This window comes from Sorangium sp. So ce887 (assembly GCF_051521455.1).
GTDB lineage: Bacteria > Myxococcota_A > Polyangia > Polyangiales > Polyangiaceae > Sorangium.
Map to the genome: position 1 here is coordinate 10,350,001 of NZ_CP150354.1, position 230,686 is coordinate 10,580,686.

Below are 230,686 nucleotides of genomic sequence, written 5' to 3' on the forward strand. Positions count from 1 at the left end.
GCCCTCGTGGGACGAGGCATGGCAGCGGGCGCGGTCGCGCTCGCCTGCGCCGCGACCGCGCGCGCCGAGGAGCCGACAGCCGCCGTGCCCGCCCAGGGCGCCGCTGACGCCGAGGAGCCCGCGAAACCGCCGCGGCCGCCGCTGCCGCCCGCGTCCCCACCACCGCGCTTGCCGTGGGACCGGCACATCGAGATCGGCGCGGACGCGGCCTTCGTCAGCTGGCTCGGGACGCGCGACGACGCGGGCCGTCTGACGCGCGTTCGCCTGGAGCCCGCGATCGGCCTCGGCATCCATGCGCGCTGGGAGATCCTCGAGCTCCTGCGCTTCTCCGCCTTCGTCGTGCTTTCCCGGCACGAGCTCGCCCTGCAGCAAGGCGCGCTGGGGCAGCCCGGCGCCATCACGGCAGAGCCGCGCGAGGACGGCGCGCCCGGGGTGCGCGCCCTCGCGCTCGGCGCGCGCCTCGCGCCGACGCTGCCGCTCGGCGAGCGCGCCCGCGCGTGGGCGTCGGTCGGCGTCGGCTACGACCGGTTCGACTTCGACCGCATGCGGGTCTCCGATCCGGGGGGCGAGTTCACCGTCCGCGAGCGCGGAGCCTCGTACATCGCCATCCCGCTGGGGCTCGGGGTGTCGCTCGACCTCATCCGCGACTGGCTCACGATCGAGCTGGAGACCTCGGGGGCGTTCGTGCTCGGCCGGGGCGGCGACGCCACGCGGGAAGGCCAGGCCATCGACGGCCTGGGGCTGCGGCGCACCATCGGCGCGCTGCCGCAGGCTCGCGGCTCGTTCATGCAGACCCTCGGCCTGTCCCTGGTGCTGTGATCGCCGTCGTGCGCGCGCGGGGTAGGCGGCTGACCCTCACCGCCGCGCTCGCTCTGGCGGCCACGGCGTGCGGCGATCCGGCCCCGAGGGGACGCCCTCAAGCGCCGCCGCGATCGGCCGCTCCCACGGCGCCGCCGGCTCGCTCGCAGCGCGGCGACGGCGGGACACCGCACGCGGGACGCCAGGACGATGCCCCAGCGGGAGGTCAGGGCGACGGGCCGGCGGGTTCCAGGAAAGACGCCGCCGCAGCGCAGCCGCGGGAACGGCGATTCCCGGCCGCCTGCGCGGGCGACGCGGACTGCGGTTACGACCCGGCGAGCGGGCGCTGCGGCGCCGATCCCCGGCTGAACCGGCAGCCGCCCGTCACGGATCAGGGGATCGTCTGCTACTGCGACGCGGGCGCGTGCGCGCTGCTCCGCGTGCTGCCCGTGCCGTGCGAGGGGGACCACGACTGCGCCGTGGCCCACGAGCCGCGCCCCCACCCTGTCCGCGCGACCCGCGCGCGGCCGCACGAGAAGGGGCGCCCCTGCCGCGACCTCACCCTGTCGACGACGTGCGAGCGGACGAACATCTGCACCCTGCACCGCCACGCGTGCCCGGGGCGGTGAGGCGCGTCGCCAGGCGAGCTCAGCTGAGGGCCAGCATGCGATCGATCGGGACGCGCGCCCGTTCGCGCAGCTCGGGCGCCATCTCGAGGCGCGGGGCGAGGTCGCGCAGCGCGAGATAGACCTTCTCGAGCGTGTTGAGCCGCATGAAGGGGCACTCGTTGCAGGCGCAGTTGCCCTCGGGCGGCCCCTCGATGAACTCCTTCTGCGGCGACGCCTTGCGCATCTGGTGCACGATGCCGCTCTCCGTCGCGACGATGTACTTCGTGGCGTCGTCCGCGATCGTGTACTTGAGCAACGCGGTCGTCGAGCCGATGTAGTCGGCCATCCGCAGGATCGGCTCCTCGCACTCGGGGTGCGCGATGAGCTTCGCGTCCGGGTGGCGCTCGCGCAGCGCGATGATCTTGCGCAGGCTGAACGTCTCGTGCACGACGCAGCTGCCCTGCCACAGGCGCATCGGGCGGCCCGTCTTCTCCACGAGCCAGCGCCCGAGGTTCTTGTCGGGCGCAAAGAGGATCTCCTGCCCCTCGGGGATCGCGCGGACGATCTTCTCGGCGTTCGACGACGTGCAGATGTAGTCGCTCTCCGCCTTCACCTCGGCGGAGCAGTTGATGTAGGAGATCGCGGCCGCGCCGGGGTACCGGGCGCGCCACGCGCGGAAGCGGTCGGCGGGGCAGCCGTCGGCGAGCGAGCAGCCAGCCTGCATGTCGGGCACCACGACGATGCGCTCCGGGTTCAGGATCTTCGCCGTCTCGGCCATGAAATGCACGCCGGCGAACAGGATGACGTCCGCGGTGGTCTTCTTGGCCTGCTGGGCCAGCTGCAACGAGTCGCCGAGGAAGTCCGCGAGATCCTGGATCTCGCCATCCTGGTAGTAGTGGGCCAGGAGGACGGCGTTCCTCTCCCGCTTCAGGCGGCTGATCTCGTCGTGCAGATCCAGGCGCGGATCGATGGCGGCAGGCTGGGGCGCGGCGCTCGTCATGGGGTCATAAGGTAGGCACCGCGCGCCGCGCTGACCAGGCCCCGCGGTCCGGGCCGCGCTCGCAGGCGCTCCAGAGCCCGCCGCGTCCAGCGTTGACAACGGCCGGCACCGGTTCACGATCCTGGCCCGCGGTGAGCCTGGGGGAGGCGCGCTCGTCGTGGGCGGCCTCCCCATGTCCTTCCTGATCCCCCTCGCCCTGCTCGCCGTCGTCGTGCCGCTCATCGTGGCCCTCCTCCGGGCGAATGAGCTCTTTTACGTGCGCGTCGAGGGGCGTAACGTCCGGCTGCTCCGCGGCCGGCTGCCGCAACGCCTGCTCGACGACATCACGGACGTCCTCCGCGCTGCGCCGGTCGGGCGGGGCGCGGTGCGGGTCGTGGTCGAGGACCGGCGGGCCCGGGTCCATGTGCAAGGGGACATCTCCCCGGAGCAGGCTCAGCAGCTGAGGAACACCGTCTCCCTCTGGCCGGTTCCGAAGATCCGCGCGGCCCCGAAGCGCCGCGTCGGCGCCTGACCTCTCCGCGCCGACCCACGCTACCCTGACGAGTCAGTCCCGCATGGCCCACGACAAGCCCAGAGACAAACCGCCGACCTCCAAGCTGGCGCGCCTGGCGCGCCTCGCCGGCCTCGCGCCCCGCACCATCCCGTTCGCCATCGAGGGCGCGAGGCGCGCCCTCGGCGCGACGCGGACCGAGGAGGAGGAGGCCGAGGCGCGGCGGAAGATGACCCAGGAGGTGAAGAAGACCGCCGAGGCGATGCTGAAGACGCTCGGCGAGATGAAGGGCCTGCCGCTCAAGTTCGGCCAGATGGCGAGCTACATCGACGGGCTCGCGCCGCCGGGGTACGAGGAGAAGTTCCAGGCCACGCTGAAGAAGCTGCTCGACAAGGCGCCCCCCCTGTCGCCCGAGGCCGCGGAGCAGATGGTCCTCCAGGAGCTCGGCACCCCGCCGCACGAGGTGTTCGCGGCGTGGGAGCGCGAGCCGTTCGCCGCGGCGAGCATCGGACAGGTGCACCGGGCCACGACGAAAGCGGGGGAGCGGGTCGCCGTCAAGGTGCAGTACCCCGGCATGGACAGGGCCATCGAGAACGATCTGAAGAGCGTCTCGATGCTCGAGGCGATGATGGCGCCCATCGCCAAGAAGCTGCACGCCCGGCAGACCGTCGACGAGCTCCGCAAGGTCTTCCTGTCCGAGCTCGATTACGCGCGCGAGGCCGAGATGGCGGACCTGTTCCGCCGCATGAACGCCGGGGACGAGGACATCTACATCCCCCGGATCCACCACAGCCTCACGACGAGGCGGGTCATCACGCTCGAGTTCGTCGACGGCATGAGCTACGCCGAGTTCTGCGAGCGCGGCAGCCAGGAGGCGAAGAACCGCGCGGGCCTCTCCATCTGGCGCTTCACCTTTCGCTCGATGCTCCGGTACGGCTGGCTCTACGCCGATCCGCACCCCGGCAACTACCGATTCCACGAGGACGGCCGGGTCGGGATCCTCGATTTCGGCTGCGTGAAGCAGCTCCCGCCCGACCTCGTGGAGGGCATGAAGCGCTACATTCGCGCCGCCATGGACGCGGACTGGAAGGAGTTCGACCGCGCCTGCGTGGAGGTGCTCGGCTACGATCCGAACGACGAGAGCTGGGATCTCTACCGGAGCTACACGATGGAGCTCATGGTCCCGCTGTGCGCGCAAGGGACATGGAAGTGCTCCCCGGAGAAGGCGCGCGAGACCGTGGCCTACCTGACCCGCGGCATCCGGGGGCTCGCCTTCAAGCAGGGGGAGAAGATGCCCACCATCCCCCACGTGCCGAAGATGCCGCAGGACTTCACGTTCGTGAATCGGCTGCAGTGGGGGCTCGCGTCCGTGCTGGCGGGGCTCCGGACCGAGGCGGCGTTCCGGCCGACCATCGATCCCTGGGTGCGCGACGGGGTGTACCCGATCCCCGATTGAGCCGGGGACGCTGGCAGGCTCGTCGGCACGGGGAAGCGTGACGATGTCGCCCTCGCCGCGGCTCTCACCTTGACCTCGATCCCGCACGCTGTGACATTCGATCGGGGCATGGACGACGAGAGGGCGACCTGCGAGAGGCGCGTGGGGACGACCCTGCGGGGCAAATGGACGATCGATCGCCTCCTCGGGATCGGCGGGATGGCCGCCGTCTATGCCGCGACCCACAAGATCGGGCGGCGCGAGGCGATCAAGATCCTCCACCCCGAGGTCGCGCGCTCGAAGGACCTGCGCGCCCGGTTCGAGCGGGAGGCCCAGGCCGTCAATCGCTTCCGCCACCCCGGCGTGGTCGAGATCCGCGACATCGACATCGCCGAGGACGGCGCGCCGTTCCTCGTGATGGAGCTCCTCGACGGCGAGTCGCTCGCCGATCGGCTCCAGCGGCTCGGCCACATCGAGACAGGCGAGATGCTGCGGCTCATGGACGAGCTGCTCGACGTGCTCGGGGCGGCGCACGAGCAGGGGATCATCCACCGCGACATCAAGCTCGACAACCTCTTCTTCGAGCGGACCGGGCGCCTCAAGGTGCTCGACTTCGGCATCGCCCGCATGCGCGACGGCGTGAAGACGGCGATGCGGACCCGGACGGGCGCGACGCTCGGGACCGTGTCGTACATGGCCCCGGAGCAGGTGCGCGGCATCTCGGTCGACCACCGGGCGGACCTCTTCGCCGCCGGCGCGACGATGTTCCGGCTGATCGCGAAGCGGCGCATCCACGAGGCGCGCACGGAGTCCGAGCTGCTCGTGAAGATGGCGACCATGGCGGCGCCGCCGCTCGCGAGCGTCGCGCCGGAGACGCCGCCGGAGCTGTGCGCCCTCGTGGACAGGGCGCTCGCCTTCGATCGCGACCGGCGCTACCCGGACGCCCGCACGATGCAGGCGGACATGCGCGCGCTCCTGCGCGGAGAGCCGCCGCCGTTCGCGTCGGCGCGCCTCGCGGCGGGGGACTCGCCGTCGGCGGGCGCGCCGCAGGTCTCGCCGATGCTCGCGGCGGCCGGCTCTTCGATGGAGGCGCCGGCCGAGCCGCCGCCTCGGCCGGCGGCCCCCTCGGGCGCGAGGTGGAACGAGAGGGGCTCGGCGCCCGCGCTCGGGCCGGAGTCCGGCTCCGGCGGAGCGACCGCGTGGGAGGCCCCCACGACGGCGGCGCCCGGGGCCCGGGGCGGGAGCGTCATGGATGCCGCCCAGGCGCACGGAGGCCACCCGAGCATGGCGCAGGCCGGCCCCGGAGCGCCGAACGGACCGCCGTCGTCCCTGCACAACACGGGAGCAGGCCACGCCGGAATGCACGGCCCGCCCGCCTCACGCCACGGCGCCAGCATGCCCCACAGCGCGCCCGCCTCGCTCCACAACAGCGGCGCGTCCTACGGCGCGCCCGCCTCGCTCCACAACACCGGCTCGTCCCTGCACAACAGCGGCGCGTCCTACGGCGCGCCCGGCTCGCTCCACAACACCGGCTCGTCCCTGCACAACAGCGGCGCGTCCTACGGCGCGCCCGGCTCGCTCCACAACACCGGCTCGTCCCTGCACAACAGCGGCGCGTCCTACGGCGCGCCCGGCTCGCTCCACAACACCGGCTCGTCCCTGCACAACAGCGGCGCGTCCTACGGCGCGCCCGGCTCGCTCCACAACACCGGCTCGTCCCTGCACAACAGCGGCGCGTCCTACGGCGCGCCCTCGTCGCCGCACGCCGCCAGCGCCCCCTACGGCGACCCGTCGGCTGCCGGCTGGGCGCCGCGCCGCGCTCAGCCGAAGCAGCCGTTGAAGCTCATGATCCTGCTCGCGGTCGGCGGCGTGGCGCTCGTGATCGCGAGCGTCGTCGCGGTGTGGATGGCGCTCCGCGACGAACCCCAGAGCGACGCGGTTCGACACGATCTGCTGCCGGCGCAGAGCGCGAGCGCCGGGCCGACCCAGCTGTCCCCGTCCGAGAGCACCGACGAGCCGCCGCGCGACCCGGGCGAGCCGGAGACGATACGCCAGAACCCGCCGAACGCCCCGGCGAGCGCCCCGCCGCCCGTCAACACCATCATCATCGACTTGACCAAGAAGAAGCGCCAGACGAGAAAATCGCATCAGGATTGAAGTCAGAATCGCCGAACATGGAGCTCCGTCCCCCGATGGTCACGAGGACAACCCTGCGCGCTCGATCGATGCTCGTCGGGTCTGCGCTCGTGCTCACGCTCGCGGGAGCGTGCTCGGAGCCGGCGCCATTCAATCCGGGGCCAGGTGCCGGCGGTGGCGGTGCCGGCGGCGGCGGCGGCGGCGGCAGCGGAGGTGGCACCGGAGGCGCGCCGTTCTGCAGCGTCGGCCAGGAGCAGCCTTGCTATCCCGGCCCGGCGGACACCGAGGGCGTCGGCGTGTGCGCGGCGGGTGTGCGAAGGTGCCAGCCGGACGGCCAGAGCTTCGGCGACTGCGAGGGCGCCGTGGTCCCGAGGCCGGAGGACTGCAGCACCACCCTGGACGACGACTGCGACGGCGAGACGAGCGAGCCCGACGCGGGGTGCGTGTGCACCCCGGGCCAGATCGAGACCTGTTACAGCGGCCCCGAGGGGACGAACGGCGTCGGGCTCTGCGCGGCGGGGCTGCGAATGTGCGACATCTCGGGGACGTCGTGGCGGCCGTGCGACGGCCAGGTCACCCCGGCGAGCGAGACGTGCGCGGACGACACCGACGAGGACTGCGACGGCTTCGCCTGCAGCGCGCCGCTCTGGTCCGCCCTCTACGGCGATTCGAACATCCAGAGCGCGACGAGCGTCGGCGTCGACGCGCACGGGAACATCTATATCGGCGGCACCTTCTCGGGGACCATCCACCTGGGCGGTGAGACCCTGGTGGCCATCGGCACCGCCGACGTGTACGTCGCGAGCTTCGACGCGGCCGGAGCCCACCGCTGGAGCGCGAGGTTCGGCGGCAGCGGCGCCGAGACGCTCAACGCGCTCGCGGTGACGCCCGACGGCAACCTCGTGATTGGCGGGACGTTCTACGGATCGTTCACGTTCGGCAGCGCGACGCTGAGCAGCGTCAACGCGCTCGACAGCTTCGTGGCCACGCTGGGCGGAGACGGCACCCCCGGCTGGGCACGCCAGATCGGAAACAGCGCGGATCAGACGCTGCGCTCCATCGCGGTGGACACGGCCGGGAACATCGTGATCGCCGGCTACTTCAGCGGATCGCTGCTCTGCTCGACGGGGCCCGTCCCGGTCTGCGTCGACAGCAAAGGCGGCACCGATATCTTCGTGCGGAAGTACGATCCGCTCGGGGCCGTCCTGTGGACCAGGATCTACGGAGACACCTCAAACCAGTTCGCCACCAGCGCGGCCGTCGACGCCGAGGGCAGCGTGTTCATCACCGGCCGGTACAACGGCACGTTGATCGTCGGGAGCCGGCAAGTGAGAAACACCGGGCTCGGGCCGAACCTGTTCGTCCTCAAGCTCGACAGCGGTGGGCTCGACGTCTGGCTGTCGGACTACGGGGACACGGCCTCGCAGGCAGGCACCGGGATCGCCACCACCCCGTCCGGCGCGGTGCTCGTGACGGGGACGTACGCGGGCGAGCTCGACTTCGGCCCTGAAAACCGGATTCGTGCCAACGGCGTACAGACAGCGTTCGTGGTGTCGCTCGACCCGAGCGGCACGCCTGGTTGGGCGCGGTCGTTCGTCGGTGATGGCTCGCAGGAGAGCACGGCGGTCGTCGCGGACGCAGCGGGCAACGCGGTGGTGACCGGCGCGGCGCAGGGCGTGATCGCCCTCGGCGACGAGGCGCTCCCGAACGGCGGCGGCTTCGACGCCTTCATCGCGAAGCTCGACCCGCAGGGCAAGACCGTCTGGGGGAAGGTGCTCGGCGCCGCCGGCAACCAGAAGTCGAACGCAGCGGCCATCTCGCCCGGGACCGGCACCATCGTGTTCTGCGGTACGGCCGAGGGGAGGATCGACTTCGGCCTCGGCGAGCACGAGGCGAACGGCACCGACGCGTTCGCCGCGAGCCTGTCGCCGTAGCCCGCCGTGAACACGAGCGGCACCGACGCGTTCGCCGTGAGCCTGTCGTGTAGCCGCCACGGACGCCGCGGTGCGCGCGGCGGCCCACGTCACGCGGCGCCGCGAGCGCCCGCAGGGACGAGGTCGACGCGCCCGAGCTCCTCGTTCGTCGACGCGATGGCGGCGCGGATCGGCTCGCCGATGCCGTAGCGACGGGCCGCGCCGATCAGCGCCTGGGCGGCGGCGTCGAGCCGATAAGGGCCGTCCGGCAGCGCCTCCAGCGCGATCGTGCCCGTCGCGCCGGACTCGAGCATCTGGACGACGAGGCCGAACGGCTTGATGGACACGATGTTGCCCTCGATCTCCTCGCCGATCCGGGTGGCGAACAGGCGCGCCACGAGCATGCGGTGCCGCTCGGTCTCGGCCTTGCCAGCGCTGCGCGCCCGCGCGTTCAGGTGGTGGGCGAGCGACGCGAGCGCCTCGGAGTCCGCGCGCGGATCGCGGTGGCCCTGGAGGTAGCGCTTGACCACGCGATGCACCGCGAGGTCGGCATAGCGGCGGATCGGGGAGGTGAAGTGCAGGTACAGCGGGGCGCCCAGGCCGAAATGCAGGCCAGGGACGGCCGTGTAGCGCGCCGGGCCGAGCGCCTTGCCGAGCACGGTGCGGATGGCGGGCGCGAGCTCCGAGCCCCGGAACTGCGCCTCGAACGCCGCGAGGCCGAAGGGGCTCAGGCGCGGGCCGAACCCGGCCTCGACGCCGAAGTTGTGCGCGAAGTGCTCGAGCGTCCGGACGCGCTCCTCGGTGGGCTCGTCGTGGACGCGAAAGACGCAGGGGAGCCCGCGCGCCACGAGCCAGCGGGCCACGGCCTCGTTCGCCGCCACCATCAGCCGCTCGATGAGGCGGTGCGCGCCCGTGTCGGCGCGCGGCGAGACGCCGGTCGGCTCGCGCGTCTCGGCGTCCAGCGTCACATAGGCCTCCTCGCGGTCGAGCTCGACCCCGCCGCGCGCCCCGCGCACCGTCGAGAGCCGCGCGGCCGCGGTGCGGAGCCAGCGCACGACCGGGCGGGCCGCCTCGGGGATGACGGCGGAGCGGCCCGTCGTCAGGAACTCCTCGACGGCATCGTACGAGAGGCGCGCGTGCGAGCGGATCACGCTCTCGTGAAGGTCGATCGAGGTGACGCCGCCCTCGGGATCGACGCGCAGCTCGATCGTGACCGCGAGCCGATCGACCCCCGGGAGCAGGCTCGCTCCCTCGCTGGAGATCGCGTCGGGGAGCATCGGGATGACGCGGCCAGCCAGGTAGACGCTCGTGCCCCGGGCGCGGGCCTCGAGATCGAGCAGCGAGCCCTCCGGGACGAACGCGTCCACGTCGGCGATCGAGACGAAGACGCGGAGCGCCCCGTCGGGCCCGGCCGGCAGCACGGAGACGGCGTCGTCGATGTCCGTGGTGACGGGCGCGTCGATCGTGACCGTGATGAGCTCGCGCAGGTCGCGGCGACCGCGCGCGAGCTCACGCTCGACCGACGTCGCCGCCACCGCCGCGCGCGACGCCTCGACGACCTCGCCCGCGAACACGGCGCGCACGCCGTTGCGGGCGAGGCAGCGCTCGATGCCGAGATCGGCGCCCGGCGCGACGACCCGCGCCGGGACGACCGTCGCGCCCTCGATGAGGGCGACCACCGACGTGCCCTCGGCGAGGTCGTCGGCGGTGCCCGGCTTGAACGGCCAGTCCGTGTTGGAGACGAGGCGATCAACCCGGAGGTGCGGCCGCTTCGCGTGCGAGACGACCGTCCCGAAGAGCTCGGCGCGATCGCGGTGGACGAGCGCGAGCTGCGACGCGCCGTAGCGACCCGGCTCGGCCTCCACGACCACCGCGTCCACGACGTCGCCGTCGAGGAACGGGTTCAGATCGGGCGGCGTGATGAAGGCGGTCGCCGGGGCCAGGGCCCCGCCCGGCCTGCCCGGCGCACCGCCCTTCTCCGGAGAGGCCTCGATGTTCAGGAACCCGAAGCCGCGTGGGTTGACCGAGATGCGTCCACGAACCAGTGCGTGCATGGGCGCGGAAGGTACGCCAGGTTCCGGCGTTTTCGAGCGCAGTCTGTCCGGCGAGCCGCCGCAGCCGCCTCATCGGTGCTCGGCGCTCACGAATTACCGCGGAGCGGTAATCAGAGGTGGCGCGATCCCAGGACACCGCGATGCGCACACATCGGAGCACCGACTCGGGCTCAGGAGCTTCGCGCCGCGCCGCGGAGAGGCGATGTGCCCAGCTCGACGGTCACCGCGAGTCCACGCTGCGGAGATGTGGGTGATTCGCGGCAGCAAAGTGCGTCCACCAACGTTCCGCTCCTCGGGTTCGGCTTATACTCGGCACATCGTGGAAGAATCAGGGGACATCATCGAGCTTGCGCGTGTGATGCCTCGGGACCGCTTCGTTCGCAGGGTGACGAACCTGCTCCTCGTGGTGTCCGAGGCGGGTCCGGACAGCCAGCCATTTGCCTTCCGGACCGTCGCCGCCTCGCCGGCGGCGCACCGGAAGCCGCCGCCTCCGCCCGGTCCGACCAGCGAGGTGTTCGAGGTCGTCAAGGCGAAGGGCAATCCCTATCCCGATCAGATCTCGGTGGGCCGCACGCGCAATTGCGACGTGGTGCTGCGCCACCCGTCGGTGTCGAAGCTGCACGCGCACTTCCGGCGGCTGGATGCGCAGGGGCAGCTCGTGCTCATCGACAACGGCTCACAGAACGGTACCCGCGTGAACGGCGCGCTGCTCTCCGAGAACGAGCCGCAGGAGGTCGCGGTGGGCGATGTGATCCAGTTCGGCCGGCTCACGGCCTCGCTGCTCGACGCGTCGCGCCTCTTCGAGCTCGTGCGCGAGCAGGCGCGCCTCGCGCGGGACCAGGCGAGCCGCTGAGCGCCGCGCGCGGCGGCGCTCAGAAGCGGTATCCCGCGGCGATGTTCGGAAAGAACATCGTGAACGTGCCGTGGGCCAGCTCCTCGAACACGACCTTCTTGCCCGGCGCGCAGTCGACCGTCGGGTCCGTCTCGTTACACTCGGCGTCGACCACGTAGGTGTTGCCCGTCTCGAGCGGCGGGCCGTCGACGAGGAAAAAGCCGACACCGAGGCCCGCGCTGGCGGTGAGCCGCCCGAGCTTCAGCCGGAGCCGGAGCTCCGGCATGGCGAACGGGGCGGCGGAGCGGACGGCTCTGCCCGCGTTGTACACGGCCACGCGGACGGTCCTCCGCGCGTCGGACGCCGTGCCGGTCACCTCGTCGCTCATCTCGGCCAGCACCACGCCGAGCCCGAGCGCTCCGCCGACGTCGAACCAGGAAGACAGCCCGTAATGGTAACTGCCGCCGACCATCACGGTCACGCCGGCCAGCTCGATGTCGTCCTGGAAGGTGTACCGGATGGGGAGCCGGGCCATGCCCCCGTCCGGTGCGGCGTACGTCGCGTCGAGCGAGCGAGCGAGCGCCGTGTGGAGGCTCAGGTACCCGGCCGTGAGCTCGATGGCGGCGCCGGTGGGGAACTCGTAGCTGCCGCGCAGGCCGGCGAGGACGCCGGAAGGACGCGAGACGTTGGAGCAGCGGTAGCTGCCGCAGCTCAGCTCGGCGTCGCTCTCGAGCGACGAGGCGAAGGCATAGCCGCCGACCGCCTCCAGCCGGAAGACACCGACCCTCCGCCCCCAGCGCGGGTGGGCCTCGTCGGTGGCGAGCGGCAGGACGATATCGCCCCTGGTCGTCCGGTCGACGGTCGTGCGGAGCGTGCGCGCGAAATAGCCGGGCTCGTGCGCCTCGAAGGTGTGGCGCCCGAGCGGCAGCGCCCCCCGCCACTGCCCCTTGCCGACCGGGACGCCGTTGATGGTCAGATCCGCGCTCAGCGGCTGGACGACGACGTGGACCTCGTCGCCGAGCGGGCCCGCCTCGACCGTGGCGACGGCGAGCTGCCCCGCGACGACGTTCGCCTCGCGCGGCGCGGAGCCGAGGTTGCCTCTGCGCACCGAATAAAAATGAGGGCCGGGCGCGAGCGCTCCCTCCCACGGCAGCTGCCCGATCAGCGTGCCGTCGATGATGAGATCCGCGCCGACGAGCCGCTCGTCCTCGACCTTCAGCCGGCCCGTGTTGGCGAGCGGCTCGAGCTTCGCGTCCACCGCGGTGGTCTCGGCGACCCGGACGGTCAGGATCGTCTCGAACGTGCGCCAGCCATCCTTGACGACGCGGAGGGTGTGGGCGCCGGGGAGCAGCCGGATCGGGCCGGAGACGGGGAGCCGGCCGCGCGACCTCCCGTCGATGAGCACCAGGCCATCGACATTCGACGAGACGAGGACGCTGCCGATCCGCCCCCGCAGCCCGGCGATCGTGGCCGCGACGCCCTTGCGCTCCGGCTCGCCGAGCTCCGCGCGGAACGCCGTGAGCAACGCCTCGTAGAGCTCGAGCGCTTCATCGTAACGCCCGAGCTGATCGAGGCAGAACGCGGCGTTGAGGGTGTTGGGCACCGACGCGACAAGCTGGCGCGATCTCACATAGAGCTCGAGCGCACGCTGGCAGTCGCCGATCTTGCGCAGCTCGTTGCCCTCCTGAAAGAGCGCCTTGGCCCGGGCGAGCGTCTCGTCGGCAGACACGGAGGGCTCAGGCGGCGCGGAGGGCGCGGGCGCGGTGGACGGCGCGGAGGGCGCGGGCGGCGCGGGCGCGGCGGCGGGCGGTGTGGAAGGCGTGGAGGGCGTTGCCCGCTCGGGCTGCGCGAGGGCCGGAGACGCAGGCACCGCGAGCGCCGCGGCGAGCGCGCACACGGCGAAGGAGCGCCGCGGGGCGGTAGTGGTCAACTTTGCCCAGAGAGAGTCCACATGAAGGCGGTAAGACGGGAAGATCATTGATCTTTTCTTCCCGCCTTCCCGCCTTCATGTTCAAATTTGATCCCTACCCGCGGGGCGCGCGGCGTCCGGATCACCACCGGTCGACCGGCATCACCGCGGTCGGGGCCGGCGGGGCCGCGGGCGCCCCCGTGGAGGACGAGGAGACATCGACCGGAGGGGAGGCGCCGCGTGGCGTGCGGCGCGTCCGGTCGCGGCGCGGGGCCGGCTCGGGGACCGAGACCGAAGCAGAGGCCGGCGCGAGCGGCTGGAGCTCGATGCGATCGGGGCGGAGCCGGCCGTCGCTCAGCATGAACACCGTCTCCCTCGTGGTCGCGCCGTCGCGGCTCACCTCGAGCTCGAACGTGTCGCCGGCCTTGCCGGTCAGGTCGAGCCGGCCATCGCTCACCGGGCGCGCCGCGCCGTTGACCCGCACCGTCGCCTCCTTCGGGAGCGTCACGGCCGCGGTGAAGGACGCAGGTGTCGGCGCGGGCGCGGGAGCAGGAACGGCGGGCTCGTTCTGCGCGGCGGCCGGCGCGCGCCCCTCGCCGCCCGTCGAGGCGCGCAGGGCGAAGCCGCCGCCGATCGCGGCGAGGGCGATCGCCGTGACCGCCGCCCCGACGAAGCGCCTCCGCGCGACGCCCGCGGGCGCCTGCGCCGCCGTGAAGGAGCTGCCGCCGATCGAGCGCTCCTCCCCCTCGACGGAGCGGGCGAGCCTCGACTCGCGGCGCAGCGCGGCCATCGGGGTGGCGCCGGCGCGCCGCTCCGCGTCGATGCCACGCAGCTGTTCCAGCGTGACGATGTCGGTGCCCTCCGCGTGCAGCTCGAGCGCGACGATCAGCTCCTCCATGCTCTGCCAGCGCTCCCCGGGATCGCGCAGGAGGCCGCGGTGCACGACGGCGGCGAGGGCCGGATCGAGCCACGGCGCGGCCGCGGCCAGCGGCGGTACGCGCTCGGTGCAGATCGAGAGCAGGAGTTCGGCGAGCGAGGCGTTCGGATCCCAGGGGCAGCTCCCGCAGAGCGCCTGGTAGAGCGAGACGCAGAGGCTCCAGATGTCGGAGCGGTGATCGATGTCCCTCGCCATCTTCGCCTGCTCGGGCGACATGTAGATCGGCGACCCGAGCACGCCGCCGGCGCGCGTGAGCTCGTGCGAGACGCCGTCGCCGGTGCGCTTCGCGATGCCGAAATCGCAGACCTTGACCACGAGACGGCGATCGCTCGAGGACGGCGGGCGGATCGAGCCGGACGAGCGGCGGGTGGAGGGCGGCGGCCTGATCGAGCCGGACCGGCGCTGGCCGGACGGCGGCGGCCTGACCGAGCTCGACCCGCGCCGCGTGGACGGCGGCGACGCCGCCGAGAGCGGGGCGCGCTGGGTGGACGGCGGCGACGCCGCCGAGAGCGGGGCGCGCTGGGTGGACGGCGGCGGCGCGATCGAGCTCGGCGCCCGGTACGCCGCGCCCTCGAACGGCGCGTGCAGGAAGAGGTTCGCCGGCTTGATGTCCCGGTGCACGATCCCCGCGGCGTGCGCCGCCGCGAGCCCGCGCGCCGCCTGGATGAACACGCGCACGACCGGCGCCGGCTCGAGCGGGCCGCGCATCCTGAGGAGCTTGGCGAGGTCGACGCCGTGCAAGAGCTCCATGATGATGAACGGGGTGGCCAGCGTGAGATCCGTCCCGAGCTCGAACGTCTTGACCACGTGCGGGCTCTGGCTCGCGGTCACCGCGCGCGCCTCGCGGATGAAGCGGCGCACGGCGTGGTCGTCCTGCCCGACGGCGCTCTTGAAGATGACCTTGGCCGCGACCCGCCGCCCCTCGGGCGACTCCGCCTCGTAGACGGCGCCCATCCCGCCGCGCCCGATCAGGCGGCGCACCGCGTACCGGCCGCCGAGCTGGCGGCCGACGAGCGGATCGGTCTCGGCGCCGGCGCGCTCGGCGATCGCGTCGCGCAGCTCGGGATCGAGCGGCCTCAGCATGTCGATCGTGAGCCCCTCCTCGCCGCCGGAGGCAGCGCGCAGCGCCTCGGCGAACGCCTCGATCGACGGGTAGCGCCGGTCCACGTCGCTGTGCAGCGCGAGCGAGAGCGCGGTCGCGAGGCGCGCCGCGATCCACGGGGCGCGGTCCTGGATCGACGGGAGCTGCGCGAGCGTCGACGGCGGCGCGTCCGCCCCCGAGTCCGCCGGGCCGAAGTCGGCGGTGTCCGGCGTGACGTCGAGCTCGGCCCACGGCGAGACGCCGCAGAGCATCTCGTAGAGCGTCGCCGCCAGGCCGAAGACGTCGCCCCGGACGTCCGCGGCGCGATCCCGCGGCCCCGATTCGTCGCGCGGGCGACCGGAGCTCCTCGCCTTGCCCGGGTCGGAGGTGGCCGTGTCGTAGCCCTTCGAGAGCCCGAAGCCGAAGACGCGGACCAGGATCTCGCCGTTCGGGAGGTGCTCCAGGAAGAGACGCGGCGGGCGAACGTCGCGGTAGACGAGGCCCGCGGCGTGGACCGCCGAGAGCCCCGCGGCAGCCTGGAGCGCGATCCGCACGGCGACCTCGGGCGCGAGCGGCCCCGTCTCGGCGAGCAGGGCGGCGACGTCGGTGCCGTCGAGCAGCGGCATCACGAGGTAGGCGAGATCTCGCTCGAGGTCGTGACCGGCGTCGGCGATCGGGACGACGTGGGCGTTGTCGAGCTTCGACGTGACGCTCGCCTCGCGGCTGAGCCGCGACAGCGTGTCCTCGGTGACGACCTCGGGCCGCAGGACCTTCAGCGCGACGCGGCGGCCAGAGGAGCTCCGGGCCTCGAACACGACACCGAACCCCTGCGCGGAGAGGACGCGGACGATCCGATATCCGCCGGTGAGCGCGCCCCCCACGAGCGCGGTCGGATCCGCCAGAGTTGCTGTCCGGCCCATGACCTCAAGCATACGACGGCCCATCGCTCCCCACAAAGCATGAGTCTCGGGCGACCTCGGAGGCGCGCTGCGCGAGGGCGCCGCACCGACGCGGAGCGCCGGCCACGCACCTACAACGACGCCAGGCCGCGTCGCGGTCACGCCGCGCCGCGCCGCGCCGCAGCGTCGCCGCCGAATGTAGGCACGACAACCGCAGATAGCGCGGTGACCAGACCCTCGGATACGCAGTAAGCCTGTTGAATCACGGAAGATTGTTCTTGCCGGCCACCGACTCGCAACATTAGATTCCCATCATCGGATTCACAGCCGCTCGGTCAGGCTCTGGGCAGGACTGGTTGATCTCACCGACGCACAGCGATGTGCGCCTCCCCCGCCGGGGGAGCTGGAGGCACCATGACCCTGCGATGGATCGGGCGGGCTCTCGCCGCCCTGGCGGCATGTCTCGTTGTCACGCTCCTCCTCGCGCGCCCGGCGCGCGCCAAGGGCTCCCGCGTCGATGAGCGGCTCGCGGAGACGCTCGCCCGACACGGCTTCACCGGAGAGATCGAGTCGACGCTGGAGCCGCGGCTCGGGCGGAAGCTCGACAAGAAGCTGGCGAGGCTCGGGCGTGAGCTGTTCCACGACAGCATCCTCGGCCTGAACGAGGACAACTCGTGCTCAGGGTGCCACTCGGCGACAGCGGGCTTCGCCGACACGCAGTCGATCTCGATCGGCATCGAGAACAACGGCGTCGTCGGGCCGCGCCGCGCGGGGCCCCGCAACCAGCGCCGCGCGCCGTCGGTCATCAACACGGCCTTCTATCCCACCCTGATGTGGAACTCGCGCTTCTTCGCCGTGTCCGGCGACCCCTTCGACAATAGCGAGGGGTTCTCGTTCACCTCGCCGGAGGGGATGTCGCTCTCGTCCTTGCCGCACCTGCTCACCGCGCAGGCGTTCATCCCGCCGACCGAGATCACCGAGATGACCGGGCACCAGGCGCCGACGTCGCACGACGTCGTGCGCGAGGAGGTCGCGGCGCGCGTGAACGAGGTGAAGGCCTACCGCCGCCGGTTCGGCAAGCAGTTCAACGCGGTGAAGCGAGGAAAACCCATCACCTACGAGATGATCGCGGCCGCCATCGCCGAGTTCGAGCTGTCGCTCACGTTCGCCGACGCGCCCATCGACAGGTTCGCCCGCGGCCGCCGGAAGGCGATGACGCTGGAGCAGAAGCGCGGCGCGCTGCTCTTCTTCGGCGAGGCGGGGTGCGTCCGCTGCCACGCTGTGTCAGGGCCGTCGAACGAGATGTTCAGCGACTTCCAGCAGCACGCCATCGGCGTGCCGCAGATCGCGCCGACCGACGACCCGGCGCTCTCGAACGTGATCTTCGACGGCCCGGACGCCGATGAGGACTTCGGCCTGGAGCAGGTCACGGGCGACCCGGCCGATCGGTACAAGTTCAGGACGTCGCCGCTGCGCAACGTCGCCCTTCAGCCCACGTTCTTCCACAACGGCTCGTTCACGTCGCTCGAGGGCGCCATCCGCCACCACCTCGACGTCTACAAGTCGGCCACCGAGTACACGAACGCTCACCTCGCTCCGGACCTGCGGGGCGACATGGGCCCGCTCGCCCCGGTCCTCGCCGCCGTCGACCCGCTGCTGCAGGAGCCGATCGAGCTCACCGAGGAGGAGATCGGCTGGCTCTGCGCCTTCGTCGGGGAGGCGCTGCTCGACCCGCGCGCGACCCCGAAGCGCCTCGAGGCGCTCATCCCGGACGAGGTCCCGAGCGGGCATGCGGTCCACCACTTCCAGTAGCCGCGGCTGGGTAGCCGGTGCTCACCGGGCCCTCCTGCTCGCGGGAGGCTCCTCTCAAGGGCGAGCCAGGCAGCTGTTCAACGACTCCAGCTGGATGCTGCACTCTTCGTTGTAATTCTCCGGAATGCAGTTGTCGTCGGCGTGGTTGCGGCACTCGAGGTAGGACTCCGACGCGTCCTCGCAGCCAGCCTCCTCGGCCGCCTCCGTCTCGGCGCTGCAGGCGTCCAGACAGGCGTCCTCGGTCATGGGAGCGCCCGGGCACTCCACCGCTCGCTCGCAGAGCTCAGGGCACCCCTCCTCGCCGTGGCCGTCGCTGCAGCTCAGGGCGGCGAGGGCGAGCCCGACGAGCGCCATGCTGGTCATCACCTTCATCGGGCCATCGTACCATGAGCGCGACGCGGCGCGCGGCCTCCGGGGGGAGAGGCCCCGCCGCGGCAGCGCCGGGGGGGCGCGGCGCCCTCCCCGGAGAGGGCGTGGCTCAGGGCAGGAGCCGGGAGATGAAGCTCCACTTCGCCGAGCGGCCGGACTTCATGGCGAGGACCGTGGTCACGCCGATCACCCCCGCCGTGAGGGCGATGTTGAGCGGCCCCATGACGTTGAGGAGCTGCTGCAGCCCCGCGGCCTTCGCGGGCGTGCGCGGCGACGGCGTGTCGCCGTCCCGGACCGGCACGGCGTGGCCGGGCGCCTGCTTGCTCATCTGACGTCCGCTCACCATGTTGACGAGGCTCGTCGCGAGCGTCGCGCCGAGCAGGGCGTCCTTCAAGCGCACAAGATTGCGGGTCTCCTCGTCGATCGACCGCCCCGAGATCATCGTCCGCCCGATAAACCAGGTGGCCGCGGCGGTGCCGAGCGAGATCGCGTTGACGAGGTTGTATCGCTGCCAGGCGTCGGCGAGGACCTTGCCGCGCTCGGCCTCGGAATGGATATCCTTGACCGCCTGGTGCAACGCCAGCCGGCCGAAGAGAGGGCCGCCGAACCCCGCGGCGAGACCGAGCTCATGTAATACCCATGCAGACGTCGAGAGTGTAGCCATGTCGTTCCACCTCGTCGCGACGCACCAAGCAAGATCGTGCCCAGGGCCGGACCGCGCCCCGTGCTCCAGGCCGTCGCAGACGCACCGGCTCAGCAGCGCGCCCGTGCGGGCGCTCTGTGATCGTTGGCCCCCCTGCGAGGCAATTCGCCTCACGCGCCGGCGCTCCGGCCACGCGGACGCAGCAGGTTGCGCCGCGCCGCCCCGTTCCGCACCGCGTCGGCCCGCGTCGTGCTTTCGCTCCCGGGCCAGGACAGGCGCGGCCAGGTCGCGCGGACACGGGAGAGGAGCACCATGGACGAGCGAAACGGCAGGCTGAGGACCTTCAAACCGACGGAGCTATCGGGGTCGCCCTCGGCGGACGCGCGCCCGCCGCCCCACGGCGAGGGGCGAGGACCGGAGAGGTTCGTGTCGGCGTCGGCGACCCGGGACGTGTACGGCACGCAGCCGGCGGCGCTCGGCGACAGGACGGCGCTCGAGTTGCACTCGGCCTTCTTCGACAGAAACCACGATGGGGTCATCACGCTCCGCGAGACCTACGAGGGGCTGCGCGCGCTCGGGATCGGGCGGGCGATCTCCGCGTGGTTCGCGCTCGCCATCAACGGAGCGCTCGGGCCCGCGACGTCCCGATCGTTGGTTCCCACGCTCTCGATCACCCTCGAGAACATCCACCGAGCGAAGCACGCGAGCGACACAGGCGTCTACGACAAGGACGGCAGGTTCGATCCGCAGAAGTTCGACGAGCTGTTCGCGCGCTGGGACAAGGACCGCGACGGCGCCCTGAACGCCCGCGAGCTCGTGGCGCGCGCGCTGGGAGATCGGGACCTGGGCGATGTGCTCGGGTTCCTGGCGTCAGCAGGCGAGTGGTCGGTGCTCTATGCGCTCGCCGGTAAAGGGGGGAAGCTGACGCGCGAGCAGCTGCGCCGGATGTACGACGGGACGCTCTTCTACGAGCTCGAGCGAGAGAGGCAGGCCGCCCGAAGCAGCGCAGGCGCAGCGGCGTGATCCGCGGAATCGACGGAGCTTTCGCCCCGGCCAGGACACTTGACGTCCTGGATCGACATCACAGAACGTGAGCGCCGTGACCGCGTTCGCAGCCGCCGTCAAGAAGCGCATCTCGGGCGAAATCCCGTGTTATATCGCGATCTTCGCGTTCTCCACGGCTGCCGCCTGGCTCTGCGTCCTCGACATCGTCCTCGAGCAGGCCGTCGCGATCGATTTCAAGTCGTTCTACGCCGCCGCCGTCGCGGCCCGCCGGGGCCTCGACGTGTACGACGTCGAGGCCCTCGAGTCGATCGCGAGGGAGATGCGGCTGCCGCACGACCCGATGTACCCCTACCTGTATCCGCCGTTCTTCGCTTACACCTTCTCATGGCTCGCCCGCCTGCGCCCGAACGTCGCTCAGCAGGTCTGGTCGAGCATCGCCGTGGTCAGCTACGGCCTCGCCGCGACGTTCGCGGTGGTCGCCGTCCGCCGCGCGACGCAGGGCCCCCTCGCCGCGGCCCGCCGCGTCGCGGTCCCCACCGTCCTCATCGCGCTCATCGCCTTCCTCGCGTGGGCGCTCAACCTGCGCAACAGCCTGGCGATGGGGCAGGTGAACCCGCTCGTCCTCGCGTTCATCTGCGCCGCGCTCGCGCTCTCGGTCGCGCGCAAGGACACCGCCGCGGGGCTCGCCCTCGCGGTCGCCGCGGGGATCAAGGTCACGCCGATCCTGCTCGCGATCCCCTGGGTCATCGAGCGGCGCTTCCGCGCGCTCGCCGGCCTGGCCGCAGGGCTCGCCGCCCTCGTCCTGATCAGCCTGCCGTTCGGCGCCGCGCCGGCGTGGCACGAGTTCCTGCGGCGGCTGCCGCGCATGTCCCACGGGGCCAAGATCCCGGGCCTCTTCGACCCGGGGACGGTGCCGAATTTCTCGGTCGCCGGCTTCTACGCGCGGCTCTTCGGCCAGGACGCGGCCGCCATCAAGACCGCGTCGGCGATCACCCTCCTGCTCCTCCTCGGCGGCGCGCTCGCGCTGGGAGGCCGCTCCCCCTCCCCGTCGCGCTCGCTGCGGCGGCTCCTGCCGCTGCTCGTCACGATGATCGTGGCGAGCCCGTTCACCTACGTGCACCACGTGCTCTATCTCTTCCCGGCCGCGCTCTACGCGCTGGACCGCGCGGCGGAGCAGGAGCGCCGGCTCGAGATGGGCGCGCTCGTGGTCCTGATGTCGCTCGCCACCGTCGATTTTCCGTACGTCTATGACCGCTTCAAGGGGTATTTACCGCGGCTCGCGCTCTCGATGAACCTGTACGTGCTGCTCGCGATCTACGCGTTCGGCATGTTCCTGCTCTGGAGAGAGCGGCGCGAGACGACGACAGGGCGCGAGCCGCCCGCGCCGAACAGCCCACGTGAAGGGGCGTTCCTCGACGCGAGCTCACGTCGACAGGTACGTCGCGCCGGCGCTCAGGATGACGTTCCCGCAACCGCCGCCGAACTCTCGGTCTACTGACGGAAAGTGCGAGGCAACGAGCGCGGCGGCGGCCGGGCGGAGCACGTCGGCGAGGGCCTGCTGTCGCATCCGGTGGAGCTCGTCGGCGGGCAGGAAGCCGTGGGACGGCGGGAGTTCGCGGCCGGCGCTGTCGGGCGCCTCGGAGGCCACCTGGTCGAGCGCGCGCGCGAAGGCCGCGGCGACGCGCGCGCGCAGGCTCGCGCCGCCCGTGGCGAGGGCCCAGCGGACGAACGCCCAGGCGAGCTCCGCGTGGCGCGTCTCGTCGCGCGCGATCGCCTGGAGCGCCATGCGCACCGCCGGCGGCTGCGCCGCCTGGGCCGCGACCTCCGCCTCGATGGCCGAGAGGGTCTCTCCGACGCAGCCCTCCACGACGGTGGAAAGCGTGAGGGCCTCGAGCGAGCCGATGTCGTCGAGCGCGCCGTGCAGGGGCAGCGGGCCCACGCCCACCGGCTCGCCTGCATACGCCGAGGCGATCGCCAGCGCGAGGCGCGCGTGCCGCACCTCGTCGACCGCGGCGCGGTGCGCCGCCTCGAGCAGCTGGGGAGGCGCGCCGAGCGCCATCAGCCCGAGCGCGAAGCGGCCGAAGGAGGCGACCGAGGCGTGCTCGTTCTGGCCGCGCTCGGCCCAGCGCCGGCCGAGCTCGCGGCGCTCGTCCGGCGTGAGCTCGCTCAGATCGGTGTCGGCGAGCTCGCGCTCGAAGCGCCGCAAGGCGGTGTGCGACCAGGCGCTCGGGGCGCGCGCGAGCGGCGCGACGCGAGGCTCGCCGCGGACCAGGAGGGGGCGCCCCTCACAGCTGATGGCTCCGACGAGATAGCAGCAGCTCGCGGGATCCGACGCCGTGCGGTTCGCGTAGGGGCCCTGGATCGCCTCGGCCCCGCCCTCGCCGCCGCCGTCGCACATGCAGGTCCCCGATCCGGGCGGGAGGTCGTCGAGGTGCGGCGCAGCCTCGGAGGCCGCGGGGCAGGCGCCGTCGACCGGCGCCGCGCAGTGCACCTCGTAACAGCACCGGCCGTAATAGCCGCCGTCGTGCTCCGGCCCGACGCAGGTCGGATCCGGGTAGGGATCGAGCGGCGCCGAGGCGTCGGGAGGGCCGGGCTCGCCGCCGCCCCCGGATTGCGACGATGCGCCTCCCGACGAGGTCGAGCCCCCGGCGGATTGCGACGATGCGCCTCCCGACGAGGTCGAGCCCCCGGCGGATTGCGACGATGCGCCTTCAGGCGAGGTCGAGCCGCCGCCGGTCTCGACTTGCGGGCCGCAGCCGGAGGCCAGAGCGAGGCTCGCGCCCCACTGGGACGCGACAAGAATGCGGAGGAGGAAAGTTCGCATGAGCGGTGATAAGCAAGGCATGTACCGTACAAACACACGTGTTTCCGGCCGACGGGGGCCGCTCGCCGTGCCAGCGTGTGCCATTCATCATGCGGATCGTGCTCGACAGCTCCGTCGCCATCGCCTCGATGAAGCCCGCCGAGGCCGGGCACGCGGACGCGCTCGCCTTTCTCGAGCGCGCCCGCGCGGCCGTGGCCGCGGGGGCGGCGCAGGTGCTCGCGCCGCCCGAGCTGTGGCTGGAGGTGTACGTGGCCGAGCAACGGCTCGCGACCTCGCGCCATGGCGCGCCCGCGGCCGCGAGCGCGCTGGGAGGCCTCGAGGTCGAGCTCGTCGCGCCCTCGGACGAGGGCGCCGTCACCGAGTTCCTCGCCCTGCTGACGAAGCGCATGCGCGGCCGCAGGCCCTTCGCCAACGCGACCGACCTCGTGTACCTGTGGGCCGCCCACCGCACCGACGCGACCGTCGTGACCCTCGATGAGGGCCTGCTCAAGTACCACGGTGTGGTCTGCGACGTGACGCGGCCGCAGCACGCCCGGCTCGCGTAACGCGCTAACGCGCCGCGCCGAACGGCGACGCGCTCCGCGACACCCGCTGTCCCGGCGGCGCCGAAGCGAAAACAGCCGCTGGATGGTCGATGGTCACAGCACAATGTTTCGCTCTGCGCATACGCGCTTGTCGTGCCCGGCGAGGGCGGCTATCCCTGAGCTTCGCAGCGGAGCGCGCGGAGCTCGCGAGCCCGAGCTGCGCGGCGAGACGCATGCGAAGTACATCGCTTTCTTCACCGGCCCTCTCGGTGAGCGTGGCCCTTTTGACCACGCTGGTCGCGTCGCAGGCCCATGCGCGCCGCAACGGGACGGCGGTGGAAGGGTGCAACGGCTGCCACAGCGGCGGCGCGGCGCCCGATATCACCATCGACCATAGCCCGAAGAACCCGGCGGCCGGCGAGGCGGTGACTCTGCAGGTGCAGATCCAGGCCGCCAACGCCGGCGGCATCTATCTCCGCACCGGGACGGGTCGGCTCTCCCCCATCGCCGGTCAAGGCACCCACCTCATCGACGACCGGCAGCTCGTCCACGACGCGCCGAAGCGAGCGAGCGGCGGGGTCGTTCGCTTCGACGCGCAGTGGATCGCGCCGGGAGCGGCGGGCGGCGTCGTCGTCGAGGTCTGGGCCGTCTCGGCCAACGGCGACAACGGCTCTCGCGGAGACGGCGCGTCGGCCGCCAGCGCCGCGTTTGCGTACGGATGCGAGGGAACGACGTATTACCTCGACCGCGACGGAGACGGATACGGCGACTCCGGCGTGCCCAGGGTCGATTGCTCCCAGCCCGCCGAGCACGCCCCCCGCGGCGGGGATTGCGACGACTACAGCGTCAACGTCCACCCCGATCAGGGTGAGGCCTGCAACGGGCTCGACGACAACTGCAATGGCCAGGTCGACGAGGAGCTCGCGGTGAGCACCCAGTACGAAGACGCCGACGGCGACGGGTACGGGTGGCTCTTCGGCGCGACGGTCGAGGCGAAGTGCCCCCCCGACGGCTACGCGCCGAGCTCGAACGATTGCAACGACAGGTCCCCTGACGTCCACCCGGACGCGGCCGAGACGTGCAATCTGTCCGACGACGACTGCGACGGGCGGGTGGACGAGGGCGTGCGCGAGGTGTGCGGCGTCGGGATGTGCGCGCGCGAAGCGATCGCATGCACCCCTGGGTCGTGCACGCCCGGAGAGCCGGGCCCCGAGGCGTGCAACGGGGTCGACGACGACTGCGACGGCGAGACCGACGAGGATCCCGGCCTCTGCGAGCCCGGCGAGGGCTGCCCGAACGGCACGTGCAGCGGTGGGACCGGCGGCGGGACCCCCGGGAGCGCCGTCAGCGCCGTCAGCACCGGCAGCACCGGCGTGATGTCCTCCGGGGCTTCGGGCGGCGGCGCGCCCGACGAGGGCGGCACGAACGGCGGCGGCTGCGCCGTCGATCCCCGGGGCGGGTCTCCGTGGCGGCTGCTCGCCCTCTCGCCGCTCGCCCTCCTCGCGTTGCGGCGCCTGCGGAGGGCTGTCACGGTGCGGTAGGTCTCCGTCCGGAGCCTGAGGTGACACGCATGCTCTACCGCCGCTTCGGTCGCACCGAGATCGAGATGCCCGTCCTCTCCTGCGGAGGGATGCGGTACCAGCACTCCTGGAACGACAAGGACCGGATCTCGCCGGAGAGCCAGCGCAACGTCGAGGCGTGCATCGCGCGGGCGCTCGAGCTCGGCATCCACCACATCGAGACCGCGCGGGGATACGGCACGAGCGAGGAGCAGCTCGGGCAGATCCTGCCGGAGCTGCCGCGCGAGCGGATCATCGTCCAGACGAAGGTCATCCCCGAGGCAGATCCGAAGGAGCTCATAGAGAGGTTCGAGCGATCGATGAAGCTCCTCCGCCTCGATCACGTCGACCTGCTCTCGCTCCACGGCGTGAACGACGAGACGCGCCTCTCGTGGTCGCTGCGCAAAGGGGGCTGCCTCGACGCCGCGCTCGAGCTGAAGAGGCAGGGGCGCGTGCGCGCGGTGGGGTTCTCGACGCACGCGGCGCTGCCCGTGATCCTGGCCATGGTGCAGGACGGCCGCTGCGACTACATGAACCTGCACTGGTATTACGTGAATCAGATCGCCTGGCCGGCCATTCAGGCTGCCGCCGAGCGCGACATGGGGGTCTTCATCATCAGCCCCACCGACAAGGGAGGGAGGCTGTACGAGCCGAGCGACAAGCTCGTGCAGCTCTGCGCCCCGCTCTCGCCGATCGTGTTCAACGACCTGTTCTGCCTCGCCCGCCCCGAGGTCCACACGATCAGCATCGGGGCGGCGCGCCCGTCCGACTTCGACGAGCACATGAAGGTCCTGCCGCTGCTGGAGCGCGAGGGCGCCGCGCAGGCCGCGCTGGAGCCGATCCTGCGCCGGCTCGACGAGGAGCTCGAGCGGGTGCTCGGCCGCGCGTGGCTCGACACATGGCACGTCGGCCTGCCCGAGTGGGAGGCCGTCCCCGGACAGGTGAACATCCGCGAGATCCTGCGGCTGTACAATTACGCCAGGGCGTTCGACATGACCGCCTACGGCAAGATGCGGTACAACCTCCTCGGCAGCGGCGACCACTGGTTCCCCGGCAACCGCGCCGAGCGCGCGCGGGAGCTCGACCTCGCGCAGGCCCTCGCGAGCGCGCCGCAGCGGCACCGCATCCCCGAGGCGCTGGCGGAGGCGCACGCGCTGCTCGCGGGGCAAGAGGTCAAGCGCCTCGGCAAACACTGAGTCTGGGGCGGCGCCGGCTCGAGGCGCGCGGTCCCCGCGTGACCGCGTGCGGCGCCCCCTGCGCGGTTTACCGTTGAGCGTTTGCCGATCTTCATCTTCCAGACGGCGCGGCGGGGCGCTATGAACGGGGCCATTCCCATGCCCAGCACCTCACGCTTCGCTTCGGAGCACGTCGCCGCCTCGTACCCGCTCGTCCCGCTGACGTGGGAGGTCGGATTCACCAGGGATCCCTCCGTCCCTCCCGCGGAGCTCGTCCCCGCGAAGGTCCCGGGAGCGGTGCAGCTCGACTGGGCCAGGGCCAAGGGGCTCCCCGACTACACCGTCGGGGACAACTTCCGGCAGTTTCGCTTCGCCGAGGACGTATACTGGGTCTATCGCGCGCGGCTCGAGATGCCGCGGACCGGGGCGGGCGAGCGCGTGGTTTTCTTTTGCGGCGGCGTCGACTACCGCTTTCGGGTGTTCCTCAACGGCGAGCTCTGCCACGACCAGGAAGGCATGTTCACGCCGTTCGAGATCGATCTCACCGGTCGCGCGAAGACGGGGGATGAGCTCTCCATCGTGATCTTCCCCGCGCCCAAGGCCACGCCGTCTCCGGAGGACCGGTCGCAGGCGCGCCTCTCGAACAAGCCGCCCGTGAGCTACGGCTGGGACTGGCACCCGCGGCTGATCCCGTGCGGGATCTGGCAGGAGACAGGCATTCAGGTGCGCCCGGCGCGCCACTTCCGCTCGGTGGATTTCCGTTACCGCCTGTCGGACGATCTCACCACGGCCGATCTCGACGTGCGGATCGAGACGAGCGACACCGGCGCGGGCGCGGCCGGCGCCTCGTATCGGCTCCTCGACCCGGAGGGGAACGAGGTGGTGTCGAGCGAGCGGCCCGAGGCGCGGCTCCCGGGCGTCCGGCTCTGGTGGCCGAACGGCGAGGGCAAGCCGGAGCTGTACACGCTCGAGGTGCGCCTCGGCGGCGCCGTCGTCCACACGCGCAAGGTGGGCTTTCGCCGGGTGCGGCTCGTGATGCACGAGGGCGCCTGGGACGAGCCGGCGCGGTTCCCGAAGAGCCGGAGCCGGCCGCCGGTGACGCTCGAGGTGAACGGCCGGACGATCTTCGCGCGCGGGTCGAACTGGGTCTGCCCCGAGATCTTCCCCGGGATCATCGATGAGGGCGTGTACCGCCCGCTGCTCGAGCTGGCGCGCAACGCCCACTTCAACCTGCTGCGCACCTGGGGCGGCGCGATCATCAACAAGGAAGTGTTCTACGAGCTCTGCGACCAGCTCGGCCTCATGGTCTGGACGGAGTTTCACCTCGCCTGCAACCTGTACGAGGGCGAGCCGAGCTACCTGCGCGTGCTGCAGCAGGAGGCAGAGAGCACCATCCGGCGCGTCCGGCAGCACCCGTCGCTCGCGCTCTGGTGCGGGGGGAACGAGCTCTTCAACGTCTGGTCCGGCATGACCGACCAGTCGCTCCCGCTGCGCCTCCTCAACAAGCTGACCTACGAGCTCGACCGCGACACGCCGTTCATCCCGACCGCGCCGATCGACGGCATGGGGCACGGGGACTACCGGTTCCGCGACGAGCACGGCCGGGAGCCTCACCAGATCTTCGCCACGGCGAGCAACACGGCCTACTCGGAGTTCGGGTGCCCGGGGCCGTCGGACGTGGAGTACCTGAAGACGTTCATCCCCGAGGCCGAGCTCTTCCCGCCGCGGAAGGGCACCGCCTGGGAAGCGCACCACGCGTTCGCCGCCTGGAGCATGGACCCCGGGAGCTGGCTTTGCCAGGCCACCCTGGAGCACTACTTCGGCCCCGTGCGGACGCTGGAGGAGCTCGTGGAGAGAGGGCAGCTCCTCCAGTGCGAAGGATACAAGTTCATCTTCGAGGAGGCGCGCCGGCAGAAGCCGGTGTGCTCGATGGCGCTGAACTGGTGTTACAACGAGCCGTGGCCGTCGGCCGCGAACAACAACCTCATCAGCTGGCCGCACCGGCCGAAGCCCGCGTACCACGCGGTGAAGGCGGCGTGCAGGCCCGCGCTCGCCAGCGCCCGGGCGCCGAAGTTCGGGTGGAAGAGCGGGGAGGAGTTCCGCGCCGATCTGTTCGTCCTCAACGACGCTCCGGAGGGCGTCGCGTCAGGCACCGTCGAGGCCCGCATCGTCTGCGCGGGCCGCTCCGTGGTGCTCGTCAGCTGGCGCTTCCCCGACCTCGCGCCGCGACGCAACGAGAAGGGGCCCACGCTCTCCTTCGTGCTCCCCGCGTTCGAGGGCGACACGTTCCGGCTCGAGCTCGTCGTCGCAGGCCAAGAAGCGCTCGACTCGAGCTACACGTTCGCCTGCGCGAGCGTCTCCGAGCCGCGCAAGGCCGCGCCCGGAGAGCGGTTCCTCAACGGCTGAGCGAGGCGCCCCGCGGCGCCGATCACGAGGCCCTCTTCTGGCGCTTCGGCCAGAAGACGTGGAAGGTCGCGCCGGCGTACGGCGTCGACTCGAGCGCCACGTGACCGCCGCGCGTCTCGACGATCTTCTTCACCACCGACAGGCCGATCCCGGTGCCCTCGAGCTTGTCGCGCGCCTCCAGCGTCTGGAAGATGCCCCAGATGCGCTCCTGGAACTGCGGCGGGATCCCGGGACCGTTGTCCTTTACCGTGAAATCGTAAAATTCCCCCACGTCGGCGCACGCGATCTCGATGACGGCGTCGGCGCGGCGCGCGTGCTTCAGCGCATTGCCGATCAGGTGCATGAACACCTGCTGCACGGGCACGCGCTCGGCGAGGAGCGTCGGCATGCCGTCGCCGACGACGATGCGCGTCTGGGGAGGCGGCGCGTGGAGCTCGATGCAATCGGCGATGAGCGCGCCCACGTCGACGGGCGAGAGCTTGTCGCGGATGCGCCCCGCGCGCGAGTAGCTGAGGATGCCCTCGATGAGCGCCTCGAGGCGGTGCACGCGGCCGCGGAGCATGCGCATCTGCTGGCGCGCCTCGTCGTTCATCTTGTCGGCGAGCCCCTCCTCGATCCACTCCGACAGGCTCGCGATGCCCCGGAGGGGCGCCTTGAGATCGTGGGAGGCGACGTAGGCGAACTGGTCGAGATCCTGGTTCGTGATCGCGAGCGCGTGGGCGAGCTGCTCGGCGCGCCGCCGCGCGCGCACCTGGTCGGTCACCTCGAAGGCGAGCACGGCGACGCCCTCGACCCGGGCGAGAGCGTCGTAGATGGGCTGGTAGATGAAGTTGAAGAAGCACTCCTCGATGTCGCCGCCGCGCGCGAGCATCACGGGGAACTCGTCGCCGAAGAGCGGCTCGCCCGTGGCGTACACGCGGTCGAGCAGCGGGACGACCGCCGGCTCCGCCTCGGGCAGCGCGTCGCGGAGGCGCCTGCCCAGGACGTCGCGCTCGCCGATGAGCTTCACGTACCGCGGGTTCGCGAGCTCGAAGACGTGCTCGGGCCCGCGCAGGACGCAGATGCCGGCCGGGGCCTGCATGAACAGCGTCTCGAGGCGCGACCTGTGCCGCTCGGCCTCGGCGAGCGCCGCCTTCTCGCGCGCGAGGAGCTCGGCCCGCTCCTCGGCGCGGAGGCGCTCTTCCTGGTAGGCCCGGGCGCCGGAGATCGTCGTGGCGATGTGGCCGGCCGCGAGCTCGAAGAAGTCGCTGTAGGCGGCGTCGAGCGCACGGCGCGGGCTGACGCCGACCACGAGGAAGCCCTGGAGCGCGGCCTGCCCGGACCGCGAGAGCGGCAGCACGACCGCCTCGCGGCAGGGCTCGGGCCACCGGCCGCCGGGCAGCTCGCCGAACCGCTCGGCGGGGGTGTCGACGCGCAGGCACCGGCGGCCCCGCGCGACGTCCGCGAGGGGCCAGCTGCCGCCGTCCTCCGCGAGCGGGAGGCGCTCGGGGCTCGCCCGGCCGCCGGGAGAGAGCCCCTCGGCCGCCGCGAGGCGGGCCGCCGCCCCGCCCGGCTCGATCATGTACACAAGCGCGAACGGCACGTCCGCGGAGCTCTCGGCGAGCGTGCTCACCGAGCGGGCGATGGTCTCCTCCGGCGAGACCATCGCCGCCGCGGCGGACTGGGCGCCGAGGGCGCGCAGCGCCCGGAGGCGGCGCTCGCTGAGGACGCGCCCCGTCGTCTCGGCGCAAGCGCAGAAGATGCCTCCGACGGTGCCGTCCTCGATCAGGACAGGAGCATAGGAGAACGTGAAGTACGTCTCTTCTTGATAGCCATTGCGCGAGAGGATCAACTGGAAGTCTTCGGACCACGTCGCCTGCCCGGTGGCGCGCACCCCGTCGAGCATCGGGCCGATGACGTCCCATATCTCGCTCCAGCACTCGCGCCCCGGGCGGCCCAGGAACTGCGGGTGCTTCGTCGCGCCGAGGATGGGGCGGTACGCGTCGTTGTAGAAGCGAGCGTGCTCGGGCCCCCACCAGATCTCGATGGGGTGCCGTGACGCGAGGCAGATGCTGACCGCCGTGCGCAGGCTCTGCGGCCACCCGTCCACGGGGCCGACCGGGGTGAGCGACCAGTCGAGATCGCGCATGAGCTGCGCCATCTCACCGTCGCCGGCGAGGAACGGCGCGTCGCCGGGCCGGGCGGCCCCGGGGTGGTGGCTGTCCTGCATGGCTCTCCGTATACAATACCTCTACATGAAGCCCTGTCACACTTCCTCACCTGCCCCGAGGAGACCTGCCCCGATGAGCCCGGCAGCGCCTGGGCAGCCCGCCCGCTCGCGCTGAGCCCGCTGAGCCCGCTGAGCCGCGGCTGGGGCCAGCGACACGAACATGCTAGGGAAGGCAGGGTCGGCGAGAGGCCCACGCCCGAGAGGAGCAGCGAGCTGAAGGGCGCGAGCGGATCGCGGGAAGTGGAGAGTCACGCTTCGCGCGCCATCGCGGCGGGGCGCGGGGCATGACCCCGTGGAGACAGGAGGTCACCATGAGATTGCAAGGCAAGATCGCGCTCGTCACCGGCAGCAGCCGGGGCATCGGCCGCAGCATCGCTGTTCGCTTCGCCCGCGAGGGCGCCGACGTGGCGCTCACGTACCACAAGAGCAAGGAGGGCGCCGAGGAAGCCCGGGCAGAGGTCGAGGCCGCCGGGCGGCGAGGTCATCTGTTCGCCGTCGACGTCGCCTCCGTCCAGAGCGTGCAGCAGCTGATCCAGGACGTTGTCGCGCGCTTCGGCCGGCTGGACGTGCTGGTCAACAACGCGGGGCTGGAGAAGCGGGCGCCGTTCTGGGAGGTGACCGAGGAGGACTACGATCAGGTCGTGAACACAAACCTCAAAGCGGTGTTCTTCGGGAGCCAGGCGATGGTCCGTCACCTGCGCGAGGCGGGGCGCCCCGGCAAGATCATCAACATCAGCTCGGTGCACGAGGATCTGCCCTTCCCCAACTTCGCGGCGTACTGCGCCAGCAAGGGCGGCGTCCGCATGCTCACGCGCACGCTCGCGGTGGAGCTGCGCGGCACCGGGATCACCGTGAATGCGATCGCGCCGGGCGCGATCGCGACGGAGATCAACGCCGACCTGCTCAAGGACCGCGACAAGCTGAGCGCGCTTCTCGGGCAGATCCCGCTCGGCCGCCTGGGAAAGCCGGAGGACGTGGCCGGGCTCGCCGTGTTCCTCGCCTCGGCGGACGCCGATTACGTGACGGGCTCGACGTACTTCGTCGATGGCGGGCTGACCTGGAACTACGAGGAGCAGTAGGCGAGACACCGGCCCCGCGCCGAGAGGCGGGGTCGCTCGGTCAGCCCGGACACCGAGAAAATTTTTCGACAGAAGGCAATGCATGAGGCCGGAGCCCGGCGCCGGCGATCTGCCGCTGCAGCACGGGGGGCACCTTCCTCGCCCACGCAGGCCGCCGCGGCGGTTCGTGTTTTTGCGGCACGCGACCGGCCGCCTGTGGCACCATGCGCCCATGACGGAGCTCAAGACTTATACAGGTGGCTGTCACTGCGGAAAGGTTCGCTACGACGTAAGGGCGGACCTGAGCGCTCCAGTGGGCGTGTGCAACTGCTCGCGCTGCTCGAAGCTGGGCGTGGTCCTGGCCTTCACGCCGGCGGACCAGTTCACGCTCAAGGAGGGTGGAGACTTCCTCACCGACTACCAGTTCAACAAGAAGGTCATTCACCACATGTTCTGCTCGGTCTGCGGCATCGAGTCGTTCGCACGGGGAACCGGGCCGGACGGGAAAGAGATGTGCGCGATCAACGTCCGCTGTCTGGACGACGTCGATATCGATTCTCTCAAGACAATGAAATTCGACGGCAAGAGCGTGTGATCACGGCCGGCGCGGGGTAGACTGCGCGCCTGATGTCGATCGAGCAAGCAAGCGCGCTCCTGGCCTCGGCCCGGTCAGCCCTCTTCATCACCGGAGCTGGCGTGTCCGCGGCCTCGGGCATCCCGACCTACCGCGGGATCGGAGGGCTCTACGGCGACAAGGCGACCGACGAGGGGCTCGCCATCGAGGACGCGCTCTCGGGCGGGATGTTCCAGCGGCGCCCCGAGGTCACGTGGAAGTACATCCACCAGATCGAGCGCGCGTGCCGGGGCGCGCGGTTCAACGCCGCGCACGCGGCGCTCGCCCGGCTCGAGCGCCGCCTCGAGCGCTGCTGGGTGCTCACCCAGAACGTCGACGGGTTTCACCGGATCGCCGGCTCCACGAACGTCATCGACATCCATGGGGATATCCGCCACGTCCTCTGCACGCGCTGCGCGTACGAGGCGCACGTCGACGACTACGCGGCGCTCGCCCCGTGCCCGCGCTGCCCGGAGTGCGCCGCGGTGCTCCGGCCCGATGTCGTCCTCTTCGGGGAGATGCTCCCCCTGGAGAAGGTCGAGGTCCTCCGGCGAGAGCTCGCGCGGGGCTTCGATGTGGTCGTCTCGATCGGCACATCGAGCCTCTTCCCGTACATCACGGGGCCGGTCCTGGAGGCCGCGCGGTCGGGGGTGCCGACCCTCGAGATCAACCCGGAGCCCACCACGATCTCGACCGCGGTCGCGGTGCGGCTGCCGATGCGCGCGGTCGAGGCGCTGGAAGGGATCCTCTCCCGCATCGAGCCCAGCAGCTGACCTCCGTGCGCTGCGATGACGGCGACGCGTGTACGCAGGTGGATACGTGCCAGTCGGGCGAGCTCATTTGCGCTTCATCAGCTTGTAGGCTCCGCCGCACTTCCGGCCTTCGACCTCGTTCTTCGCGTAGATGCCGCTCTGCGCGTTCTTCTCGCGCGTCTTCAGGATCTTTCCTTCCGCGGCCTCGACGATCAGGATGTCGTGGAAGTTTCCCTGCTCCACGCTGGCCTTGGTATAGTCGGCCGTGAGCTCGTAGTCCTCGGTGGCGATCACGCCACGGGCGTCCGCGATGTTCGGCTCGATCCACGCGTCGGTATAGCCTCGCGCGTAGGCGATGCAGTTGTACCGGATGTCGGCTCCGGCGATGCGCTCGTAGCCTGCATACCGGTTGTCCCAATAGGCATTGATCTTCGCGAGCGTGATCCAGCGCGTGACGTTGCCCTCGTCCTTGCCCTCGATCGGGAGGACGTAGTTGACGTGGAGGTGCTCGAACTTCTTGCCGGTGTGCGTCTTGTGCAAGACGTTCCCGCAGTCGTCGTCCTTGCCGTACTTCATGAGAGCGCCCTCCTTGAGCGTGAGCGTCATCTCGTGGTCCGTGTCGCTCTCGCGGATCCACAGCGTGTCCTCCAGCACCGAGGTGCCCACCTGCTGCGCTCGCTGGACGACGCTTCCGCCGCGCGCCGCGGGGTGCGGCCCGCGCGCCCTGGAGAAGGGCTGCGCGACCCTGGCTGGGTGCGGGGGGAGCAGGCGGGAGAAGGGCTGTGCGACCTTGGCTGGGTGAGGGGGGAGCGCGCGGGAAGAGGGCTGCGCGACCTTGGCTGGGTGCGGCGGGCGTGGGGCCGGCGGGGCGGGCCTCTTCTTGATCATCGGCGCGAGGATGAGCAGGGCGGCCGGCGCGGGCAAGAGAGCGCGTGGAGCGACCGGTCCCTGCTCACGACCGAGCGCCGAGGAGCCCGCGACGACGCCGCGCAGGCGCGCAGATAGCGATTCGCGTGGTCATTCGGATTGCCGAGCCCGCGGGGGGAGAACGGCTGCTCGCGCTCATCATGCCGAGCGCGGTGCGAAGGCCGGACGCGGCGTGGGCGGCGTGGGCGGCGTGGGCGGTGTGGGCGGTGTGGGCGGTGTGGACAGGAGCGCCTGAGCGCACGGCCCGATGACCTCCCGTACGGCGTCGAGATGGCAGCGCGCCCGCTCCGCCTCGCTGAGACGACCGTGGTCGCGCCACGCGGCGGCGTCGACCCCGGCGCGCTCCGGGCCGCGCGCGGCCCGCACCTCGGCGAGCGCCTCGTCGAACGCGCGCGCCACGGCCGCGCGCACCGGTTCGCCGCCGCGCGCCACGGCCCAGCGCACGAAGGCCCACGCGAGCTCGGCGTGGGCGGCCTCGTCGGCGGCGATCCGGTCGAGTGCGCGGCGGACCTCGGGGTCGCACGCGCGGCGCCGTTGCTCGTCGGCCTGCAGGGCGGCGAGCGTCTCGCCCACGCAGCCCTCGCGCACCGCGCTGGCCGCGGCGCTGGCGAGCGTGGGCGCGTCGAGCGCGCCGCCCGTGGCGAGCGTCCCCGGGCCGAGCGACCGGCCGGCGTAGCGGCTCGCGAGCGTGAAGCAGTCCCGCGCGTGCTGGAGCTCGTCGACGAGGGCGCGCTGCGCGGCGTCGATCAGGTCGGGCGGCGCGCCGAGGGCGAGCAGATCGAGCGTGAAGCGCGCGAACGACGCGATCGACGCGTGCTCGAGGCGCGCGTCGGCGAGCCACGCCTCCGCGAGGGCGGCGCGCGTCCTGGGATCGAGCGCGAGCGGCTCGTCCGCCGCGGCGTCGAGCACCCAGTCGGCCCGCGCATCGACGCCGGCCAGGCGCGGCTCGCCGCCGACGAGGAACGGGCGGCCGCAGCCGCCGGCACCGGTATTGAAGTTGTCGTAGCAGCACTGGCCGTCCTCGAGCCGGCCATTCTCGTAGTGCATGCAGTACTCCCAGAACTCGCTCGGACAGGCCTCGGCGTGTCCATTCTTGCCACCGATTCCGGCAGCCCCGCCGCTTTCGCTGCCGCCACTGGCCTGCTCCCAAGCCTCTTCAGGAGAAAAGCACCGTTTCTCATGGCTGCCGCCGGCGCCGCCGTGACCATCCGCGCCGCCGTGGCCGCCCGCGCCGCCGTGGCCGCCCGCGCCGCCGTGACCGCCCGCGCCGCCGTGGCCGCCCGCGCCGCCGTGACCGCCCGCGCCGCCGTGGCCGCCCGCGCCGCCGTGGCCGCCCGCGCCGCCGTGGCCGCCCGCGCCGCCGGTCCCCCCTGTGCTTGTTGCCGCGCCGCCATCGGTATGGCTTTGGCAGCCGACCGCCAACGACAGGCCTGCGAACATGCCGGCTCCCAGAACTTGCATGATGCGCGCATGTAATTCTCGGCTCATGATCATTGCACCTCCCTGAGGTGCGGCGCGATTCGGCAACAAACATGCCAGCCCAAGCTCCCACGCGGCCGCTGCCACGCTCGGAGGGACAGATGCCTTGCTGGCTCGAGTCCCCTCTGCTTCGCAGAGATCATCGGTCGAGCGCCGGTCGATATGACCTCATCGAGCAGCGCACCGAATCGGGTCGCCCGCGGGGCCGCTCCCCGGCCGCGAGGCACACGTGAGCCATCTTGGGCCGTTTTGCGTCGAGACATTCATGACTCATGCCTGCTCCCCTTCCCGGCGCTGGCGAGCGCCGGTGGGGGCGCCTCGCCCAGAGAAGCGGCCATGTGGTACGATCGTTATCTCACAAAGTCTCCGACGGGGCCTCTGGCGTCCGAGGCCCTCGGCAGAAAGCTCGTGGCGACGAGGGACTTTGCGGGACCGGACGCGGCGCGCGCTGTCGCGGAGGAGTACTTGAAGCGATATCCGACAGGCGCGTTCGTCGCCGTCGCCGCCGAGATCGTCTCCGCGCGATGAGGGGGCGTCGGCTCGCCGTCGCGCTGGGCGCGGCGCTCCTGATCTCCGGCGCTGCGCGCGCGCGCGCCGAGGCGGGCACGCTCGTCGTCCTCGTGCGTCCGCCGCGGCCGAGCGAGATCGTGAAAGAGACGATCACCCGGCTCTCGGCCGAGCTGCGCGCGGTCGGCTTCGCCGTCCGCGTGGCCGACGGGAGGCCCGGCGTGGAAGGTCGCACGCAGGTCGAGGGCACCGCGGGGCGCGTTGGCGGCGAGGACCAGCCGTTCGCGACCATCGCCGTGCTGGAGCTGGACGGGAGCGCGGTGCGGTCGCCGACGTCTGGATCGCGGATCACGTGACGGAGAAGACGCTGGTCCGGCGCGTCGAGCTCGGCGGGTCGGGCCGTTCGAGCGCGGCCAGCGATCTCGCGGTCCGCTCCGTCGAGCTCCTCCGCGCGAGCCTGCTGGAGCTGAGCGCGGCGCAGAAGCGGACGCTGTCGAGCGATCTGGCGCGGTGGCTCGATGTCGATCAACCCCTGGCGGCGCCGGCCGCGCCTCTGGCCGCGCCCTCGGCGGCGTTGACGGCGCCGTCCGCGCCTTTGACGGCGCCCTCTGCGCCCTCGGCGGCGCGCGCCGGACCTCCGGCGGCGCCCGTCGAGCGCTCTCGGGCGCGACCTCCGCCGTCTGCGGCGCCGTTCACGCGCGCGCAGCGCTCTCCGCCTGCGCCCGCCGCCGGTGCGATGCTCTCGGCCGGCTTTGGCGTGCTCGCCAACGGCTTCGGCGCCGCGCCCACTCCGGTCTTCCGAGCGGGGTTCACCCCGATCTCCGCTCTCACGGTCCGCGTCCTCTTCGCCCCCGGTATCGTGCCTGCGGTCGTGAGCGCCGAGGCCGGCGACGTCAAGATCCGGCAGACGGCGGTGGCGCTCGATCTGGCCCATACCTTCCTCGAGCGCGCCTGGATTCATCCGATGCTCGCGCTCGGCGCCGGCGTCCAGCAGCTCAAGATCGACGGCGAAGCGAGAGCTCCCTTTTACAACGAGCACCACACTGCCCTCACCGTGGGGCTGACGGCCAACGCCGGTCTCGGGGTGCGGATCTCGAGGAGCCTCGAGGCCGTGGCAGAGATCGACGCGATCGTCGGGGCTCCTGAGCCGGTCGTCACCATCCTTCATGTCGAGGCCGGGCGCGCCGGCGCCGTGACGGGGATATTCGCCATCGGGCTGAGCGCGACCTTCTAGAACACCAATCATGTTGAAACCCGGAGAATTTTCACAGGGAGGCGAGGAGGCGGGGAGGAAGAAAAAAATCTCTCCCTCTCGCCGTCTCTCGCTCCCCGCCTCCTCGCCTCCCTGTGAAATTCCTGCTTTTTTTCGGGGTTTCAACCCGTTTGTCGCTCTAGCGCCTGGGCGCGCTGGAGAGCGATCTCGCCTCCGCGATCGATGCGGCGCACTTTCGTGAGCTCTGGAGAGGGCATCGCCGCCACTACCCTGCGTTGGCGCGAGATAGTCGCTCAGGAGAACAAAAGATCATGAAACTGCGCTTTCATCCTCACCGCTTCACGGTTTCAGCCTTGCTTTCGCTTTGCCTCTTCGGCTGCGACCCGATGGAGGTCAACGGTATCGGCGCCGGCGGCAGCGGCAGCGGTGGCACCGGCGGCAGCAGCAGCAGCGGCGGCGGCACCAGCGGGGGGCCGGAGCTCTGTCGCTCGACCGCCCTCGGTAACAATACGCCGGTGACGATTCATGTCCGCAACACGGGCGCGACGGGTCTTGGGGTGCTCGACGGCACGTGTGGCGCGACCTCGTGGTCGCTGACCTCCCCCGACGGTGGGAGCTTGCCCAGCGAGTACGACGTGATGTGCGATGGCAGCTCCGAGGCATGCCCAGGTATTTGCGATGGTTTCGGCTTCGAGCCGATCCCGGCCGGGGCCGAGACGACGTTCGTGTGGGATGGCATCTTGTCTCAGGACGTCAATCTGGATGCAGCCAAGGAGTGCCCTGCGGCGGAGAGCGACGACGACGGATGCACGTTCAGAGGCTGCAAGCGGCACCTGGACGCCGCGCCGGGGTCCTACACGGTCGAGGTGCGCGCCTACAACAAGGACGACGACGAGGATTACGACCTCAGCGCTGGGATCGTGAAGACCGTGACCTTCAATTACCCCGAGCAGACAGACGTCGACGTGGTGTTCCCCTAGGCTGGTTGTTGAGGTTCGTCCTGGTGAAGCCCGGGGAGGCGGCGTTGACCTTGATCCCTGTCGACTCCAGCTCGATCGCCATGGCGAGCGTCATGGCGTTGAGAGCCGTCTTGGACGCAGGGTAGACGGGGCTGAACATCGAGCGCCAGGGGAAGGTCGGGTCCGCGTTCATCGTCAGCGAGCCAGTGCCGCTCGACACGTTGACGATGCGGGCTGCCGGCGCCTCGCGCAGGAGCGGCAGCATCGCCTGGAAAGGACCGGACATTGGATGGTCGTCGTCTGCCCGGATCGCCGAGATGTCCGATTTTTCCAATCGGAGGTGGCGGGCGCGTCGCATGAACACTCCATGACCCACCTCGACGTCACGATGAGCCGCTCCCCCGTCCGATCGACGCCGCTGGGCAAGACCGGGCCCAGCGTCTTTCCCGTCGGCCTCGGCTGCATGGCGATGTCCGGCGCCTACGGCCTGGCCGAAGACGCCGAGGGCGTGGCGACGATCCGCCACGCCATCGAGCGAGGGATCACCCTGATCGACACCGGAGATTTCTACGGCAACGGGCACAACGAGCTCCTCCTCCGGCGCGCGATCGAGGGGGTGCGCGACAAGGTCCAGCTCTCGGTGAAGTTCGGCGCGATGCGCGGCCCGGACGGCGCCATGCTGGGCATCGACACCCGCCCGGCGGCCGTGAAGAACTTCGCGGCGTACAGCCTGCAACGGCTGGGCGTGGAGGTCATCGATGTGTACCGCCCCGCGCGTCTCGACCCGCAGGTGCCCATCGAGGACACCGTCGGGGCCATCGCCGACCTCATCAAGGCCGGCTTCGTCCGGCATATCGGGCTATCCGAGGTGGGGGTCGAGACGATCCGGCGTGCGAGCAAGGTGCACCCGATCGTGGACCTGCAGATCGAGTACGCGATCGCGACGCGCGGGCCCGAGGCGTCCATCTTCCCTGCCCTCGCAGAGCTCGGGATGAGCGCGACGCTCTACGGGGTCTTTTCGCGGGGGCTGCTCACCGGTAGCAAGCCTTCGGGAAAGGGGGACTTCCGGCAGTACATGCCACGCTTCGCAGGCGAGCAAGGGGCAAAGAACGCGAGCGTCGTCGAGAAGCTCCACGCCTTCGCCGGCGAGCGAGGGATGACGCCGGCTCAGGTCGCGCTCGCGTGGGTGCTGGCGAAGCAGCCCACGCTGGTGCCGGTCGTCGGGGCCCGCACGCGAGCCCAGCTCGATGATGCCCTCGTGGCCCTCGACAAGCCGCTGTCGGCGCGCGACGTCGCGGCGCTCGAGAGCATCGTGCCAGCGGACGCGATCGGCGGCACGCGCTACCCCGCCCAGCACATGCAGGCTCTCGACAGCGAGCGGTAGCCGATCGATGCGGGCCCTCGCGTCGACTTGAACGGCCGCACGAAAGGCGTAAGAATCATGAACGTGGCCGCAGCGATGGATCTCCCCACCCTCGCGCTCCCGCGCTTCATCGAGGACGTCCGTGCGGTCGCGCCACCTCCCGGTCAGGCGCTCGACCTCGAGTGGCTTCCCGACGGCAGGACGATCCTCCTTTTTCGAGCGCTCGAGGGCGGGCGCGAGGGGGACGTGTGGGTCGCGGGCCCCCGAACGCACGCGATATTCAAGAGTAAGACCGGCTTCGCGCGGACGGTCACGGTTCGGTTCAAGCCAGGCTGGTCGGTTCCGCTGCTCGGCGTGGCGGCGAGCGAGCTCACGGACCGGATCGTTCCGCTGGAGGACGTGTGGGGCCGCGCGGGGCGCGAGCTCTGCGGTGAGCTGCTCGCCGCGAGGAGCCGCGCGGAGGTGGTGGACCGCGTCGCCCGGGCGCTCGCCCCTCGTGCTGGCCAGCCATTCGAGACGGCATCGGGGCAGCTCGCTCGTCGTGCGGTTTGCTTGCTCGAAGGGGGCGAGGTCCGCGTGGAGAGTGTTGCCGACCGGCTCGGCGTCACGGCGCGGCATCTTCGCCGCGCTTTCACCGAGAACGTCGGCATCGGCCCGAAGGAGTTCGCTCGGACCGTCCGCCTGCAACGCGCGGTGCGAATGGCAGCGACCTCGTGCGACTGGGCACGCATCGCCGCCGACGCGGGCTATTACGACCAAGCCCACCTCATCGCCGACTTCCGTCAGCTCGTCGGGCTCACACCGGGCGCGTTCTTCAAACGCGCGGGCGGCCGGATGACCCAACCGAGGCGCATCTGTGCGTGCGGGTGCGCGGCGACGACGACGACCACGCTGCCCTGAGAGGGCCCTAACGAGAGATATTGACGAAGACGTTCACGCTCCCGTCCTGCTGGACTGGGGTGGAGACGACGAGCACATCCGGCCTCTGGTCGGCGTTCACGTCTCCGATCGCGAGCGCCTTGGTGAAGACGCTCTGGTACACGAGCGCGGCGTCGAACGTGCCGTCGCCCTTGCCGCGAAACACACCCACCGTCCCACCTCCGCCGCGCGCAAGGAAAATATCGGGCTGCGTATCCGAGTCGAAATCCGCCGTCGTGAGCGCTGTCTCGATGGGGAAGGAGACCGGCATGGTGATGGGCGCTGCGAACATCCCCCCTCGCTCGCCGGGTAGCACGCCGATGACGCTCGCACTACCCACCGTCGCGAAAGCCATATCGAGCACGCCGTCGCCCGTGAAATCGGCGGGCGCGACGGTCCACGCGGAGTTGCCCACCGGGAGGCTCGTGGCCGCCTCGAACGTGCCGTCTCCGTTGCCGATGAGGAGCCGAATATCATCGCTGTCGTAGTTCGCCGTCGCCAGATCCGTCTTCCCATCTCTATTGAAATCGCGAGCCGTCACATCCAGGATATTCGTCCCCGCGGGGTACGCGATCGGCGGCAGGAACCCGCCAGCCTTGTCATTGAGGAGCACTCGCACCTTGTCAAAGGTGGTCGCGGCGATATCGACGGCGCCGTCTCCATTCATGTCGGCGAGCGCGATCCTCCTCCCGCCATCGTGGAGCGCCACGGGGTCGAACGAGCCTGCGCCGTCACCGAGGAGCACACCGACCTTTCCCGCCGCGATGGTGCCGAACACGACATCGAGCTGCCCGTCGCTGTTCACGTCCCACGCCATGACCTGCTCCGGATCCGCGCCGCCGGCAGGCATGGACACGGACATATCGAATGCGCCGCTCCCTTTTCCGACAAAGAACGAGAGCGACTGGCCGCCGGTATACGCAACGACCACGTCGGCCTTGCCGTCTTCATTCCAATCGCCGAGCGCCGCGCCTCTCGCGCCCTTGCCCCCGAGGAGCGCAGGAGCTGCGTGGAACGTCCCATCTCCGCGACCTCGCGCGACCATGAGGCCGTTCATCGACATGACGAGATCCGCTTTTCCGTCCCCGTCGAGATCTCCCGACCGGACGCGCGAGCCACGGTCTCCAGTAAAATACGTCACCCGCGACTCGAGCCCCCCGAGCCCGTCACCTCGAAAAACGCTGAGGATCGAGTCGTCCTCGCTTCCCGCCGCGATGTCTTGGTTTCCGTCGCTATCCCAGTCGCCGATGACGACGCCGCTCGGCGCGAGGCCGGCCGGGACGCGCCTGGTCGCCGAGAGCGCGCCCGACGGGCTACCCATCAAGAGGGTCATTCCCTTCGTATCGACGACAGCGATATCGGGGTTGCCGTCGGCGTCGAGGTCGCCTACCGCCAGATCAGCCGCGCTGCCGACCGGCACGCCGTCTTGCGCGGAGATCGTGTATTTCGTCACGAGGCCGAACACGCCACCGGCCTGACCGAAGCGCACGCTGACCACCGGTGTGGAGATCTCCGTGTCATAACCGAGGATGTCGCGCACGCCGTCGCTATCGAGATCGGCCAGCGTGATGAAGCGACAATTCGTGGTCCCGGTCAGCGTGCTCGACGTCGTGAACGCGCCCGCGCCATCCCCCGCGAGGATCGTGATGTTCTTGCCATTGCTGCTCGCCACGATGTCGAGCTTCCCATCACCGTTCACGTCCGCGAGGACGGGCGAGACGTAGTCCGCTCCCGGGCTCGAGATCGGGGCCTGGAACGTGCCGTCGCCGTTGCCGAGCAGGACGCGGACGCCGCCGCCGGCGCTCAGGAGCGTGACGACCAGATCCTGTTTCATGTCGCCGTTCACGTCGCCCACGGCGACGTCATGCGCACCATTCACGATGTGCTCGGTCCAAGGAAGAAACCCACCCTTGCCGTCGGCGAGCAGCACCGAGACTTTATTCACGCTGCGTAGCGCCAGCGCGCCGTCGACCAGCCCGTCGCCATTGAGGTCCGCGAGCGCGAATGGGGTGCCGCTATAGCTCGAGCCGGTCGCATAAAATCTGACGACATCAAAATCGATCGTCTCCGCAGCCTGAGGCGCCCCCCCGCCTGCGCCGCCCGTGCCGCCTGCGCCGCCACTCCCGCCCGTGCCGCCCGTGCCGCCGCTCCCGCCCGTGCCGCCTGCGCCGCCGCTCCCGCCCGTGCCGCCTGCGCCGCCGCTCCCGCCCGTGCCGCCTGCGCCGCCGCTCCCGCCCGTGCCGCCTGCGCCGCCGCTCTCGCCCGTGCCGCCTGCGCCGCCGCTCTCGCCCGTGCCGCCCGTGCCGCCGCTCCCGCCCGTGCCGCCTGCGCCGCTGCTCCCGCCCGTGCCGCCCACGCCGCCCGCGCCACCTTGGCCGCCGAGACCCCCGGCGCCGCCTTGACCAGCGGGGTGATCGGATGGAGCGTCCCCGCACGCATAGCTGCAGAAAATGACGAACGCCGATGCCAAAACTCCTCGATGTGTATGCATTTGGATATCAACTTGCAATGAGCCGCGATTGGGAGGAGGGCGATAGCATCGAGCCGGCGCGCGCGGTTGACCGGCTCCTACGGCTCAATGCGTACGACCGCGATATCTGAGCCGCCATTGGAGCTCAGGACCTCGCCGCCGAAGTCGGCGCGAGCGCCGAACTCCGCGGCGAGGTACACTGCGTTCTGGTTGGCGGCGACCTTCGGGTTTTCGTCGCTCTCGAAGCCTCCGTAGCTGCGCGCCCACTCGAACGCACCGCCGGGTAGCCCTGTGGGCTCGGCCCCGAGGCTCACGCGCGCGAGCCAAACGTCGGTCAGCCCCTTGCTCACGAGCTCGGCGTCACCGATCTGCGCTGTATCGCTGAACGTCCCTGCCATGAAGACGCCGTTGCCGCCGACGGCGAGCCCGGTCACCTGGACACCGGGGAAGGTGGCGAGCCAGGTGAGAACGCCCTCGGCCGAAAAGCGGGCCACGAACGCATCGCGCTCCCCGACGGCTGTCCTGGTTTGGTCCCGGATCGTGAGCGTGCCCGAGAAGTCGCCCGCGGCGACCGCACCGCCGAACCCATCGGGAACGACGGGCCATCTCACGTATTCGTTGAAGGACGCGAGCGTCAGCGTGGCATAAGACTCCTTTACTTCCACGAGGACATGCCGCTGCGGCTGTATGTCCCTGAGCAGCGCCATCAGGAACGCTCTCGAGGGGCCGAGCGCCGCGATACCGCCGACGCGGCCGTAAGCATCGCCGTCCACCTGGCGGGTCCACCCCAGCGCTCCCGCTGCGTCGAAGCTCCCGACCAGAGTGCCTGTCTCGCCTTGGGCCAGACACCCAGGCCCCGAGAACACCTCAAGCGCGAGGAGGCTTCCGTCTGGCGCGAAGGACACGTCGCCGCGCCGGATCGTCTCATAGCCGGCGCGCCCGCCGCAGGCATTCACCCACCGCGCCGTCCCCTCCGGCGAAAGCGTGAAGACCACGAAGCCATCCGCCGGCGTGCCCTCGATGGATTGACCTTCACCGGGAGAGAACAAACTCACGCCGACATCGCCGCTGGGCGCGACGTCGAGCCCGACGATCGGCTGGGCCATGTAGCTCTTGGCCCAGAGCGGCGCTCCGTCCGGGGACAGCTTCGCCAGGTAGGCATCTCCCTGGCCCGAGGGGACGAGGGTCGTCTGTCCGAACGTCATTGTGCCCTCGAAATTCCCGAGGAGGTACACGTTCCCTTGGGCGTCGGCGGCGATGTCGACGATGCCTTGATGCTCGGCGTTCCCGAAGCCCTCGGCCCAGGTGGTATCGCCGCAGGCGCTGCCGTCGCAGTCCTCGTCTCCCCTGGCTGCGCAGTCCTCGGCCGCCGGGAGCACTTGCGCCTCGCACGGAGCCGCCGCATCCTCGCAGGGCCGCGACCCACTTTTGCACTGCCCGACGTCCTTCGTCGCGGGCGCGCCGTCGTAGCAGGCGACGGGCTGGCCTGGCTCGCACGCGGTACCGACACCACCACCACCGCCACCACCGCCGTGGCCAGGTCCGCCACCGCCGTGGCCAGACCCGCCACCGCCGTGGCCAGATCCGCCACCGCCACTCGGCTGCTGGTCCTCGGTGACGTCATGGATGCCGAGGATTGCCGTGCACGAACCACCGGCCACGACGGCAAAGATCGCCAGCACGGCCACGCGAACTCGCAAGCTCATGCCATGAGGGTACACGTCATCCCTGGACGGGCGCAACGCTCATCCGCACACTTGGACACACGCGCTCACACTCGGCCGTCCGGTGTCTGAACTCACCGGGGTCGACGCGCTCACCGCCGGCGGCGCGCTCGCCCTCGCGCGTGGCGCTCTCTGGCGCCGGCCGCTCTGCCGGCGCTTCCTCGGCTCACCCGCCTTCGTCGCGATCCGGCGAGCCCGCTGCGGAGGATGCACTCCGATTATCTTGGGAGCTTCGCCGCACAGGCGATCTCCGTGGCCCCTGAGCCACCCCCGTGACGAAGAGAGCCACGCGGGCCGGGCGGACGTCTGGCTGATCGAGGCGAATCGCAAGCTTCGTCAGCCATCTCCCTCCCCGAGCCATTCGCGGGCGAGAGCGAGTATCCGGCGATTCTCCGGGACGTTCTCGAAGAAGCTCGCTCGATAGGCGGGATCGGCGATCTTCACGGCGATCGACAGGAGGCGTACGCGGGCGCGGGCGCGGGCGAGGGCGGTGCGGGCCTCGTCGAGGCGCCCTGTGGCTATCAGGCTCTCGGCGTGGACGAGGCGGAGGAAGGAGCCACCACGGAAGAACGGGTCGTGCACATTCATGGCCGCCTGGCGCGAGAGGCCGTCCTCCGCCGCGGCGAGCGCCTCGACCAGCTTGCCCTGTGCGAGCTTCATCGCCGCCTTCGTGGCGAGCGCGCCTGGCACGTCGGCGGGACACGTTCTGCGCAGCAAGAGGAGGGCGCCTTCGATCTCCTGTTCCGCCTCCTCGAACGCGCCCGCACGCCATAGCACCTCCGCCAGGACCCAGCGGCCACGCGCCTCGTCGAGCGGCAGGCCGCGGCCACGCCCCGATGTGACAATGTGCGTCGCGATTACCCGCGCCTCGCCCATCTCGCCGCTATCCGCATGCAGCCAGGCCAGGACGAAAGGCCGGAGAGACGAGATTAACCCGAGCTCGGAATCCGCCATCGGCAACGCCTGGAGCATTCGTTCGACCTCGTCCGAGGCGCCAAGAGACCAGATGGCCAGGGCCATGAAGATTCTCCCAACGCTTTCCATGCGCCGGTGTCCACACTGTCTGGCGAGCTCCTGGCCCTTCTTTGCGTATTCCAGCATCATGAGAGGGTCGTCGCGTCGCTGCTCCCGACTTGCCATGACCAAATGGCAGAAGCTCCTCACGATCTCGCTCCGGTTCTCAGGGGCTCGCGCGATTGCATCGAGCTCCGCGTGCAACACATCCCCATCTGGAAAGCGCCCCGTCATGTCGAGAGTGAAGGTGCCCAAGGCCAGCGCGGCCACCATCGGGTATAATGCGTCCGGCGCAGCATTCGCCTGCTTGAGCTCACGCACAACGGCGAGGAGCTCCTCGGCCTTCCCCCCCGAGGCGGCCTCCGTGATCCGGGCTGCTGCTCCCTGGGTCCAGGGCGCACTCCCATGCGGGGCGGCCTGCATCAGCTCCTCGGCCTCGTGCTGCATGGAGGCCGCGACATCAGGCTGCCAGATGGCCAGCTCACACAACGCACCAAGCAGCCTGATGCGCAGCTCGTCCGGCAACTTCAGTGCGAGCCCCCGGCGCGCCAGCATGGCCGCTTCCAGCGCGCTACCGCCCCAGCTCGCCTGCTGCGTCACCCGCAGATAATGCCTTCCCGCAGCCGGCCCATTTCCGCCCTTCTCGAAATGTTCGGCGAGCGCCCGCGCGTCCTGCTCGCCCCGCGCCCCGAGCCACTCGCCCGCGAGCCGATGGCCGAGCGTCCGGTCGTTTTCGGTCAGCATCGCGTAAGCACCTTCGCGCAGGAGCGCATGCCGGAATGCGAGCTCCTCCTCCAGCACGAACCCATTGCCGTCGGCGCGCGCGGAGGAGCTCGCCCCCGCGGGCCGACGGCGGCACGTGGCGGGGCTGCGCTACCCTCTCCGCATGAGCGCACCGCCGCTTCCTCGCCTGCGCGCCGTGGACCTGAACCTGCTGACCGTGCTCGACGTCATGATCCTCGAGCGCAACGTGACGCGCGCAGCCGAGCGCCTCGGCATGACCCAGCCAGCCGTGAGCAGCGCGCTGGCCCGGCTGCGGCTCCTGCTCGACGACGATCTCTTCGTGCGTTGCGGCAAGGAGATGGCTCCGACGCCGCGCGCGCTCTCGCTCGCCGGCCCGATCCGGAAGGCGCTCGACCTGATCCAGGCCTCGCTCGCTCAGCCTGATGCCTTCGACTACACGGCGAGCCACACCTTCAAGCTGGGGATCGGCGACCTCGGAGAGGCCGTTCTCTTGCCCCGGTTTCTGCGGTGGCTCGAGCAGCTCGGCGCTCACGTCCGGATCGATATCTGCCGCGAGCCTGGGGCCTTGCTGCAGAATGAAATGCGGCTCGGCAAGGTCGAGCTCGTCCTGGATCATGTCGTCATCCCGGGCGAGGGGTTCCGGCGAGAGCGCGTGCTCGACATCGAGCTCGTCCCGCTGGTGCGCCAGGATCATCCGACCGTGGGGCCCTCTTTGACCGTCGACGAGTACATGGCGCTCGAGCACGTCATCCTCGAGCCGCGCGAGGGCCAGACCGACCTGGCAGAGCATACCCAGGCCGTCGTGGGGCTATCGCGGCGCGTGCAGGTGCAGGTCCCCCATTATCTATCGATGCCGTTCATCGTCTCGCAGTCGAACCTCGTCTGCACGCTGCCGCTCCCCCTGGCACGGCTGTTCGAGCAGCACTTCCCCGTCCGGGTGGTGAGCTGTCCCCTGCCCATCCACCCGATCCCGCTGTTCATCATGTGGCACGTATCTCAGGACGCCGACCCGGCCCATCAGTGGCTCCGGCGATCGCTCATCGATCTCTGCAGCCGCGTCTGACCTGTCCTCGGCGGGCGGGCTGGTTCAGGAGGAGGCGCGCGACCCCGGATTCAGCGGAATATTCGCGCTGGTTATCTGACTCATACCGTTTCTTGATTGGGCTTTCCGTGGGTCGCCGCCCATGAAATCCGCGGGCTCAGGGCTGCACCAGCAAGGGGCGGCCCAGCGAAGAGCGACCCGAGCTCGCGGCCAGGTGCCGCGGACCTGGGTGGCCATCCACAGAAAGAGAACACACCATGTTCGGATTTTCATCTGTCCGCCGAAAGCGCGGCCGAGGCGGAACGCTTCATGTCCTGGGCAGCGAGCGCGCGGCGACCATCGAGCCCGGAGAGACGCTGCTCAGCGCAGCCGCGCGCGCGAATATCCCGATCCCCCGGATGTGCAACGTGGGCGAGTGCGGTACTTGCAAGTGCCGGCTCACCAAGGGGCATGTCCGCCTCAAAAAGGATATCTCTCGCCACGTCACGCCCGAGGAGCTCTCCGCCGGCTTCGTCCTCGCCTGCCAGAGCCTGGCCGAGTCGGAGGACGTGGAGGTCGAGGTCCCGGGCATCGGCCGCGAGCACTCGACGGGGCCTGCGCCGGTGCAGCCGGTGCAGACGGACGCGAGCATCACGCGCGTGACGCCGCTCGCGCCCGGCATCCTCGCGATCGAGGTCGGCCTCGCCGCGGAGATCCGCTACGTGGCCGGGCAGTATGCACAGCTCACATTGCCCGGCGTCCCAGGGCTTGGCGAGCCGCGCTGCTACTCGTTCGCCCAGGCACCGGCTCGGGCCTCGCCGCGAAGGGCGCTCTTTCATATCCGCCACGTCCCCGGCGGCGCCTTCACCGACTGGCTCTTCGCCGCCGATCGCACGGGCTCGCGCCTCGGCTTCTCGGGGCCACACGGCGGCTTCCGCTACCACGAGGCCGGGCGGTCGCTCCTGTGTGTGGCAGGAGGCACTGGCCTCTCGCCGATCAGCGCGATCCTCGAGCAAGGGATCTCGGACGGGCTTGCTCGCGACGTGACGCTGGTCGTCGGCGCGCGCACCCGGCAGGACCTCTACGCGCTCGACGCCATCGCCTCGATCGAGGCGCGATGGCGAGGGCGGTTCGCCTTCGTGCCCGTGCTCTCGCGAGAGCCCGAAGGCTCGAGCTGGACAGGGCGGAAGGGGCACGTCACGGACTACCTCCGTGAGGTCGCCGTGGCCCACGCCGATCGCGCGGCCTACCTGTGCGGGCCGCCCGGGATGATCGACGGTGCGCTCGACGTGCTGCGCGGCACGATCCCGCCGGACCACTTGCATTGCGACAAGTTCCTGGACCGTGGCTCGATCGCCCTCGCCACCTCGGCGGGGGCACGAGCCCGGACGCGACGCGCGGAAGGAGAGGCATCATGCTCGGAAATGCTCTGATCGCCCTCGCTCTCATCGCGATCTTCGCCGCCTTGGAGATCGCGTTCGGCCTGTACCGGCGCCCCGGCGTGCTCACCATGCGGGAGCTGGGCGCGAGCCTCGTGAGTCTCGGTAACTTCCTGCTGGTACGCGGCGCCTCCTTCGCCGCGTTGCTCTGGGCGTTCAAGGCGCTCTGGCCGCGCTCCGAGGGGGCGCTCGCGGGCGTGAGCTTCTGGCTCGCCTTCCCGATCTACGTGCTCGTCGACGAGTACGCGGTATACTGGTTCCACCGCAAGAGCCATGAATGGCCGTGGCTGTGGCGTATCCACAAACCGCACCACGTCCCGCGCAACATGAATATCGGCGTCGGTTACCGGCAAAACTGGCTGTGGCATGTGCTGGTGCCGGGCGCGTGGTTGGGCCCGGCCGTCATCTGGCTCGGCCAGCCTGGTGCCTACGCGGCTGGATTGGCCTTCAGGACTCTGATGGTGTTGATGGAGCACTGCGATCTCCGCTGGGATCTGCCGCTTCAGCGCAACCGCTTCACACGTCCTTTCATGTGGGTGATCGAGCGCGTCATCTCGCTGCCCGACACCCACCATGTCCACCACGGCATCGGCCGCTACGGCAATGCCATGAAGAACTATGGCGTCGCCCTCATCTGCTTCGATGTGATCCATGGCACGCTCATGATCCCGCACGCTCGGCAGGAGGGCTTCGGGCTGCCCGACGACGCACCGGCCGAGCCCTGGGCTGAGCAGCTCTTCTGGCCGTTCGTGCGCTCGACGAGCTCGACGAAGGAGGTGGCGGCTCATCGCCCGTCGATCGAGCCCACGCCGCCGGCGGCCGCGCTCGCCGCGGCAAAGGCGGTGATTTACACCGCCGATGGCCGCGCTGTCGTGGTGAGCTGAGCCGTGTTGCCAAGCGCCGTTGTTGATGCCGATGGTGCGCTCGGGCGCTACCCGACTCCGACAAAGCGAGCGGCGTCGTGCTCGTCGCGATCGAACAGTTTCGGATTGGCCACGGCGCAGCTTGTGGACGGCCCCGTCGATCCGGCCGACTGGTTCGCTCAGCTCGGGAGACGATAAAGGGCTTTATTGGAGCACGCCGAAACGCGTCTTCAAGCCTTCGAGGCCCCTGGAGATGATGGTATTGACCATTGCGCCTATGAACGGGGTACCCGCGCCCTTGAGCCGATAGCTCACCCGCCACTCCACCGTGCAACCCGCGCCCTTGTCCCTGACCTGGATGACCCCCGTGTAATCCGAGGCTGGCAACCCGCTCACCATCGTGTACCGCATGAGCCGCCGGGCGTCGTCGAGCTCCTCTAGCCGTTCGACGACTTCAGATCCGTCCGTCATGAAGCTCTTCCGCAGCTGGCCGACCCCTCTCCCGACCGTCTCCAACCGCACGACCATCGGGTGCCAGTCCATCAGCCCGTCGAAACGCCCGATCACCTTCCAGACTTCCTTGCTGCCGGCGGCCAGGTTGACTGCGCGGGAGATCTCGATCGGCGTCACGTTGGGCGGCTGCACGTAGGGGAACGTCTTTCCCCCCGGCTGCGTGGCGCCCTTGGCCCCGCCGTGGAGCATCGGCCCTCTGCCACGGTTGACCTCGTACGAGATGAAGATGTTCATGATATTGGCGTCGAGGGTCCTGCCCCCGCCCGTGGCGTACTTCTTCCCCTCGAGCGTGCTGTGCTCGATCTCTCGATGGCTGTCGTCGGTGGTCGGCTTGGTCACATCAATCAGGAGGAAATCGTCCAGGAGCACGTTCACCAGGGCCCTGCGCCCGGCCTCTGTCCAATCGACCTTGCCGTCCCGCCTGTCCCAGAGATCGAGGGAGAGGAGCAGGCGATCTCTGTAGAGCGGCAGGCGCTTCGGGTCGACCGCGAACGGATCCTCCTGATTCCACAGGTCCCGCAGGTCGATCTCGCCATCGACGAACATGTGGAGGTTGGTCACCTCGGGCCGTCCGACCCGGTCGATCCGCGGGACGTCGCTCGTGAACCCCCCCCCTGCGGCGCCGGGCGTTGTCTCTGCGATGACCCCGAACAGCGACCCCTTGCGCGGCTCGAGCACCTTGGTCGTGTCGAGCTCGATGACGATGCTCAGGACGTTGTTGTCCTGGAGGGCGTTGGGGATGGCCTTCGGTATCGCGTTGCGGGGCGGGTGCCCCCAGCCGGAAAAGAAGGGGTCCGACCGCAGCCCGGCGAAGATACGGAAGGCGCCATCGGGCGTGGCAGCGCCTCGCGCGTCGCCGACGACCAGCGGCAAGGTCCTCCCGCCAGGCAACGTGCACGCCCCCCTTTGGCGCGGTTTGCCGCCGCTCGTTGAGGCTTCGAGCGGTTCGAACTTGCAGGTGAACTTCAGCTCCTCCTTGGCGGCCTGAAAGCGGGCTTGGTTCCCCGATCCGGCGACATGGACGCGGCGCATCGCGATGATGTAGTTCACGGCGTCGGAGAAGAACGCGGAGTCGCCCGCGAACGGGAACACGTTGGCGATGAGCACCGTGTGGTCGGTCCGCTCCGGGCTCTGAAAAGCGTACAGATCATTCAGGTCCGCCGCCGGATCGCCCATGGAGCGCGGCCCGTCGATGTGATCCGACGCGACGGCCGGAAGACCGCCGAGGGGCCCGAGGACAATGATCCCGAGCAGGAGAGGGAGGAGCGGCATGACCGTTTTCCCCCGGCGGCGGGCGACCGCTTCACTCGATGTGGGCCTACGACACATGGGGGTTCTTCTCCGCCGGTAACGCGTCCACGGGACCGCCGTACAGGGTGACGCGGCCGGCCTCGGACGGGATGGATTTCATGCACTCGACGAGCACCCAGCGCTCGAGCCTCTCGGTGTCGGCGGCTGTGGCCTGCGAGGCGTCGTCCAACCGTGTCATGGAGTTCTCCTCGGACAAGTCGTGTCTTCACTCGGCGCCGCGGTCGGGTGCCCGGTTCTTGCGCGCGAGAGGGTAGACACCTGAAAGGCCTTCGTGTGCCCCAGGCGCGCCCGGGCCTCGGCGAGCAGATCGGCGGCGAATCGTCGTTCACCGACGCGGACGGCGGCCTCGTGGGCCAACTCGAAGGCGCGGAGCGTCGGCCGGTTGGCCAGGTTGCGGCGAGCCAGCGACAGCGCCTTGAGCGCGTCATTGCCGTCACCGAGGTAGAATTCGGCGGCGTGATCGGCGAAGGCGAGCTCGTGCCGCGCGAGGAGCCGATCGTAGGAGGCCCTGGCCCCGAGCAACTGTTCCTGCGCTTCCTGAGCGCGGCCCTGCTCCTTCAGGACCTGGGCAAGGCGCCACCTGGACTCCGGGTCGCCGCGGCGTGCCCCGAGCGTGAGGAGGGCCTCCGCCTTGGCGAGAGCGCCGCGCCTGGCGTAGAGCTCGGCGAGGTGGACGCGCGCCGGAACGTAAGTTGGCAAGTACGCCAGCGCCATTTCGTAATAGCGCCGAGCTCTCTCGGGCTGCGGCGCGGGCATGCGCTCGCCCCAGAGCACCCCGCGCTGGAAGCAGACCCACGCCGGCGGAAACGGGGAGACATCGCGGTACTGGGCGAGCGCCCGTGCATACACACGGTCCGCCTCCTCGTACTCGCCGAGGTCCACGAGCAAGGCCGCAAGGGGGAGGAGCTCGTCGATGCCGGAGAGGGTCTGCGCCCTTCTGCGACGCACAGCCAATATCTCCGCCAAACGCTTGCCGGTCGCTTGCTGGATCGAGAGCCGCACCGGCTCGGTCATGGCCGCCAGGACGCCGCGGCGCCCGGCTTGGCGGAGGTCGGCTTCGGCCTCCTCGAATCGATGCAAGTACGCCGCGATCCTCGCCGATAGCAGGTAGGTCTCGCCGGCTTCGGGCTCATGGCGACGGAGCTCTGCGGCAAGGTGATCGAGGCGATCCGGTGACTCCATGTCGCCCAGGAACTGCGCCTTCAACTGCTCGATTTGGACGATGCGATCCGGCGCGCCGTTCTTTCGGGCGAATCGGAGATAGTCGCTCCAGGCCGCGCGGAGCGAGCTCTCCAGATTGGAGACGGCGATGTCTCCGGACGTGGTCTGGAGGGTCGAAGCGCGTACGCCCGGCGCGATCCCGATCCCCAAGAAGAGCAACCCAAAAAAAAGCCCGATTGGCTTGATCGCGTGGGCTGGCATCGTCTGCCTCCTCGTGCACGTCCCGACGGCGATCGCGGCCGTGCCACCTTGTGAGCTCATCCATCCGCGAACATCCGCAAAACGCGCACCAGCATCACTGGTACGGCGGCGCACATCACATCCTGCGGGACCGACCGTCTCGTTCCATCGTCGGGTGAAAGCGCAGCTCATGTCTGGAGATCAGCGAGCCATCGCAGGGCTCGCAGCCCCGGCATGAATGCGTACTCACCGCCCCTTGTCACGACGAACCGCGGCAATCCGTGGAGGCGCCGCGGGATCGGCCGCCGTGGAATTGTGAAGTCACCGTCCCCCTCATTCGATCCGGCGATGGGGTCCTTGGCGTTGCCCGCCCCGATGAAAGCGCCGCTGTTGACCCACTCCGTTTGCACGAATTCGAACTGCCGCCCCGGGTGCGCTCCAACGAAGGCAAATATGAACCCCCGGTCGACACCATCGTCCTCCAGAACCCCTTCCGCGAGCGGAGGACCATAGACCGTTCCACGCCGGATCATCCGGTGCAGGCCGACTATACCCGCCACACTCGAGTCTCGTGGGTTCACTCGGCGAATGTGTGATTCGAGAGGAGTCTTGAAGCCTGTCGGGTCGTCTCCATAGAGGAATGCGTTGTTGCGTAGCGGGTCGCCTCCCAGCTCGGGATCGTCGCTGGATGGGCTGAGCGCCAGGGGCGCACCGCTCCGCCAGCGCCCCATCATCTTTGCCGCTAGAAGCTCCTCGTCGTCCGGTCCGAGAGAGTTCTCCTTCACGTATCGGCGGAACAGCGCCACGCGTTGGTACAGCTTACGAAAAGCCACGTAGGTCCCGTTGCGGCCTAGTGCCTCGGGCTGGGGCGTCAGGGTGCCGCCCAGCTCGTCCGGGTAGCCCAGGACGAATTCACCTGCCTTGTAAGGACGCTGCGCCGGGTTGGTTCCCGGAATGCCGCTGCCCTCGATCGCGGGATGGCTCATGCCGTCCCGGAACCCGAAGTGTTCCCTTGGACCGGGCAGCGCATAGCAATCCTGGCGCCAGATCAACGCAACTCCCGGCAACGCCTGGATCGCTTCTCGAGCGCGCTCGAGCGCCGCCTCCAGGCCGTGCGCGTCCGGCGACAGCGCAGTGATCACGACGTGGACGTCTGGAGTTCCGAGCGGCGCTTCCCAGTGCTCAGGGCTGCTATCGCCGGTGTCTCCCAGGTGGCGCGCGCGCGCGGCCATCCCCTGCTGGAACTCCCACGCGAAGCTATCGAGCGACTCCTGCGGCACGCCGAGCGCCTGGAGGCCCTGGAAGGTGAGCGAGGCGCTCACCCAAGTATCGGCCGCCGGACTCTCGCGGTGGGCGGCCGAGGCCACCACATTGCTGAGCCGCCTCATCAACTCCCGCCCTGCCTTGCGGTCGTCGATGCGGAGCAAGAGGTACGTCGCCACGTACGGCGCAGGCCGTGGGCGCAAGACCCCGCTCTGTATGTCATCCAGTTCGAGCAGGCCGCCGACTGACTCGGGCATCGATCTCCTCCATCGCAATTGGTTCTACTTTACCGCGATGTTTCTCCAGAACGTCTCCAGGTTAATCGCGACAGGAACGGGAAATCTGCTCCCTGTCTCGCAACCAGAGAATGAGCTCACTGCATTTGGTCGAGCATCGTGGAAAGGGCGCACTTGACTTTGAGCGCCTTGACCACCTCCACCCCGGTGGCGTCCGGATACTCCGCGTATTCCATGAACGGCTCAGCTGCGTGCTCACGTGCGAACTTGGCGAACGAGGCAGGATTTTCCTTCCAGTCCAACGGAAAGCCTTCGAGCTGCTCGAAGATCGTGTTGAGGCCTGCCTGCTTGAAGAGCAGCACCGCGTCCTCTACATACTTGTCGAAGTCCGTGTCGAAGAAGCCGATATAAAGGAACCACGTGGTGTCACCTTCCTTGTAGGTGGCCCAGCGCAGATAATGGAGCGCAAGCGGAGCGAGCGCCATGGGTTGATCCTTAATCAGCTTTTCGACGGTCTTACCGTATGCGCGGACCACATCCTCCCGTCCTGGTATGACCTTGGCGATGATCGTGAACCCGCGTGACCTGGGGAGCACCGTACCGAATCGCCCTGCCTCTATCTCTTCGTCCGCTCTTGGCAGCGCTTCTGCAAGCGGTCGAATATCGGCGCAATTCCGTGCCTGGCTCATATCATCTCGCTTTCGTGACCGGTGGCTGTTTTCGTACTGGAACGCTTTCCCAAGGTGTGCATCATTCTCTGTTCGGCTATCCGCAGCGGCCGAACGGCTGGTTCGGGAGGCATCTCATGGCATACAGCCCCATGCATCGGGCGTCCTCTGAAGGATCTGCAGCTCACGGACGAGAAGCGCAAGAGCACGCGGTCCTCTCGTCTCGACCTGGGGTGCGCCTCGCGGAGGGTAGTGTCCGACCACCTTGACGAAGGTATCCGGGAACCTCCGGTACTCGAAGATCACGGACCGCCCACCCGAGGCTGCAGCAGACGGGGGCAGGTCGCGCCCTGCTCCGCCAGCGGGTGGCTGTGGAGCATGCGCTCGCCCACATCGCGGCACGGAAGGGCCATACTGCGCGCCACATCGGCACCAGGAGAAATCTGTTCGACCTCCGGCGCGCAGCAGCGACCCAGAATCTCGAAGCGGCCCAGCGCCTGATGCAGCAGGCCGCGTAACCCATTGGATTCAGACGATTTTCAATATGTTTGTCGCTCTAGCGCTCTGACGACCCGATGACGTCGTGCACCGAACCCGTTCGTCTGTGAAGAGCGCCCACAGCCGAGGGCGCTCGCGCCTGTCGAGGGTCCGCCTTCACGCCAAACGCGGCAATGGTGAACACCGACATGATGGCACCGAAGATATCGAGCCTCATGAAGACCGCGATTCCAACATGCAATCCGACCGTGGCTGCTACCCAGAGTCGCCGGGTCCGACGTGGCCAGATGAAGAACGGGTACCCGATCTCCACGAGCAGCACCATCCACCCCGCGGCCACGGCGATCCAGGCGTGGTGAGCGAGCCACGAAAAATCGAACCGCCGGTACTCGGGCAGCATGAGCGATCGCCAGATCGCGTCGCCGTCCCACCACGCTGAACCCAATGCCTTTTCCACACCGCTCGAAAGGTAGACGAGACAAAGGTGCAGCTGTACCACCCGCAGCGCGAGACGCGCAGTCACGCTCGGCTCAGGCGGCGCTCGTCCGAAGACACGATCGAGCGACAGCGCAGCGCCAGAAGGCATGAAGATGAGGTAGAACAGGAAGATGTTCGCGAACTGATCTGCTCCGTAGTTCGTCCTCTCCGCGGTCATCATCAACGTGAAATGCACGAACCAAGCGCACGCCGCGGAGAACCTCGTCCTCCAGCCGAGCAGGAGGCCAGCCAGCGACAGCACGTAGAGAGCACCCACTCCAGCGATCACCGAGCTCTCACCGACCCCGAAGCGCGAAAATGCATTCACGAGGTGGCCGATCCGGGGGAAACCGATCGCGCCAGACCCGTCGAGGAGCTGTCCCTGAACGATGCCCGAACGCGAGTACAGCTCGGAAGCGATGGGCGCGATCAGCGCCGCCTGGATCAAGAGGACCGACGCGAGGCCTATCCGGAGCGCTGCCAGGGGCCGCGCCGACGCGGGTGCGAGCGCGAATCGCCCCATCGAGCCCCACAGGCGCGCAGCTGCCTCTCGAGCATTCGGCAGGCGCAGGGTATAGGTCCGCTGCCTCATGGCGTCGCCTCTTTGTTGATCTCGCCGGTAGCGAGCTGCGCCTTCAGGTTGAACTTGGCCTGATATTCGACATACCACTTCGGCTGCTTGCCCGCGCGATGCTCCGCCATCGAGGGCAGGTCGTAGCTCTCGAGCCGGACAACAACGCTGTCCGCCTCTGGGTGCTTGGCGAACACCTTCGCTGCCCAGGACGCAACCAGGGAGCGCCTCACGGTCGCGTCCTGCTCATCCCAGTACATACCGATGATATTTTTGACGCGGATGTCCGCTTCGCGGCTCGCTCCTGTCTCCAGCACCTCGGTCGTCAGCGTTCCCGCGCGATCCCTGACCTGGAAGGTGGCCCAGGGCAGGGGCCCGACGCTCGGAGCAAAGAAGGAATACGCGCTGCTGGCCCCGGAGAGCGCGCCATAATAGCCCACGGCACGCTCCACCCATCCTCCGTACGGCAAGCGCACATGCAGCACACCCAGCACGATCACCAGCCCGAGGTGGATCGCGGCAGCGGGAAGCACGAAGAGCACGCGCTTTCCTATGTCTCCTGTCTCGTCCATGGAGCTCACCCCCGTGGAGCCGTATTGCGCACGGCGTGCCACCCGCTTTCGCCACCCACGTTTCCAATGCGTTGCCACCGGGCTGCAGAGCAGGCCGCGGTCGGACGGCGACGCTTGACGCGCGATGTCTCAGCGCAATCGCCCGTGATGGTCGGCTCCGCGCTCGGCAAAGCGGACCCGGTATTCCGTGATGACCGCGCCCAACTCCGTGGCCATCACGGTAGAGCCCATACCTGTCCTAGCGCCGATAGGGCCGGTAGTAGCCGACAGCCGGCCGGTAGTAGCCGGCAGCCGGCCGGTAGTAGCCGACAGCCGGCCGGTAGTAGCCGACAGCCGGCCGGTAGTAGCCGACAGCCGGCCGGATGGCGTAACGCTCGTTGTCAAGCGGTGGTGGCGTTGCTGTCTCCTCAACGAGGTTCAGGTTGTCGATCGGCACCGTATTCGCCGCGGAAGCAAGCGCAGAGATCGCGCACACTCCTGCGCTGACGGCGATGAGGCCAAGAATTCTCACGTGGTTCATTTGTCGGCTCCTTCCCTCTTCGGTTGCGCCCGTGGGCGCGACGTTGCGCCCGTGCGCACGACGTTGCGCCCATGACGATGCAGGAGACGGGCCGAGTTCGACCGGTGCGGCAGGTGGCAGACTGCTGATCGCAGCGCACAAATCATTCCTGAGTTGTGGGTTGGCCAGGTGAAGGTGTGCAATACGTGAGCGGTGTGCTGTGACACTGCGGCACCAGCGGCATTACAGCCATTCATGGCAGTCAAGGACCTACCCCCGGCAGGGAGCATCCAGGATCTTGGGAGACCATGTTCAGGAACATGCGGAGATCCCGGCGAGGCGGCTTGAAACTAACGTGTGACGCCGCAGCGGCTACCGGCCGGGTTTCCGGCCGTCCGGGTGATATCGGCCGTGGCGCTCGCTTCCCTCGGGGGTTGAGGCGGCTCCGGGAGGGGAGATTCCCACGCCTGCGGTGAACCTCCCGACGATCGGGGATGGCGCGCTGCTCGCAGCGTCGAGGCGCCGAGGCCCAGCCGCGGCGTCTCGGCGCCGCGCGGCCGCGCAGGGCCTCCGGGCGCGTGAAGTCGGAAGGGATCCTCATGGATGGAAGAACCCGACGACCGAGCGTGACCTCGGCGACGGCCTGTCCGACGTGGGCGCGCTGCTCGGGATCGTGCGGGAGGAGCGGCGCTCGACGCGGGGGTGTACAGCGGGAGACCGGCGATCGTGGAGGGGTGACGGTCGCGCGGACCCGGGGCAACAGGATCGAGCCGAGCGGGCGGGCGTGCAACATGCGTACACCCGCGGTGGCATGGCTCGTGAGGCTCGGCCGCTCGGGCTGTGTCCCACCTCTGCAATGAACGGGAAGCGAAAGAGAGAATGGTTTGATTGGATGCCCCTCGCGGTGCTGTTACCGATCGGCCTCGTCCTGATCTTGAGCTTCCATGAGATCCGAGCCATCCATCGCAAGAACGTCGCGTCGGCCCTGCAGGCGGTGCTCTCGACGACCCGTGAAGGGCTCTTGACGTGGGCGCGGCAGGCGAAGGCCACCACGGCGTTCTGGGCGAGCAAGCCGAGCGTACGGCGAGCGGTCGCCGCACAGCTTGAGCAACGCCGCGAGAGAAGGTCGCTCCACGACAGCCCGCACGTCCAGGAGCTGCGGCTCGAGCTGGATAACGTCGTCCAGCCGAACGGATGTCTCGGCTTCGACGTCCTCGCGATGGATGGTACCCACATTGCATCCGATCGCGACGATTTCCTCGGTACCACCATCCTGAGCGCACACGATCCAGACACCATCGCCGCGGCGATGCGCGGATCCATGGTCATCGGCACGCCCTTTCCCCTGTGGTCTCCCGTCCCTGGCAAGATCGTCCCCATGCTCCTCGTCGCGGCGCCGGTGCGCGCTATGGCCGAGGGAGGGGAGATCATCGCGGCGCTCGTCTTCCGCATCGATCCTGGGAGGGAGTTCGCGGAGATCGCTCAGCAGGGGCAGATCGGACCAGGAGGGGAGACCTACGCTTTCGACAAACGCGGTCGCATCGTCACGGAGCTCAGGTTTGCTCAGAGCTTGCGCGACCTGGGCCTCCTGGCGGCCGGCGCGCGATCGAGCCTCAACGTGGAGGTGCGCGATCCCGGGGGCGACACGCCCGAGCGCTTCCGGCGCTCCTTGCCTCGAGGGGAGCAGCCGCTCACGCGTATGGCGGCCAGCGCCATCGCGAAGAACGCCGGCGTAGATGTCGACGGCTACCGCGATTACCGCGGCGTGGAGGTCGTCGGCTCATGGCTGTGGGATCCGGAGCTCGACCTCGGCCTCGCAACCGAGGTCGACAAGGTCCATGCCTACGGGCTGTATGATGCGACGCGACGCGTGGTCCTCGTTGCCTGTGCCGTGATGCTGCTCACCACCCTCACGATGACGACCCTCTTGCATCGGCGCGCGTCCGACCTGGCGGGCGGCGTGGCACGCGAGCAGCATCTGCGCAGGGAGCTCGAGGAACGTGTCCGTCAGCTCGACCGCGCGGAGGCGGAGCTCAAGGATGCCGTCCGGCTTCGTGAGGAGTTCCTGCGGTTCGCCTCTCACGAGCTGCGTACCCCGCTGACGAGCCTTCGGCTGCTGTACGAGCACATGCTGCGACCGCGATCTCCATCTCTCGTGCAGAAATTGGGCTCGAGGGAGCTCGAGCGCTTCCTGAAGGTATCTTCGCGTGAGCTCGCCCGGATCACGCAGGTCATCGACAATATGTTCGTCATCGCGAGCTTCGCGACCGGTCCGCCGGCGCTGACCCTGAAGGTCGCAGAGCTCAACGAGCTCGTGCGCAGGACCGCTCGGCAGGCCGCGGAGCAGCTCGAAGCCGACGGATGTTCCCTGGAGCTCCGGCTTGACCAGCCTGTATTCGGCTACTGGGACGAGGCGCGCGTCGGGCAGATCATCACGAACCTGCTGTCCAACGCGTCGCGGCACGGGGCTGGACAGCCCATCACGCTGTCGGTCGGCCTCCACGCCAGCTTCGCGGTGATCTCTGTGCACGACCGCGGCGTCGGGATCACGCCGGAGCAGCGGGAGAGGCTCTTCGAGCCATTCCGATGGAAACCGGACGCGCACGGCGGCCTCGGCCTCGGGCTTCACGTCTGCAAGCTGATCGTCGCGGCGCACGGCGGCGAGATCCTGGTCGAGAGCGAGACCGGCAAGGGCACGACCGTGTCCGTCCGGCTGCCGCTGCCTCCCGAGATCGAAAGAGATGACGCCGCGCCAGCGCCGGCGTTCAACGAGAGGACGATGACGTAGGCGACGGCGAAGCGCCTCCCGGGCGCTCGCGGCGCGCATGTCTCGCACACGTCGAGCGGCAGGTCGACCTCGATAGCTCGGCGGCAAACCGCTGGAGCGCTCTGCGCACGCACGGCTCCGCATCGGGCACGAGCTCGGCTGCGCGGCGAAGATGCCGGATGATCTGGAACCTGACCTGTTGCGCTTTGCTCGCCGGCGTGATCGGTCAGCAGGGCGGGTCGCCGACGATCCCGGCGCGCTCCATCTTGCGCACTGCAGGCCAGTAATCCTGGACGGCGCAGCGCTGGGTGCAGCGGTTGTCCCAGATGGCGACGCTGTTCTTCTACCGCCGTTTCAGAGCGAGAGCTCGGCGCGGGTGCAGATGGATCTGGGCGGCATCGTGTTGTGTTCTCGATCGATACCGCGACACGGCCGCGTCCACTCCTGATTGCGAGCTGCTCAGGACAGGGATTTCGAGGTGGCGGACCAGCTCGGCTGCGGGGGCCATCGACGCCTGAGCCAGGAGCACGAGATCGCCCGGGAGCGCTGTCGCTTCGATGGTCTTGGCGATCTCGCCAGCATAGCCGGGATAGTCACCCGTCTCGAAGAGCCGCCATGCTCGCCCGCACAGGACTTCGGCGACATCGATCGAGCGCCTCGCGTCAGAGGCTATCTGGCGCAGCAACGCCACGGTGGGCTCGAATGTGCTCCGGAGCGCGGCCAGCACGAGGATCCGGCGGCCACTCGCGACGGCTTGCTCTGCCATGGGGCGATCGATCCGCATCACGACACAGTCCGAGACGGGGACCGCCTCCGCGACGCCGCCGAGGGTCGAGCAGGTGCACACGACGACCTTCGCGCCGTCGCTCGCGAGCGCCTGAACGACCGTGGCAGTCGCCGAACGGATGCCGTCCGTGATCGCGCCGGCCTCCAGCGCGTCCGCGAGGAGGCTCTCCTGGACCTCGTGCCGCACCGGAATCGTGTCGTCCACGTTCCGAACGAGACGGCTGAAGGTCTCGACGTGGACGCCGGCAGTATGAAGAAATGCAATCATGTTTATCCCGCGCCGTCAGCGCTCTCTGACTTCCGAGATCGGCTTGAGCGTGACCGCACGACCATCACCTCGCCAGGGGACGCGCGCGGACTGGCCCCGAGGACAGCGGCGCGCTGACCCCGGTCGACTGCCCGGAGCGGCGGAGCGCGTAGGCGATGCCGCTCTGAAGGGTGCCCATGGTGACGATGGACTTCATCTCGATGTCCAGACTCACCATCGCCTGGGCAACCTCGGCGCGTATGCCGGTGAGCACGGCCTCCGTGCCGAGCAGCCGCAGCGCATTGGCGGTCCCCACGAGGGTCCCTGCAATGTGGGTATCGATGTGCTTCATCCCGGTGATGTCCAGGATCACGACGCTCGCCTGGTGACGCTGGGCGCCGTCGAGCGCGACCTCCAGCACCTGGCCCGCCCGCGCGGCGTCCATGGTGCCGATGAGCGGCATCACCATGATCCGGTCGGTGATCGGGATGAGCGGCGTGGAGAGCTCCGCCAGCATCGCCCGCTGCGCCTCGAACATCTGCCGTTGCAGCGCGGCCCGCTCCCGCTCCGCCTGCTCGCGCTGCGCGAGCTCGACCTTCAGGCGCTCGTTGCTCGCGCTGAGCTGCGTGTTGGAGCGCTGGAGCTCCTCGGTGCGCTGCGCGACCTCCGCCTCGAGCCGCCGGTTGGCGTGCTGGACCTGCTCCTTCACCCCCCGCATGCCCGAGAGGAGCAACGCGTTCTCGATGGAGATCGCGGCCTGGGACGACAGGAGGCCGAGCAGCTCCACGCGACTCGCGTTGAACGCCCTGCTCGCGGCGTTGTGCTCCAGGTAAAGGACGCCGCTCAGGCGGCCCTGATGGAGCAGCGGCAGGCACAGGACGGACCGCGTGCCCTGCGCCACGATGCAGGGATCGTCGGAGAACCGGGCATCGGCGCTGGCGTCGTCGAGGACCAGCGGCTCGCGGGTGCGAGCGACGAACAGCGCCACGTTGTGCGGCAGGTCGGTGCGCGTCTCGAGCGGCGCGCTCGGCCCGAGCGCGAGCGTCCCGGCCTCGACCCCGAAGGTCGCCTCGACGAAGAGCCGCCCGTCCCGCTCCAGGACCAGCGCTCCCCGCTGCGCACCGGAGTTCCCGAGCACGAGCATCACCAGGCGTTCGATCACCCGCTCGAGCTCCGTCTCGCCGGCGATGGCCTGCACGGCGCGCACGATCAGCGCAGCATCCCGCAGGTTGCCGACCGTCGTCCGGCCCAGGAGGGTCCCCGCGTGCGCCGCGCCCGATGTCGCCGAGGGGATGGAAGAGATCGGCACGCTGTCGCTCGAAGCAGGCAGCAGCGCGGCGTGATCGCGCGCGAGCGCGTCCGCCTTGGCCGTCGCTCCCCAGTGCCGGTAGCCGAGGTACGCGTCGACCATGTACGCGCGCGCCACCTTCGTCCTGCCCTCGTGGAGGTGCAGCTTCGCGCACAGCTCGTTCGCGAGCGCCTCGTCGTGAGGAAACTCGTTCTCCCGGGCCAGGGAGATCGCCCGTTCGTAAAGGCCCATGGCCTCGATCTGAGCGCCGGCGACGCGCGCCTCCTCGGCCTGGATGAGCAGCAGCAGGTGCTGGAAGTTCATGGGAGCGCTCGCGGCGAGGCCCGCGATCCGCTCCTTGTGGCGGGCGATGGTCCGCGCGCGACCCTCCGCCGCTTCGGGCGAGGCCGCGGCGGGCAGCGCGAGGAACGCCATGCAAGCGTAGAAATGCAGCTTCGTCGGTTGATACAGACCGAGCATGCCCGCGCCGTAGGCCTCGGCGTCCGCAGCGTTCGCCGCAGCCCTCTCGCAATCGCCGTACAGATAGGGAAGATGCAGCTTGAGCAACGCGTAAAAGAAGAGGCCCGCGATCAGGTTCCTCTCTTTGAGGCGCGCGACGAACTCGTCCTCGTCGAAATGGTCGTCGCTCAGGCTGTCGGGGGCCCGCGTCCGTCCCTGCAGGTTCGCGATCGCCTGCCTCATGAGCGTCATCACGGCTGTGCCGCTGACGTCCCCGGTTCGCCGTAACACGACGAGGCCTCGCTCGACCTCCTCGCGCAGCTCCTCGAGCGGATAGCCCGCTGTGAACATGTTGCTGACCACGCAGTTCCATACGTTGCTGAGATGGGCGAAGTCGCCTGATTCCAGCAGCTCTTGCCGCGCCTTCAGGAAGCGAGAAATCCCGTCGCGCACGTCGTGGAACAGGTGGGAGTACGTGGCGAAGATGTAGTTCACCCTGGCGGTCAGGGCGGCGTTCGAGAACCTGTCGCTCAAGGTGAGGGCGAGGCGGCCGAACGCATGGCCATCCGCGGGCCGCCCCTGCAAGACCGCGAGCAGGAATCCGTACGAGGTGTACGCGACGGCGGACACGTCCGAGTGGCCGTACCGCAGGGAGATGTTGACCTGCTTGAGGACGATCAGCGGGTAGAGCTCCGGCCTCAGGCAGAAGAGCGGCCCCATCATATCGCTGATGAGCTGCACCAACGCCCTTTGCTCCGGGTTGTCCATCACCGGCGCATCGATCAGGTCTTCTATGCGCCGGCCCGCCAGGTTCGCGTCCAGCGCTGCGAGCTCGGCCTCGACGCCCGCCTGCAGCGCCGCCTCGTTGCTCGGCAGCGTGAAGCCGAGCATGCTGGTGCCCTCGCCCCCCAGGCGCACCACGTCCGCGAAGTTCCCCAGCGTCACGTGGAGCAGAACGCGGAGGCTGTAGATCTGCGCCCGCTCCACGTTCGACCTCGCCCGGGGCATGAGGGACGTGAAGAGCTCCTCGGCCCGCTCGAGCGCGCCGCTCAGGTACACGCACTCCGCGTTCTCGCGGCTGAGCGTGAAGCAGAGCTCCTCGTGGCGCGCCGAGCGCGCGTCCCCGAGGAGCTCGAGCGCCGCGCTGAAGTAGCCTGCGGCCGCCTGATAGGCTGTCCTGAGCTTGGCCGCCCTGCCCGCCCGCAGGTTGAGCCGGGCCAGGGCCACCCGCCCGGCCTCGTCGGCGATGCCCCGCGCGCCCAGGTTCAGGTGGCGAACGATCTCGATCAAGCCTTCGTCTGGCGGTGTTTCGCCGGCCCGCGACCAGAGCAGCCGGCCGATCGTCAGGTGCAGCGCTTCCTTGCGCGAAGGCTCGACGAGCGAGTAGGCCGCGTGGCGCACCCGGTCGTGCAGGAACCGGTACGATGCCTTGATCTCGCAGGGGGCCGAGAGCTCCGTGTCCGCGCTCTCGTCGAAGAAGCGATAATCGCTGTCACGCGGCACGATCAGGCCTCCGCGCAGCGCGTCCCACAGGTCGGCGGCCGTCGCGGCGGGCGATTTCTCGTGGACGACCGCCAGCGTGGTGAGATCGAACGCGTGGCCCAGGCACGCGGCGAGCTTCAGAGCGCGCTGCGTCGCCGGCGGGAGCCGGTGCAGCCTGTCGAGCATGAGGTCGACAACGTTGTCGGCGGCGACCGCCTCCCGGACGCGCGCCACGTCCCATGCCCAGGCTTCCGAGGGCGCATCGAACCACAGCGCCCCCGCGTCGTGGAGCGCGCCGAGGAGCTGCCCCAGGAAGAACGGGTTGCCCTCGGTCTTCTCGAAGACCTGCGTCGCGAGCGGCGCGACCGAATGCGGTGGCGCGCTCAGCGTGTCGGCGACGATCTGTGTGACCGTGGGCATGTCGAGGGGCTTGAGCGTGAGCTCGGCGATCGCCACGCCCGCCTTGCGAAGCTCACCCAGCGTCGCGTGCAGCGGATGGGCGGCGTCCACCTCGTTGTCCCGATAGGCGCCGACGATCAGGAGATGGTTGCCCTCCACGTCCGTGAGGAGGCGCTCGAGGATCCTGAGCGACGCCGGATCGGCCCACTGCAGATCATCGAGGAAGAGGGTCAGCGGGTGCGTCGAGGCAGCGAAGACCCGCACGAAGCGCTGCACCAGCAGATCGAAGCGGTTCCTGGTCTCGGTCGGCCCGAGCTCCGGTACGTCCGGCTGAGGCCCGAGGACAAGCTCGAGCTCCGGGATCAGATCCATGAGGAGCTGCCCGTTCGCGCCGACCGCCGCGAGCAGCTTGCGTCTCCACGCCTCGACGGCCGCCGCCGACTCCGTCAGGACCTGCCGGATGAGCTCGCGGAAGGCCTGCGCCATCGACGCGAGCGCGACATCCCGGTTGATCGGATCGAACTTCCCTTTCGCGAAATACCCACCATGACGGGCGATGGGCTTGTGGATCTCGTTCACCAGCGCGGTCTTGCCGACACCGGAGTAGCCCGAGATGAGCACCAGCCCGGCCGCGCCCTGGCGAGCCCGATGAAAGGCGGACAGGAGCACATTCACTTCGTGATCCCGGCCATAGAGCCGCTGGGGAACACGCAGATCCAGCGGACGGTCGTGCTGGCCCAGCGGAAACGGATCGGCGCGGCCCGTCGCCTCCCACTGCCGGAGGCACTCCTCCAGGTCGAGCTTGATTCCTCGGGCGCTCTGGTATCGGTCCTCCGGCATCTTGGCCAGGAGCTTCACGATCACCTCCGACAGCGCGCGGGGCACCCGCGGCGCGCGCTCGTGCGGCGGCGTCGGCATGCGCGCCATGTGGCTGTGAATGAGCGCGGTGGGATCGTCCTCCTGGAACGGGAGGGCCCCTGTCAGCATCTCGTAAAGCGTGACGCCGAACGAGTAGAGATCGGCGCGCAGATCCACGCTCCGGTTCATGCGGCCAGTCTGCTCAGGGGCGATGTACGACAAGGTGCCCTCGAGCGCGTCCGGGGGGGCCGTCTCCGGTGTCTCCCTCGAGAGGCGCGCCGCGATGCCGAAGTCGACGAGCCGCGGGCTGTGCGTCTTCTCGTCGATCAGGATATTGTGCGGCTTGATGTCCTTGTGAATGATCCGGAGTCCGTGGAGCGCGTCGAGGGTGCCCGCGAGCGCGATGGCGATGCGGAGCGCCGTGCCCACGTCGAGCCTGCGCGCCTTCAGCACGGCGTGCAGCGAGGAGGGGCCGAGGTCCTCCATGATGAGCGCGAGGCCCCTGCCGCACTTCTCGATGGCGTGCGCCCTGACGACGCCGGGCACCTCGCCCGCGTCCCGCAGGATGGCGAACTCGCGCCGCAGCCGCGCGAGATCCCTGGCGGTCGGGAAGTCGGACCGAGGCATCTTGACCGCGACCGGCGCGCCGTCCTCGTTCCGGCGGCCGCGGTACAGCACGCTCTCGGATCCTTCGTACACCCGCTCGACCAGCGTATGATCTGACAGATCGATCATGGCAGAAAGGCCCCCATTCCGCGCCATCCATTCGAAGGAGCATGCTCCTTCCGCGCGTCAGCCCGAGAATCCCCCGTCTCGTCGTCGGACAGACGAGTCGTCGGTCAGCAGAATACCGACCAAGGCATAGAAGTCCAGCTTGACGGAGTCAAGCTGGCGCGGCCAGACGGCTCGCCATGTACCGCGCGGGCGACATGCCAAGAGCCTTGCGAAACATGGTCACGAAGCTGCTCGCGCTCTCGTAGCCGAGGTCCAGCGCCACGCTTTGCACGGTCGCGCCGCGGGAGAGCTTCTGGATGGCGAGGATGATGTGGAGCTGCTGGCGCCAGCGGCCGAAGCTCAAGCCCGTCTCCTCGACCAGGAGACGGTTCAAGGTGCGCTCGCCGACACCGATTCGCTGCGCCCACGTCTTCGTCGTCGCGCGGTTCGCCGGATCGGCGGTCATCGCATCCACCAGACGACGGAGCCGCGGATCGGTCGGCATCGGCAGGCGATGCTTCTCGATCGAGACCGTCGCGAGCTCGTCGAGGAGCACGCTCACCAGGCGCGCGTCCGGTCCGTCGAGATCGTAGAGCGCGGGGCGCGTCGCCAGGCGAAGCAAGAGCTCGCGGAAGAGCGGCGTCACCGACACCGCGCAGCAATCCGGCGGGAGGTTCGGCGCCGCGCCGGGCTCGACGAAGACGCAGTAGCCCTCGAGCGGCGCGCGCGCGCGGATCCGATGCGTCAGCGACGCGGGGATCCACAGCGCCGATTGCGGCGGCACGATCCAGAGGGCGCTCGACGCTTCGCAGATCAGCTCTCCGCGCACCAGGTACATGAGCTGCGATTCGCGGTGCGCGTGAGGCTCGCTCTCGAGCGCGCCGCTCGCCATGCTGAGCCCGATCGCGTTCGCCGGTCGCGCGACCGCGATCTTCCAGCGCCCGCGCGCATCGAGCACCACACGGCTCGCGAGCGACTCGAGCGACGCCACCGCGCCACGGGGCTCGTTCGCCACCTGGACGTCTCCGCGAATCGTCCAGCCCGTCGGATGCGCAATCCGTGTCGCCCTCGAACTCCGCCGCTTCGCTGCCATGGCCGTCTTGAAAAACATTTTGTCCTGATTGCGCAATGCGGTCAACAGCGCCGGTCGCTATGTTCTCCTCCATGCTCCCACCTTCCACCGCGCCTTTGGGCGTCGTCGAGTCCGCGTTCCATCGGCTCGTCTCGCGCCGCGCCAGGGTTCGCAAAGTCGAGCCCGTGGGCGATGCGTTCCGCCTCGTCACGCTCGTCGGAGAAGATCTCGAAGACCGCCGCTGGACTCCCGGCGACATGATCCAGATCGGCTTCGCTGGCCTGGCCGGGCGAGCGTACACGCCGCTCTCCTTCGATCTGCGAGCCGGCACCACCACGTTTCTCGGTTACGTCCACGGCCACGGCATCGCGTCGAGCTGGCTCGCGTCGGCGACGATCGGAGAGCAGCTCTTCCTCGTCGGCCCGCGTTCGGCGCTGGACCTCGGCGCCGTGAATCGGCCGATGATCTTCTTCGGCGACGAGACCTCGTTCGGCACCGCGGCCGCGATTCGAGCGACGCCGGAGGGAATGCGAGGGGTTGCGTTCTCGTTCGAGGTGGAATCCGAGGGAGCCTCGCGCATCGCGCTCGAGCGGATCGGCGTCACGAACGGTGTGACGCTCACCACGCGTGAGCCGCAGGATCGTCACCTCGATCGCATCGAGAGCGACCTCACGAGAGCGCTCGGCGCTGCGCCGCAGACGCGATGCGTCTTCACCGGGAAGGCTTCGTCGATCCAGCGCCTCTACAAGGCGGTACGGCGAGCAGGCGTCCCCGCGAAACAGGTCACCAACGTCGCCTACTGGGCGCCAGGACGGAAGGGATTCTCCGGTGTTCAACGCTAGCGGCAATGCCAGTGAGGAGGGCGAGCGAATGCTCCGAGAATGTGTGTCCTTGACCCGAGGCCGACCATGAAGTCCGATCCCTTCGCTGTCCTGCCCGACGGGCGGGTGCGCGCCGTGCTGCGGCGCCTCCACGACGAGGCCGACCGGCAGGTGCCGGGCGTCCTCTTCCACTTCCTGCCGCAGCTGCCGCGGATGCTCCTCGGCCGCCGCGTCGACGCCCCGGGCACGGAGCTCGACTTCGCCGACAAATACCTCGCGCTCGGGCGCGACCAGGGCGCCTTCTGCTACCTGACGGCGCGGGCGCTCCGCGCCAGGACGATCGTCGAGTTCGGCACGTCCTTTGGCGTCTCGACGCTGTGGCTGGCGGCGGCGGTGCGCGACAACGGCGGCGGCCGCGTCATCGGCACCGAGCTCCTGCCGGAGAAGGCGCGGCGCGCGCAGGCGAACCTGGAGGAGGCGGGGCTCGCGTCCTTCGCCGAGATCCGCGTGGGTGACGCGACGGAGACGCTGCGGGCGGACCTCGGCGAGGTGGACTTCATGCTCAACGATGGGTTTCCCCTGCGGGCCCTCGACGTGCTGAAGCTCGTCGCCCCGGCCCTGCGTCCGGGCGCTGTGGTGGTGACCGACAACGTCGGCGTCTTCAAGGCCGACTACCGCGACTACGTCGCCTACGTGCGCGATCCGCGCCACGGTTTCGCGTCGATGACGGTGCCCTTCCGCTCGGGCACCGAGTACTCGGTTCGGCAGCCGGCGCGCCCGGGCTGACCACCGCAGGCGAGGACGACGGGGCCTGGACACGGAGGGCCTGCAGGGGCCCTTCGCGCCGGGGAAACGGCGCCGCAGCCTACACCGAACGCGTGCTCTTCAGCACGCTGTGCCGCATACAAGGCGCCCGTCTGGGCACGTCACGCCGGGCGTGCCGTCGGCGCCGCAGCTCACGTTGCATTGCGCCGCCTCGACGCACGTCACGACACAGTCCGCGTCGCACTTGAGGTCGCAGGTACTCCCGCCCTCACAGCGGATCGAGGCGCCCGAGCCCAGGTTGAGCTTGCACACGGCCTGGTCCCGGCAGGCCGCTGTGGACCCGTCGCCGGCCTTCAGATCGCAGCTCGACGCCTGCGTGCACGTGATCACGCTCCCGTCTCCGCCGCTGCCCTTGCACTCGCTCGTGTCGATACACTCAAGCGTGAGCGCCTCCTCGCTGCTGCCGTGGCACTTGGCGTTCGCCGAACAGTCGAGCGAGCACGCCGTCGCACCGCAATCGGTCTTGCAATCGGCGCCCGCCACGCACTCACAGTCGGCCCCGCTGCACGCACATCCTGCGCCTGTACATGGCAGACCCTCTGTCTCGCCGCCGTCGCTACCGCATCCGGATGCCATGAGCATCGCGAGCGCCATCCACCAGATCTGCGTCTTCATCGTCGTCTCCTCCGAGCGTGGGGTGCTCGCAGGTTAAACGCAGACGGCGCGCGATGCAGCCCGACAACGGCCCGCCGTGTCCGCTCAAGAGGAGCGGCGGCCGTCGGGCGCCGCTGCTGACGCCGCGCGGACGCGAGATCCAGGGCGAGCCCGGCGGCTCGCCGGGTCCGCCAGGTCGAGCTCCGAGACATCGCCGGCGTCGGCGAATTCGAGAGCAAGACCCGGAGTGCGGCGATTTCGGCGCGGGGTAAGCTCGCCTCGTGACCCGCAAGAAGCGCCGGAAGGAGGCAGACGACATGTCGGGAAAGGCCCATGGGCTCGCCGTCGTGGTGGAGAGCGACCCTCGCTGGACAGCCGTGATCGCCCGCGACGCGAGCGCCGATGGCAAGTTCTTCTACTCGGTCAAGACGACGGGCGTGTACTGCCGTCCGTCGTGCGGCGCCCGCCCCGCGAGGCCCGAGAACGTCGGCTTTCACCCGACCGCGGCCGCCGCCGAGCGGGCGGGCTTCCGGCCGTGCCTGCGCTGCAAGCCGGACCAGCCGCCCCTGGCCGAGCGCCAGACGACCCTGGTGGCCGAGCTGTGCCGACTCATCGAGAGCAGCGACGAGGTGCCGAGCCTTGAGGAGCTGGCGCGCCACGCGGGACGGAGCGTCTTCCACACGCATCGTGTCTTCAAGGCCGTGACGGGGGTGACGCCGAAGGCGTACGCGGCGGCGCACCGCGCCCGGCGGGTGAGGGCCGAGCTCGGCAAGAATGGCACCGTGACCCAGGCGATCTACGCGGCCGGGTACGGCTCGGGCGGGCGCTTCTACGAGCAGTCGAACCAGGTGCTGGGCATGACGCCCACGAGGTACCGCGCCGGAGGGGCGCAGATGGAGATCCGGTTTGCGATCGGGGAGTGCTCTCTCGGCTCCATCCTGGTGGCCGCCACCGCGCAAGGCGTGTGCGCCATCCTGCTCGGCGACGATCCGGAGGCGCTGGCGCACGATCTCGAGCGCCGGTTCCCTCGGGCCGACCTGATCGGCGCCGATGCGGGGTTCGAGCAGCTCGTCGCGACGGTGGTGGGCCTCGTGGAGAGCCCGCGCGCCTCGGTCGAGCTGCCGCTCGACGTCCGCGGCACGGCGTTCCAGCAGCGCGTCTGGCAGGCGTTGCGGGATATCCCCGCCGGTACGACCGCGAGCTATGCGGAGATCGCCGGCGCCATCGGCGCGCCGAGGGCGGTCAGGGCCGTGGCCCAGGCGTGCGCGGCCAACGCGCTGGCGGTGGCGATCCCGTGCCATCGTGTGGTGCGGAACGACGGCGGGCTGTCGGGCTATCGCTGGGGTGTCGAGCGCAAGCGCGCGCTGCTCGACCGGGAGGCGGGCGCTTGAACGCGTGCTGCGAGGTCGTCCCCATCGCGGACCGCGTGGACGAGCGGGTGGCGGCGGTGGACTGGGCGCGCGTGTCCCAGGACCTCGACGCGCACGGCGGCGCGGTGGTCGAGGGCTTGCTCACCCGGGCCGAGTGCGGCGACCTGGCCGCGCTGTACGCGCGCGACGAGCTCTTTCGCAGCCGGGTGGTGATGGCGCGGCACGGCTTCGGGCGCGGGGAGTACAAGTACTTCGCGCACCCGCTGCCCGCGCTGGTCGCCTCGCTACGGACCCGCATCTACCCGCGCCTCGTGCCCGTCGCCAACCGCTGGAGCGCGGCGATGGGCCTGGAGGTCCAGTATCCGGAGGAGCACGCGCGGTTCGTCGAGCGCTGCCACGCCGCAGGCCAGGTCCAGCCGACACCGCTCCTGCTGCAGTATGGTGAGGACGACTACAACTGTCTGCATCAGGACCTCTACGGCGAGCATGTCTTTCCGCTGCAGGTCGCGATCCTTCTTTCCGAGCCCGAGCGCGACTTCGCGGGCGGCGAGCTCGTGATGACGGAGCAGCGCCCGCGCATGCAGTCTCGACCGATGGTGGTGCCGCTGCGCCAGGGCGACGCGGCGGTCTTCGCCGTCCGTCATCGACCCGTGCAGGGCACGCGGGGGGTGTACCGGGTCAACATGCGACACGGTGTCAGCCGTGTACGCTCGGGCCATCGTCACACGTTAGGTATCATCTTTCACGACGCCACGTGAGGATGCGCGAGGGGAGCGCGGACGAGCCTATCGTGCGGCGAGCTCGTTGCGGTAGCCCGCCGGTCACCTCGTTGCTGTAGCCTGCGATGGCTGGTGTCCGGTCGGCTCTCGCTGAGCCGGCGGGACAGGCGGGAGTCATCGAGGAGATATGGGCAAAAACTGGATGGTGGTGGGGGTTTGCGCGTGCGCCTTGCTCGTCGCTTGCGGCGGCGATGACACGGACGGGAGCGGCGGCGCCGGCGGGAGCGGCGGCGCCGGCGGGAGCGGCGGCGCCGGCGGGAGCGGCGGCGCCGGCGGGAGCGGCGGCGCCGGCGGCGAGACGCGCCTTGTCGAGCTGTACCAGGCGGCCGTCGCCGACGCGGAGATCGCCGAGGAGAGCGAGCGCGTGGACACGTTGACGGCGATCGACGATGAGAACGCGGAGCTCCTCCGCGACGCCGACGATCGTGTGCTGATGGTCACCTGGACGTCGTACGCGGGCTATGACGAGCTCGTGGGCGAGGAGACCGAGCTCGCCGTCGAGGTCTGGACCACGGCGGCGGCCGCGCTTCAGACGTTCTGCCGCGCGAGCGGTCTCGAAGAAACGGAGCTCTCGCTGCGGCTGGAGCAGCTGCTCGGCCTGCCGCCGGGCAACGGCAAGGACCGCGTCGTGGCGCTCTGGGCACCGGCCGAGTCGATGTTCCGCCCGACCCCGGACCTGGAGATCGACGACTCGACCGCCGATCTCGACTTCCCGGCCGGCACGCCACAAGAGCACGTGGACTGGTTCAACGCCCTGAAGGCGACGTCCTACGGCGAGAATGGGTATCCGTGGACGCGCCTCGGCTACACGTACGACTGGAGCCCAGAGGGCCAGAAGGTCGGCCTGAGCGAGTTCGTGATCAGGAAAGGGACGACCGTCGTCGTGGAGTCGGTCACCCCGCAGGACGAGTACTGCCGTCCTGCGCAATGACGCGCGCCGCGCCCGGAGCCCCCCGAGGAGAGCCGCTCAGTCGACCGCGGAGGGCGCGAGCGGCACCTTGCGGTAGAGGCGATCCACGTCGATGACGACGCCGACCGACTCGAGCTCGAGGTGCAGCCCGGGGCCCAGGATCGCGAGCAGCCACCGGCCGTCCGGCTGCCGCTGGAAGTGCTCGACGCGCACCTCCTTCTGGGAGACGAGCACATACTCCATGATCGAGGGGACGCTCCGGTACTGCGCGAACTTGTCCCCACGATCGTAGGCCTCCGACGAATCGGAGAGCACCTCGACGATCACGCTCGGATTGATGAGCGTGTCGAGCTCCGCATCCTCGAACACGGGATCGCCGCAGACGACGGAGGCGTCGGGGTACACGTAACGCCCCGTGGACGTGATCTTGACGCGCAGGTCGGAGGTGTGGACCTCGCAGGCGCGATCGAGCAGCGCATTGCCGAGCTCGCGCTGGATGTTCCCGGCGAGCAGGCTGTGCGCCCGGGTGCAGCCCGCCATGGCGAAGATCTCGCCGTTCGCGTACTCGTGCTTCTGCTCGGAGGCCCGCTCGAACGCGAGGTACTCCGCGGGCGAGAGCCCGGTGCGCCTGGCAGCCTGTCCCATGGCGGACAGCGTACGGCATCCGCCCGCTGGAGGCGAGGCGCCCGCCCCTACCCCCCGGGAGGTCCGACGCGGCACGCCGCCGACCTCCTCCCGGCGCCGGCCCCTGCCCGCGCCGGCGCCGCCTGCCCTGCCGGCTCCTCTTCCGCCCAGCCGCCCCTCCAGCGGCAGCAGCGCTCTCCTCCCCGCCCGTCCCCGCCCGCCTGCGCCCGCGTCACCCCTGCTCCGTCGCCGGCGCCCCCGGCGGCGCGGCGGTCTCGGCCTGCTTCGGCTTCTTCCGCCGGCTCTCCAGCCACGCCCGGCGCTTCTCGACCCACTTGGCGAGGTCCTTCGCCAGCCAGCCGCCCTTCTGCCGCCCCACGATCTCCCGCAGCAGCAGCGCGGCCTGGCCGTGGCCGATGCGCATCGCGAACAGGTCATCCATCACGATCTTCGCCCACCGCGTGCGGCGCACCGAGTCCATGTGATCGACGAACTGCTCTATCCGGAGCAGCACCTTCGTCCCGACCCCCGTCTTGCCCGTCACCACGAGCGCCGCCGTCTTCTCCTTGTCGAGCGCCTCGAGCCTGCGGATCGCCCCGTCGATCAGGTTCGCGTGCTCCGCCCACCCGGCGCCGCCCTGCTCCTTGGCCGCGCGCACCGCCGCGAGCGCCTCGCGGAGATCGATCAGGCCGAAATCCGAGTACGACAGGAAGAACGTCAGCACCTCGCGCCGCGCCGACGCGTTGCTCTGCAGCCGCTCGATCGCGGTCCGCACCCGGTCCATCGAGAGCCACCGGTAAACGAAGTCGAGCCCGGTCCCCTTGATGTTCTGCGATCCCATCAGCCGCGCGTCGAACCCCGGCGGGATCTCGCGCGTGATGAAGTCGATCACCTTGTCCCCCTTCGCGTCCGCGTTCCACAGGACCGCGATGCGGTCGAGGGACAGCTCGCGAAGCGCCGCCCGGAACGCCTGGTTGGCCTCGGCGTCCGCGCCCCGCGACAGCGCCGCCTCCACCTCCGCGCGCGCCTTGTCGCGCCGGGCCAGCCGCCGCGACAGCCGCGCGGCGTGGTGGACGATGTCCGGGCGGATGTCGTCCTCGCCCGCAGGCGGCGCGTGCGCCTCCAGGGCCCTCTTCACCGCCGCCTCGATCGCCTCGGGCTCCCCCTTCTTCCCCGCCACCTCGGGGCCGCCCACGATCGCCGCCGCCGCCGCCTCGTCGAGCGTCGGCAGCGCGCGCAGCATCCGGGTGAGATCGTCCTCGAACGCGCCCGCGCGCGCCGGGATGCCCACCTTCTTCATCTGCTCGTCGAAGCGCTCGAGCGCGCGCTCCTTGCCCCCGTCGCCCGTGATCACCATCTCGCGCAGCCGCGCGTCGAGCCCCTCCGTGATGAACTGCATCATCCCGCCGAGGTTCGAGTTGATCAGCACCACGTGATCGACCCCGATGTCCTCCACGACGATCTGCGCGAACACGCGCGACCGCGCGACCCGGTCCGCGCGGTTGTTCACCACCATCACCGTCGCCTTGCCCGGCGTCGCGTCCATGTCGTGCTTGTCGAACGCGAGCCGAGTCCAGTTCGACATGAACCCGGCGCGCTCGTTCGCGCTCATCCCGTTCGAGAACGTCAGCTTCCGCCCCCGGTACTGCACCGTCGGGTACGTCTTCAGGACGCCGAGATCGAGGATCACGTGATCCGCGATCTCGACCAGCGCAAACTCGCGATCGACCCCGAAGTGATCCGCCAGCGCCAGCACCAGCGCCACGTTGCGCGGGTGCTCCTGGTACGGGAGCCGGTCGAGGAGGTCGACAGGCAAGAGATCCGCGTCGATCGGCGGGATCGCGACGAGGTTCGTCCCCTTGCGCTGCGCCTGGTCCTTGAGCAGCGGGAGCATCTGCTCCTCCGTCGTGAACGACAGCCCGTCCGTCGGCATGAAGCGCGCGATCACCCGGGCGACGTCCTCGCCCCCGGGGCCCTGGATGTCCTCGTGATCCGGGTAGGCGTTCGTCAGCGTCGTGATCTCGTCGCGCATCCACTCGGAGCAGAGCGTGTCCACGAAGAGCGGCTGGAGCGCCATGCACTCCCACAGGAACACCTGCGCGCGGAGGTTCCTCCCGGCGGTGAGGATGTTCCGCTGCTCCCAGATCGTCGCCTTGTCGTAGGGGCGGTAGATGAAGATCTCCTGCGCCGGCAGGTCGCGCATGGCGTGGATGAACATCGCCTCGCAGCCGGTCGTCTTCACGACGACGTCGTACCGGAGCGCGTGGAACAGCGCGGCCTTGAGCCGCTCCGAGCCGCTCTTGCCGCGCGTGCCCCAGCCGCCGATCGAGAGCGGGATGCCCCGGCGCGCGCGCTCGATCTGCGTCATGATCCACGCAGCCCGCAGCACCATGTACGCGAGGACGAGGAACACGACCCACGCGAGCTGCGTGGGGACGTTGCCCGCGGGCGAGACGAGGTACGAGAAGAAGCTGTCGATCCAGACGGGCACCGACGGGCCGACGAGCCAGTCGCGTCCGATCTGGAACGCCGAGGGCAGCGCGACGGAGAGGTACTTGCCCGGCAGGTGCGGCTCGATGGCGTACGGGCGGCCGTCGACCTCGCCGCCGGTGTCGCCGAGCGCGACCGTGAAGCCGAGCTCGCCCGTCATCAGCGTGAACTTCTTCTGCTCGGCCGGCTCCTGCGCCACGAGCGCGCGCATGCGGGCCTGCGCGTAGCGGTCGTAGCGCAGCGTGAGCAGCGCGCGGGCGCGCAGCCGGTGCGCGAGCTTGGCCGGCGCGCGCACCGTGACCGTCCCGCGCGCCGTGATGAGGCGGATCTCGCGCTGGGTCAGGCTGGCGGCGGCGAGCAGATCGTCGATGCGGGGGACGAACGGCCCCCAGCCGCCGACGGGCGGGTAGACGTGGCGCTCGCCCGGCACGCGCGTGGGCGTGACCTCCGACATGCCGACCGGCGGCGCGACGAGCTCGCCCGCGAACAGGCGGCCGCTCGAGTGGATCCACCCCTTGCGCTTGTCCGGCATCGGGGTGCGCATCTCGTGGAGGAGCCGCCAGAGGCGGAAGCCGCGCGGCTCACCGCGCGTGAGCACGTACCGGCCCCGGCCCCTGCGCCGGAGCGTGTAGGTCATGTCGCCGCGCGACGCGACCACGAGCGCGCGCTCGATGTCCCGGGGCTCGGCGTCGGCCGGGATCTCGACCGGCGCGCTCTCGCCCTCCAGGAGCTCCGAGGCGACGGCGACGAGCGCCTGCCGGATGCTCTCGGTCACCGGACGGCTCTCGACCTCGAGCAGCCGCAGCGCCGCGGCCGCCTCGTCGGAGAGGTCCGGCGAGATCGCCGGGCGGCTCGCGAACTCGGCGAGCAGGTCGACGAACGTCGGCGGCGGCAGCGAGGCGTAGGGCCCGGCGCAGAGCGTGCGGACCGCCTCGAGGGCCGCGCGGGACACGAGCGGCGGGCCGGGCTTCGCGAGGGCGAAGCGGACGGTGCGCTCGGCGTACGGGGCGGCGTCCGCGTGGTCGGTCGCGAAGCGCGAGAGCTCCCGCATGGCGTAGCCGCGGACGCGAGGCGACCCGTCGCCCTCGGCGACCTCGGCGAGCGCCGTGAGGGCCTCGGGGCCGCCGAGCGCGAGGAGCTGGCGCACGAGCTCCTGGCGGACGTGCTCGCTCGGGTCGTCGCGGGCGAGGAGCGCGATCGCGAGCGGGTCCGCAATCGCGTGCGCCGCGCGGGCGGGCGGCGCGCTCACGGCGGGCTCGGCGCTGAGCCGGGGCGCCGAGTCGGGCGCGGGCGCATCGGGGGGCTCGGCGCTGTCGGGGGCGTCGAGGGCGGCGGCCTCCGGCGCGACGCTCGGCCTGCTGCCGCGGCCGGCCTGAGCGCCGTTCCAGCGGCGCGGGTCCTCGGCTGCGCCGGCGCGGCGCGCCGGGCTCGCCGCGCGCGCGTCGCCGAGCGGGATCACCGGGGCGGACGGGCGCGCGGCCGCGCCGAGGAGGCGCAGGGCGTTGCGGCGGAGGATGGGGCCGTCCTTGTCCGCCGGGTCGCGGGTGCGGATGCGATCGGCGAGCAGCGAGAACGCCTCGTCGGGGAAGAGGAGGACGCCGATCTCGAGGGCGGCGATCTGCACCCAGCGGGACGCGCCCACGCCGCGCGCCCACGCCAGCACCGAGCGGGCCGCGTCGAGCCCGAGGTGACCGAGCCGCTCGCGCGCCGGGATGCGGTGCAGGAGGGCGACGGCCGCGAGCAGGGCGGACCGGCGGACGGGCGCGGGGCGGCTCGGCTCGGCGTGCGCGACGGCGAGCCGGAGGACGCCGCCGTCGCGCACGACGTGCAGCGCGTCGGGGGGGTCGAGGTGCTGCGCGAGGTGGGTGAGCGCGTGGTAGGCGACCTCGATCTCGTCGAGGCGGTCGGCGATGGCCGTGGCGAAGCGCTCCTGGGCCGCCTCGAGGTCGAGGTTGCGGGCGAGCGCCGAGAGGTCGCCGGTCTGCTCGAGGCGCGCGGCGGCCCAGCCGAGCAGGGAGGCGGCGCCGCCCCTCTTGCGCTCGCGCGCCCAGACGCGGAGCTGCCGGGCGAGGAGCTCGCGCCGCTCGGCCGGGGTGGCGGCCGACTGGTAGGCGAGCACGAGCGCGGACTCGGCGCTGCGCAGCCGGTCGACCTCGGCGGCCGCGCCGTCGGCGCACCGGGCGAGCGCGGCGAGCAGCGCGGGCCGCGGGTGCTCCTCGTCGCCCAGGTCGGCCGTGACGCGCGCGACGACCGCAGCGATGGCGCGCGGGCGCAGGCGGACCTCGATCTGCGGGAGGCTGTCCTCGATGACCTCCGCGATCGAGCGCGGCGCGGCGGTCCAGGAGTCGGTCGCCTCGCGCAGGCTCACGGCGTCCCCTCGCGAGCACGATCGCGGAGGGGGCGGCCTTGCGGCGGGAAGCGCGGGACACCGTGCGGCGAGACCATCGGCGGGCGAGCAGGGTACACCGTCGCGCGGAGCTGTCGCGAGCCGCTCTTCATGCGGTCCGGGCTCTCCCAGTCCGGACGAGGAAGCGCGAGCTCAGCAGGCCGACTTCGCGGTCGTCTCGAACACACCGCGACAGGACGGAGGCCGTCCGACGCACGCGGCGCCCTGGGCTGGCTCAGCGGCTGTCGTCTGTCGTGCAGCGCCGTTCAGCGCCGGCGGACGCGGGGGCTCGGGCCGTCTCGGGCGCGCGCCGCGCTCTCAGGGCGAGCCTTCTGCGAACGTATCGCAGTCCTCGACGCGGCCGCCCTGCATGCCGCGCTTGAACCAGGCGACCCGCTGCGCCGACGAGCCGTGCGTCCACGTCTCCGGGTTGACCCTGCCGGTCGCGCTCTTCTGCAGCCGGTCGTCGCCGATCGCGGACGCGGCCTGGAGGGCCTCCTCGACGTCGCCCGACTCGAGCAGGTCGCGCTTCGCCGTGGAGTTGGCCCACATGCCGGCGAAGCAGTCCGCCTGAAGCTCCATGCGCACGGAGAGCGCGTTCCGCTCGCCGGGACGCGCGGCTTGCTGCTGGCGCATGCGGCGCTCGATCCCGAGCACGTTCTGCACGTGATGGCCGATCTCGTGGGCGAGCACGTAGGCCTGGGCGAAGTCGCCGGGCGCGCCGAACCGCGCCTTGAGCTCGCGGTAGAAGCCGAGATCGATGTACGCCGTCCGGTCGGCCGGGCAGTAGAACGGCCCCATGGCCGACTCGCCGACGCCGCAGCCCGACCTCACGGAGTCGGTGAACACCGTCAGCTGCGGCGCCGGATAGGTCTGCCCCGTCCGGCTGAACACCTGCTTCCACACGGCCTCGGTGTCATCGAGGACGAACGAGACGAAGTCGACGAGCCGCTCCTCCTCGGGCGAGCTCGCGCGCTCGTTCCCCGCGCCGGGGAGCGAGACGCCCTGGCCGAGCCCCGAGGAGAGGAGGTCTTTCCCGAAGACGAGCGAGAGCACGAGCAGGATCACCGTCCCGCCGACGCCGAGCTTCGCTCCGCCGGAGACGCCGCGGAGATCTCGTAGGTTCGCACTGCGTTTCCCGGGTGTCCAGCGCATGGCAGCCGCAGATATAGCGTGGACTGCGCATCGGGCGCCACCTTAGCTTTCGGTCAGGACGTTTTTGCATTGCTCGCTCGGACGTGGGGCCGGCGTGTCCGGCGTCCTTTGCGCCTTGGCGCCTGGCGCCCTGGCGCCCTGGCGCCCTGGCGCCTTGGTGTACGTTGCGCGGCTCGTAGTCTTCTCGTCCGAGCACCGCTCTGGCGTGATGTTCGAATCGACCCGCCGGACGCCCGAAAGGGAGATTGACTCACGGTGTCTTCAGGCATCCTGACGGCGAGTCTCCTCGAGTCGCGCGCTCTCGCCAGCGTCCCTGGACCGCCCGCAAACGTCAGCATGGCTCTGTCCGCCTCAGCCGCAGCGCGCGCCGTCGTCCGATGCTCGCTTGCCGTCCGTGGAGGCCGGTGGGACCATGCGCCTCATCATGACGAGCAGAACGCACCTCGCCTCCCTCCTCGGCGTCGCGCTCGCGGCGCTGGCCCTCGCCGCCGGCTGCGACGAGCCTTCCAGCGCGCCCGGCGGGGCCGCCGAGAAGCCCTCGCAGGCGGGCGCCTCCGCCCAGCCCGCCGCGCTCAAGCCGGGCGACGCCGCGCCCGACGTGACCTTCACGCTGCACGACGGCAGAGCGGTGAAGCTCTCGAGCCTGCAGGGCAAGCAGGTGCTCGTCTACTTCTATCCCAAGGACGACACGCCGGGCTGCACCGTCCAGGCCCAGGGCCTGCGCGACGGCTGGGCCGATCTCCAGGCCGCCGGGCTGGAGGTCTATGGCGTCTCGACCCAGGACGCGCAGAGCCACCAGGCCTTCATCCAGAAATACGAGCTCCCGTTCCCGCTCGTCGTCGACGAAGGTGGCGCGGTCTCCAGCGCATTCCGCGTGCCGCTGCGCAACGAGTTCGCCTCGCGCCAGTCCTTCCTCATCGACAAGGACGGCAAGATCAAGCAGGTCTGGCTCGAGGTGGATCCCAAGGAGCACGCCGCGGCGATCCTCTCTGCAGCGAAGAGCTGATCGAACTTCTGCTCTCCGCTGGCGGTCCCAACCCGTTTGTCGCTAAGGAGCGACGGTCACCCGCATCGGGTACATGCCGCGCAGAGCGGCGGTCACCCGCATCGGGTACATGCCGCGCAGAGCGGCGGTCACCCGCATCGGGTACATGCCGCGCAGAGCGGCGGTCACCCGCACAGGAGACGGGCCTAGATCGGCGTTTTCGGCGCGGAAGCGCACTCCAGTGCGCTGAGCACCGAAGACGTCGAGGTAGGCCCGTATCCGAAGCGGGTGACCGCCGCGACGACGGGCTTCCAGAGGGCGAGAGAGTGCGCGCACGGCAGCACCACCTGAGCGACCGCGGCGCTCGACAGCGCGTGCAGGTCGGCACCGGTGAGGTGGCCGTGCGCCGCGAGCGCGGCGGGGCGACCGCGCGGCGCCTCGGCCTCGGCCAGAGGCGGCCGCCGGAGCGACTGCGCGGCAGCCTCGAACACCTCCGCGACAGCGCGGCGGACCGGCTCGCCGCCGGCCCCGATCGCCCACGCCACCGTGAGCCACGCGAGCTCGGCGTGCCGGGCCTCGTCCTCCGCGATGACCTCGAGCGCCGCGCGGACGGCCGGGTCCTCGGCGCGGGCGCGCTGCTCCGCCGCGACGAGCGCGGCCACGGTCTCGCCGACGCAGCCTTCCTCCGCGACGGCGCGCGCCAGCGCCACGAGGTCCGCGGCCACCGGGAGCCCGGGCGGCATGGGGAAGGCGGCTGGACCGAGCGGCGCGCCCCGGTAAGCGGACGCGAGCGAGAAGCCGAGGCGGGCATGGCCGACCTCGTCGAGCGCGGCGATGTGCGCGGCCTCGACGAGCGACGACGGCGCGCCGTGCGCCATGAGATCCAGCGAGAAGCGCGCGAACGACGCCACCGACGCGTGCTCCTCGAGCGCGCTCCGGAGCCAGCCGTCCGCGAGCGTCTCCCGCTCCTCGTCGGTCAGATCCGCGAGCGAAGGCTGTCGCCCGCCGGAGCCGCTCGCCGTCCCGCGCGCGAGCCACCCGGCCTCGGCCGCCCGCGGGGCCGCCGTGTGCCGGTGCCCCTCCAGCATGAACGGCCGGCCCGGCACACCGCAGTAATCCGAGTTGCGCCTGGAGGTCACCTCGTAGCAGCACACGCCCTCTCGCTGGGTCGCGTCGCTCTCCACCGACTCGATGTAGTCCTCGCATTTCGGGTAGATGGTCCTGAGCTCATCCAGCGCCTGATCGCGGTCGAGGCACGCCCCGAGCTCCTCGAACCATTCGAAGCAGCGGATGTCGGCTGCGGCCTCCGGCTCGCCGCCGCAGCCCGGGGCTGCGACCAGAAGCGCAGCCGCCGTCGAGGGGCCGACGCTCAGCAAGAGACGGGCGAGGAGTGTTCGTCGAAAAGATCCGTCGAGCAGCATGAGATGCACCTCCAGCCCATGCCCCGCTGCCTCGTGAGCACAGCGGCAAGCGCGGAACATGGCGCGTCGTGCCCTCTGCCGTCGCAACTCATGTGCCACTCCGGCCGAGGCTCCGGCGCGCCGAGATCTGCGAACGCGGCGCGGGGAGCGGTGCGCTCCGTCAGCGGGGAGGGCGGCGCGCTCCCTCGATCCCGGCGCCGCAGCCATGACACACTCCGGCACTCCCCGGCCGGCCGCGGCCCGTCGACGCGCGCTCCGAGCCGCGCAGCGGCGCACCCTACAGCGGACTCACGTTCATCGTGAACGACGCGTTCCGCAGGATGCGCCGCGCGGCGAGCGGCGTCGTGAAGCCGCTCGCCGTGTGGAACGTCGAGGAGCTCCCGCCGCAGCTCGGGTCGCTCCCAGCCCATCGCTCCGGGCAATGCGCCATGACGTAGTCGAGGTCCGGGTTGCTGCCGCCGAGGCCCCGCCACCGCGTGTGCCGGATGCAGGCGGCGCCGTCCACCGTCCACTCGGCCTCGAGGCTCATGCCAGAGCCCGCGGTCTCGGTCTGGATGCCGAGCGCATCCCAGACGTCGATCGCCGTCCCGGGCTGCGTGTGCGGCGCGCCGTCGCCGCAGTAGTCCGCGCGCACCATGCGGATGCACGCCTGGTGGAAGTAGGAGAGATCCCTGCTCGCGCAGGTCTTCCCGTCGCACTCCGCCTTGGTTGCCCAGTCCCTGTAGCCCCACTCGGCGCACTTCGCGATCGCCGCGCCCTGGCAGGCGAACGTGAACGAGCTCCCGTCATCCGAGAAGGCGCCGGTCACCGGATCCCAGGTCCCGTTCACCGGGATCGCCCCGAGGCCCTCGCCGCAGATGTTCGCCCAGATCCCGGGGGCGGCGAGGTACTTCACCGTGTAGTACGTGACCCCGTTGCGCTCGACGATGCCCGTGATGCGGACAGCCAGCGTCGACCCATCGTCCAGGATCGCCTCGGCCTCCGCGCCGAGGAAATCGATCCCGTCGACGGGCGCGCCGTCGCTCTCGCGCGTCCCGATCAGCGTCGTCGCGTTCAGCGAGACGCCGTTGAAGCGGACCCCGTTGAAGCGAACCCCGTTGAAGCGGACCCCGTTGAGCTGGGTGCCGTTCAGGTACGTGCCGTTGAAGGTGAGATCGTTGAGCGCCCGCAGGGCGAGCGCGCTCTCCGCTGGCTCCTCCTCGTCACCGCCGCCGTCGACCTCCGCGACGCACCCGACGCCCACGGAGATGAGCCCGACCATCGCCCCTGCCAGGAACCCTCGCTGAAACATGATCGCCTCCAAGGCTGACGCTGAAGCCATGACGCCCGCGCATCGACGATCTCCCTCCCGGCTGTCGGGCTCCGGTCGCGCGAGATACGCGGCCTGAGGCGGCGCTGCCCGGGCGCCGCAGATCCTCGTCACCCTTTACGGTGGTGGAGGAAAGGAGGCACAGATGCGGAGCCCGATCACCGGATCGAGGAAGGTGCCGTCAACGACGGTCCGATTGTCACTGCGGACCGATGTTTGATCGTAGAGGTAAGCCCCGCCGCGCAAAAGAACTTTGTCGGCCTCTATCGACGAAATGGCCCACTCGAGGACATTCCCCGCCATGTCGTCGACCCCGAAGGGACTACGTGAGGCGGGGTGCGAGCCCACCTCATCTGGACCCATCGTGGAGCTCTCCTTGCCATAGGTCTCATCGAAGTTGGCGTCGCCGGGAGAGAGCGTGTCGCCGTGCGGGAAGATGCGGCTGTCGGCGCCACGCGCCGCGCGCTCCCACTCGTGGTCGGTGCACAGCCGGGCTCCGCGGACGCGGGCTGTCGTATGGAGCCATGCGGCATACTCGGTGGCCTGCGCGAAGGAGATGCCCGTGACCGGGAAACGAAGCCAGTCCTGCTGCGCCCGGACCGACCGCGAGGGGTAGACGAGCGGCTCGCCGGCGTGCGCCGTGTACGCCTGCACCGTGGGCTGAATCGTGAGCTGCCATACGCCGCTGGGCAAACGGCGCAGCCCGAGGGCGCCTGTCATGGCGCCGTTGCCCGCCTGGATGGAAGACGGCCCGCGGGACTCCCTCGGGAGCGCCTGGATGTAGTCGAGCCACTCCTGAAAGGTCGTCTCGTGCCGCGCGATGAGGTACGCGCCCGTGCTGATCTCGTGAAGGGGAACAGTGGAGAGGAACGCCCACCGGTACATGTCGTCCAGGGCGGCGCCGAAGAGGAACCGTCCGGGCGGGATGTAGATGAAGCCGGGAGGGACGTCCCCGGCGGGCGGCAGCGGGATGGAGAGGCGCAGGGACTCTCCGCGGCGGACCTGGAACGGATAGCGCACGATGGTGCGGTTCCGCGCCTCGCAGGTGAGCAGGTAAGAGCCCTGCGCGAGCGCGATGCCCGAAAGCGGCGCCGTCCCGACGATCCGCTGGCCGACCAGCTGCCGGCGACCCTCCGCGTCGCTCTCGTACCGCTCCAGCGTGATATCCGCGCCGGGGGGATCGGTCTCGATGGCGACCTCGGCGGGCGCGTTCCATCGCTCTCGGCGCTCGCCGTCAGGATCGTACGTAATCATGCGCTGGAGCAGCTCCTCGCGCAGCGAGGGGTGGCCCCTGCTGTCCGCGGCGAGCGCGCGATCGTAGAGCACGTCGCCGAGCAGGTCGCGCGCGTCGCGGCGGGCGCCGTCGAGCGTGAGCACCGCCTCCAGCTTCTGGCTCGCCTGCAGGTGGAGCCGCTCGGACTCGGCGGCGCGCCGGCGCGCGCGCTCCCAGAGCGCCTCCCCCTCGTCGCGGCGCCGGCCGTCGAACGCCGCGAGCGCCTCGGCGCGGAGCGCCTCGGCCGCGGCGCCCTCGAGCGCCGCGGCGGCCGAGGTGGTCGCGGCCTCGTCGATCTTCCTGTCCGCCCGCGCGGCGAGGTGGCGCGCCGCCCTGAGCTCCAGCGCGCCGTAGAGCAGCGCGGCGACGAGCGGGACGCCCACGGCGAGGGCCCACCGGGCCGCGCGCTGCGTCAGGACGGCGCCCCGCGACGCCCGCAGGAACGCCGCCTCGCGCGGCGGCAGATCGCCCGGGTCGAGGCCCTTCGCCTCCTTCAGCTGGCGCGCGCTGAACAGCGCGTCGCGACGCCGGCCGAGCCGCTCCCACTCGGCGGCGGAGGCGTGGAGGCGCTGGCGCGTGGCGCGCTGCTCGCGCTGCTCCTCGAGCCAGTGGCGCAGCGTCCCCCAGCCGTGGATCAGCGCCTCGTGGGCGATCTCGTAGACCGTCCCCTGCTCGCCCTCGCGGGCGAACAGGAGGCGCCCCTGCACGAGCGCGTCGAGCGCGGCGCGCGCGGCCTCGTCGCCGCTCCGCTCCGCGAGCTCGGCCTCGGCGCGCCGCGCCCGCGTGCCCTGCGGCGTGATGAGCTCGCCGAGCAGCCGCCGCGCGGCCGCGTGGACCGCGGGCGGCATGCGGCCGAGCACCCGATCGGCGTGGCGGGCGAGCGCGCCCTCGACGCCGCCGATCTGCGCGAGATCCGCGCTGCTGAGCGGCGCGTCGGGCGCGGCGCGGGCGTCCCACAGCTCGGCGAGCGCGAACTGGAGGAGCGGAAGCCCGCCCTCGGCGCGCGCGGTCGACTCGACGAGCGCGTCGACCACCGCGTCGGACTCGAACGCGACGCCCTTGGCCCGCGCCGGCCCGGTGATGGCCTCGCGCAGCTTGTCCGCCGACATCGGGCGGAGCAGGTAGAGCGCGCGCTCGATCTCGTCGCCCAGGCCGGAGATGCCGGCGACGCGCGCGAGGAAGTCGCCGCGCACCGTGGCGAGCAGGCGCAGGGAGGGCGAGCGCGCCGCGAAGGCGCTGAGGACCTCGCCGACGAGCGCCGCCTCGCCGGGGCTGCTGAGCGTCGCGAGCTCCTCCAGCTGGTCGATGAACAGCACGAGCCCGCCGCGCTCGCCGAGCCGCGCGCGGAGATCGCGGGCGAGCGAGCCCGGCGCCGCGCGCACGGCCTCGGCGATGCGCTCGGCGGGCGCGCCGAGGACGGGCTCGAGCGCGGCGGTCAGCGCGGCGAGCGGGTGGCGGCCGGGGACCATCATGGCCGCCTGGAAGGCGCGCCCGCCGCCGAGGGCGCCCTCGAGCACGAGCGAGAGCACGCCGGCCCGGCAGAGCGAGGACTTGCCCGAGCCCGAGTCGCCGGCCACGACGATCATGGGCTCGGAGCGCAGCCGGTCGAGGATCGTCCCCGTCTCGGAGCTGCGCCCGTAGAACACCGCGCGGTGCTCGAGGTCGAAGACGAGCAGCCCGCGGTAGGGGTTGCCCTCCGGCGCGATCGAGGCGTGCCGGCTCCGCGCGAGCAGCTGCTCCAGCGCGTCGCGCAGCTCGTCCCCCGAGGCGAAGCGGGCGGCGGGGTCGATCTCGAGGCACCGCTCGATGACCGCCGCGAGCCGCGCGTCGGCGCCCGGCGCGAGGGCGGCGAGGGGCCGGGGCCGCTCGCTATGGACGACGTACGAGAGCTCGCTCATCGGCACGTCGTCGTGCGGCGGGACACCGGCGCAGAGCTCGAAGAGCAGCGCGCCGAGCGAGTACACGTCGGAGCGGCGCGTCGCCAGCTCGCCGCGCCACAGCTCGGGCGGCAGGTAGTGCGGCGTGCCGCCGTCGACGCTCCTCGTCGCATCGAGGAACCGCGACGCCATCTCGGCCGCCTCGCGAATCTCGCTGTCGAGCGGCTCGTCGCCGTGCGCGAGCGCCGGATCGCCGCCGCCGCGGAGCGCGGGCCCCTGCGCCGCCGGCTCGAGGAGCTTGGCGAGGCCGAAGTCGAGGAGCTTCGCCTCGCCGTCCTGGGTGAGCACCGCGTTGGCCGGCTTGATGTCGAGGTGCAGCACCCCCCGGCGGTGGGCGGCCGCGAGGCCCCGCGCGAGCCCCGCCCCGAGATCGAGCACGCGCGGCCAGGGCATCGGCACGGCGACGCGGTCGAGGCTCTGGCCGCGGACGAACTCCGAGACGATGAACAGCTGTCCCCGGAGCTCGCCCACGCGGTAGACGGCGACGACGTTCGGGTGCTGGATGCGCGCGGCTGCGCGCGCCTCGGCGAGCAGCCGCGCGCGCACCTCGGCGTCCGCCGTCTCGGCGCGGATGAGCTTCACCGCGACCATCCGGTCGAGCAGCGTGTCGTGCGCGAGGTAGACGTCGCCCATGCCGCCGCTGCCGAGCTTCTGGACGAGCCGGTACTCCTCGAAGCGGCTCGGCGGGCTGAAGCTGGACGGGCTCAAGCTCGACGGGCTCAAGCTCGACGGCGGCGGCGCGTCGGCCGCCCGCGGCAGCGTCTCCGCTCCGACGGGGCGCCGAACGGCCTGCGAGGGGGTTTCAGCTGTCTTCTCTTTCACGGTGACACGCCTCGCCCCAGGTGCCGGAGGAATATACCCCGGCCGTGCGCTCCCGAAGGAGCTCACGGCCTGTGTCCGACGCGCGAGGTGGCCGTGCTTGCCGGCCGCGCGCGTCACGGCTTCGCTGCCCGCTCGAGTCAGGCTGCAAGATCGCCGTGTCCGTGCTCTCTCCCTCGATAGCTAGCCAGCGGCTGTGCACATCTGCTCTGTTGCACACACCGCCCCCGGCGGTGTCGGATGCCCAGGAGCGTTCTGGAGATGGCGGCGAATTCACGTAGATCTCGGGGAGATGACGGCGGGATCCCTCGCGAAGGCCGGTCGCTCCGGACCAGGAGACCATGAACGACATCGACGTCCGGCTCGTCTGCGAGCCGCTCGGAGAGTGCGTTGTGCTGGAGTTGAGTGGACGGGAGGCGATGGCAACCCTCTCGTCCTGGGAAGCGCGCGTCGCCGTCGCCGACGAGGTGGATCTCGCCGCGCTGCTCCGCGCCCCGGCCACGCTCGCGATCGTCGATCCGGCCGAAGGCTCGGAGCGGCTCGTCCGCCTCCTCGTCATCGAGGCGGGCTACGATCTCCGTCGCGGACGCGAGCGGGTCTGCTCGCTCCGCCTCTCGGATCCCCCCTGGCTCCTCACGCTGCGCGGCGGCTACCGGGTCTTCCTCGAGAAGACCACCGAGCAGATCGTGACCGAGGTGCTGACGGGCGCGGGCATCCCCGCGACGGCGATCGAGCCCCGGCTCGCGGACGCGTATCCGGCGCGGCTCCAGTGCGTCCAGTACGCCGAGGCGGAGTGGGCGTTCATCGAGCGATTGCTCGCCGACGAGGGGATCTCGTACTGGTTCGAGACCACGCCCGAGGGCGAGCACCGCATCGTCTTCGGCGACGGCACGGGCTCGCACGACGGGCTCGAAGGCGGGGCGGCGCTCCCCTGCGCAGGGACCCCGGGGGTGAAGCTCGGGGCGCGCGCCCTCTCGTCGCTCGAGTGGGAAGAGCGAGCCGTGACCGATCGGGTGACCGTGCGGGACTTCGACCTGCGGCACCCGGACGTCTACATCGACGGTCACGCCGGCGAGGGCGAGCTCGCGTGGCTCGAGTACCCGGCCGGCGTCCCCACGTCCGAGGCCGCGAGGGCGCGGGCCGAGCGGCGGCTGGAGCAGCTCCAGCGGGACAAGGTCATCGTCACCGGGGAGAGCGACTGCGCGCGCCTCAAGCCGGGGCGCCTCGTGGAGATCGCGGGCGCGGACTTCTTCGAGCAACGGATGCTCGTCACCGAGCTCTCCCACCGCTATGCGCGGCCGAGCCGGGATGGTGGCCGGGCCGTGCCCTACGGCAACCGGGTCGCGCTCCGGCCCACGAAGGCCGCTGACGGCGCCGATCACCCGCCCTTCCGGCCCGCGTTCCGCCCAGGGCCCGCGGTGGAGCACATCGAGAGCGCGGTGGTCACCGGCCCAGCCGGCGAGGAGATCCACGTCGATGATCTCGGCCGGATCAAGCTGCGCTTCCTCTGGGATCGCTCCGGGATCGGGGACGACCGCTCGTCGCACTGGACCCGCTGCCTCCAGTACCCGCTCGGCGCCTCGATGTCCCTTCCCCGCGTCGGCTGGGAGGTCCACGTCGCCTACCTCGACGGCTCGCCCGATCGTCCCTTCGTCCTCGGTCGCGTCTACAACGCGACCGCCGTCACGCCGCTCCCGCTCCCCGCGGCGTCGGCGACGACGTCGTTCCAGTCCTGGACCACGCCGAAGAGCGGCAAGACCCAGGGGATCACGATGGTCGACGACGCAGGCGCGGAGGCGCTCTCGCTCCACGCCTCGAGGGACCTCTCGGTCAAGGTCGGTGGCCCGGAGACGACCCGGATCGACGGCGACGAGGAGCACCTCGTCGGCCTCTCGCTCACGAGCAACGTGCTCGGCAGCCACACCGCGCGCATCGGGGCGACGCAGCGCATCGACGTGGGGCAGGAGATGCTCCTCTCCGTCGAGGGGTCGAGCTCCGAGCTCATCGGCGGCGCGGAGCTGATCAACATCACCGGCAACCGTGCCGTGCTGGCCGGCGGGTCGTGCGTCGAGGTGGTCGGCGGCGGCTACGCGCTGCTCTGCAATCAATCCAACGTCAGCGTCAGCGGCGCCTGCACCCGGGTGGTGCTCGGGGCGAAGTCGATCGCGAGCGGCCTCGGCGTCTCGGAGTCGGTCGCGGCGGCGCGCACCTACGTCTGTCGCGGCTCCAGGACGATCACCTGCGGCGGCTACGCCGAGTCGATCCACGGCGGCAAGCGGAGCGAGGCGGGCGCCGTGAACGAGCGGGCCGCGGGGGACGTCGGCGTCAAGGCGTCGAGCGGCGCGATCGCGGCCGGGAACGTCTCGATCCGCGCGGGCGGGAAGGTCTCGATCTGCGCGCCGGTGGTGACGATCGAGGCCAGCGGCAGCGTCGTGGCGGGCACGATGACGCTGGGCGGCGGCAAGCTCAAGACGACCGGCGGCATCACCCATGTGGACGGCGGCACGACCCGGCGCCCCAGCGGAAAGGCGGGCAGTTGAGCGAGCAAAGCATCCTCCTGGAGATCCCCGGCGTGAACGCCGAGCTCCGCGTCCACTCGTGCGAGGTGGAAGAGCGCGTCGGCGCCCCGACGGTGGCCCACGCGCGTTGCGCGGTCTTCGTCGACGGGGAGCCCGCCGAGCTCGCCGCGCTCGATCCGATCGGCCGCGCCGCGACGCTCGCGCTGCGCTTCCACGGCGTCGAGCGGCGCTTCGCGCTCGCGGTGGAGGCCGTCGAGGAGCGCGACGCCCACGCGCGCGTGACCCTCGCGTCGCCGGTGGCCCGGCTCGACGACACACGCGACTACCGGGTCTTCGTCGACGAGAGCGCCACCGAGATCGCGGCGAGCGTCCTCGGGGAGCACGGCGTCCGCCTCGACCTTCGCGCGCGCCGCACGGCGGCGAAGCGGCCCCACTGCGCGCAGGTCTTCGAGAGCGATCTCGCCTTCTGCACCCGCCTCCTCGCCGAGGAGGGGATGAGCTGGTTCCCCGCCGAGGACGATCCCGCGCTCCTCCACGTCGCCGACGCGCCCGGGACCTTCCTCGACACCGGGGTGGCGATCCCGTGGCGCGCCGAGGGGGGCTTCGAGCTCGGACGAGCGCTGCACGCGGCGCGGATCCGGAGGCGGGTGACGGTCGAGAAGGTCGCGCTCAAGACGTACGATTTCGCGCGGCCGATGCTCGATCTGAGCGGCGCATCGGGCGACGGCGCGCTCGAGTGGTACGAGTACCCTGGCGGCTTCGGCGATCCGGACGCGGGCCGCGATCTCGCCGCGATTCGCCTCGCGGAGCGTCAGGCCGGGGCGACCGTGCTCGAGGGGGAGGCCACCGAGCCGGAGCTCCGCGCCGGCGCGATGTTCGAGGTGGAGACCCCGCCGGAGGAGCTCGGCGACGCGCGCTGGCTCGTGCTCGCCATCGTGCACGAAGCGAGAGCGACGGGCGGTCCGGAGGAGCTCACCTACCGCGCCACCTTCGAGGCGGTCCCGGCGCGCCAGGGCTTCCGCCCGGCGCGCCTGTCTCCCGGTCCTCGCGGCGGCGCCGGCACCGCGGTGGTCACCGGCCCGCCGGGCAAGGAGATCGCCCTCGACGAGCACGGTCGCAGCCGCGTCCTCCTCCGCTGGGATCGTCGCCACAGCCCCGAGGACCGGAGCTCCGGCTTCGCCCGCGTGACCCAGCCCCAGCTCTCGGGCGCGATGCTCAACCCGCGGGTCGGCTGGGAGGAGCTCGTCGGCTTCGGCGATCGGGGCGGGGAGGTCCCGGTGATCCTCGGCCGGCTGTACAACGCCGTCCAGGCGCCGCCCGCCGCGCTGCCCGCGAAGAAGGTGGAGACCCGCTTCGGCACGCTGGCCACGCCCGGGGGTTCGGGCGGCAGCGGTGTCCAGATCAGCGACGCGGCCGGGGACGAGCGGCTCGGGCTCGACACGTCGGGCGACTACGAGGAGCGGACAGGGAACGACAAGCGGACCGAGATCGTCGGGCAAGCCGCGCGCGCGGTCGGCGGCGCCCGCGTGGTCGACGTCAAGGAGCGGAGGGTCGAGAAGGTCGCCGGCGAGCAGTCGATCGAGGTGGGCGGCGTCCGCAGGGTGACCGTCGACGCGAACTACGGGCTGAAGGCGGCCTCCGAGACGATCACCGTGGGCGCCGCCCGCGTCATCCGCGCCGGCGGCGACTACATCACCGCGACGCCGAGCTTCGTCCGGATGGTGGGCGGCGCCAAGCAGGAGGTCGGCATCGAGCACCAGAGCGTCTTCGCCAAAGGCGCTTCGACGCTGCTCGTCGGCGGCTCGATGAGCACCACCGCCGGCCCGTCGGAGTCGGTGGGCGTGGCCGGCGCCGCGATCATCAAGGTCTCCGGGGCGCAGACCCTCGACACCGGGTCCTACAGCCTCACCGTGCGCGGGCTCTACGCCGAGAGCTTCGGCTCGCGCAGCGTCACCGCGGGGGGCAACGTGGCGGAGAGCTTCGGCAAGGTCACGTACACGTCGCGGGGCGCCGCCGACATCACCGGCTCCGAGGTCGCGATCGAGGCGGCCACGAAGCTCACGATCAAGGCGCAGGGGGTGACGATCACCATGACCCCCGGATCCATCACCATCTCGGGCAAGCTCGAGGGCCCGACGTCGAGCGTGGAGGAAGGGGTTCATCATTATGGCTAGGTCGCGCACGGTCCAGCAGTCGGTCGCTCGCCCCGCGCGGGGCAAGGCGGAGCCCCTCGGCCCTGGGCTCCACCCGGGCGTCGTGGAGATGGCCACGGCGCGCGAAGGCGACGCGCGCCCCGCGTTCCAGGTGCGGACGAGCGACGGCCGCCGGCTCCTCGCGACGCTCGCCGCCGGCGTCTCGCCCGCGTTCATCGAGGAGTGCACGCGCGAGGGCCGCACCGTGGTGCTCGCGGACGCGCACGGCGGCGTCGCCATCCTGGGCGCGCTCCAGACCGCCTCGGCGCCGGCGCCGGACGCGCACGGGACGCTCGCGCTCGATGCCCGCCACATCCGGCTCCGCGCCAGGGAGACGCTGGAGCTCGAGGTGCCCGGATCCAGCCTCCGGATCGAGCCCGGCGGCGCGGTGCGGATCGAGGGCGACCGGCTCGTGCTCGACATGGCGGCGCTCGTGCGGATCTTCTCGGCGCGGGTGGAGCTGCCGTGAGCGGCGTCGCGCTGACGATCGAGGGCGCGCCGGGTCTCCTGCCCACCCGCCTCCGCGGGGTGGAGCGGCTCGGTGAGGCCTCGACCTTCGAGATCGACCTCCAGGGCCCGAGGGACGCGCTCGTCTCTCCCGGAACCGTGCTCCGCAAGGCGGGGCGCCTCGTCCTCGACGCTCCGGCGGGGAGCCGGACCGTCCTCGGCGTCGTCACCCACTTCGTCGTGGTGGCGAGCGACCACGAGCACCTCCGGGCCTACCGGCTGACGCTCGCATCACGCTTCGCCCTGCTCGCGCTCACCCGGAGGGCGCGCACGTTCCAGGAGCTCACGGCGCCCGAGATCGTCGAGCAGATCGTGCGCGAGGGCGGCTACAAGGCCGTGCGCAAGGACCTCCGCGCGTCGTACGCGAAGCGCCGCTACGTGGTGCAGTACCAGGAGAGCGACGCGGCCTTCATCCGGCGCGTCTGCGAGGAGCACGGGCTGTACTTCCGCTTCGAGGCGGACGGCGACGACGAGGTCTTCGTCCTCGAGGACGACTCCGCCGGCGCCGAGGCCCCCTACCCGGACGGCATCTCGCTCGTCGCCCGCAGCCCCCTGGACGAGCCGCGGCCCGTCGCGGTGGACACGGCGCGGCGCCTCCGGCGCGCGGCCGGCAAGGTCATCCTCCGCGACCATGGCCCCGATCAGCCGCGGCTCTCGCTCGAGGGCAAGGCCTCCGGCGGGCTCGATGCGGAGCAGGACGTCGAGGTCTACGAGGCGCCCGGCGGCTTCGCTTCTCCGGCCGAGGGCGAGGCGCGGGCGAAGATCCGGCTCGAGTCGCTGCGCGCCGAGGCCGCACGTCTCTCGTTCGACACCAACGCGCTTGCGCTCTCGCCCGGCGCTCGCTGCCGCCTTGTCGAGGCGCCGGACCACCACGGCCTCGTCCAGGCCGCGGGCGAGCACGTGGTGACCCGCGTCGAGCTCCGCTGGGACGCCGTCGAGGCGGTCTTCCGCGCCGGGGTCGGGGCGATCCCTGCGCGCGTGCCGTTCCGCCTGCCGAAGATCACGCCGAGGCCGCGCATCGCCGGGGTGCAGTCGGCCTGGGTCACCGGGGAGCGCGGACAGGAGATCCACCCCGACGCGCTCGGCCGCGTCCACCTCCGCTTCCACTGGGATCTGCACGGCGAGGCCGATCAGCGGAGCAGCCTCCCGGTGCGGGTGATCCAGCCGCATCTCCCGGGTCCGATGCTCGTGCCGCGCGTGGGCTGGGAGGTCTTCGTGATGTTCGAGGACGGCGATCCCGATCGCCCCGTCGTGCTCGGCCGCTCGTACAACGAGGAGCAGCGGCCGCCGCTTTCGCTGCCCGCGAACAGGACGGTGACGTCGATCGCGACCGACAGCTCGCCCGGCGCGGGGGCGCGGACGGCGATCCAGATGGACGACGCCGCCGGCCGCGAGCACGTCCTCGTCAACGCGCCCTTCGCCATGGAGACGAGGGTCCAGGGTGACCACAAGGCGCAGGCGCTGAAGAACGAGGACCTCCAGGTCGGCGCCGCGCTGAAGGCCGAGGTCGGCGGCGACGAGTCGATCTCGGTGCGCCTCGGGTACATCGGCGGCTACGGCGCCCGCAGCGTCAAGGTGGGCGCGGCGCAGCACCAGAGCTCGGGCGGCAACTTCGTGAGCGAGGTCGGCACCGAGACGGACCTGGTGGCCGGGATGCTTGTGGAGCAGGTCGGCGACCCCGTGAAGGGCGCCGCGAGCCTCGCGGCATCCGCCCTGCTCTCGAAGGTGAGCGCGCGGGGGGTCGCCGGGCAGATCGCGGCGTCCACGATCGGCGCGTCCCGCGCGGCCCACGAGGCCTACAAGGCGAAGGGCGCGGAGGGCGCGCTCGCCGCGGTCAAGGACAGCGCGCTGGGCAGCGCGATGTCGCTCCTGCCCGGGGGCGAGTCGATCCTGGCGGCGGTGCAGGGCTCGTCCAGGCCGATGCCCTGGGATCACGGCCGCCCCGCGCAGGGCGAGGCGGCGCCGGGCGGAGGGGCCGCGGGCGCGGGCGGCGCAGGCGGCGGCCCCGCGGGCCCCGGCCCCGGGCACCGCAGCGTCGTCGCGGGCACGTCGTACACCGAGGCGGTCAGCGCCCTCTATGCGGTGACCACGCCGGGCCCCGTCTCGTGGGTCACCGCCGGCCCGGCGACGACCCTCATCAACGGGAGCCACACGAGCAGCGCCGCGAGCGCTGGCGTGCAGGTGGGCGGCGGCCTCGGCGAGTGGCTCGGCTCGCTGAACATCAGCAGCCGGGCGGCCATCGCTCGGAGCGTCGCGGGGGTCATGACCTCGGACGTGAAGGGCGCGCTGCGCATCGGCGCCGGCGGTTCCTTCACGCTCACCGCGAAGAGCGCGCTCACGCTCGAGGTGAACGGGAGCCTGCGGCTCGGCGGCAGCCCCATCACCTTCACGTGCGGCGCCTCCGAGATCTCGGCGACGCCGGCGGGCGTCACGATCAAGTCCCCCTCCATCACCATCACCGGGAGCTCGAAGCAGTCGGGCTCCCTCACGCACCGATGAGCCTCTCCGTCCTCGGCCTCGGCCTGATCTCGCCCGCCGGCGCCTCGGCGCGAGATCACGTCTTCTTCCCGCGCGCCGGGGCGCCGCCGCCCCCGCCATCGCCCTTCATCGGCCCCGACGGGCGCCGGATCGCCGCGCGCTACTGCCCGTGGATGAGACCCTCCCAGGCCGACGCGGGCCGCCTCCTCGCGCTCGCCCGGGGCGCCGCTGCGGAGGCCCTCGCCGCGCTTCCCGAGGACGCCGCGGCGGCGGTCCCGCGCTTCCTCGTGACCCCGGCGCCCCGCCCGGGCCTGCCCGAGGAGGCGCTCTCCGAGATGGCCCGTGCCTTCTCGCCGTCGGCGCGGCGCTTCACCGGTGCGGCCGGCGCCTTCGCCGCGCTCGCGCAGGTCGCGGAGCTCCTCGCGAGCCGCGCGATCGACGCCGCGCTCCTCGTCGGCGTCGACGCCTTCGCCGGCCTCGGCGCGCTCGCCGAGCGGCAGCGGCGGCCCCCGAGCCCGTGGCTGCTCACGCCCCCGCCGCCCTCCGAGGGCGCGGGCGCGCTCCTCGTGGCGTCCGCCGAGCAGGCCTCGCGCTGGGGTGCCGCGCGCCTCGGCGAGATCGTCGCTAGCCGGCACGCGCCGGGACGCGCGACCGACGAGGACGACGATCCTGTCGACGCGGCGGCGATGACCGCGCTGCTCCGGAGCTTGCCGGCCGCGGGGCCGATCCAGGCTGTCTTCGGGCAGGGTCGCGTCGACGCGCTCCGGTGCCGCGAGTGGCAGTTCACCACGGCGCGGTGCTCCGAGCGGTTCTCGGCCAGCTACTTCGATCGCTGCCTCGAGGTGGAGGTCGGCGAGCTCGGCGCCGCCGCCGGCGTGATGAGCCTCGCCTGCGCCTTCGCGGCGTTCCGCCACGGCACGACGCCGCCCGATGCGGGCAGGTCCTTCGTGGCCTGGGCCATCTCCCGCGACGGCACCCGCGGGATCGCCCTCGGCGCCGCGCCTCGCGCGGGAGCGAGCCAGGTCGCGGCCGGATCAGCGGCGTCCCTTCCGGTGCTCACGCCGCTGTCGGGCGCGGTGATCGCGCGGCGTGTGGACCGAGAGCCCTTCGTGCCTCCGCCGGTCGAGACGGAAGCGACGGAGGACGAGGCGTGGATCGATGACGACCTCGAAGGAGCGGGCGCGGCGAATGACATTGCGCCGGCGCTCCCGGCGCTGCCGCGCGAGGGCGTCCTCGCGCCGCCGGTGCGGCTCGATGCGGAGCGGGTGATCGAGCTCACGCTGCCCGGATTCTACGCCTCGGTCGTGGACCACTGCGCGGAGCTCGCCGCCGCGCTCGCCCGCGATCGCCTCGAAGGCCGGCGCGCCTGGCTCCCGGAGACGGAGGCGCGGTTGCTGCGCCGGATCGACGCGATCGTCGCCGCGGGCCCCCGCGCGCTGATCGAGGTGGCCGCCTTCTGGGAGCGCTGGATCGACGATCCGTGGAAGTCCTTCGCGAGCGCGCTCGCGCTGGCCGCCTTCGCGGGCGACGACGCCCTCGCGGCGCTCCACCGCGCGGCGCACCTCCTCCCGCCCGACGCCGGGGACCACGTGTTCGCCGTCGCCGAGGCCCTCGCGCTCGTCGATCGCCCCGGCCTTGCCGGCCTCGCGCGCGCGCTCTCCGCGTCGGCGCACCCGATCGCCCGCGCCATCGGCGTGACCCTGCGCTCGCTGCGCGGCGAGCTGCCCGTCGACGCGCTCCCCGCCGTGCTCGCCGAGGATCACGACGCGGTGGTGCGCGCCGGGATCTGGGCCTGCGAGCGCCTACCCGGAGCGCAGCGCGCCCGTTTTTCGGAGCGCCTCCGGGAGCTCTCTCGCGCGGCCTCCCCGGCGGTGGCGTGCTCGGCGGCGCGGGTGCTCGTGATCGGCGGCGAGACGGATCTTCTCCGCGACGAGGCCCTGTGCGCGCGCCTCGGTCCGCTCGTCGCGGAGCTCTTCGCGCTCGCCGGAGAGCCGGCCGACTGGGCCCGGCTCGAGGCGCTGCTCGGCCGCCATCGCCCGACGCGCGCGGCGCTCGCCGCGGTGGCGCGCTTCGGCTGCGCTGCGAGCGCCGCCTGGATCCTCCAGCGCCTCGACGACGAGGCGCTCGCCGACGACGCCGCGGAGGCGCTGCGCACCCTCTTCGGGTCGCTCGTTCCGGAGGCGCAGGAGCTGGAGGCTGGCGCCTGGCGGGATGCGATCGCGGCGCAACGCCTCGATCCGAAGGCGCGCTATCGCCGGGGACGTGCGTTCTCGACCGCGGTGGTGGTGGAGGAGTGCGCCTCGGGCGAGCTCTCGCGCCTCGCCGTCGAGGCGCGCCTCGACGAGCTGCGCGCACGCCTGCGCCTGCCGGAGCCGGTCGACCTGAGCGGCTTCTCGGCGCGCGCCGAGGCGAACCTCGTGGCCTTCCTGAACCTGGCGCGGAGTCGAAGCTGAGCACCGGGGCCGCCCCGGAGACGAGAGATCATCGTGGCGACGATCAACTACAAATACATCGCGACGACCCGGAGCAATCACTTCTGTCCTGGCCCCCTCCCGGCCATCAGCACGGCGCCCCCGCCGGCCCCGGCCGGGCCGGTGCCAAGCCCGTTCATGTACGTCGCGCTCTCGTCGACAGCGACGGACGTCGACGAGCGATGCCTAATTGGGGGCGCGCCGGCGCTCGTGAATGGCAGCTCGATGGATGTCCAGGCACCGGGCAACATCCCTTGCCAGTCGACGGGCGGCGACGCCGTGACGCACGTCGCCAACAAGGTCTGCAATGTCTACACGTCGTCAGCGACGGTAATGTCCGGCGATCGTGGGCTCGCCTGTACCGGCCACCATGTGCGGCTCAATACAGCTGCGGCGACAGCAAACGTCGCCCAGATCAGCGGGGTGCTCCTGGCAGCGGACATCATCCGGGCCACCACGCACCTCGGCGCCACCGTGAACGTCATGGTGGTGCTGGATCCGATCTCCGTCGCTTCCGGCGCCATGGTGGACGAGAACATGGATCTCGCGATCCCGGGCCTCATCCCCATCGGGTGGAAGCGCCTCTACAGCTCTGCGCGCCTCCGCGAACACTCGCCGCTCGGGCGCGGCGGCTGGACGCACGCGTACCACCAGTGGATCGAGATGGATGGCGATGAGCTGCGCCTCCGCGACGATGACGGCGCGACCGTCACCGTGCGCGCTACCAAGCCGCGCGAAGCTGCCTTCCACCGCGGCAAGCGCCTCGTGATCACCCGCGACACCCGCGGCGGCGCCACCGTCTTCTCGCTCGACACGCGCCTCACCCGCACCTTTCGCTCCGCCGGAGGCGGACGGGCGTTCCTCCACGAGATCGCCAATGAATCCGGGCACATGGTCGTCCTCGAGTACGAGTCGGAGCGGCTCGCGCAGATCGTCGACACCGCGCGCCGGACGATCGCCCTCACCCACGACGGAGACGGCCACATCGTGCGTCTCGAGGTCTTCCCTCCGGGCGGCGCGGGGCGCGCTCCAGTTCACGCCATCTCGTTCGCGTACAGCGACGGCGGCGAGCTCGTACGAGTAACTGATCCGCTCGGCAACACCGAGTCGTACGGATATGACGAGCAGCGCCGCCTCAACCTGAAGACGCTGCCGACCGGCCTGTCGTTCCACTACCTCTACGACCCCGAATCCGGCCGTTGCGTCCGCTCCTGGGGAGACGGCGATCTCCACGCCGGCGACCTCACCTACGATCTCAAGCAAGGCATCACGCACCTCACCGGCAACCCCGAGCCTCGCGTCTTCACATGGCGGCCCGAGGATGGCTCGGTGGTGCGCGAGGCCTCAACCGACGGTCTCTCCGTGCGCGATTTCGAGTTCGATGCCGACGGCCTTGTTCTCAAGGCGAAGAACGCGGCGGGAGACACCCTGACGTTCACCCGCGACGCGCGAGGCAACCTCACACGCATTGATGACCCGCTCGGCCCGCTCGTCGAGCTTGACTATATGGATGATCTGCTGGTGCGACGCCGCGTGGGCGGCGTTTGCACCGATTTCGGCTATGACCACCGGGGGCGGCTCACTTCGGTGAAATACGCGTCCGGGGCCTTCCTCACGATCATGTACGACGAGCAGGGGCGCCTCGCCGCGGTGCACGGACCCGACGGGCTTCGCGGCGGCTTCGTCTACGACGAGCAGCACAATGCCGTCGAGGAGCACACTCCCCGCGGAGGGGTCCGCCGCTGGTCCCACGACGCGCTCGGCCGGCCGGTCGTCTATGTCGATCCGCTCGGCCGGGTGACGCGCCGTGAGCTCGACGCGCTCGGCCGGCCGGTCGCGCTGCACCTGCCCGACGGGACCTCGCTGCGCTTCGAGCACGATGCGCTCGGCCGCCTCACCCGCCGCACGGATGCGCTCGGGCGCGTCGAATCGTTCCGCTACGCCGGCCTGAAATCTCCCATTGAAGTGACCCAGCCCGACGGCTCGATCTGGTCCTTGTCGTACGATCTCAACGAGCGCCTCCAGCAGGTCAAGAACCCGAAGGGCGAGTCCTTCGATTTCCGCTACGATCGCGCCGGCAACCTCCGCGAACACCGTTCGTATGACGGCCGCATCTCCCGCGCTCGGCACGGAAAGAACGGCCGCCTGACGCGTGTGGAGAACCCCGACGGCACCTTCCGTGCGCTCCGCTATGACGGGGCGGGCAGGATCGTCGCGGAGGAGACGCCGCACGGCGCGATCAAGGTCGAGACGCCCGAAGACCGCGTCGTCGAGTACATCGTCGACGATCCGAGCGGGGAAGTCCGTCTACGCATCGAGCATGACGCGCTCGGGCGTGTTGTAGGAGAAACCCAGAACGGCCGGACCATCCGCTACGAGTACGACCCTCAGAACCGGTGCGTGGCGCGCCACCTCCCGACAGGGCACGTGACCCGGTATGCCTACGATGAGGAGGGCAACGTCTCGTCGGTCGATCACGACGGCTACCGCGTGGAGATCCAGCGCGATCTCGCCGGCTCGGTGGTCCGCAAGGTCTTCGCGAGCGCGGGCGTGGAGGCGCGGCGCGAGGTGGACACGATGGCGCGCCCCACCCGCGACTGGGTCGGCGCCACCGGGCGCACGCTCGTGGATCGCCTCTACGCCTACGATCCCTCCGGCGCGCTCGTCGAGCGCAACGACCTGCGCTGGGGCCTCACACGCTACCGCCATGATCGGCTCGGGATGCTGCTCGAGGCGAGCTCTCGGAAGGGGCGCGAGACCTTCGTGTACGACGCGGGAGGCTCGCTGAAGCCCGCGGGCTCGACCTGGGAGATGGGGCCGGGCGGGCTCTTGCTCCGCACCGAGCAGGCCGTATATGCCTACGACGCCGCGAACCGACGCACCCGCGAGACGCGGTCGGACGGCGAGACGGAGTACCTCTGGGACTGCCGCGGCCAGCTCCGGGAGGTCCGGCGCCCGGACGGCACGCGCGTTCTCTTCGCCTACGATGCGTTCAGCCGCAGGATCAGAAAAGAAATCGTCCCGCCCTTCTCGCCGGATGCGGTCGAGTCGGCGGCGGCGGAGCCCCGCGTGGTCGAGTACCTGTGGGACGGCCTCTGCCTCGCCGCGGAGCTCGACTCCGAGCGCGGCGTGCGCGTCTTCGTGCACGAGCCGGGGACGATGTGCCCGCTTCTTCAGCAAGAGGGCACCGCCGTCTACGCGGTCATCACCGATCACCTCGGAACCCCGACCGAGCTCATTGGCCCGAAGGGTGAGGTCGCGTGGTCAGCTCACCACTCGGCCTTCGGCATCATCGTCGAGGCCGCGCAGCCCGAGGCCAGCCCGCCCGTGGCGTCCCCCTTCCGGCTGCTCGGCCAGTACCACGACGAGGAGACCGAGCTCTGCTACGTCCGCTACCGCTACTTCGACCCGAAGGCCGCGCGCTTCTTGAGCCCGGATCCGCTCGAGCTGCTCGGCAGCCGCAACCTGTTCGCCTTCGACGGCAGTCCTATCACCCATGTCGATCCACTGGGCCTCTCCTGCGTCATCGTCGGCAACCCGGCGAAGGATGCGTTCATTGCCGTGTGCATGACCCAGGTCAGGCCAGACCCGAGCAAGTACGTGATCGTGGTGCACGGGACAGCCCACCACGTGGCGGTACGAGACGCGGAGGGGATGGCGACCCACCATACACCGAGCCAGCTCTTGGACATGCTCCGCACGGTCGGGAATTACAACGGCGCGGGGACGATCGTCCTCAACTCGTGCAACGTGGGTCGTATGCCGAACGGCGTGGCCCAGCAGCTCTCCACCGCCTATCCGAACCGCTACGTTTACGGCCCGAGCGATGTGGTCTGGAACCTCGGGTTCTACATCGGCCCCCCAGTCGGGGTTGCCAACAGCGCGACCTACGTGCCCAAGCTCGGCGAGCCGAAGGAAAAGCCAGACTACTCGCGCCCCGGACAGTGGAACTCATTCTACAATGGTATGCCCCGGCAGGGCAATCGACACGACCAGTATACGACGCTCCCCGACCAGCTCAAGCCAGGCTCGATAACGCAGCCGATCAACGTCAAGCCGGCCTCAAACACGCAGCCGCTCGATATCACTCCGCTGGACGATGGGCTGCCCTTCCGGCGTCCTCCATCGAGCTAACAGGCGTTCAATGGAGGCTCCTTTACCGGTCGCGAGCACCCCTGCACGACCAGGACCCAATCAAGAGGACGCTCGGAGGGAATGGCTGCCTCACTTCCATCCTGGCGGGTCGTATCGCCGGCGATCTGGCTCGATGTACAAGATGCGATCGAACGCCATCTAGGCACGCGCGTGGTAAAGAACGGCACGGTGCACGCCATCGCCGCCGAAGTCGACCTCGAGCCACAGCTCATCTTCCTCGCTGGTCACGAGCTGATGCGGAGGGAAGCTGTCAAGAGTCACGTGGAACGGGATGAAAACACTCTCCCAGTCTCCTCCTGGCGTCAGCCGGTAGATTCGCAACCGCGGCGAGCGGTGCTGCGTGCACAGGAAGATCTGTCCCGAGGGCGTGGCCCGGATGTCTTGTACTCTGTAGTTCCCTCGAAATGGCGGTAGCATCTGCCACCTCTCCTGGACAAGGTGCGCGACGAAATCCTCCCCAGATTTCATCGTGCCCGAGGCGAAGAGCTCGTTTGACCGATGATCGAGGAATATATCGGCACTTTGCTCATCCACTCCGAGTGGCCACTCGAACCTCTCCGGCTTGCACTCTCCTCGCGGGAATATCCACCACCCAGGCCCGTACAGTGGGGACCTCACGACGCGGATGATGACATCGCCGGCTCTCGTCACGTAAGGATTATACGCGGAAATGCCCTGGGCGAGCACGGGAGGGATGGGTCTGTCCGAGCCATCCGCCCATCTGAGCTTGCCGTCGGCTCCCGCGGCGAGCACTCCGTCAGCCCACTCGCCAATCCACGTAATCTCTGGATGCTCCACCCAGCGATCATACGCGCCGTCCCAGCGGATCACCGCGTGCTTGTTGAATGTAGTCCAGCTTGTAGATCCGGGTTCTGGTCCGGGTATCGCGCTCGCCACCATCCCTATATAGGCAAGACCCCAGACCTGGTCAGGCCACCGGCCCACCACGCGGGAAATCTCCAGCGGGACGGTCGACGACGAAGACACCTGCTGGGCGTCCGGTACCGTCACCAGCTCCATCTCCCGCTGATCGTGGAGTCGCCCGCCCTGGGCCCGCGCGATGTAAGGCCCCGTGGAGACAATGACCGCTCCCTGAAGCCGGTGCAACCGGATGCGCTGCTGCGATGATGCGATGGCCGTGAACATACCGTGCTCTACTCCTTCCCCTCACCGCTTTGCGCGGCTTCGCCCGCCCGCCGCGACCGGCTCCCACATCCACTCCATCCGCAGCGTCGGCTCCGCCGCGAATCGCGCCTGCCACGCTGCGTCCTGCTCACGCTCCCGCGCGGGGGTAAGCCAGGTCAGCTGCGTGCGTGGTAAAGGATGATATCATGCTTGTGACCGATGCAGAAGTCGATGGCGAGCCAGAGCTCTCCCTCCTCGCCGGCGACGAATGTGTAATCGGACGGAAAGCACCGATTCGGATAGAAGAGTATGGGAATTGGCTCCCACGCGTCTCCCCGCACCAGCCGAAAAATGGAGAGCGAAGACGAGGGGCAGAATGAGATCATGAACAGCTCGCCCGATGGCGTGCCCCTCAGATCGAGCTGCTCCCTTTGGTTTTTTTTCGGAAATGGCGGCAGCGGCTGCCATGTCCCCTCGACACGGTAAGCACGGAATGGTTCTCCGGATTTCAGTGTACCTTCTGCGAGCAGGTCATAGGGCGCGTGACCGATCCTCAGCCAGACGCTTGTCTCATCCACCTCGGGTGGCCATGCAAACCTCTCCCCCTCGCATTCTCCTCGCGGGAATATCCACCATCCACGCTCCAGAGTCGGGGATCGTTCCACCTTCGCGATGACGTCGCCGGACTTCGTCACGTCGTGGAAGGGCATGTGCATCGAGTTCAGGAGTCCCTGGACGAGCACGGGAGGGAGAGGCCTGTCCGAGCCATCCACCCAACTGTTCGTGCCGTCGGCGCCCCTGGCGAGCACCCCGTCCGCCCACCCACGGACCGACAAGATGCCGGGCTGCTCGACCCATTGACCGCGCTCCGCATCCCAGCGTGCTGCCCCTTGCCTCGGATGAGGCCAGGTCCCTGAGAACGCCCATCCCACCTCGGCAACAGTCCAGGCGCAGTCGGGCCACCGGCCCTCCAGGGTGTCGATATCTCCTGGGACAAAAGGTGGCGGAAACACCCCCTGGGCGTCCGGAGCGCCCACCGCCTCCGTCTTCCGCTGATCCTGGAGCTGCCCTCCGTGGGCCCGCGCGATGCAAGGCCCCGTGGAGGCGATGACCGCTCCCTGGAGCCGATGCAGCCGGATGCGCTGCTGCGATGTTGCGATGGCCGTGAACATACCGTGCTCCACTCCTTCTCCCGCGCTCCCGCGCTCCCGCGCTCCCGCGCTCCCTCGCCCCCTCGCTCCCTCGCCCCCTCGCTCCCTCACCGCTTCCCGCGGACCCGCTCGCCCGCCGCGACCAGCTCCCGCATCCACTCCATCCGCAGCGTCGGCTCCGCCGCGAACCTCGCCTGCCACGCCGCGTCCTCGACGCGTTTCGCCTCGCGGGTGAGCCCGTACCGCGCGATGATCTCCGTCGCGGTCGCGGGGCTCGCCGCGATCTCCGCGAGCATCGCAGCGTAGTCCTCCAGCGAGAGCCGCGGCACGGAAGCAGCCGCTGAGCGCGCAGCGCCACCCGGCGACGGGGCGAACGGGAGCGACGGCCTCACGCCCTCGAACATCACAGGCGCCGTCCCGGTGACCGGCGGCTTCGAGGCCCCAGCGCCCCCCGGCGGCGCCGCCGCGGCCGGCGGCCGGGAGCGCGGCGCAACCTCCTCGCCCGCGCGCGAGGAGAAAGGCAGCGCCGGCTCGCTCGGCGTCGAGGACATCGGCGCCGTCTCGGTGATCTCCCTCTGCGGGATCACCGGCGCAGACTGCACCGGCAGCGGCTCGAACCGCACGACGGGCGCGGACAACACCACCACCGGCGCGCTCCCCGGCTTGACGAAAGGCAGGATCAGCTTCGGAAGATCCGCCAGATCCGCCGTCTCCCCCGGCACGCCCACCGCCGCCGCCGGTCCCTCCTTCGCGGGCACCGCCGCGCCGCCGCGAGGCCGCCGCGCCGGCGCCTCCAGCACCGGCGGCTCCGGCCGGACCTCCGGCACCGGACCGGGCGCCGCGGCGAGGATCGCCGTCGCCTCGCCGCGCACGGCGTCGCCGGCCATGATTCGCGCCTGCCAGAAGCCGAGCAGGCGGAAGACGTCGCCCTCGCCAAGCCCGCGCGCTCCGAGGAACCCGAGCGGATCCCCCGACGCGGTGAAGGCGCGGAAGAAGTTGAGCCAGGCGCCAAGCTCCTCATCGAGCGGAGGCACCTTGCGCTTCACGTGCGCCTGCGCCGCCAGGCGGTGCTCGTCGCAGGTCGCCATCAGCGCCCCGTCCCCCATCGCGCTCTCGGCGAGACGCGCGGACCACGCCTCCTCCACCGCCGGCCACACCCCGGCCGGGATGGCGGCGTGGGCCAGGCTCTCGTCCAGCGAAACGCCCTCGGCGGTGTACGCCAGCACGGCCGCATAGGCCGAGAGCGGCACGCCCGCGACCTCGGGATCCGACGGCTCCGCCCGCTCGCCGCCCGCCTCACGCATCGCCGCGCACCACCACCTCGCGCAGCACCCGCAGGCCCCGGCCGATCGGGAAGACGGCGCGCGCCACGAGGTCCACCCGCCGCGCCTCGGGCTGGATGAGCACCGTGTCGATCGACGGCCGCGCGACCACGCGCTCCCCGGTGTCGTAGCGCGCGCTCACCGCCACCGGGAGCGCCGGGAGCGCGAACACGAGCGGATCGAGCGACATACCGTGGATGCCCACCGGATCGCCCGGCGCGAGGTGCTCCTCGAACTGGAGCGACGGGTGGGCGACATTGCCGAAGCGAAGGTCCTGGTCGGCGGGCGGGATCGGCATCCGGGTCGCCTTCCACCGCTCGTCGAACGTGCCGGCGTACTCGAGGCGCGGGGACCAGTGCATCATGATCGCGCCGAAGCCCACCGGCGCGTGGCGATCCAGGGCCGAGGTGTGAGGCCGCTCGGGGTGCTCGATCTGCGGGGCGGGCCGATCCACGAGATCTGCCGCGCTCTTCGCCGCGCCGACGCCCGCCGGGTTCCGGAGGTCGACCACCGAGAGGTCCTCCGACATGCCGCCATAGGCCCGCTCATAGACGATCGGCATCCGCTCGAAGGGCGCCGCCGGCCCGATCGCGACGCCAAAGGCGCCCTTGAAGAAGACGCGTACTCCGTGGACGCGCAGCGGCGTCAGCCGGTCCCGGACCTTCACCGCGACGTCGAGCACCCTCACCTTCTCCGGGGCGATCGCGTCGCCGATCACCACCACGTCCGTGCCGAGCTTCGCCACCCCGAGATCCGACGGGACGCGGAGGCTGCTCCGGGGGCTCTCGGGATCCCAGGGCTCGTCGATGATGCGGACCGGCGCCGGATCGTCGGCGGGCCTCGAGCTCCCGCTCCGACCGAGCACGAAGGTGCCCTTGATGATGGCGACAAGGACGTCGTTCCCGTCGCGGTCGATGAGCGGCACGGGCTGGACGGTGAAGGGGGATTGGTTGGCGAGGCTCACGGAGAGGGCCCGATGGATGCTCGTGTATACAGCATGTGCAGGTCGCGACGCCCTCCCTCGAGAACGCGACACGAGAGCTCGCGACGCGCGGGGTGATGGTCAGATTGGACCATGAAGGGTCGTCGAGAAGCGACGCTGACGCGCGGTCGAGCAGGATCTCGCCGGCAGCCTTCGCGCACGAGCTGGATCTCGCCGGCAGCCCGCAGCATCGCGACGCTTGCGTCATGGCGAGCGATCGCGTCAGGGGCGCAGCGGCCGGAGGTCAGCGCTCCGTCATGTAGAAGGTGCTGAGGCACATCTCGTCGTTCGTGCCCTCTCCCCACACGACATCGCCGGGGACCCGCGGCTTTCCGTCGATGATCGGCTGGTTCTCGGGCGTGTTGTCCCAGTGGCACTCGAGCGACAGCCTGTCGCCCGGATTGAGCACCTTGGGCTGGACGAGCTTGTAGCTCCCTTGCCAGTGGAAATCCCAGCGCGGGATGTCGAGCACGCACTCCGAGCTCCCGTCGGCGCGCTCGATCTCGAGGCGCGCGCGCGTGCCGAGCGTGTGCATGTGGAGGCCCGCGATGTGGAGCTCGATCGGCGCGTCGCCCGCGAGCGCCCGGGTGGGCTGCGCGCCCCAGCGGTGGACGACGTCGCCCTCGAAGGCGGGGATCGTCATGGCGTCGCCGACGAGCCAGGCCGGGTTCGTCCACGGCTGCGTGGAGCCCTCCCGCTCGACCGAGCTCTCGAGCATCACATCGATCGCGGAGCGATCCGGCAGCTTGCCCGCCGCCAGCGTGTTGTAGTGGACCTGCACGACCAGCCGCGAGCCCGGCTCGACCCGGGTGCCCGTCCCCGGCGGGAAGGTCATGCTCCCGCCGCCGGGCACCCAGCCGCCGAGCCAGCGCGGCCGGATCCCCGGGCCCCCGAAGCAGGGATAGCCCGGGCCCGGGTCGGCCGCGTCGAGGGCCTCGACGTCGGCGACCAGCTCCGGCCCCGCGATGTAGGCGATCACGTGGTGGACGATGCGCTCCTCGCCGGGCCTGACCCCGAAGCCGGTGACGTAGCGCGCGCTCTCCTCCGGCCAGTCGATCACGAAGCAGCGGTAATCGTCGGGCCCTGCCTGCGGGGTGTACTCGACCGGCATCTCGAGCGTCAGGTCCACCCGCGCGAGCTCGTTGCTCGCCGGCGGATCGAGCGGCGGGCCCTCCTCCGCCGGGTCGCCCAGGGCCGCGCCGCCGTCGACCCAGGCGGCGAGGGTCTGGATCTGCTGCTCGGACAGGGAGCGATCGCCCACGTACTCGGCGCAGGCGCTGTCGGCCGGCCAGGGGGGCATCGTGCGCTCGACGACGGCCTGCTTGATGAGCGGCGCCCACGGCACCGCCGCCTCGGGCCCCTCGAGCGAGAACGGCGCGATGCCGCCGCCGCTGTGGCACCCCGCGCACCTCGCGTCGAAGATGGGTTTGACGTCCCGGTAGTACGAGACCGCGGCCTGGACGCCGCCGCCCGCCGCGGCCCCGGCCTCGTCGTCGCCGCCGCACCCGGCGAGGACGACGGCCAGCGCCGCGCCCCGCCACACCGATACGCCCGTGCACCTCACCATGGGAACACCTGCCCTCGCCTCAGCGACGCTCGTGAACCCCGCCGTTCGTCGCCAGCTCGCGCCGGAGGAAGAACGCGATGACCTCGGCGAGCTCGTCGCGCGCGGCCACGAGGAGCACCGTGGCGCCCCCCGCGACGATCGAGGAGCCGCGCGGCGCCTCGACGCGGCCGTCGGGGCGGTAGACGCCGGCGAAGACGCACGACGCGGGGAAGCCGGCGCTGCCCGCGATGACGCTCACCGAGCGGCCGGCCACCATCGAGTCGACGGGGATGTCGAGCTCGAACGCCACCGACTCGCCGGCGCCGAGCACCATCGCGTGGCGGACGCCCGGATGCTCGATGGCGGTGGCCATCGCGCCGATGAAGACGTCGATCTCGGAGAGGATCCGGTGGACGCCCGCGCTGACGTAGACGCTCCGGTAATCGGAGTCGCGCATGCGCACCATCACGCGCTTGGCGCCCGCGGCCTGGGCGAGGAGCGCGACGGCGAGGTTGTCGGCGTCGCGGCGGAGCATGGCCACGACCACGTCGGCGCGCCCCACCTCGGCCTCCTTGAGGAGCCCGGCGTCGGTCGCGTCCCCCACGAGCGAGACGAGGCCGTGGCGCTCGAAGGCGCTGTTGGCGATCGACTCGTCGCGATCGATGATGGTCACGTCGTGGCCCGTCTTCGCGAGGTGGATCGCGACGCTCAGCCCTGCGCGCCCGGCGCCCGCGATGAAAACGCGCATGTCATCCGCCTCCTTCGTGCGCGGAAAGCTTCACCATCTCCCGGTCGATCTCGTTCGCGTGGGCGTCCGCCGTCTCGGAGTCGATGAGCCCCCGCCTCGCCGCGTCGAGCACCGCCGCCTTCTGCGCCGTGAGCAGCGCGACGTCCGTGAGGTGGTCGCGCACCTCCTCGCCCCGCGGCGACTGGAGCGCCGCCTCCGCCGCGATCACGCGGCGCTGGAACGCGGCCCGGCGCTCCGCGTGCTCCTTTCGGGAGAGGAGGCCCGAGGCGAGCAGGTCGTCGAGCTCCGACTGGCCGCGCCGCGCGGCGATGAGCGTCGCCTTCGCGGCGTCGAGCGTGGGGTCGGCGCTCGGGGTCGCGACCCCCAGGAACTTGAGCAGCCGCGCGAACGGCAGCGCCTGCACCACCAGCGTCACGAAGGTCACGCCGAAGACGATCGTGACCAGGCGGTCGCGGTACGGCATGTCGTGCGGGAGGCTGAGAACGGCGGCCATCGAGAGCGCGCCCTTGATGTTGCCGACAAGCATCACGTGCTGCCAGCGGAGCGGCACGACCTCCCGCGTCACGGCCCGGAGCACGCCGAAGCAGCCGTAGACGGCCACCGCCCTGCCCGCGTGCAGGGCGATGAGCGCGAGGCCGATGGAGGCCGCCTCGCGCACGAGCATCTCCGCGTGGATCTGCATGCCGACGAGCAGGAACAGCAGCACGTTGAGGCCAAAGCCGCCCGTCTCCCAGAACCCCTCGAGGGCGAGCACGCGCGAGGGCTCGAGGTGGCGGCGGGCCGCCTTGCCGATGACGACGCCGACGACCACGACGGCGATGACCGGCGAGGCGTGGAGCCGCTCGGTGACCAGGGCCGTGGCGAACACGATCACGATGGAGGCGAGGATCGCGGTCAGGTGGTCCGGCGTGCGGCGGAGGAGGGCCGTGCCGACGGCGCCGAACGCCCCGCCGAGGACGGCGCCGCCGGCCACGGCCATCGAGAGCCCGCGGAAGGTCTCGACGGCGTCGAACGTGCCGCTCGCGAGGACGCGCGAGGCGAGCACCACGAGCACGAGCGCGGTGCCGTCGTTGAAGAGGCTCTCCCCCTCCATGATGGCGGCCAGCCGGTGCGGGACGTGGACGCTCCGGAAGGCGAGCAGCACGCTCACGGTATCGGTGATGGAGAGCACCGCGCCGAGGAGGAGCGCCGCCGCGAACGGGAGATCGAGCACCAGCGTCGCCACCGCGGCGGTGCCGAGCAGCGAGATGAGCACCCCCGGCACGGCGAGCGCGAGGATGGGCCGGCTCGCGGCGCGCAGGCTGTCCGCGTCGGCGAACAGGGCGCCCTCGAAGACGAGCACCGGGAGGAACGCGATGAGGATGACCTCCGGGTCCATCGGCGTGTTCGGCAGCACGTCGACGACGACGAGGAGGAGCCCCACGAGCACGAGCGCGACGTTGTACGGGATCCCGACGCGCTTGGCGCCGATCGCGACGGTGGAGCCGACGGCCAGGACGAGGAGCAGGCTCTCGAGCCGCTCCCTCATGCGTCGCCTCGCGGCGGCGACACGAGGACGATGGCAATCGGCGCACGCGGCGGGCACGCCGCGACGTGCGTGGGGTCTCTGGGGGCCATCACCGTAGATCCTGCGCTACAGGATCGCTCCCGGATTCGCAAGATAGGAGAGGCGTCGCCGGAGCGGTCGGGCGGGCTGCGTGCGAAGGCAGGCGCGAAGCCAGGCGAGACGGGAGCGTGCCTGTGCCCGGGAAGCAGGGAGATGTCCGAGATCACATGACACGACATCCGGAACACGCTCTCGCGCGCTCTCGCGTCCTCCGCGGGCGGCGGTCCCCGGCAAAGAGCGACGGAGGAGCGTTGACCCGCGCTCAGAAGGGCCAGACGAGCGGGACGACGATCAAGGTGGTCGCCAGCACGAGCAGCTGCAGCGGCAGGCCGACCCGGGTGAAGTCCTTGAACTGATAGCCTCCGGGTCCCATGACGAGGATGTTCACCGGGGAGGCGATCGGCGTCGCGAACGCGGCCGAGGCCGCGAACGCGACCCCCATGAGCAGCGGCTCCGGCGTGAGGTCGAGCGCGCCGGCCAGGCGGACCGCGAGGGGGGCCATGAGCACGGCGGTCGCGGTGTTCGAGAGGACCATGCCGATGGCCGAGGTGAAGAGCACGAGCACGCCGAGGACCACCGTGGGGCGCGCGCCCGCGAGGAGCCCCTCGGCGGCGGAGACGACGGCCCCCATCGCGCCGGTGCGCTCGAGCGCGGCGGCGAGGGGGACCATGCCGGCGATGAGCACGACGCTCTCCCAGTTCACGGCGCGGTAGGTGTCCACCGGGCGCACGCACTGCGCGAGCACGAGGAGGAGCGCGGCGAGCAGCACGGCGATCACGTTGGGCAGCCACCCGAACGCCATGCAGACGAGCATGCCCAGGGTGATGCACACCGCGACGGCGGCGCGCTCGCGATCGACGAGGACGTCGCCGCGCGCGTCGGGCTCGGCGACGAGCACGAGATCGCGCCGCTCGTCGCGGAGGTTCTTCAGGTGCTTGAGCCGCCCCTTCACGAGCAGCGTGTCGCCGGCGCGGAGCTTGAGATCGCGCAGCTCGGGCGTGGCATGGAACACCGGGAGCCAGCCGTCGCCCCGCCGGATCGAGAGCACGCTCGCGCGGTAGCGGTCGCGGAACCTGGCCTCCCTCAGGGTCTTGTCCGTCAGGCCGGAGCGCCGCGGCAGCACCACCTCGGCGAGCGACTCCTCGGGCGGCAGCGAGAAGACGGGCCGCGCCGAGAGCGCCTCGAGCCCGAAGTGATCGGCGAGCGCCGCGATCGCCGCGTCGCTCCCGAGCAGGCGCAGCTCGTCGCCGACGGCGAACACCGCCTGCGGCACCACGCGCTGCGCCTCGAGGCCGTGGGGCCCGGGGCGCGCGATGCCCACCACGGTGGCGCCGAAGTCCGCCCGCAGGTTCGCCTTTCCGAGCGTGAGGCCGGCGAGGCGCGCGCCGGGCGCGACGCGCACGGCGCGCAGGGCGCTGCCGAGCCCGTACTCCATCGAGAGGTCGTCGAGCGAGAGCGCTCGCGGCGCGCCCGCCTCGGCCTTGTCTCCTTTGCCGGGCAGCGCGCGGCGACCGATCGCGACGACGTACGCCACGCCGACCGCGAGCACGACGAGGCCGGGGACGGTGAAGCTGAAGAAGCGGAACGGCGCTCGCCCCGCTTCACGGAGCGCCTCGCTCACGAGCAGGTTCGGCGGGGTGCTGATGAGCGTCAGGTTGCTCCCGAGGTGCGCCGCGAACGCGACGGGCATGAAGAGCCGCGCCGGCGCGATCCCGCGGCGGAGCGCGAGCGTCCCGACGACCGGCAGGAGGATCGCCACGGTCCCCGTCGAGCTCATGAAGGCGGACAGGAGCGCCGTCGCCCCCATCACCACGACGGTCACCTGCGCTTCCCCCCCGCCGGCGAAGCGCTCCAGGCGCTGGCCCAGCCAGTCGGCGACCCCCGTGTCGGTCAGCGCGGCCCCGACGATGAACAGGCCGGCGATCATGAGCACCGCGGGGTTCGAGAACCCCGCGAGCGCGTCCGGGACCGTGCTGACACCGGAGATCGTGAGCGCGAGCAAGGACATCATCGCCACGACGTCGAGCCGCAAGCGATCGCTCACGAACAGGACGATCGCGAGCCCGAGAATGACGAGCGCGAGAATGGCCTCCAAGGTCATGGGGAGGCGCAGCCTAGCGGGCCTTGCGCGAGGCTGCATCACGTGCGGGTCGGATCGCCGCGCACGTCTCGACAGAGCGCTTCCGTGGTGTCGCTCGGAGTCGCTCGCGCATTGAAATGTCGGCGGCAAACGCTATGCACGAGGCATGCGTGAGCGTCGTCCCAGCCAGACCGCCGCCACTGTCGCGCTCATCCGGGCGCTCGCCGACCAGGGCCTCACCGATGTGCCGGGCTTCGAGGACCCCGTCGTGCACCGGCTCCTGTCGCGCGGGTGGAGCGCCGCGCTGACGCTGATCGCGCGGCGGCTCCGGCGCATGGACCCCGCGAAGCGCGCGCGCGTCCTGGCCCGGCTCTCCTCGGTCCCGCTGCGGGTGCGGGCCATCGACGTCGAGCTGGAGGGCGCCGTGGCGCTCGGGTGCCGGCAGGTCGCGAGCCTGGGGGCGGGCCTCGACACGCGCGCATTCCGGATGAAGGCGCTCTCGCCGACTCATTTCTTCGAGATCGATCACCCGGCGACACAGGCGTTCAAGCAGAGCAAGGCAGCGGGGCTGTCGCCGGTCGTGGAGAAGCTGACGTACGTGCCGGTCGATTTCGAGCGCGACGCGCTCTCCACGTGCCTCCTTTCGGCCGGTCACCGGCCGGACGAGCCCACCGCGTGGATATGGGAAGGGGTCGTGATGTACCTGTCGGACGACGCGCTCCGGGCGACGCTGCGGGCGCTCGCCGACGCCTCGGCGCCGGGCAGCCTCCTCCTCGTGAACTACATGGAGCCCGAGGCGCGGCGCCGCCTGGGCCTCGTTGGCCACGTGATCGCGCGGATCTGGAGCGAGCCGCTCGTCGGCTTCCGCCGGCGCGAGGTGATGCTCGCCGAGGTCGAGCGGGCCGGGTTCCGCGCGTTGCGCGACACCGGCGCGGAGGACTGGGCCCGGCGGTTCGGAGCCCCCTTCGCCTCGTCCAACCCGGCCGCCGGCACACGGCTCCTCGTCGCCGAGCGCTCCGGCGCGAGCTGACCCCGGGCTCTCCTTCGCGCCCCGCCCGACGAACCCCGGAGCCCGCGGCGCTCCCGCGAGCGGCTCCCCTCGCGGGAGCGCCGTGGACACCGCACCTCGTCAGGCGGAGCCCGGCGTCAGCTCCACGTCTCCGAGCGCCGCGGGTTGCGGGTCTCGATGGCCTCGGCGTGGCCCCGCAGCCCGCGCGCGGCGGGCAGGTTGCCGTGCGTCTCGAAGACGTCGGCGAGGGCGAGCCCGAGGATGACGATCTGCTGGGGTTTCTCCAGCGCGCCGACGGTCGGCGCCGCGGAGCCGAGCAGCTCGAAGGCCCGCCGCCACGACTTCGCGGCGGCGTCCGGCAGGTCGGCGTTCAGCGCCGCGTGCCCGGAGCAGCGGTGCATGTCCGCCGCGAACTCGTGGCTGCCGCGGCGGTCCGCGAGGTCTCCGGCGCGGGCGTACGCCTCCGACGCGTCGAGGAAGCGGCGTTGCTTGCTGTGCAGGCTGCCGAGCGAGGCGTAGGCCTCGGGCACGATCGCGAACAGCCCGCGCCGCTCTGCCTCCTTCAGCGCGGCGACGAACACCCGATGTCCCTCGTCGACCACGCCCGCGCCGATCAGCGAGCGCGCGCGCTGCATGGCGACGTGAATCGCCTCCTCGCCCAGCCCGCGGCCCATCAGCATCTCCTCGGCCTGCTGCTGGAGCTGCGCAGCCTCGGTGTGCCGTCCCGCATGAAAGCACTTGTCGGCCTCATGCAGGAGGCGCCGCGCCTGGAGGAGCTCCGGAGTGCGAAGGGGGGAGTCGGGCGCGATGCGGTTCTCGAGGTCGGCGGGGAGGCGCTGCCCGCGGGCCGAGAGATCGGTGAGCAGGCGCTCGAGATCGACCAGGGCCGCGCTGTCGGCCTCCGGCCACACGACGCGGGACGCGCCCTCGCCGAAGCGCGCGAGCAGGTCGCCCACGCTCGAGTGGACCGGATCGACGAGGACCCAGCGCACGAGCGCGAGCTCGGGCCCCTGCGCGAGCCAGAGGACGTCGCGGGCATACGCGCGGGGGTCGTCGATGTGCTGCGGCGAGAGCACCACGACGGCGCCCGCCTCCGGAGCGCGGGCGGCGAGGTGGGCCGCGAGGGCGCCCGCGAACGCGTCGAGCGGCTCGCGCAGGGGCCCGGGATCGAGCGTCGCGGTGGGCTCACCGGGCATCGCCGGGGCGCCGAGCTCGCGCGCCAGCGCGCGTTCGCGGGCGGCCCAGCCCTGGCTGGGCCCGTAGAACGGGTCGGCCAGGACCCACACGGGACGGGGCGCCGGGCCTGCTTCGCCGAGCGCCCGCAGCAGCGCCAGCGTGTGCCCGTGCACGTGCGCCGGAACGATCACGTGCAGCAGGCGGGCTCGCTCGCCTGTGAAGATGGCGCTGAGCGCGCGGGCAATATCGTGGATCATGTCGCGTTCCAGGGCGGAGTCTTGCTCCGATCCGCGCCGAGGCCAAGCGAATGCGCCCGCGCGGTGGCGCGGGACCTCGCCGGCGCCTGCGCTGACCGCCTTCGCGGGGCGCCGCGCCCCCGGCGAGCGAACGGCCGTTGCGCGTCGCAGGACGCCACGGTCGAGGCGATATGTCTCAGGGTTTTCGCTCCGGAGCGCGGGCGCGACGCGGAGGAGGACGCGCGGGTGCTTGATCCTTGTTGGCCCGGGCATTGCTGGGCGAAAGGAGCTGAAGCAAGCGTCGAGAGTCGTTGAAGAACCGCTGAACGCGCCCGGGGGTAGACGCCGCGGGTCGCGCTCGATCTCGGAGGAGATGGTACCGTGAAAACAGTGTATCTGTCGCTGCTCTTGGGCGGCATCGTGATCGTGGGTTGTGGTGGCAGCAAGCCTCAGCCGGAGGGGCCGGCCGAGAAGGCGGGCGAGGCTGTGGACGACGCTGCGCGCGACGTCAAGGACGAGACGAAGGACGCGGCGGAGTCGACCGGTGATGCCGCCGAGGAGGCGGGCGACAAGGTCGAGGAGAAGACGGACTAGCAGGACCGGACTCGTCTACCGGGACGCGCTGGCCCGAGGGACGGGCGCGCCCCGCCGGCGGGGCGCGGAGCGCTGAGATGGTCTCCTGCTGTTCGCGCGGTGGGGGCTGAGCCGGGCGGCTCGCCCCCACCGCGCGTTGCGCTGCGAGGAGATCTGGCCGGAGGGTCTACGTACGAGATGCCCGAGATCCTCCGCGGCCTTCGATTGAACCCAAAAGACCCGGCCGCGCCGAGGCGCGGCTCGCAGGGTGGAGGCAGGAAGATGAAAGCAACGTCATTGCTCGAGAAGCAGCATCGCAAGGTGGAGTCGCTCTTCAAGCAGCTCGAGGGCGGCAAGTCGGAGCCGGCGCCTCTGCTCGCCGAGCTCGCCAACGAGCTTGTCGCGCACATGGCGATCGAGCAGGAGAGCTTCTATCCCGCCGTGCGGCAGGTCAAGGAGGACCTGATCCTCGAGAGCTACGAGGAGCACGCCATCGCCGAGCTCGCCCTGAAGCGGCTGCTCGCGACGGACCCGGAGGACATCTCGTTCAAGGCGCGCGTGACGACGCTGAAGGAGCTCATTCAGCACCACGTCGAGGAGGAGGAGGAGGAGCTCTTCCCCAAGGTCGAGAAGGCCATCGACGAGAAGCGCCTCACGGAGCTCGGCAAGGAGATGAAGGCGGAGTTCGAGCAGCGGCTGGCCGAGGGGTACGAGGCGCTGCTCCCGGCGGGTTACAAGAAGACATCCGCGGACAAGGCGAGCCACCCCAGGCACGCGAACGGCGCGAACCTGGGCTGACGGGGCCAGAGCCTGGGGAATCCCCTCATTTTGTGCCCGTATACAGCGGAAAATTGAACAGGGAGGCGGGGAGGCGGGGAGTTTTTCTGAGATTTTACTCCCCGCCTCCCCGCCTCCCTGTGAATTTTCCGAAAGATTTGAGGGGATTTTTCAGGGCCAGAGCGAGCGGAGAGAGCGGGAGCGCGATAGACCGGGGTTGAGCCGCGGGGCAGGCGGGGCGCGGGGCGGCGGAGGCCCTGTGCCCTCCCTGCCCTCGCTGCTTTTCTTCATGTGTTCGTGGTGGCGCGCGGCGCGCCGGCCCGGGGCCCGCGAGCGGCAGTTCGGCGGTCGACCATGGTAGAAGCAATCGGCTGGATCAGCTCCGTCATTCTCGTCCTGACGGTCGGCAAGCAGGTCCACAAGCAGTGGAAGAGCAAGACGAGCGAGGGTGTTTCCAGGTGGCTCTTCCTCGGCCAGCTGGCCGCCTCGACCGGGTTCGTCGTCTACAGCTGGCTGGTCGAGAACTGGGTCTTCGTGGCGACGAACTCGCTCATGGTGGCGAACGCCCTCGCCGGCGCGCTGATCGTCTTTCTCCAGCGGAGGCGCGGCGCGCCGTGAACGGCGTCGTGGTGCGCTCGTCATCCGCCAGCGGAAGAGGATTGAACCTCGAAGGCGCCAGGGACGCCAAGAGAAGAAGAAAGAGTTCTTCTCCTGGCGTCTTCGCGTCTCGGCGCGTTTTTCTTCCCCTCAATCAATCAGCATTATCCCGTCCGACTGGAATTGAAAGCCGACCAACACACCCCTGTGCGACACCGACGCTTCTCTCCGCACAGAAACGCTGCAAGCTCACTGACTGCGCCTGAACCGCTCTCAGCATGCAAAAGTGCAGCATGATCGGTACACGTTGAGCGTGAGTCCAAAGCCCCATAGACTCAGCAGATGCTTAACCCTTCGACGCGCTCATGTGCCATCGCGCTCGCCGCGACGTTCATTGCCTCTGTGCTGTCGGGCTGCATTGGCGAGCTGGGCAGCGTGCTGACCGAGAGCGAAGAGAGCGGCCCGACGAGCGGCGCCGGTGCCGGGAGCGATAACGGACCGCCGGGCGGCGGGCCGACCACCGGCACCGGCGGCTCGACCGCCGCGGGCTCCGGAGCCAGCGACGGCTCCGGCGGCTCACCCGCCGGGGGCAGCGCCGGCTCGACCACCGCGGGTACCGGCGGCTCCGGCGGCTCGACCACCGCGGGCACCGGCGGCTCCGACGGCTCGACCACCGCGGGCACCGGCGGCTCCGGCGGCTCACCCGCGGGGGGCACCGGCGGCTCCGACGGCTCGACCACCGCGGGCACCGGCGGCTCCGGCGGCTCACCCGCGGGCACCGGCGGCTCCGGCGGCGGCGGCAACGGCGGCTCCGGCGGCGGCGGCTCGACCGGCGCGGCGCAGCTGTGCGTCGATACGATCAACCAGCACCGCGCCACGCTCGGCTTGCCTCCCCTGGCGCGCTGGAGCGAGGAGGAGTCGTGCTCCGATGGAGAGTCCGAGTCCGACGGGAACGCCAACAAGCCGCACGGCGCGTTCGGCAAATGCGGCGAGCGGGCTCAGAACGAATGCCCCGGCTGGGGCGGCCCCCCCGAATCCATGATCGTCCCGTGCCTGCAGCTCATGTGGGACGAGGGGCCCGGCGAGGATTTCAATGCCCACGGCCACTACCTCAACATGAGCAACACCGAGTACACAAAGGTGGCTTGCGGATTCCACACCTTCCCGGATGGCAGCGTCTGGGCGGTGCAGAACTTCCGGTGACCGGCGCGCGAACGCTCACCCGCTCTCCGAGCCGTCGAGCTCCCGCCCCACGAGCACCTCGGAGCCGTCTCCTTCTCCCCGGGCCGCCGCCCCGTCCTCGAGCTTTCCGGTGAGCCGCACGCGCGTCGCCCGGTGCACCCACACGTCGAACGCCTCCATCATCCGCCGCTCGACCGCCGCGCCCTCGAGCACGCCGAGCGCGCGGGCGACGGCCTCCAGCGTCGACAGGGCGCCCTCGCGCGGAGCGCGCCGCAGCCCGTAGCGGCTCGGCGCGCCCTGCGGCAGCGTGACCGGCTCGGCGCCCTGCGCGTCCGCATCGCGGTGAACGGCCCGGCGCGCCTGGTTCCAGCTGCCGTCCGGGACGAGCAGCACCACCGGCTCGCCGCGCGCGTCGTCGGGCGAGAGGGCGCGCGCCCCGGGCGACGGGAACAGCACGAGCCGGCGCCCCTCCGGCAGCGGCGGGCGCGGCCGCGGCTCGATCTCGCCGCGCACACGCACCTCCGCGCCCTCGACCATGCGCGCGACGAGCCGACCCGTGTTGGTGCTCCTCGTGCGCTCGATCCGGTGGGTGAGCAGCACGACGCGCGTGCGCACCGCGAGCCGGGGCAGCGCGGCGCAGAGGCACATCGATCGCGGCAAACCGCAGCCGCGGCAGCGCGGCGTCCCCCGCGCGCGGATGGGGGGCAGATCGGGCGGCTGCAGCGGGACGAACGTCATCGGCCGAGGACCGGGCGTTCTCCCACGCGCAGGCGTCCCCGGTCAAATGGGCCCGCCCCCGGGCCCCAGGAACGCGCCCGGAGCGCTCCCGCCGCGGAAAGGCGCGTCGGCCCGGCGCCCGGGAACCTCGACGCCCCCCGAGGTGTCCTGCCGCGCATGCTGGTCAGTCTGACCCCGGCTCGCCGTCGAGCCGTCGCGCTCTGCATTCTCGCGCTGAGCGCCGGATGTCACGTGTCGCCCGCGGCCTCGCCGGACGCGCCGCCGGCGCTCCCCTTGAAGAAGCTGCGGCTGTACGAGACCGGAATCGGCTACTTCGAGCGCAGCGGAAACATCTCGTCGAGCAGCGGTGATTCCTTGCCCGTGCCGGCCTCTCACGTCGATGACGCGCTCAAGACGCTTGTCGTGCTCTCGGACGGCAAGGCGCGCGTGACAGGCGTCGAGTTCGACAGCGTGCTGAGCGGCGCGCTCAGCCGCTCGCTCGCGGCGCTGCCTGTCGACTCGGACACGCCGGTGACCTACCGCGACGTGCTGGAGAGCCTGCGCGGCATCGAGGTCGAGGTCACGGCCGGGAACGCGACGTGGATCGGCCAGCTCGCCGAGGTGACGGAGGCGCCGCCGATACCGCTCTCGCCGCCGGCGCCCTCGGCCCAGGCCGCCGGGACCGGCGGGGGCGCCGCGGCGGGCAAGCCCGGCCCCGCGGAGCGAGCGCCCGTCGCGCCGGACACCCAGGAAGATCTCTATCTCACCCTGATCCAGCGGGGCGGCGCGGTCCGGCGCCTCCGCGCCTCGCGCGTCGACGAGGTGCGCCCGGTCGACCCGACGGTCGCCGGTCGCCTCGGCGCCGCCGTCGGCGCGCTGTCGGGGCGCGCGGCGCAGCTCCGCCGGAGCCTGCGCGTCCTCGCGGACAGCGCGACGCCGGTGCGCCTCGGCTACATCGCCGAGACGCCGGTGTGGCGCTCCACCTACCGGCTGATCCTCGACGGCGGGCGCGCGCGGCTGCAGGGCTGGGCGCTCGTGCACAACGACACCGACGAGCCCTGGGCCGGCGTCAGCGTGGAGCTCGTCAACGGCCGGCCGGACTCGTTCCTGTTCCCGCTGAGCGCCCCCCGCTACGCGCGCAGGGAGCTCGGCGAGCCCTCCGAGGCGCTCTCGACCGTCCCGCAGCTCGCCGACAGGACGCCCGATCAGCTCTGGGGCGACAACGTCGGTGAGGGGTTCACCGTCACCGGCCAGGGCTTCGGCGCGGGCGCCGGTCGCCTGGGAGGAGCCCACGCCTCGGGGGCTCCGGGGGTGCGCGCCGGGATGATCACGCCCGACGGGAGCACCGGCGAGAGCGAGGTCCTCAGCATCGGCAACCTCGCCGACCTCGCGCAGGCGGCCGGCGTCGAGAACGGCGCGCTGTTCACGTACCGGCTGGCCGGGGGGCTCCACCTGCGCGCCCACGGCTCGGCGCTCGTCCCGTTCACGCAGCAGGACGTCGAGACGCAGCGGCTCACGTGGTTCGGCGGCGAGGAGGAGCGGGGCCGCAGCGGCGCGCGGCTCGCGAACACCACCCGGCAGACGCTGCCCGCGGGGCCGATCGCCGTCTACGAGGCGAGCGGCTTCGCCGGGGAGACGGGGCTTCCCCGCCTCAAGCCGGGCGAGCGCGCGTTCCTCCTGTTCGGCGCCGATCTCGACGTCGAGCTCCGGGCGGCCGACCGGCGCGCCGAGGACGTCACGCAGAAGCTCGTCTTCCAGGGCGAGGCCCTGAAGGAGCACTTCGTCCGCAAGCACAGGCGCAGGTACGTGGTCGAGAACCGCGGCGGCCAGGAGCGGCGCGTCTACGTGGCGCTCGACATCGTGAAGAACGCCAGCGTGCGCGGCTTCGACGCGGTGGACTTCGACGAGGCGAGCGAGAAGCCGCTCGGCGTCCTGCGCGTCGCGCCGCGGAGCAAGCTGGAGCGCGAGGTGACCCTCGACGAGGCGCTCCAGCGCTCGGTCAGCGTGCGCTCGCTGTCGGCGCGCGTGCTGCGGGAGAAGTCCGACATCGCCGCCCTGTCCGCCGCGGACCGCGTCACGCTGGGCGCCGCGGCGAGGCTGTTCGAGGACGTGGAGCGGACCGACAAGGAGACGGCGGCCGAGAGCTCGAGAATCGACCGGATCGAGAGCGATCTCGCGCGCTTGCGCGAGCACCTCGAGGCGCTCGGCGACAAGAGCGGCTCGCCGGCGGGCGCGAATCCGCTGGTCGTCCGCATCCTCGCGCTGGAAGACGAGCTGTCCGGCGCCCGGCGCCGCGTCGAGCAGCTCGCGGCGCAGCGCGAGGCGCGCCTCGCGGCCGTGAAGGGCGAGCTCGAGCGGCTCCATTGATGAGGGCAGCGCCCCGGCTCGGGCGCGCGACGAAGACCCCGGCACCCGGAAGCAACCCCGGGGCTCCGGCGCCGCGCTTCACCGACGATCCTCGGCTCGGCGCTTCGTGCCGTGGTACAGCTACGAGCACATCCTCGAAAGGAGCGCGCGATGGCGAAGATCATGATGTACGAGACGTTCTCCAAGTCCGATATCGAGGCGCTGCTCGACGCCGGCATCATCGTCAATCTCGCGTTCGACGCGTCGCACGGGAAGCAGGAGAAGACGGTCCACCTCGAGCTGCTCATCGACGCCAGCAATGAGGCGATCCAGCGGCTCAGGAGCCGCCACAACGGCACGTACATCAAGCTGAAGGGCGCGCTGATGCAGGGCGAGGGCACCTACAAGCTCGAGTGCCACACCTTCGATCAGGACATCGTCGACAGCTCGCCGAAATCCTATGAGATCCGTCAGAACCGCGCGATCGTGCGGCACGGCGACATCGGCACCATCATCCAGGACATCGGCTGGTGGTGAGGTTGGTTCCGCTGAGAAAGCGGCAAGATCGCCACGCAGGGGGATGATTACTTTGTCGCCGGCCGCCACACCGGCGCACCGCTGTGATGAGGCTTCGGGCGTCCATCCCGCACGGTCGAGCGCCGATCCGCTTGAAGACCGAGAATGAACCACAGAGGACGCAGAGGAGCGGCAGGGGGATATCGCTCGTTACGCGCTCACGGCAGCGAATGCCGCTTCAGCGTGGCCCACCCGATCTCGGGGCTCCCCCAGGCCGTGCCGTCTCCCTGCGCCGTGCACAGCGTCACCTCCACGCCGTTCGCGCAGCTCGAGTAGGTCGAGCAACCGTCGCTGTCCGCCGCGCTCGGGGTTCCCGTGCACTGGTTCAGCTCGGCCCACCTCTCGAAGGTGCCAACGGCGCCGAGGAAGGTGATGTTCGCGCCGTTGGGGGCCTGCTGAGCCCCGCCCTCATAGGGTACCAGCACGTCCGCGGTACCCCGGAACGAGATCTCGGCCACCGGCCGCACCGGCTGGCAGGGCTGCTCCGACTCCGCCAGAAGGTCGAAGGCGCTGGGGGCGACCCCGGCAAAGACGTCCGCCGCGTTGCAGGCCAGGTGGTAGGCCATCCCGCCGCCGTTCGCGACGCCCACGGCATAGACTCGCTTGACGTCGACGCACGCCTCCGCCTGGACTTGCTGGACCAGGGCACGCGCGAACCCCACGTCGTCGACGTCGCGTGACGTCGTGCAACACGGACCGATGTTCCACGCGCCGTCGATCCCCTGCGGCCACGCGACGATGAACCCCTCGTTCTCGGCGAGCTCGCGGTACCCCGAGGCCTCGGCCTCCGCCGCCGAGGTCCCGCCGAGCGTATGAAAATCGAGCACCAGCGGCATGGAGCTCGCTCCCGTGTAGCTCGCAGGGAGGCGAACGACGTAGCTGCGGGTCGCGTCTCCGACCGCCACCGTTCGCTCGTTGTCGCCGGGCGCCAGGGTGGTGACCGGGCAGGCGGCCGCCGTGTCGCCATCGCCGGGCGCTCGGCAGAAGCCGCCCTGGCAGCGGAACGGCGCGCCGCTCGGCTCGCCGAGCGGCGCGCAGGCGGCATCATCGCTGCAGGAGAGATCGCAGACGTGGACTGCACGCCTGGCCTACTTCACGACATGTCTTACGGGTCTTCCCACGAGGGCTCGACCGCGGGCCGCTCCCGCTCGATGCTCCCGCTCCCCTCCTCCTGCCGGTCGCGGAACGGGGTCGCGTGCGGTGGGAAGTCGCGGAGGCCGCGGCCGGCGGTGTAGTCGTAGCGGGCGAAGAGCAGCGCCGAGAGGCGGGGGGACGTCTCTGCGGGGCTCGGGAGGTCGAACAGGAACGTCCCTTCCGCGCCCAGCGACACGCGGTGTCCGCGCGAGATCCAGCTCCAGAACGTGAGCCCCGCGGTGAACGCGTCGCGCAGGAACGCCTCGTCGCGCGTCTCGTTCTCGGGCCGGTAGCTCGCCAGCCAGCCGAGCTGGATCCACGGGAACAGCCCGCGGCCGGGGAGCAGGTCGAGATCGAGCGTCGCGTCGATGCGGTCGAGCGTCGACGGCACCGGGCTCAGCCGCAGCGACGTGCCCGCCGTGACGAGCGCGTCGACGAACGGCCGGTGCCGCAGACGCGCGCCGAGCGAGGCCTGGGTCCGGTGCTCGGCGGCGTACGGGGTGAAGATGTCCTTGTCGGCGCCCGGGAGGCCCCGGAGCGACTCGTCGACCGCGAGCAGCGTGAAGCCGGCCCAGGGCGAGAGCGTGAGCTCGCCCAGCGGGATCGACCAGAACGCGCTCGCGCTCGCCCTGCCACCCAGCGCGCCCCCGGCGCCCGGCTGGAGGACGAGGCGACCGCTCAGCGCGACGCCGGGGACCCAGCCGCTCGAGCCGAGGTCGAAGCGCGCCTCGGCGCCGAAGCTCTCCGGCCCGTCGCGCAGGCGCCCGAACCCCGCAGCCGCGACCCAGGCGCGCCGCTCGATGAGCTCGCGGTGCACGTCGACGCCGAGCTCGAGGAAGCGGAGCGGCAGGCGGAGATCTTCCTCCGTGAGCTCGCTGTCGACGAGGCGCGCGTAGGCGCCGACGGAGAGCGGCCCCACGTCCGGGTCCTCTCCCACGGGGGGCGCCGGCCGGAGCGGCTCGTCTGCGGGCGCGAGGGGCGCAGGCGACGGCGGCGCGGGCGGCGGCTCGCGCGGGCGAGGCGCGCCGGTGGCGACGGCGAGCTCGACGCGGAGCAGCGCCCTGCCGCCGGGCGAGGCGACGCGCAGCACGTGCGGGCCCTCGGGGAGGACGGCGACGCGGGACTCGACCTCGCCGCCGAGCCAGAAGAACGGCTCGCGCGTGACGCCCAGGCGGCGCGCCTCGCGGTCCTCGGAGGCGTCGAGGGCGATCGTCCCCTCCTCCAGCGCGCCGGGGGTGGCCGCACCGGGGGGGCCGCTGCCGGCGGGGGGGCCGCTGTCGGCCGCGACGTCGAGCGGTGTCACCGAGAAGCGCAGCTGGCCGGCGGGCGTGGCGGCGGCGACCTCGGGGTGGCAGGCCGGATCGCCGCCGTCCGCGAGCGCGGCGCGCGCTCGGGGCGTGGCGGCGCACTCGTAGGCGGCGCGGGCGCGGATGCGCACCACCGTCGGGCCGACGAACGCGAGCTCCAGGGGGCGGGCCGGGTCGATGTCGTTCCAGGTCGAGAGGACGCGGCCCGAGTAGGGCTGCGCTGCACCGGCCGCCGTCGCGCGGATCCAGCCGAGGACGCTCTGATCCGCCGGAGGCCGCGCCTCGATGCGGTGGCTGCCCCTGGGCACCTGCACGACGCAGCGGCCGGTCATCGGCGCGGACATAGCCGTCGGCGCGGGCGCCGCCGTCGGCGCGGACGCTGCGGAGCACGCGACCGGCGCGCCGTCGAGCGTGATCGAGAACGCGCAGGGGGTCTCCTCGCGGTCGAGCGCCCGGCAGACGCCATCGAGCACGATCGCGCCCGGGGCGGCGCGATCGAGCCGGAACTCGGCGCGCGCGCCGTCGGTGATGAGGAGCGACGCCTCCGGCGCGTCGACGAGCGCGCGGCGCACCCGCACGCGGAGCGGCAGATCGCCCTCGGCCCTGGCCCGGATCTCGAGCGTGGCGGTGCCAGCCGTGGCGTCGGCGCGCGGCGGCACGTTCCAGCCGGTCACCGGCGCCAGCCGCGCGAGGGCGGCCGGCGGGAGCTGGAGCGGCGGCGACGTCGCGGCCAGCGCCGAGCCGGCGGGAGGCGTTGCGGCCGGGCCGGCGGGCGCGGTGTTCCCGGAGGACGCCGGCGCCGCGCCCTGGCCCGCGCCGGCCTCGCGGGCGGCCACCTGCACGGCGAGCTCGGCGAGCACGAGGGCGCGCAGGGTGAGCAGCCGATCGGGCGCCGGGGCGGCGGCCGCCACGTCGGTGGCGAGGTTCGCGGCGCGGGAGAGCGCGGCGGAGGAGCGGTGGGCGAGCCCGATCCGGGTGAAGGCGTCGGCGGCGAGCCGCGCCTCGCCGGAGCGCTCGGCGAGGAGGCCGAGCAGGAGCGCGTCCGCGCCCGAGCTGCCGCCCGCGGGGCCAGCGAGCAGCGCGACGCCGCGCCGCGGGTCGCCGGCGATGCGCGCCGCGCGCGCGGTGGCGAGGGGCGCGCGGTCGTCGGGCAGCGGGAGCGGCGGCACGCGCGCGGGCAGGCCGAGCGCGACCGCCGGCGGGCTGCCCGGCGGCAGCGCGAACACGGTCGACGGCGGCGCGCCCGCGGCCGGCGCGCCGGGGAGCTGCCCGGCGTCCCCGAGGTCGTCCTCGGCGGCGCGATCGAGCGCGGCGAGCGCCGGGAAGCCGAGCGCGTCGAGCGCCTCCGCCCGCTGCGCGTGGAGCGCCGCGCGGGCAGGCGCGGTGCGGAGGGCGCGCGTGGCGCTCCGGATCTGCTCCAGCGTGCCGTCGACGGGCGCGCCGGGCGGCGGACGCACCGGCCTGACGACGCGCGGCGCGGCGGGCGCGGCAGGGTGCAGGCGCACGGCGGCGCGGAGCAGCGCCGGCGCAGCGGTCTCGACGCGCAGCTCGCCCGCGCCGGCGGGGACCGGGATCTCGATGGATCCCGTGGCGCCCGCGCGCACCCAGGCCTCGTGGACGACGGCGCCGGCGCTCACGCGCAGCACGCGCGCTGCGCCGCCGGCTGCGGGCGGCGCACCCGTGGCTGCGGCCGGCGCACCGGTGCCTGCGGCCGGCGCACCGGTGCCTGCGGCCGGCGCCCCCGTGGCTGCGGCCGGCGCGCCGGCGGCCTGAGGAGCTCGCCCCGTGGCGCCTTGCCCTTGCGCTCCGGGCGCTCGCGCCGCCTCGCCCATCACGGCGGCCGGCGCGAGGACGACGCGCGCCACCGTGGCGCGCTCCGGGTCGGGGAGCGCGAAGGTCACGGCGCCGTCGACCCAGGCCCACTGCACGATCTCGCGCAGCGACCGGCAGGGAGCGCGCCCGCTGCGCGGGATGCGCGCGAGCACCGGCGGCGCGTCCGCCGGCCGCTCGAAGGTGCGCACCCCGGGCGCCACCGCGACGACCGAGGTGAGCCCGGCGCCGCCGTGCACCGCGGCCGTCGTGCCGTCGATGAGCACCGACGACTCGGGGACCACCTCGCTCGCGGCGCTCCGGAGGAGCACCCGCGCGTGGGCCCCCGGCGGCGCCTCGACGTCGAGCTGCGCGCGCGGGGCGTCGAGGAGCGTCCAGCGGAGCCCGGACTCCGCGTTCACCTCGCAGAGCGCGTCCGCGGCGGCGCTCTGCGATGCGCCGGCTCCCCCGGGCGGCGGCGCGTCGCGCGGCGGCGCGATCGAGCTCCACGCGATCGCGCCGTCGGGGATGTCGAGCGTGTCCCACGGGGCCTCGCGCGCCCAGGCGGTGCGCGCGAGCGGCGCCGCGCTCTCGATGTCACCGTGGCCGAGCGCGTGGCGCTCCGCGAGCGGCGCGCCCACCGGCCGGCGGCCATCGAGCGGCGGCGACAGGGCTGCGCCGAGCGCGGACACGGCCGCGACGTCGTCCGGGTGCGCGCGGTCGCCGGCGCGATCGCGCGGCGCGACCGTCCCGGCGGGGCTGGACCGGGGCGCGGCCCCGGCGCCGGTGTTCGCGCGCGCCGCCTCCCCGGCGGCCCCCGACCAGGGCGCGGCCCCGGCGCCCGGGTCGGCGTGCGCCGCGGCGAGCCGCGCGAGGGCGGCGCGCTGGAGGGGAACGGCGCTCGCCGCCGGCACGCCCTGCGCCGCCGCGTAGGCCTGCGCTGCGCGCGCGAACGCCGCGCCGGGAGAGGGCGCCCACCGGACCGCCTCGGTGAGGAGTAGCGCCCGGAGCGGCGGCGGCACGGCGGGCCGGGCTGCGAGATAACGCGCGGCCTTCGCGGCGTCCGGCGCGGCGGCCCGATCTGCGGCGGCGAGGAGCCGCGGCGCCTCGGCGTGGGCCGCGCGATCGCCGGCCAGCTCGCGCCGCGCCGCGCGATCGAGCAGCGCGGCGCGGTCGCGCTGCGGCGCGAGGAGCTCGGCGACGCCGGCGCGTTGCCGGTACCCGCTGACGGCGACGGCGATCTCCCCCTCGATGACGTCGACGGTCGCCGCGCGCGCGTCGACCGGCAGCGGCACCCGGATCCACCGCGGCTCTCTCCAGCGCGCGGTGTCTGCGAGCCGCGGCCCGGTGCGCCAGGCGATCTCGCGCACGACGGCGCCGCCGGCGCGGACCACGACGCGCGTCGCCCCGTAGGCGCGCGGCCGGAGGGCGATGCGCAGCACGTCCGCGCCGGGCGCGTGGAGCCCGAGCCGCGCCCCGGCCCCGAGCGAGCGCCATGGCGTGGCGCGCTCGACGGCCGGGAGATCGGGACCTTCGCGGCCTCCGCGCAGCTCGACCTCCCGCGCGACGAAGTACGGCTCGACGAGCGGCCGGAGGAGCAGCGATTCCTCGAGGTAGCGCGCGGTGAGCCATGCGGCCGCGGCGGGCGCGAGGCGCGCCGGGGCAGGCGCGGCAGGCGCGCCCGCAGCCCGCGGCGCGGCAGGCGAGCCCGCAGCCCGCGGCGCGGCAGGCGCGCCCGCAGCGCCCGGCGCGGACGCCGTACCCGTGCCGCCCGGCGCGGCCAGCGCAGCGCGCGCGGCGTCGACCCACCGGAGCAGCGCGCCCGCCTCGCCCGGCGCGGAGGCCGGCGCGGGCGCGCGGCCGCCGAGCCACGCGGCGACGTCCTCGTCGAGGCGGTACCAGGCGAGCGGCGCGCTCTCCCGCGCGGCGACCCGCACCGCGACCGGCGTGCTCTCCGCGCCGCGCGGGACGGCCGCCCGCACGGCGACGAAGCGCGCGCTCGACCAGGCCGGCACCGCGACGTCGCGCGCGCCCCCCTCGAGGGGCGGCAGCGGCATCCACGTGATCACGTCCGGCGTGTCCCCGACGCCGGAGCCGAGGCCGATGCCCGCGACCTCCCCGCGCACCTCCAGCCGGTCGCCGGGCTCCACGGGCACGAGGAGCAGCTGCTGCGTGGTGAGCGCGACCGGCCGGATCGGGTCGGCTGCGACGGGCGCGGCGCGCGTCCCTTCCGGAGCAGGCGCGCCCTGCTCCGGGCCGCCCGTCCACGAGACGACCCGCGCGCTGTCGGGGGCCACCCAGGCGAGCGGCTCTGCGGCCGCGGCCTCGCGTGCGCCCGGTGCGCCGGGGGCCATGCCGAGGGCGAGCGCGAGCGCCGCGCCGAGCAGCGCGCGGCGGACGGCGGACGCGGCCAAGGCGTCGAGATCCACGGCGATTACCCTTGCACCATGCCCACCGTGCGCCCCGTGCGCCGTGGGCTATCGGGCTAACCGATTTCCGGCATCGAGCGCAAGCGCGCGATTGGCGAGCGCGCGGCGCGCCCTGCGCGGTGGCGGGGCGCGCCGCAGTCGCTGTAGGGGCAGCTCTCCGGGCCTTAGGGCAGGGGCCAGCGCCGCTCGCGCTTCAGCCGCTCCAGCAGCGCTGCGAGCGCCGTCCCATCGAGCTCGATGAGCGACGCCTCGTCGCTGGGCGACAGCGGGATACCGAGCACGTCGCACACGTCCCTCACCGCGTGCTGGAGCCCCTCGTTGCGTCCCTCGCGGAGGCCTCTGTCGCGGAGCGACTCCAGGCTCGCGTATCCCTCGCGCTGCAGCAGGTTGGTGAGCGTGGCCTGCCGGGCTGCGGCCCGCTCGTAGAGCGCCTCGACCTGCAGCGGGTTCTGCAGCACGCCGGGCGCGCGCAGCAGCTCTCCCGGGAGCGCGCGCCGCGGCGGCGCGCCGGGCGCGTGCACCTCGACGTGGCGCGGGGCTTCGAGGCGGACAACCCAGACCCAGCGTGTCCCGGCGGCCAGGAGGTCGTGGATCTTCTGCGCGAGGCTCGCCTCGTCCTCGCCGAGGTCGGCGTACTCGATGGCCAGCGCCGGCGCGCCCGGCACCCAGCCCGGCGACTCGGGCACATTGCCTACGGCCACGTGCGGCGCGCGCAGCTGCTCGGGCGCGGCGCTGTAGCCCGTGTCGACGCCCGCCTCGCGAACGGCGGGATCCCAGGCGACGACCGCGCCGCCGAGCAGGTGGGCGCTCGAGGTACGTCCGCCGCTGGGCGAGCAGAAGATCGGATGTCCGTGCGACAGCTCGTACGGGTCGCCTGGCCTGACCTGAGCGGCGCGGAACGGCCCGCGCGGATCGGGGCGCCCGGCGGGGAGGTCCGGCGCTGCCGTGTCGAGGCGAGGCGGAGGCGCCGTGGCCGGCGCGGGATCCAGGCGGACCGGCGCGGGGGCTCGGGTCGGTGCGGGGTCGGGCGGAGGCGCGAGGAGCTCTGGAGCTTGCACGGGATATTTGGGTCGCATGCAGTGGATTCCGGGCTCCCCGGCGGGCTGGTCACGGTTTCGCCCTCCGGTGGGCTCAGCGGCGTGCTGGCGGGCAGCCGATCGATCGCGCCCGTCGTGCCTCGTCGATCGGGGACCGGTTCGACCGCCCTCGGGGCACCGGAAACGGTCGCGAGGGACCGGTTCGATCGCCCTCGGGACACTGGAAACGGTCGCGAGGGACCGGTTCGACCGCCTTCGGGACACTGGAAACGGTCGCGAGGGACCGGTTCGACCGCCTTCGGGGCACCGGAAACGGTCGCGAGGGACCGGTTCGACCGCCTTCGGGGCACCGGAAACGGTCGCGAGGGACCGGTTCGACCGCCCTTCCGAGTTGGCGACGCGCGGCGGGTACGACCTTGATGGTCTTCGCTCTGCCGGTGCTCCCGCTTTGACTTTGCCGCAGGCGCACCTGGCCAGTGATCTCAGCCGCGTGCCGATGGGGCGGCCAGGCTGCCTACTAGCCCTGTCCGATGTACCGGCAGGAGTGCTAGGGTGCCCATGGGTCTCCCATGCGGCTGCTCGATCTGTCCATCCAGAATATTGGTCCCTTCGATGAGGCGCGTCTAAAATTCCTGTCGGCGCACGACGACCCGGCACCGGTCGCGATCATCACCGGCGAGAACGGGACCGGAAAAACGATCCTGCTCGACGCAATCCGGGGGTTGTTCGGCGCATACTACGGACGCCTAGAGCGTGCAATCTGGCGAAACGGGACGCCATTCCAGCTAGAAGCAACCCTGTTCATCGACGGAGAGCGGGAGAGGCTGCTCTCGAATCAAAAACAACATCTAGAAGGAACATTCGACTTTCTCCAGCGCAACAGGACAATTACCAGTATTCCCATCGACGTCGAAGGGGGCGAGCCGTGTCCCAACTGGGTGGTGGATTTCTGGCGCTCTGCGCTCCCTGCGGACGCTTACACGATCAGCCAGCTCGCCCGGCCGGCGCCGAAGAGCTTCTTGCGCGATGCACTGAATGGGGTTCAGCGCAACGCCGCGGTGACCGAGCTCATCTGCGCTTTCGACTATCTGCGTGGCAGCGATGATCTTCACGACCGCCAGGACGGTGAAGCTCTTTATGATACCATACGCCGGATCGTCGAGCTCAGCGTGCTCGATGGAGAGCTGAGCCACGTGGACCGGCGCGCCTTCATGCCCATGATCCGCCAGAGCGGGCAGCTCGTCCCTCTCTCCAACCTGAGCAGCGGCAACGCCTACCTCATCCAGCATATGATCGGGCTGCTGGGAAAAATGTATGCTGTCCACGTCCTGCGCGAGACGGAAGCATCCGAGCTCTGCAAGACCCCTGGATTGCTGCTTATCGACGAGGCCGAGAACCACCTGCATCCTCGCTGGCAGAAGCGCTTTCTGCGCGACGTGCTCAGCATCTTTCCGAATCTTCAGATCATCGCCACAACGCACTCTCCCTTCATCGTCGGCTCGGTCCCGGGCGCGCGGGTGTTCGTCTGCCGCTACGATCGAGAGCGGAAGACCTGCGTGGTCGACGACACGACAGACCTCTACGCGAACAAGCCGGTGGAGGAAATCTTGCTTTCCCCGGCATTCGACGGCACACAGCCGTTCGGCGTGGAGATCTCGCGCCTGATCGAGGAACGGAAGGCCGCCTTCGAGGCAGGGGACCACGTCCGGCAAAAGGCGATCGAGAGGCAGCTCAAGGACAAAAACCCGGAGTATTTCTCGTACATCGATATCGAACAGCGGTTGCAGGCGCTGCGCGGAGAGGGGGAATGATCCCGGTCAAGCGACTGCCGGCCCCTGACGTGCTCGCGCGATGTGAAGAGCGCTGGCGCACCGCATACCTGGAACGACGCGCAAAGGACCCACAGAAGAGGCCCAGCTCCAAGCAGTATGCACATCCAGACATCGTTTCGACCCTGGAGACGATGAGCCACCATAAGTGCTTTTACTGCGAGCAGAGCACAAAGCAGACGCGACACGAGGTCGATCATTACATCGACGTTGCCGAAGATCCGACACGCGCATTCACATGGACAAATCTCTATCTGTCCTGCTGGGAGTGCAATCACCAAAAGCAGCCCAACAGGGCCATCCCGGTGACCGACTGCCTGGACCCTTGCGCCCCGGACGCTCAGCCCTCTCGCCACCTGATGTTCGAGACCGAGCTCATTCGAGCCCGAGAAGGCTCCGCACAAGGACTCGCGACCATAAAGAAGTACAGGCTCGACCGGAAGGATCTTGACCACAAACGAATGAAGCAACTTCACCTGTTCAACGAAGCGCTCATCCGCATCAAGGATGCCTTGATAGCCGATGGCCGGAAGGACATGAACGAAAACGAGATGGCTGTGCTGCGGAGCTTCTGCCAGCCGGATTTTCCCTTCTCGCTCATGTTCCAGGCATACCTCGAGCGGCACCGTCCGTGACACCTCCATCGAGGTGGCCTCCGCGACGGCCATCCGCCGCTCGCGCGCGCATCACACAGCGCGGCGTGTCCGGTGGGGATGAGAGCGCGGCCGCATCGAGATGCGGTGAGCCCGCTACTCGTCTCGCGCGCAGCGGAGACCGTAAAAGGACAACGTCCTCTCCGGCAGCTCGCCGATGCGGTACGTCGGGCTGAGCGTCTCTTCGGTGTGGGAGAACGCTCCTCCGCGGGAGCCCCTCCCGAAGCCTCCGTCGCTCAGGGCCGCGCAGTTGCTGCACGCCCCCGTCAGATCGGCGTGATAATCGAGGACCCACTCGAACAAGCTCCCCGCCAGATCGGCCTGCTCCCATCTGCCGTCACCCGCCGGGGACTTGGACCCGACATGCGGGATCGGGCACACCGTCGTCGTGGTATCGCAGCCGAACACGGCCAGCTCCTGGCTCGGGGCCTCTTCTCCCCATGGATACGCGCGGTGCTGGTTTCCCCCGACGGCAGCGTAGTTCCACTCCGCCTCCGTGGGCAGCCGGCCCTCGTCCCAGGCGCAGAAGGCGAACGCGAGATACCAGCTCACGCAGTTGATGGGCGCCGCCTCATTGCCGGTGGGCTCGTCGGTCCACGTCCGGAAATTTTCGTCGCATTGCAGTGAGGCCCGCAGCTCGTCCTTCCCCGCGGGCAAGCTCGCATCCCACGCTGGGTCCCAGCCGCTGCCCTGGATGAGCGGGTGCGCGCCCGCGCCCACCCTCGGCCGGGTCGCCGGATACTCCGCGACGAACTGCCGGAACCGCCCCACCGTCACCTCGAAGCGATCGAGGTGAAAATCGGCCACCGTGGCCGGATAGTTCGCATCGTTCAGGCGGTTGAACTGGCCGCCCACCACCTTGCTCTCCGCACAGCAGCTCTCGCCGGCCTCCGGACCGCAGCTGGACGCGACCTGATCGCAGCGCGGCAAAACGAACACGTTCGGCTCCACGTCAGGGATACACGCGCCCCCGGCGACGAGCGAGATCGCGATCGCAGCCAGAGACCTGAAGAAATGCATTCGCACGCTCTCCCCTGTGCGCATCAGAAGCTCCCGGAGATGCTGGCGCCGGCGCCGGACGGCGCGATCCAGGGCAGCGCGACGGCTCCCTGGGCCGGCGCAGGCTCCTTCTCGCCGCCCGACCGGACGATCCCGTAGACCGCAACCCCCATCGCGACGAGCCCCGCGCCGCCGAGGCCGACGAAGAGGCCGAGATCGCGGTTCTTGCGCGCATTGTCGGCCGCGAAGTCATAGCCGGGGTCGCAGTACGTCCCGCCCGGGACCTCGCGGCAGTTCTCGCGCAACGCGCTGATCGCGGACAGATCGTCGATCAGGAACCCGACCGACGCGCCGACCAAGGCGATCCCGGCGGCCCCCGAGACCCAGGCCCAGGCCGGGACGCCCCCGCCCGGCGCTTCGCTCGCCTTCGCGGGCGCCGCCCCGGCACCGGCCGCGGCCGCCGGCCGCAGCGTGAGCGCGACCGTCTCCGTCTGGCCCTCCGCGAGCGTGATCGCGCGGGTCTCCGTCTGGTGCCCGGGGGCGCTCGCGCGGATCTCGTGCGGGCCTGGATCGATCGGCAGCGGCTCGCCCAGCGCGGCCGCCGGGAGCGTCGTGCCGTCGCGCTGCACCTCCACGCCGGAGGGCGCGCTTTCGACCACGACGCTGAGCTTCGGCACGCGCGGCTCGAGAGCCGCGATCTCCTTCTGCGCGATCGCCTCGAGGCTCCGCCGCCGCTGCTCCCCCGCCGTCTCCCGGTTCAGGACGAGGGCGCGCTGATAATCGTGCCACGCTGTCGCGACCCTGCCTTCGCGCTCGTGGCACCGCGCGATGTTGATCATGGTGCTCGCGGAGGGGTTGAGCGCGAGGCTCGCCTCGAACTTCGGGCACCCCGCCGCATAATCGCCCTTGTCGACCAGCGCGCGCGCGGCCTTGAAGAGCGCCTCGGCGGCCACCGGGTCACGCGCCGGCTCCTGGGCGCGCACCGTCGAGGCGCCGAGCATGACCGCCACGGCCGACGCGAGCCCGGCGACAGCGCTCCTGCCCGGCGTGCGGCCCGCACCACGGCGGGCGCCGGCGAGTTGGAGGCTGGGCGCCGCGAGGAGGCCTCTCCCGAATGGGCTCGTTGTCGTTTCCGCCATGTGTGCTCGTTCCGCTGCAGCGACCCCGGAGCCGCGCGGGGAAACCCTACAACAAACGCCGCCGAATCACCAACCGGCCAATAATCCAGCGAGGTTTCGCTTGATGCGAAGAGCCCCGTCCGCGAGGAAGACGGCGGCGAGGTGAGCGGCTTGCCGCCTCTGCGAGCGCCAGCAAGGTGCGTGCCCGCCGCCCCGCTCGGCCACAGGAAGTGGAGCAGCGTCAGAGATCACCACGCTCCGCGCGCTCCAGGAGCGCGAACAGATCCGCGCGCCGACCGACCGCACCGACGAGCTCGCGCTTCAGTCGCTCCGCCGTGACCACGCGATACCCGCCCTTCACGATGCGGGACGCCGGCAGCTCGCCCACGATGCACGCCAGGAGGCGCGGCGGGCCCGGCCAAGGGCGAATCAGGACAGTATCGCGGTGAGGCTCGGCGCTGACGAGCCCAGCCGCGACGAGGCGGTCGAGCGGTGCGGTGTCGAGCAGGTAGGCCTGGATGTCTTGGCTCGAGAGGAAGCCATGCCCGCGCGAGAGGCGCATCGCCGTGTCGAGCGCGAACGCCGCGTCATCGCGTAACGCATCGATGACGGTCTCCCGGTCAGCAACCATGACGCGCGCCGCCAATGCGCCCTCGAGACGAAAGGCGATGGGGACGATACCAACCATCCGATTCCATAGGGGGCCAGCGAGCTCGCGCTGGAGGCGCTCCCTGCGAAGCCGGACCCGCGCGCGCCGCAGCTCGGCGAGGCGCTCTTCCGCGGTGAGGGCTCTCCGCGGCTCAGGCATGGATCCGCACCAGCATGGCCTCGAGACGCTCGAGCCCTATCTCGATTTCACGCTTCGTCGAGACATACCCCTCGGCTCCGGCGTCAGAAAAGAGAGGGTCATGAGCCAGGGCTATCAGGGCGTCTTGCGCGGCGCCGCGGACATCTTCGAGGCGTACTGGCTCGATGGTTCCCAGGAGGCGTACGACGTCGGCCTCAAAGCCGAAAAGACCAGAAGAACCGACCAGGACGGCATCGTCGCCGACCGGGGTCTGCCGGAGCGCGGCGAGGACGCGAAGCGCGGCCGGGCGGCTGGTCACGGGAGTGAGCATAGCGCAGCCGCCAGATTCGGACGCCCACTCTCGACGTCATCGGATTCGACGCCACTCGAGGGAAGGGACCGCCTCACGGCGCACCCGGGAAGCCTACCCTACGGGGCGCCCCCTGCCGCCCCCTGCCGCCCCCTGCGCCCCCTGCGCCCCCTGCGGCCCCCCCGTTCCACCCGAGCCCGCCTCACGGATCGTCCTCCACCCACAGCCGCGGCCCGGTGTCCCGGCCCGGCGCCCGCTGCCCGACCAGCACCGCCCCGACCCACACCGCCTTCGCCGGCTCGCCCGCGTCGCCCGCCTGCGGCCCGAGCAGCGACAGCCGCACAACGCGCTCCCCCGGCGCGAGATCGTCGCCCAGCCGGATCACCCCGCGCCCCACCCCGTCCGTGCCGCGCCGGTCCGTCGCCGCCTCCCACAGCGTCGCGCGCGTCAGATCGCCGCCCCGGCCCGCCAGCACGCCGTCCGGGATCGTCACCCGCCGGAAGAACGCCGCCTCCCGCGACGCGGGCTTCGCCCCCTCGAACCGGTAGCGGATGCGGTAGTCCGCGTTCTCCCCGGGCGTCACAACGAACAGCACGAGGTGCAGCGTCTCGCCCGCCCCCTGCTTGAACCGGTACGTCATCGGCCGGGCGCGCGTCAGCTCGAACACGTCGCGCCGGCGCACGATCGCCCCGCCGTTCGCCGGCGGCGCGTCCGTGTACGCCGCCCCCGCGTCGCCGAGCCCCTCGATCTCGACCCGGCGCGTGCCCGCCGGCGCCGCCACGCGCAGCGCGCCCGACAGCGCCACGATCGGCTCCTTCAGCGCCACCTCGCCGTCCACGCGCACCGCGACCTCCTTGCCCAGCGACGCGCGCGCGGCCCGGTAGATGACCGACAGCCGGCCGGCCCGCGCCCCCTCCCCGTCCACGCGCACGTCCTTCGCCACGAGCAGCGGCGTCCACGCGTCGCCCGGCGACGGCTCCCCCGCCGACTGCCACGCCGGCATCAGCAGCCGCCGGCGCACCGGCGCATGCTCGGGGGTGAGGGTCCGCTCCGGGCGATCCGCGTCCGACCTCGCGCCCTCCCCCGACCGCTCGATCCGCACCTGCTCGCGAAGATCCGAGAAGCGCTCCTTCCGCTCCAGATCGTCGAGGTTGACCGCGCGCACGTCGGTCCACGTGCTCACGTCGAACGGCGCGTAGCGCCACGTCTCGTCCTCGGCCAGCGTGACCCGGTAGGGCAGCCGGTACAGCGTCTCGTTCACGCCCGGCTCGATCGTGCGCAGCCGCACGCGCGTCCTCGCGTCCCCCGTGATCTCGATCCGCTCCACCCCCTCCGGCGGCCGCAGGATCGCGAGCCGCGGCTCGGACGCGTCGAGCCCGTCGTTCCACCACTCGAAGCGCGATCGCGGGAGCGTCACCTTGAGCTCGGCGCGCTCGGTCGGGCCCGGCCCCCACCGCGCCACCACCGTCGCGTCGCCCTGGTTCGCGCCGCCGGTCGTCTCGACCTCGGTCCGGATCAGCAGCCCGAGGAGCTCCTGCCCGGGCGCCATCCGCGCGATGACCGGATCGCTCGGATCCAGCGCCAGGTAGCGCACGAGGCGCACGTCGGGCGGCGTCTGGAGCCGCACCGGCGCGGCCTGCGCGACGCCGGGAGCGTCCGCGGCAGGCCCCGGCGCCGCCCCGGGAGCGTCCGCAGCAAGCCCCGGCGCCGCCCCGGGAGCGTCCGCCGCCGGCTCCGCCGCCGCGCCGGGACCGCCCGCGGGCGCGGGCATCGCCGGATGCACGATCTCGCCGATCTGCTGCATCGCCTGCGCCTCCGGCGCGCCGAACCGCACGCCGAAATCCGGGCCGACCCCGTCGATCACCACCGTCCGGATGTCCTCGCGCGACAGCCGCACCGTCGCCCGCCCGAGCGGGCCGAGCGCGACGCTCGCGGGCGCGCTCGCGCCGTCCGCGACGCGCACGGTGCGGCCCGGCGGGCCCTCGATGTCGAGCGACAGCGGGCCGCGGAAGTTCAGCGCCGCCGCGTGGCGCTCGCCGACCACGAACTCGGACGCGCCGCGGCCCTCCGCCCGCGGGAACGGCATCCGGAACCGCCGCAAGAGCAGCCGCGACATCTCGTAGTCGATGCCCTCGCGGCCGCCGGCCTCGAGCCGACGCGCCCAGCCCCGGAGCAGCTCCTTCCGCGCCGGCTCCGGCAGGTCGGCGAAGCCGAGCGCCGACACCCGGCGCCCCAGCTGCCGCCGCTCCTCCGCGTCGAGGCTCTGCTCGTAGAGCGCGCGCGACGTCTCGCTGCGCTGGTAGCGCCCCTCCAGCCGCGACAGGATCGTGAGCTCGATCGGCTTGCCGTCGCTCCCCACCGCGGGCTTCGCCCGGAGCCGCACCTGCCCGCCCTGCGGGAGCACGTCGTGCGTGATGAGCAGCGTCGAGCGCGGATCCGCCACCGCGCCCCCGCCGCGGTCGAGCCGCGCCGCGTACTCGCCCTCGCCGAGCGGGCGATCCGGATCGCAGCTGACGCGGCTCTCCAGGTCGACCACGTGCCGCGCGACCTCCTTGCCCCGCTCGTTCACGAACGCCGCGACGAAGCCGTAGGGATAGCGCCTCGCGGAGTCGCAGACGTCGGCCTTCACGGCCGCCCAGGTCGTCACCTCCACCGCGTCGATCTCGGCCGGGATCTTGATCGCGAGGTCCCGCTCCGGCTCGATGTGGTAGGCGAGGATCTCGTCCTCGGCCGGCAGCGAGCTCCCCAGCGGCGGCGCGCCCGGCAGGAGCGAGAGCGCGAACGCCGTCACCCCGAGCAGCGCCATCGCGATGAGCCAGCGCGGGTTCAGCGCCTTGCGCGGCGCGCCCACCCGCGCGCGGAAGCCCCCCGTCGCCGAGCGCGCCCGGAGCGGCGGCCGCGCAGGGCGCGGCGGCGCGGGCGCGTCGTGGCTCGTCGGCTCGCGGCGCTTCGCCGGGGCGGTCACGGGGTCGCCTCCTGCGGGGCCGCACCGGGCGCCGCCGACCCGGACGCGGGCGCCGCCGACCCGGACGCAGGCGATCCCGAGGCCGCCGCGCCCGGCGAGCCCGACCTGGCCGCCTCGATCCTGAGCGCGCTCGTGCCGACGGTGACCGCGCGCCGCAGCCGCACGCCGCCGGGCACCGCAACGCCCGGGACCGCGACGAGCGCGCCGTCGATCGGCAGGAGCTGCGCCTCCCCCGGCCGGGCCGCGATGACCCACGGGCGCCCCGTGATCACGTCGCGCCCGATCTCCACATGACACCGCGCCTCGACCCGCGGCGGCGCCGCCGCTGCCCCGCCCCGCGCCGCTGCCCCGCCCCGCGCCGCTGCCCCGCCCCGCACCGCCGCCGCCGCGCCCCGCACCGCCGCCGCGCCCCGCGCCGCCTGCGCCGGCGCATCCCCCGGCCCGGGCGCGCCCCCCGGCGCAGCCGCCTGCGCCGAGAAGTGCTCCCTCAGGTAATACGGGTTCCGCTCGGTCGTGTAGCGACGGAAAACCTCCATCGAAGCGAAAAGATCGCACCCCGCCGTCACGCCCCGGGTCGGGCACGCTTCGTCCCCGCTCGCGCCCGCGCCCGCGCTCCCCGCGCACGTCGCGAGCGCCTGCGCGCGCGCGGCCACGTCGAGCGGCGCGGGCGCCACGCCGAGCCGCGTGAGCCGCGCCTCGAGGCGCGTCTCCCCCTGCCCCGGCGCAGCGAAGCGCCGCAGCTCGAAGAAGCGCCGGATCGCGCTGCCCAGGTACACGATCGCGAACCGCCCCTCGGCGAACCGCTTCGCGTAGGCCATCGCCATGTCCGTCGCGCCGCTGAACGGCACCTGCTCGCGCGTGCCGTCGAAGATCCCCACGCGCAGCTCCAGATCGCGCAGCGTCTCCAGCAGCGGCCCCGCGAAGGTGGGCACGTGCTCCGGCCGCAGGACCTCGTACCCGAACGAGATCACCGCGTCCCGCTCGTAGGTCCGATCCGCCTCGATCGCCTGGACCGACAGCGCGTTGCCGCCGTCCCCGATCCAGACCTCGTGCGCCCGCTGGAAGAAGCTGCGCAGCCCCTCGGCGCGCCGCACGTCGGCGGCGCCGTTCGGCTCCGCCGTGGGCACCGCCCCCGCGAGCAGGAGCGACTGCGCCGAGAGCGCGTCGGCGAGCGCGAGCCCCGCGCCGAACGCCCCGATCTGCCACCGCGGCGCGGGCACCTCCACGAGCATCGCGCCCGTGAGCGGCGACCTCACCGCCCCCGGCGACGGCGACACGGGCAGGACGCCGCCGATCGAGGACGCTGGGCCCGCTGCTGGGCCCGCGCGCGGCGGCAGCGTGGCCTGATTCGCCAGCACGAGCCACGCCGGGTTGCCGCGGCGCTCCGGGCCGCCCTCGGCCGGCCCAGGCTCGGCGATGCCCCACGCCGCAGGCGCGGCGTCGCTCCCGCCGATGCGGATCTCGCGGAAGCCGAGGCGCCCGAGGATCGCCCGCTCCCACGCGGTCGGCGGCGTCGCGCTGGCGGCGCCGCCGGGGCGCGTCGCCGCCGCGATCAGCCGCGGCGCCACGACGCTGTCGAACAGCCGCAGCTCCTCGATCGACGGCGGGCGGAACCGGCCCGGCTGGACCTCCGTCAGCGACACCATCCGCTTCGCGAGCTCCTCCTCGAGCGTCCCGCTCCAGCGCACGACCTCCGGCGCGCCGAGCAGGCGCGCGCCGACCGCCTCCGCCACGTGGCGCGGCACCCGGAGGCGCGGCGCGTCGGCGAGGAGCGTTTGCTGCTCGGCCGCCGGTCGGAACCTCATCGCCGTCTCGGCGCCGAGCCCCTCGCCGATCGACACCACCGGCAGCCCCGCCGGCGTGCCCACCACGCTGAGCTCCGGCCCGTCACCGCCGCCCGGCTCGACGATCAGCACCTGGGGGCCCTCCAGGGCCTCGATCATCGCGGCCGCGAACGCCTCGTCGTGCCGCCGGATCGCGCCGTGGCGCGACAGCAGCACGACCCCCGCGGCGTCGAGCAGCTCCGCGACCCGGAGCGCCACCGCCGGCAGCGCCGAGCCGACCTCGGTGGGCGCCGCCAGCACGAGCCACTCGGGCGCCGACCCCGGGCTCCGGCCGGCGCGCTTGCGGATCGCCGCCCGCGGCGCGCTCGGCGAGTCCTCGGGATCGTCGAACCGGGCGCTCAGGACGTACCACGGCCGCTCGCCGTCGCCCTCGCGCAAAACCGAGAGCCGCGCGCGCTCCGCCACGCCGAGGACCTCGTCCGCCGGCCGGCCGTCGAGCAGCACGCTGCGCGCGAGCCGGTGGGCGATCCGCCGCGACTCGATGTCGGCGGCGATCGCGGCCGCCCTCGGGCGCGGGCCGGGCCGCGGCGCCGTGTCCGAGAGCACGAGCGCCAGCGCGGCGCTCTCGATGCGCGGCGGCGGACGGGCCTCGGCCGCGGGCGGCGGCGGCGCGCTGCCCCAGCCGAGCGCGACGAGCGCGTAGCCGACCCCGTTGCCGACAAGGAACGCCGTGAGCGACACCTGGAGCGTCGGCATGATCACGATGCCGACGTGCTCCTTGTTCCACATCTTCACGGCGAGCAGGCTCGGGAGCAGGTAGCCGAACCCGAAGTAGTCGATCATCTGCAGCCCCGGCGCGAACCGCACCATGGCGAAGCCGAGCGCCATCTTCAGGACGAAGCCGAGCACGTACACGAAGATCATGCGCCTCGGCCCCACGAGCAGCATCCGGGAGAAGGGGCGGACCGAGATGATCCAGCGCGAGACGTAGTAGACGACCAGCGCCTCGACCGTCGTCGTGAGCAGCTTCGTCGGCTCGTACCAGGCCACGGCGAGCAGGCCGGGCACGAGGATGCCGTTGTAGTCCCACCCGTAGCGGACGTTGTTGCGGGCGCCGAGCAGCGCGCCGATGACCAGGATGATGTGGGCCTTCGGCAGCTCGAGGAACTCGAGCGACAGGCTCTCGTTGAGGACCTGGAAGCGCGAGACCGAGAGGTTCGTCGTCCGGAGCAGCACGCCGAGCACGAGCGCCGTCAGCGCCGTGACGACCGCGAGCCGCGGCGCCGCGCGCAGGACGCCGCTGTTCCAGAAGGCGTTCGCGATGAGCGGCACGAGCACGAGCCCGATGCTGTAGAGCTCCCGCGAGTGCACGAAGTCGTAGCGCGCCGAGACCTCGGGCACGACGAAGCCCTCGACGAAGAGCCGCACGATCACCGCGCCGACGATGAACAGGTAGAACCGCTCGCGCCCGAACGCCGTGGACCAGGCGCCCGTCCGCGTGACCCAGCGGCCGATCAGCGCGACGAACAGGTACGTCACGATCGACTCCGCGATGATGAACACCGCGGTGACCGGCGCCGCGAAGAACACCGTCGCGAGGTAGCCGGGCACGACCAGCCCCGCGTACGTCCAGCCGAGCGTCTCGGTGAAGAACGTCCCGAAGACGAGCCCGATCAGGACCGCTGTGTGGAGGCTCCGATCGAGCCCGTTCGGGGGGAAGAGCGGCAGGTTCTCGAGCATGCGGCGGGGCGGCGGGACAGCGGCGGCGTGCGGTCGGATCGAGCCGGCGCGCGGCGCCGCCCGGTCCGGCGAGCGGCGCCGCTACGGCAGCGTGGTGGCGAGGCCGATCGCGCTCGGCGCGCCCCAGCCCGTCGGGTAATCCCAGCCGGGCCCCGCGGCAAAGAACTCCGTCTCGCCGCTCACGATGTCACGGAACGTCGCCTGCACGTCGGGGGTCGTGTAGAGGATCGAGTTGAGGAACCCGACGCGCGGCAGGCCCTGCGCCTCGCGGTAGCTGTTCACCACGGCGATGATCCCCGCGAACGCGGGCGCCGAGAACGACGTCCCGCCGTAGCGATTCCACTCGCCGAGGTAGTAGACCCAGTACGGGGCCGGCGAGAGCGCGGCGTGCATCGCGACGTCGGCGACCGCGCGCTTGCCGTCGGAGCCCTCCACGACCCCGACCTGCCAGGACGGGATCGGGAACGAGAGCGTCGGGCCGGAGCCGGAGCCCGACCAGGCGACCTCGCTCTCGACCTCGCCGTTCCGGGTGAGCCAGAGCGACGTCCCGCCGACCCCGGTCACGTACGGGCTCGCCGACGGCGTGTCGGTCTGCGCCGAGTCGCCGGTCGCCGCGACGACCGTGATCCCGAGCGCCGCCGCCATCCGCGCCGCGTGGTGGTACTGGAGCCGCACGGCCGGCGGCTCGGAGTCCTCGCGGTGGGCGAACGAGTCCGTGATGACCGACACCTCGCCGCGGGCGATCGCCTCGTTGAACGTGTAGACCATCGACGTGTTGCGCGCGTCGGGCCCCTGATACACGACGAGCTCCGCGCCCGGCGCGAGGCTCCCCGACCACGCGACGTCGAGCGTCGACTCCAGGTAGCGCGTCGCGACGGGCTCCATCGTCACGACGACCTCCGGGTTCGCCCGCTGCACGCCGAGCGCGCGCCAGAACGACTGGAGGTCCCTGTACTTGAAGGTGGCGCCGACCGTGACCCCGAGCTTCACGCCCTGGCCCGTGAACCCGAGCTCGTAGAGGTCGTCGAGGTCGTACGCGCCCGCGATCTGCGCGGGGGTCATCCCCTGATCGACGTTGGCCGGCGGATCCGGCTCGATGCTGCCGCCCTCGGGCGGGAGCGGCTTGGTGCTCGCCGCGAGATCCGCCGTGATGATGCCGGTCGTGCGGTCGGACACCCACGTCGGCACGGTGAGCTTGCCGAGGGTGCCGTAGACGTCGAACGGGGGATTGCCCGCCTGCGGGTTCTCCCGTTCGAAGACCCGGAGCTCCGTCTTGAAGGCCTCGTTGAACTGGGCCACCGTGCCGGTGAACTGGATCAGCAGCCGGTTCGTGGCCGTGAAGTTCACCGTGAGCCCTTGCTCCTCGAGCCAGAGCTTCACGAGGTGCACGTCGAGCTCCCGCGGCGCGTGCGCCGCGATCCACGCGTCCGGGGTGAGGTACTGGCGGAACCGCGGGCTCGCCGGGTCGTAGATCTCCTCGATCGCCAGGTCGAGGAGCCCCGCGTTGCGGATCGGGAAGCCCATCAGCGCGCGGACCACCTCGTCGCCGCCGGCCGTGCCCTTGTCGTCGTACACGCCTGGCAGCGGGCTCGGGATCCCGTCCACGGCCTCGGCGGGCTCGATCTCTTCCTCGGTGAAGTCGGGCAGCTCCTCCGGCAGCGCGACCCCGCCGGCCCCGCCGCCGCCGTCCGCCGTCGCGCCCCCGCCGCCGCTCCCGGACACGGCCCCGCCGCTCCCTGTCGCGCCGCCCGCGCCGCCCGCGCCGCCGCCGCCCGCACCGCCGCCGCCGCCGCTGCCCGATGGATTTGCGAGCTGTGGATCCGATTCGCAGCCACAGCTCGAGGCCGAGAAGGCCACGCTGTTGGCGAGAACGAACAACCCGAGGACAGGAGCGGCCCGGAGAACAGATGAAGTGCGGCGCATACCCAGGAGGGATTCAAACCCCTTCCGACAGGCCGATCCAGCCCAATCGTCCGCGTGCGCTGACGTCGCATCACACGGACGCCGCCCGCAACACAACGCGCCTCGGCGGAGGGTGCGGAGCACCACATCGCACCTCGTCTCGAACAGATCCGCCGCTGCGCCGCGGCGCGGCGGCTCGGTCGGAGCGCGACGGGGCGGCGCGGTCGGAGCGCGACGCAGCGGCTCGCTCGGAGCGCGCGCTGTAGGGGGCCTCCTTCTCGAGCTTCTCGAACAGCGGATGTTTTTGGCGCAGCGGACCTCGCTAGACAATTGTATCGGTGCAACCACGATGCGACGCTCAGCCTGCCCGGGCGTCCCGCGCCCCCTGGCGCGCTGCGTTCTTCAGCGACTATGGCGAAGACTTACCGTCCGCGGATCCCCAAGCCCTTTCGCATCCCGCGACCGATGACCTCGCAGGGGGACGCGGCGCGCTTCGGCTGGCTCCGGCCCGATGTGCTCGCGATCGCCGCGGGCGCGCTGATCGCGGCCGTGGCGCCGCTCGAGCGGTTCGACTACGTGGCGCGCGGCCTCACCGCGTCCGCGCTCGCCGACGCCGCGCCCTCCGCGCAGGTGCTGCTCGTCACGGCCTCGCCCGAGGCGCTGCGCGACGGGCTCTGCGAGCGATCGCTCCCCAGGCTGCTCGAGCGCGGGCGCGCGCGCGGGGCGCTGCTGGTCCCCCCGGCGGACGCGTTCTGCGGCGGCGACGCCGCGGGCCGCGCCGCGGGGGCGGCGCCCGTCGTCCGGATGCCGCCGGGGCTCTTGCGCCTGAGCGCGGGCGAGGTCGTCGGCTTCTTCCCGCTGGCCGCCGAGGCGCACGCGGCGGAGCTCGGCGCGCTCGGCGTCTCGGCGGCGCCCTGGGTGCTCAAGAAGGCGCCGCAGAGCGTCCCCGCGGTCAGCCTGCGCGATCTCGCGGACGGCCAGGTCCCGGCGGCCGCGCTCGAGGGCCGCGTCGCGGTCGTCGGGGTCGGCGCCGGGGGCGTCGCGCCCCAGGCGGTCGCGACGTCGGCGCTGCCGCCGGCGAAGGGCATCGCCGCGGTCCTCGGCGGGCTGCTCGACGGCGGCCGGCGCGCCTCGGCCCCGGCCTGGGCGCCGGCGCTCTTCGTCCTGCTCGCCGGCGGGCTCGTGTGGCTCGCGCGCCGCCGCCACGGGAGCCTCGTCGCGACGGCCGCGCTGTTCCTCGCCACGTTCGCGCTCGCCGTGGGCCAGAGCGTGCTCGCCGCGCGGGCGGAGGCGAGCCTCCTCCCGCTGCCGAGCACCCTGTTCGGCCTCGCTGTCGCGTTCGCGGGCGTGATGATCCTCCGCGGGCTCGCCGTCCAGCGCTCGGTCGATCGCGCCGCGGAGCTCATCCAGCGCGCCGCGCTGTTCCGCATGCAGGGGGTCCACACGCTGCGGGACGAGGAGTTCTGGCCGCGCGTGGCGCGCCTCGCCGAGCAGGCGCATCCGGCCGATCTCGTGCTCGTCGCCGAGCTGCCCGCGGGCAGCTGGCACCTCAGGTTCTGGAACGATCGCAGCGACCCTCGCGGCGGCGAGAGCCTCGTCGCGGAGCGCCGCCACGACGTCCGCCGCCCGCCGTACAGCAGCGAGCAGGGCGTGCCGGCGATCCGCCTGGCGCGCCGCTTCCTGACGAAGCAGGACATGCCGGCGGTCGTGGTCCCGCTCATCGCGTTCGGCGAGATCGAGGGCTACGTGTTCTTCTGCGGCCCGGTCGCGGAGCAGACGTTCTCGCGCGAGCCGGAGCGGGCCGAGCACGTCGGCCGCGAGCTCGCGCTGCTCCTGCGCAGGAAGCGCCTCGCGCGCACCGCGGAGGGCGACGCGGGCGGCGCGGGCGAGGACCGCGCCGGCCACGCGCCGGAGGACGATCTCGTCGAGGGCGCGCGCGTCGCGCTCGACGACCTCCAGCTCTTCGGGTCGATGCTGCGCAGCGCGCCGGTCGGGCTGCTGTACGCCGACGCCTTCGGCGACGTCCGCTTCGTCGCGCCGGAGTTCGCGAAGTGGCTGCGCGCGCGCGACGTCGTGGTCCCCGCGGAGAGCGCGAGCGCGGCGCTCCCGCCCGGCTCGCTCACGCTGGGCGACGTCCTCGGCGCCACGTCGGCCGGCAGCGCCGCGGTGTCGCTCTCCAGCGTGATGGCGAGCGACGAGGGCATCGAGCTCAGCGTCAGCGCGCCCGAGCCGTATGTGCTCTCGGTGCGCCCGCTCCGCCGCGAGTCCGACGGCTCCACGTGGATCGCGGGCTACGTCGCCGCGCTGATCCCGGTGAAGCAGCCGGCCCCTGGTTCGGGGAACGTGCGGCCGCTCGCGGCGCGCGACGCGACCGATCCGCTCTGCGCCTTCCAGCTCGTCGACGTCGTGGTCGACGCCGTCGCGAGCTCCGCCCGCGTGACAGGCCGGGCGGTGCGGCTCGAGCCGATCCGCGGCGCGACGCACGCCCTCGGGCACCGCGGCGAGCTCACGCAGGCGCTCGACGCGTTCCTGATCGACGTCGCGGGCCGCGGGCTCCCTGGGCACGGCCCGGTGGTGTCGGTGCGCGAGGCGCCGCAGGGCGTGCAGCTGTCGATCCTGGACGTCGGCTTCGGCCTGGGGCTGCCGGAGTCGGCGCTCCAGCGTGTGCTCACGGCGCCCGGCGCCGCGCCGGCCGGGCTCGAGCCGCTCGGCCGGCTCATCCTGGCCGTGGAGGACAGCCACGGGCACGCGGAGCTCAAGACGAACGACGGCTGGGGGATCACGCTCACGGTGACGCTCCTCAGGGCGCACCCGCGCGTCGGCGGGTCCGCGCACGAGGGCGGCAAGCCGGCGGCGCAGAACGTCATCGCGATCGGCAGGGCGAGCCCGAAGTAGGAGCGGGCTCCCGCCGTCCTCGGCCGCCCGCGCCTGCGGCCCTCAGGCGGATGGCGCTCCGGCCTGTGCCTTGCCCGAGGCCAGCAGCGAGCGGATCATCGCGACGAAGACCACGATCCACGCCAGGAGCGCCACGTAGCTTGAGTAGCGGGGGATGATCAGCAAGAAATCCAGATCGGCGGCTCGCGCCAATCGAATCGTACAGACGGTGTACATCCCCAGCGGGAACACCATTCCCCAGTACTGGGGATCATAACGAAAGGGAAACCGGCGGACGGCGTGGCGCCAGATCCCCAGGATGACCAGGAGCGGGATCCACCAGGTCGCGGCGACCCAGAAGAAGAGCGTGAAGCCTGTCAGGAACGCCTCGATCCTCACGATCAGCGGCGACGCCTCCCGAGCGAGCAGCAGCGTCGAGCCCGCGAGGGTCGTGATGGCCACCGCTCCCATGTTGATCCAGTAGGGCGGCGTCAACCGTTCCATCGTCATCGGGAGGAAGGTGAAGCGGTAGAAGATCAGCGTGATGATCGTGAGGTAGAGCAGGGCGCCGAGCAGGAACATGCACAGCGCGAGGAACAGCACCGGGGCGGGCGCCGCCATGCCGGGAGCGAGGAGCGAACCGAGGACAGAGACCCCCTGCGTGGCGACGGTCGCGATGAGCCAGGCGCCGTTGATGCCCTCTTCGAGCGAGGGTTTCTGCTCGCGCACGATGACCGCGGTGAGGAAGCTGTACATGACGACCCCCCACAGCGCGATGCCCGCGAACCAGAGCACGCGCGCAGCGGAGGGCTCACCGCCGACGACGAGGAGCTGCGTTCCGAGCACGCAAGTCCCGGCGACGAGCGTGAAGAACCCAGGACCGCGGCCGTGATCGCGGAGATCGCCCAGCACGCGCCCGGGGTAGACGGCGAGGCGCATGAGCAGGAGCAGGCTCAGGAGCGCGTAGATCGCGATGTTGACCCGGAGCAGGGCGCGGGCGGTCCATGACAGACCGACGAGATCGGACGCGATCGAGACGATGCCCGTCGCCATGACGAGCGCGAAATAGCCGGGATACAGGTCCTCGATGCCGCGCGCGATCCGGCGGGTCAGCGTCGTCATGCCTGAGCCGTCCATCTATTCGAACCGGACCAGGTACCGGAGGAGTCCTATGTTGAGACCCAGGCACAAAAGGCTCACGAGCGCCGCGGGGAGCGCGACCGTCGTGTCCCGCGTCACTGGCCCGAGCGGCCCGAGCGCCTCGAGCACGAACTCATGGGGGACGGCCTGTCGCTTCCTCGCGGCGAACACGTCGTCCATCGGCGCGAGGCGCCCGCTCCGCTTTCTCATGGGTGCGTAGAGTAACCGAACGGCGGGCGCCCGCGCCACACGGCGCATGCCGGCGCTGCTCGACCTCCGGGCCGCCGTCATCGACGCTCGATCCAGCGGCCGTACCAGGCCCGCACGTGTCGGTCCCGAAGATGTCGCACTCGACGTGTGAAGCAGAAACATCGAAGCTCCGAAAGGGGATCTCGATCGAGGTTGTGGTAGCCGAGCGGCAGATTGCTGTGGGGACCGCACGTCAAGAACGCCTGCATAAGGAGGGTTCCCGCCTTTTGCGCGAGAAAACGAGGCACATGCCGGCTGGGGGCGAGCGCGGAAGATTCCGGCTCTTCGGCGCTCAGCGTGCGCTCGAGACCGTCGAGGACTTCACCGAGCTCGAGCCTCCTCCTACGACCGCCGCCGGAGGATGTGCTGGAGCAGCTGGCGCGAGATGTTCAGGAGCTGCGCCGCCTTCCGCCGGCTCCCTCCGGCGCGCGCGAGCGCCTCGTCGACCATGATGGTGCGGACCTGCTCCTCGACATCCTGGATCGATGTCCGCCCCACGGCTGCGCGCACCTGCGGGCGGAGATCGGGCGGACGGGCCAGCGCGTCGTCGATCGCGCGCTCCAGCTCCTCGAGGCGCAGCGGCTTGGCCAAGAACGAGCGCACGCCCATCTGGGCGAGACGGAACGATACCGCCGGGCTCGCCGATCCGCTGATGGCCACGATGGCCGGCGCGACAGCACAGGCCATTGCCCGCTCCACGACGTCGACGGCGCTCCCGTCGGGGAGCGTCACGTCGGCGATGATCCCTTGAAACGCCCCGTCCGAAAGCGCGCGATACGCCTCGGCCACCGACGCGCAGGCGACGACCCCGACGCCGCGCACCTCGAGGGCCTCGCCCAGCGCGCGTCTGAGCCTCGCGTCATCCTCCACGATCAGCCAGCGTAGCATTGTGTGGTAGCATGGCTCCACTCGATGGGGGCGCCTAGTCTGAAAGCGGCGGAGCAGGCCAGCCTCCCGGCGCTGCTGACCGGCGATCAGCTCGACGCCCTCATCACGCGCGAGGCGCTGCGGGGCGAGCGCACCGCCTCGATCGCACGGAGTGTCTTCTGCGCGGCCCTCCTCGCGCGGTTCATCGCCGTCGGCGGCCTGACGTTGCCAGGCTTCTACCATCGCGCCCTCATCGAGGTTCCGCTGCTCCTCGGCGCGGTCGCCGCCTCCATGTACCTGTGGCGGAGGAGCCGGCGAGTCGATGCCTCCCCCCGCCTGCTCCTCGTCTCGGTCGGCGTCGACGCGCTCCTGTGCTTCGTGGCGCTCCTGCCGAACGTGATCTGGCCGTGGGAGGGTTACCCGGGAATATTGCAGATCCCCGACATGACCGCGCTCCTCATCACGGTGTCCTCGAGCGCGTTCCGGCTCGTCCGCCGGGCGGTCCTCCTCGCGGCGGCAGCGAATGTGCTCTCCGCGGTCGTGCTCCTCGTGGTCGACCGCGTGCTGAACGGCGGCCGCGACAATTTCTGGGCAATGGCCTCGCTGTTCTTGATGCTGCTCCTGACGGCCGCCTGCGCGGCTTTCCTCGTCACGCTGCGCACGCTCCGCGTCGTCGAGCTCGGGGCGAGCTCCACGCTGCGCGCGGAGCGCGCGCAGCGGAACCTGAGCGTCGTGCTGCACGAACACCACGACGTGAAGACCTCGCTCTCTGCCGCCCTCATCGACACGGAGCTCCTGCAGCGCGAGCTCTTCCGGGTCGAGTCCGCGAGCGCCGCGCGCATGCTGCGGAAGCTCGCGCAGCTGCGCGAGAGCATCGAGGAGGTCGCCTCGGCCATGGGGCACATCCGCGAGCGGACGGTGCGCGAGCTCGACGCGCTGCGCGCGACGACCCCCGCCGAGGTCGGCGAGGCGGCGCGCGGCGCCCTCCGGGTCGTCCGGTGGCGTTACCAGGCGGTGAGGGTCGATGTCACGGATGGCGCGGAGCGCACCGCGGTCCTGTTCGCGGGGGGGCACGACGTGCTGGAGCGGGTGCTCCTGAACCTCCTTGTCAACGCGTGCGAGGGGACCGGCGAGCGCGGGGCCTCGCGGGTGACGCTCGACGCGCGCCCGCTGGGCGGCGGACGGGTCGCCATCGAGGTGAAGGACGACGGCCCGGGCTTCCTGGACACGCCGAGCCCGAAGCCCGGTGGCTCCGGACAGGGGCTCGGCTTCGTGACCGGCATGGTGGAATCGAGCGGTGGGCTCGTCCTGCGCGGCAACCTCCCGGAAGGCGGCGCGAAGGTCACCCTCGAGCTGCTCGAAGCGCCCGTGTAACGGCGGATCGCGGCGGCGAGCGGAGCGGGGGGCAAGAAGATTTGCCCTGATGGTGTCTCTGGCCATGCGGTACCACCTCAGCACCGAAGTGGGCACTCGCACGAGCTCCGACACTCGCGAACCGCTGAAGGATCATTCGCCATGAAGAGAACCACCTCGATGACAGCTCCTGCGCTGGACAAGACCTGGATCGCGCTCGTCGCGGTCGCGCTGACGCTCGCGGCCTCCGGCCCGGCGAGCGCGCAGGCGCGACGTTCGCCGATCTTCGATCCCGCGCTGAACGCCTCCGGCCGGCCGCTGCGCGGGTTCGCCGATCTCCACACCCACCCGATGGCGCACCTCGGCTTCGGGGGGCACGTGCTCCACGGCGCCCCCGACGTCGACGTGCTCATGGCGCCGGGCACCATCTACGATCCCGCCGGACAAGGCATATCAGGCGCCACCTGCAACGCCTCGATGCGGCGCGCCGCCAGCGTCGCGGAGGCGCTGGGGACCAGCTACAGCACGCACCGAGGGCTCGATCTCTTCACGAACAAGTGCGGGAATCACGTCCGCCAGATCGTGCTCGGGGAGCTTGCGAATTCCCACGGCATCCGCTCGTTCGACGTCGAGCGTCCCGTGGGCTATCCGACGTTCGCGCACTTCCCTGCGCATAACGACATCCTGCACCAGCAGATGTGGGTCGACTGGATCCAGCGCGCAAAGGAGGGTGGGCTCCGGGTGATGGTCGCGCTGGCCGTCAACAGCCGCACGCTCGCGCACGGCATCGAAGCGAACCCACCCATCGATGACAGGGAGTCTGGCGATCTCCAGATCCGGGAGCTCGTCCGCTTCGTCGGCAAGCACAGCCAGTGGATGGAGATCGCGCATTCGGCCCGCGAGCTCCGGCGCATCGTCGAGCAGAACAAGCTCGCGGTGATCGTCGGTGTCGAGCTGGACGACATCGGCAACTTCGTGTGGAACAGAGCCGCGCCCACGGAGGCCCAGATCCGCGCCGAGATCAGGCGCCTGCATGGCCTCGGCGTGCGCTACGTGTTCCCGGTCCACCTCACGGACAGCCTCTTCGGCGGCGCCGCCGCCTACGAGGACGAGGTGGCGCGCGCCAACCGCTTCCAGACGGGGAAGTGGTGGGACCTCGAGTGCTCGCGCGGAGAGGGCATCACGAAGCAGATCCAGTCCGGGAACGATCTCTTCAAGTTGATGAAGCTGGGCGACGCCGGCGGCCACATCCCGCTTCCGGGCTGCCGGTCGGGTGAAGGTCACAAGAACCGGCTGGGGCTCTTGCCCCTGGGCCGCGTCGCCATCAACGAGATGATGAAGCTCGGGATGATCATCGACATCGATCACATGTCCCAGAGGATGGTGGGCGACGTGCTGGCGTTCACCCGCTCGACGCCCGGCGGCGCGTATCCGCTCGTCTCGGGTCACAACGGGCTCCGCGGATCGAGCGGCAACGAGAACGGCCGCACGGACGCCCAGTACATGGAGATCGCCGCGCGCGGCGGGCTCGCGGGCGTCGGCTTCGGCGGCTCCAGCGCACGGAGCTTCCTGCGGGACGCCGCCGCCGTGGCGGCGATCACGTCGGGTGGCAAGCCGCTCCAGATCACCCTCGGCTCGGACATCAACGGGATGGTCGTCATGCCGCGCTCTCCCGAGTGCCGGGCGCCCCGGAACCAGGTGGTGATGGTGCCTGGCGACGCCTGGGGGCACCCGCCCGCCCAGCTCCGGTGCACAGGCGGCGAGATCGACGTGCGCTCCGCGCGGATCGGCTGCCTCGACATCCAGACCAGCGGCAACCTCACGGGCCTCGTCGCAGAGGCTTGCGAAGGCAGGCCGTCCTGCTCTTACAAGGCTCCGACGCCCGCCGAATACAGCCGAGCCGGTGTCCAGGCCGCGACGCGCACGTTCTGTACGCAGGCCATGGAGATCGTCTATCGATGTGCCGATCCGGCCGCGGACGCGTGCGTCGACTACGACAGCTTCCCCAGGGCCCGGATGGGGAGCCGCTCGTGGGATTACAACGAGGAGGGGGTCGCCCACATCGGGCTCTTCCCGGATTTCCTCAAGCACGTCGAGGCGCTTCCGGGTGGGCAGCAGCTCATCAACGGGCTCTACAACGGAGCCGAGGGCGTCGCGCAGATGTGGGCGAAGGCCGAGACGGTCGGCCGCTCCGTCCCCTGATCCGTACACGCCCGGCGCGCGACAGGCGCGCCCCCCCCGCTCGCCGCGGGACGTCTCGTCAGAACTCGAGGGGACAGAGGCCATGAGCTCGCGACGACCCGTCTCGAGCCACATCGCCCTCGTCATCGCCTTCGCGACTCACAAAACGCAGTAAACATGAACGGAGACAGCACATGACACACGACATCAAGAGCGAAAACGGCATGCTCCTCGAAGGCCAGGACGGTCTCACCGTAGCCCGGTCGAGCGGGAAGGGGCGAGGCATGCAGTTTCTCATGAGAGCGAGCGGAGCCTTCGCCCTCTCCGCTTCCATGGCGCTCACTGGCTGCATCGCGCAGGAGGGCGATGAGGCCCTGGGAGAGATCGCACAGGAGGGCTATGAGCCCGTGGGAGAGGCGGAGCAGGAGTTCAGCATCGCTGTCGTGCCGGTGACCTGCACCAGCGGCTGGCCCGGTACGCGGGGCTGCTACAAGCGGCTTGGAGATGGGAGAAAAATCATCCCCGGCACGGTCTCCGTCCAGATCGATGGCCACAATGGCTCTATCGGGCACAGTGCGTCCCTGATCGACAACAACCGAGCGATCAAGTTCACGGCGAGCATCCACGAGGGTGACGCGTTCAATCCGGGGAGCAACACGACCAAGTTCCTCGTCCTGTGGGCGTACGAGTAGCATCGTTCGTAGCTCTCGCGGCTCTCGACGGTCGCGGTGAGCACGGGGACACCTCGTCGCTCGCCGCTCCCGTCTCCCGCTCCCGCCTCCCGCTCCTCAAAGGACGAGCTCCTGAGGAATCCCCTCGAATTTTCGGAGAATTCACAGGGAGGCGGGGAGACGGGGAGTAAAATCTCAGAAAAACTCCCCGCCTCCCCGCCTCCCTGTTCAATTTCCCGCTGTAAACGGGCACAAAATGAGGACATTCCCCAGGACGAGCTCTACTCGATGGAGAGGGTGACGGTATCGCCCGTCAGGTACGTCACGGTGAGGCTGCCGGAGAAGATCTCCTCGAAGGTGAAGTTGAGGAGGACGAGCGAGTAGCTCGTCTCGTAGATCGACGCCGCGGCGGTCGAGAAGCTGTGCTCCAGCCTCTCGAAATCGATGTCGCCCTCGAACTCGCGCGACGCGATCCAGGAGGGCTCCCCGTCCGCCATCACGGGCACCAGGGCGCACTCGCCGTTCGTGGGCTCGCCGTCGCTGAAGTCGGTTTCCCCCACGCCCCAGGCCCCGGCGGCGAACGTCGCGCAGCCCGCCGTGGCGTATTCGTCCGCTGCAATCGCGAGCTCCACCGAGCCGAGGCCGCCGCCGCCCGCGCCGCCGCCGCCCTCGGCATGGCCGCCGCCCACGCCCGCGCCGCCGCCGCCCTCGGCATGGCCGCCGCCCACGCCCGCGCCGCCGCCGCCCTCGGCATGGCCGCCGCCCACGCCCGCGCCGCCGCCGCCCTCGGCATGGCTGCCGCCCACGCCCGCGCCGCCGCCGCCTTCGGCATTGCCGCCGCCGCCTTCGGCATTGCCGCCCGCGCCGCCGCCGCCCTCGGCATGGCTGCCGCCCACGCCCGCGCCGCCGCCGCCCTCGGCATTGCCGCCCGCGCCGCCGCTGCCCGTGCCGGGAGGCTCGTCCCCGCAGGCAACCAGCAAGCATCCAGCAAAGACAATGGATGTCCACTTCATTCGCACCTCAGCTCTCTGTGATGCGTAGGAGCGTAACATGAGCCCCATGCACGCAGAACGAATCGACCCGGACGGCCCCGACGCGCCCCTCGGCGCTGCCGCCCGCGCCCGCGCGCCTCGGCGTGAGCAGGCAGCCCCCGCCGGTCCGTGGTGCGGCCGCTCTCCCCCTCAGCCCCTCAGGACCCGATCCGGATCTTCTTCTTCAGCGCGGCGAGCTCATCATCGACCGCCGCGCCGCCGGGCCTGTCCGCGCTGCCGGCGCTGCCCGCGCTGCCGCGGCCGTGCTCGAGCTGGGCGAACTTCGCCTCCAGCTCGGCCGCCGACAGCCCGCCGCCGGAGATCGCCTCCTCCACCTCGCGCGACGCCGCGACCTGCGCCACCTGCCCCTCGACCTGCTCCTCCATGCGCCGGAACTCGGAGAAGGCGCTCTGACCGCTCCGCGACCCGAGCCCCTCGGCGCCGCCGCCCGCGCGGCTCTGCTGGATCTGCGCCGCGAGCGTGCCCTTCCGCGCCTGGAACTCCTCCTGCTTCGCCTCCATGCGCTCGAGCTCGGCCTTCATCGAGATGACCGCGGACCGCTGCTCCGCGCGCATCGCCTCGGCCCGGTCGCGCTCGCCCACGACCCGCTTCTTCTGGACGAGCGCCTCGCGCGCGAGCTTCTCGTCGTTCGCCTTCAGCGCGAGCTCGGCGCGCTTCTCCCACTTCTCCGCCTCGGCGTCGAGCTCGTCGACCTTCTTGCGCAGCACCTTCTCGGCCGCTACCGCGTCGACCAGCTCCTTCCGCGCCGCGCGGACCTGGTCCTTCATCTCCTCGACGATGAGATCCAGCGACTTTTTCGGATCTTCCGCCTTGTCGAGGAGCGCGTTGACGTTGCTCGAGATGACCTTTCCCATACGGTCGAAGATGCCCATGCCGGTAGCGTGCACCGCCCCGCCTTCCCTGTAAAGCGCCCGCGCGCCGCGCTGCCGGCGCCCCGCGCCGGCCCGCAGGCCGCCCCCTCCGCGCGCGCCCGCCGCCCCGCGCCGGGCCCGTCGCTCAGGGCGGGGGCGGGTACCCCGGACCGACGCTCGACTCCACGAACGACCGCGTCGTCAGCAGCGGGATCTTCACCGCCTCGTCCTCGTACAGCGGCCTCACCACGCAGGTGTCCTCCCCGCACTCGCCCCCATCGACGAACGCCACGTCGGCGACGAGCCAGTACCGCGCGCTCCCGTCGCTCGACGAGAACGTGACCGGCGCCTCCGGGTCGTAGAACCCCGTCGGGCCGAGATCTGCCCCGAGGGCGCCGTGGCAGAAGATCTTGACCCGCGGGTGAACCGCGTAGTCGCGGCCGTGGCTCGAGTAATAGTGGACGCCGATCCGCATCCACTGCCCGAGCGGCGGGAAATCGACGTTGATGTTCTCGGGCGCGCAGAAATCGTCGCTGTTCGGGTCCGTGACGCCGGGATCGCACGTGATGTTGTCGATGTCGAGCCGCGGGTTGTGGCACCCCCGGCCGAGGGCGCGCCACGCCTGCCCGGCGCCGCGAGGGGCGGAATAGCAGGTGTTCCTGGCCTCCACCGGGTCCAGAAACCAGCTCACCGGCTCCGGCGGCGACGCCGTGTCGCTGAACCAGCGGATCTCCGGATCCGACTCCAGCATCTGCACCGTGCAGTTGTTGTAGCCGCAATCGCTCGGCGAGCCGCCGACCCTCCACGGCTGCGTATCGCTCGGCTGGTGCAGGTGCAGATCGAGATCCACCCCGTCGCCGCCGAGGTCGTGCTCCCACTCGAGCTCGACCCGCAGGCCGGGCGCGCCGACGTAAAGGGCATACTCGCACGAGCCGGTCGTGCCGTCCGCGAGGCGCTTCGTGTAAACGACCTTGTACTCCCCCGACTGGAGCGGCTTGTAGTCATCCGCCGGGTCCGCTCCAGACACCGCGGGACACGGCTCGATGCCCGCCGGGCAAACGACGGTCCACGTCTCCGAGCCGGGCTCCGCGTCCGCGCTGAACGTGCCTGTCCCCTCCTTCAGGTTCACGTCGGCGAACGGCGGCGCCTGCAGGGCGTGGCAGCCCGCGGGGCTCTCGTTGAAGCAGGCCTCGGTCGCGTGGCGGCCGCCGAGGCACGGCCCCCACACGCCGACCTCGGTGCACAGCTCGGTCCCCGAGAAGCACCCTTCCACGGCGCGGTACGACGGATCGCCCATGAAGCACGCGTGCGCTTGCCCCGCGACGCAGGGGCACGTCTCGTCGACCTGACCGTCGCAGTCATCGTCGAGGCCGAGGTGGTTGAGATCGCAGAGCTCCTCCGGTCCGCACTCGGTCCCGCACGGGTTCACGGCTCCATCGACGACCCCGGCGTCCTCGCCGGAGGAGATCGTCCCGCCGAAGCCGGGCTCCGGAGGAGCGCCCCCGCTGTCGCCGGCGGCGGCGCCGCCGTCGCCTCCTCCTCCACCGCCTCCGGCGGCCGCGCCGCCCGCGCCGGGATCGTGGCGCGAACCCGAAGCATTGCAGCCGACCGCGACGAACGCACCCGAGGCCGCGGCCCCCAGAACAGCGAGGAGCGCAGAGGAGACGCCGAGATGACGCATGAGACCTCCAGTCGCCAGCGCGCGGCGGAGCGGCTTGGGCAGGCAGGCGCGCCAAGCCGGACACCGGCGATGAACAGCGAGGCGCGTGTCTTAGCAGAACCGGCGCGACACCAAAGTACGCTCGCGAACGTGCAAAGCACGCTCGTGAGAACGGATGTCGCGCCGCCCGACCGGCGTATGTCCTGGAGAGGTGATGGTCAGTCCGTCGCGCGCGGACCCCTCGACGACTCGGCCGCGAGCGCCGCCTGCGCGGCCGCGAGGCGGGCGACCGGGACGCGGAACGGCGAGCAGGACACGTAATCGAGCCCGGCCCGCTCGAAGAACGCAATCGAGCTCGGATCGCCGCCGTGCTCGCCGCAGATACCGAGCGTCAGCCCGGGCCGCGCCGCGCGCCCCCGATCCCGACCCATCTCCACGAGCGCCCCGACGCCGGCCACGTCCAGCGACTGGAACGGATCCTTCGTGAAGATGCCGGCCTCGACGTACGCCCCGAGGAACCGGCCCGCGTCGTCGCGCGAGATCCCGAGCGCCGTCTGCGTGAGATCGTTCGTGCCGAAGCTGAAGAACTCCGCCTCCTCGGCCAGCTCGCCGGCCACGATCGCGGCGCGCGGGAGCTCGATCATCGTCCCGAACCGGACATCGACCCTCCGGCCCTTCTCGGCGAACACCTTCTCCGCGACCCCCTCGACGAGCGCGCGCGTGATGGCGAGCTCGCGCCGGGTCATGCTGAGCGGGATCATGATCTCGGGCTCGACCTCGATGCCCGCCGCCGCGACCTCGCACGCCGCCTCGAGGATGGCGCGCGCCTGCATCTCGTAGATCTCCGGCGACGTGATCGCCAGCCGGCAGCCGCGGTGGCCGAGCATCGGGTTGTACTCGGCGAGCTCCTCGTTCTTGCGCTGGAGCTCCTTCACCGGGACGCCCATCGCCCTCGATAGCTGCTGGAGCTGCGCCTCGTCCTGCGGCAAGAACTCGTGCAGGGGCGGATCGAGCAGGCGAATCGTCACGGGCAAACCGGCCATCTCGCGGAAAACACCCACGAAATCGCTGCGCTGGAACGGGAGCAGCTTCGCGAGGGCGCGCCGCCGCCCCGCCTCGCCGTCCGCGAGGATCATCTCGCGCACCGCCTGGATGCGCTCCTCGTCGAAGAACATGTGTTCGGTGCGGCAGAGCCCGATGCCCTCCGCGCCGAAGTTGCGCGCCGTCCTCGCGTCGTGGGGTGTGTCGGCGTTCGACCGCACGCGCAGGCGCCGGACCGCGTCGGCCCAGACCATGAGCTCCTCGAACTCACCGCTCAGCGCCGCCGGGACGGTCGGCACCGCCCCGAGGTAGACGGTGCCGGTGCCGCCGTCGAGCGTGATCACGTCCCCGGCCTTCACCGTGATCGTGTCGGTCGGGTGCCCGTGATCGTCGTAGATCGTCACCGCCATCTGGCCCTGGCTCACGCTGATGGCCGAGCAGCCGGCCACGCAGCTCTTGCCCATCCCCCGCGCCACGACGGCCGCGTGGCTCGTCATGCCGCCGCGGGCCGTCAGGATGCCGCGCGCCGCCTTCATGCCGTGGATGTCCTCCGGCGACGTCTCGGACCGCACGAGGATCACCGCCTTGCCCTGGCCGGCGCGCCGCTCCGCCTCGTCCGCGCTGAACACCACCTGCCCTGTCGCCGCCCCCGGGCTCGCCGGCAGGCCGCGCGCCAGCAGCTTCTTCGGCGCGCTCCCGTCGATGCTCGGATGGAGCAGCTGATCGATCGAGCCCGGGTCCACCCGCAAGATCGCCTCGCGCTGGCTGATCAGGCCCTCCTTGGCCATCTCGACCGCGATGCGCACGGCCGCCCGGCCCGTGCGCTTTCCGGTGCGGCACTGGAGCAGAAAGAGCTCCTTCTGCTGGATCGTGAACTCCAGGTCCTGCATGTCGCGGAAGTGCTGCTCCAGCTTGGCCTGCACCTCGACGAGCTCGGCATACGCCTCGGGCATCTTCGCCTCGAGCGAGCACTCGTCCTCTTCGTTTGCGCCGCCCGATCCGGACCTCGACAGCGGGTGCGGTGTGCGCACCCCCGCCACGACGTCCTCGCCCTGCGCGTTGGGGAGCCACTCGCCGTAGAAGCGCCGCTCCCCGGTCGACGGATCGCGCGTGAACGCGACGCCCGTGCCGGAGTCATCGCCCAGGTTGCCAAACACCATGACCTGGACGTTGCACGCCGTCCCCCAGGCCTCCGGGATATCGTGCATCTTGCGGTACACCTCGGCCCGGTGGTTCTTCCAGCTATCGAATACGGCGCGGATCGCGCCCCAGAGCTGCGCGTACGGATCGTCGGGGAACGGCCGCCCCGTCGCCCCGAGGACGATGTCCTTCTGCCGCTGGATGAGCGCCGCGAGCGACTCCGGATCGAGCAGCGAGTCGGGCACCTTGCGCTCGAGCTCGGCGGCGTTCAGGCGCGTCGCGTCGACGCCGAGCCGCGCCGCGGCCTGCTTGCGCGCGCGGCCGAGCGCCTCCTCGAAGCGGTCGCGGGGCACGCCGAGCACGATATCGGCATATGCCAGGATGAACCGCCGGTAGGCGTCCAGCGCGAATCGCTCGCTGCCCGTGCGCCGCGCGAGCCCCCGCGCGATCTCGTCGTTCAGGCCGAGGTTCAGGATGGTATCCATCATTCCCGGCATCGACGCGCGCGCGCCCGAGCGGACCGACACGAGCAGCGGCGCCTCGGCGCTCCCGAGCCGCGCGTCGAGCAGCGACTCCAGCCGGCCGATCGCCGCCTTGATCTCGTCCTCGACGCCGGCGGGGAGCGCCCTGCCCGCGGCGTAATACGCGTTGCAGACCTCGGTGGTGACCGTGAAGCCGGGCGGCACCGGGATGCCGAGGCGGGTCATCTCCGCGAGCCCCGCCCCCTTGCCACCGAGCAGCTCCTTCTGCTGTGCGTCCCCGTCCGCCTGCCCCCCGCCGAAGAAATATATCGATTTCCGCATGGCGGGCGCACGCTAGACCGTCCGCGCAGTCGGGTCGAGATCCCTCGAACGCGGCACACGGACGGCCGGCGGCGACGCTGAGTCCGCAACCGACGGAATCGGTGCGCACCTCACAAAAATACCGGCCCTCGACGGCAGACGAGCTATGAAGCGGCGCATGAAGCGCGGAACCCTCGTCCTTGTTGCGATGCTTGCCGTCCCCCTCGCCGCCTGCGACCAGAAGCCGGCCCCACAGGCGATCGCCGACGCACCGGCGTCCGCGTCGGCCGTACCTGCCGCGCCGCCGACGCCCACCGCCGAGCAGCAGGCGCCCCCTGAGCCCGCCGGCCTGCCCGCGCCGCCGGACGTCGCCGCGCCGCCCGCGGACGCGCAGAAGACGGCCTCGGGCCTCGCGTTCAAGGTGCTGGCGCCGGGCACGGACAAGGCGCATCCCGGCCCCGACGACAAGGTGAAGGTCCACTACACGGGGTGGACCACGGACGGGAAGATGTTCGACAGCTCCGTCCTGCGCGGCGAGCCGGCGAGCTTCGGGGTGGGCGGCGTGATCAAAGGGTGGACGGAGGCGCTCCAGCTCATGAGCAAGGGTGAGAAGCGCCGCCTCTGGATCCCGGGGAGCCTCGCCTATGGCGACCGGCCCACGCGCCCGGGCGCCCCGTCCGGAATGCTTGTGTTCGACGTCGAGCTGCTCGATTTCTCGCCCGCGCCGCAGCCTCCGCCCGTGCCGAAGGACGTGAAGGCGGCGCCGAAGACCGCGAAGAAGACCGCCTCCGGGCTCGCCTACCAGGTCCAGCAGAAGGGCACGGGCACGGAGCACCCGAAGCCGACGAGCCGCGTCACCGTGCACTACACGGGCTGGACGACCGACGGGAAGATGTTCGACAGCTCCATCGTCCGCGAGGAGCCGGTCACCTTCCCGCTGGGCGGCGTGATCAAGGGGTGGACCGAGGGCGTACAGTTGATGGTGAAAGGCGAGAAGACGCGCTTCTGGATCCCTGCCGAGCTCGCGTACGGCGAGAAGCCGACACGCCCCGGCGCGCCGTCCGGCATGCTCGTGTTCGACATCGAGCTCATCGACTTTCGTTGATCGGTCGGCCGGCGCTTTACATCCGGCCGACTGCCTGGCTACATGGAGAGCTGCGAGCGGCCAGGCATGCTGACATCCATTCGACTCAAGAACTTCAAGAGTTTCGCCGATCAAACGGTGGAGCTGTCCCCCTTCACGCTGCTGCTCGGGGCCAACGGCTCGGGCAAGAGCAACTTCCTCGACGCCCTGCGCTTCTTGCAGGGCGTAGGGCTGGACCTCCCCTTGTGCGACATCTTCCGCGGCCGCGTCGACGGCAGGCGCGAGGTCTGGCCGGGCCTGCGCGGCGGCACGCAGGGGGCCACGTACAGGGGCGCCAAATCGTTCACCATCGAGAGCCGATGGACGATAGGGAAGGAGGAGCTCACACACAAGCTCACGTGTCAGGTCGAGCCTGACGTGATCGTCGAGCACGAGTCGCTCGAGGCGAAGTCGGCGGGGGGTCTGCTCTTCGACACGCCCGCGTCGGCGCTGAGGGGCCTCGAGGGGTTCTCCACGGGCGGCGCGATGAAGGCGGCGTCGAAGAAGGGCCGCTCGATGAGGCTCGCGTCGACGGATCGCAACCCCGGGCGGCGCAGCCTGCTCGGCCAGATCGAGCACCACCGCGGGCGCGGCGACGACGTGAGCCTCTCGGACGCCATCGCGCTCTGCAACGCGCTCCAGGTCGCGATGCGGAGCACGCTGTCGCTCGACATCGATCCTTCGCGGATGCGGGGTTACGTGCCGCACGAGATCGAGAACCTCGGCGCCGGGGGGCAGAACCTCTCCGCCGTGCTCCGCTGGCTCTGCCAGGAGGCGGATCACAAGGCCGACGTGCTCGGCTGGGTGAGCTCGATCTTCGCGCCCGAGATCGGCGATATCGAATTTGCGGAGACGGGCCTCGGCGACGTGATGATGGTGCTCGTCGAGAAGGACGGCACCCGCGTCCCGGCGCCGAGCCTCCCGGACGGCGCGCTGCGCGTGCTCGGCAAGATCGCCGGCGTGCTCACCGCGCCGGAGGGCTCGCTCCTCCTCGTGGAGGACCCCGACGCCGGCATGCACCCCGATCGCGCCGGCCTGCTCGCGCAGCTCCTGGAGGGGGCGGCGCGGCCCTCCGTCTGCCAGATCGTGGCGACGACGCACTCGCCCGCGCTGCTCAGGGGCGTGTCGAAGCAGGGCCTCGGCCGCGCGATCGCGTTCGACCGCGACCCCGAGACGTGCGCCACGACCGCGCACCGGCTCGCCGATCTCCCGCGTTTCGAGGACATGGCAGAGCGCGATCCGGGAGAGCTGCTCTCCTCGAAGGCGCTCGCGGGATAGCGCGCGACGAACAGCGCAGTACAGCGCCGCCATTGCATTGCAGTGCTGCCATTTCGCGAGGCGTGGACATCTGCCTTTCTCGCGAAATGCGTTGTGAACACCCACAGGTCCCTCTAGGCTACTGGCGAGTCCATGGCGCGGCGAGCGTCGCGCGAATCCAGTGACTGATGAGGTCTTCCATGCTTTTCCACAAAACTACACTTCAACTGGCCCTCTGCCTGACCGTCGGGCTATCGGCGGCTGCCTGCTCCGATGACGGCGGCGAGGACGGCGGCACCACGAGCACGACCAGCAGCAGCGCCTCCACGGGCGAGGGCGGCGGCGCGACCAGCTCGTCCAGCAGCGCCTCCACGGGCGAGGGCGGCTCCAACGAGGGCGGCTCCAACGAGGGCGGCTCCAACGAGGGCGGCTCCAACGAGGGCGGCTCCACGGGCGAAGGCGGCTCCACCGGCGAGGGCGGCTCGACCGGCGAGGGCGGCTCCACCCCCGGCGATCCGGCGTGCGGCGCGGACACCGCGACCTTCGCCGACGTGCAGGCGATCCTGACCACGACCTGCGCGGGGTGCCACGGCAACGCCGGCCCGCCGGCCGGCGGCCTCGATCTCCGCGGGAACGGGTCCCATGGCAAGCTCGTCGACGGCGACAGCACGACCTGCGCCGACCGGGTGCTCGTCGTGCCGGGCAAGCCGAGCGAGAGCTACCTCATCAACAAGCTGCGCAACGTCGACCTCTGCGCGGACGGCAAGCGCATGCCCCCGGCCCCGGACCCGAGCCTGCCGGAGGCGAGCATCAAGAAGATCAACGACTGGATCTGCGCCGGCGCTCCCGGCACCTGAGCTCCGCCGCCGGGCTCAGTACACCTTGCAGCGCGCGCCGCCGGCGGCGCGCGCGTAAGGGAGCTTCGCGCTCCGCCCCTTCACGTAAACCGCCCCGCCCGAGGCGGGCCTCGGGATCACGGCGCCGGTCGCGAGCGGCCGCCCGGGCGGCAGTTCCTCGACCTCGATGATGATGTCGTTCCCCTCCTGATCGACCGCCGAGATCGAGGGCCGCCGGCTCTCCTCGTCGGCGGGGCCGCCCGGACAGGGCACCCCGCGCGCGCTCAGCGCGACGGCGAGCGTGTTGTCGGTCGCGGTCTCCGGGGCGCCCGCCGCCCACTGGAACCTGGGATCGCGCGCTCCCCCCACCTCCACGGCCAGGCAGCTGCACCGCTCGGTCCGCGACGCGGCGCGCGCGAGCGCGAGGTCGTGCCGCACGCCGACCCACGACGAGGGACCCCGCTCCTGCGGCGTGGAGGGGGTGCCGTCGAAATCGTCGGGCGCGCCGAGCGCCCGGCGCGACGCCTTCAGCTTCGCGGCTTCAGGGTCCGCCGGCTTGGCGGGATCGATGGTATCGCCCTCCCAGAACGCCGCGGCGCCTGCGTGCTGGTTGCCGCCGCAGGCGGCGAGGACGGCTCCGGAGAGGAGCGCAGCAAACCGTGCGATCTGGACGGCCGAGGGGGGCATGCGGTGCGATCTTCGCACCGGCGCCGGCTGCGGCCAAGGTTTGTGCTGAGACGGAGGGGAAGAGCTAGGCCGGGAGACGCGCGCAGCGCGCCGGGTGTCCGGCGCGCTGCACAGCGAACGTCACTTCGGCTTGATCTCGGTCAGGACGAGGAGGTAGTCCGGCGAGTTGTTCGGCGACAGCTTGGCGTACGGGTTCTCCTTGCTGGGCCACCCGACGAAGCGCTTCGTGCTGTACTCGCCCCAGGACGGGTTCTTGAACAGCGGGATCACCGGCACCTGCTGCGCGTAGATCATCTGCAGCTCGTCGACGATGCTCTTCTGCTCCGCCGGATCCGTCGCGGCCGCGAACTTCTTGAACAGCGGCTCGGCCTCCTTGGCGGAGAAGCGGTGCCAGTTGCGGTTCGTGACCTCGCCGACGGGCTTCACGAACTCCGGGGCCATGAGATCGCGGTAGTAGTTGAACGGCGTGGGCTCGGTGTTGGTCCAGCCCATCGACATGTCGAACGTGCCCTTCTGGAGCGCCTCGAAGAACGCGCTGAAGTCGTACGTCTTCAGCGTGGCCTCGATGCCGACGGCCTTCAGGCTCTGCGTGGTGATCTGGACCGCGCGCACCCAGTCGGACCAGCCGGTCACGACGTTGATGTCGAACTTCAGCGGCTTGCCGTCCTTCGCGCGGATCCCGTCCGAGCCCTTGGCGTAGCCGGCCTCGTCGAGGAGCGCGTTCGCCTTGGCCACGTCGAAGGTCGTCCAGTCGCCGGCCGCGGCGGCCTTCTCGTTGCGCCAGCGCCCGTAGGCGTCGTCGAGCCCGGTCCCGTCCGCGCCGACCGTGTAGCCGTTGACCGCGATCTTGGCGATCTGCGCCCGGTCGATGGCCATGCTGATGGCCTTGCGCAGCTTGATGTCGTTGAACGGCTTCTTCGTGGCGTTCGGGTAGAGCGTCACGGTGCCGCCGACGAGCGGGAACCAGTAGTGGTTGTTCTCCGGGTCCTTGGAGACGTAGGTCTTGTCGATGTCGGGGACGAAGTTGCCGGCCCAGTCGACCTCGCCGTTGATGAGCGCCAGGTTCGCCTGGTCGTTGCCCGGGTACGCCGGGAAGCGCAGCCCCTCGACCGCCGGCTTGCCCTTCTGCCAGTAGTTCGGGTTCTTGCCGAGCTCGTAGATCTGGTTCTGGAACGTCTTCACCTCGGTGAAGGGGCCCGTCGCGACGGGGTTCTCGTTCGTGAACGTGACCGGGTCGGCGACGTCCTTCCACTTGTGCTCCGGCACGATCGGCTGGTGGCCGATGTAGTGGAGCCCGGGGACGAAGGCCTCCTTGAAGAGGAACTCGATGGAGGTGGCGTCCTTGGCCTCCACCGACTCGACGAACTTCCACACGCCCGTCTGATCGAGCGCCGGGAACTTCTTGAGGAGCCCGAACGTGAAGGCGACGTCCTTCGCCGAGAAGGGTTGTCCGTCAGACCACTTGACATCGGTGCGGGTCGTGAAGGTGAGCTTCTTGTTCGCGTCGCTCCACTCGTACTTCGTGGCGAGCCACGGCACGAACTCGCCCTTCATCGTGTTGTACACGATCATGGGCTCGTAGATGCCCGCGACGGTGGGGAAGCGCGTGGCCCCCTCGCCGAGCAGGGGGTTGAAGTTGCGCACCCAGGACGCCTGCTGCTCCCTGGAGATGGTGACGAACTTCGCCCCGCCCTTCGCACCGCCCTGGGCCCCGGCACCCGGGGTGGCCGACGTCGCCCCCGCCGAGTCCTTGCCGGCGGTCTCGGAACCCTTGTTGTCGCAGGCCGCCGTGGCGCCGACGGATAGGACGAGCGCCGAAAGGGCAAAAATGCGGCGCGACATGGATCGACTCTTCATAAGCTTGCTCCCTCGCGGCGACCTCGGTCGCCCGCGACGATCCTCTCACTCGACCGACAGCACGCAGCGCCGCAGCGCAGCGACAACAGCAGACCGTTCGGCGGCGCCACGGATGAGCCGCGACTGCGGCACCCTGACGCCGGCGCACTCTACCGGCCAAGGTAGAGAAGTGTCAACCTGACGAGGAGCGGGGTTCCATGGGCCATCGTGAGGTCGCGACCTGATCGGATGCGCACGCCGGGGGCGGTGGCGCTCCGAGCGCTCTAGGGAGCTCAGAATTCCGCCGGGTCGCTGTACGTTCCCATGACGTCGCGCAGCACGTCGCAGATCTCCTGCTCGGTCGCGTACACGCTGGCCGCCGCGATGATGGGGGGCATGAGGTTATCGCGACCGCGCGCGCTGCTTCGCACCTCGGCCAGCGCGCTTCGCACCTGGTCCTTGTCGCGCTGGGCCTTGACCCGGTCCAGGTTCCGGCATTGCACCCGCTGCACCTCCTCGTCGATGCGGAGGAGGGGGATCGTCTTCTCGGCGGCGCCGGCATAGCGGTTGACGCCCACCATGATCCGCTCGTTCGACTCCAGCTCTCGCTGGAACCGGTAGGCCGAGGCGGCGATCTCGCGCTGCGGATATCCCTTCTCGATGGCGGGCACCATCCCGCCCATCTCGTCGATCCGCTGGATGTACGCGAGCGCCTCCTGCTCCAGGCGGTCGGTGAGCCACTCGACGTAGTAGCTCCCCCCGAGCGGATCGATGGTGTTCGCGACCCCGCTCTCGTGGGCGATGATCTGCTGCGTCCGGAGGGCGATGGTCACGCTCTCCTCGGTCGGGAGCGCGTAGGTCTCGTCGAGCGAGTTCGTGTGGAGCGACTGGGTGCCGCCGAGCACGGCGGCGAGCGCCTGGAGCGAGACGCGGACCACGTTGTTGTAGGGCTGCTGGGCGGTCAGCGAGACGCCGGCCGTCTGCGCGTGCGTGCGCAGCTTCATGCTCTCGGCCCGCTTCGCCCCGTAGCGCTCCTTGAGGAACCGCGCCCACATGCGGCGCGCGGCGCGGAGCTTCGCGATCTCCTCGAAGAAGTCGTTGTGGACATCGAAGAAGAACGACAGGCGCGGCGCGAACGAGTCGACGTCGAGGCCGCGCTCGACGCAGCTCTCGACGTAGGCGAGCCCGTCCGCGAGCGTGAACGCGAGCTCCTGGGCGGCGGTCGAGCCGGCCTCCCGGATGTGGTATCCGCTGATCGACACCGAGTTCCACCGCGGCACCTCGCGCGCGCAGAACTCGATCATATCGGTCACGATGCGCATCGCCGGGCGCGGCGGGACGAGCCAGGCGTGCTGGGCGATGAACTCCTTCAGGCAATCGTTCTGCACGGTGCCGCCGATCCGCTTGCGCGGGATCCCGCGCTTGTCGGCGAGCGCGATATAGAACGCGAGCAGCACGACGGCGGGGCCGTTGATGGTCATCGACGTCGTCACCTGGTCGAGCGGGATGCCGTCGAAGAGCGCCTCCATGTCGCGGAGCGTGTCGACCGCGACACCGCACATCCCCACCTCGCCGAGCGACCGCGGAGAGTCGGAGTCGTAGCCCATGAGCGTCGGGAAATCGAAGGCGGTCGACAGGCCCGTCTGCCCCTCGGCGAGCAGGTATTTGAACCGCGCGTTCGTCTGCTCCGGCGTGCCGAAGCCGGCGAACATCCGCATCGTCCAGAGCCTGCCGCGGTACATCGTCGGCTGGACGCCCCGCGTGAACGGGTACTCCCCGGGCAGCCCGAGGTCGGCCGCGTGGTCGACCGGCGCGTCGGCCGGCGTCGCGAGGTCGGGCACGTCGACGCCGCTCCAGGTGGTGAAGCTCTCGGTGCGCGGCGGGAAGCGCGCCGACGCCTCGGCGACCGGGCCCTCGCGCCACGCGGCCACCGCGCGCCGGAGCGCCGCGAGCCCGTCCTCGTCGAGCCCGAGCCCCTCGCCGCCTCCGCCGTTCGTGGTACGGGGCGCGTCGGCGCGGCTCTCGTCGGCGTGGCCCGGTGACCGGAGCGCGCGATCCGCTTCGGTCTCCGGAGGGGGGGTGGGCTCTCGGTGCGCCATGGCCCGCATTTTAGCGCGGCGCGCGCGTGATGGCGCCGGTGAACGCCGAGATCGCCGGCGCAGGCGGCGCGCGGCGCGTCACGGGCAGCGCGCGTGGAACACCTCGGAGACGACCGGCGTCGCCCCGTCCTCCAGCGAGTCCTCGATCGCGCCCGTGATCCGGATCCCCTCCGCGGCGCAGAGCGCCGCCGCGGCGTCGCCCGGGAGCGTCGCGCCCCCGGCGCTCGTATCCACGGTGAACGCCACGGTGACGTCGCTGTCCGGAGCGACCTCGACCGGCAGCGCCGTTGCGGTCTCGACGGGGAGCGGCGCCACGATCGCCGTCGTTTGATCGGCGCTCACGATCTCGAACGTGCGCACCGCGACGCGGCTGGGTCCGCTGGCCCGCGGGCCCAGGTGGAGCTTCAGCGCGAAGCTCGCCTGAAGGCCGGTCCCGAGCGCGCTCGACGAGACGGTCGCCTCGGGCGCGGCGATGGACGGATCGACGAACACGGCGGCGTCGGTGTTGATGCAACCGCTCGCCAGGGCGGCGAGCGCCGCCGCCGCGAGCGTCGCGGCGGCGGAGGGCATGGCGCGGGCGTTCATGGGGTCACTCTCCCCCCGGCCGACCTGTCCTGTCCAGATCGGCCGCGTGCCGCGCGCAGGTAGTGCTGGCATTTGAACATGAAGGCGGGGAGGCGGGAAGAAAACCTGAATGATTTCCAGATCTTCCCGCCTTCATGTGAAATCTCTCTGGGCCAATGACCGCGCCCCCCGCGCGCGGCCGCGCTCCGCTCAGGGCGGCGGCGGGACGACGCCCTTGGCCCGGGCCGTGTCGCAGCCGAGCTCCACGTTGGTCGGCCCCTTGTCGGTGCGCACGACCTTGAACTCGACGCGCCGGTTCTTCTCCCAGGCCGGCGCGTTGTGGGCCGGATCGAGCGGGCAGTACTCGCCGTAGCCCATCGAGCGCACCGCGTTCTTGTTGACGCCGCGCTGCACGAGCGCCGCGGCGACCGCGTCCGCGCGGGCCTGGGTCAGCTTGAGGTTGTACGCGTCGGCCGAGCGCTCGTCGGCGTGCCCCTGCACCTCGATGAGCGAGAACTCCGGGTGGTGCTTGAGCGTCTCGGCGACCGCCTGCACGATGCCGAACGACTCCGGGAGGATCTCGGCGCTGCCGGTCGCGAACTGGATCTTCTCGAGGATGACGATGTTGTTCTCCTCGATCACGACGCTGCCCTTGTCCGGGCACCCGTCCTCGTCCTCGAGGCCGTTGAACGTCTCGGGCTCGTTCGGGCACTTGTCGGCCACGTCCGGGATGCCGTCCCTGTCGTTGTCGGGGTCGGGGCAGCCGTCCTCGTCCTCGAAGTCGTCCTTGTCCTCCGGATCGTTCGGGCACTGGTCGGACTTGTCCGGGATGCCGTCCTTGTCGTTGTCGGGGTCGGGGCAGCCGTCCTTGTCCTGGAAGCCGTCGCGGTCCTCCGGCTCGTCGGGGCACTTGTCGCGCGAGTCGAGGATGCCGTCGCCGTCGCGATCGCCGTCGCTCCCCTCCGGGCAGCCGTCGTCGTCCTCGTCGCCGTCGCGGTCCTCCGGGTTGTTCGGGCAGCGGTCGTCGACGTCGAGGATGCCGTCCTCGTCGTTGTCCGGATCCGGGCAACCGTACTTCCCCGGGGGCGAGTCGGCCTTTGTGTCCTGGAAGCCGTCGTAGTCCTCCGGCTCGTCGGGGCAGTCGTCCTGATCGTCCTTGATGCCGTCGCCGTCGCGGTCGCCGATGGACGGCTCGAAGACGAACCCGATGGTCGCGCGCTGCTCCGCGGCCTGGAAGCCGGGCGTGTACCCGACCCCGGCGCCGAGCATGAGGAAGCTGTTCCGCTCGATGAAGAGCTTGATGCCCCCGACCGCCTCGGCCGACAGCTTCTGCTTGCTGCTCTCGCCGCCGCCGACCTGCTGGGTCAGGTAGGTCTCGGCCACGAGGTCGAGCGGCGTGAGGACGCGGTAGCTCATCCCGAACCCGCCGGTGAGCAGGTCCGAGTACTCGAGGTCCCCGTGCTTCAGCTGGAAGGTCGTGTTGTCCGAGCGCAGGCCGAACGCGGGGTTCTCCCCTGTATGGCCGCGGTAGCCGACGTTCGCCGCGATCCGGAACGGGTTGGTCACGCCGAACCGCTTCTCCAGCACGAGCTGCGGCCAGAAGAAGAACCCCGGATCCGAGGCGAAGTCCTCGGTCCCGCCGACGCCGACGCCGATCTGGGCGATCAGCGCGAGCCCGATCACGTCCTGATCGGGGCGGAGCAGGCGCACCTTCGCGTGGACCGCCAGGTTGCCGAGCGACTGGGCGTCGAGCGAGTCGTCGTCGTAGTTCTGGCCGGGGCCCGGGCCGATGTCGTCGATCGGGTCGGCCGCGTTGAGCACCACCGGGGCGGAGAGCCCGACGACCAGGAGGTTGCCGATGCCGTAATTGAACTGGAACGTGCCCTGAAACGCGTGATTGAGCATCACCTTCGTTTCTGTGCCGTTGTCGGTGATCGGCAGGATGTTGTGCCCGTAATCGAGCACGAGCCCCAGGCTGATATCGTTGGCGCCGAGGACGTCGGCTCCGTTGACCGAGAAGAGCCCTTTGGAGTCGACCGCCGGCCGGAACAGGTGCAGGTCCATGCCGTCGCCGTTGGTGCCGCCCGCGCGCGTCTGGGCCGCGGCGTCGCCCGCGCCGGCGGCGGTCATCGCGGCGCCGAGGGCGAGGGAGAGCAGCGCGGCGCCCGGGCGGCGGTCCCGGTCGGGCCGACCGCGGGCGGGCAGCGCGCGCCGATCGTCGGGCGTGTCGGGGGCGCCCGGGCGCGGTTCGGCGGGGAGCAACGGAGAGCGAGGCGTCATGGCAGGGTCCTCGGGTTGGTGAGGTCGCGGTGGGGCAAGCGCACCTGGAGCTGGCGCTCGGCGCCACGTACCACCGCGCGAATTCCGGTGTCAAACAGACGGCGATGCGGGCATCGGCCGCTGGCGGGCGCGGGGCCCCTCCGGCGCGGGGGCGCCCCCGCCCTCGGCGCTCCGGCGACGGGCGCCGAGCGTCGCCCCCGTCGCCGGAGCGCCTGCGATTTGCCGGGGAACGCCCGCCCTCGCCCGCGCGATCCCTGCGCGGCGCGAGCCGAGCGCGTCAGTAGCGCTAGAATTGTCCTGGCGATCGCAGACGGGTATTCGGTGAGAGGTTGCGGCGACAGGTGCTCGGTGCGGAGTCGGGGGGAGGCCACCGTCGCTCGCGGACCTCGCTGCTGGAGGGACGGATGCTGCTAACGAGGTGGACTGGGTCGGTCGCGGCGCTCGCGGCCGTGGCGCTCCTTTCGTGCGGGGAGGAAGCCCCGAACGACAGCAGCGGTGGGGCCGGCGGGGCCGGGTCGGGCGCAGGCGGAGCCGGGTTGGACGCCGGCGGGTCGGGTTCCGTGTCGAGCACGACGGCGGCGGGCACCGGCGGGACCACGAGCGCAGGCGGCGGTGGCGGCGGTGGCGGCGGTGGCGGCGGTGGCGGCGGTGGTGACGGCGGCGCGGGCGGCGGTGTGTGCGGCGACGGCGCGGTGGCCGGCGCCGAGGGCTGCGACGACGGCAACTCCGCGGCGGAGGACGGCTGCGGCGAGGACTGCGCCCTCGAGCCCGGTTACATCTGCTCCGGCGCTCCGAGCATCTGTTCGACGATGTGCGGCGACGGCCTCCTGCGCGGCGCCGAGATCTGCGACGACGGCGACGTCATGAGCGAGGACGGCTGCAGCGCGGTCTGCGTGCTCGAGGCGGGCTACGAGTGTGCCGGCGAGCCGAGCGCTTGCGGCCCGGCCTGCGGTGACGGCCTGCTCATCGGCAACGAAGCGTGCGACGACGGCAACACGACCGCGGCGGACGGCTGCAGCCCGGATTGCGAGGTCACGTACGGTTACAGCTGCAGCGGCGAGCCCAGCGCCTGCGTCTCCGTGTGCGGCGACGCCATCCAGACCGTGCGGGAGGAGTGCGACGACGGCAACACGGTGAGCGGCGACGGCTGCAGCAGCACCTGCGAGGAGGAGCGGCGCTAGCCCGCGACCCCCGCCAGCCCCCCGCCCGCCGCTGATCCACGCTGGCCGAGCGGGGTTCACCCGCACAGGAGACGGGCCCAGATCGGCGTTTTCGGCGCGCAGGCGTACACCAGTACGCCGAGCACCGAAAACGTCGAGGTGGGCCCGTATCCGAAGCGGGTGGGCCCCGCTCAGGGAGTTCGTGTTTTCAGGCTGTCGATCGCGTGGACCGGGGCCTGGTCGCCGGCCATGAGGTGGGAGATCGCGCCGTAGACCAGCCGCTGGCTCTCCAGCATGCTCTTGCCGGCGAACACCGGGGCGGTCACGACGAGGTTGAAGTGCCCTCCGCCGCCGGTCACCTCGGCGGTGGAGCCCTCGATCTTCGCTTCGATGGCTCGCTTCAGGGCTTCGGGGATCGACCCTTCAAACGTCGTCAGGTGGCTCGGCATGGGCGATGTATAGGCCATCGCCCCGCCGCAGGAAAGCCGGAGCGCGGCGCTCGGGTCGTGGAGGGGACGCGCGGGGCGGGCCGTGGACGGGACGCGCGGGGCGGGGTCAGCGCGCCGGGATCAGGCGCTCGCGGTCGCCCTGGCCAGCTCGATCAGGCCGGCCGCGCCCATGCCGCCGCCGATGCACATCGTGACGATGGCGTACCGGCCGCCGCGCCGGCGGAGCTCGTGGAGGGCGGTCGCGGTGAGCTTCGCGCCGGTGCACCCGAGCGGGTGGCCGAGCGCGATCGCGCCGCCGTTCACGTTGAGCTTCTCCTCGGGGATCTCGAGCGTCCGCTGCACGTAGACGGCCTGCGACGCGAACGCCTCATTGACCTCGAACAGGTCGATGTCGGCCATCTTCAGCCCCGTCCTGGCGAGCAGCTTCCGCACCGCGGGCACCGGGCCGATCCCCATGATGGCGGGGTCGACGCCCACGGTCACGAACGCCCGGAAGTACCCGAGCGGCTTCACGCCGAGCGCGTCCGCCTTCGCCTTGCTCATCACGAGCGCGGCGGCGGCGCCGTCCGACAGCGGCGAGCTGTTGCCCGGGGTGACGCTCCCCTTCGCCGCGAAGGCCGGCTTCAGCCCCGCGAGCGCCTCCACCGTGGTCTCCTTGCGGATCAGCTCGTCGGTGCGGAAGTCGAAGGTCACGCGCTGGCCGCTCTCGTAGCGCACGCCCTTCACGGTGACGATCTCGTCCTCGAAGCGCCCGGCCGCGCGCGCCGCCGCCGCCTTCTGGTGGCTCTTCAGCGCGAACGCGTCCTGGTCGGCGCGGCTCACCTGGAACTTGTTCGCCACGTTCTCCGCGGTGATGCCCATCGGCGTGTACACCGTCGGACAGCGCTCCATCGCCTCCGGCGACGCGCTCAGCTTGTTGCCGGTCATCGGGACCATCGTCATCGACTCGACGCCGCCGGCGACGGCGATGTCGAGCGACCCCATCGCGATGCTGCCCGCCGCGTTCGCGATCGCCTGGAGCCCGCTCGAGCAGAAGCGGTTGATGGTGATCGCGGAGGCGTCCTGCGACATCCCGCCGAGGAGCGAGACGACGCGCGCGACGTTGAGCCCCTGCTCGCCTTCCGGCATGGCGCAGCCGAGGACGAGGTCCTCGATGTCCTCCGGCTTCACCTGGGGGACGCGCTTCAGCAGCGCGGCGACGACCTCGCCGGCGAGCTCGTCGGGGCGCTTCTGCGCGAGCGACCCTTTGTGGGCCCGGCCAACGGCCGAGCGGACGGCCTCTGCAATTACGACGTCGACCATGGCGTTCACCTAGTTCCGGAGGGGCTTGTTGTTCATCAGCATGTACTGCATCCGCTCAGCGCTCTTGGGCTCACCGCACAGGCTGACGAACGCCTCGCGCTCGAGCTCGAGGATCTCGTCCTCGGTCACCTCGCGCGCCGCGCCGCCCGCGCCGCCGCAGAGCACCTCGGCGAGCTTGCGCGCGATCTTCGCGTCGTGCTCGCTGGCGTGGCCGCCGGCGACGAGCGTGTCGATCATCATCTGCAGCGTCGCGATCCCGCTCTCGCCCGGGAGCTTGTAGGCGCGCGGCACGGGCGCGTGGTACCCGGCCTCGGCGATCCCGACGGCGCGCGCCTTCACCTCGTGGAGCTGGCGCGCCCGGTCGAACGAGACGCCGTCCGTCTTGCGGAAGAAGCCGAGCGCCTTTGCCTCGTCCGCGCTGGTCGCGACCCTGGCGAGGGCGATGTTCTTGAAGACCTGCGTCACGAGGTCGTACGAGTTCACCGGCACGCCCTCCGGGATCCCCTCGAACGCGCGCCAGAGCATGTTGAGCGTCCCTGCGCCGCCCGGGATCAGCCCGACGCCGACCTCCACGAGCCCCGCGTACGTCTCGGCCGCGGCCTGCACCGCGTCGCAGGCGAAGCAGAGCTCGAGCCCGCCACCCAGGGTCATCCCGTAGGGCGCGGCCACGACCGGGACGCTCGCGTACTTCAGCCGCTGCGTCGCGTCCTGGTACGCCTTCACCATCTTGCGGATCGCGTCCCAGTCCTGGTTGCCCGCGGCCATCGCCACGAGGAACAGGTTGGCGCCGACGCAGAAGTGCTCGCCCTGGTTGAAGACGACGAGCGCGCGGAAGTCCTGCTCGGCCTTCTCGGCGGCGAGCGAGAGCATCCCGATCGAGTCCGGATCGAGGCTGTTCGCCTTGGTCTTGAAGGTGACGCCGAGCACCCCGTCGCCGAGGTCCCACGCCTCGGCGCCGTCGTTGGCGAGCACGGCCTTCACGCCGCGGCGCGCGCCGGCGAGCGTGACGTTCCGCGGATCGATCGGCCGGGCGACGTACTCGCCCTTGAGCAGATCGAACACCGCCCCGTCGGCGCGGTAGAACGAGGTCGCGCCGCTCTGCTTCATGCGGACGATCGACTCGGGCAGCTTGATGCCGTCCTTCTGCATGCGCTCGACGGTCTCGGCGAAGCCGAGCGCGTCCCAGGTCTGGAACGGCCCGAGCTCCCAGTTGTACCCCCAGCGCATGGCGTCATCGATGGACACGATGCTGTCGGCGATCTCGCCCACGCGCCGCGCCGTGTACGCGAGCGAGCGGGAGAGCACCTTCCACGCGAACTGCCCTGCCTTGCCGGGGTCGCTGGCGAGCTTCTTCACGCGCGCGGCGGGGTCCTCGATCTTCTCGCACGACCGCGTGGCCTTCTTGATCGCCTCGTCGCCGCCGTGGGGGCGGTACTGGAGCTTCGCGGGGTCGAGCGTCTCGAGCCCTTCCTTGGTCTTGCGGTAGAAGCCGCCCTTGGTCTTGTCGCCGAGGAGCTTCGCCTCGATCATGCTGCGGATGTAGGCGGGCACCTTGAAGACCTCGCGGTCCTCGTCGCGCTCGAGCGCCGTGTAACAGTTCTCGGCGACGTGGGCGAAGGTGTCGAGCCCGACGATATCGCCTGTCCTGAAGCTCGCGCTCTTCGGGTGCGCCATGGCGACGCCGGTGATGGCGTCGACGTCTTCGGGGGCGAGGCCCTCCTCGATCATGAGGTGGATGGCGGTGAGCATCGCGTGGGTGCCGATGCGATTGCCGACGAAGTTCGGGGTGTCCTTGCCGAAGACGATGCCCTTGCCGAGCACGTCCTCGCCGAGCTTCCGCACGCGGGCGACGACGGCCGGGTCGGTGTCGGGTCCGGTGACGAGCTCGAGGAGCTTCATGTACCGGACCGGGTTGAAGAAGTGCATGACGAGGAATCGCTTGCGGAAGTCCGCGGAGCGCCCCTGCATCATCTCCTCGATGCGCAGCCCGGAGGTGTTCGACGCCGCGATCGCGTCCGGCCGCATGACCTGTTCCAGGCGGGCGAAGAGGGCGCGCTTCGGCTCCATCTTCTCGATGATCGCCTCGATAACGAGGTCGCATTGGGCGAGCTCGGCGAAGTGATCTTCCGTGTTGCCGGTGCGCACGAGGCGGGCGTGGGACGGGTGGAAGAAGGCGGCGGGCTTGGCCTTGAGGGCCTTCTCGAGCCCGCCTGCCGCGAACCGGCTCCTGGCGGCCGGGTCCTTCCGTTCGGCGTCGCTGAGGTTCGGGGGCACGATATCGAGGAGCAGGACCTCGATGCCGGCGTTCGCGAAGTGGGCGGCGATGCCGCTGCCCATGACGCCCGCGCCGATGACGCCCGCGCGGCGGATTGGTTTCGTCATGCAGATCCTCCGAGATGAATGGGGCGCAAACCATTGGCGCAAAGGGCGCCGAGCGCAAGCGTATCCGGGGAGGACGGCCGCCGGGGTGAGCGGGAGAGGATGTGTGCTGACGATTGTCCAGACCGTCCGTCTGTGGTGCGCTGTAGTGCGAGCGACCTCTGGCGTTGCCTCTGGCGTTGCCTCTGGCGTTGCCTCTGGCGTTGCCTCTGGCGATGCCAGACGGGCTGGAGCGCTGTGATTCCGCTCTCAGTGCCAGGCCTGGGCGGACTGCACCGGTTGTCCTGTGCGGTCGTGCTCGGCCAGGAGGCGCTTCGAGATCTCGACGCACTGGGTGCAGGAGGCGAAGCGCGACCGGTGCAGGCACTGGATCCATGTCGCTGTCCCTTGCACCCCGAACTCCACCGCATCGAGGTGTTTGCCGCAGGCGACGCAGTGGATGTGTTGATGCTCGTGCTGCTGCGCCGCCGGGCGCGCCGGCGCGAGCGCCTTCCGCTCGCGCTTGGTCAGTCGCTTTTCTCGCTTCATGATCTCCTCGGGGACGGGGGTGGCCGCACGGATCGTGCTGGCGCGGCTCACGCTATCATGCGTCGCGCGGCGCGGGCGCCGGCGGGCTGCGCGGGGGCGGCTGCCGCGCCGGCGTGCGCGGCTTGACATCCTTCGGATGCTGTGCGTACCAGGCCGGCGCGGAGCGCCTCTCCGCGCCGCCGTTGCTTTCGCGGGCGCGCTCGGTCTGTTCATCGAGTCATCGAGGCCTGCCGGCACGCCGTTCGAGCCGGCCTTGGCGCGCGCCTGAGCCCGAGGTCCGGGCGAGGAGGTCCACACCTGTGCACAGCCGTGTTCGTCTTGGCATTCCGCTCGGGCTGGGGTTTGCGCTCTTCACGCTCGCGGCGGTGGCGGCGGCCGAGCGTCCTTCCGGGACGAGCGCCCGTCTCATGGCGCAGGCGCACGCCGCGGTCGACGAGGGGCGGCTCGCCGACGCGCGCGACCTGTGGATGGCGGTGTGGAAGGTCGAGCGCTCCCAGGTGGCCGTCTGCAGGACGGCGGTGGCGGAGATCGACGTCCCGCGCGGCGGGACGCGGGAGGTGACGCTCACGTTCGCCGCGCCGTCCGAGGAGCCCGGCGCCGCGGGCGGGCCTGGCGCCGCGGGCGGACCTGGCGCTGCGCGCGAGCCTGGCGCTGCGCGCGAGCCTGGCGGGCCGCGGCCGAGCCCCTCGCCTCCCCGACCCGGACCGCGGCCGGACGTGATCGTCGGCGGCGTGGGGCTGTCCGCGACGCTCGCCGCGCTCGGGGGCGTGATGATGATGGCCGCGGAGAAGAAGGAAGCGGCCGGTCGCGCGGCGGCCCGCTCCGCGGGCCCGAGCGGATGTTTCCGGGTGACCTGGCCGATGTGCCGCGACTCCGCCTCGGCCTACGGCGACATGCGCGCCTTCCGGTCCGTCGGCATCGCCGCGTTCGTCGCGGGGGGCGCTGCCCTGGGCGCCACGCTCACCTACGCCCTGGTTCCGCGCGGGCAAGCCGAGCTCACGGTGTCGGCCGAGGGCATCGCGGTGACGGGCGTCTTCTGATCGCGGCCCGCGGCCGGCCCCGCCGTGACGGCGCGCCCGCGGTGCCGCGGCGGCGCTGGCGAAAACTTGCGTGACGAACGCGCGCCCGGCGCGGCATAGTCGGGAGGTCGAACGACCTAGCCAACGACACCTCAATGCGCAGCTCACCGGCGTGCTCTGCCCCATCTCGGGGGCCGGGCGCTGCCATGAGGCGCAGTGTGTCGAGTGCATTGATAGCGATCCGACGATGCCGTGCCCGAACGGTCTGGTGTGCGACGGCACGCTGTGCGTGCGAAACCACTGTGTGAACAATCGGCACGATCCGGGCAGCGGGGAGACCGATTACAACTGCGGGGGCCCGTGCAAGCCGTGCCCGATGGGATTCGATTGCGCGACGGGGGACGACTGCCTCGAAGGCGTGTGCGACGCCGGGATCTGCCGGGCGCCCACGTGCACTGACGGCGTGAAGAACGGCGCCGAGACGGGCGTCGACTGCGGCGCGCCGTGCCCGCGCTGCGCTCCGGACGGCGGCTGCACGACCGGCGCGGACTGCACGAGCGGCGTATGCTGGGCCGGCGCCTGCGCGGCGCCAACGTGCACCAACGGCGTGAAGAACGGCGGCGAGCGGGGCGTCGATTGCGGTGGGGAGTGCGACACGGAGTGCCCGGGCTGAGCGGCGGGGACGTGCGAGAGAGAGATCGCGGCGGCTACTTCCAGAACTCCCACCATCGCCTGGCGGCTGCCGCGATGCGGGCCGCCTCCGCGAAGATGACGGAGGGGACGCGCTCCACGTCCCGGTCCTTCTCGAAGACGAGCTGCTCCTTGTCGAGGCGGTACAGCTGGAACACGTTGTACGATTCCCCCGACGCGAGCTCGACCACGACTTGAATCGCGTCGACGTCCTCTAAAGCGCCGCGGGGCCGGACCCGCACGTCCCGGTAGACGGCGGCCGCTCGGATCTGATCTGCTACTGCCTTCTGCCGTAGCGCGGTGATGAGCAGGTTCGATCCGTCGGTGCCGCCCTGCGCCGCAATCCCGATATCGTACATCCCGTTGGGCTGGACAGCGATGAATCCGGGAAGGAACGATCCCTGCCGCAGAAGTGCATGCCTTGCCAGATCGAGCGACCGCTCGACGAGCCGCTGGATCTCGAACCGCTTCGCGTGAGGATCTTTGCTCATGGATCGCGTCCCCTGTTTCCGGTGACGGGCCCACCTGCCTGCGAGGCACAACGGGACGGCGGGCGAGACAGGCAGACCGTTACATCGCCATCGGAGGCACGGCAAGAAGAGGGCGTCGGCCCGGAGCGGATACGCCGCGGATTCTTGACGAGTGCGTGCACCGAACGGAAACAAAAACAAAGAAAGCGCGGAATGAGATTCGGGACAACAGGACTCTGGCGCCGCTCATGACATAATGCCGAGCACGAAGAGCGCATCCGCCCAGAGCGGCCAGAGGGTGCGGAAGGGGTGGCTGGCCAGCAGGAGGCCACCGTTCGGCAGGCGCCGCACGTGGTAGGGCGAATGGCGCTCGATGAACCGGACGTGTCTCCCCGTGGCGACCTTCACCTCATAGGAGGGCTCGCCCTCCCTGGGCTCCTCGATGATCTCCTGGACGAGCTCGCGCGCGCGAGGCTCGACGGAGCGCCATGCTTCGTCCGGCACCGCCGAGGCTTCGAGCGCGCCGATCAGCGTGGCCGGCGGCATGGAGAGCGCCGCGAGCACCTGTTCGCGCGTGAGATCCTCGTCGCCTACGAGACGGGCACGTGGGACGCGCCGAATGGCGTCGGGGCGAGTCGGGCGCTCGGCCCGCGATCGGGACGCATCGCGGTCGAGGCCCCAGTGCTCGGCGACGCGCTCGACGGCGCTCGCGACGCCGACGCGCGCCCCTCTTGGAGCGGCTTCGACGCGCGCATGCAGCGCGTCCAGGGACAAGCCCGCGGCGCGCTCCACGATATCGCCGTCGTGGATGTGCACCCACGACAGGGCGAGATCCCGCGCGACCGTTGCGGCGTCGGCGTGGTACGTCGCGCACGCCTCGACGGGCGCGGACCAGCTGAAGGCGGCCGAGCACGAGCCGGTCGTCACGCGGGGACGCGCGTCCGGCGCGCACAGGCCGAGCAGGATATCCTCCATGTCCTGTTCGAACTGCATCGAGATCATCGCCGCCTCGGCCTCCACGGAGCGCACACCGTCTCCGATGGAGATCTCGAGGTAATACGGGTAGAGCCCCTTCCACTCGTAGGAGTGTACGCGCAGAGGGCCGCTGGCCCACCGGCGTTCGTGTTCTTCACCATAGCAGTCCAGGCTCAGGCCATACCTGGCCAGCCACCTCCACTTCGTCCCGAAATTCACACATATTTCCGAGCGTGCCTTGAAGGCGGGACGTGTCACCGCGATGACCTCGTCGAGCGGAACCTTGCTGCGCCACAGGTGTTCGGAGGATCCAGGCGTGGAGAGGCTGACATCGCAAAGTCCCCCCGGGTAGACGAGCGCGGAGAGGGCCGCCGCGAAGGCGTCGAACCGGTCCGCCTCGTCACACCACGCATAGAAATCGGGTCCCCGTTCACTCCGCGCTTGATTCATGGGTCGACGACCTTGAGGACGCCTGTCTCACTGCCAGGGCTCCGACCACCGCTCTTCACGCGCCGCAAGGCGGCGCCTGGCGTCTCTGTCATGACGTGATACCGAGTGCGAAGAGGGCATCGGCCCAGAGCGGCCAGAGCGTGCGGTAGGGGTGGGTCGCCAGCAAGATGCCACCGTTCGGGAGGCGCCGGACGTGGAACCGGGCGTGATCCACCAGGAAGTAGACGTGCTCGCCCGTCAATTCCACCCAAGCGAGGGACCCGCCGCCGCGGGTGAACCGCTCACCGCGCGCCCGGGCCTGCACCGTCAGGTTGTGGATCTCCTCGGCGCGCGGCTCCGCGGCGCGCCACGCCTCGTCGGGCACATCGGCGGCGGCCACGAGCGCCTCGATCAGGGCGGAGCCCGGCATGGCCAGCGCCTTGAGGACGGTCTCGCGGGAGAGCGGGATCGAGCACCCGCTCTTGTCCGTCGGAACCACGCGCGCCCCGGCCGGCGCGGCGTCGATACGCGCGTGCAGCGCCTCCAGCGACATGCCCGCGATCAACGAAACCTTCTCTTTGTCGTGGAGGCTGACCCACGACAGGGCCAGATCGCGCGCGATCTCGCGGGCGTCCGCGTTGTACGTCGCGCACATCGAGACCGGCGCGAGCCAGGTCCACGCGGTCGTGCAGCCGCCGGTCGAGACGCGCCTGCTCGCGTCGGGCGCGCAGAGGCGGAGCAGCAGGTTCTCGAGGTCGTCCAGAACGATGTGCCACGTGAGCTCGGCTTCCGCCTCCACGGAGCGCGGTCCGCTGCCCAGGGCGAGGTACAAATCCAGCGGGAGAATGTTCGCCACTGCTGCGGGGACCAGGTGGATGGGGCCCATCGGCTTGAGACGTTCGCTCTTCCCGGTGAAGCAGCGATAGTGGCCATAGAATGAGCGCCGGTCGTCGAACTCCATGGCGAAGTAGATGTCGGCATCGGTGCGTCCGAAGTGGGCGCGGATCATCGCGACCGCCTCGTCCACGAAGCTCACGCTGCGATCCACGTCGGAGCCCATCGTCACGCGGATAGACATCCCTGGGATGACGAGCGCCGGCAGCGCCGCCGCGAATGCGCCGATCCGCTCTGCCTCGTCACACCAGGCGAAGAAGTACGGCCCTGGTTTCATCCTTGGTTCACCCTCATGAGGTTGCTGGGTCAGGGCATCAGGCCGAGCGAGAAGAGCGCGTCGACCCAGAGCGGCCAGAGCGAGCGGAACGGGTGGGTCGCCAGGATCACGCCGCCGCTCGCGAGGCGGCGCACGTGAAAAGGCGCGTGCTTTCGGAGGAAGCGGACGTGGGCGCGCGTGTCCGTGTGCACCTGCCACGTGGGCGGGCCTTCGCCCGTCTCCGCGATCTCGCTCGTCAGCGCCAGGATCTCTCGCGCGCGCGGCTCGGCGGCGCGCCACGCCTCGTCGGGCGCCGCCGCGGCCTCGAGCGCCTCCAGCAGGGCGGAGGGCGGCGTTGCCAGCGCCTTGAGGACGGTCTCGCGGGAGAGGGAGTGCGCGCGCTCGCTTCCGCCCTTGAGCGGGACGCGCGCCCCGGCCGGCGCGGTTTCCACCCGCGCGCGGAGCGCTTCCAGCGACAGGCCCGCGTTGCGCGATACCATCTCCTTGTCGTGGCGCTGTAGCCACGACAGGGCGAGGTCGCGCGCGATGTCCCGCGCGTCCGCGTTGTACGTCGCGCACATGCGCACCGGTGCGATCCAGTCTCCTGCGTTCGCGCATGCGCCGGTCCGGATGCGACCGCTCGCGTCCGGCGCGCAGAGGCGGAGCAGGAGGTCCTCGAGGTCGTCCCGGAGCAGGTGCCACGCGACCGCGGCCTCGGCCTCGATCGAGCGCGGGCCCCTGCCCCAGGCGAGCTCGAGGTAGGAGCAGAGAAACCTACGCTGGTCGCTCGTGGCCATGTCGATGGGGCCGGCCGAGATGTCACGGGCGGCCTCTTCGGTGTAGCAGTCACTGCTGCAACCGAAGAGGCGCTTGGTGCCGCCCAGCATGACGTCGAAGAGTGCTCCACCGGAAGGACCTTCGGAGAACTCGGCGCGGATCATCGCGACCGCCTCATCCATGGAGGTCGTGTCGATGAGGGTAGCGTCGTGCGACACGCCGATACGAGTCCCTGGGTATACGAGGGCGGACAGCGCGGCGAGCAACGCGTCGAGCCTCTGTGGACCATCACACCAGGCGAAGAACCACGGTCCCGAGTCGCTCATAGCTGGATCACCCGGATGGGTCTGTTGAACCCGTTCAGGGGCTCCCTCTTGCCCTTCTTCACATTGAAGAGGTACCCGTCCTTGATGCTGTAGGTATTTTCCGGGCTGAACTTGCCACCCCGCGCCATGATGAGCTCGACCTGCTCGACATCTCCGACGACCCCGTTCTGTCGCAGCCACTCCATCCCGCTCGACAACTGCTGGATCATTTCCTTGACCTTGATTTCATTTCCCCCCTTCACCTCGCTCACGATCAGCTTCTGCCCCCGGGACACCGTCACGAAGTCCGGAGCCTTCACGCTCGCTGGCATCTTGAGCATCTCGCGCACACCCTCGTCGCCAACGCCGAGGAGCGCCCGCCCTTCGCGGGTCATGTGGCTGATCGCCGCCTTCTCGAAGGTGTTGAACCCGTCTTCCGTGACGTGCCCTTTCAGCGTCTTGAACCCGCGGAGCCTCCATACCTCGAACCCCTTGACAACGACCTTATCGACCTCCGCGATCTCCCCGGCGATCCGGATCCCACGCGGCGGTAGCGCGCCGGCGGCAGCAACGCCGTGCCAGATGTGCCCGACCGCCCCGAGCCCGAAGCCCAGCCCCGAGAAGATCCGCTCCTCATCGCTGAGCTCTCGCCCCGACGGCACACACCACTCCTTGCCCGTTACCGCCTCGCACAGATCGAGCGCCGGCCCCACCACCGGCACGAACCCCACCCCGATGCGCGTCGTCGCGTGCACCAGCGTCTGCATCACCTCCGCGTACGCCTCGAAGCCCTCGCCGACCGTCGACATCGCCCCCGCGAACGCGCTGATCGTCTGGTAGAGCTGCGTCTGCTCCAGGTCGAGCCCCTCCCCCGTCCACTGGTTCAGGCTGTCCTTCATCTGGTCCGCGAGCGCATCGAACCGCGGCTTCAGCACCCTGTCCACCTGCGCCCGCAGGTCCGCCGGCACCGGCGAGTCCTCGAACCAGTCCGACGCATCCATGAACTGCCGCACGAACCCGGTGATCCGGTTCTGCGCCTTCAGGAACGCGTTCGTCTCCGAGAGCGACACCCCCCTCCGGTCGCGCAGCGCGATCTCCAGCGCCGCGCTGTTCGCCCGCCACGCCCTCACGTTCGCCACGAAGTCCGCCCGAAGGACCACCACCCGGCCGCTCACGTCCGCCTCCAGCGCCGCGATCACGCCATCCGCGTACGCCGCGTACGGGTCCCTCCCCTCGTCGAACGCCCCGGCCACCTCCGCGATGTCCGGCACCTCGACCCACGGCACCTCGCTCTCTCCGAGCGCGTACGCCCCCGCGTCGTCCGGGTTCCACCCCTCGGCGCGCGCGTCCTGCGTCGCCAGGTCCGCCACCTCGTCCGCCTGCGCGCCGAACTCGTCCATCAGCCGCGCGAGCTCGTCCTCGAGATCGCTGACGCTCTTCTTCAGGTCGTCGACGAGCTGCTCCATCGCCGCCCGCGTCTCCGCGCCGACCGCGTCCGTGTACCGGTCGAGGATCGCGTCGAGATCGGTCCGCGAGATTTCGTCCAGCGGCCGGCTGACCAGGTCCTTCAGCTCGGTGTCGAGCTGCTGGAGCAGGTCCATCTTCTCCGCCAAGCGCGCCACCCGCGGGGCGTTCGCCACGAGATCCCTGCGCACCTTGGCGATCTCGGCCAGCAGGATCTCGATGTCGCGCGCGAGCGCCGGGTTGATCTCCGCGAGGCTCAGGTCGAGGGTCGTGTCGCCGGAGAACGCCACCCCGCGGCGACGGACGTCGAAGAGCGGCTTGTTCAGCCCGAGCGGCACCGACACGAGGTTCACCACCTCGCGCGCGTTGACGCAGGTGTTGTCGCCCCCCTCCCTGCTGGCGCGGAAGTGGAAGTCGTTCATGCCCATCCCGAGCAACACCGAATCGAACGCCGCCTCCATCCGATTGCTCTCCGAGCCGTCGTCATGGAACGCGAACTCGCCCGGGACCTCGTAGGTGGGAAGCGGCGTATCGTTCACGCGGAAGTACGGCGCTCCAGGGTTGGCGAGCTCGGGGGTGAGACACCCCGGGTTGAACTGGGTGGAGACCCAGTCGAGGGTGTACGGCGTGCCGGCCCACGCGAACGAGGGCACCACCAACACCACCGCAGTGATCAGCGCGACGAGCTTCTGCAGCGCCGCGGCGCTCCAGCCAGGCCGCGCCACATCCTTCGAGCCTCTCATGTCCCCTCCGCGCCGCGCACGGCGGCGTCATACGCGACCGCGGCGCCCTTCACGTCGCCCGCGTCGAGCCTCGCCTGCGCCGCGTCGAGCGCCGCCGCGGCCATCCCCTTCTCCCGCAGCGCCGCCAGGCCCTCCGCGATCTTCCGCGGCAGCCCCGTCCTGAGCTCGGCCTCCGCGGCATCGAACCGCTCCCGAAGCGCCGCGCACCCGGCCTCGCGCCACGACGACCCCGCCGCCCCGCAGAGCGGTCGCATCTGCACGAGCCCCGCCAGCTCCCCGCACCGCTCGGACAGCAGCGGCAGCCCGAGCTTCTCGCTCACCGGCGGCGCCGCCGACAGCGCCGCGACCTGCGCGCGCGCACGTTCCCCGAAGATCTCCGACGCCTTGCGGATCCGCGACCGCGCGATCGCCCCGCGCGCCCCCTCGTCCATCCGCAACACGCGGAGCGCCTGCCGGCGCAGCGCGATCCCGCCGAGCAGCGCCGTCGCCGTCGCGTCGCTCCGGGCGACCCGCCGATCCGCGTCGCCCAGCATCGCGTTCAGCGACCGCAGCGCCCCCGAGGTCATGTCCGGCAGGACCGCGCCGTGCGTCGCGAAGAGCTCCCGGTGCGGCGCCATCGCCTCGTCGAAGGAGGCCGCGAAGACCTGGAGCGCCGCCGACGACCTCAGGATCTCGGCGGCGAGCTCGCCGGGCGCCCGGCTCGCCTCGCGCGCCGCCGCGAGCACCGCCTGCTCCACGCCGTCGAGGCCGTCGATGTCCGACCGCGACGCCTGCTCCGAGAGCGCCGCGTACGCCGCCGTCTCCGCCGCCTCGGTCGCGCGGTACGCGGCGAAGCGCGCCGCGACGCCCGCGTACTTCGATCGCAGCGGGGCCGCGTCGCTCCGGGCCTGGTCGAAGATCGCCTGCACGACCGCCATTGCCTGCTTGTCGGCCGCGAGCGCGGCGGCGAGCGGCTCCGTCTCGGCGCTCGCCTTCTCGATCATCGCCGCCTTGAAGCTGCCTGTCGCGTCGACCGGCGCCTGCGCGAGTAGCGCCCTCTGGCGGTCCGTCGCCTCGTCGAGCAGCGACTCGAGCTTGCCCGCAAGCGTCGCCCGCAGCGACTCGGCGTTCCTCGCGTCGTCCCGCACATACGCGATCGCCTCGTCGATGTGGCCGAACCAGACGTCGAGCGAGGTGCCGCTCGCGACGATCTCCTCCAGCGTCTTGTTGGCCGGCGACGTGGCCCACACCTCGATGGGCAGCGCGCCGTCCTTCTCGGCCTGACTCCACGCGATGCTCGGGCCCAGGTTCTCGCCCACGCAATGCTCCTCGCCGCCCACCGCCGCCGCGCAGAAGCTCCCGAACGTGCGGTCCTCCCGCTCCCACAAGCACCCTGACCCCACCGCGCCGAGCGCGAAGGCGGCGAAGGCCGCGACAAGGGTCGTCGTCCGTGGTCTCGTTCTCCCTCTCGTCCTCATCTCCATTCCCTCCACCCTGCGATTTTTCTCACCGGCTCACGCTCGCCCGCAGGACCGCCGGAGACAAGCGTCCACACGGGCGTGCTCGGACATTGCTCAGCCGAGCATCGCGCCGGAGCGCGCCCCGAGCTCCGTTCCGTCCGTCTTCAGCACACAGGCCACCGCCCCGGAGTGCCCCGCCGGGAGAGCAAGAATCCGGCGGCCGGAGCACGGCGAGAGCTCAAATTCCTCTTCCCACCCCCGAAACTACCATTGTAACTTCTCTCTCATTGCCGCCGTCCGGCATTGCCGGCCGGCAGGGAGGAAATCAGCATGGAGTATTCGGATGCGGTCCTGGAGACCACGCCGGAGCGCGCGACCAAGTTCCTGATGGGGATAGGCGCCGTCGCCGCGATTCGCACGTTGATGGCCGGGGCGGGGATGACCGATGACGAACTCATCGAGGGCCGTGCGCTCCTCCTCGATGTCCTCGCCGCTCCCCGCAAGACCGGCGCTTCGGCCGATACCGACGATGCCAGGGCGCAGCGCGCCGCGACGGGGGAGCTCGACCAGTGGGACGAGCCCAACTTCGCCCGTTATGCCGCCGCGCTCCGCCGGCGTTTCCCCGAGGTGCACGCTTATGTCTTCAAGGACCTCGCGCCCTCCACCGGCACCGCCGCCATCCAGGGAGTGGCCACCTTCCTCGCGCGGCTCGACGCCCTCGAGAATGGCACCGATCCGGACCGCGCCGGGATGAAGCAGAGCGACAAGAAGGCCGTCGCTTTCCTCGCCACCCGTGGCCTCGAAAAGGCAGAACGCAAGCGCCTCCAAGGACTCGTCGACGTGGCGCTCGGCCCGACATCGCCTCTGCCCGAGCCCACCGAGCTCCCGGAGGCCGCGCACCGGCGCGAGGCGCTCGTCAAGCTGCGCGCCTGGTTCGACGAGTGGGCGACCACGGCCCGCGCCGTCATCAAGAAGCGCGGCTATCTCATCCGCCTCGGCCTCGCGAACCGCAAGGTGCGCCAGCGCAAGTCCGCCGCCACGCCGCCCAGCCCGGGCAAGCCCGGTGCCACGCCGTCCAGTCCGGCAGCGCCGGGCGAAGTGACCGGCGAGACCAATTTCGAGTAACCCACAACACCGATCCACACCTCCGGCGCGCGCAGGAAGCTTCCCGCGCACATCGGAAGCCTTCGTTTCGACGACGGGCGCCTTCCGGAAGCCTTCGTTCCGACGACAGGCGCCTTCGCGAGCGTGACGGACTCCCTCCGGCACGCGTCCGACGCCTTCCCGCCCCGCCTCCTCAGCGCCCCGCCGACTCGAACCGCGGCGCCGCCTCGAACGTCTCCGCGAGCGTCCGCCGGTACTCGTCCGCGATCTGCACAAGCCCGTCGATGAGCAGCGCCGCATCGTGATCCGAGAAGCCCTCCAGCGACGCCACGCACGACACCGCGACCTCGTCGCCCGCGAGCGACACGCGGAACTCCCCCGTGGTCTGGTCGTTCATCGTGAGCAGGAACCGGTAGAACGGCTCGTGGTTCGCCGCCGGCAACCCCACGACCGGCGCGCGAAGCGACAGAAGACCCCCCGCCTCGTCGATCTCGATGTCCACCTGCGTCGCCGTCTCCGCCGCCGGGAACGGCCGCTGCGCGATCCGCCAGGCCCTCGGGCCGACGCGCGCCCGGTTGGCGATGATCCCGAGCGCCGACAGGCCCTGCCGGATCACCCGCTCGACGCCCGCGCGGGCCGGAGACGGCGCGAACGCGTGCGGCAGCAGCCGGCCGCAGCCCAGGCAGCGGTCGCTCTCGATGTCGAACGGCTCCTCGCACACCGGACAGCGGTACACCGGCGCCCGGTCGCGGAGCTCGGCGAGCGGCCGATCCACCGAGGCGAGCAGCGGCTGGAGCGCGCCCGCCGGGAGCACGGCGCTGTGGCCCGGCAGCTCCCCCAGGGCGCCGGACATCGCCGCGACCACCCCGATCACGCGCCCCTCCGGATCGAGCACCGGCGCGCCGAGCGGCGCCGCCACGTCGAGCTCGAACCCGGGGAGCTGCCCGTCGACCTTGCGCGCCGCGTGGCAGACCCGCGCGACCGCGAGGCGCAGGCTCTGCCCCGGGAGGCAGCTCAGCACCGCGGCGCGCTCGCCGAGCCGCGGCTCGGCCGGCGCGCGGACGGCGAGCGCCGCGACGCCCAGCGGCTCGCCCGGCGCGACCAGCGCCACGTCCCGGCCCACGTCGGCCGCGATCACGCGCCCCACCATGCTCCGGCCGTCCTCGAACGTCAGCGTGACCTCGGTCGGGTAGCCGAGCCCCCGCCGGCTCGTCACCACGACGCCGTTGCCGAGCGCCACCCAGCCGGTCGTGACGAGCGCGCCGGCGCGGATCGCCACGACCGAGCGGCGGGCACGGGCGACGCGCTCGTGGAGCAGGGCCAGATCGCCGTCGCCGTGCGCCGCGAGCTGCGACGTCATTGGGCCACGATCCTCGAGAGCGCCGTCATCAGCAGCTCGATCGTGCCCGGCTTGGCGCCGTCGCGCTGCGCGTAGGCGACGATGTCGCGCAGCCGCTGCTCCGTCTTGGCCGGCAGCTTCGTGCGCACGAGCAGCTCCGAGAGCGCGCCGAGCGCGAGGAAGTGGCGGAGCACCGGATCGGCCGGGGCGCGCTCGATCTCGCGCAGGTAGCGGCCGAGGTGCTCGCGCGCGAGCGCCGCCGTGGTGAGCGGATCGATGTGCAGCCGCTTCTCCTCGGGCACCTGCCCGCGCAGCGTCACGAGGCGCTCCATCGCGAGGAACGCCGGCTCGGCGACGCCCGCGGTGTTCGCGCGGCGCGAGCCGCCCTCGGCCTGGACGAGCTCGCGGGTCGCGGCCGCCGTGCAGCGGTAGAGGTGCGCCACCGCGTCGGGCATCGCCTCGCCGTGCTCGTAGATCGCCCGGAACACGGTGCACCGGATGAGGAGCACCATGACGCCCGGCCGCTCCTGGAAGCTGAGCGCCGCGCCGAGCACCTGCGCGTCCCGGAGCAGCTGGCAGAGCCGATCGGCCGGCGTGTTCGCCGCCTCGGGGCGCGACGGGATGCTCTGGCGCGACGGAGGATCGATCTCGACCTCCGGCAGCGCGGGCGGACGCACCGACACCGGCGTCGTCACGGCGGCCATGACGGAGGAGGTCGAGCGGCGAAACGGGACGGTGCGCGCGCTGCGGCGATCGCCGGCCTGCCCCGGCGTGTCCGCGGCCGGCGCATGCTCGCCCGACAGCGGGACCGCCGCCGCCGGGCCCGCCGCCGCCGGCTTCGCGGCGCCGCCGTCGGACCCCGGCATCGCCATGCTGCCGATCGCCCTGGACGCGGCGCCGCCGTCGTGGGCCGGCGGCAGGATGCCGGACTTGGGCGTGGGCGCGCCGCCATTTTTCACCGACAGAGCGCCCGACGCGACGCCCAGCGACGCTGGAGCGGACACGAGCGAGGGGGACAGGATGTCGGGGATCACGTCCGCGTCGCGGATCGGGCGCGCGACCGACTCGGGCAGGCGCGGCAACGGGGGCGCCGCCCACGCCGAGAGCTCCTCGAGCGGCGCCCGCGCCGCCGAGACCGGCGTCGGCGGACCGGCGGCCCGCACCGACGGAGCGCCCTGAGGGCGGCCAGGCGCCGGCGGGCTGGAGAAGCTCTTGAGCGGCCGCGCGCGGCCGGCCGACGCCCACGTCAGGCTCGCCCGCTGCTCCTCCGAGAACGGCGGTCGCGCGTCGAACCAGGCGGCCATCGTCGCCGCGAGCCGCTGCGCCGCCTCGCCGCTCTCGCGCAGCGCGCCGCGCAGCGCCTCCGGCGTGAAGGCGGCGACGCGACCGACGCGGCGGAGCAGCAGCAGGTCGTCCCGGAGGCAGAGCCGGAACGGCTCGGGGCCGCCGGAGAGCTCCAGCGCCGTCCGGAGGAGCGGCACCCGCTGCCGCTCCGCGACGCGGACGACCGGCACGTCGATCGACATCCGCTCGTTCGCCGCGTCGAGCGCGACGAAGAGCGTCGTCGCCCCGAACGGAACGATCCACCCCACGCCTTCCTGCAGCGTCGTCGCCTGGACGTTCGTCCCGGCCTCCGCCGAGGCGCAGTGGGCCACGAAGCGCACCGGATCCCGCGTGCGCCACGCATCGACCGAGCTGCCGTCCCAGTCGGCGTCCGCGGGCGGCGGCCTGCGCGAGAGCGAGAGCGCCGGCGACCGGTCGACCCCGCACGCCTCGCACCGCGGCCCGCGCAGCGGGAAACCGCACGCTGCGCAGAAGTCGGAGGCCGGGCTCGAGGGGACCGCCACGCCGACAGCATACCTCAGCGCAAGGCCGAGGTGACACCGGGGTTTGCTGTCACAGGAACGGATTCAGGTGGAGCGCGACCTTGGCCTCCCGCAGGTTGTACTGGACCCTGCGGATGAAGTGGATGAGCAGGTAGGCCCAGACGGCGAAGGTGACAACGCTGATGACGAGCTGGACCGTCTTGCTGACGCCGATCACCATCCAGAGCGCCGTCAGGAGGAAGGCGAGGAACGAGAGCGGGACGAACCACTTCCAGCAGAGGTTCATCATCTGGTCGATCCGGACGCGCGGCAGCGTCCAGCGGATCCAGATGACCACGAAGACGAGCGACCAGCTCTTCAGCAGGAACAGGAAGACGCCGAGGAGCTGGAGACCGAAGCTCGCCTCCTGCTGCGACGGCGAGACGCCGGGGATCTGCCAGCCGCCGAGGAAGAGCGCGCTCGCGATGCCGCACATCACGAAGACGTTCGCCCACTCGGCGAAGAAGAAGAAGAGGTACCGCATCCCCGAGTACTCGGTCGAGTAGCCGGCGACGAGCTCGCTCTCCGCCTCGGGCAGGTCGAACGGCGCGCGGTTGCCCTCCGCGAGCGCCGTCGTGAAGTAGAGGAAGAACAGCGCGAACGTGATCGGGTTGCGGAAGACGAACCAGTGCCAGGGCCAGCCGCCCACGTCGAGGAACGAGGCCCCGGTGCCGCCCTGCGCGGCGATGATGTCCTGGAGCCGCAGCGAGCCGGTCATCATCACGATGCACACGATCGCGACCGCGCCCGGGATCTCGTAGCTGATGATCTGCGCCGCCGAGCGGATCCCGCCGAGGAGCGACCACTTGTTGTTCGACGCCCAGCCGCCGGTCATCAGGCCGATCGTGACCAGCGAGGTCACGGCGATGACGAAGAGGATGCCGATGTCGAGGTCGGCCGCGATGAGGTACTGGCCGAACGGCATGACCACGAACGTGGCCGACACGCCGACGACGACGAGGTAGGGCGCGAGCCGGAAGAGCGCCCTGTCGGCCTCGGCCGGGATGATGTCCTCCTTGAGGATCGACTTGATGCCGTCGGCGATCCACACGAGGAAGCCCTGCGGCCCGGCGCGGTTCGGCCCGATGCGCGACTGCATGCGCGCCGAGACGCGGCGCTCGACCCAGGTGATGATCCCCGCGGTCGGCGCCACGAAGAGCAGGATGATCGCGGCGGCCACGCCGAGGAGGATCCCGGCGCCGAGCAGATCGGTCGGGGCGCTCGCGTGGAACCCCTCGGTCGAGAGCTTGACCTCGGACGGGGCCGCGCCCCGCCGGATCCCGACCGGCGACAGCCGCTCGTGGCCCCCCGGGCTCACGTCGCCCTTCGACAGGACCTTCACGCCCTCGAAGCTCGTGATGACGTCGCCGGCGAGGATCTGCGCCCGGCTCGCGGGGCTCCCGTCGCGCACGCCGGTCACGACGAGCCCGCCGGCGGGCGGCGACTCGGCCGCCACCTCGATGCCGAAGAACGCGAGCGCGCGCGCCCCTTCCTTCTCGCGCGCCGCGAGGACGGCGCGGCGCGGGGTCGGCGGGATGAAGTCGAGCGTGACGCCCCTCACCGTGCCGGACACGGGGAGCGCTCCCTGCGTGGTCGCGGGGATCTCGACGGTCACGTCCCCGTGGAAGGTCGTGTGCACCGCGTCGTCGCCGCGGCCAGCGAAGCGCGCCTGCAGCCCGTCGGAGAAGACCAGCGACACCTTGTTGCTGCTGAGCTGCGCGCCGTCGATCTCGATGCTCTGGCCGGTGAGCGGCGCCTGGCCGGGGCGCCTCAGCGTCCCGCGGAACGTGACGACCGCCTCCTTCGCCTGCGCCGTGGGCAGGTTGGTCCCGAGGATCTCGATGCGATCGCCGAGGTCCACCTCGCGCGGCACGACGTCGATGACGCTCAGGAGCTCGGGCGCCGTCCTGCTCTGGCCGCAGCCGGCCGCGCCGAGCAGGGCAAGGAGGGCCAGGAGGCACGGCAGGAAGCCTCGAGAGAGAGCCCTCCAGGGTGGAGATCCGCGCATGGCGCCGCTTATAAACCGCGCCGCGCGGGCGGTCGAGATTGCGGAGAACGTCGCGCCGCCCCGCGGAGATTCCTCCCTACCCCCGCGGCTCGCTCGCGCCCCGGACGGGGAGGAAGTACCGGCTGCCGTCGAGCTCGTTCACCCCGACGTAGAGCTCCGCCTCGAACACGTCCCTGAGCCGGCGGTAGGTCATCACCTCCTCGACGGTGCCCTGCGCGACCAGCCGCCCGGCCTTGAGGAGCGCCACGCGGTCGGCGTACTGGGCGGCCGCGTTGAGGTCGTGCAGCACCGCGACGCAGGCGAGGCGCCGCTCGGCGACCTCCCGGCGCACGACCTCGTGGATCTCGATCGAGTGGCGGATGTCGAGGTGGGCCCCGGGCTCGTCGAGGATCAGCACCTGCGCCTCCTGCGCGAGCGCCCGCGCGATGGCGACCCGCTTCTGCTCGCCCCCGGAGAGCTCGGCCACGGGCCGCCCCGAGAGCTCCACGAGATCGCAGGCGCCGAGGGCGCGGGCGACCGCCTCCTCGTCCCGGCCGGAGGGGCGCATCCAGGCGCCCTGGTGGGGCGCGCGGCCCATCATGACGACCTCCCGCACCGTGAAGCCGGGCGCCGAGGCGATCCCCTGCGGCACGACCGCCACGCACCGCGCGATCGCCCGCCGGTCCATGGCGTCGAGGGGCTTCCCCAGCAGGGTCGCCCCACCCCGCGCCGGCCGCAGGGCCCCGGAGAGGACCCGGACCAGCGTCGATTTGCCCGCGCCGTTCGGCCCCAGGACGGCGCAGAGCTCGCCCGCGCGCACCTCCAGGCTGATCCCCTCCAGCGCCATCCGCCCGGTGGGATAGCTCGCGGCCACGTCTCGCAGCTCGATCGCCGGCTCCTGCACGTCGTCTGATTTATCGAGTGATATCGAGTGATCTTCCCTTGCGCGAGGTTTCTAGCGGTGGTCCAATCGATCTCGAGGCGTAGAGGAGATGGAAACGGCGAAGGAGACTCTGGGAGGCGGCGAGGTACCGCGTCGCGTTATTAAGCGCTACTCCAATCGGAAGCTCTACGACACGAAGGACAGTCGTTACGTCACCCTGCAGCAAATCGGGGAGATGGTCCGGGCTGGCGAAGAGGTCCAGATCATCGACAACGCGACCAAGGAGGACAAGACCGAGGTCACGCTGGCGCTGATCATCTCGGAAGATCTCAAATCGCAGCCGCGCTCGGTTCCGCTCGGCACGCTGAGGGATCTGATCCAGGAGCGTGGCGAACGGCTGCTCTCGCAGCTGCGCGAGGGCCCGATCGGCCGGCTGATCCCCGGCGCGGTCCCCGGGGAGGGCGGGGCGGCAGCGCCGGGTACGGTGCAGGCCTCCGCGCCGGAGCCCGCGGCGGCGTCCGCGTCGCCGTCGCAGCCGCCCCCGCCGCTCGACGCCGACAAGTCGAGCCACGCGAAGGGGCGCCTGAGCGGGATCGTCGAGAGCTCGAAGCAGACGCTCGATCAATGGCAGCAGGCCGTCGACGAGCGCATCCGCGCCATCCTTCCGGGGCTCGGCCTGGTCCGCGATCTTCAGTCCGATGTCAAGCGCCTATCGCAGCGCATTGACGAGCTGGAGGCGAAGCTCCAGGGACACAGCGGTGAACCTACCGAGGGCGCCGCTCCTCTCCAGGCTGGCTCTGCCGCGGACGAATCCGCGGGCGAGGGTCAGGGGGGCGAGAGCAGGCTGGAATAGCCCTGACCGCTCCCCTGTTCCCCCCGTCGAGCCTATGCCGTTCTTCTTCAGCAAGAAACCTGCGTCCGTAGCGCAGGACCTGTCGCTGGCCAGCAGCGAGGGAGGCCGCGCTGACGCCTTCGAGGTCGAGCTCCTCGGTCATCTGGACACGCTTTACGGCGTGAGCTGCCGGATGACCAAGAGCTCGACCGAGGCGGAAGACCTGGTCCAGGACACCATCGTCAAGGCGATGCGCGCCCGGGATCAGTTCGAGCCCGGAACCAACCTCAAGGCCTGGCTGCTGCGGATCCTGACGAACACGTTCATCAACCGGTACCGCCGCGGGGGCCTCGAGCGGGGCATCTTCGAAGGGCCCGACGCCGAGCCGCTCACCGACGGGTGGGTCGGGGCGACGACGATGCGTGCGATGCGCGATCCGGAGACCCAGGCGCTCACGCCCCTCGTCGAGGCGGAGGTGCAGCGCGCCCTGGACGAGCTGCCCGAAGAGTTCCGCCTCGCGGTGGTGCTGTCGGACATCGAGGAGCTCTCCTACAAGGAGATCGCCGAGGCGATGGGGTGCCCGATCGGCACGGTGATGTCGCGGCTGCACCGCGGCCGCAAGCTCCTCCAGAAGACGTTGCGCGAGCACGCGATCCTGATGGGCATCGTCAGCGCCGACACGGCGAAGGACGCGCCTGCCGATCTGGACGCGTACCGCAAGCGGAAGCGGGGTGTCGCATGAGCGCCGCGAAGTCGATCGAGAGCTGTGCGCGGTTCGACTACGCGCTGTCGGCCTACGCCGACGGCGAGCTGGATCCGGACCACGCGCTCGACCTCGAGTCCCACCTCGTCCAGTGTCCTCCGTGCTTCGAGCAGGTAAAGCTGCTGCGCTCGCTGCGGGGGAGCCTGAGGCGGGCGAAGCCGGCGGCATGTCCGGACGTGCTGCGGGCGCGCGTCGCCGCGGCGATGGCGCACGAGCACGCGCGCGGCGCGGCGCGCGAGGCGGCGCAGGCTGCGCAGGCGGCCGATGCGAGGCCGCGCCTCGTGCACAAGGGGTACGCCGCCGCGCTCGCCGTGGCGGCGGGCGTCGTGTTCATGGTGGGCGTGACGCGGCAGCGGACCGTCGCCCCCGCGGACATGGCGAAGGTGGACACGAAGCTGGACGTCGATGTCGCGCGCGGCGAGAGCGTCGAGGTCCTGCTCGACGACCTCGTCATGCAGCACGCGCAGCCGCTCCCGCCGGAGACGACCGACCCGGCCGACCTGCCGCGCTTCGATCCGTTCGTCGGCGTGCCGGTCCGCAGGCCGGAGTTCCAGTCGATGCACGCGAACTTCATGGGCGCCCGCGTGCACACGATGCGCAATCGGCGCGCCGCCCTGCTCCAGTACGTCGTGAAGGGCAACCACCGCGTGACGGTCTACCTCTTCAACTCGCGCGCGGTCCCGGTGCAGAAGGCGCAGCCGATCCTGAAGGCGCGCGTCGTGCGCGAGCGCCCCGTCTACGTGGGCAAGATCAACGGCTACTCGGTCGTCGCCGCCGAGCACAGCGGCGTCGGCTACGCGCTCGCCTCGGACCTCGGCGACGACCTCAGCACGCAGCTCGTCCTCGCTGCGATGCAGTGAGCGCGCCCGCGCGAGCGGGCGCTTCGGCCCTGCCCTCCAGGCCCTCCCCTCCCGGCCCCTCCCCTCGACACCCCCACCCCGCGAGAGACCGCATGCGCTTCGTCTTCGTCATGGATCCGCTGAGCCGCGTGGCGCACGACAAGGACACGTCGTTCGCCTTCATCCGCGCGGCGCAGGCGCGCGGCCACGAGAGCTACCACTGCCTGCCGCGCGACCTCTCGATCGAGGGCGGCGAGGCGCACGCCTCGGCGACCCCGGTGATCATCGGCGACGCGCCCCCGTTCATCTCGCTGGACCTCGCCGGGGGCACGCGCAGGCTCCGGCTCGCGGACGTCGACGCGATCTTCATCCGCAAGGACCCGCCGTTCGATCGCAGCTACCTGTACGCGACGCTGATCCTGGAGCGCGCGCGGCGCTGCCCGCTCATCGTCAACGATCCGCGCGGGCTGCGCGACGCCAACGAGAAGCTCTACGCGCTGAACTTCCCCGAGTGGACGCCGAGGACGCTGGTCACGGCCGACCGCGAGCAGATCCACGCGTTCGTGCGCGCCCTCGGCGGCCTGGCGGTGATCAAGCCGCTCGACGGCGCGGGCGGCCTCGGCGTCCTGCAGATCAACGAGCGCGACAAGAACGCGCGCGCCATCGCGGACATGATGACGAGCGAGGGGCACCGCCTCGCGATGATCCAGGAGTACCTCCCCGCCGTCGTCGAGGGCGACAAGCGCGTCCTCCTGCTCGACGGCGAGCCGCTCGGCGCCATCCTCCGGGTGCCGCGCGACGACGATCACCGCTCGAACATCCACGTCGGCGGGCGCGTGGTCTCGACGGAGCTGACGCCGCGCGAGCTCGAGCTCGTCCGCGCGGTCGCGCCGCGCCTGCGCGCCGACGGCCTCCACTTCGTGGGCCTCGACGTCATCGGCGAGCGCCTGACCGAGGTGAACGTCACGAGCCCGACGGGCATCCAGGAGCTCGGGCGCTTCACCGGCGTGGATCCCGCGGACACGGTGATCGCCTGGGCCGAGGAGCGGGCGCGCGGCCGAGCCGGCCGCGCGTGACCCGCGCCGTGACCCGCCCCACGCCGTGACCCGCCGCAGTGCCGGAAGTTGGCCCGGGGGCCCCGGGTCTGCGAAGGCTCCCCCATGGGCGACTCATTCGAGCGATGTGCCGTATGCGAGGACGGCGAGCTGGGCGATCGGGAGCGCGGTGCGCCCGGGGATCCTCGCGCGAGGCCGCGGATGGCGCGCGTCGTCATCCAGGGACGCTCGCTGAGCCTGTGCCGGACGCACGCCGCGACCGTGGCCGCCGCCATGCCGGAGACGTTCGAGGAGATGCGCGAGCTCTTCGTGGGGCTCAAGCGCGGCGCGCAGCCGTCACCGCGCGATGCGTCCATCGAGCGACGCTCGCCCATCCCGCGCCGGAACCCCGACGATCGGCGCGTCTTTCCCCCGCGGCCGGAAGGCAGGCGGCTCGGCGTGGGTCGCCGCACGACGGATCCAGCGGAGTGATGGCGAAGGTCGCGCCGGCGCCCGGCGCGCGCCGATCCGCGGCGCGGCGATCGCCGGCGGCGCGGGGTGTCGCGAGCCGCCGGAAGCGGCGTGGTAGGGTCTCGCCATGACGTCCCACCGACGCGTCGTCATCGGGCTGGGATCGAGCCTGGGCGATCGCCTGGCGACCCTCCGCGCGGCGATCGAGGCGCTCGGCGCCGATCGCGATCTCGACGTGATCCGCGAGTCGTCGCGCTACGAGTCGCCGCCCGCAGGCGGCCCGCCGCAGGGCGACTACGTGAACGCCGCGGTGCTCGTCGCCACCTCGCTCCCCGCGCGCCAGATCCTCGAGCGCACGCTCGCCGTGGAACGCTCGCTCGGGCGGACGCGCCCCGATCCGGTGCGGTGGGGTCCGCGCACGATCGATCTGGACCTGCTCTGGATCGAGGGCGAAACGGTCGCTGAGCCGGATCTCGTGGTGCCGCACCCGCGGCTCTGCGAGCGCGCCTTCGCGCTGAGGCCGCTGCTCGACGTCGCCCCCGACGCGCGCGATCCGCGCACCGCCGTCGCGTACGCCTCGCTCCCCGAGGCGAGCGCGCCCATTCGCCGGCTCGATCCGATCTGAACGGCCCGCCGCGCGCCGCGGCTGCGCGGGGCGCGACGCTCAGCTCGAGCGAGGCGCTCCGGCGGAGCGGGCCCGGAGGCCGGCGCGGCCGCCGGCGTACGACGCCGCGCTGCCGATCGCGACCATGACGGCGAGCAGCAGCGCCCAACCGAGCGCGCCCGCCGGCGCGCCCTGGGCGAGGGCGAGCGCCCAGGCGAGCGCCGCGACCACCGCCCCGCTCGCGGCCGCCTCGCGCCGCCCGGCGCGCCCGCCGAACCGCCCCACGAGGTAGCCCCCGGCGACGCCGGCGAGCGCGAACGCAAGCGCGTTGAGCCCCACCATCGCGAGCCGCACCGAGCCCTGCGCCCCGGCGTCTCCCGCGCGCTCGATCATCCGGCGCAGCAGCGTGTTCGCGAGCCCCGCGAGCGGCAGCCACGCGATGAACGTCGCCACCGTGCCGAGCGCGATCCAGTGCCACGGCGGGCGCTCTTCGCCCTCGTCATCGCCGCTGCTCTGCAGCACCGGGAGCCTGCGCTTCTCCGGCCCTCCCGTCCCGCCGCGGGGAGGCGCCGCGCCGGGCGCGCCGCTGCCGACGACCGGAAGGCGCCGCTTCGGCCCGTCGACCATGGCGTCAGCTGGGCTTCGAGGTCGGCGGCGCCGCGGCAGGAGCCTTCCGCCAGAGCTTTCGCGCTTCGTCCTGCAGGCGGACCAGGCGCCGCTGCTCCTGGATCAGGCCGCCGTAGGCGCGGGGCACCCGCGGATCCTTCGCCAGCGCGTACAGGACCTGCAGCGCCGCCTCGGCGTCGTCCGTCGCGCGGTGCGCCTTGTCCAGCGTGATCCCGAGCCGCGCGGCCATGTCGCCGAGGGCGCGGCTCTCCTCGTTCTTGTAGAGCTCGCGCGCGAACGTGAGCGGATCGATCCAGTCGACCTCCCGCCGCATGGCGGGCGGCGGCTCGCGCGGGCGCATGCCCACGCGCTCGAGCTCGGCGAGCAGGAACGAGCGGTCGAAGGAGGCGTTGTACGCGGCGGGGATCATCCCCTTGAAGCAGGCGAGGATCTCCTCGGCGACCTCGGCGAACGACGGCTTGCCTTCGACGTCCGCGTCCTTGATCCCGTGGATCGCGGTGCTCTCCGCCGGGATCGGCCGCCCCGGATGGATGAGCCAGTTGTAGCGCGTCAGGATCTCCCCGGCGCGGCCGATGACGATGCCGAGCTCGATGATGCGGTCACCCGCCGGATCGCGCCCCGTCGTCTCGACGTCGATGAAGGCGATGGGCTGATCGATCCAGGCGCTGCCCGCGTCGATCTCGGAGGCGACGCCGATGGCGCGCACCTTGAGGAGATGCGCGATCCCAGGGTAGTGCCGGCCCGTCGGGAAGCAGCCGCACGGGTCGGCGACCTTCAAGGCTTCCTCGGCTGAGCGGGCTGAGCGGGCCCGGCGGAGGCCGCGGGGCGCGCCGCGCTGCCTGCCGGCGCGCTGCCGCTGGCGGCGGGGATCGCGCTGCCGGTGGGGGTCGTGCTGCCGGAGGCAGGCGCGTCGGCCGGCTTCGGCGGCGCGGGCCGCGGCTCCTTGCCGAGGAGCTCCAGATCGAGCTTCACCCACGACTCGAGGTCGTCGCCCGGGTTCGTGAGGAGCTGCAGGTCGACCTCGCGGCCATTGATGAAGACGAGCGGCGTCCCCTCGAGCCCGACCTCTTCGGCCTGCTTCTTGTCCTTCTCGATGTGCGCCTTGGTCTCGGGCGAGACGAGGTCGGCGCGGAACTTCACCATGTCGAGCTTGAGCCGCTGCGCGTAACGCTCGAGGTCGGCCTGCTCCAGCTTGTCCTGGTTCTCGAAGATGAGGTGGTGCATCTCCCAGAACTTGCCCTGGTTGAGCGCGGCGGTCGCCGCGCGCGCGGCGGACTCGCCGTGGACGTGCGCCGCGAGCGGGTAGAACTTGAAGACCAGCCGCACCTGCCCGTCGAAGCGCTTCACGAGCCCCTCGAGCAGCGGCGACATGAGCCGGCAGAACGGGCACTCGAAGTCGGCCCACTCGACGATCGTGATCGGCGCGTCGGGCGGCCCCATCTCCGGCGAGCCGTCGGTCGCGAGCGTCCTTATCTTGCTCGCGTCGAAGCGCATGCGGAACGCCTCCTCGCGCTCCTTCTTCGACCGGCCCTCCTTGACCTGCTTGAGCAGGAGCTGCGCGGCAGGGAGGCACGCCTTGCAGGGGCGCTGCTCCTTCACGCACTGCGCAATGCTCACGGGCGTGTCCGGGCAGGGGGAGAGGAGCTCGGAGACCTGGGCGGCCCACTCTCGACGCTCGCGGGGCGTGAGCGAGGAGGTGTCCACACCGGAAAGCGAGACCGACACCTCGGGGCTCGGGGCCGGTTTGGGCTCGCTCGAGCCGGAGTTCCCAGGACAACCCGTGGCGCCGATCGAAAGCAACGCGAGGACCGGCGGCATCCAGCGCAGGAATGACATCGCGGCGCGAGCTTAGTCGGACCCTTTGCGAGATGCTAGCGCGGGTGTAGCGTCAAGGTGTGCGGAGCGTCCTCTACCGCTTCCCGGATCTGCAACAGTTCGAGCAAATCGTGGGCGACCCGGAGGAGGGCGACCTCGAGCTCGGGCTGCCCGCGGGGGAGGTCGTCGCGGATGGCGAGTGGGTGCTCGCCATCTTCGAGCTGGGCGAAAACCGCCGCGCGACGTCGGCCGCGGCGTGCGCTTCCGTCTCGCCCGAGGGGGCGCGGCTCACGTTCGAGCCGCGCGACTGGCGCCGCCTCGCCGACTTCGCGCGGACGGAGGCGCCCCGCCCCGGCTCCATGCCCGACACCGACGCGGCGGCGCTCCTCCGCGCCGGGGGCGAGGTCCAGCCCGCCGCGCCGCCCGGCATCCAGGGCGCCGGCGCGACGGGCCAGGTCCCCTCGCCCCCTCGGCTGAAAGGCAAGGGCTCGCGGATCCTCGTGGTCGACGACGATCCGCAGATCCGCGAGATGCTGACGACGATGCTAGAGGCGGTCGGGCTGGCCGTGGTCACCGTCGCCAGCGCGGAGGAGGCGCTGGAGCGGGTCCGCAGCTCGCCGTTCCACCTCGTGGTCCTCGACTGGAACCTCCCGAGGATGACCGGCATCGAGCTCTGCCGGACGCTGCGGCAGGAGCCCGAGCTCCGCCATCTGCCGGTCCTCTTCCTGACGGCGAACGCCTCGTCGCAGGACATGGTCCACGCCTTCGCCAGCGGCGCCGACGACTACATGGTGAAGCCGTTCCGCGCCCCCGAGCTGGGGGCGCGAATCTTCAGCCTGCTCCGCCGGACCCGGCGCAGCGCGCCCTGAAGGGCGTCGCCGCGCCTCTCCGCGGCGACGCCCGGCGCGCTCAGAAGCCGACATCCACGTTGAGGTTGAGCACGCCGATGGTCTGCGTGTAGAGCCCGCCGGAGTCGGGAGCCCGCGAGTTGCCCGAAAGGCCCGCGGTGATGCCTTTCCCGGTGGTGTCCCGGCTGACGTAGAACAGGTGCGTGTACGACGCCCCGAGGTGCAGCTGCTTCGCGACCTGGAAGCGTCCTCCCACGGCGAACGAGACATCGTGAAAATCGGTGGCCGAGGGATCCAGGGTGTCGTCCGGAACCGCGTTGGAGTCGTACCCGACGCCGCCGAGGAGCTCGATCGCAGGCTGCGGCCAGTAGCTGACGCCCGCGCGCACGCCGAACGTGTCGCGCCAGCGGCGGACGATGTTCTGCACCACGGTGGCAGGGTCGGCGGCGGAGCCGTCGCTCCGGATCTCGCACGCCGCGCCGACCTGGGTGAGGCACTGGTTTTCCATGGAGCTCCAGCGCGTCCAGTCGCCGAAGAGCCGGACCTCGAGGCGCTCCGCCGGGACGAAGCGGGCGCCGAGCCGCACGATGTCGGGCAGGTCCTGGTGCAGCTCGACGTCGGTCGCGCCGCTCGACACGCCGTTGAAGCGGTTGGTGAGCGTGCCCTCGAGCGTCTCTCCCCCCGTGACGTTCGGCCGCGACTGGTACGACGCGCCGATCCAGAGCTTCTCCGGCATCGCCTCGAGCAACGCGCCGACGCCGAAGCTCGCGTGGAGCCCGCTCACCTCGAGCAGCGAGCGCCCCTCGGTCGCAAGGGCGTTGTCGCCGGAGGCGTTGCGGGCGCGCACGGTCCTCACCTGAGCCCGAATCAGGTTCCCCGAGACGCCGAGGCTGAGCGGGAGCGCCGGGATCTTGTAGGCGGCGGCCAGCGTGAAGAACATCGCCTGGAGCGAGGACTCGATGGAATGCCAGCGCTGCACCCCGTCGACCGGCCCGGCGAGCTCGCCATTCTCCTCGAAGGCGCTGTTCGTGTCCCAGGACGCCGCGCCGCCGAAGGGCACGTAGACGCCGGCGCCGAGCGCCAGGTCGCCGAGCCTGGCCGACGCGCCGAGCATCGGCGAGGCGGCCAGGTTGAACAGGCTCGCCTCCCCCGTGTTCGCCTCCGGCACCGTCACGTCATCGGACGCCGCCTGCGTGTGTGTGTAGGAGGCGGCGCGCAGCGCCAGATTTCCGTCCAGAAACAGGTGAATCCCCTCGCTCTCGGCGATGCCAGCGGGGTTGTAGTAGACCGCGGTCGGATTGCTGGTGATCGGGTTGCCGTGCTCACCGCCGAACCGCGCGGTCGCGAAGCCGCCGGCGAGCGCAGGCCCGGTCCAGACAAGGCCGCCGAGGAGGCCGACGGAGAGCGCGAGACAGTGGCGGTTGATGGGCATTGCCGGTGTTCTCGATTCTGGGGGGAGGAATACGGCGCCTGCGACAGACCCTGCGTGGTAGGGTTGCATCACCTGCCAGGTCGCGGGATGTTCGACCCGCTCAAGTCAAATGTCACCTCTTGCACGGTGTCAAATGCTTTTCTCCCGCTCCACCCGGACAACGCTCGCATCCGCTGCGCTCCCCTGCTTCGCATCCGCTGCGCTCCTCATCGGATGCGCCGACCCGGGGGGCAGATTCCATGACTTCGAAGCTCGCGATACAGCGATCCGTGAAAGCCATGCCGGCGGCGACGGTGGCGGCGGCGGCGACGGAACTGGCGGTGGCGGCGGGAGTGGCGGTGGGGACGGCTGCCTGCCGGAGGCAGGCGCCGTGGACGGCGATTTCTTCTTCAACCTATCGGTGTATCTCGACCCGCAGGCGCCTATCGTCTTCGTGGCCAGCCTGACCACCGAGGCGAGCGACGGCGGCCTGAGCTTCTCAATGACGTTCCAGCCGCTGGAGTCCGCCGATCGCCGGACGCCCACGGGCTCGCCGTTCGACGTGGGCCCCTACGAGCTGTCCGAGGACGGCACGTTCACCGCGGAGCTGCCCACGATCGTCGTGCCGGGCAACGCCAACCCCTTCTCGGGCAGCGAGCTCGAGGCCACCATCACGCTGGCCGGCACGCTCTGCGCACCCGCCGACTTCGTCTGTGGTGATGTGACCGGCACCGCGGCGAGGCCGGTCCAGCTGGATCTCAGGGGCTCGACCTTCGCCATGGATCGCATCACCGATCCGAGCAGCTACCCGGCGGCGGTCATCAACTGCAAGAAGGACCCGGCGCGCCCGCTCCCGTGAGCGCCCGGTCGCGCTACGCCAAGGCCTCCGTCACCGCGGCGCCCTCGAGCTCGATCAACGAGATCTCGGACGGCGCGCCGACGCGCATCGGCGGACCCCAGTAGCCCGTCCCGCGGCTCACGTAGATCTGGCTCGCGCCGTGCGAGGACAGCCCGGCGACGTAGGGCTGGTCGATCCGCACGAAGAGCCCCCAGGGGAAGATCTGACCGCCGTGGGTATGCCCGCTGAGCTGGAGGCCCACCCCCCGCTCCGCGGCCTCGCGGATCTGCTTGGGCTGATGCGCGAGCAGCACGAGCTCGCGAGAAGGGTCCCGCCCCGCGAGCGCGCGCGCGAGGTCGGGGCCATGGTCGCCGCCCATGCCGCGGGAGCTCCAGTCGTCGACGCCGGCCAGATCGAAGCTGTGATCGCCGTCGCCGATCGAGACGCGCTCGTTGCGAAGCACCCGCACGCCGAGCCGGCCGAGCTCCGCGATCCACGCCTCGACGCCGGAGTAATACTCATGGTTGCCCGTCACGAAGAAGACACCGTGCCTGGCGCGCAGATCGGCGAGCGGAGCGGTGTGCTCGCGGAGCTCCTCGACGGAGCCGTCGACGAGATCCCCCGTGATCGCGATGAGATCCGGCTTGAGGGCGTTCACCCGCGCAACGACGCGCTCGAGCCACTCGCGCCCGATCGTGGGACCGATATGAAGGTCGGTGAGCTGGACGACGCGAAAGCCCGACATGGCCCCGGGGAGGCGGCGGAGGCGGACGCGCACCGGACGGACGGCGACCTCGCCGAGGGCGCTCGCGACGCCGGCGAGGCCGAAGCCCGCGGCGAGCGCTCCGGCCGTGCCCGCGATGGCGCGAGAGAGGAACGTCCGGCGTTCGCCGTCGAGCGGCTGGTTCAGGAGCGCCGTGACGCCATGGGCGCCGAGGCGAACGAACTCCGAGGTGAGCAGGAGGAAGAAGAGCAGGACGGCGAGCCCGACCCACGTGTAGACGACGCCGGCGACGATGCCCCCGATGTGCCGGGGCAGCGCGCGGGTGACGAAGAGGCCGACCGGCACCAGCACCGCGAGCACCACCAGGGCCACGCTGCCGGCGCGCTGCCAGAGCGGACCGAGCTCGGGCGCGCGGATCAGGCGCTGCCAGAGGTAGTAGTGAACGCCTGCCACGATGGCGCTGAAAATGCCGATGAAGAGGACGAAGGAGAGAAGGGGACGCTGCACGGGTCCAGCATGACCACGGCAGCGCGCGCTCGCCGCTCGATTCACGCCGGAGCCGGACACGCCAACACTTTTTTACGAAGCGACCCCGGCTACGACGTGCTGACACATACGCCGAACCCAGGGGGGTAGATGGTGCTGCCGCCCTGGCACTTGGCGTTCATGCCGCAGTCCTGCGCCCTCCCGTCGATCCGGCAGAGCTGCTTGCACTGGTTGGTCAGCATCGAGCACACGAAGCCGGGCGCGCACGGACAAGGATCGTCGGCTCGCCCGTCGCCGGGCACAACGCAGCTCGTCGTGCCGTCCTCGCGGACGATCGTGCAGGTCAGGCCCGCTGGGCACACGCTGTCGTCCAGGAGCTCGCAGCTCACCGCGGGGACGCAGACCGGGATCGGAAGCGGGGTGCTCCCCTCGGCGAGCGATTCGGCCATCGGACGCTGATCGCAGTACGTTCCAGCCGCGCAGCTCTCGACGTTGCCGCAACAGTACTGCCGGCACACGCCGCCCTGCCCGTCGGCTGCCGCGCACCCCAGCCCGGCAGCGCAATCCATGCCCCGGTGACACGGGCCGCCCGCCTGGTAGCGGCCCACCGGCCGGCAGCTCGGGATCGCGTCGCCCTCGCCGAGCACGAGCTGGCAATGCATCGGCTGCGCGACGGGGCCGCCCGTGCCCGACCCTGCACCGTCGCTGGGCGAGCATTCGGTCGGATCGCCCCCCGGCGTGCAGCCGTCGCCGCACAGGTGCGCGAAGCGCGTGTAGGGGTCCGGCAACCCCCCGGGCGCCGGAATGTTGACGCTCTCGTCCACGGCTCCACCCCCGCCGCCGCTGGCGAACGGGGGTGCGTCGCCCCCTCCAGTCGATGCGGCCGACGCACCCCCGGCACCCCATGTCTCCGCCCCATCGCCCAGGGTGATCCCACCGGCGGAGTCGCTCTCGGACATCCCGCACGCGGAGACCGCGAAGGCCGAGATCGCCGCGAGACCCCAGAGCAGAACGGTGCGGGGTGAGCTCATTCCAGAAATACGAGAAAAGAACAAGTGGAGTGAGCTTATCATGTCGCCCTCGGACATCCACAGAATGTGCCGTCCCGGCGTGTGTTCTCCAGGGCACCGATGCCCCGGTGGCCTGGGACGTCAGGGTGCATGCTCCGCGCGCACGGCGGGAACGCAGGTGCGCCGCGCCTGCCGGAGCTCCTGGCGCAAGCATGACGCCCGTGTCGCGCCGAGCGCCGCGCGTTGCGACCGGCGGCCACGGTGGGTGGCGGCGGCTAGCGCGCCTCGATGTCGCGGGTGACCACGTTGCCCGCGCTGTCGTAGGCGCGCACCGCGAGCAGATGCGAGCCGGGCGGCACGATGGAGCCGAGGTCCGCCTCGAACGGCTCCACCGGCTCGTCGAAGATGCCGTCGCTCGGGAAGATGGGGCGCCACTCCTCCAGGCCGGCGATCGAGACCTCGACGCGCCCGACCGGGCCGAGGCCGTCCGCGACCTCGCCCGTGAGCCGGCGCCCCTGCAGCGCGAGCGCCCGGAACACCGGCGGCGTGTTGTCGATGAGCACGGTGCCCGACTCGAGGCTGTGGCGCTGCGTGCGCTCGGGCGGGTTCGCCAGCTCGTCGCTCGCCTCGACGAGGAGGCGGTACTCGCCCTCGGGGAGGGCGGTGGTGTCCCATACGTGCTCGGCGCGCGTCACCTTCTCGCCCGGCTTCAGCAGGCTGCGCCAGGTCGACTGGCCCTCCATGCGGTACGAGAGGCGATAGCGCAGGTCGTCCTGATCTGGATTGTCGACCTTCCACGTGAGCTGGAGCGAGCTCACGGGCTTCGGCGCCTCCCCGCCCGACGACGGGAGGCTCGTGCGAGGGGGCTTCGTCTGCCCCTTCGGCGCCGCCTCGATCGAGGTGACCACGGCGCGCGCGTTGTCGGTGACGAACGAGAGCTTCACCTCGCGGAGCACGGCGCCGGGATCCCGGCCAAAGCGCGCGCGGATCTGCGCGAAGCGCGCCGGCGGGCTCTTCGTGTCCCCCGGGGCGGCGAGCGCCGGGGACCACGGGCTCCAGGTGCTGTCCGGCGCGTCGGTGTTTCCGCTGCGGGTCTCGAGCTCCAGCGCGCCGTCGGAGCGCCACGTCAGGCGTCCGAACGTGGCCCGCAGCCCGGCGTCGAGCACCTTGCTCGTCCACACCGCCGAGGCGCCGCCGACGCCCTTCACCTCGTGGAAGACCGCGGGGTCGGTGGTCGCGACGAACCTGTGCCTCCCGGCCATCATGAAGGCGCCGACCTGGCGCTCGTCGGTGTCGGCGACGAGCCGCGCCACGTGGTTGTCGCTCACGGTGTAGAGCTGGCCCTCCGCGCCGGTCCCGACGTAGGGCATCCGATCGTCGCCGAGGCCGAGCGAGACGTAGTGCGTGTCGTCGTCGCTCATCATCTTCTCGGCGACGCCGCTCCGATCGAAGCGCACGAGCACGCCCTTGCCGGGCTTCGGCGACCGCGCCGGCTGCGGCGACGGCGGCCCGCTCCGGTTGCGCTTCGGGGGGGCGAACGCCTCGGTGTACTTGTTGGCGATGGCGTAGATGGCGCCGCCCTTCGCGCCCGGCGCGATGGCGATGGCCTTGACGTCGTCGGCGTCGAAGTCGTGGAGCACGGTCGCGCGGCCGGGCGCCGTGAGCTTGTAGAGGAGCGCCTTGCCGTTCGAGCCGGTATAGACGGCGCCGTCGTCCGCGACCGCGACGCACATGAGGTGCGGCTCATCGCTGTCGAAGTACACCTGGGCCTTGCCCGCGGCGTCGACGCGGAACAGCTTGCCCTCGGAGCCGGTCGCCGCATAGAGCGCCTTCGCCCTCGGGTCGTAGGCGAGCCCCCACACGTCCTCGGTCTCGGGGAGCTCGGCGAAGAGCTTCGCCGGACCGCCGTTGCCGGCGCCGCGCGGCAAGCGGAAGAGCTTGCCCTCGGGGAACGTCCCCGCGATGACGTCGCCACCTTCCGCGAGCGCGAGCGCGCTGACCGCCATCTGCCCGGTCGTCGCCGCGAGCGTCACCCGGCCGCCGGCGACGCTGTAGATCTTGCCCTCGTTGCCCGTGCCGAGCAGCACCGTGCCGTCAGGCAGCACAACGGAGCTCCAGATGGACGTCGCGTCCGGCAGCGGCGTCGCGCCGAGCGTCAGCCCGGCGCGCACGGTGCCGTTCGAGTCCACGCTGACCCCGGTGAGATCCCCGCCCTTCAGGTCCTCGAGCGACTTGAGCTCGAAGCTGCGCGTGCCGACCGCGTGGGCCGGGAGCGCCACGAGCCCCGCGGCGGCGAGGACGGCGGCGAGGAGCCGGCGCGGCGAGGGGACGGCGAGAGGGCGAGACGATCGGGAACGGGCAGAAGAGCGATCTGTGCTCATGGGGTCGCAGAGAGGAGGGGGTCAGGGAGGAGGAGGCGGCGGCGGGGAGAGCCGGCGCGGCTCAGCGAAGGATAGGCCGGACCGTGACGCTCACGGTGTCTTTCCCGACCAGGAAGCGCTTGAGGGAGATCGGCACCTGCACCTGCGCGCCGAAGGTCTCGGGCGCGTCGGAGTCGGAGCTCGGGCGCAGCGTGTCCATCGCGCCCGGAGGGAGCCGCGAGGCGACCTTGCCGCGGTACGCCGCGCCGTTCTCCCGGAGCTTGAACGTCGCGACGACGCTCTCCGCGTCGTGGTTCTGGTTCGGCAGCATCGCCACGAGCTCCGCGACGTTGTTCGGCGTCGCCATCGGGCGCTCGACCTCGTAGCCGGGCGAGAGCTCGATGTCGACCTGGCTACCGGCGAGCTCGCGCGGGATCGGCACCTCGATGACGCGCGACTCCATGGGGCCCAGGTGGGGCTGGAGATCCAGGCGGATGCGCGCGGGCGCGCCCGCGTCGATCTCGGGCTCGAGCACCTTCGCGCCGCGCAGCAGGACGACCTCGCGGTCGAAGGTGACCTTCACGCGGGAGTCGACGCGCTCGATCGAGACGTCCTCCCACGGGTTGTTGAGGAGGGCCCCCATCGACCGGACGAGCCGGCTGCGGACGAAGTCGTCGGCGCTGAGCGGGGTGCCGTTGCCGGCGCCGAAGTCGACGAGCGAGATCGTGCCGTAGCGCCCGATCCTCAGCTGGCTCACCGCCCGCCAGGTCATGTCCCGCCGCTCGGCCGTGGTCGCCTCGACGGCGTTGCCGAGCGCCATCGAGACGAAGGAGGGCGCGAGGAACTGATCGTGCGCGACCTCCACGTTCCACGTCGGGTGCGGGGCGCCCTCCACGCCGTCGATCTGGACGCGCATCGGGAAGACCGGCGCCTTGGCCGCGCTGTCGACAACGATCGCGGCCTGCCGATCGTTGACCATCGAGCCGACCGACCGCACGGCCTCGCCGATCTTGAAGCTGCGGTTCTGGCTCGCGAGGATCCAGTGGACCCGGGCGATCGCGGTGGGGAGGCTGGCGACGCCGCCGTTCATCATCGGGTGGCCGAACGCGACGAGCTTGTCGCCCGACACGCGCGTGACCGTGCCGATGCCCATCGCGGAGATGTCGCCGCGCACGAGCTCGACGCCGATCGCGCCCCCGTCGACGTACCGGGTCGGCGCGCCCGGCTCCGGGTTCGCCGACGAGCCGCCGCCGGCCTGCATCGGCTCGAGCCCCATGGGGCCGAACAGATCGCTCGCGATGCGCAGCGACGTGCCCCCGAGCCCGCCGAGCATCACCGGCGTCGAGGCGCGCGCGAGGCTCGTCGACTGGGGCGGGGCGAGCGCCGGCGCGACGCGCGCGGCGAGCTGGCTGGCGTGGCCGGCGAGATCGTAGGCGTCGACCGGCCCCACGAAGCCGCGGCCGCCGCGCAGCCGGGCCGGCGCGGCGGCGCGCGGCGGCGCGCCGCCGATGCCGCTCACCGGCGCGGGCAGCGGGCCGCCGACCTTCGGGGCGATCCCCCGCGGGAGCGGCCGCGCGAGCTCGTCGAGCATCGACTTGATCGGGGTGACGCCGGCGATCGCCTCGGCGCCGAAGAGCCAGCCGTACGCGTAGGCGCCGATCATCTTGCCGTTCAGGTAGATCGGGCTGCCGCTCATCCCCGCCACCGTGCGGGCGACCTCGAGGCGCGGGTGCTGGGTCTTGATGAGGATGAGGTCCTGGTTCGGGCGGAAATTGCGGAGCGTCGAGATGACCTCGACATCGAACTTCTCGGGCGTGGTGCCGGAGAAGACGGTGAGGCCGTATCCCTTCATGCCCGGCTTCACCTCGGCGATCGGCAGCGTATCGGGCGGTGTGGAGATCGCGTGAGCCGCGCCGAGGCCGACAGCGACGCTGCACGCCGCGCCGGCGAGCAGGCTCAGGGGGATGAGGCGCCCCTCGCGATCGACGAGGGCGCGGGCGGCGCCCGCGATCGCTGTCGCGCAGCGGGTCGCGAGCGGGACGGCGCGCGCGGAGAGGAAGGAACCCGGACGAAAACACGGTGTATCGCGCAGAGGCACGGGCCCAAGCTTAGCCCGGATTTGGCAGCGCGACAGAGCCGGGGCTCGCGGAGCGCGGGAAGGTCGCCGCGCCGCCCGGGGTCGCTGATTTCCAGGGGCGGGGCGCGCCGGCGACGCTACGCTGCGCCCCGTGAAGGATATCGCGGCGACCGCGACGCTCATCCTGGCGTTCGCCACGTGGGTGACCACCCACGTCGCGCTGGCCGCGCGGCTCATGCTCCGGAGCGAGCCCCGATGGCGCGGGCTCGTCGCGCTCGTGGTGCCGCCGCTCGCGCCGATGTACGGCTTCCGTCAGGGGTGGCGCCGGATGAGCACCCTGTGGCTCGTGTGGCTCATCGTGTACGTGCTCGCGCTCCTCGTCGCGCGGGCGTGAGGAGCGTGGCGTGACCTCCGATGTGAAGGCTGGAATGACGGAGAAGCGGCGCCCGGGCGCGCCGCCCGGCGTCGTCGTCGGCACGATGAACTTCGGCGGCCGCGCGCCGCCCGAGGAGGCCGAGCGCATCGTCGACCGCGCGCTCGAGCGAGGGATCACCGCGTTCGACACGGCCAACCTCTACCAGGACGGCGCGTCCGAGCGGATCCTCGGCCGGGCGCTGCGCGGCCGCCGGGCCGAGGCGCAGATCGCCACGAAGGTCGGCCTGCGCCGGGTCCGGGGCAAGGCCGAGGGCCTCGGGCGCGAGCAGGTGATCCGCGCCGTCGAGGAGAGCCTCGGGCGCCTCGGCACCGACCGCGTCGACGTCTGCTATCTCCACGCGCCGGATCCCGAGACGCCCGTCGAGGAGACGCTCGCGGCGATCGACGCCCTGCTCGATCAGGGGAAGATCCTGCACTACGGGGTCAGCAACCACGCCTCGTGGCAGATCCTGGAGATCATCGCGCGCCGCGACGCCGAGGGGAAGGCGCGCCCCGCCGTCTCGCAGGTGCTCTACAACGCGCTGATCCGCCAGCTCGACCTCGAGTATGCCGCGTTCGCGCGGCGGTACTCGGTGGCCACCGCGGTGTACAACCCGCTCGCCGGCGGGCTCCTGACGGGGCGGCACGCGGGGCCGGAGGCGGCGCAGGCGGGCTCGCGCTTCGAGGGCAACCGCCTCTACCAGCGCCGGTACTGGAGCGCGCGCATGTTCGAGCTCGCGGCCAGCTACGCGGCCGTGGCGGCGGCCGAGGGGATGAGCCTGCTCTCGCTGTCGTATGCCTGGCTCGCGGGGCGGGAGGTTGTCGACTCCATCCTGGTCGGCCCGGTGCGGGCAGAGCACCTCGACGCGGCCGCCGACGCGATCCAGCGCCCGCTCTCGCCGGAGGCGGCGCGGCGCATGGACGCGCTCTACCGCGACCACCTGGGCACCGACGCGAACTACGCACGATGAACGACGGCGCGATGAACGACGGCGCGACGAACGACGGCGCGATGAACGACGGCGCGACGAACGACGGCGCGACGAACGGCCGCGCGACGAACGACTTCCTGCTGCCCGAGGCCAGGACGCTCGACCTCGCGGGCCCCCTCGCCGACTACGCCGCCCGCGGGACCGCCCGGCTCGGTCGCGTGATGACCGACGCGGGGCTCGCGGCGCTCCGCGCGCGCTCGGACGACCTGATGCTCGGGCGCGTGACGTACCCCGGGCTCTTCTTCCAGCACGACGCCGCGTCGGGCCGCTACGAAGACCTGCCTTACGGCAAGGGCTACCAGGGGCCGAGCACGTCGTACCGGAAGCTCGAGAAGCTCGAGAAGGACCCGCTGTTCCTCGCCTGGATCGAGAACCCGCTCTTCGAGAGGGTCGCCCGCTCGCTCATCCAGGGGGAGATCTCCATCTACCGGGCCGTGCTCTTCAACAAGGCCGCGTCCGGTGGGACGACGCTGCCCTGGCACCAGGACGGCGGCAGCTACTGGGGGCTGGATCGCGCCCCCGAGCTGCAGATCTGGACGGCGCTCGACGACGCCCCCGCCGGCGGCGGCTGCGTGGAGGTGCTGGAAGGCAGCCATCTGGGCGGGCTCGCGACGCCGCTCGGCGGCGTCGTTCCGGACGCGCTCGTGCGCGCGGCCGACGCCGACGCCCGCAAGATCGCGCTGCCGGCGCGCGCGGGCGAGGCCCTGCTGATCCACAACTACCTCTGGCACTGCTCCGCCGTGAACCGGAGCGGCCAGACGCGGCGAGCCCTCACCGTCTGTTACATGAGCCGGGCGACCCGCTGCCTCAGGAAGAAAAAGGCGCCACGCGCGTTCACCCCGGTGTTCTGAGCTCACCCCCGGGAGAGCGGGCCCGGCGGCAGCGGCGGCCCCTCCCGCGACGGGCCCCCCCGCCCTCTCCCGCCGCACGCGCCTCGCCAGGCGCCCGGCCGACGTCGACGATTCGGCCGTTTTTTTTCGATCCGGCGCCGGGCCGGGTTCACCCGCGCATCGTAAGGACGAACGCCGGCAGCCGCGGCAAGTTGCCGCGCCCAGCGGCGACCTGCCGCGCCACGGGGCTTCAGTTATCCACCGCGGCAATCTGCCGCGGTCACGCGGCACTTTGCCGTCTTGTCGCACCCCGCCAGCAAGCCATAACTGCGCCCGCGCGTCCCTCCGACGCCCCACACAACCCTATGGCTCGGTTCCTGTTCCCACGATGGGCCAACAAAGTGGTGCCGCTCGGGCTGCTCTTCGGAGTCCTGCCCCTCGGCACCGCTGTGATCGGCGGATTCTGGTACTACGGTACCAACAAACATATCGAGGTCGGGTATCAGCCGGATCAACCGGTTGACTACTCGCACAAGCTGCACGCCGGCGACCTCGGCATGGACTGCCGCTACTGCCACAACACAGTGGAGGTATCCGGCTTCGCCGCAGTTCCACCCACCGAGACGTGCATGAATTGTCACGCCAAGGTGCGGAGGGACAGCGAAATGCTTCTGCTCGTGCAGGAGAGCTGGGCGAACGATCAACCCATCCCCTGGGTGCGCGTCCACAACCTGCCCGACTATGCCTATTTCGACCACTCAGCCCATCTGGCTGCAGGGGTCGGCTGCGTGAGCTGTCACGGCCGCGTCGACCAGATGCACAAGGTCCGACAGGTCGCGCCGCTCTCGATGGGATGGTGCCTGGACTGCCACCGCAATCCAGGTCCCCACCTCCGCAATCCCGCCGACGTCACCAAGATGGATATGGCGCCATCGACGGCCGTCATGGCGGGCGCCGGGGTCCCCGCGACCGGGGAACCTTACAACGATCGTGTGCCAGCGGTCACGACCTCCGGGCGGCAGGTGCAGGCGCCGCTCCACTGCTCGGGGTGCCACCGATGAAACGAACTCCTCTCCCCCTCGCCCAGGACATCTCTGGGAAAACCTACTGGCGCAGCTTGAGCGAGCTCGCCGGCTCGCCCGACTTCGTCGATGCGCTCGGGCGCGAGTTCCCTCCGGCCGCATTCGAGCCGCCGGAGGGCGTCGGGCGGCGCACGTTCCTCAGCCTCATGGGCGCGTCGCTCGCCCTCGGCGGCCTCGTGGGCTGCCGCCGGCCCGTCGAGCAGATCCTGCCCTACTCGCGCGCCCCGGAGGAGGTCATCCCCGGCCAGCCGCTGTTCTTCGCGACCGCGCTGCCGATGATGGGCACGGCCTTCGGCGTCCTCGTCGAGAGCCACGAGGGGCGCCCCACAAAGATCGAGGGCAACCCGAAGCACCCCGAGAGCCTCGGCGCGACCACCCTCTACACCCAGGCCGCGGTCCTCGATCTCTACGATCCCGACCGCAGCAAGTCGCCGCGCGAGGGCGCGGCCGCCAAGTCCTGGGACGACGCGGCCGCGTTCCTGCGCGCCGAGGGCGACAAGCTCCGCGGCCGCAGCGGCAAGGGGCTCACGATCCTGACCGAGGCGCACAGGTCGCCCACCTTGGCCGCGCGCCTCGCCGATCTCCGCAAGACGCTGCCGGAGGCGCGCATCGTCCGGTACGAGCCGTTCTCCCGCGACGCCGCGCGCGAGGGCGCGCGGCTCGCGTTCGGCAAGCCGCTCGAGACGACGCTCGACCTGACGAAGGCGCGCGTCATCGTCGCGCTCGACGCCGACCTGTTCGGCACCGACGGCAGCCCGATCAAGCAGGCGCGCGCGTTCGCGGCGGGCCGCGCGGTCGACAAGGACCCGAAGGCGATGAACCGCCTCTACGCCGTCGAGAGCACCTTCACGATCACCGGCGCGGCCGCGGATCACCGGCTCCGGATCCAGAGCCGCAAGATCCCCGCCTTCGCCTTCGCGCTCGCGACCGAGCTCGGCAAGCGCGGGGTCGCGCTCGACGCGGATCTGCTCAAGACGCTCGAGGGCAAGTCGGGCGGGCTCGACGCCAAGGCGACCCGGCACGTCGCCGCCATCGCCGCCGACCTCGCGGCGAACCGCGGCCTGGGCGCGCTCGTGGTGGGGCGCTCGCTGCCGAAGGAGGTCCACGCGGTCGCGCACCTCATCAACCTCGCCCTCGACAACACCGGCAGGGCCGTCCGGCTCGTCGCGCCCTTCGACGAGTCGCGCGAGGGCCCCGAGGCGCTCGTCGAGCTCGCGGGCGCCATCGGGCGCAACGAGGTCGAGACGCTGATCATCCTGGGCGGCAACCCGGCCTTCGACGCGCCCGCCGACGCGCGCTTCGCCGACGCGCTCGCCAAGGTGCCCGTGAGCGTGCACGTCTCGACGCACGTCGACGAGACGAGCGAGCGCTCCCGCTGGCACCTGAACCGCGCCCACCCGCTGGAGTCGTGGAGCGACGTCCGGGCGGAGGACGGGACGGCCAGCATCGTGCAGCCGCTCATCGCGCCGCTCTTCGGCGGCAGGACCGACGCCGAGATCATCGAGCTGCTGCTCGGCGGCTCGCGGACCGCCTACGACCTGGTGAGGGCGACCTGGCTGAACGCCGAGGGCGCGAAGCGCACCGAGCAGGACCTCCGCCGCGCGCTGCACGACGGCCTCTTCGCGGGGAGCCAGCTCGCCGACGAGCAGGTGACCGCCACGACGCAGGCCGCGGTCGACGCGCTGCGGGCGTTCGCGCCCGCAGCGGCAGAGGGCCTGGAGGTGACCTTCCGACCCGACATGCACGCGTGGGACGGGCGGTTCGCGAACAACGGGTGGCTCCAGGAGCTGCCCCACCCGATGACCAAGCTCACCTGGGGCAGCGGCGCGAACCTCTCGCCGTCGACCGCGGCGCGGCTCGGCCTCAAGGACGGCGACGTCGTGACGCTGTCGGGCGCCGGCGCCTCGGTCCGGATCCCCGTCGTCGTCGCGCCGGGGCAGGCCGACGACTCGGTCGCCATCGGCGTCGGCCAGGGCCGGCGCGCAGAGCTCCGGGTCGGGCGCGGCGTCGGCGTCGACACGACCCCGCTCCGCAAGAGCGACGCCTTCGAGCTCGCCGGCGGCTTCTCGCTGGAGAAGACCGGCGAGGTGGCGGAGCTCGCGCGCACCCAGGAGCACTTCGTCATGGAGGGCCGCCCGCTCGCGCGCGAGGGGACGCTCGCCGAGCTCGAGAAGGACCCGACGTTCGCCCAGAAGCAGGTCCACGTGCCGCCGCTCCTCAGCCTGTTCAAGGAGCCGAACCGCCGGCAGGGACACGCCTGGGGCATGAGCATCGATCTCAACGCCTGCATCGGGTGCAACGCGTGCGTGATCGCCTGCCAGGCCGAGAACAACATCCCTGTCGTGGGCATCGAGGGCGTCCGCGAGACGCGCGAGATGCACTGGCTGCGGGTGGATCGCTACTTCCAGGGCACCGACCCTAACGAGCCCGAGAGCATCCAGCAGCCGCTCCCCTGCCAGCACTGCGAGAACGCGCCGTGCGAGCAGGTGTGCCCGGTCGCCGCCACGGCCCACAGCCCCGAGGGGCTGAACGACATGGCGTACAACCGCTGCGTCGGCACGAAGTACTGCGCCAACAACTGCCCGTACAAGGTGCGTCGCTTCAACTTCTTCGAATACGGCCAGCCGGACTCGGAGTCGCGGAAGATGCAGTTCAACCCCAACGTCACCGTCCGATCGCGGGGCGTCATGGAGAAGTGCACCTTCTGCGTGCAGCGGATCAACAGCGCCAAGATCGAGGCCAAGAAAGAGGGACGGGAGCACGTCAAGGACGGCGAGGTCGTGACCGCGTGCCAGGGCGCTTGCCCGACGCAGGCCATCGCCTTCGGCGACCTCAATGACCAGACGAGCCAGGTGTCCGTGACGTCCGCGAGCCCGCGCGGTTACAGGATGCTGGACGAGATCAATACCAAGCCGCGGGTCACCTACCTCGCCAAGATCCGCAACAAGAACCCGGAGCTCGCCGACGCATGAGCGCCACAGCACCTCTCCAGGTCGACCCCCCCCGGCTCTCCGACCGCGCCGCCCTCTTGGACGAGGCGCCGCTCGTGCAGGGGAAGGACGACTTCCGTTCGCTCACCGACAAGATCTCGGGGATCGTCCTCACCAAGCCGCCCTCGGGGTGGCTCATCCTGTTCTGCCTCGCCATCAGCCTCCTGCTCGTCCTCGGCGGCTCGCTCGTCCACCTCGTCGGGAAGGGCATCGGCATCTGGGGGCTGAACACCACGGTCAACTGGGCGTGGGACATCACCGGCTTCGTGTTCTGGGTCGGCATCGGCCACGCCGGCACGCTCATCAGCGCCATCCTCTTCCTCTTCCGCCAGAAGTGGAGGACGAGCATCAACCGAGCGGCGGAGGCGATGACGATCTTCGCCGTCGCGTGCGCCGCCATCTACCCGGTGGCCCACCTGGGCCGGATCTGGTTCGCCCACTGGCTGTTCCCGATCCCGAACCAGATGAGCATCTGGCCGAACTTCAAGAGCCCCCTGCTCTGGGACGTCTTCGCCGTCTCGACCTACGCGACGGTCTCGGCCCTCTTCTGGTTCGTCGGGCTCATCCCCGATCTCGCCACGATCCGCGACCGGGCCACGAGCCGGACGAAGCAGATCGTCTTCGGGATCCTCTGCCTCGGGTGGCGCGGCTCGCACCGCCACTGGCTCCATTACGAGCGCGCCTACCTGATCTTCGCCGGGCTCTCGACGCCGCTCGTGCTCAGCGTGCACACGATCGTGTCGTTCGACTTCGCCGTCTCGATCGTCCCCGGCTGGCACACCACCATCTTCCCGCCGTACTTCGTCGCGGGCGCCATCTTCAGCGGGTTCGCGATGGTCGTCACGCTGATGGTGTTCGCGCGCAAGGCGTTCGGCCTCGAGGGCCTCATCACCATCCGGCACCTCGAGAACATGAACAAGGTGATCGTCGCGACCGGCACCATGGTCGGCTACGCGTACGCGATGGAGCTCTTCATCGCGTGGTACAGCGGCAACGGCTACGAGCGGTTCGCCTTCGCGAACCGCATCCTCGGCCCGTACTCGTGGGCCTACTGGACCATGGTGAGCTGCAACGTCATCTTCCCGCAGCTCTTCTGGTTCAAGAAGGTGCGCACCAGCATACCCGCGATGTTCGTGATCTCGATCCTGGTCAACATCGGGATGTGGTTCGAGCGCTTCGTCATCATCGTGACGAGCCTCCACCGCGACTTCCTCCCGTCCAGCTGGACCTACTTCCGCCCGACCATCTGGGACATGTCGACGTTCTTCGGTTCGTTCGGCCTCTTCTTCACCCTCTTCCTGCTGTTCGTCCGCTACCTCCCGATGGTCGCGCTCAGCGAGGTGAAGGCGATCACGGCGGCGGCCGATCCTCACGGCTCGCACAGCAACGACGAGGCTCATCATGCAGCGTGACAGCGACCCTCCGAGCCGGAAGCGCTCCGGGGAGCCTGCTTCGACCGAGGAGGCAGGAGGGCTCAAGGACTCCGATCGCGAAGGCCCGCCCGACGACAAGCCGCAGGGCTTCGTGCCCGAGGACGAGGCGGAATACGACAAGCCCCACGAGGAGGGGCCGCACGGGAAAGCGGCGCTCGCGATCGAGCGCAAGCTGGAGCACCGGGCCGAGGAGGAGGCGGCCGCGGCGTCGTCCCCGTTCGCGCTGATGGGCTACTTCACGACCCCGAAGGACATCTATCACGCGTGCGAGACGCTCCGGGACGCCGGGTACAGCCGCTTCGATGCGCACACGCCGTTCCCCGTGCACGGGCTGGAGAGGGCGATGGGGCTCAAGGCGTCGCCGCTGCCGTGGCTCGTGCTCGGCGGCGGGGCGACGGGGCTCAGCGGCGGCATCCTGCTCGCCTGGTACACGCAGCTCTACGACTACCCGCTCATCATCAGCGGCAAGCCGGCCTTCTCGTACCAGGCCTTCATCCCGATCTTCTTCGAGCTCACGGTCCTCGTCGCGGCGCTCACGTGCTTCTTCGGGCTCTTCGCGCTCGGGCGCCTGCCGTCCTTCTTCCACCCCACCATGACGCACCCCTCATTTCCGCGCGCGACCGACGACGCCTTCTTCATCAGCGTCGAGGTGAGCGACCCGAAGTTCGATGCCACGGAGACGCGCAACCTCCTCCAGCGCGCAGGCGCGCAGGGCATCAGGGAGGTCTCCTCGTGAAACGCTGGTGTATTCCCCTCCTCGTCATCCTGGCAGGCTGTCGCGGACAGGCGAGCAGCGACCCGCCGATCCACGTCTTCGGGGACATGGACTGGCAGCCCAAGTTCCAGCCCGAGGAGGGCAACCGCCTGTTCCCCGACGGCCGGTCGATGCGGCCCCTCGTGCAGGGCACGGTGCACCAGGGGGCGCTCGACGAGAGCGACGCCTACCGCACCGGCAAGGACGGCGAGACGTTCCTGGCGATGGCGCCCATCACCGTCGACGAGACGGTGGTCCGGCGCGGCCAGGATCGGTTCAACATCTACTGCGCGCCCTGCCATGACCAGGCCGGCAGCGGGCAGGGCATGGTGGTGAAGCGCGGGTACCCGCCGCCCATCGACCTCGCGTCCGAAAGGGCGCGCGGCCTGCCCGACGGCGAGATCTTCCACGTCATCTCGAACGGCGTCCGGAACATGCCGTCTTATCGGAAGCAGATCCCGGCCCGGGACCGGTGGGCGATCGTCACGTGGGTGCGCGTGCTGCAGCGCAGCCAGCACGGGCGCATCGACGACGTCCCGGACGCCCAGCGGGGCAACATCGCGAAGGAGAGCGGAACTCCATGAAGTCTCACGGAAGTGCTCTGGCCGAGGACACGAAGGTCCTCGATCGGGCGGTCGCGAAGCGGCTCGTCTCGAGGAGCATGGTGCTCGCCATCGCCGGCGTGGCGCTCTCGGCGCTGGCGGCGGTCGTCGACACGAAGCGTTTCGCGTTCTCGTACCTCACCGGCTTCACCTGGGTCGTGACGATCGGGCTCGGCGCCCTGTTCTTCGTGATCATCCAGCACCTGACGCGCGCGCGCTGGTCGGCGGCCGCGCGCCGTCACATGGAGTGGATGAGCGGCGTCCTGCCCGCGTGTGCCGTGCTGTTCCTCCCGGTCGCGGTGCTCGCCCACGACATCTACCATCACTGGATGGGGCCCCAGGCCGCGAACGACCACCTGCTCCAGCAGAAGGCGCCGTACCTGAACCCGACCTTCTTCTACATCCGCGCCGGGGTGTTCCTCGCGGCGTGGGCGGCCCTGTCGCTGTGGTTCATCAAGACCTCCCGCGCGCAGGACGAGAGCGCCGATTTCCGCCCCACGGCGAAGATGCGGGCCGGGAGCGCCCCGGCCGTGATCGTCTTTGCCCTGACGATCTCGTTCGCGTCGTTCGACTGGCTGATGAGCATCGACCCGCACTGGTACTCGACGATCTTCGGCGTCTACGTGTTCGCCGGCGCGGCCACGAGCTCGCTCTCGGCGCTCGCGCTGATCACGATCGCGCTCCACAAGGCGGGGCTCTTGCGCAAGGTGAGCAACGTCGAGCGCCAGCACGACATTGGCAAGCTCCTCTTCGGCTTCACGATCTTCTGGGCGTACATCGCGTTCTCGCAGTTCCTGCTCATCTGGTACGCCAACATCCCGGAGGAGACGATCTTCTATCTTCACCGCTGGGAGGGTTCGTGGAAGGTCGTGAGCCTGGCCCTGCTGTTCGGGCACTTCGTCGTGCCGTTCCTCGTCCTCCTGTCCCGGCACGCCAAGCGGAGCCCGCTGGTCCTCGGGGCGGCGTCGGTGCTCCTCCTCGTGATGCACTACGTCGACCTCTACTGGCTGATCATGCCGAACATGGACCACCACGGCGCGCACCTGAGCTGGATCGACCTCGCCGGCTTGCTCGGCCCGCTGGGCGTGGGAGCCTGGGTGCTCTCGCTTCAAGCGGCCAAGAGCCCGCTGTATCCGCTGAATGACCCTCACCTTGCCGAAGCGGCTCGGATCGACAACCCGTAAGGAGCCGGCCATGAGCGAAGCGACTGACAACACTGCGACCGAGCACGCCGAGACCGAGCACGCCGAGGCGGATCGGCCGAACAACTCGCTCATCTTCGTGATCGTGATCGCCACGCTGGCGTCCCTCGTTGTGACCGTGCTCTTCGTGAACGAGGTCTTCAAGTCGACGATGGAGCGGGAGATCTCGAGCAAGGTGCTCGAGCCGCCGAGCAGCGCGCTCCGCGGCCTGCGGGCCATGGAGCAGGAGCGCCTCACCCGCTATCAGTGGGCGAACGAGAAGGACGGCGTGGTCCGCATCCCGATCGATCAGGCCGTCGCGCTCACCCTGAAGGACTACCAGGAGAAGCGCGTGGGGAGCGCGGCCGTTCCCGCTGCGACCACGCCCGAGCAGGCCGCGCAGCCCGAGGAGAGCAACACGAAGCCAAGCGAGGCCTCGCCCCCGAGCGCCGAGGGCGGCCAGCCGCCCAAGGACGCAGCGAAGCCGGGCGACAAGGACGCGGCCAAGCCCGCCGAGGCGGTCAAGCCCGCCGACGCGGTCAAGCCCGCCGAGGCGGTCAAACCCGCCGAGGCGGCCAAGCCTGCCGAGGCGGCCAAGCCCGCCCAGCCTGGAGGCGCGGCGCCCAAGCCCGCCCAGCCCGCCCAGCCTGGAGGCGCGGCGCCCAAGCCCGCCAGCCCGGCGCCGTCCGCTCCGGTGCAGTGATGTCTCGCCCGCTGTCCGCCTTGCTCGCTGTGCTCGCGCTCGTGGTGGCCACGGTCACCCCGGCGCGGAGCGCGCGAGCGGCGGACACAACCATTCCAACAGAGCTCGTCGGCGTCGACATCGAGGAGCGGCCGGGAGCCATGCTCCCGCGCGAGCTCCGGCTCCGCGATCAGTCGGGGCAAGAGGTCGAGCTCGGCCGGTACGCGACGGGCGACAAGCCCCTCGTCCTGGTGCTCGGTTACTTCGAGTGCCCGATGCTCTGCTCGCTGGTCCTCAACGGCGTGCTCCAGGCCATGAAGGAGAGCGACTGGAGCGCGGGCAAGGAGTACCGCACCCTCGTCGTGAGCTTCGATCCCCGCGATACGCCCGACGCCGCGCGCAAGAAGCGGGCGAACTATATCGAGGCCTACGGCAGGCCGATCCTCGGCGACGGCTTCGAGTTCCTTGTCGGGGACGAGGCGTCGGTGCGCACGCTCGCGAACACCGTGGGCTTCGGCTACCGATGGGACGAGACGACGAAGCAGTACGCGCACGCTGCGGGCGCGTTTGTCTTCACGCCGGACGGACGCCTATCGCGTACCCTGTACGGCATCTCCTTCCCGCAGAAGAACTTCGGCCTCGCGCTGCGCGAAGCGGGCAGCGGGCTGGTCGGGAGCGCCTGGGATCGGGTGCTGCTGTTCTGTTTCCATTACGATCCCAACGCCCGAGGGTACGTCCTGGCGACGAAGCGGCTGATGATGGCGTCCGGCGCCGTCACCGTCGTGCTGATCGGGCTCTGGCTCATGCGCTTCTGGCGGATTGAACGCACCCGCACGAGGGCGCGCGTAAACGAGGCTTCCTAAGACACAAGGTGGCGGAGCCACAACTATGGTGATGAATAACCCGATCGAACTCGGCTCATTCTGGCTGCCCCGCCAGGGCTCGACGCTCGCGGAGCGGATCGACGCCGGCTGGGACGCGGCCTACTGGGTCTCCGTCGTCTTCTTCTTCCTGGTCCTCGGGGCGGTCGTGCTGTTCGCCGTCAAGTACCGGCGGCGCAGCGAGCACGACAAGACGAGCCCCATCGACCACAGCGCGGCCGTCGAGGTCGCGTGGACGGTGATCCCGCTCGGCATCCTGATCGTGCTCTTCTTCGTGGGCATGCGCGGCTACGTGCACGCCTCCGTCGCGCCGGCCGAGTCCTACGAGATCAACGTCACGGGCGAGATGTACCTGTGGACGTTCACCTACCCCGACGGGACGACGACCGTGAACGAGCTCGCCGTGCCGCGGGGTCGCCCGGTGCGGCTGATCCTGAGCTCGAAGGACATCCTCCACAGCTTCTACATCCCGGAGTTCCGCGTGAAGCAGGACATGGTCCCGGGCTCGTACACGTCGGTGTGGTTCGAGGCGACGGAGACGCGTGAGACGGTGATCCTGTGCACCGAGTACTGCGGCTCCGGTCACTCCGACATGATGGCGGCGGTCAAGGTGCTGGAGCCGTCGGAGTTCGAGAAGTGGCTCGAGGGCAACAACAACAGCGACCTCCCGCCCGAGGAGCTCGGCAAGACGCTCTTCGCCAAGCGGAGCTGCGCGACCTGCCACTCGCTCGACGGCACGCGCCTCCAGGGCCCGTCGCTCAAGGGGCTGTTCGGCCGCGAGGAGGAGCTCGTGGACGGCTCCAAGCTCATCGCGGACGAGAACTATTTCCGCGAGAGCGTCTTCAACCCGGCCGGCCAGGTCGTGCGCGGCTACCCGCCGGTGATGCCGTCGTTCAAGGGGCTCCTCAAGGACAGAGAAGTGGATGCGCTCATCGCTTACCTGAAGACGGTGAAGTGAGCGCCGCGGAGAAGCAGCCATGTCGCAGACCGTAACAACCCTTGATGTCAATACGGCGCCCGACGCCGGCCACGAAGCGGATTACATCCGGGCCAAGAGCGGGATCATGTCGTGGCTCACCACGGTCGATCACAAGCGGATCGGCCTGATGTACCTCGCCAGCACCTTCATCGCGTTCCTCATGGGCGGCGTCTTCGCGCTCATCCTGCGGCTCGAGCTCCTGACGCCGAAGGCGACGATCATCAGCGCGAACGCCTATAACCAGATGTTCACGCTCCACGGCGCGGTGATGACGTTCCTGTTCATCATCCCGAGCATCCCCGGCGCGCTCGGCAACTTCCTCCTGCCGATCATGATCGGCGCGAAGGACGTCGCCTTCCCCAAGCTGAACCTCCTCAGCCTGTATCTCTACTGGATCGGCGCCCTCTTCACGCTGTCGTCGCTCGTCACGGGCGGCATCGACACCGGCTGGACGTTCTACGTCCCGTACTCGAGCACGGTGACGACGACCTCGGTCCTGAGCGTCACGTTCGGCGTCTTCATCCTCGGCTTCTCCAGCGTGCTCACGGGGCTGAACTTCATCGTCACGATGCACAAGCTCCGGGCGCCCGGGATGGGCTGGTACAAGATGCCGCTCATGCTCTGGGCGCTCTACGCGACGAGCATCGTCCAGATCCTCGCGACCCCCGTCCTCGGCATCACGCTCCTCCTGCTCATCGCCGAGCGCGCGTTCAACATCGGCATCTTCGACCCGGCGCTCGGCGGCGACCCGGTGCTCTACCAGCACTTCTTCTGGTTCTACAGCCACCCGGCCGTTTACATCATGATCCTGCCGGGCATGGGCATCATCAGCGAGCTCATCGCCGTCCACGCGCGGCGCAGGGTCTTCGGCTACAAGGCGATCGCCTTCTCCAGCGTCGCCATCGCCCTGGTCGGCTTCCTCGTGTGGGGCCACCACATGTTCACCTCGGGCCAGAGCGAGTTCGCGGCGATCATCTTCTCGTTTTTGACCTTCCTCGTCGCCATCCCCAGCGGGGTCAAGGTCTTCAACTGGACCGCCACGCTGTGGCGCGGCTCGATCAGCTTCAAGGCGCCGATGCTGTACGCGCTGTCGTTCCTCATCCTCTTCTCGATCGGCGGCCTCACCGGCATCTTCCTCGGGATGCTCAGCGTGGACCTGCACCTGCACGACACGTACTTCGTGGTCGCGCACTTCCACTACGTGATGGTGGGCGGCACCGTCATCGCCTTCTTCGGCGGGCTCCACCACTGGTGGCCCAAGATCACCGGGAAGATGTACTCCGAGAGGCTCGCCGCCATCGCCTGCGTGCTCGTCTTCATCGGGTTCAACGTCACGTTCTTCTCGCAGTTCGTCATGGGCAGCCGCGGGATGCCGCGGCGCTACTACAACTACCTGGACCAGTTCCAGCCGCTGCACGCCTTCTCGACCGTGGGCTCGTGGATCCTGGGCGCCGGCATCCTCGTGATGCTCGTGTGCTTCATCCGCTCGCTCCGCTCCGGCGCGCCGGCGCCGGCGAACCCCTGGGGCGGGCTCAGCCTCGAGTGGACCACCGCCTCCCCGCCCATCACCGAGAACTTCGTCCGCACCCCGATCGTGACCAAGGGCGCATACGACTTCAACACGGAGAACTCATGAGCGCGCACGCCGAGGCCGCCGATCGGCCGAACAAGGCAGGGCCGGTCCTGTCCCCGAACTTCCACGTCGCCCATCATTTCGACTCGGCGGACACGCAGTTCGACGCCGGCAGGATGGGCATCTGGCTCTTCCTGGTCACCGAGGTCCTCCTCTTCGGCGGGCTGTTCTGCGCGTTCGCCGTCTTCCGGACCTGGTTCTTCGACTCCTTCGTGGAGGCCCACCACCACCTCGACAGGGTGATGGGCGGCATCAACACGATCGTGCTCATCTGTTCCAGCCTGACGATGGCGCTCGCCGTCCGGTCAGCGCAGAAGAGCGACCAGAAGACCACCACCCGGCTGCTCGTGGTGACCCTGCTCTGCGCGGCCGCATTCCTCGTCATCAAGTACTTCGAGTACCAGCACAAGTTCCACGACGGCCTCCTGCCCGGGAAGTACTTCACCGCCGAGGGCTTCACCACGGCCCACGCGGGGATCTTCTTCGCCATCTACTTCATGATGACCGGCATTCACGGCCTGCACGTCATCATCGGGATGGGGCTCATCACGTGGATCCTCATCCGCAACACGCGGGGTGAGTTCTCGAGCCGTTACTACTCGCCGGTCGAAGGGGTGGGGCTGTACTGGCACCTCGTCGACCTCATCTGGATCTATCTCTTCCCCCTCCTCTACCTGGTGGGCTGAGGTCTAGAGGACAGCATGTCGACACACGCAGAAGCAGCCGGCGCGCACGGACACGAGCACGGCCATGGCCACGGGCACGGCGCAGACCACGTGCCCCACGTCCTGCCGCTCAAGATCTACATCGCCACGTGGCTCACGCTGCTCGTGCTCACGGTCGTGACCGTGGGGGCGAGCTACGTCGACCTCGGCGCGGCCAACCTGGCCATCGCGGTCCTCATCGCGACGGTGAAGGCGGGCGTCGTGGCGCTCATCTTCATGCACCTGAAGTGGGACCATAAGTTCCACGCCCTGATCTTCGCCTCGTCGCTCATCTTCCTGGCGATCTTCATCGGCTTCACCATGTTCGACACGAACAACCGCGGGCGAGCCGAGCAGATCGAGGCCGAGCGGCCGGCGGACATCAAGGCGCCGTTCGACGGAAAGCGCGCCGTCGACAACTGGAACGTGAAGCGGCCGCACAAGGTCGCCCCGCCGCCCAAGCAGGTCCACCAGGGGACCGAGTGACCGGCTGCGGGGCCGAGCGCCCCGCAGCACGCGTCAAACGTAAGCAAGATCACAATTGAAAGTCGCGGGAATCACGGGAGTTTTCCGTGCCAACCCGCGGGAGTGCGCACGGACGCACCTCGCGCGTGCTCGCGGCTTTCGTGCGCGGTACAAGGGGGCGGATGCAAGGCAACGTCGAAAGGTGGCTCCGGGCTGAACGCCGGGCACCTCGACCGCGCCCTGGAAAGCCCCCCTGTCCGCGCGCGGATGCAATCCTCCTTTCAACCATGGTCGTTTGACGCAGGTCCCGACCCCACCAAGAGCGGCGCGCCGCCGGCGGCGCGGCGACGGCTCGCGGTGCTGCTGTCCGGGCCGAAGCCCCCGTCGTGGGACACCGCCGATCGGTGGCTGATCCAGCTGCGCTGGGTGGCGATCGCGGGGATGATCGCCACGACGGTCGCGAGCAGGAAGCTCGTGCCCGACCTCAGGCTCGCGCCGCTGATCCTCGGCATCGCGGCCATCACCGTGGCGAACCTCGCCTGGACCTTCCGGGTGCGGCGCGCGCGCCGGCTGGACGCGGCCGAGGCCTCGGCGCGCGAGCCCGCGCCCGCGCAGGAGCTCGCGCGCGCCCAGCTCGTGGGCGACGTTGTCGCGAACGCCTGGATGCTCTGGTTCTCGGGCGGGCTGGAGAACCCGTTCGCCGTCTTCCTCGCCTTCCACATCGCCCTCTCCGGCCTGCTCTGCCCGCGGCGCACGACCGTGCTCCTGGGCCTCTTGACGCTGACGGCGATCGCCGTGCTGACCCACGCGGCGCCGCTGCCGCTCGACTCCGCGCCGCTCGGCGGCGACCGCATCCGGCAGCTCGGCGACCTCGTCTCGCTCACGTCGCTGACGGTGTTCCTCGGCTTCTTCGTCGTCGTCTACGCGCACAGGCTCGAGGAGCTCCGGCAGCAGAGCCAGCGCAACGAGCGGCTGGCGATGCTCGGACGCATGGTCGGCGGCATGTCGCACGAGCTCAGCACGCCGCTCGCGACGATCCTCCTCGCGAGCAAGGACCTCGTCGACGTGGCGCGCGAGACGGGCTCCGAGGACGCGGCGCGCATGGCCGAGACGGTGGCCGGCGAGGCCAGGCGCGCGAGCGACATCATCAGCCTGATGCGCGGCCAGATCCGGCTCGACCAGCGGCTCGAGCCGCTGGAGCTCACCCGCTTCGTGCGCGACCTGGCGAAGGCCGAGCTCGCGCGGCTCGGCTACCGGGGCGAGCTCGCGTTCGATACGCCGCGGCCGGTGCAGGCGAGCGTGCTCAAGCCGGCGCTCCGCCAGGTGCTCGTCAACCTGCTCGCCAACGCCGCCGAGGCGACGGCCGACGGGGCCGAGCAGCGGATCGAGCTGAGCGTCGTCGAGCGCGGCGACGTCTGCGAGATCGCGGTCTCCGACACCGGGCCGGGGCTGAGCCCCGAGATCGCCGGGCGGCTCGGCGAGCCCTTCCAGACGACGAAGATGTCGCAGGGCGGGATGGGACTCGGGCTCTACATCAGCTCGATGATGGCCTCGCGCATGAACGCCGTGCTGCGCATGGAGAGCGTCGAGACCGGCGGGGCGAAGGCGACCTTGCGCCTCCGCCTCGACGGGACCACGGGCCCGATGGACGCGGATCTCTCCCCCGCGCTGAAGCGCGCCGGGGCGGCCTGAGGTGAAGATGACGCGACGGATCGAGACGGCGCTGCTCGTGGACGACGACGACGCGTTCCGCACGACCCTGCAGGGAGCGCTGCGGCGCCGCGGCGTCGTGGCGAGGACCGCGGCGACGATCGATGAGGGGCTCGTGGCGCTCGAGTACGAGCCGGTGGACCTCGTGGTCATCGACTACCGCATGCCGCGCGGCGACGGGCTCAGCGCGCTCGCCAACTACCGCAAGCTGCAGCCCGACGCGGCGATCGTGATGCTGACCGGGTTCGGGGACATCCCGCTCGCGGTGGCGGCGATGCGCGAGGGCGCGGACACGCTGCTCAGCAAGCCCGTCGACGCGGACAAGCTCCTGCGCGAGGCCGCGAACCTGCGCGAGGCCGCGAGCCTGCGCGACCGCCAGCGGCCCCCGCCGTCGTCGGCGGCGCCGACGCCTCCGCCCGGGAGCCTGAAGCTGGACGAACTGGAGCGCGAGGCGATCCGCGCCGCGCTCCGGGAGTCGGGCGGCGTGGTGGCCACCGCGGCGAAGCTGCTCGGGATCGACCGGCGGACGCTGCAGCGGAAGCTGCGGAAGCTCGGGAGCTAGGCCTTGTCGAGCGCGCCGAGGACGTCCTTCACGACGTCCTCCGCCTCCTCGACGCCGACCGACAGGCGGATCAGCGCGGGGGAGATGCCGATCGCGGCGAGCTGCTCGTCGCTCAGCTCGTGGAAGCTCATGATGCACGGCTGCTCGATGAGCGTCTCCACGCCGCCGAAGCTCGGGGCGATCGCGGCGATGCGCGTGCCGTCGACGACGCGCGCGGCCGCCTCGCGCCCGCCGCGCACGATGAAGCTCACGACGCCGCCGAAGCCGCGCATCTGCTCGGCCGCGACCCTGTGATCCGGGTGCGACGGGAGCCCCGGGTAGAACACCCGCTCGACGGCGGGGTGCGCCTCGAGCGCGCGCGCCACCGCGAGCCCCGTCGCGTTCTGCCGCTCGACGCGGAGCGCGAGCGTCTTCATCCCGCGGCCGACAAGCGCCGCGGCGTGGGGGTCCATGACGCCGCCGAGGACGCTCCGCATGTCGCGGACCAGCGAGATCAGCGCGTTCGAGCCGGACACCGCGCCGCCGAGGACGTCGTTGTGGCCGGACAGGTACTTGCTGGCGCTGTGAACGACGAGGTCGATGCCGCGCCCGATCGGGTCGGAGTTGTACGGGGTCGCGAACGTCGCGTCGACGATCGTCTTGACGCGCGCCTTCTTGCAGATCTCGGCGAAGCGGGACAGGTCGATGCAGTGCAGGTACGGGTTCGTCGGCGACTCGCTCAGCGCGAAGCGGGTGCGCGGCCTGAAGGCCGCCTCGAGCTGGTCGAACGCGCCCGGGTCGATCAGCGTGTGCTCGACGCCGAGCCGCGAGAGCACGTGGATCACGAACTGCCGCGTGCGGCGGTACACGTCGCGGAACAGGATGACGTGATCGCCCGCCTTGAGCAGGGCGAACGCGGTGGTCGTCACCGCCGCCATCCCGCTCGCGAAGAGCAGCGCGTCCTCGGCGCGATCGAGCGCCGCGATCCGCTGCTCGACCTCGCGCACGGTGGGGTTGCCGTAGCGGCCGTACTCCTGCCGCTCCGGGTCCACGTCGCCCCCGGCGAAGTAGCGCTCGAGATCCGCTGTGTTCGCAAACGTGTACGTCGCCGTCTGCGCGATCGCGGGCGCGAGGGTGTGGGACGGACGCTCGCGGAGCACACCCGCGTGCACAGCATCGGTCGAGGTCGGCAGATCGGTCTTCATGGGAGGCAGGAAGGGGCCCGGCGCTTCCCTTGCACCGGCTTTGATAATTGTCGCACTTGACGCGTCGGAAATATAGGGAATACCATCGGTCATGTTGCAACCAGTCGAGCGCCTTGCGGCGGCCATCGACGAACACGCCGAGAACGTCGCCAAATTCAAACGTGGTGAGCTGACCCCTGACCAGTTCCGCCCGCTTCGGCTGGCCATGGGGGTCTACGCGCAGCTCGCGCACGTGAAGCACATGCAGCGCATCAAGATCCCGGGCGGGCAGCTGACGGCAGCGCAGCTCGAAGCGCTCGCCGAAGTGACCGAGCGGTGGGGTCGCGGGCTAGCGCACGTCACAACGCGCCAGGACATCCAGCTGCACTACCTGGAGATCGAGGAGACCATCGACCTGCAGCACGCGCTGGCGCGCGCAGGGGTGACCACGGTCGGCGCGTGCGCCGACACCCTCCGCAACGTCACCGCGTCCCACCTCGCGGGGGTCGTCGACGACGAGGTGTTCGACGTGACGCCGTACGCGCACGCGGTCACGGCGCACTTCCTCTTCCACGAGCACAACCGGCGCCTGCCTCGGAAGTTCAAGGTGGGCCTGTCGGGCAGCGCGCGCGATCACGCGCAGCTCATGATCAACGACGTCGGCCTGCTGGCCAAGGTCGGCGATCTCGGCCAGGGCTTCACCGTCTACGTGGCGGGCGGGCTCGGCTCGACGCCCGAGATCGCCCATCTCTGGCGGGAGTTCATCCCGGTCTCGGACGTGCTGCTGGTGTGCGAGGCGGTGGTGAGCGTGTTCCACCGGGACGGCGAGCGGAAGAACCGGAAGAAGGCGCGGCTCAAGTTCCTGATCCGCAAGCTCGGCGAGGCCGAGTTCCTGCGCCGGCTCGACGAGGAGTTCGATCGCATCAAGGCGGCGCGGGGCGAGGCGCTCGCGGCCGAGGTCGCGCGGTATGTGTCCGAGTACCGGGAGAGCGACCCGCCCCCGCTCACGCCGTCGCGGGAGACGCTGGGCGACGGCGCCTACGCGCGCTGGAAGCGGACCAACACGATCGCGCAGACGCAGCCCGGCTACCGGGTGGCGACGGTCAAGCTGCCGCTCGGCGACATCACGGGCGAGCAGCTGAAGAGCCTGGCCGACCTCTCCCGGCGCTACGCCAACGGCGAGGTGCGGGCGACGAACACCCAGAACTTCGTACTGCGCTGGGTGCCGGAGGGGCAGCTGCTCAACCTGCACCGCGAGCTCTCGCAGCTCGGCCTCGCCGAGGCGGACGCCGGGCACATCACCGACGTGGTGACCTGCCCCGGCGGCGACTACTGCACGCTCGCGATCACGAAGAGCATGGAGGTCGGGGCGCGCATCCGGGAGCACCTGGTGCCGAACGGCAGCCGCCAGGAGGCCGACGATTTCGTGAGCGCCCTCGGCGAGTTCGACATCAAGATCTCGGGGTGCCCGAACTCGTGCGGGCAGCACCACGTCGCCGACATCGGGATGACGGGCCTGATGGTGAAGGGCAAGGACGGGGTCGAGCGCCCGCACTACTCGCTCCGGGTGGGCGGCTGCTGCGGCCCGAGCGCGCGCATCGGCGAGCGCCTCGACGGCCGCATCCCCGAGGAGGAGACGCCCAAGGTGATCGCCGCCATCGCGCGCCACTACATGGCCGGCCGCGCCGAGGGCGAGAGCTTCCGCGACTTCGTCACGCGCAAGGGCGTGCAGGAGATCACCCGCGCCGGCTTCGCTGCCGCCTCCGAGGGCTCCGCGATCTGATCCCCGCCCCCCCGCCGTCCCCGGCGCCCGCTCAGGTGCGGCGGCGGGGAACGACGGGGGGATCCCCGGCAAACGGGTTCATCGACAGCGCGGCCAGCACGCCGGCAGCCCCCGCCTTGACCTTCTCCATCGCCGGAGCGACGGCCGCGATCTCCTCGCGCTCGTCCAGGAGCTCGGGGGGGATGTCGAGCATGAACCTGCTCGGCGTCCTCGGCACCATCTTGCCGCGCGACCCGCGCTGCTTCGCCCGCATGAGGTAGAGCCGATCGCGGGCCCGCGTGACCGCGACGTAGAAGAGCCGCCGCTCCTCCTCGATGCTGTGCCCGCCCGCCTCTCCCCCCTCGGCGCTGATCGGGGCGGCGTCCGTGGCGCGCTCGTCGAGGCTGCGCTGGTGGGGCATCAGGCCCTCCTCCAGGCCGATCACGAAGACGTAAGGGAACTCGAGGCCCTTCGCGCCGTGCATCGTGGTGAGCGTCACGCGGTCGGTGGCCTCGTCCTCCTCGGAGTCCTGCCGCAGCGCGAGCAGCCGCAAAAACTCGGCGAAGCTCGCGCGGTCCCCCTTCCCCTTCTCGTCGCGACGCCCGAAGACGTTGAGCAGGCCCTCGAGGTTGCCCCAGCGGCGCGCGGCGGCGTTGTTCGTGGAGGAGCCGGCCGTGATGTCCTCCTTGAAGCCGGCGTCGGCGAGGAGCGCGCGGGCGACCGCCGCGGAGGGCTCGCCGCGCTCGAGCCGCGCGCGCGAGGCCTCGATGATCCGGAGCAGCTGGCGGCACCC

Annotated in this window: 171 protein-coding genes and 3 pseudogenes (2 of these 174 running past the window's edge); 85 read left to right on the forward strand and 89 right to left on the reverse strand. The window is 71.2% G+C overall.

The genetic code is table 11. From position 1 onward, the window contains the following. Together WMF36_RS38735 and WMF36_RS38740 are read left to right on the forward strand one after the other, a co-directional pair. Positions 1 to 819, forward strand: the 3' portion of a protein-coding gene (locus WMF36_RS38735) for a hypothetical protein (protein ID WP_437575851.1). It extends 15 nt beyond the left edge of the window; only the last 819 of its 834 coding nucleotides appear in the window; its start codon lies off the left edge, out of view; the stop codon is at positions 817 to 819. A gap of 8 nt (positions 820 to 827) precedes the next feature. Next, complete coding sequence (locus tag WMF36_RS38740; protein WP_437575852.1) at positions 828 to 1,427, forward strand: hypothetical protein; 600 nt, start codon at positions 828 to 830, stop codon at positions 1,425 to 1,427. A gap of 19 nt (positions 1,428 to 1,446) precedes the next feature. Here WMF36_RS38740 and nadA read toward each other — a convergent pair whose 3' ends face one another. Further along, the gene (gene nadA, locus WMF36_RS38745) at positions 1,447 to 2,406 is read right to left on the reverse strand and encodes a quinolinate synthase NadA (RefSeq protein WP_437575853.1); all 960 of its coding nucleotides are present in this window, start codon (positions 2,404 to 2,406) and stop codon (positions 1,447 to 1,449) included. Between the two features lie 172 nt (positions 2,407 to 2,578). Here nadA and WMF36_RS38750 point away from each other — a divergent pair, with 172 nt between their 5' ends. From WMF36_RS38750 to WMF36_RS38765, 4 genes are all read left to right on the forward strand, one after another. Then, positions 2,579 to 2,917 carry a DUF3634 family protein gene (locus WMF36_RS38750; RefSeq protein WP_437575854.1) on the forward strand — a complete coding sequence of 113 codons (339 nt, stop codon included), beginning with the start codon at positions 2,579 to 2,581 and terminating at the stop codon, positions 2,915 to 2,917. 43 nt (positions 2,918 to 2,960) lie between these two features. Continuing rightward, the gene (locus tag WMF36_RS38755; protein WP_437575855.1) at positions 2,961 to 4,352 is read left to right on the forward strand and encodes an ABC1 kinase family protein; all 1,392 of its coding nucleotides are present in this window, start codon (positions 2,961 to 2,963) and stop codon (positions 4,350 to 4,352) included. Positions 4,353 to 4,460: 108 nt separating this feature from the next. Next, complete coding sequence (locus tag WMF36_RS38760) at positions 4,461 to 6,488, forward strand: protein kinase domain-containing protein (protein ID WP_437575856.1); 2,028 nt, start codon at positions 4,461 to 4,463, stop codon at positions 6,486 to 6,488. 17 nt (positions 6,489 to 6,505) lie between these two features. Then, positions 6,506 to 8,401: a hypothetical protein gene (locus tag WMF36_RS38765; RefSeq protein ID WP_437575857.1), complete on the forward strand. Its 1,896-nt coding sequence runs from the start codon at positions 6,506 to 6,508 to the stop codon at positions 8,399 to 8,401. A gap of 89 nt (positions 8,402 to 8,490) precedes the next feature. On the opposite strand, the gene WMF36_RS38770 is transcribed toward WMF36_RS38765, so the two are convergent. Then, positions 8,491 to 10,434: a ribonuclease R family protein gene (locus WMF36_RS38770; RefSeq protein ID WP_437575858.1), complete on the reverse strand. Its 1,944-nt coding sequence runs from the start codon at positions 10,432 to 10,434 to the stop codon at positions 8,491 to 8,493. A gap of 319 nt (positions 10,435 to 10,753) precedes the next feature. Here WMF36_RS38770 and WMF36_RS38775 point away from each other — a divergent pair, with 319 nt between their 5' ends. Continuing rightward, positions 10,754 to 11,287 carry an FHA domain-containing protein gene (locus WMF36_RS38775; RefSeq protein ID WP_437575859.1) on the forward strand — a complete coding sequence of 178 codons (534 nt, stop codon included), beginning with the start codon at positions 10,754 to 10,756 and terminating at the stop codon, positions 11,285 to 11,287. Positions 11,288 to 11,306: 19 nt separating this feature from the next. Here WMF36_RS38775 and WMF36_RS38780 read toward each other — a convergent pair whose 3' ends face one another. Both WMF36_RS38780 and WMF36_RS38785 read right to left on the reverse strand, forming a co-directional pair. Further along, positions 11,307 to 13,196, reverse strand: coding sequence for a PEGA domain-containing protein (locus WMF36_RS38780; protein WP_437575860.1), 1,890 nt, complete (start codon positions 13,194 to 13,196; stop codon positions 11,307 to 11,309). 121 nt (positions 13,197 to 13,317) lie between these two features. Next, positions 13,318 to 16,113, reverse strand: coding sequence for a protein kinase domain-containing protein (locus WMF36_RS38785; RefSeq protein WP_437575861.1), 2,796 nt, complete (start codon positions 16,111 to 16,113; stop codon positions 13,318 to 13,320). 393 nt (positions 16,114 to 16,506) lie between these two features. Here WMF36_RS38785 and WMF36_RS38790 point away from each other — a divergent pair, with 393 nt between their 5' ends. Further along, a complete protein-coding gene (locus tag WMF36_RS38790; protein ID WP_437575862.1) occupies positions 16,507 to 17,904 on the forward strand; it encodes a cytochrome-c peroxidase in 1,398 nt (465 codons plus the stop codon). A gap of 54 nt (positions 17,905 to 17,958) precedes the next feature. Here WMF36_RS38790 and WMF36_RS38795 read toward each other — a convergent pair whose 3' ends face one another. Next, a complete protein-coding gene (locus tag WMF36_RS38795; protein WP_437575863.1) occupies positions 17,959 to 18,276 on the reverse strand; it encodes a hypothetical protein in 318 nt (105 codons plus the stop codon). Between the two features lie 106 nt (positions 18,277 to 18,382). After that, complete coding sequence (locus tag WMF36_RS38800) at positions 18,383 to 18,937, reverse strand: hypothetical protein (protein WP_437575864.1); 555 nt, start codon at positions 18,935 to 18,937, stop codon at positions 18,383 to 18,385. Between the two features lie 291 nt (positions 18,938 to 19,228). Here WMF36_RS38800 and WMF36_RS38805 point away from each other — a divergent pair, with 291 nt between their 5' ends. Together WMF36_RS38805 and WMF36_RS38810 are read left to right on the forward strand one after the other, a co-directional pair. After that, positions 19,229 to 19,939 (forward strand): caleosin family protein, encoded by a 711-nt coding sequence (locus tag WMF36_RS38805; RefSeq protein ID WP_437575865.1) that lies wholly within the window; start codon positions 19,229 to 19,231, stop codon positions 19,937 to 19,939. 76 nt (positions 19,940 to 20,015) lie between these two features. Continuing rightward, positions 20,016 to 21,419, forward strand: coding sequence for a glycosyltransferase family 87 protein (locus WMF36_RS38810; RefSeq protein ID WP_437575866.1), 1,404 nt, complete (start codon positions 20,016 to 20,018; stop codon positions 21,417 to 21,419). Here the strand turns inward: WMF36_RS38810 and WMF36_RS38815 are convergent. Further along, positions 21,345 to 22,745: a hypothetical protein gene (locus tag WMF36_RS38815; protein WP_437575867.1), complete on the reverse strand. Its 1,401-nt coding sequence runs from the start codon at positions 22,743 to 22,745 to the stop codon at positions 21,345 to 21,347. The genes WMF36_RS38810 and WMF36_RS38815 overlap by 75 nt on opposite strands. 89 nt (positions 22,746 to 22,834) lie before the next feature. Between WMF36_RS38815 and WMF36_RS38820 the strand changes: the two genes are divergently transcribed. From WMF36_RS38820 to WMF36_RS38835, 4 genes are all read left to right on the forward strand, one after another. Further along, complete coding sequence (locus WMF36_RS38820; RefSeq protein WP_437575868.1) at positions 22,835 to 23,290, forward strand: PIN domain-containing protein; 456 nt, start codon at positions 22,835 to 22,837, stop codon at positions 23,288 to 23,290. Between the two features lie 254 nt (positions 23,291 to 23,544). Beyond that, positions 23,545 to 24,810 carry a putative metal-binding motif-containing protein gene (locus WMF36_RS38825; RefSeq protein ID WP_437575869.1) on the forward strand — a complete coding sequence of 422 codons (1,266 nt, stop codon included), beginning with the start codon at positions 23,545 to 23,547 and terminating at the stop codon, positions 24,808 to 24,810. Between the two features lie 29 nt (positions 24,811 to 24,839). Then, positions 24,840 to 26,024 carry an aldo/keto reductase gene (locus WMF36_RS38830; protein ID WP_437575870.1) on the forward strand — a complete coding sequence of 395 codons (1,185 nt, stop codon included), beginning with the start codon at positions 24,840 to 24,842 and terminating at the stop codon, positions 26,022 to 26,024. Positions 26,025 to 26,162: 138 nt separating this feature from the next. Continuing rightward, positions 26,163 to 28,409, forward strand: coding sequence for a glycoside hydrolase family 2 protein (locus WMF36_RS38835; RefSeq protein WP_437575871.1), 2,247 nt, complete (start codon positions 26,163 to 26,165; stop codon positions 28,407 to 28,409). 22 nt (positions 28,410 to 28,431) lie between these two features. On the opposite strand, the gene WMF36_RS38840 is transcribed toward WMF36_RS38835, so the two are convergent. After that, complete coding sequence (locus WMF36_RS38840; RefSeq protein ID WP_437575872.1) at positions 28,432 to 30,618, reverse strand: sensor histidine kinase; 2,187 nt, start codon at positions 30,616 to 30,618, stop codon at positions 28,432 to 28,434. A 311-nt stretch (positions 30,619 to 30,929) separates the two neighbouring features. Between WMF36_RS38840 and WMF36_RS38845 the strand changes: the two genes are divergently transcribed. The 3 genes from WMF36_RS38845 to WMF36_RS38855 all read left to right on the forward strand — a co-directional run bounded on the left by WMF36_RS38845 (position 30,930) and on the right by WMF36_RS38855 (position 33,062). Next, positions 30,930 to 31,697 carry an SDR family NAD(P)-dependent oxidoreductase gene (locus tag WMF36_RS38845; RefSeq protein ID WP_437575873.1) on the forward strand — a complete coding sequence of 256 codons (768 nt, stop codon included), beginning with the start codon at positions 30,930 to 30,932 and terminating at the stop codon, positions 31,695 to 31,697. A gap of 211 nt (positions 31,698 to 31,908) precedes the next feature. After that, positions 31,909 to 32,271 carry a GFA family protein gene (locus tag WMF36_RS38850; protein ID WP_437575874.1) on the forward strand — a complete coding sequence of 121 codons (363 nt, stop codon included), beginning with the start codon at positions 31,909 to 31,911 and terminating at the stop codon, positions 32,269 to 32,271. A 32-nt stretch (positions 32,272 to 32,303) separates the two neighbouring features. Continuing rightward, positions 32,304 to 33,062 carry an NAD-dependent deacylase gene (locus WMF36_RS38855; protein WP_437575875.1) on the forward strand — a complete coding sequence of 253 codons (759 nt, stop codon included), beginning with the start codon at positions 32,304 to 32,306 and terminating at the stop codon, positions 33,060 to 33,062. Positions 33,063 to 33,125: 63 nt separating this feature from the next. Here the strand turns inward: WMF36_RS38855 and WMF36_RS38860 are convergent, their stop codons facing one another. Together WMF36_RS38860 and WMF36_RS38865 are read right to left on the reverse strand one after the other, a co-directional pair. Beyond that, positions 33,126 to 33,929: a DUF7689 domain-containing protein gene (locus tag WMF36_RS38860; RefSeq protein ID WP_437575876.1), complete on the reverse strand. Its 804-nt coding sequence runs from the start codon at positions 33,927 to 33,929 to the stop codon at positions 33,126 to 33,128. Positions 33,930 to 34,106: 177 nt separating this feature from the next. Beyond that, the gene (locus WMF36_RS38865; protein ID WP_437575877.1) at positions 34,107 to 35,462 is read right to left on the reverse strand and encodes a ferritin-like domain-containing protein; all 1,356 of its coding nucleotides are present in this window, start codon (positions 35,460 to 35,462) and stop codon (positions 34,107 to 34,109) included. Between the two features lie 509 nt (positions 35,463 to 35,971). Here WMF36_RS38865 and WMF36_RS38870 point away from each other — a divergent pair. The 3 genes from WMF36_RS38870 (at position 35,972) to WMF36_RS38880 (ending at position 38,147) form a co-directional block, all read left to right on the forward strand. Next, entirely contained in the window at positions 35,972 to 36,310 is a 339-nt protein-coding gene (locus WMF36_RS38870) for a hypothetical protein (RefSeq protein WP_437575878.1), read from the forward strand. Then, positions 36,307 to 37,188, forward strand: coding sequence for a hypothetical protein (locus tag WMF36_RS38875; protein ID WP_437575879.1), 882 nt, complete (start codon positions 36,307 to 36,309; stop codon positions 37,186 to 37,188). Before WMF36_RS38870 ends, WMF36_RS38875 begins: the two co-directional genes overlap by 4 nt. Positions 37,189 to 37,478: 290 nt before the next feature. Continuing rightward, complete coding sequence (locus tag WMF36_RS38880) at positions 37,479 to 38,147, forward strand: hypothetical protein (RefSeq protein ID WP_437575880.1); 669 nt, start codon at positions 37,479 to 37,481, stop codon at positions 38,145 to 38,147. Between the two features lie 4 nt (positions 38,148 to 38,151). Here WMF36_RS38880 and WMF36_RS38885 read toward each other — a convergent pair. Further along, positions 38,152 to 38,400 (reverse strand): annotated as a pseudogene (locus WMF36_RS38885) (SDR family NAD(P)-dependent oxidoreductase); the annotation flags it as partial. Positions 38,401 to 38,493: 93 nt separating this feature from the next. On the opposite strand from WMF36_RS38885, the gene WMF36_RS38890 reads away from it, so the two are divergent. Both WMF36_RS38890 and WMF36_RS38895 read left to right on the forward strand, forming a co-directional pair. Further along, positions 38,494 to 39,510 carry an aldo/keto reductase gene (locus WMF36_RS38890; RefSeq protein ID WP_437575881.1) on the forward strand — a complete coding sequence of 339 codons (1,017 nt, stop codon included), beginning with the start codon at positions 38,494 to 38,496 and terminating at the stop codon, positions 39,508 to 39,510. A 57-nt stretch (positions 39,511 to 39,567) separates the two neighbouring features. Continuing rightward, complete coding sequence (locus tag WMF36_RS38895) at positions 39,568 to 40,389, forward strand: helix-turn-helix domain-containing protein (protein ID WP_437575882.1); 822 nt, start codon at positions 39,568 to 39,570, stop codon at positions 40,387 to 40,389. Positions 40,390 to 40,396: 7 nt separating this feature from the next. Here WMF36_RS38895 and WMF36_RS38900 read toward each other — a convergent pair whose 3' ends face one another. From WMF36_RS38900 to WMF36_RS38910, 3 genes are all read right to left on the reverse strand, one after another. Next, complete coding sequence (locus WMF36_RS38900; RefSeq protein ID WP_437575883.1) at positions 40,397 to 42,898, reverse strand: FG-GAP repeat domain-containing protein; 2,502 nt, start codon at positions 42,896 to 42,898, stop codon at positions 40,397 to 40,399. 77 nt (positions 42,899 to 42,975) lie between these two features. Continuing rightward, complete coding sequence (locus tag WMF36_RS38905) at positions 42,976 to 44,583, reverse strand: hypothetical protein (protein WP_437575884.1); 1,608 nt, start codon at positions 44,581 to 44,583, stop codon at positions 42,976 to 42,978. 354 nt (positions 44,584 to 44,937) lie between these two features. Further along, a complete protein-coding gene (locus WMF36_RS38910) occupies positions 44,938 to 46,416 on the reverse strand; it encodes a hypothetical protein (RefSeq protein ID WP_437575885.1) in 1,479 nt (492 codons plus the stop codon). A gap of 85 nt (positions 46,417 to 46,501) precedes the next feature. Here WMF36_RS38910 and WMF36_RS38915 point away from each other — a divergent pair, with 85 nt between their 5' ends. The 3 genes from WMF36_RS38915 (at position 46,502) to WMF36_RS38925 (ending at position 49,703) form a co-directional block, all read left to right on the forward strand. Continuing rightward, the gene (locus tag WMF36_RS38915) at positions 46,502 to 47,422 is read left to right on the forward strand and encodes a LysR family transcriptional regulator (RefSeq protein ID WP_437575886.1); all 921 of its coding nucleotides are present in this window, start codon (positions 46,502 to 46,504) and stop codon (positions 47,420 to 47,422) included. 236 nt (positions 47,423 to 47,658) lie between these two features. Beyond that, a complete protein-coding gene (locus WMF36_RS38920; RefSeq protein WP_437575887.1) occupies positions 47,659 to 48,813 on the forward strand; it encodes a 2Fe-2S iron-sulfur cluster-binding protein in 1,155 nt (384 codons plus the stop codon). Continuing rightward, positions 48,795 to 49,703, forward strand: a complete 909-nt coding sequence (locus WMF36_RS38925; RefSeq protein ID WP_437575888.1) for a sterol desaturase family protein — start codon at positions 48,795 to 48,797, stop codon at positions 49,701 to 49,703. Before WMF36_RS38920 ends, WMF36_RS38925 begins: the two co-directional genes overlap by 19 nt. 183 nt (positions 49,704 to 49,886) lie before the next feature. Here the strand turns inward: WMF36_RS38925 and WMF36_RS38930 are convergent, their stop codons facing one another. The 5 genes from WMF36_RS38930 to WMF36_RS38950 form a co-directional block, all read right to left on the reverse strand. Then, a complete protein-coding gene (locus WMF36_RS38930; RefSeq protein WP_437575889.1) occupies positions 49,887 to 51,467 on the reverse strand; it encodes a DUF4331 family protein in 1,581 nt (526 codons plus the stop codon). A 46-nt stretch (positions 51,468 to 51,513) separates the two neighbouring features. Then, on the reverse strand, positions 51,514 to 51,684 hold the full coding sequence (locus WMF36_RS38935; RefSeq protein WP_437575890.1) for a hypothetical protein: 171 nt from the start codon (positions 51,682 to 51,684) through the stop codon (positions 51,514 to 51,516). Then, positions 51,681 to 52,928, reverse strand: coding sequence for a tetratricopeptide repeat protein (locus WMF36_RS38940; protein WP_437575891.1), 1,248 nt, complete (start codon positions 52,926 to 52,928; stop codon positions 51,681 to 51,683). Before WMF36_RS38940 ends, WMF36_RS38935 begins: the two co-directional genes overlap by 4 nt. A 167-nt stretch (positions 52,929 to 53,095) precedes the next feature. Then, the gene (locus tag WMF36_RS38945; RefSeq protein ID WP_437575892.1) at positions 53,096 to 54,427 is read right to left on the reverse strand and encodes a Dyp-type peroxidase; all 1,332 of its coding nucleotides are present in this window, start codon (positions 54,425 to 54,427) and stop codon (positions 53,096 to 53,098) included. Between the two features lie 116 nt (positions 54,428 to 54,543). Continuing rightward, positions 54,544 to 55,095 (reverse strand): hypothetical protein, encoded by a 552-nt coding sequence (locus WMF36_RS38950; protein WP_437575893.1) that lies wholly within the window; start codon positions 55,093 to 55,095, stop codon positions 54,544 to 54,546. 302 nt (positions 55,096 to 55,397) lie between these two features. Here WMF36_RS38950 and WMF36_RS38955 point away from each other — a divergent pair. Then, a pseudogene (locus WMF36_RS38955) lies at positions 55,398 to 55,592 on the forward strand (IS1182-like element ISStau8 family transposase); the annotation flags it as partial. Positions 55,593 to 55,630: 38 nt separating this feature from the next. On the opposite strand, the gene WMF36_RS38960 reads toward WMF36_RS38955, so the two are convergent. From WMF36_RS38960 to WMF36_RS38970, 3 genes are all read right to left on the reverse strand, one after another. Then, entirely contained in the window at positions 55,631 to 56,641 is a 1,011-nt protein-coding gene (locus WMF36_RS38960) for an HTTM domain-containing protein (RefSeq protein ID WP_437575894.1), read from the reverse strand. Continuing rightward, positions 56,638 to 57,192, reverse strand: a complete 555-nt coding sequence (locus WMF36_RS38965; protein ID WP_437575895.1) for a hypothetical protein — start codon at positions 57,190 to 57,192, stop codon at positions 56,638 to 56,640. The genes WMF36_RS38960 and WMF36_RS38965 overlap by 4 nt, the downstream gene beginning before the upstream one ends. Before the next feature lie 238 nt (positions 57,193 to 57,430). Further along, positions 57,431 to 57,712: a hypothetical protein gene (locus WMF36_RS38970; protein WP_437575896.1), complete on the reverse strand. Its 282-nt coding sequence runs from the start codon at positions 57,710 to 57,712 to the stop codon at positions 57,431 to 57,433. Between the two features lie 883 nt (positions 57,713 to 58,595). Between WMF36_RS38970 and WMF36_RS38975 the strand changes: the two genes are divergently transcribed. Next, positions 58,596 to 60,479 (forward strand): sensor histidine kinase, encoded by a 1,884-nt coding sequence (locus tag WMF36_RS38975; RefSeq protein ID WP_437575897.1) that lies wholly within the window; start codon positions 58,596 to 58,598, stop codon positions 60,477 to 60,479. Positions 60,480 to 60,684: 205 nt separating this feature from the next. Here the strand turns inward: WMF36_RS38975 and WMF36_RS38980 are convergent. The 4 genes and pseudogenes from WMF36_RS38980 to WMF36_RS38995 all read right to left on the reverse strand — a co-directional run. Continuing rightward, positions 60,685 to 60,801 (reverse strand): annotated as a pseudogene (locus WMF36_RS38980) (taurine dioxygenase); the annotation flags it as partial. Next, complete coding sequence (locus WMF36_RS38985) at positions 60,802 to 61,512, reverse strand: hypothetical protein (RefSeq protein WP_437575898.1); 711 nt, start codon at positions 61,510 to 61,512, stop codon at positions 60,802 to 60,804. A 64-nt stretch (positions 61,513 to 61,576) separates the two neighbouring features. After that, positions 61,577 to 66,712, reverse strand: a complete 5,136-nt coding sequence (locus WMF36_RS38990; RefSeq protein WP_437575899.1) for an AAA family ATPase — start codon at positions 66,710 to 66,712, stop codon at positions 61,577 to 61,579. Positions 66,713 to 66,860: 148 nt separating this feature from the next. Continuing rightward, positions 66,861 to 67,706, reverse strand: coding sequence for an AraC family transcriptional regulator (locus tag WMF36_RS38995; RefSeq protein ID WP_437575900.1), 846 nt, complete (start codon positions 67,704 to 67,706; stop codon positions 66,861 to 66,863). 149 nt (positions 67,707 to 67,855) lie between these two features. Here WMF36_RS38995 and WMF36_RS39000 point away from each other — a divergent pair, with 149 nt between their 5' ends. Both WMF36_RS39000 and WMF36_RS39005 read left to right on the forward strand, forming a co-directional pair. Further along, positions 67,856 to 68,605, forward strand: a complete 750-nt coding sequence (locus WMF36_RS39000; protein ID WP_437575901.1) for a siderophore-interacting protein — start codon at positions 67,856 to 67,858, stop codon at positions 68,603 to 68,605. A gap of 66 nt (positions 68,606 to 68,671) precedes the next feature. Next, positions 68,672 to 69,370, forward strand: coding sequence for an O-methyltransferase (locus tag WMF36_RS39005; RefSeq protein ID WP_437575902.1), 699 nt, complete (start codon positions 68,672 to 68,674; stop codon positions 69,368 to 69,370). Positions 69,371 to 69,469: 99 nt separating this feature from the next. On the opposite strand, the gene WMF36_RS39010 is transcribed toward WMF36_RS39005, so the two are convergent. Beyond that, positions 69,470 to 70,024 (reverse strand): hypothetical protein, encoded by a 555-nt coding sequence (locus WMF36_RS39010; protein WP_437575903.1) that lies wholly within the window; start codon positions 70,022 to 70,024, stop codon positions 69,470 to 69,472. A gap of 296 nt (positions 70,025 to 70,320) precedes the next feature. Here WMF36_RS39010 and ada point away from each other — a divergent pair, with 296 nt between their 5' ends. From ada to WMF36_RS39025, 3 genes are all read left to right on the forward strand, one after another. Beyond that, positions 70,321 to 71,394 (forward strand): bifunctional DNA-binding transcriptional regulator/O6-methylguanine-DNA methyltransferase Ada, encoded by a 1,074-nt coding sequence (gene ada / locus WMF36_RS39015; RefSeq protein ID WP_437582012.1) that lies wholly within the window; start codon positions 70,321 to 70,323, stop codon positions 71,392 to 71,394. Further along, on the forward strand, positions 71,391 to 72,131 hold the full coding sequence (locus tag WMF36_RS39020; RefSeq protein WP_437575904.1) for a 2OG-Fe(II) oxygenase: 741 nt from the start codon (positions 71,391 to 71,393) through the stop codon (positions 72,129 to 72,131). The genes ada and WMF36_RS39020 overlap by 4 nt, the downstream gene beginning before the upstream one ends. Before the next feature lie 148 nt (positions 72,132 to 72,279). Further along, positions 72,280 to 73,083, forward strand: coding sequence for a hypothetical protein (locus tag WMF36_RS39025; protein ID WP_437575905.1), 804 nt, complete (start codon positions 72,280 to 72,282; stop codon positions 73,081 to 73,083). Positions 73,084 to 73,119: 36 nt separating this feature from the next. Here WMF36_RS39025 and WMF36_RS39030 read toward each other — a convergent pair whose 3' ends face one another. The 3 genes from WMF36_RS39030 to ypfJ form a co-directional block, all read right to left on the reverse strand. Further along, complete coding sequence (locus WMF36_RS39030) at positions 73,120 to 73,707, reverse strand: Uma2 family endonuclease (protein ID WP_437575906.1); 588 nt, start codon at positions 73,705 to 73,707, stop codon at positions 73,120 to 73,122. Between the two features lie 211 nt (positions 73,708 to 73,918). After that, the gene (locus tag WMF36_RS39035; RefSeq protein WP_437575907.1) at positions 73,919 to 78,544 is read right to left on the reverse strand and encodes a capsule biosynthesis protein CapB; all 4,626 of its coding nucleotides are present in this window, start codon (positions 78,542 to 78,544) and stop codon (positions 73,919 to 73,921) included. A 336-nt stretch (positions 78,545 to 78,880) separates the two neighbouring features. Continuing rightward, on the reverse strand, positions 78,881 to 79,717 hold the full coding sequence (ypfJ, locus tag WMF36_RS39040; protein WP_437575908.1) for a KPN_02809 family neutral zinc metallopeptidase: 837 nt from the start codon (positions 79,715 to 79,717) through the stop codon (positions 78,881 to 78,883). A 424-nt stretch (positions 79,718 to 80,141) separates the two neighbouring features. On the opposite strand from ypfJ, the gene WMF36_RS39045 reads away from it, so the two are divergent. Further along, positions 80,142 to 80,723, forward strand: a complete 582-nt coding sequence (locus WMF36_RS39045) for a peroxiredoxin (RefSeq protein ID WP_437575909.1) — start codon at positions 80,142 to 80,144, stop codon at positions 80,721 to 80,723. 185 nt (positions 80,724 to 80,908) lie between these two features. Here the strand turns inward: WMF36_RS39045 and WMF36_RS39050 are convergent, their stop codons facing one another. The 3 genes from WMF36_RS39050 to WMF36_RS39060 form a co-directional block, all read right to left on the reverse strand. Then, the gene (locus WMF36_RS39050; protein ID WP_437575910.1) at positions 80,909 to 82,123 is read right to left on the reverse strand and encodes a ferritin-like domain-containing protein; all 1,215 of its coding nucleotides are present in this window, start codon (positions 82,121 to 82,123) and stop codon (positions 80,909 to 80,911) included. 277 nt (positions 82,124 to 82,400) lie between these two features. Further along, positions 82,401 to 83,414 (reverse strand): ADYC domain-containing protein, encoded by a 1,014-nt coding sequence (locus WMF36_RS39055; protein WP_437575911.1) that lies wholly within the window; start codon positions 83,412 to 83,414, stop codon positions 82,401 to 82,403. 135 nt (positions 83,415 to 83,549) lie between these two features. Continuing rightward, entirely contained in the window at positions 83,550 to 87,464 is a 3,915-nt protein-coding gene (locus WMF36_RS39060) for an nSTAND1 domain-containing NTPase (RefSeq protein ID WP_437575912.1), read from the reverse strand. A 338-nt stretch (positions 87,465 to 87,802) separates the two neighbouring features. Here WMF36_RS39060 and WMF36_RS39065 point away from each other — a divergent pair, with 338 nt between their 5' ends. The 6 genes from WMF36_RS39065 to WMF36_RS39090 are packed head-to-tail and all read left to right on the forward strand — an operon-like array spanning position 87,803 to position 101,762. Continuing rightward, positions 87,803 to 90,001, forward strand: a complete 2,199-nt coding sequence (locus WMF36_RS39065) for a type VI secretion system Vgr family protein (RefSeq protein ID WP_437575913.1) — start codon at positions 87,803 to 87,805, stop codon at positions 89,999 to 90,001. Further along, complete coding sequence (locus WMF36_RS39070) at positions 89,998 to 92,154, forward strand: type VI secretion system Vgr family protein (protein WP_437575914.1); 2,157 nt, start codon at positions 89,998 to 90,000, stop codon at positions 92,152 to 92,154. The genes WMF36_RS39065 and WMF36_RS39070 overlap by 4 nt, the downstream gene beginning before the upstream one ends. Continuing rightward, entirely contained in the window at positions 92,147 to 92,641 is a 495-nt protein-coding gene (locus WMF36_RS39075) for a hypothetical protein (protein ID WP_437575915.1), read from the forward strand. Before WMF36_RS39070 ends, WMF36_RS39075 begins: the two co-directional genes overlap by 8 nt. Continuing rightward, positions 92,638 to 95,178: a type VI secretion system Vgr family protein gene (locus WMF36_RS39080; RefSeq protein WP_437575916.1), complete on the forward strand. Its 2,541-nt coding sequence runs from the start codon at positions 92,638 to 92,640 to the stop codon at positions 95,176 to 95,178. The genes WMF36_RS39075 and WMF36_RS39080 overlap by 4 nt, the downstream gene beginning before the upstream one ends. Next, complete coding sequence (locus WMF36_RS39085; protein ID WP_437575917.1) at positions 95,175 to 97,610, forward strand: hypothetical protein; 2,436 nt, start codon at positions 95,175 to 95,177, stop codon at positions 97,608 to 97,610. The genes WMF36_RS39080 and WMF36_RS39085 overlap by 4 nt, the downstream gene beginning before the upstream one ends. Positions 97,611 to 97,643: 33 nt before the next feature. Beyond that, the gene (locus tag WMF36_RS39090; RefSeq protein WP_437575918.1) at positions 97,644 to 101,762 is read left to right on the forward strand and encodes an RHS repeat-associated core domain-containing protein; all 4,119 of its coding nucleotides are present in this window, start codon (positions 97,644 to 97,646) and stop codon (positions 101,760 to 101,762) included. Positions 101,763 to 101,921: 159 nt separating this feature from the next. Here the strand turns inward: WMF36_RS39090 and WMF36_RS39095 are convergent, their stop codons facing one another. The 8 genes from WMF36_RS39095 to WMF36_RS39130 form a co-directional block, all read right to left on the reverse strand. Next, a complete protein-coding gene (locus WMF36_RS39095; protein WP_437575919.1) occupies positions 101,922 to 102,929 on the reverse strand; it encodes a hypothetical protein in 1,008 nt (335 codons plus the stop codon). 155 nt (positions 102,930 to 103,084) lie between these two features. Further along, positions 103,085 to 103,624 (reverse strand): hypothetical protein, encoded by a 540-nt coding sequence (locus WMF36_RS39100; protein ID WP_437575920.1) that lies wholly within the window; start codon positions 103,622 to 103,624, stop codon positions 103,085 to 103,087. A 542-nt stretch (positions 103,625 to 104,166) separates the two neighbouring features. After that, a complete protein-coding gene (locus tag WMF36_RS39105) occupies positions 104,167 to 105,363 on the reverse strand; it encodes a hypothetical protein (RefSeq protein ID WP_437575921.1) in 1,197 nt (398 codons plus the stop codon). Continuing rightward, positions 105,356 to 106,345 (reverse strand): DUF2169 family type VI secretion system accessory protein, encoded by a 990-nt coding sequence (locus WMF36_RS39110; RefSeq protein WP_437575922.1) that lies wholly within the window; start codon positions 106,343 to 106,345, stop codon positions 105,356 to 105,358. The genes WMF36_RS39105 and WMF36_RS39110 overlap by 8 nt, the downstream gene beginning before the upstream one ends. A 262-nt stretch (positions 106,346 to 106,607) precedes the next feature. Further along, positions 106,608 to 107,930, reverse strand: a complete 1,323-nt coding sequence (locus WMF36_RS39115) for a monooxygenase (protein ID WP_437575923.1) — start codon at positions 107,928 to 107,930, stop codon at positions 106,608 to 106,610. A 19-nt stretch (positions 107,931 to 107,949) separates the two neighbouring features. Next, complete coding sequence (locus WMF36_RS39120; RefSeq protein ID WP_437575924.1) at positions 107,950 to 108,657, reverse strand: potassium channel family protein; 708 nt, start codon at positions 108,655 to 108,657, stop codon at positions 107,950 to 107,952. A gap of 1 nt (position 108,658) precedes the next feature. Continuing rightward, complete coding sequence (locus tag WMF36_RS39125) at positions 108,659 to 110,185, reverse strand: cation:proton antiporter (protein WP_437575925.1); 1,527 nt, start codon at positions 110,183 to 110,185, stop codon at positions 108,659 to 108,661. Between the two features lie 340 nt (positions 110,186 to 110,525). Further along, positions 110,526 to 112,364 (reverse strand): SLC13 family permease, encoded by a 1,839-nt coding sequence (locus tag WMF36_RS39130; RefSeq protein WP_437575926.1) that lies wholly within the window; start codon positions 112,362 to 112,364, stop codon positions 110,526 to 110,528. A gap of 145 nt (positions 112,365 to 112,509) precedes the next feature. Between WMF36_RS39130 and WMF36_RS39135 the strand changes: the two genes are divergently transcribed. After that, positions 112,510 to 113,373, forward strand: a complete 864-nt coding sequence (locus WMF36_RS39135) for a class I SAM-dependent methyltransferase (RefSeq protein ID WP_437575927.1) — start codon at positions 112,510 to 112,512, stop codon at positions 113,371 to 113,373. A gap of 116 nt (positions 113,374 to 113,489) precedes the next feature. Here WMF36_RS39135 and WMF36_RS39140 read toward each other — a convergent pair whose 3' ends face one another. After that, positions 113,490 to 114,785, reverse strand: coding sequence for a hypothetical protein (locus WMF36_RS39140; RefSeq protein ID WP_437575928.1), 1,296 nt, complete (start codon positions 114,783 to 114,785; stop codon positions 113,490 to 113,492). A gap of 360 nt (positions 114,786 to 115,145) precedes the next feature. Here WMF36_RS39140 and WMF36_RS39145 point away from each other — a divergent pair, with 360 nt between their 5' ends. The 4 genes from WMF36_RS39145 to WMF36_RS39160 all read left to right on the forward strand — a co-directional run bounded on the left by WMF36_RS39145 (position 115,146) and on the right by WMF36_RS39160 (position 117,914). After that, complete coding sequence (locus WMF36_RS39145) at positions 115,146 to 115,358, forward strand: hypothetical protein (RefSeq protein WP_437481630.1); 213 nt, start codon at positions 115,146 to 115,148, stop codon at positions 115,356 to 115,358. A 261-nt stretch (positions 115,359 to 115,619) separates the two neighbouring features. Beyond that, positions 115,620 to 116,135 (forward strand): hemerythrin domain-containing protein, encoded by a 516-nt coding sequence (locus WMF36_RS39150; protein WP_437575929.1) that lies wholly within the window; start codon positions 115,620 to 115,622, stop codon positions 116,133 to 116,135. 333 nt (positions 116,136 to 116,468) lie between these two features. Beyond that, a complete protein-coding gene (locus tag WMF36_RS39155) occupies positions 116,469 to 116,732 on the forward strand; it encodes a hypothetical protein (protein ID WP_437575930.1) in 264 nt (87 codons plus the stop codon). 321 nt (positions 116,733 to 117,053) lie between these two features. After that, positions 117,054 to 117,914: a CAP domain-containing protein gene (locus WMF36_RS39160; RefSeq protein ID WP_437575931.1), complete on the forward strand. Its 861-nt coding sequence runs from the start codon at positions 117,054 to 117,056 to the stop codon at positions 117,912 to 117,914. A gap of 15 nt (positions 117,915 to 117,929) precedes the next feature. Here the strand turns inward: WMF36_RS39160 and WMF36_RS39165 are convergent, their stop codons facing one another. Next, positions 117,930 to 118,631 carry a tRNA-uridine aminocarboxypropyltransferase gene (locus tag WMF36_RS39165; RefSeq protein WP_437481634.1) on the reverse strand — a complete coding sequence of 234 codons (702 nt, stop codon included), beginning with the start codon at positions 118,629 to 118,631 and terminating at the stop codon, positions 117,930 to 117,932. Positions 118,632 to 118,787: 156 nt separating this feature from the next. Between WMF36_RS39165 and WMF36_RS39170 the strand changes: the two genes are divergently transcribed. Both WMF36_RS39170 and WMF36_RS39175 read left to right on the forward strand, forming a co-directional pair. Beyond that, the gene (locus tag WMF36_RS39170) at positions 118,788 to 120,977 is read left to right on the forward strand and encodes a hypothetical protein (protein ID WP_437575932.1); all 2,190 of its coding nucleotides are present in this window, start codon (positions 118,788 to 118,790) and stop codon (positions 120,975 to 120,977) included. A 150-nt stretch (positions 120,978 to 121,127) separates the two neighbouring features. Beyond that, positions 121,128 to 121,493, forward strand: a complete 366-nt coding sequence (locus WMF36_RS39175; protein ID WP_437575933.1) for a hypothetical protein — start codon at positions 121,128 to 121,130, stop codon at positions 121,491 to 121,493. Positions 121,494 to 121,690: 197 nt separating this feature from the next. Here WMF36_RS39175 and WMF36_RS39180 read toward each other — a convergent pair whose 3' ends face one another. From WMF36_RS39180 to WMF36_RS39190, 3 genes are all read right to left on the reverse strand, one after another. Further along, positions 121,691 to 122,437 (reverse strand): alpha/beta hydrolase family esterase, encoded by a 747-nt coding sequence (locus WMF36_RS39180; protein ID WP_437575934.1) that lies wholly within the window; start codon positions 122,435 to 122,437, stop codon positions 121,691 to 121,693. 200 nt (positions 122,438 to 122,637) lie between these two features. After that, positions 122,638 to 128,211, reverse strand: coding sequence for a hypothetical protein (locus WMF36_RS39185; protein ID WP_437575935.1), 5,574 nt, complete (start codon positions 128,209 to 128,211; stop codon positions 122,638 to 122,640). 164 nt (positions 128,212 to 128,375) lie between these two features. Then, a complete protein-coding gene (locus WMF36_RS39190; protein WP_437575936.1) occupies positions 128,376 to 129,287 on the reverse strand; it encodes a hypothetical protein in 912 nt (303 codons plus the stop codon). A gap of 530 nt (positions 129,288 to 129,817) precedes the next feature. Between WMF36_RS39190 and WMF36_RS39195 the strand changes: the two genes are divergently transcribed. Together WMF36_RS39195 and WMF36_RS39200 are read left to right on the forward strand one after the other, a co-directional pair. Next, positions 129,818 to 131,059, forward strand: a complete 1,242-nt coding sequence (locus WMF36_RS39195) for an AAA family ATPase (RefSeq protein ID WP_437575937.1) — start codon at positions 129,818 to 129,820, stop codon at positions 131,057 to 131,059. Further along, positions 131,056 to 131,712, forward strand: coding sequence for an HNH endonuclease (locus tag WMF36_RS39200; protein ID WP_437575938.1), 657 nt, complete (start codon positions 131,056 to 131,058; stop codon positions 131,710 to 131,712). The genes WMF36_RS39195 and WMF36_RS39200 overlap by 4 nt, the downstream gene beginning before the upstream one ends. 114 nt (positions 131,713 to 131,826) lie before the next feature. Here WMF36_RS39200 and WMF36_RS39205 read toward each other — a convergent pair whose 3' ends face one another. The 7 genes from WMF36_RS39205 to WMF36_RS39235 all read right to left on the reverse strand — a co-directional run bounded on the left by WMF36_RS39205 (position 131,827) and on the right by WMF36_RS39235 (position 143,356). Continuing rightward, a complete protein-coding gene (locus tag WMF36_RS39205; protein ID WP_437575939.1) occupies positions 131,827 to 132,750 on the reverse strand; it encodes a formylglycine-generating enzyme family protein in 924 nt (307 codons plus the stop codon). A gap of 23 nt (positions 132,751 to 132,773) precedes the next feature. Beyond that, positions 132,774 to 133,868 carry a PEGA domain-containing protein gene (locus WMF36_RS39210; RefSeq protein WP_437575940.1) on the reverse strand — a complete coding sequence of 365 codons (1,095 nt, stop codon included), beginning with the start codon at positions 133,866 to 133,868 and terminating at the stop codon, positions 132,774 to 132,776. Between the two features lie 220 nt (positions 133,869 to 134,088). Next, the gene (locus WMF36_RS39215; protein WP_437575941.1) at positions 134,089 to 134,493 is read right to left on the reverse strand and encodes a hypothetical protein; all 405 of its coding nucleotides are present in this window, start codon (positions 134,491 to 134,493) and stop codon (positions 134,089 to 134,091) included. A gap of 154 nt (positions 134,494 to 134,647) precedes the next feature. Continuing rightward, entirely contained in the window at positions 134,648 to 134,953 is a 306-nt protein-coding gene (locus WMF36_RS39220) for a hypothetical protein (protein ID WP_437575942.1), read from the reverse strand. Between the two features lie 193 nt (positions 134,954 to 135,146). Then, on the reverse strand, positions 135,147 to 137,909 hold the full coding sequence (locus WMF36_RS39225) for a hypothetical protein (protein WP_437575943.1): 2,763 nt from the start codon (positions 137,907 to 137,909) through the stop codon (positions 135,147 to 135,149). Further along, positions 137,906 to 141,433 carry a poly-gamma-glutamate biosynthesis protein PgsC/CapC gene (locus WMF36_RS39230; RefSeq protein WP_437575944.1) on the reverse strand — a complete coding sequence of 1,176 codons (3,528 nt, stop codon included), beginning with the start codon at positions 141,431 to 141,433 and terminating at the stop codon, positions 137,906 to 137,908. The genes WMF36_RS39225 and WMF36_RS39230 overlap by 4 nt, the downstream gene beginning before the upstream one ends. Positions 141,434 to 141,514: 81 nt before the next feature. Next, on the reverse strand, positions 141,515 to 143,356 hold the full coding sequence (locus tag WMF36_RS39235) for a S53 family peptidase (RefSeq protein ID WP_437575945.1): 1,842 nt from the start codon (positions 143,354 to 143,356) through the stop codon (positions 141,515 to 141,517). Positions 143,357 to 143,800: 444 nt separating this feature from the next. Between WMF36_RS39235 and WMF36_RS39240 the strand changes: the two genes are divergently transcribed. Continuing rightward, positions 143,801 to 146,230 carry a hypothetical protein gene (locus tag WMF36_RS39240; RefSeq protein ID WP_437575946.1) on the forward strand — a complete coding sequence of 810 codons (2,430 nt, stop codon included), beginning with the start codon at positions 143,801 to 143,803 and terminating at the stop codon, positions 146,228 to 146,230. A 42-nt stretch (positions 146,231 to 146,272) separates the two neighbouring features. On the opposite strand, the gene WMF36_RS39245 is transcribed toward WMF36_RS39240, so the two are convergent. The 3 genes from WMF36_RS39245 to WMF36_RS39255 form a co-directional block, all read right to left on the reverse strand. Beyond that, entirely contained in the window at positions 146,273 to 147,331 is a 1,059-nt protein-coding gene (locus WMF36_RS39245) for a tellurite resistance/C4-dicarboxylate transporter family protein (RefSeq protein WP_437575947.1), read from the reverse strand. Positions 147,332 to 147,346: 15 nt separating this feature from the next. After that, positions 147,347 to 147,559 (reverse strand): DUF6755 family protein, encoded by a 213-nt coding sequence (locus tag WMF36_RS39250; RefSeq protein ID WP_437575948.1) that lies wholly within the window; start codon positions 147,557 to 147,559, stop codon positions 147,347 to 147,349. Positions 147,560 to 147,940: 381 nt separating this feature from the next. Beyond that, positions 147,941 to 148,468: a response regulator gene (locus WMF36_RS39255; protein ID WP_437575949.1), complete on the reverse strand. Its 528-nt coding sequence runs from the start codon at positions 148,466 to 148,468 to the stop codon at positions 147,941 to 147,943. 42 nt (positions 148,469 to 148,510) lie between these two features. Here WMF36_RS39255 and WMF36_RS39260 point away from each other — a divergent pair, with 42 nt between their 5' ends. The 3 genes from WMF36_RS39260 (at position 148,511) to WMF36_RS39270 (ending at position 152,691) form a co-directional block, all read left to right on the forward strand. Next, on the forward strand, positions 148,511 to 149,839 hold the full coding sequence (locus WMF36_RS39260) for an ATP-binding protein (protein ID WP_437575950.1): 1,329 nt from the start codon (positions 148,511 to 148,513) through the stop codon (positions 149,837 to 149,839). A gap of 141 nt (positions 149,840 to 149,980) precedes the next feature. After that, positions 149,981 to 152,020, forward strand: coding sequence for a membrane dipeptidase (locus tag WMF36_RS39265; protein ID WP_437575951.1), 2,040 nt, complete (start codon positions 149,981 to 149,983; stop codon positions 152,018 to 152,020). A 173-nt stretch (positions 152,021 to 152,193) separates the two neighbouring features. Beyond that, entirely contained in the window at positions 152,194 to 152,691 is a 498-nt protein-coding gene (locus WMF36_RS39270) for a hypothetical protein (RefSeq protein ID WP_437575952.1), read from the forward strand. Positions 152,692 to 152,951: 260 nt separating this feature from the next. On the opposite strand, the gene WMF36_RS39275 is transcribed toward WMF36_RS39270, so the two are convergent. The 4 genes from WMF36_RS39275 to ppdK form a co-directional block, all read right to left on the reverse strand. After that, positions 152,952 to 153,683 carry a hypothetical protein gene (locus tag WMF36_RS39275; protein WP_437575953.1) on the reverse strand — a complete coding sequence of 244 codons (732 nt, stop codon included), beginning with the start codon at positions 153,681 to 153,683 and terminating at the stop codon, positions 152,952 to 152,954. A 176-nt stretch (positions 153,684 to 153,859) separates the two neighbouring features. Further along, on the reverse strand, positions 153,860 to 154,609 hold the full coding sequence (locus WMF36_RS39280; protein ID WP_437575954.1) for a PspA/IM30 family protein: 750 nt from the start codon (positions 154,607 to 154,609) through the stop codon (positions 153,860 to 153,862). A gap of 109 nt (positions 154,610 to 154,718) precedes the next feature. Continuing rightward, a complete protein-coding gene (locus WMF36_RS39285; RefSeq protein ID WP_437575955.1) occupies positions 154,719 to 156,254 on the reverse strand; it encodes a hypothetical protein in 1,536 nt (511 codons plus the stop codon). A 197-nt stretch (positions 156,255 to 156,451) separates the two neighbouring features. Continuing rightward, the gene (gene ppdK / locus WMF36_RS39290) at positions 156,452 to 159,217 is read right to left on the reverse strand and encodes a pyruvate, phosphate dikinase (protein WP_437575956.1); all 2,766 of its coding nucleotides are present in this window, start codon (positions 159,215 to 159,217) and stop codon (positions 156,452 to 156,454) included. Between the two features lie 157 nt (positions 159,218 to 159,374). Here ppdK and WMF36_RS39295 point away from each other — a divergent pair, with 157 nt between their 5' ends. From WMF36_RS39295 to WMF36_RS39305, 3 genes are all read left to right on the forward strand, one after another. Then, positions 159,375 to 160,301, forward strand: coding sequence for an FKBP-type peptidyl-prolyl cis-trans isomerase (locus WMF36_RS39295; protein WP_437575957.1), 927 nt, complete (start codon positions 159,375 to 159,377; stop codon positions 160,299 to 160,301). 66 nt (positions 160,302 to 160,367) lie between these two features. Next, a complete protein-coding gene (locus tag WMF36_RS39300) occupies positions 160,368 to 161,597 on the forward strand; it encodes an AAA family ATPase (RefSeq protein ID WP_437575958.1) in 1,230 nt (409 codons plus the stop codon). Positions 161,598 to 161,776: 179 nt separating this feature from the next. Beyond that, complete coding sequence (locus WMF36_RS39305; protein ID WP_437575959.1) at positions 161,777 to 162,433, forward strand: PE-PGRS family protein; 657 nt, start codon at positions 161,777 to 161,779, stop codon at positions 162,431 to 162,433. 15 nt (positions 162,434 to 162,448) lie between these two features. Here WMF36_RS39305 and WMF36_RS39310 read toward each other — a convergent pair whose 3' ends face one another. The 5 genes from WMF36_RS39310 to WMF36_RS39330 all read right to left on the reverse strand — a co-directional run bounded on the left by WMF36_RS39310 (position 162,449) and on the right by WMF36_RS39330 (position 169,878). Further along, positions 162,449 to 163,099: a hypothetical protein gene (locus WMF36_RS39310; RefSeq protein WP_437575960.1), complete on the reverse strand. Its 651-nt coding sequence runs from the start codon at positions 163,097 to 163,099 to the stop codon at positions 162,449 to 162,451. Positions 163,100 to 163,219: 120 nt separating this feature from the next. Beyond that, positions 163,220 to 164,941, reverse strand: coding sequence for an ABC transporter substrate-binding protein (locus tag WMF36_RS39315; protein ID WP_437575961.1), 1,722 nt, complete (start codon positions 164,939 to 164,941; stop codon positions 163,220 to 163,222). A 287-nt stretch (positions 164,942 to 165,228) separates the two neighbouring features. Continuing rightward, positions 165,229 to 167,034, reverse strand: coding sequence for an acyl-CoA mutase large subunit family protein (locus tag WMF36_RS39320; RefSeq protein WP_437575962.1), 1,806 nt, complete (start codon positions 167,032 to 167,034; stop codon positions 165,229 to 165,231). A gap of 78 nt (positions 167,035 to 167,112) precedes the next feature. Further along, positions 167,113 to 167,619, reverse strand: a complete 507-nt coding sequence (locus tag WMF36_RS39325) for a hypothetical protein (protein WP_437575963.1) — start codon at positions 167,617 to 167,619, stop codon at positions 167,113 to 167,115. Between the two features lie 189 nt (positions 167,620 to 167,808). Beyond that, a complete protein-coding gene (locus tag WMF36_RS39330; protein ID WP_437575964.1) occupies positions 167,809 to 169,878 on the reverse strand; it encodes an OmpA family protein in 2,070 nt (689 codons plus the stop codon). 404 nt (positions 169,879 to 170,282) lie between these two features. On the opposite strand from WMF36_RS39330, the gene WMF36_RS39335 reads away from it, so the two are divergent. After that, a complete protein-coding gene (locus WMF36_RS39335; protein ID WP_437575965.1) occupies positions 170,283 to 171,059 on the forward strand; it encodes a DUF4215 domain-containing protein in 777 nt (258 codons plus the stop codon). Positions 171,060 to 171,229: 170 nt separating this feature from the next. On the opposite strand, the gene WMF36_RS39340 is transcribed toward WMF36_RS39335, so the two are convergent. The 4 genes from WMF36_RS39340 to WMF36_RS39355 all read right to left on the reverse strand — a co-directional run bounded on the left by WMF36_RS39340 (position 171,230) and on the right by WMF36_RS39355 (position 175,696). Beyond that, positions 171,230 to 171,487: a BolA/IbaG family iron-sulfur metabolism protein gene (locus WMF36_RS39340; protein WP_437575966.1), complete on the reverse strand. Its 258-nt coding sequence runs from the start codon at positions 171,485 to 171,487 to the stop codon at positions 171,230 to 171,232. Between the two features lie 120 nt (positions 171,488 to 171,607). Next, positions 171,608 to 172,789 carry a thiolase family protein gene (locus WMF36_RS39345; protein WP_437481675.1) on the reverse strand — a complete coding sequence of 394 codons (1,182 nt, stop codon included), beginning with the start codon at positions 172,787 to 172,789 and terminating at the stop codon, positions 171,608 to 171,610. A 9-nt stretch (positions 172,790 to 172,798) separates the two neighbouring features. Beyond that, complete coding sequence (locus WMF36_RS39350) at positions 172,799 to 175,171, reverse strand: 3-hydroxyacyl-CoA dehydrogenase/enoyl-CoA hydratase family protein (RefSeq protein WP_437575967.1); 2,373 nt, start codon at positions 175,169 to 175,171, stop codon at positions 172,799 to 172,801. 246 nt (positions 175,172 to 175,417) lie between these two features. Then, on the reverse strand, positions 175,418 to 175,696 hold the full coding sequence (locus tag WMF36_RS39355; protein ID WP_437481677.1) for a hypothetical protein: 279 nt from the start codon (positions 175,694 to 175,696) through the stop codon (positions 175,418 to 175,420). Positions 175,697 to 175,995: 299 nt separating this feature from the next. On the opposite strand from WMF36_RS39355, the gene WMF36_RS39360 reads away from it, so the two are divergent. Beyond that, entirely contained in the window at positions 175,996 to 176,736 is a 741-nt protein-coding gene (locus tag WMF36_RS39360; protein WP_437575968.1) for a hypothetical protein, read from the forward strand. A gap of 283 nt (positions 176,737 to 177,019) precedes the next feature. After that, positions 177,020 to 177,388, forward strand: a complete 369-nt coding sequence (locus WMF36_RS39365; protein WP_437575969.1) for a hypothetical protein — start codon at positions 177,020 to 177,022, stop codon at positions 177,386 to 177,388. Positions 177,389 to 177,422: 34 nt separating this feature from the next. Here WMF36_RS39365 and WMF36_RS39370 read toward each other — a convergent pair whose 3' ends face one another. From WMF36_RS39370 to WMF36_RS39395, 6 genes are all read right to left on the reverse strand, one after another. Next, positions 177,423 to 177,896, reverse strand: coding sequence for a hypothetical protein (locus tag WMF36_RS39370; protein WP_437575970.1), 474 nt, complete (start codon positions 177,894 to 177,896; stop codon positions 177,423 to 177,425). 225 nt (positions 177,897 to 178,121) lie between these two features. After that, a complete protein-coding gene (locus tag WMF36_RS39375; protein WP_437575971.1) occupies positions 178,122 to 179,300 on the reverse strand; it encodes a hypothetical protein in 1,179 nt (392 codons plus the stop codon). A gap of 88 nt (positions 179,301 to 179,388) precedes the next feature. Further along, positions 179,389 to 180,450, reverse strand: a complete 1,062-nt coding sequence (locus WMF36_RS39380; protein WP_437575972.1) for a hypothetical protein — start codon at positions 180,448 to 180,450, stop codon at positions 179,389 to 179,391. A gap of 29 nt (positions 180,451 to 180,479) precedes the next feature. After that, the gene (locus tag WMF36_RS39385; protein ID WP_437575973.1) at positions 180,480 to 181,424 is read right to left on the reverse strand and encodes a hypothetical protein; all 945 of its coding nucleotides are present in this window, start codon (positions 181,422 to 181,424) and stop codon (positions 180,480 to 180,482) included. Between the two features lie 104 nt (positions 181,425 to 181,528). Next, entirely contained in the window at positions 181,529 to 183,718 is a 2,190-nt protein-coding gene (locus tag WMF36_RS39390) for a hypothetical protein (RefSeq protein ID WP_437575974.1), read from the reverse strand. Next, on the reverse strand, positions 183,715 to 185,175 hold the full coding sequence (locus WMF36_RS39395; RefSeq protein ID WP_437575975.1) for a hypothetical protein: 1,461 nt from the start codon (positions 185,173 to 185,175) through the stop codon (positions 183,715 to 183,717). Before WMF36_RS39395 ends, WMF36_RS39390 begins: the two co-directional genes overlap by 4 nt. Before the next feature lie 285 nt (positions 185,176 to 185,460). Here WMF36_RS39395 and WMF36_RS39400 point away from each other — a divergent pair, with 285 nt between their 5' ends. Continuing rightward, a complete protein-coding gene (locus WMF36_RS39400) occupies positions 185,461 to 186,282 on the forward strand; it encodes a hypothetical protein (protein ID WP_437575976.1) in 822 nt (273 codons plus the stop codon). A 172-nt stretch (positions 186,283 to 186,454) separates the two neighbouring features. Here WMF36_RS39400 and WMF36_RS39405 read toward each other — a convergent pair whose 3' ends face one another. The 4 genes from WMF36_RS39405 to WMF36_RS39420 form a co-directional block, all read right to left on the reverse strand. Continuing rightward, on the reverse strand, positions 186,455 to 187,621 hold the full coding sequence (locus WMF36_RS39405; RefSeq protein WP_437575977.1) for a trypsin-like peptidase domain-containing protein: 1,167 nt from the start codon (positions 187,619 to 187,621) through the stop codon (positions 186,455 to 186,457). Next, on the reverse strand, positions 187,618 to 189,447 hold the full coding sequence (locus WMF36_RS39410) for a hypothetical protein (RefSeq protein ID WP_437575978.1): 1,830 nt from the start codon (positions 189,445 to 189,447) through the stop codon (positions 187,618 to 187,620). Before WMF36_RS39410 ends, WMF36_RS39405 begins: the two co-directional genes overlap by 4 nt. Positions 189,448 to 189,496: 49 nt before the next feature. Continuing rightward, positions 189,497 to 191,473: an NADH-quinone oxidoreductase subunit NuoH gene (nuoH, locus tag WMF36_RS39415; protein ID WP_437575979.1), complete on the reverse strand. Its 1,977-nt coding sequence runs from the start codon at positions 191,471 to 191,473 to the stop codon at positions 189,497 to 189,499. Positions 191,474 to 191,549: 76 nt separating this feature from the next. Beyond that, entirely contained in the window at positions 191,550 to 192,356 is an 807-nt protein-coding gene (locus tag WMF36_RS39420) for an ABC transporter ATP-binding protein (RefSeq protein WP_437575980.1), read from the reverse strand. Positions 192,357 to 192,444: 88 nt separating this feature from the next. Between WMF36_RS39420 and WMF36_RS39425 the strand changes: the two genes are divergently transcribed. The 6 genes from WMF36_RS39425 to folK all read left to right on the forward strand — a co-directional run bounded on the left by WMF36_RS39425 (position 192,445) and on the right by folK (position 196,899). Beyond that, positions 192,445 to 193,188 (forward strand): polyhydroxyalkanoate synthesis regulator DNA-binding domain-containing protein, encoded by a 744-nt coding sequence (locus WMF36_RS39425; RefSeq protein WP_437575981.1) that lies wholly within the window; start codon positions 192,445 to 192,447, stop codon positions 193,186 to 193,188. Between the two features lie 34 nt (positions 193,189 to 193,222). Further along, positions 193,223 to 193,909, forward strand: a complete 687-nt coding sequence (locus tag WMF36_RS39430; RefSeq protein ID WP_437481701.1) for a sigma-70 family RNA polymerase sigma factor — start codon at positions 193,223 to 193,225, stop codon at positions 193,907 to 193,909. Continuing rightward, the gene (locus tag WMF36_RS39435; RefSeq protein ID WP_437575982.1) at positions 193,906 to 194,790 is read left to right on the forward strand and encodes an anti-sigma factor family protein; all 885 of its coding nucleotides are present in this window, start codon (positions 193,906 to 193,908) and stop codon (positions 194,788 to 194,790) included. The genes WMF36_RS39430 and WMF36_RS39435 overlap by 4 nt, the downstream gene beginning before the upstream one ends. Positions 194,791 to 194,882: 92 nt before the next feature. Further along, complete coding sequence (gshB, locus tag WMF36_RS39440; RefSeq protein ID WP_437575983.1) at positions 194,883 to 195,845, forward strand: glutathione synthase; 963 nt, start codon at positions 194,883 to 194,885, stop codon at positions 195,843 to 195,845. 84 nt (positions 195,846 to 195,929) lie between these two features. Then, positions 195,930 to 196,295: a hypothetical protein gene (locus tag WMF36_RS39445; protein ID WP_437575984.1), complete on the forward strand. Its 366-nt coding sequence runs from the start codon at positions 195,930 to 195,932 to the stop codon at positions 196,293 to 196,295. A 106-nt stretch (positions 196,296 to 196,401) separates the two neighbouring features. After that, complete coding sequence (gene folK / locus WMF36_RS39450; protein WP_437575985.1) at positions 196,402 to 196,899, forward strand: 2-amino-4-hydroxy-6-hydroxymethyldihydropteridine diphosphokinase; 498 nt, start codon at positions 196,402 to 196,404, stop codon at positions 196,897 to 196,899. A 39-nt stretch (positions 196,900 to 196,938) separates the two neighbouring features. On the opposite strand, the gene WMF36_RS39455 is transcribed toward folK, so the two are convergent. Genes WMF36_RS39455 through WMF36_RS39465 form a run of 3 tightly spaced genes read right to left on the reverse strand, consistent with a single transcriptional unit; the run spans position 196,939 to position 199,341 of the window. Then, entirely contained in the window at positions 196,939 to 197,505 is a 567-nt protein-coding gene (locus WMF36_RS39455; RefSeq protein WP_437575986.1) for a hypothetical protein, read from the reverse strand. Positions 197,506 to 197,509: 4 nt separating this feature from the next. Beyond that, the gene (locus WMF36_RS39460) at positions 197,510 to 198,283 is read right to left on the reverse strand and encodes a 3'-5' exonuclease (protein WP_437575987.1); all 774 of its coding nucleotides are present in this window, start codon (positions 198,281 to 198,283) and stop codon (positions 197,510 to 197,512) included. After that, positions 198,280 to 199,341 carry a DsbA family protein gene (locus WMF36_RS39465; RefSeq protein WP_437575988.1) on the reverse strand — a complete coding sequence of 354 codons (1,062 nt, stop codon included), beginning with the start codon at positions 199,339 to 199,341 and terminating at the stop codon, positions 198,280 to 198,282. Before WMF36_RS39465 ends, WMF36_RS39460 begins: the two co-directional genes overlap by 4 nt. Positions 199,342 to 199,400: 59 nt before the next feature. On the opposite strand from WMF36_RS39465, the gene WMF36_RS39470 reads away from it, so the two are divergent. Continuing rightward, on the forward strand, positions 199,401 to 200,189 hold the full coding sequence (locus tag WMF36_RS39470; RefSeq protein ID WP_437575989.1) for a response regulator transcription factor: 789 nt from the start codon (positions 199,401 to 199,403) through the stop codon (positions 200,187 to 200,189). 40 nt (positions 200,190 to 200,229) lie between these two features. On the opposite strand, the gene WMF36_RS39475 is transcribed toward WMF36_RS39470, so the two are convergent. Continuing rightward, positions 200,230 to 201,600 (reverse strand): OmpP1/FadL family transporter, encoded by a 1,371-nt coding sequence (locus WMF36_RS39475; protein ID WP_437575990.1) that lies wholly within the window; start codon positions 201,598 to 201,600, stop codon positions 200,230 to 200,232. Positions 201,601 to 201,970: 370 nt separating this feature from the next. Here WMF36_RS39475 and WMF36_RS39480 point away from each other — a divergent pair, with 370 nt between their 5' ends. Next, positions 201,971 to 202,438, forward strand: a complete 468-nt coding sequence (locus WMF36_RS39480) for a hypothetical protein (RefSeq protein WP_437575991.1) — start codon at positions 201,971 to 201,973, stop codon at positions 202,436 to 202,438. 13 nt (positions 202,439 to 202,451) lie between these two features. Here the strand turns inward: WMF36_RS39480 and WMF36_RS39485 are convergent, their stop codons facing one another. The 4 genes from WMF36_RS39485 to WMF36_RS39500 form a co-directional block, all read right to left on the reverse strand. Then, positions 202,452 to 203,648: a metallophosphoesterase gene (locus tag WMF36_RS39485; RefSeq protein ID WP_437575992.1), complete on the reverse strand. Its 1,197-nt coding sequence runs from the start codon at positions 203,646 to 203,648 to the stop codon at positions 202,452 to 202,454. 89 nt (positions 203,649 to 203,737) lie between these two features. Continuing rightward, the gene (locus WMF36_RS39490) at positions 203,738 to 204,658 is read right to left on the reverse strand and encodes a hypothetical protein (protein WP_437575993.1); all 921 of its coding nucleotides are present in this window, start codon (positions 204,656 to 204,658) and stop codon (positions 203,738 to 203,740) included. A 254-nt stretch (positions 204,659 to 204,912) separates the two neighbouring features. Further along, entirely contained in the window at positions 204,913 to 207,018 is a 2,106-nt protein-coding gene (locus WMF36_RS39495) for a hypothetical protein (RefSeq protein ID WP_437575994.1), read from the reverse strand. Positions 207,019 to 207,079: 61 nt separating this feature from the next. After that, positions 207,080 to 209,095 (reverse strand): SpoIVB peptidase S55 domain-containing protein, encoded by a 2,016-nt coding sequence (locus WMF36_RS39500; protein ID WP_437575995.1) that lies wholly within the window; start codon positions 209,093 to 209,095, stop codon positions 207,080 to 207,082. A 130-nt stretch (positions 209,096 to 209,225) separates the two neighbouring features. Here WMF36_RS39500 and WMF36_RS39505 point away from each other — a divergent pair, with 130 nt between their 5' ends. The 17 genes from WMF36_RS39505 (at position 209,226) to WMF36_RS39585 (ending at position 226,968) form a co-directional block, all read left to right on the forward strand. Further along, positions 209,226 to 209,468, forward strand: coding sequence for a hypothetical protein (locus WMF36_RS39505; RefSeq protein WP_437575997.1), 243 nt, complete (start codon positions 209,226 to 209,228; stop codon positions 209,466 to 209,468). Positions 209,469 to 209,478: 10 nt separating this feature from the next. Continuing rightward, positions 209,479 to 210,459 (forward strand): aldo/keto reductase, encoded by a 981-nt coding sequence (locus WMF36_RS39510; RefSeq protein ID WP_437575998.1) that lies wholly within the window; start codon positions 209,479 to 209,481, stop codon positions 210,457 to 210,459. Beyond that, complete coding sequence (locus WMF36_RS39515; RefSeq protein ID WP_437575999.1) at positions 210,456 to 211,331, forward strand: phytanoyl-CoA dioxygenase family protein; 876 nt, start codon at positions 210,456 to 210,458, stop codon at positions 211,329 to 211,331. The genes WMF36_RS39510 and WMF36_RS39515 overlap by 4 nt, the downstream gene beginning before the upstream one ends. A gap of 344 nt (positions 211,332 to 211,675) precedes the next feature. After that, positions 211,676 to 212,371 carry a cytochrome c3 family protein gene (locus tag WMF36_RS39520; protein ID WP_437481718.1) on the forward strand — a complete coding sequence of 232 codons (696 nt, stop codon included), beginning with the start codon at positions 211,676 to 211,678 and terminating at the stop codon, positions 212,369 to 212,371. Then, positions 212,368 to 215,364: a TAT-variant-translocated molybdopterin oxidoreductase gene (locus tag WMF36_RS39525; RefSeq protein WP_437576000.1), complete on the forward strand. Its 2,997-nt coding sequence runs from the start codon at positions 212,368 to 212,370 to the stop codon at positions 215,362 to 215,364. The genes WMF36_RS39520 and WMF36_RS39525 overlap by 4 nt, the downstream gene beginning before the upstream one ends. Beyond that, entirely contained in the window at positions 215,361 to 216,794 is a 1,434-nt protein-coding gene (nrfD, locus tag WMF36_RS39530) for an NrfD/PsrC family molybdoenzyme membrane anchor subunit (RefSeq protein WP_437576001.1), read from the forward strand. Before WMF36_RS39525 ends, nrfD begins: the two co-directional genes overlap by 4 nt. After that, positions 216,784 to 217,551, forward strand: coding sequence for a DUF3341 domain-containing protein (locus tag WMF36_RS39535; RefSeq protein ID WP_437576002.1), 768 nt, complete (start codon positions 216,784 to 216,786; stop codon positions 217,549 to 217,551). Before nrfD ends, WMF36_RS39535 begins: the two co-directional genes overlap by 11 nt. Then, positions 217,548 to 218,153 (forward strand): c-type cytochrome, encoded by a 606-nt coding sequence (locus WMF36_RS39540; protein WP_437576003.1) that lies wholly within the window; start codon positions 217,548 to 217,550, stop codon positions 218,151 to 218,153. Before WMF36_RS39535 ends, WMF36_RS39540 begins: the two co-directional genes overlap by 4 nt. Further along, the gene (locus WMF36_RS39545) at positions 218,150 to 219,355 is read left to right on the forward strand and encodes a hypothetical protein (RefSeq protein WP_437481723.1); all 1,206 of its coding nucleotides are present in this window, start codon (positions 218,150 to 218,152) and stop codon (positions 219,353 to 219,355) included. Before WMF36_RS39540 ends, WMF36_RS39545 begins: the two co-directional genes overlap by 4 nt. A gap of 10 nt (positions 219,356 to 219,365) precedes the next feature. Then, positions 219,366 to 220,055: a hypothetical protein gene (locus tag WMF36_RS39550; RefSeq protein ID WP_437576004.1), complete on the forward strand. Its 690-nt coding sequence runs from the start codon at positions 219,366 to 219,368 to the stop codon at positions 220,053 to 220,055. Next, the gene (locus WMF36_RS39555) at positions 220,055 to 220,897 is read left to right on the forward strand and encodes an SCO family protein (protein WP_437576005.1); all 843 of its coding nucleotides are present in this window, start codon (positions 220,055 to 220,057) and stop codon (positions 220,895 to 220,897) included. The genes WMF36_RS39550 and WMF36_RS39555 overlap by 1 nt, the downstream gene beginning before the upstream one ends. A gap of 31 nt (positions 220,898 to 220,928) precedes the next feature. Further along, the gene (coxB, locus tag WMF36_RS39560; protein ID WP_437576006.1) at positions 220,929 to 221,873 is read left to right on the forward strand and encodes a cytochrome c oxidase subunit II; all 945 of its coding nucleotides are present in this window, start codon (positions 220,929 to 220,931) and stop codon (positions 221,871 to 221,873) included. A 19-nt stretch (positions 221,874 to 221,892) separates the two neighbouring features. Then, positions 221,893 to 223,530, forward strand: coding sequence for a cytochrome c oxidase subunit I (gene ctaD, locus WMF36_RS39565; protein ID WP_437576007.1), 1,638 nt, complete (start codon positions 221,893 to 221,895; stop codon positions 223,528 to 223,530). Continuing rightward, the gene (locus WMF36_RS39570) at positions 223,527 to 224,213 is read left to right on the forward strand and encodes a cytochrome c oxidase subunit 3 family protein (RefSeq protein WP_437576008.1); all 687 of its coding nucleotides are present in this window, start codon (positions 223,527 to 223,529) and stop codon (positions 224,211 to 224,213) included. The genes ctaD and WMF36_RS39570 overlap by 4 nt, the downstream gene beginning before the upstream one ends. A 15-nt stretch (positions 224,214 to 224,228) precedes the next feature. Then, positions 224,229 to 224,717, forward strand: coding sequence for a cytochrome C oxidase subunit IV family protein (locus WMF36_RS39575; RefSeq protein WP_437576009.1), 489 nt, complete (start codon positions 224,229 to 224,231; stop codon positions 224,715 to 224,717). A gap of 246 nt (positions 224,718 to 224,963) precedes the next feature. Further along, positions 224,964 to 226,388 (forward strand): sensor histidine kinase, encoded by a 1,425-nt coding sequence (locus WMF36_RS39580; RefSeq protein WP_437576011.1) that lies wholly within the window; start codon positions 224,964 to 224,966, stop codon positions 226,386 to 226,388. Between the two features lie 7 nt (positions 226,389 to 226,395). Next, positions 226,396 to 226,968: a response regulator transcription factor gene (locus WMF36_RS39585; protein WP_437576012.1), complete on the forward strand. Its 573-nt coding sequence runs from the start codon at positions 226,396 to 226,398 to the stop codon at positions 226,966 to 226,968. On the opposite strand, the gene WMF36_RS39590 is transcribed toward WMF36_RS39585, so the two are convergent. Next, positions 226,965 to 228,152 carry a trans-sulfuration enzyme family protein gene (locus WMF36_RS39590; RefSeq protein WP_437576013.1) on the reverse strand — a complete coding sequence of 396 codons (1,188 nt, stop codon included), beginning with the start codon at positions 228,150 to 228,152 and terminating at the stop codon, positions 226,965 to 226,967. The two genes, WMF36_RS39585 and WMF36_RS39590, sit on opposite strands and share 4 nt — an antisense overlap. A 91-nt stretch (positions 228,153 to 228,243) precedes the next feature. Between WMF36_RS39590 and WMF36_RS39595 the strand changes: the two genes are divergently transcribed. Continuing rightward, positions 228,244 to 229,914: a nitrite/sulfite reductase gene (locus tag WMF36_RS39595; protein ID WP_437576014.1), complete on the forward strand. Its 1,671-nt coding sequence runs from the start codon at positions 228,244 to 228,246 to the stop codon at positions 229,912 to 229,914. A 31-nt stretch (positions 229,915 to 229,945) separates the two neighbouring features. Here WMF36_RS39595 and WMF36_RS39600 read toward each other — a convergent pair whose 3' ends face one another. Further along, positions 229,946 to 230,686: the 3' end of an ATP-dependent helicase gene (locus WMF36_RS39600; RefSeq protein ID WP_437576015.1), read on the reverse strand. Its footprint extends 1,377 nt past the window's final position; only the last 741 of its 2,118 coding nucleotides appear in the window; the start codon falls outside the window, past its right edge; its stop codon occupies positions 229,946 to 229,948.

Excerpts from the sequence above, each read along its gene's own strand:
- nadA (WP_437575853.1), bottom strand. The coding sequence starts at position 2,406 with ATGACGAGCGCCGCGCCCCAGCCTGCCGCCATCGATCCGCGCCTGGAT.
- WMF36_RS38750 (WP_437575854.1), top strand. The coding sequence starts at position 2,579 with ATGTCCTTCCTGATCCCCCTCGCCCTGCTCGCCGTCGTCGTGCCGCTC.
- WMF36_RS38755 (WP_437575855.1), top strand. The coding sequence starts at position 2,961 with ATGGCCCACGACAAGCCCAGAGACAAACCGCCGACCTCCAAGCTGGCG.
- WMF36_RS38760 (WP_437575856.1), top strand. The coding sequence starts at position 4,461 with ATGGACGACGAGAGGGCGACCTGCGAGAGGCGCGTGGGGACGACCCTG.
- WMF36_RS38765 (WP_437575857.1), top strand. The coding sequence starts at position 6,506 with ATGGAGCTCCGTCCCCCGATGGTCACGAGGACAACCCTGCGCGCTCGA.
- WMF36_RS38770 (WP_437575858.1), bottom strand. The coding sequence starts at position 10,434 with ATGCACGCACTGGTTCGTGGACGCATCTCGGTCAACCCACGCGGCTTC.
- WMF36_RS38785 (WP_437575861.1), bottom strand. The coding sequence starts at position 16,113 with ATGGGCCGGACAGCAACTCTGGCGGATCCGACCGCGCTCGTGGGGGGC.
- WMF36_RS38790 (WP_437575862.1), top strand. The coding sequence starts at position 16,507 with ATGACCCTGCGATGGATCGGGCGGGCTCTCGCCGCCCTGGCGGCATGT.
- WMF36_RS38795 (WP_437575863.1), bottom strand. The coding sequence starts at position 18,276 with ATGAAGGTGATGACCAGCATGGCGCTCGTCGGGCTCGCCCTCGCCGCC.
- WMF36_RS38800 (WP_437575864.1), bottom strand. The coding sequence starts at position 18,937 with ATGGCTACACTCTCGACGTCTGCATGGGTATTACATGAGCTCGGTCTC.
- WMF36_RS38805 (WP_437575865.1), top strand. The coding sequence starts at position 19,229 with ATGGACGAGCGAAACGGCAGGCTGAGGACCTTCAAACCGACGGAGCTA.
- WMF36_RS38815 (WP_437575867.1), bottom strand. The coding sequence starts at position 22,745 with ATGCGAACTTTCCTCCTCCGCATTCTTGTCGCGTCCCAGTGGGGCGCG.
- WMF36_RS38820 (WP_437575868.1), top strand. The coding sequence starts at position 22,835 with ATGCGGATCGTGCTCGACAGCTCCGTCGCCATCGCCTCGATGAAGCCC.
- WMF36_RS38830 (WP_437575870.1), top strand. The coding sequence starts at position 24,840 with ATGCTCTACCGCCGCTTCGGTCGCACCGAGATCGAGATGCCCGTCCTC.
- WMF36_RS38835 (WP_437575871.1), top strand. The coding sequence starts at position 26,163 with ATGCCCAGCACCTCACGCTTCGCTTCGGAGCACGTCGCCGCCTCGTAC.
- WMF36_RS38840 (WP_437575872.1), bottom strand. The coding sequence starts at position 30,618 with ATGCAGGACAGCCACCACCCCGGGGCCGCCCGGCCCGGCGACGCGCCG.
- WMF36_RS38845 (WP_437575873.1), top strand. The coding sequence starts at position 30,930 with ATGAGATTGCAAGGCAAGATCGCGCTCGTCACCGGCAGCAGCCGGGGC.
- WMF36_RS38850 (WP_437575874.1), top strand. The coding sequence starts at position 31,909 with ATGACGGAGCTCAAGACTTATACAGGTGGCTGTCACTGCGGAAAGGTT.
- WMF36_RS38855 (WP_437575875.1), top strand. The coding sequence starts at position 32,304 with ATGTCGATCGAGCAAGCAAGCGCGCTCCTGGCCTCGGCCCGGTCAGCC.
- WMF36_RS38860 (WP_437575876.1), bottom strand. The coding sequence starts at position 33,929 with ATGATCAAGAAGAGGCCCGCCCCGCCGGCCCCACGCCCGCCGCACCCA.
- WMF36_RS38865 (WP_437575877.1), bottom strand. The coding sequence starts at position 35,462 with ATGATCATGAGCCGAGAATTACATGCGCGCATCATGCAAGTTCTGGGA.
- WMF36_RS38870 (WP_437575878.1), top strand. The coding sequence starts at position 35,972 with ATGAGGGGGCGTCGGCTCGCCGTCGCGCTGGGCGCGGCGCTCCTGATC.
- WMF36_RS38880 (WP_437575880.1), top strand. The coding sequence starts at position 37,479 with ATGAAACTGCGCTTTCATCCTCACCGCTTCACGGTTTCAGCCTTGCTT.
- WMF36_RS38890 (WP_437575881.1), top strand. The coding sequence starts at position 38,494 with ATGACCCACCTCGACGTCACGATGAGCCGCTCCCCCGTCCGATCGACG.
- WMF36_RS38895 (WP_437575882.1), top strand. The coding sequence starts at position 39,568 with ATGAACGTGGCCGCAGCGATGGATCTCCCCACCCTCGCGCTCCCGCGC.
- WMF36_RS38900 (WP_437575883.1), bottom strand. The coding sequence starts at position 42,898 with ATGCATACACATCGAGGAGTTTTGGCATCGGCGTTCGTCATTTTCTGC.
- WMF36_RS38905 (WP_437575884.1), bottom strand. The coding sequence starts at position 44,583 with ATGAGCTTGCGAGTTCGCGTGGCCGTGCTGGCGATCTTTGCCGTCGTG.
- WMF36_RS38915 (WP_437575886.1), top strand. The coding sequence starts at position 46,502 with ATGAGCGCACCGCCGCTTCCTCGCCTGCGCGCCGTGGACCTGAACCTG.
- WMF36_RS38920 (WP_437575887.1), top strand. The coding sequence starts at position 47,659 with ATGTTCGGATTTTCATCTGTCCGCCGAAAGCGCGGCCGAGGCGGAACG.
- WMF36_RS38925 (WP_437575888.1), top strand. The coding sequence starts at position 48,795 with ATGCTCGGAAATGCTCTGATCGCCCTCGCTCTCATCGCGATCTTCGCC.
- WMF36_RS38930 (WP_437575889.1), bottom strand. The coding sequence starts at position 51,467 with ATGCCGCTCCTCCCTCTCCTGCTCGGGATCATTGTCCTCGGGCCCCTC.
- WMF36_RS38935 (WP_437575890.1), bottom strand. The coding sequence starts at position 51,684 with ATGACACGGTTGGACGACGCCTCGCAGGCCACAGCCGCCGACACCGAG.
- WMF36_RS38940 (WP_437575891.1), bottom strand. The coding sequence starts at position 52,928 with ATGCCAGCCCACGCGATCAAGCCAATCGGGCTTTTTTTTGGGTTGCTC.
- WMF36_RS38945 (WP_437575892.1), bottom strand. The coding sequence starts at position 54,427 with ATGCCCGAGTCAGTCGGCGGCCTGCTCGAACTGGATGACATACAGAGC.
- WMF36_RS38950 (WP_437575893.1), bottom strand. The coding sequence starts at position 55,095 with ATGAGCCAGGCACGGAATTGCGCCGATATTCGACCGCTTGCAGAAGCG.
- WMF36_RS38960 (WP_437575894.1), bottom strand. The coding sequence starts at position 56,641 with ATGAGGCAGCGGACCTATACCCTGCGCCTGCCGAATGCTCGAGAGGCA.
- WMF36_RS38965 (WP_437575895.1), bottom strand. The coding sequence starts at position 57,192 with ATGGACGAGACAGGAGACATAGGAAAGCGCGTGCTCTTCGTGCTTCCC.
- WMF36_RS38970 (WP_437575896.1), bottom strand. The coding sequence starts at position 57,712 with ATGAACCACGTGAGAATTCTTGGCCTCATCGCCGTCAGCGCAGGAGTG.
- WMF36_RS38985 (WP_437575898.1), bottom strand. The coding sequence starts at position 61,512 with ATGATTGCATTTCTTCATACTGCCGGCGTCCACGTCGAGACCTTCAGC.
- WMF36_RS38990 (WP_437575899.1), bottom strand. The coding sequence starts at position 66,712 with ATGATCGATCTGTCAGATCATACGCTGGTCGAGCGGGTGTACGAAGGA.
- WMF36_RS39000 (WP_437575901.1), top strand. The coding sequence starts at position 67,856 with ATGCTCCCACCTTCCACCGCGCCTTTGGGCGTCGTCGAGTCCGCGTTC.
- WMF36_RS39005 (WP_437575902.1), top strand. The coding sequence starts at position 68,672 with ATGAAGTCCGATCCCTTCGCTGTCCTGCCCGACGGGCGGGTGCGCGCC.
- WMF36_RS39010 (WP_437575903.1), bottom strand. The coding sequence starts at position 70,024 with ATGAAGACGCAGATCTGGTGGATGGCGCTCGCGATGCTCATGGCATCC.
- ada (WP_437582012.1), top strand. The coding sequence starts at position 70,321 with ATGTCGGGAAAGGCCCATGGGCTCGCCGTCGTGGTGGAGAGCGACCCT.
- WMF36_RS39025 (WP_437575905.1), top strand. The coding sequence starts at position 72,280 with ATGGGCAAAAACTGGATGGTGGTGGGGGTTTGCGCGTGCGCCTTGCTC.
- WMF36_RS39030 (WP_437575906.1), bottom strand. The coding sequence starts at position 73,707 with ATGGGACAGGCTGCCAGGCGCACCGGGCTCTCGCCCGCGGAGTACCTC.
- ypfJ (WP_437575908.1), bottom strand. The coding sequence starts at position 79,717 with ATGCGCTGGACACCCGGGAAACGCAGTGCGAACCTACGAGATCTCCGC.
- WMF36_RS39045 (WP_437575909.1), top strand. The coding sequence starts at position 80,142 with ATGACGAGCAGAACGCACCTCGCCTCCCTCCTCGGCGTCGCGCTCGCG.
- WMF36_RS39050 (WP_437575910.1), bottom strand. The coding sequence starts at position 82,123 with ATGCTGCTCGACGGATCTTTTCGACGAACACTCCTCGCCCGTCTCTTG.
- WMF36_RS39055 (WP_437575911.1), bottom strand. The coding sequence starts at position 83,414 with ATGTTTCAGCGAGGGTTCCTGGCAGGGGCGATGGTCGGGCTCATCTCC.
- WMF36_RS39065 (WP_437575913.1), top strand. The coding sequence starts at position 87,803 with ATGAACGACATCGACGTCCGGCTCGTCTGCGAGCCGCTCGGAGAGTGC.
- WMF36_RS39075 (WP_437575915.1), top strand. The coding sequence starts at position 92,147 with ATGGCTAGGTCGCGCACGGTCCAGCAGTCGGTCGCTCGCCCCGCGCGG.
- WMF36_RS39085 (WP_437575917.1), top strand. The coding sequence starts at position 95,175 with ATGAGCCTCTCCGTCCTCGGCCTCGGCCTGATCTCGCCCGCCGGCGCC.
- WMF36_RS39095 (WP_437575919.1), bottom strand. The coding sequence starts at position 102,929 with ATGTTCACGGCCATCGCATCATCGCAGCAGCGCATCCGGTTGCACCGG.
- WMF36_RS39100 (WP_437575920.1), bottom strand. The coding sequence starts at position 103,624 with ATGCACATGCCCTTCCACGACGTGACGAAGTCCGGCGACGTCATCGCG.
- WMF36_RS39105 (WP_437575921.1), bottom strand. The coding sequence starts at position 105,363 with ATGCGTGAGGCGGGCGGCGAGCGGGCGGAGCCGTCGGATCCCGAGGTC.
- WMF36_RS39115 (WP_437575923.1), bottom strand. The coding sequence starts at position 107,930 with ATGGTGAGGTGCACGGGCGTATCGGTGTGGCGGGGCGCGGCGCTGGCC.
- WMF36_RS39120 (WP_437575924.1), bottom strand. The coding sequence starts at position 108,657 with ATGCGCGTTTTCATCGCGGGCGCCGGGCGCGCAGGGCTGAGCGTCGCG.
- WMF36_RS39125 (WP_437575925.1), bottom strand. The coding sequence starts at position 110,185 with ATGAGGGAGCGGCTCGAGAGCCTGCTCCTCGTCCTGGCCGTCGGCTCC.
- WMF36_RS39130 (WP_437575926.1), bottom strand. The coding sequence starts at position 112,364 with ATGACCTTGGAGGCCATTCTCGCGCTCGTCATTCTCGGGCTCGCGATC.
- WMF36_RS39135 (WP_437575927.1), top strand. The coding sequence starts at position 112,510 with ATGCGTGAGCGTCGTCCCAGCCAGACCGCCGCCACTGTCGCGCTCATC.
- WMF36_RS39140 (WP_437575928.1), bottom strand. The coding sequence starts at position 114,785 with ATGATCCACGATATTGCCCGCGCGCTCAGCGCCATCTTCACAGGCGAG.
- WMF36_RS39150 (WP_437575929.1), top strand. The coding sequence starts at position 115,620 with ATGAAAGCAACGTCATTGCTCGAGAAGCAGCATCGCAAGGTGGAGTCG.
- WMF36_RS39155 (WP_437575930.1), top strand. The coding sequence starts at position 116,469 with ATGGTAGAAGCAATCGGCTGGATCAGCTCCGTCATTCTCGTCCTGACG.
- WMF36_RS39160 (WP_437575931.1), top strand. The coding sequence starts at position 117,054 with ATGCTTAACCCTTCGACGCGCTCATGTGCCATCGCGCTCGCCGCGACG.
- WMF36_RS39165 (WP_437481634.1), bottom strand. The coding sequence starts at position 118,631 with ATGACGTTCGTCCCGCTGCAGCCGCCCGATCTGCCCCCCATCCGCGCG.
- WMF36_RS39170 (WP_437575932.1), top strand. The coding sequence starts at position 118,788 with ATGCTGGTCAGTCTGACCCCGGCTCGCCGTCGAGCCGTCGCGCTCTGC.
- WMF36_RS39175 (WP_437575933.1), top strand. The coding sequence starts at position 121,128 with ATGGCGAAGATCATGATGTACGAGACGTTCTCCAAGTCCGATATCGAG.
- WMF36_RS39190 (WP_437575936.1), bottom strand. The coding sequence starts at position 129,287 with ATGCGACCCAAATATCCCGTGCAAGCTCCAGAGCTCCTCGCGCCTCCG.
- WMF36_RS39195 (WP_437575937.1), top strand. The coding sequence starts at position 129,818 with ATGCGGCTGCTCGATCTGTCCATCCAGAATATTGGTCCCTTCGATGAG.
- WMF36_RS39200 (WP_437575938.1), top strand. The coding sequence starts at position 131,056 with ATGATCCCGGTCAAGCGACTGCCGGCCCCTGACGTGCTCGCGCGATGT.
- WMF36_RS39205 (WP_437575939.1), bottom strand. The coding sequence starts at position 132,750 with ATGCATTTCTTCAGGTCTCTGGCTGCGATCGCGATCTCGCTCGTCGCC.
- WMF36_RS39210 (WP_437575940.1), bottom strand. The coding sequence starts at position 133,868 with ATGGCGGAAACGACAACGAGCCCATTCGGGAGAGGCCTCCTCGCGGCG.
- WMF36_RS39230 (WP_437575944.1), bottom strand. The coding sequence starts at position 141,433 with ATGCTCGAGAACCTGCCGCTCTTCCCCCCGAACGGGCTCGATCGGAGC.
- WMF36_RS39235 (WP_437575945.1), bottom strand. The coding sequence starts at position 143,356 with ATGCGCCGCACTTCATCTGTTCTCCGGGCCGCTCCTGTCCTCGGGTTG.
- WMF36_RS39240 (WP_437575946.1), top strand. The coding sequence starts at position 143,801 with ATGACCTCGCAGGGGGACGCGGCGCGCTTCGGCTGGCTCCGGCCCGAT.
- WMF36_RS39245 (WP_437575947.1), bottom strand. The coding sequence starts at position 147,331 with ATGACGACGCTGACCCGCCGGATCGCGCGCGGCATCGAGGACCTGTAT.
- WMF36_RS39250 (WP_437575948.1), bottom strand. The coding sequence starts at position 147,559 with ATGAGAAAGCGGAGCGGGCGCCTCGCGCCGATGGACGACGTGTTCGCC.
- WMF36_RS39260 (WP_437575950.1), top strand. The coding sequence starts at position 148,511 with ATGGGGGCGCCTAGTCTGAAAGCGGCGGAGCAGGCCAGCCTCCCGGCG.
- WMF36_RS39265 (WP_437575951.1), top strand. The coding sequence starts at position 149,981 with ATGAAGAGAACCACCTCGATGACAGCTCCTGCGCTGGACAAGACCTGG.
- WMF36_RS39270 (WP_437575952.1), top strand. The coding sequence starts at position 152,194 with ATGACACACGACATCAAGAGCGAAAACGGCATGCTCCTCGAAGGCCAG.
- WMF36_RS39275 (WP_437575953.1), bottom strand. The coding sequence starts at position 153,683 with ATGAAGTGGACATCCATTGTCTTTGCTGGATGCTTGCTGGTTGCCTGC.
- WMF36_RS39285 (WP_437575955.1), bottom strand. The coding sequence starts at position 156,254 with ATGCGTCATCTCGGCGTCTCCTCTGCGCTCCTCGCTGTTCTGGGGGCC.
- ppdK (WP_437575956.1), bottom strand. The coding sequence starts at position 159,217 with ATGCGGAAATCGATATATTTCTTCGGCGGGGGGCAGGCGGACGGGGAC.
- WMF36_RS39295 (WP_437575957.1), top strand. The coding sequence starts at position 159,375 with ATGAAGCGCGGAACCCTCGTCCTTGTTGCGATGCTTGCCGTCCCCCTC.
- WMF36_RS39300 (WP_437575958.1), top strand. The coding sequence starts at position 160,368 with ATGCTGACATCCATTCGACTCAAGAACTTCAAGAGTTTCGCCGATCAA.
- WMF36_RS39305 (WP_437575959.1), top strand. The coding sequence starts at position 161,777 with ATGCTTTTCCACAAAACTACACTTCAACTGGCCCTCTGCCTGACCGTC.
- WMF36_RS39310 (WP_437575960.1), bottom strand. The coding sequence starts at position 163,099 with ATGCCCCCCTCGGCCGTCCAGATCGCACGGTTTGCTGCGCTCCTCTCC.
- WMF36_RS39315 (WP_437575961.1), bottom strand. The coding sequence starts at position 164,941 with ATGTCGCGCCGCATTTTTGCCCTTTCGGCGCTCGTCCTATCCGTCGGC.
- WMF36_RS39320 (WP_437575962.1), bottom strand. The coding sequence starts at position 167,034 with ATGGCGCACCGAGAGCCCACCCCCCCTCCGGAGACCGAAGCGGATCGC.
- WMF36_RS39325 (WP_437575963.1), bottom strand. The coding sequence starts at position 167,619 with ATGAACGCCCGCGCCATGCCCTCCGCCGCCGCGACGCTCGCGGCGGCG.
- WMF36_RS39330 (WP_437575964.1), bottom strand. The coding sequence starts at position 169,878 with ATGACGCCTCGCTCTCCGTTGCTCCCCGCCGAACCGCGCCCGGGCGCC.
- WMF36_RS39335 (WP_437575965.1), top strand. The coding sequence starts at position 170,283 with ATGCTGCTAACGAGGTGGACTGGGTCGGTCGCGGCGCTCGCGGCCGTG.
- WMF36_RS39340 (WP_437575966.1), bottom strand. The coding sequence starts at position 171,487 with ATGCCGAGCCACCTGACGACGTTTGAAGGGTCGATCCCCGAAGCCCTG.
- WMF36_RS39345 (WP_437481675.1), bottom strand. The coding sequence starts at position 172,789 with ATGGTCGACGTCGTAATTGCAGAGGCCGTCCGCTCGGCCGTTGGCCGG.
- WMF36_RS39350 (WP_437575967.1), bottom strand. The coding sequence starts at position 175,171 with ATGACGAAACCAATCCGCCGCGCGGGCGTCATCGGCGCGGGCGTCATG.
- WMF36_RS39355 (WP_437481677.1), bottom strand. The coding sequence starts at position 175,696 with ATGAAGCGAGAAAAGCGACTGACCAAGCGCGAGCGGAAGGCGCTCGCG.
- WMF36_RS39370 (WP_437575970.1), bottom strand. The coding sequence starts at position 177,896 with ATGAGCAAAGATCCTCACGCGAAGCGGTTCGAGATCCAGCGGCTCGTC.
- WMF36_RS39375 (WP_437575971.1), bottom strand. The coding sequence starts at position 179,300 with ATGAATCAAGCGCGGAGTGAACGGGGACCCGATTTCTATGCGTGGTGT.
- WMF36_RS39380 (WP_437575972.1), bottom strand. The coding sequence starts at position 180,450 with ATGAAACCAGGGCCGTACTTCTTCGCCTGGTGTGACGAGGCAGAGCGG.
- WMF36_RS39390 (WP_437575974.1), bottom strand. The coding sequence starts at position 183,718 with ATGAGAGGCTCGAAGGATGTGGCGCGGCCTGGCTGGAGCGCCGCGGCG.
- WMF36_RS39395 (WP_437575975.1), bottom strand. The coding sequence starts at position 185,175 with ATGAGGACGAGAGGGAGAACGAGACCACGGACGACGACCCTTGTCGCG.
- WMF36_RS39405 (WP_437575977.1), bottom strand. The coding sequence starts at position 187,621 with ATGACGTCGCAGCTCGCGGCGCACGGCGACGGCGATCTGGCCCTGCTC.
- nuoH (WP_437575979.1), bottom strand. The coding sequence starts at position 191,473 with ATGCGCGGATCTCCACCCTGGAGGGCTCTCTCTCGAGGCTTCCTGCCG.
- WMF36_RS39425 (WP_437575981.1), top strand. The coding sequence starts at position 192,445 with ATGGAAACGGCGAAGGAGACTCTGGGAGGCGGCGAGGTACCGCGTCGC.
- WMF36_RS39430 (WP_437481701.1), top strand. The coding sequence starts at position 193,223 with ATGCCGTTCTTCTTCAGCAAGAAACCTGCGTCCGTAGCGCAGGACCTG.
- WMF36_RS39435 (WP_437575982.1), top strand. The coding sequence starts at position 193,906 with ATGAGCGCCGCGAAGTCGATCGAGAGCTGTGCGCGGTTCGACTACGCG.
- gshB (WP_437575983.1), top strand. The coding sequence starts at position 194,883 with ATGCGCTTCGTCTTCGTCATGGATCCGCTGAGCCGCGTGGCGCACGAC.
- WMF36_RS39445 (WP_437575984.1), top strand. The coding sequence starts at position 195,930 with ATGGGCGACTCATTCGAGCGATGTGCCGTATGCGAGGACGGCGAGCTG.
- folK (WP_437575985.1), top strand. The coding sequence starts at position 196,402 with ATGACGTCCCACCGACGCGTCGTCATCGGGCTGGGATCGAGCCTGGGC.
- WMF36_RS39455 (WP_437575986.1), bottom strand. The coding sequence starts at position 197,505 with ATGGTCGACGGGCCGAAGCGGCGCCTTCCGGTCGTCGGCAGCGGCGCG.
- WMF36_RS39465 (WP_437575988.1), bottom strand. The coding sequence starts at position 199,341 with ATGTCATTCCTGCGCTGGATGCCGCCGGTCCTCGCGTTGCTTTCGATC.
- WMF36_RS39475 (WP_437575990.1), bottom strand. The coding sequence starts at position 201,600 with ATGCCCATCAACCGCCACTGTCTCGCGCTCTCCGTCGGCCTCCTCGGC.
- WMF36_RS39490 (WP_437575993.1), bottom strand. The coding sequence starts at position 204,658 with ATGAGCTCACCCCGCACCGTTCTGCTCTGGGGTCTCGCGGCGATCTCG.
- WMF36_RS39495 (WP_437575994.1), bottom strand. The coding sequence starts at position 207,018 with ATGAGCACAGATCGCTCTTCTGCCCGTTCCCGATCGTCTCGCCCTCTC.
- WMF36_RS39515 (WP_437575999.1), top strand. The coding sequence starts at position 210,456 with ATGAACGACGGCGCGATGAACGACGGCGCGACGAACGACGGCGCGATG.
- WMF36_RS39520 (WP_437481718.1), top strand. The coding sequence starts at position 211,676 with ATGGCTCGGTTCCTGTTCCCACGATGGGCCAACAAAGTGGTGCCGCTC.
- WMF36_RS39525 (WP_437576000.1), top strand. The coding sequence starts at position 212,368 with ATGAAACGAACTCCTCTCCCCCTCGCCCAGGACATCTCTGGGAAAACC.
- nrfD (WP_437576001.1), top strand. The coding sequence starts at position 215,361 with ATGAGCGCCACAGCACCTCTCCAGGTCGACCCCCCCCGGCTCTCCGAC.
- WMF36_RS39535 (WP_437576002.1), top strand. The coding sequence starts at position 216,784 with ATGCAGCGTGACAGCGACCCTCCGAGCCGGAAGCGCTCCGGGGAGCCT.
- WMF36_RS39545 (WP_437481723.1), top strand. The coding sequence starts at position 218,150 with ATGAAGTCTCACGGAAGTGCTCTGGCCGAGGACACGAAGGTCCTCGAT.
- WMF36_RS39550 (WP_437576004.1), top strand. The coding sequence starts at position 219,366 with ATGAGCGAAGCGACTGACAACACTGCGACCGAGCACGCCGAGACCGAG.
- WMF36_RS39555 (WP_437576005.1), top strand. The coding sequence starts at position 220,055 with ATGTCTCGCCCGCTGTCCGCCTTGCTCGCTGTGCTCGCGCTCGTGGTG.
- coxB (WP_437576006.1), top strand. The coding sequence starts at position 220,929 with ATGAATAACCCGATCGAACTCGGCTCATTCTGGCTGCCCCGCCAGGGC.
- ctaD (WP_437576007.1), top strand. The coding sequence starts at position 221,893 with ATGTCGCAGACCGTAACAACCCTTGATGTCAATACGGCGCCCGACGCC.
- WMF36_RS39570 (WP_437576008.1), top strand. The coding sequence starts at position 223,527 with ATGAGCGCGCACGCCGAGGCCGCCGATCGGCCGAACAAGGCAGGGCCG.
- WMF36_RS39575 (WP_437576009.1), top strand. The coding sequence starts at position 224,229 with ATGTCGACACACGCAGAAGCAGCCGGCGCGCACGGACACGAGCACGGC.
- WMF36_RS39580 (WP_437576011.1), top strand. The coding sequence starts at position 224,964 with ATGCAATCCTCCTTTCAACCATGGTCGTTTGACGCAGGTCCCGACCCC.
- WMF36_RS39585 (WP_437576012.1), top strand. The coding sequence starts at position 226,396 with ATGACGCGACGGATCGAGACGGCGCTGCTCGTGGACGACGACGACGCG.
- WMF36_RS39590 (WP_437576013.1), bottom strand. The coding sequence starts at position 228,152 with ATGAAGACCGATCTGCCGACCTCGACCGATGCTGTGCACGCGGGTGTG.
- WMF36_RS39595 (WP_437576014.1), top strand. The coding sequence starts at position 228,244 with ATGTTGCAACCAGTCGAGCGCCTTGCGGCGGCCATCGACGAACACGCC.